The 230,686-nt window shown below is 65.8% G+C and carries 176 protein-coding genes and 1 pseudogene (1 of these 177 cut by a window edge); 113 read left to right on the plus strand and 64 right to left on the minus strand.

What is annotated here, in order from left to right:
• Positions 1–256: 256 nt before the first annotated feature.
• Positions 257–676, plus strand: a complete 420-nt coding sequence (locus tag QX039_RS00005) for a DOPA 4,5-dioxygenase family protein (RefSeq protein WP_315739462.1) — start codon at positions 257–259, stop codon at positions 674–676.
• 64 nt (positions 677–740) lie between these two features.
• Here the strand turns inward: QX039_RS00005 and QX039_RS00010 are convergent, their stop codons facing one another.
• The 4 genes from QX039_RS00010 to QX039_RS00025 all read right to left on the minus strand — a co-directional run bounded on the left by QX039_RS00010 (position 741) and on the right by QX039_RS00025 (position 4,533).
• A complete protein-coding gene (locus tag QX039_RS00010) occupies positions 741–1,625 on the minus strand; it encodes an alpha/beta hydrolase family esterase (RefSeq protein WP_315739463.1) in 885 nt (294 codons plus the stop codon).
• Complete coding sequence (locus QX039_RS00015; RefSeq protein WP_315739464.1) at positions 1,622–2,503, minus strand: sterol desaturase family protein; 882 nt, start codon at positions 2,501–2,503, stop codon at positions 1,622–1,624. Before QX039_RS00015 ends, QX039_RS00010 begins: the two co-directional genes overlap by 4 nt.
• 117 nt (positions 2,504–2,620) lie before the next feature.
• Positions 2,621–2,923, minus strand: coding sequence for a hypothetical protein (locus QX039_RS00020; RefSeq protein WP_315739465.1), 303 nt, complete (start codon positions 2,921–2,923; stop codon positions 2,621–2,623).
• A gap of 242 nt (positions 2,924–3,165) precedes the next feature.
• The gene (locus QX039_RS00025; RefSeq protein ID WP_315739716.1) at positions 3,166–4,533 is read right to left on the minus strand and encodes a polysaccharide biosynthesis/export family protein; all 1,368 of its coding nucleotides are present in this window, start codon (positions 4,531–4,533) and stop codon (positions 3,166–3,168) included.
• Positions 4,534–4,937: 404 nt separating this feature from the next.
• Between QX039_RS00025 and QX039_RS00030 the strand changes: the two genes are divergently transcribed.
• From QX039_RS00030 to QX039_RS00040, 3 genes are all read left to right on the plus strand, one after another.
• Complete coding sequence (locus QX039_RS00030) at positions 4,938–5,207, plus strand: hypothetical protein (RefSeq protein ID WP_409998109.1); 270 nt, start codon at positions 4,938–4,940, stop codon at positions 5,205–5,207.
• Between the two features lie 404 nt (positions 5,208–5,611).
• Entirely contained in the window at positions 5,612–6,070 is a 459-nt protein-coding gene (locus tag QX039_RS00035; RefSeq protein WP_315739467.1) for a hypothetical protein, read from the plus strand.
• A gap of 923 nt (positions 6,071–6,993) precedes the next feature.
• Positions 6,994–7,377, plus strand: a complete 384-nt coding sequence (locus QX039_RS00040; RefSeq protein ID WP_315739468.1) for an H-NS histone family protein — start codon at positions 6,994–6,996, stop codon at positions 7,375–7,377.
• A 221-nt stretch (positions 7,378–7,598) separates the two neighbouring features.
• On the opposite strand, the gene QX039_RS00045 is transcribed toward QX039_RS00040, so the two are convergent.
• The gene (locus QX039_RS00045; RefSeq protein ID WP_315739469.1) at positions 7,599–9,071 is read right to left on the minus strand and encodes an undecaprenyl-phosphate glucose phosphotransferase; all 1,473 of its coding nucleotides are present in this window, start codon (positions 9,069–9,071) and stop codon (positions 7,599–7,601) included.
• 482 nt (positions 9,072–9,553) lie between these two features.
• Here QX039_RS00045 and QX039_RS00050 point away from each other — a divergent pair, with 482 nt between their 5' ends.
• Positions 9,554–10,351 (plus strand): glucose-1-phosphate cytidylyltransferase, encoded by a 798-nt coding sequence (locus tag QX039_RS00050; protein WP_315739470.1) that lies wholly within the window; start codon positions 9,554–9,556, stop codon positions 10,349–10,351.
• Positions 10,348–11,001: a PIG-L deacetylase family protein gene (locus tag QX039_RS00055; RefSeq protein WP_315739471.1), complete on the plus strand. Its 654-nt coding sequence runs from the start codon at positions 10,348–10,350 to the stop codon at positions 10,999–11,001. Before QX039_RS00050 ends, QX039_RS00055 begins: the two co-directional genes overlap by 4 nt.
• 122 nt (positions 11,002–11,123) lie before the next feature.
• Here QX039_RS00055 and QX039_RS00060 read toward each other — a convergent pair whose 3' ends face one another.
• Positions 11,124–12,224 (minus strand): hypothetical protein, encoded by a 1,101-nt coding sequence (locus QX039_RS00060; protein ID WP_315739473.1) that lies wholly within the window; start codon positions 12,222–12,224, stop codon positions 11,124–11,126.
• 379 nt (positions 12,225–12,603) lie between these two features.
• Here QX039_RS00060 and QX039_RS00065 point away from each other — a divergent pair, with 379 nt between their 5' ends.
• From QX039_RS00065 to asnB, 11 genes are all read left to right on the plus strand, one after another.
• Positions 12,604–13,641 (plus strand): SDR family oxidoreductase, encoded by a 1,038-nt coding sequence (locus tag QX039_RS00065; RefSeq protein WP_315739475.1) that lies wholly within the window; start codon positions 12,604–12,606, stop codon positions 13,639–13,641.
• Between the two features lie 52 nt (positions 13,642–13,693).
• Complete coding sequence (locus QX039_RS00070; RefSeq protein WP_315772795.1) at positions 13,694–14,956, plus strand: class I SAM-dependent methyltransferase; 1,263 nt, start codon at positions 13,694–13,696, stop codon at positions 14,954–14,956.
• A 41-nt stretch (positions 14,957–14,997) separates the two neighbouring features.
• Positions 14,998–15,540 carry a dTDP-4-dehydrorhamnose 3,5-epimerase gene (locus QX039_RS00075; protein ID WP_315772797.1) on the plus strand — a complete coding sequence of 181 codons (543 nt, stop codon included), beginning with the start codon at positions 14,998–15,000 and terminating at the stop codon, positions 15,538–15,540.
• A 103-nt stretch (positions 15,541–15,643) separates the two neighbouring features.
• Positions 15,644–16,612: a phytanoyl-CoA dioxygenase family protein gene (locus QX039_RS00080; RefSeq protein WP_315772799.1), complete on the plus strand. Its 969-nt coding sequence runs from the start codon at positions 15,644–15,646 to the stop codon at positions 16,610–16,612.
• A 24-nt stretch (positions 16,613–16,636) separates the two neighbouring features.
• Positions 16,637–18,004: a DUF4910 domain-containing protein gene (locus QX039_RS00085; RefSeq protein ID WP_315772801.1), complete on the plus strand. Its 1,368-nt coding sequence runs from the start codon at positions 16,637–16,639 to the stop codon at positions 18,002–18,004.
• Entirely contained in the window at positions 18,001–19,158 is a 1,158-nt protein-coding gene (locus QX039_RS00090; RefSeq protein WP_315772802.1) for a glycosyltransferase, read from the plus strand. The genes QX039_RS00085 and QX039_RS00090 overlap by 4 nt, the downstream gene beginning before the upstream one ends.
• 187 nt (positions 19,159–19,345) lie before the next feature.
• Positions 19,346–20,845: a lipopolysaccharide biosynthesis protein gene (locus tag QX039_RS00095; RefSeq protein ID WP_315739483.1), complete on the plus strand. Its 1,500-nt coding sequence runs from the start codon at positions 19,346–19,348 to the stop codon at positions 20,843–20,845.
• Between the two features lie 139 nt (positions 20,846–20,984).
• Entirely contained in the window at positions 20,985–22,286 is a 1,302-nt protein-coding gene (locus QX039_RS00100; RefSeq protein ID WP_315772804.1) for a glycosyltransferase family 4 protein, read from the plus strand.
• Complete coding sequence (locus tag QX039_RS00105; protein ID WP_315772805.1) at positions 22,286–23,344, plus strand: Gfo/Idh/MocA family oxidoreductase; 1,059 nt, start codon at positions 22,286–22,288, stop codon at positions 23,342–23,344. The genes QX039_RS00100 and QX039_RS00105 overlap by 1 nt, the downstream gene beginning before the upstream one ends.
• The gene (locus QX039_RS00110; RefSeq protein WP_315772806.1) at positions 23,341–24,372 is read left to right on the plus strand and encodes an NAD(P)-dependent oxidoreductase; all 1,032 of its coding nucleotides are present in this window, start codon (positions 23,341–23,343) and stop codon (positions 24,370–24,372) included. The genes QX039_RS00105 and QX039_RS00110 overlap by 4 nt, the downstream gene beginning before the upstream one ends.
• 49 nt (positions 24,373–24,421) lie before the next feature.
• Positions 24,422–26,362, plus strand: coding sequence for an asparagine synthase (glutamine-hydrolyzing) (gene asnB / locus QX039_RS00115; RefSeq protein WP_315772808.1), 1,941 nt, complete (start codon positions 24,422–24,424; stop codon positions 26,360–26,362).
• Positions 26,363–26,400: 38 nt separating this feature from the next.
• On the opposite strand, the gene QX039_RS00120 is transcribed toward asnB, so the two are convergent.
• From QX039_RS00120 to QX039_RS00130, 3 genes are all read right to left on the minus strand, one after another.
• Positions 26,401–27,177, minus strand: coding sequence for an SDR family NAD(P)-dependent oxidoreductase (locus QX039_RS00120; protein WP_315739490.1), 777 nt, complete (start codon positions 27,175–27,177; stop codon positions 26,401–26,403).
• Between the two features lie 265 nt (positions 27,178–27,442).
• On the minus strand, positions 27,443–28,612 hold the full coding sequence (locus tag QX039_RS00125; protein WP_315739491.1) for an acyltransferase: 1,170 nt from the start codon (positions 28,610–28,612) through the stop codon (positions 27,443–27,445).
• A gap of 179 nt (positions 28,613–28,791) precedes the next feature.
• A complete protein-coding gene (locus tag QX039_RS00130) occupies positions 28,792–29,742 on the minus strand; it encodes a glycosyltransferase (RefSeq protein WP_315772809.1) in 951 nt (316 codons plus the stop codon).
• A gap of 183 nt (positions 29,743–29,925) precedes the next feature.
• Between QX039_RS00130 and QX039_RS00135 the strand changes: the two genes are divergently transcribed.
• Positions 29,926–31,977 (plus strand): glycosyl hydrolase family 28-related protein, encoded by a 2,052-nt coding sequence (locus QX039_RS00135; protein WP_315772811.1) that lies wholly within the window; start codon positions 29,926–29,928, stop codon positions 31,975–31,977.
• Positions 31,978–32,018: 41 nt separating this feature from the next.
• Here QX039_RS00135 and QX039_RS00140 read toward each other — a convergent pair whose 3' ends face one another.
• The gene (locus QX039_RS00140) at positions 32,019–33,413 is read right to left on the minus strand and encodes an O-antigen ligase family protein (RefSeq protein WP_315772812.1); all 1,395 of its coding nucleotides are present in this window, start codon (positions 33,411–33,413) and stop codon (positions 32,019–32,021) included.
• Positions 33,414–33,810: 397 nt separating this feature from the next.
• On the opposite strand from QX039_RS00140, the gene QX039_RS00145 reads away from it, so the two are divergent.
• The 3 genes from QX039_RS00145 to QX039_RS00155 all read left to right on the plus strand — a co-directional run bounded on the left by QX039_RS00145 (position 33,811) and on the right by QX039_RS00155 (position 36,503).
• Positions 33,811–34,920, plus strand: coding sequence for a WecB/TagA/CpsF family glycosyltransferase (locus tag QX039_RS00145; RefSeq protein WP_315739495.1), 1,110 nt, complete (start codon positions 33,811–33,813; stop codon positions 34,918–34,920).
• 168 nt (positions 34,921–35,088) lie between these two features.
• Positions 35,089–36,123, plus strand: a complete 1,035-nt coding sequence (gene opgC, locus QX039_RS00150; RefSeq protein ID WP_315739497.1) for an OpgC domain-containing protein — start codon at positions 35,089–35,091, stop codon at positions 36,121–36,123.
• Between the two features lie 119 nt (positions 36,124–36,242).
• On the plus strand, positions 36,243–36,503 hold the full coding sequence (locus QX039_RS00155; protein WP_315739498.1) for a hypothetical protein: 261 nt from the start codon (positions 36,243–36,245) through the stop codon (positions 36,501–36,503).
• A gap of 52 nt (positions 36,504–36,555) precedes the next feature.
• On the opposite strand, the gene QX039_RS00160 is transcribed toward QX039_RS00155, so the two are convergent.
• A complete protein-coding gene (locus QX039_RS00160; protein WP_315739500.1) occupies positions 36,556–38,847 on the minus strand; it encodes a polysaccharide biosynthesis tyrosine autokinase in 2,292 nt (763 codons plus the stop codon).
• A 414-nt stretch (positions 38,848–39,261) separates the two neighbouring features.
• Here QX039_RS00160 and QX039_RS00165 point away from each other — a divergent pair, with 414 nt between their 5' ends.
• The 3 genes from QX039_RS00165 to QX039_RS00175 all read left to right on the plus strand — a co-directional run bounded on the left by QX039_RS00165 (position 39,262) and on the right by QX039_RS00175 (position 44,848).
• Positions 39,262–39,984, plus strand: coding sequence for a response regulator transcription factor (locus tag QX039_RS00165; protein ID WP_315739501.1), 723 nt, complete (start codon positions 39,262–39,264; stop codon positions 39,982–39,984).
• A complete protein-coding gene (locus QX039_RS00170) occupies positions 39,984–41,363 on the plus strand; it encodes an ATP-binding protein (protein WP_315772813.1) in 1,380 nt (459 codons plus the stop codon). The genes QX039_RS00165 and QX039_RS00170 overlap by 1 nt, the downstream gene beginning before the upstream one ends.
• Positions 41,364–41,728: 365 nt before the next feature.
• Positions 41,729–44,848, plus strand: coding sequence for an NAD(P)-binding protein (locus tag QX039_RS00175; RefSeq protein ID WP_315772814.1), 3,120 nt, complete (start codon positions 41,729–41,731; stop codon positions 44,846–44,848).
• An 8-nt stretch (positions 44,849–44,856) separates the two neighbouring features.
• On the opposite strand, the gene QX039_RS00180 is transcribed toward QX039_RS00175, so the two are convergent.
• On the minus strand, positions 44,857–47,925 hold the full coding sequence (locus tag QX039_RS00180; protein WP_315772815.1) for an ATP-binding protein: 3,069 nt from the start codon (positions 47,923–47,925) through the stop codon (positions 44,857–44,859).
• Between the two features lie 1,066 nt (positions 47,926–48,991).
• Positions 48,992–49,942, minus strand: a complete 951-nt coding sequence (locus tag QX039_RS00185) for a helix-turn-helix domain-containing protein (protein ID WP_315772817.1) — start codon at positions 49,940–49,942, stop codon at positions 48,992–48,994.
• A gap of 162 nt (positions 49,943–50,104) precedes the next feature.
• Here QX039_RS00185 and QX039_RS00190 point away from each other — a divergent pair, with 162 nt between their 5' ends.
• From QX039_RS00190 to QX039_RS00380, 39 genes are all read left to right on the plus strand, one after another.
• On the plus strand, positions 50,105–51,322 hold the full coding sequence (locus QX039_RS00190; RefSeq protein WP_315772818.1) for an amino acid ABC transporter substrate-binding protein: 1,218 nt from the start codon (positions 50,105–50,107) through the stop codon (positions 51,320–51,322).
• Positions 51,323–51,400: 78 nt separating this feature from the next.
• On the plus strand, positions 51,401–52,276 hold the full coding sequence (locus tag QX039_RS00195) for a branched-chain amino acid ABC transporter permease (RefSeq protein ID WP_315772819.1): 876 nt from the start codon (positions 51,401–51,403) through the stop codon (positions 52,274–52,276).
• A complete protein-coding gene (locus tag QX039_RS00200) occupies positions 52,273–53,943 on the plus strand; it encodes a branched-chain amino acid ABC transporter ATP-binding protein/permease (RefSeq protein ID WP_315772821.1) in 1,671 nt (556 codons plus the stop codon). Before QX039_RS00195 ends, QX039_RS00200 begins: the two co-directional genes overlap by 4 nt.
• Positions 53,936–54,685 (plus strand): ABC transporter ATP-binding protein, encoded by a 750-nt coding sequence (locus QX039_RS00205; RefSeq protein WP_315772823.1) that lies wholly within the window; start codon positions 53,936–53,938, stop codon positions 54,683–54,685. The genes QX039_RS00200 and QX039_RS00205 overlap by 8 nt, the downstream gene beginning before the upstream one ends.
• 9 nt (positions 54,686–54,694) lie before the next feature.
• Positions 54,695–56,146, plus strand: a complete 1,452-nt coding sequence (locus QX039_RS00210; protein ID WP_315772824.1) for an aldehyde dehydrogenase — start codon at positions 54,695–54,697, stop codon at positions 56,144–56,146.
• 273 nt (positions 56,147–56,419) lie between these two features.
• On the plus strand, positions 56,420–57,550 hold the full coding sequence (locus QX039_RS00215) for a PepSY-associated TM helix domain-containing protein (protein WP_315739718.1): 1,131 nt from the start codon (positions 56,420–56,422) through the stop codon (positions 57,548–57,550).
• A complete protein-coding gene (locus QX039_RS00220) occupies positions 57,547–57,816 on the plus strand; it encodes a hypothetical protein (RefSeq protein WP_315739511.1) in 270 nt (89 codons plus the stop codon). Before QX039_RS00215 ends, QX039_RS00220 begins: the two co-directional genes overlap by 4 nt.
• 687 nt (positions 57,817–58,503) lie before the next feature.
• Positions 58,504–60,783 (plus strand): TonB-dependent receptor, encoded by a 2,280-nt coding sequence (locus QX039_RS00225; protein ID WP_315739512.1) that lies wholly within the window; start codon positions 58,504–58,506, stop codon positions 60,781–60,783.
• Positions 60,784–61,112: 329 nt separating this feature from the next.
• Positions 61,113–61,343, plus strand: coding sequence for an MbtH family protein (locus QX039_RS00230; RefSeq protein ID WP_315758268.1), 231 nt, complete (start codon positions 61,113–61,115; stop codon positions 61,341–61,343).
• Positions 61,344–61,363: 20 nt separating this feature from the next.
• On the plus strand, positions 61,364–62,092 hold the full coding sequence (locus QX039_RS00235; protein ID WP_315772826.1) for a thioesterase II family protein: 729 nt from the start codon (positions 61,364–61,366) through the stop codon (positions 62,090–62,092).
• 165 nt (positions 62,093–62,257) lie between these two features.
• A complete protein-coding gene (locus QX039_RS00240; protein WP_315772827.1) occupies positions 62,258–63,142 on the plus strand; it encodes a TauD/TfdA family dioxygenase in 885 nt (294 codons plus the stop codon).
• Between the two features lie 43 nt (positions 63,143–63,185).
• On the plus strand, positions 63,186–72,911 hold the full coding sequence (locus QX039_RS00245; RefSeq protein WP_315772828.1) for a non-ribosomal peptide synthetase: 9,726 nt from the start codon (positions 63,186–63,188) through the stop codon (positions 72,909–72,911).
• Entirely contained in the window at positions 72,908–79,507 is a 6,600-nt protein-coding gene (locus QX039_RS00250) for a non-ribosomal peptide synthetase (RefSeq protein ID WP_315772830.1), read from the plus strand. The genes QX039_RS00245 and QX039_RS00250 overlap by 4 nt, the downstream gene beginning before the upstream one ends.
• Positions 79,500–95,909, plus strand: coding sequence for a non-ribosomal peptide synthase/polyketide synthase (locus QX039_RS00255; protein WP_315772832.1), 16,410 nt, complete (start codon positions 79,500–79,502; stop codon positions 95,907–95,909). The genes QX039_RS00250 and QX039_RS00255 overlap by 8 nt, the downstream gene beginning before the upstream one ends.
• 7 nt (positions 95,910–95,916) lie before the next feature.
• Entirely contained in the window at positions 95,917–96,900 is a 984-nt protein-coding gene (locus QX039_RS00260) for an alpha/beta hydrolase (protein ID WP_315739519.1), read from the plus strand.
• Positions 96,897–98,630, plus strand: a complete 1,734-nt coding sequence (locus QX039_RS00265; RefSeq protein ID WP_315739520.1) for a cyclic peptide export ABC transporter — start codon at positions 96,897–96,899, stop codon at positions 98,628–98,630. The genes QX039_RS00260 and QX039_RS00265 overlap by 4 nt, the downstream gene beginning before the upstream one ends.
• A gap of 196 nt (positions 98,631–98,826) precedes the next feature.
• Positions 98,827–99,825: a GNAT family N-acetyltransferase gene (locus tag QX039_RS00270; protein WP_315772834.1), complete on the plus strand. Its 999-nt coding sequence runs from the start codon at positions 98,827–98,829 to the stop codon at positions 99,823–99,825.
• Positions 99,826–99,844: 19 nt separating this feature from the next.
• Positions 99,845–101,176 carry a lysine N(6)-hydroxylase/L-ornithine N(5)-oxygenase family protein gene (locus tag QX039_RS00275; RefSeq protein WP_315739521.1) on the plus strand — a complete coding sequence of 444 codons (1,332 nt, stop codon included), beginning with the start codon at positions 99,845–99,847 and terminating at the stop codon, positions 101,174–101,176.
• A 198-nt stretch (positions 101,177–101,374) separates the two neighbouring features.
• Complete coding sequence (locus QX039_RS00280; protein WP_315739522.1) at positions 101,375–101,728, plus strand: hypothetical protein; 354 nt, start codon at positions 101,375–101,377, stop codon at positions 101,726–101,728.
• A 314-nt stretch (positions 101,729–102,042) separates the two neighbouring features.
• On the plus strand, positions 102,043–103,293 hold the full coding sequence (locus tag QX039_RS00285) for an ABC transporter substrate-binding protein (protein WP_315739523.1): 1,251 nt from the start codon (positions 102,043–102,045) through the stop codon (positions 103,291–103,293).
• 118 nt (positions 103,294–103,411) lie between these two features.
• Positions 103,412–104,236 (plus strand): AraC family transcriptional regulator, encoded by an 825-nt coding sequence (locus tag QX039_RS00290; RefSeq protein ID WP_315739524.1) that lies wholly within the window; start codon positions 103,412–103,414, stop codon positions 104,234–104,236.
• 199 nt (positions 104,237–104,435) lie between these two features.
• Positions 104,436–105,446: a branched-chain amino acid ABC transporter permease gene (locus QX039_RS00295; protein WP_315739526.1), complete on the plus strand. Its 1,011-nt coding sequence runs from the start codon at positions 104,436–104,438 to the stop codon at positions 105,444–105,446.
• 1 nt (position 105,447) lies between these two features.
• A complete protein-coding gene (locus tag QX039_RS00300) occupies positions 105,448–106,536 on the plus strand; it encodes a branched-chain amino acid ABC transporter permease (protein WP_409998899.1) in 1,089 nt (362 codons plus the stop codon).
• Positions 106,529–107,311 (plus strand): ABC transporter ATP-binding protein, encoded by a 783-nt coding sequence (locus QX039_RS00305; RefSeq protein WP_315739527.1) that lies wholly within the window; start codon positions 106,529–106,531, stop codon positions 107,309–107,311. The genes QX039_RS00300 and QX039_RS00305 overlap by 8 nt, the downstream gene beginning before the upstream one ends.
• Entirely contained in the window at positions 107,304–109,523 is a 2,220-nt protein-coding gene (locus tag QX039_RS00310; RefSeq protein WP_315739528.1) for an ABC transporter permease, read from the plus strand. The genes QX039_RS00305 and QX039_RS00310 overlap by 8 nt, the downstream gene beginning before the upstream one ends.
• Before the next feature lie 4 nt (positions 109,524–109,527).
• Positions 109,528–110,373, plus strand: a complete 846-nt coding sequence (locus tag QX039_RS00315; RefSeq protein ID WP_315739529.1) for a phosphoenolpyruvate hydrolase family protein — start codon at positions 109,528–109,530, stop codon at positions 110,371–110,373.
• 75 nt (positions 110,374–110,448) lie between these two features.
• Positions 110,449–113,343, plus strand: coding sequence for a flotillin family protein (locus QX039_RS00320; protein ID WP_315739530.1), 2,895 nt, complete (start codon positions 110,449–110,451; stop codon positions 113,341–113,343).
• 6 nt (positions 113,344–113,349) lie between these two features.
• A complete protein-coding gene (locus QX039_RS00325) occupies positions 113,350–113,787 on the plus strand; it encodes an SRPBCC family protein (RefSeq protein ID WP_315739531.1) in 438 nt (145 codons plus the stop codon).
• Between the two features lie 3 nt (positions 113,788–113,790).
• Positions 113,791–114,234, plus strand: a complete 444-nt coding sequence (locus QX039_RS00330) for an SRPBCC family protein (protein WP_315739532.1) — start codon at positions 113,791–113,793, stop codon at positions 114,232–114,234.
• A gap of 15 nt (positions 114,235–114,249) precedes the next feature.
• Positions 114,250–115,071: an FAD binding domain-containing protein gene (locus QX039_RS00335; RefSeq protein ID WP_315739533.1), complete on the plus strand. Its 822-nt coding sequence runs from the start codon at positions 114,250–114,252 to the stop codon at positions 115,069–115,071.
• Positions 115,072–115,074: 3 nt separating this feature from the next.
• A complete protein-coding gene (locus QX039_RS00340) occupies positions 115,075–115,554 on the plus strand; it encodes a (2Fe-2S)-binding protein (RefSeq protein WP_315739535.1) in 480 nt (159 codons plus the stop codon).
• 12 nt (positions 115,555–115,566) lie between these two features.
• Entirely contained in the window at positions 115,567–117,141 is a 1,575-nt protein-coding gene (locus QX039_RS00345; RefSeq protein WP_315739536.1) for a xanthine dehydrogenase family protein molybdopterin-binding subunit, read from the plus strand.
• Between the two features lies 1 nt (position 117,142).
• Positions 117,143–118,165 (plus strand): xanthine dehydrogenase family protein molybdopterin-binding subunit, encoded by a 1,023-nt coding sequence (locus QX039_RS00350; protein WP_315739537.1) that lies wholly within the window; start codon positions 117,143–117,145, stop codon positions 118,163–118,165.
• A gap of 6 nt (positions 118,166–118,171) precedes the next feature.
• Positions 118,172–119,053 (plus strand): MoxR family ATPase, encoded by an 882-nt coding sequence (locus QX039_RS00355; RefSeq protein ID WP_315739539.1) that lies wholly within the window; start codon positions 118,172–118,174, stop codon positions 119,051–119,053.
• Complete coding sequence (locus QX039_RS00360; protein WP_315739540.1) at positions 119,050–120,168, plus strand: VWA domain-containing protein; 1,119 nt, start codon at positions 119,050–119,052, stop codon at positions 120,166–120,168. Before QX039_RS00355 ends, QX039_RS00360 begins: the two co-directional genes overlap by 4 nt.
• Complete coding sequence (locus tag QX039_RS00365) at positions 120,165–121,052, plus strand: amidohydrolase family protein (protein ID WP_315739541.1); 888 nt, start codon at positions 120,165–120,167, stop codon at positions 121,050–121,052. The genes QX039_RS00360 and QX039_RS00365 overlap by 4 nt, the downstream gene beginning before the upstream one ends.
• A gap of 39 nt (positions 121,053–121,091) precedes the next feature.
• Positions 121,092–121,940 (plus strand): MBL fold metallo-hydrolase, encoded by an 849-nt coding sequence (locus tag QX039_RS00370; RefSeq protein WP_315739542.1) that lies wholly within the window; start codon positions 121,092–121,094, stop codon positions 121,938–121,940.
• Positions 121,941–121,958: 18 nt separating this feature from the next.
• Positions 121,959–123,557 (plus strand): isochorismatase family protein, encoded by a 1,599-nt coding sequence (locus QX039_RS00375; protein WP_315739543.1) that lies wholly within the window; start codon positions 121,959–121,961, stop codon positions 123,555–123,557.
• A 3-nt stretch (positions 123,558–123,560) separates the two neighbouring features.
• On the plus strand, positions 123,561–124,175 hold the full coding sequence (locus QX039_RS00380; protein WP_315739545.1) for an FMN-dependent NADH-azoreductase: 615 nt from the start codon (positions 123,561–123,563) through the stop codon (positions 124,173–124,175).
• A gap of 114 nt (positions 124,176–124,289) precedes the next feature.
• On the opposite strand, the gene QX039_RS00385 is transcribed toward QX039_RS00380, so the two are convergent.
• From QX039_RS00385 to QX039_RS00415, 7 genes are read right to left on the minus strand one after another with little or no spacing between them, the layout of a single operon-like run.
• Complete coding sequence (locus tag QX039_RS00385; RefSeq protein WP_315739546.1) at positions 124,290–125,288, minus strand: FAD:protein FMN transferase; 999 nt, start codon at positions 125,286–125,288, stop codon at positions 124,290–124,292.
• Positions 125,285–125,842, minus strand: coding sequence for a nitrous oxide reductase accessory protein NosL (locus QX039_RS00390; RefSeq protein ID WP_315739547.1), 558 nt, complete (start codon positions 125,840–125,842; stop codon positions 125,285–125,287). Before QX039_RS00390 ends, QX039_RS00385 begins: the two co-directional genes overlap by 4 nt.
• A complete protein-coding gene (locus QX039_RS00395) occupies positions 125,839–126,669 on the minus strand; it encodes an ABC transporter permease (RefSeq protein ID WP_315739548.1) in 831 nt (276 codons plus the stop codon). Before QX039_RS00395 ends, QX039_RS00390 begins: the two co-directional genes overlap by 4 nt.
• Entirely contained in the window at positions 126,666–127,586 is a 921-nt protein-coding gene (locus tag QX039_RS00400) for an ABC transporter ATP-binding protein (RefSeq protein ID WP_315739549.1), read from the minus strand. Before QX039_RS00400 ends, QX039_RS00395 begins: the two co-directional genes overlap by 4 nt.
• Positions 127,583–128,971 carry a nitrous oxide reductase family maturation protein NosD gene (locus tag QX039_RS00405; RefSeq protein WP_315739551.1) on the minus strand — a complete coding sequence of 463 codons (1,389 nt, stop codon included), beginning with the start codon at positions 128,969–128,971 and terminating at the stop codon, positions 127,583–127,585. Before QX039_RS00405 ends, QX039_RS00400 begins: the two co-directional genes overlap by 4 nt.
• A gap of 3 nt (positions 128,972–128,974) precedes the next feature.
• Positions 128,975–130,900, minus strand: coding sequence for a TAT-dependent nitrous-oxide reductase (gene nosZ, locus QX039_RS00410; protein ID WP_315739552.1), 1,926 nt, complete (start codon positions 130,898–130,900; stop codon positions 128,975–128,977).
• Positions 130,901–130,910: 10 nt separating this feature from the next.
• On the minus strand, positions 130,911–133,205 hold the full coding sequence (locus QX039_RS00415; protein ID WP_409998900.1) for a 4Fe-4S binding protein: 2,295 nt from the start codon (positions 133,203–133,205) through the stop codon (positions 130,911–130,913).
• 209 nt (positions 133,206–133,414) lie between these two features.
• Between QX039_RS00415 and QX039_RS00420 the strand changes: the two genes are divergently transcribed.
• On the plus strand, positions 133,415–134,284 hold the full coding sequence (locus QX039_RS00420) for a ferritin family protein (RefSeq protein WP_315739554.1): 870 nt from the start codon (positions 133,415–133,417) through the stop codon (positions 134,282–134,284).
• Between the two features lie 73 nt (positions 134,285–134,357).
• On the opposite strand, the gene QX039_RS00425 is transcribed toward QX039_RS00420, so the two are convergent.
• The 4 genes from QX039_RS00425 to gspD form a co-directional block, all read right to left on the minus strand.
• A complete protein-coding gene (locus QX039_RS00425; RefSeq protein WP_315739555.1) occupies positions 134,358–135,479 on the minus strand; it encodes a hypothetical protein in 1,122 nt (373 codons plus the stop codon).
• A 230-nt stretch (positions 135,480–135,709) separates the two neighbouring features.
• Positions 135,710–137,587, minus strand: a complete 1,878-nt coding sequence (locus QX039_RS00430; RefSeq protein WP_315739556.1) for an alkaline phosphatase family protein — start codon at positions 137,585–137,587, stop codon at positions 135,710–135,712.
• Positions 137,588–137,855: 268 nt separating this feature from the next.
• Positions 137,856–138,404: a tetratricopeptide repeat protein gene (locus QX039_RS00435; protein WP_315772837.1), complete on the minus strand. Its 549-nt coding sequence runs from the start codon at positions 138,402–138,404 to the stop codon at positions 137,856–137,858.
• Positions 138,376–140,679, minus strand: a complete 2,304-nt coding sequence (gspD, locus tag QX039_RS00440; RefSeq protein WP_315772839.1) for a type II secretion system secretin GspD — start codon at positions 140,677–140,679, stop codon at positions 138,376–138,378. The genes QX039_RS00435 and gspD overlap by 29 nt, the downstream gene beginning before the upstream one ends.
• 253 nt (positions 140,680–140,932) lie before the next feature.
• Between gspD and QX039_RS00445 the strand changes: the two genes are divergently transcribed.
• From QX039_RS00445 to QX039_RS00490, 10 genes are read left to right on the plus strand one after another with little or no spacing between them, the layout of a single operon-like run.
• Entirely contained in the window at positions 140,933–142,588 is a 1,656-nt protein-coding gene (locus tag QX039_RS00445; RefSeq protein ID WP_315772841.1) for a GspE/PulE family protein, read from the plus strand.
• Between the two features lie 8 nt (positions 142,589–142,596).
• Entirely contained in the window at positions 142,597–143,808 is a 1,212-nt protein-coding gene (locus tag QX039_RS00450) for a type II secretion system F family protein (protein ID WP_315739561.1), read from the plus strand.
• A gap of 20 nt (positions 143,809–143,828) precedes the next feature.
• A complete protein-coding gene (gene gspG / locus QX039_RS00455) occupies positions 143,829–144,305 on the plus strand; it encodes a type II secretion system major pseudopilin GspG (RefSeq protein ID WP_315772843.1) in 477 nt (158 codons plus the stop codon).
• Entirely contained in the window at positions 144,298–144,762 is a 465-nt protein-coding gene (locus QX039_RS00460) for a prepilin-type N-terminal cleavage/methylation domain-containing protein (protein WP_315717469.1), read from the plus strand. Before gspG ends, QX039_RS00460 begins: the two co-directional genes overlap by 8 nt.
• Positions 144,755–145,153, plus strand: coding sequence for a type II secretion system protein (locus tag QX039_RS00465; RefSeq protein ID WP_315772845.1), 399 nt, complete (start codon positions 144,755–144,757; stop codon positions 145,151–145,153). Before QX039_RS00460 ends, QX039_RS00465 begins: the two co-directional genes overlap by 8 nt.
• Positions 145,153–145,872, plus strand: a complete 720-nt coding sequence (locus tag QX039_RS00470; RefSeq protein ID WP_315772847.1) for a type II secretion system protein — start codon at positions 145,153–145,155, stop codon at positions 145,870–145,872. Before QX039_RS00465 ends, QX039_RS00470 begins: the two co-directional genes overlap by 1 nt.
• Positions 145,872–146,816 carry a type II secretion system protein GspK gene (locus tag QX039_RS00475; protein WP_315739566.1) on the plus strand — a complete coding sequence of 315 codons (945 nt, stop codon included), beginning with the start codon at positions 145,872–145,874 and terminating at the stop codon, positions 146,814–146,816. Before QX039_RS00470 ends, QX039_RS00475 begins: the two co-directional genes overlap by 1 nt.
• Positions 146,813–147,889 carry a PilN domain-containing protein gene (locus QX039_RS00480; protein WP_315739567.1) on the plus strand — a complete coding sequence of 359 codons (1,077 nt, stop codon included), beginning with the start codon at positions 146,813–146,815 and terminating at the stop codon, positions 147,887–147,889. The genes QX039_RS00475 and QX039_RS00480 overlap by 4 nt, the downstream gene beginning before the upstream one ends.
• Positions 147,886–148,449, plus strand: coding sequence for a type II secretion system protein GspM (gspM, locus tag QX039_RS00485; RefSeq protein WP_315739569.1), 564 nt, complete (start codon positions 147,886–147,888; stop codon positions 148,447–148,449). Before QX039_RS00480 ends, gspM begins: the two co-directional genes overlap by 4 nt.
• The gene (locus tag QX039_RS00490; protein WP_315739570.1) at positions 148,449–149,072 is read left to right on the plus strand and encodes a hypothetical protein; all 624 of its coding nucleotides are present in this window, start codon (positions 148,449–148,451) and stop codon (positions 149,070–149,072) included. Before gspM ends, QX039_RS00490 begins: the two co-directional genes overlap by 1 nt.
• Before the next feature lie 19 nt (positions 149,073–149,091).
• Here the strand turns inward: QX039_RS00490 and QX039_RS00495 are convergent, their stop codons facing one another.
• From QX039_RS00495 to QX039_RS00515, 5 genes are read right to left on the minus strand one after another with little or no spacing between them, the layout of a single operon-like run.
• A complete protein-coding gene (locus QX039_RS00495) occupies positions 149,092–149,583 on the minus strand; it encodes a prepilin peptidase (protein WP_315739571.1) in 492 nt (163 codons plus the stop codon).
• 45 nt (positions 149,584–149,628) lie between these two features.
• The gene (locus tag QX039_RS00500) at positions 149,629–150,249 is read right to left on the minus strand and encodes a HupE/UreJ family protein (protein WP_315739572.1); all 621 of its coding nucleotides are present in this window, start codon (positions 150,247–150,249) and stop codon (positions 149,629–149,631) included.
• On the minus strand, positions 150,246–150,857 hold the full coding sequence (locus tag QX039_RS00505; RefSeq protein ID WP_315739574.1) for a HupE/UreJ family protein: 612 nt from the start codon (positions 150,855–150,857) through the stop codon (positions 150,246–150,248). Before QX039_RS00505 ends, QX039_RS00500 begins: the two co-directional genes overlap by 4 nt.
• A 17-nt stretch (positions 150,858–150,874) precedes the next feature.
• The gene (locus QX039_RS00510) at positions 150,875–151,855 is read right to left on the minus strand and encodes a HupE/UreJ family protein (RefSeq protein WP_315739576.1); all 981 of its coding nucleotides are present in this window, start codon (positions 151,853–151,855) and stop codon (positions 150,875–150,877) included.
• Positions 151,852–152,736: a peptidylprolyl isomerase gene (locus QX039_RS00515; protein WP_315739721.1), complete on the minus strand. Its 885-nt coding sequence runs from the start codon at positions 152,734–152,736 to the stop codon at positions 151,852–151,854. Before QX039_RS00515 ends, QX039_RS00510 begins: the two co-directional genes overlap by 4 nt.
• Before the next feature lie 281 nt (positions 152,737–153,017).
• On the opposite strand from QX039_RS00515, the gene QX039_RS00520 reads away from it, so the two are divergent.
• The 3 genes from QX039_RS00520 to QX039_RS00530 all read left to right on the plus strand — a co-directional run bounded on the left by QX039_RS00520 (position 153,018) and on the right by QX039_RS00530 (position 156,207).
• Positions 153,018–155,042, plus strand: coding sequence for a hypothetical protein (locus tag QX039_RS00520; protein ID WP_315739578.1), 2,025 nt, complete (start codon positions 153,018–153,020; stop codon positions 155,040–155,042).
• Positions 155,043–155,160: 118 nt separating this feature from the next.
• Positions 155,161–155,490, plus strand: coding sequence for a hypothetical protein (locus QX039_RS00525; RefSeq protein ID WP_315739579.1), 330 nt, complete (start codon positions 155,161–155,163; stop codon positions 155,488–155,490).
• A gap of 93 nt (positions 155,491–155,583) precedes the next feature.
• Positions 155,584–156,207 carry a 2OG-Fe(II) oxygenase family protein gene (locus tag QX039_RS00530; protein ID WP_315739580.1) on the plus strand — a complete coding sequence of 208 codons (624 nt, stop codon included), beginning with the start codon at positions 155,584–155,586 and terminating at the stop codon, positions 156,205–156,207.
• 4 nt (positions 156,208–156,211) lie between these two features.
• Here the strand turns inward: QX039_RS00530 and QX039_RS00535 are convergent, their stop codons facing one another.
• The gene (locus QX039_RS00535) at positions 156,212–159,088 is read right to left on the minus strand and encodes a spermidine synthase (RefSeq protein ID WP_315772849.1); all 2,877 of its coding nucleotides are present in this window, start codon (positions 159,086–159,088) and stop codon (positions 156,212–156,214) included.
• 100 nt (positions 159,089–159,188) lie between these two features.
• Here QX039_RS00535 and QX039_RS00540 point away from each other — a divergent pair.
• Positions 159,189–159,569: pseudogene (locus QX039_RS00540) on the plus strand (Ku protein); the annotation flags it as partial.
• A 129-nt stretch (positions 159,570–159,698) separates the two neighbouring features.
• Here the strand turns inward: QX039_RS00540 and QX039_RS00545 are convergent.
• Entirely contained in the window at positions 159,699–160,397 is a 699-nt protein-coding gene (locus tag QX039_RS00545; protein ID WP_315739582.1) for a helix-turn-helix domain-containing protein, read from the minus strand.
• Positions 160,398–160,594: 197 nt separating this feature from the next.
• Between QX039_RS00545 and QX039_RS00550 the strand changes: the two genes are divergently transcribed.
• From QX039_RS00550 to QX039_RS00600, 11 genes are all read left to right on the plus strand, one after another.
• Positions 160,595–163,339 (plus strand): MFS transporter, encoded by a 2,745-nt coding sequence (locus QX039_RS00550; protein WP_315739584.1) that lies wholly within the window; start codon positions 160,595–160,597, stop codon positions 163,337–163,339.
• Between the two features lie 11 nt (positions 163,340–163,350).
• Entirely contained in the window at positions 163,351–167,103 is a 3,753-nt protein-coding gene (locus QX039_RS00555; protein WP_315772850.1) for a nitrate reductase subunit alpha, read from the plus strand.
• A complete protein-coding gene (gene narH / locus QX039_RS00560; RefSeq protein ID WP_315772851.1) occupies positions 167,100–168,620 on the plus strand; it encodes a nitrate reductase subunit beta in 1,521 nt (506 codons plus the stop codon). Before QX039_RS00555 ends, narH begins: the two co-directional genes overlap by 4 nt.
• Complete coding sequence (narJ, locus tag QX039_RS00565; RefSeq protein ID WP_315739588.1) at positions 168,620–169,330, plus strand: nitrate reductase molybdenum cofactor assembly chaperone; 711 nt, start codon at positions 168,620–168,622, stop codon at positions 169,328–169,330. Before narH ends, narJ begins: the two co-directional genes overlap by 1 nt.
• A gap of 10 nt (positions 169,331–169,340) precedes the next feature.
• Positions 169,341–170,063: a respiratory nitrate reductase subunit gamma gene (gene narI / locus QX039_RS00570; RefSeq protein WP_315772853.1), complete on the plus strand. Its 723-nt coding sequence runs from the start codon at positions 169,341–169,343 to the stop codon at positions 170,061–170,063.
• Between the two features lie 3 nt (positions 170,064–170,066).
• Positions 170,067–170,891: a peptidylprolyl isomerase gene (locus QX039_RS00575; RefSeq protein WP_315772855.1), complete on the plus strand. Its 825-nt coding sequence runs from the start codon at positions 170,067–170,069 to the stop codon at positions 170,889–170,891.
• 11 nt (positions 170,892–170,902) lie between these two features.
• Positions 170,903–171,196 (plus strand): hypothetical protein, encoded by a 294-nt coding sequence (locus QX039_RS00580; protein WP_315772857.1) that lies wholly within the window; start codon positions 170,903–170,905, stop codon positions 171,194–171,196.
• A gap of 45 nt (positions 171,197–171,241) precedes the next feature.
• Positions 171,242–171,847 (plus strand): DUF2478 domain-containing protein, encoded by a 606-nt coding sequence (locus QX039_RS00585; protein WP_315772858.1) that lies wholly within the window; start codon positions 171,242–171,244, stop codon positions 171,845–171,847.
• A gap of 280 nt (positions 171,848–172,127) precedes the next feature.
• Complete coding sequence (locus QX039_RS00590; protein WP_315772859.1) at positions 172,128–173,519, plus strand: hypothetical protein; 1,392 nt, start codon at positions 172,128–172,130, stop codon at positions 173,517–173,519.
• Between the two features lie 10 nt (positions 173,520–173,529).
• Positions 173,530–174,039, plus strand: coding sequence for a DUF2249 domain-containing protein (locus QX039_RS00595; RefSeq protein WP_315772861.1), 510 nt, complete (start codon positions 173,530–173,532; stop codon positions 174,037–174,039).
• The gene (locus tag QX039_RS00600; RefSeq protein WP_315772863.1) at positions 174,036–174,350 is read left to right on the plus strand and encodes a metal-sulfur cluster assembly factor; all 315 of its coding nucleotides are present in this window, start codon (positions 174,036–174,038) and stop codon (positions 174,348–174,350) included. The genes QX039_RS00595 and QX039_RS00600 overlap by 4 nt, the downstream gene beginning before the upstream one ends.
• 139 nt (positions 174,351–174,489) lie before the next feature.
• Here the strand turns inward: QX039_RS00600 and QX039_RS00605 are convergent, their stop codons facing one another.
• Positions 174,490–175,122 (minus strand): UbiX family flavin prenyltransferase, encoded by a 633-nt coding sequence (locus QX039_RS00605; RefSeq protein WP_315772865.1) that lies wholly within the window; start codon positions 175,120–175,122, stop codon positions 174,490–174,492.
• On the minus strand, positions 175,119–176,645 hold the full coding sequence (locus tag QX039_RS00610; protein WP_315772867.1) for a UbiD family decarboxylase: 1,527 nt from the start codon (positions 176,643–176,645) through the stop codon (positions 175,119–175,121). Before QX039_RS00610 ends, QX039_RS00605 begins: the two co-directional genes overlap by 4 nt.
• A 101-nt stretch (positions 176,646–176,746) precedes the next feature.
• Between QX039_RS00610 and QX039_RS00615 the strand changes: the two genes are divergently transcribed.
• The 3 genes from QX039_RS00615 to QX039_RS00625 are packed head-to-tail and all read left to right on the plus strand — an operon-like array spanning position 176,747 to position 179,202.
• Positions 176,747–177,307 carry an SCP2 domain-containing protein gene (locus QX039_RS00615; protein WP_315772868.1) on the plus strand — a complete coding sequence of 187 codons (561 nt, stop codon included), beginning with the start codon at positions 176,747–176,749 and terminating at the stop codon, positions 177,305–177,307.
• Complete coding sequence (locus tag QX039_RS00620) at positions 177,298–178,275, plus strand: peptidase U32 family protein (protein ID WP_315757284.1); 978 nt, start codon at positions 177,298–177,300, stop codon at positions 178,273–178,275. Before QX039_RS00615 ends, QX039_RS00620 begins: the two co-directional genes overlap by 10 nt.
• A 36-nt stretch (positions 178,276–178,311) precedes the next feature.
• Positions 178,312–179,202, plus strand: coding sequence for a U32 family peptidase (locus QX039_RS00625; protein ID WP_315772870.1), 891 nt, complete (start codon positions 178,312–178,314; stop codon positions 179,200–179,202).
• A gap of 243 nt (positions 179,203–179,445) precedes the next feature.
• On the opposite strand, the gene QX039_RS00630 is transcribed toward QX039_RS00625, so the two are convergent.
• Positions 179,446–180,381 (minus strand): LysR family transcriptional regulator, encoded by a 936-nt coding sequence (locus QX039_RS00630; protein ID WP_315772872.1) that lies wholly within the window; start codon positions 180,379–180,381, stop codon positions 179,446–179,448.
• A gap of 108 nt (positions 180,382–180,489) precedes the next feature.
• Here QX039_RS00630 and QX039_RS00635 point away from each other — a divergent pair, with 108 nt between their 5' ends.
• On the plus strand, positions 180,490–180,903 hold the full coding sequence (locus tag QX039_RS00635) for a hypothetical protein (protein ID WP_315772874.1): 414 nt from the start codon (positions 180,490–180,492) through the stop codon (positions 180,901–180,903).
• A 497-nt stretch (positions 180,904–181,400) separates the two neighbouring features.
• On the opposite strand, the gene QX039_RS00640 is transcribed toward QX039_RS00635, so the two are convergent.
• Complete coding sequence (locus QX039_RS00640; RefSeq protein ID WP_315739604.1) at positions 181,401–181,586, minus strand: tyrosine-type recombinase/integrase; 186 nt, start codon at positions 181,584–181,586, stop codon at positions 181,401–181,403.
• Positions 181,573–182,373, minus strand: a complete 801-nt coding sequence (locus QX039_RS00645) for a hypothetical protein (protein ID WP_315739605.1) — start codon at positions 182,371–182,373, stop codon at positions 181,573–181,575. Before QX039_RS00645 ends, QX039_RS00640 begins: the two co-directional genes overlap by 14 nt.
• Positions 182,374–182,483: 110 nt before the next feature.
• Between QX039_RS00645 and dusA the strand changes: the two genes are divergently transcribed.
• Complete coding sequence (gene dusA / locus QX039_RS00650) at positions 182,484–183,482, plus strand: tRNA dihydrouridine(20/20a) synthase DusA (protein WP_315739606.1); 999 nt, start codon at positions 182,484–182,486, stop codon at positions 183,480–183,482.
• 87 nt (positions 183,483–183,569) lie between these two features.
• Here the strand turns inward: dusA and QX039_RS00655 are convergent, their stop codons facing one another.
• The 6 genes from QX039_RS00655 to QX039_RS00680 form a co-directional block, all read right to left on the minus strand.
• Positions 183,570–184,106, minus strand: coding sequence for a TIGR02281 family clan AA aspartic protease (locus QX039_RS00655; RefSeq protein WP_315739607.1), 537 nt, complete (start codon positions 184,104–184,106; stop codon positions 183,570–183,572).
• A gap of 28 nt (positions 184,107–184,134) precedes the next feature.
• Positions 184,135–184,332: a DUF1289 domain-containing protein gene (locus QX039_RS00660; protein WP_315739608.1), complete on the minus strand. Its 198-nt coding sequence runs from the start codon at positions 184,330–184,332 to the stop codon at positions 184,135–184,137.
• A gap of 47 nt (positions 184,333–184,379) precedes the next feature.
• The gene (locus QX039_RS00665) at positions 184,380–185,975 is read right to left on the minus strand and encodes a HAMP domain-containing sensor histidine kinase (RefSeq protein ID WP_315739609.1); all 1,596 of its coding nucleotides are present in this window, start codon (positions 185,973–185,975) and stop codon (positions 184,380–184,382) included.
• A 136-nt stretch (positions 185,976–186,111) separates the two neighbouring features.
• Positions 186,112–187,542 (minus strand): PepSY domain-containing protein, encoded by a 1,431-nt coding sequence (locus tag QX039_RS00670; RefSeq protein ID WP_315739610.1) that lies wholly within the window; start codon positions 187,540–187,542, stop codon positions 186,112–186,114.
• Between the two features lie 7 nt (positions 187,543–187,549).
• On the minus strand, positions 187,550–189,949 hold the full coding sequence (locus QX039_RS00675) for a TonB-dependent receptor (RefSeq protein WP_315739611.1): 2,400 nt from the start codon (positions 189,947–189,949) through the stop codon (positions 187,550–187,552).
• Positions 189,950–190,298: 349 nt separating this feature from the next.
• Positions 190,299–191,168 (minus strand): NAD(P)-dependent oxidoreductase, encoded by an 870-nt coding sequence (locus QX039_RS00680; RefSeq protein WP_315739612.1) that lies wholly within the window; start codon positions 191,166–191,168, stop codon positions 190,299–190,301.
• 261 nt (positions 191,169–191,429) lie between these two features.
• On the opposite strand from QX039_RS00680, the gene QX039_RS00685 reads away from it, so the two are divergent.
• The 4 genes from QX039_RS00685 to QX039_RS00700 all read left to right on the plus strand — a co-directional run bounded on the left by QX039_RS00685 (position 191,430) and on the right by QX039_RS00700 (position 195,681).
• Positions 191,430–191,876, plus strand: a complete 447-nt coding sequence (locus tag QX039_RS00685) for a VOC family protein (RefSeq protein ID WP_315739613.1) — start codon at positions 191,430–191,432, stop codon at positions 191,874–191,876.
• A gap of 132 nt (positions 191,877–192,008) precedes the next feature.
• Entirely contained in the window at positions 192,009–193,139 is a 1,131-nt protein-coding gene (locus QX039_RS00690; RefSeq protein ID WP_315772876.1) for an Mrp/NBP35 family ATP-binding protein, read from the plus strand.
• A gap of 134 nt (positions 193,140–193,273) precedes the next feature.
• Positions 193,274–194,410, plus strand: a complete 1,137-nt coding sequence (locus QX039_RS00695; RefSeq protein ID WP_409997703.1) for a TRAP transporter substrate-binding protein — start codon at positions 193,274–193,276, stop codon at positions 194,408–194,410.
• 182 nt (positions 194,411–194,592) lie between these two features.
• Positions 194,593–195,681: an ABC transporter substrate-binding protein gene (locus QX039_RS00700; protein WP_315758965.1), complete on the plus strand. Its 1,089-nt coding sequence runs from the start codon at positions 194,593–194,595 to the stop codon at positions 195,679–195,681.
• A gap of 200 nt (positions 195,682–195,881) precedes the next feature.
• On the opposite strand, the gene QX039_RS00705 is transcribed toward QX039_RS00700, so the two are convergent.
• Both QX039_RS00705 and QX039_RS00710 read right to left on the minus strand, forming a co-directional pair.
• Positions 195,882–197,483, minus strand: coding sequence for a TRAP transporter large permease subunit (locus QX039_RS00705; protein WP_315739619.1), 1,602 nt, complete (start codon positions 197,481–197,483; stop codon positions 195,882–195,884).
• Positions 197,480–198,019 (minus strand): TRAP transporter small permease subunit, encoded by a 540-nt coding sequence (locus QX039_RS00710; RefSeq protein WP_315739620.1) that lies wholly within the window; start codon positions 198,017–198,019, stop codon positions 197,480–197,482. Before QX039_RS00710 ends, QX039_RS00705 begins: the two co-directional genes overlap by 4 nt.
• 534 nt (positions 198,020–198,553) lie before the next feature.
• On the opposite strand from QX039_RS00710, the gene QX039_RS00715 reads away from it, so the two are divergent.
• Positions 198,554–198,793 carry a hypothetical protein gene (locus tag QX039_RS00715; protein WP_315739621.1) on the plus strand — a complete coding sequence of 80 codons (240 nt, stop codon included), beginning with the start codon at positions 198,554–198,556 and terminating at the stop codon, positions 198,791–198,793.
• 138 nt (positions 198,794–198,931) lie between these two features.
• On the opposite strand, the gene QX039_RS00720 is transcribed toward QX039_RS00715, so the two are convergent.
• Both QX039_RS00720 and QX039_RS00725 read right to left on the minus strand, forming a co-directional pair.
• A complete protein-coding gene (locus QX039_RS00720; RefSeq protein ID WP_315739622.1) occupies positions 198,932–199,822 on the minus strand; it encodes a cation diffusion facilitator family transporter in 891 nt (296 codons plus the stop codon).
• Positions 199,823–200,055: 233 nt separating this feature from the next.
• The gene (locus tag QX039_RS00725) at positions 200,056–200,328 is read right to left on the minus strand and encodes a hypothetical protein (RefSeq protein WP_315739623.1); all 273 of its coding nucleotides are present in this window, start codon (positions 200,326–200,328) and stop codon (positions 200,056–200,058) included.
• A gap of 481 nt (positions 200,329–200,809) precedes the next feature.
• On the opposite strand from QX039_RS00725, the gene QX039_RS00730 reads away from it, so the two are divergent.
• On the plus strand, positions 200,810–202,579 hold the full coding sequence (locus tag QX039_RS00730; RefSeq protein WP_315739624.1) for a tannase/feruloyl esterase family alpha/beta hydrolase: 1,770 nt from the start codon (positions 200,810–200,812) through the stop codon (positions 202,577–202,579).
• Positions 202,580–202,703: 124 nt separating this feature from the next.
• Here the strand turns inward: QX039_RS00730 and QX039_RS00735 are convergent, their stop codons facing one another.
• The 8 genes from QX039_RS00735 to QX039_RS00770 all read right to left on the minus strand — a co-directional run bounded on the left by QX039_RS00735 (position 202,704) and on the right by QX039_RS00770 (position 210,784).
• Entirely contained in the window at positions 202,704–204,965 is a 2,262-nt protein-coding gene (locus tag QX039_RS00735; RefSeq protein WP_315772878.1) for a DUF2235 domain-containing protein, read from the minus strand.
• A gap of 155 nt (positions 204,966–205,120) precedes the next feature.
• The gene (locus tag QX039_RS00740) at positions 205,121–205,510 is read right to left on the minus strand and encodes a nuclear transport factor 2 family protein (protein WP_315739627.1); all 390 of its coding nucleotides are present in this window, start codon (positions 205,508–205,510) and stop codon (positions 205,121–205,123) included.
• A gap of 253 nt (positions 205,511–205,763) precedes the next feature.
• Positions 205,764–206,444, minus strand: a complete 681-nt coding sequence (locus QX039_RS00745; RefSeq protein WP_315772880.1) for a spermidine synthase — start codon at positions 206,442–206,444, stop codon at positions 205,764–205,766.
• 137 nt (positions 206,445–206,581) lie between these two features.
• Entirely contained in the window at positions 206,582–207,403 is an 822-nt protein-coding gene (locus tag QX039_RS00750) for a DUF2182 domain-containing protein (protein ID WP_315772881.1), read from the minus strand.
• Between the two features lie 36 nt (positions 207,404–207,439).
• The gene (locus QX039_RS00755) at positions 207,440–208,072 is read right to left on the minus strand and encodes a DUF1326 domain-containing protein (protein WP_315772883.1); all 633 of its coding nucleotides are present in this window, start codon (positions 208,070–208,072) and stop codon (positions 207,440–207,442) included.
• 150 nt (positions 208,073–208,222) lie between these two features.
• Positions 208,223–209,254, minus strand: a complete 1,032-nt coding sequence (gene moaA, locus QX039_RS00760; protein WP_315758957.1) for a GTP 3',8-cyclase MoaA — start codon at positions 209,252–209,254, stop codon at positions 208,223–208,225.
• 184 nt (positions 209,255–209,438) lie between these two features.
• On the minus strand, positions 209,439–209,831 hold the full coding sequence (locus QX039_RS00765; protein WP_315772885.1) for a hypothetical protein: 393 nt from the start codon (positions 209,829–209,831) through the stop codon (positions 209,439–209,441).
• 266 nt (positions 209,832–210,097) lie between these two features.
• Complete coding sequence (locus QX039_RS00770) at positions 210,098–210,784, minus strand: HAD family hydrolase (RefSeq protein ID WP_315758956.1); 687 nt, start codon at positions 210,782–210,784, stop codon at positions 210,098–210,100.
• 174 nt (positions 210,785–210,958) lie between these two features.
• Here QX039_RS00770 and rpiA point away from each other — a divergent pair, with 174 nt between their 5' ends.
• The 4 genes from rpiA to QX039_RS00790 all read left to right on the plus strand — a co-directional run bounded on the left by rpiA (position 210,959) and on the right by QX039_RS00790 (position 214,544).
• Positions 210,959–211,651, plus strand: coding sequence for a ribose-5-phosphate isomerase RpiA (rpiA, locus tag QX039_RS00775; RefSeq protein ID WP_315739723.1), 693 nt, complete (start codon positions 210,959–210,961; stop codon positions 211,649–211,651).
• Between the two features lie 48 nt (positions 211,652–211,699).
• Positions 211,700–212,221, plus strand: coding sequence for a DUF2059 domain-containing protein (locus QX039_RS00780; protein ID WP_315739635.1), 522 nt, complete (start codon positions 211,700–211,702; stop codon positions 212,219–212,221).
• Positions 212,222–212,254: 33 nt separating this feature from the next.
• Positions 212,255–213,640 carry a glutathione-disulfide reductase gene (gor, locus tag QX039_RS00785; RefSeq protein WP_315772887.1) on the plus strand — a complete coding sequence of 462 codons (1,386 nt, stop codon included), beginning with the start codon at positions 212,255–212,257 and terminating at the stop codon, positions 213,638–213,640.
• Positions 213,641–213,785: 145 nt separating this feature from the next.
• The gene (locus QX039_RS00790) at positions 213,786–214,544 is read left to right on the plus strand and encodes a DUF4336 domain-containing protein (RefSeq protein WP_315772890.1); all 759 of its coding nucleotides are present in this window, start codon (positions 213,786–213,788) and stop codon (positions 214,542–214,544) included.
• 199 nt (positions 214,545–214,743) lie between these two features.
• On the opposite strand, the gene QX039_RS00795 is transcribed toward QX039_RS00790, so the two are convergent.
• From QX039_RS00795 to QX039_RS00815, 5 genes are all read right to left on the minus strand, one after another.
• A complete protein-coding gene (locus QX039_RS00795; protein WP_315739638.1) occupies positions 214,744–215,379 on the minus strand; it encodes a LysE family translocator in 636 nt (211 codons plus the stop codon).
• 173 nt (positions 215,380–215,552) lie between these two features.
• On the minus strand, positions 215,553–215,774 hold the full coding sequence (locus QX039_RS00800) for a hypothetical protein (RefSeq protein ID WP_315739639.1): 222 nt from the start codon (positions 215,772–215,774) through the stop codon (positions 215,553–215,555).
• 36 nt (positions 215,775–215,810) lie between these two features.
• Positions 215,811–216,221 carry an SRPBCC domain-containing protein gene (locus QX039_RS00805; protein WP_315772892.1) on the minus strand — a complete coding sequence of 137 codons (411 nt, stop codon included), beginning with the start codon at positions 216,219–216,221 and terminating at the stop codon, positions 215,811–215,813.
• A complete protein-coding gene (locus QX039_RS00810) occupies positions 216,218–216,541 on the minus strand; it encodes a metalloregulator ArsR/SmtB family transcription factor (protein WP_315739643.1) in 324 nt (107 codons plus the stop codon). The genes QX039_RS00805 and QX039_RS00810 overlap by 4 nt, the downstream gene beginning before the upstream one ends.
• Before the next feature lie 140 nt (positions 216,542–216,681).
• A complete protein-coding gene (locus QX039_RS00815; RefSeq protein ID WP_315770887.1) occupies positions 216,682–218,394 on the minus strand; it encodes a jacalin-like lectin in 1,713 nt (570 codons plus the stop codon).
• A 194-nt stretch (positions 218,395–218,588) separates the two neighbouring features.
• Here QX039_RS00815 and QX039_RS00820 point away from each other — a divergent pair, with 194 nt between their 5' ends.
• Positions 218,589–218,729: a hypothetical protein gene (locus tag QX039_RS00820; RefSeq protein ID WP_315739645.1), complete on the plus strand. Its 141-nt coding sequence runs from the start codon at positions 218,589–218,591 to the stop codon at positions 218,727–218,729.
• A 45-nt stretch (positions 218,730–218,774) separates the two neighbouring features.
• Here QX039_RS00820 and QX039_RS00825 read toward each other — a convergent pair whose 3' ends face one another.
• On the minus strand, positions 218,775–219,509 hold the full coding sequence (locus QX039_RS00825) for a metallophosphoesterase family protein (RefSeq protein ID WP_315770889.1): 735 nt from the start codon (positions 219,507–219,509) through the stop codon (positions 218,775–218,777).
• Between the two features lie 706 nt (positions 219,510–220,215).
• Entirely contained in the window at positions 220,216–221,091 is an 876-nt protein-coding gene (locus QX039_RS00830; RefSeq protein ID WP_315770890.1) for an alpha/beta fold hydrolase, read from the minus strand.
• A gap of 170 nt (positions 221,092–221,261) precedes the next feature.
• Here QX039_RS00830 and QX039_RS00835 point away from each other — a divergent pair, with 170 nt between their 5' ends.
• From QX039_RS00835 to QX039_RS00845, 3 genes are read left to right on the plus strand one after another with little or no spacing between them, the layout of a single operon-like run.
• Positions 221,262–222,650, plus strand: coding sequence for a class II 3-deoxy-7-phosphoheptulonate synthase (locus QX039_RS00835; protein ID WP_315739648.1), 1,389 nt, complete (start codon positions 221,262–221,264; stop codon positions 222,648–222,650).
• Positions 222,650–223,003, plus strand: coding sequence for a diacylglycerol kinase (locus QX039_RS00840; RefSeq protein WP_315739649.1), 354 nt, complete (start codon positions 222,650–222,652; stop codon positions 223,001–223,003). The genes QX039_RS00835 and QX039_RS00840 overlap by 1 nt, the downstream gene beginning before the upstream one ends.
• Before the next feature lie 12 nt (positions 223,004–223,015).
• Positions 223,016–224,404 (plus strand): nitrilase-related carbon-nitrogen hydrolase, encoded by a 1,389-nt coding sequence (locus tag QX039_RS00845; RefSeq protein WP_315739650.1) that lies wholly within the window; start codon positions 223,016–223,018, stop codon positions 224,402–224,404.
• A gap of 22 nt (positions 224,405–224,426) precedes the next feature.
• Here the strand turns inward: QX039_RS00845 and QX039_RS00850 are convergent, their stop codons facing one another.
• Positions 224,427–225,581, minus strand: a complete 1,155-nt coding sequence (locus tag QX039_RS00850) for a DUF2865 domain-containing protein (protein ID WP_315739651.1) — start codon at positions 225,579–225,581, stop codon at positions 224,427–224,429.
• 153 nt (positions 225,582–225,734) lie between these two features.
• Positions 225,735–226,043 (minus strand): hypothetical protein, encoded by a 309-nt coding sequence (locus QX039_RS00855; protein ID WP_315739652.1) that lies wholly within the window; start codon positions 226,041–226,043, stop codon positions 225,735–225,737.
• A 29-nt stretch (positions 226,044–226,072) separates the two neighbouring features.
• Here QX039_RS00855 and QX039_RS00860 point away from each other — a divergent pair, with 29 nt between their 5' ends.
• The 5 genes from QX039_RS00860 (at position 226,073) to QX039_RS00880 (ending at position 230,567) form a co-directional block, all read left to right on the plus strand.
• A complete protein-coding gene (locus tag QX039_RS00860) occupies positions 226,073–226,360 on the plus strand; it encodes a hypothetical protein (RefSeq protein WP_315739653.1) in 288 nt (95 codons plus the stop codon).
• 72 nt (positions 226,361–226,432) lie between these two features.
• Positions 226,433–227,842 (plus strand): cysteine--tRNA ligase, encoded by a 1,410-nt coding sequence (gene cysS / locus QX039_RS00865; RefSeq protein ID WP_315739654.1) that lies wholly within the window; start codon positions 226,433–226,435, stop codon positions 227,840–227,842.
• 113 nt (positions 227,843–227,955) lie between these two features.
• Positions 227,956–228,459, plus strand: a complete 504-nt coding sequence (locus tag QX039_RS00870; RefSeq protein WP_315739655.1) for a GNAT family N-acetyltransferase — start codon at positions 227,956–227,958, stop codon at positions 228,457–228,459.
• Positions 228,456–230,069: a citramalate synthase gene (gene cimA / locus QX039_RS00875; RefSeq protein ID WP_315739656.1), complete on the plus strand. Its 1,614-nt coding sequence runs from the start codon at positions 228,456–228,458 to the stop codon at positions 230,067–230,069. The genes QX039_RS00870 and cimA overlap by 4 nt, the downstream gene beginning before the upstream one ends.
• A 120-nt stretch (positions 230,070–230,189) precedes the next feature.
• Entirely contained in the window at positions 230,190–230,567 is a 378-nt protein-coding gene (locus tag QX039_RS00880) for a VOC family protein (RefSeq protein ID WP_315739658.1), read from the plus strand.
• Positions 230,568–230,570: 3 nt separating this feature from the next.
• Here QX039_RS00880 and QX039_RS00885 read toward each other — a convergent pair whose 3' ends face one another.
• Positions 230,571–230,686: the 3' end of a TIGR00730 family Rossman fold protein gene (locus QX039_RS00885; protein WP_315739659.1), read on the minus strand. Its footprint extends 487 nt past the window's final position; only the last 116 of its 603 coding nucleotides appear in the window; the start codon falls outside the window, past its right edge; the stop codon is at positions 230,571–230,573.

Genomic DNA, 230,686 nt, shown 5'->3' on the forward strand with positions numbered 1-230,686 from the left:
GACATCCCCTCTTCACTCCCCAAACGACAACGCCGCGCTGAAACCTCAGCGCGGCGTTGTCGTTTGTCTTGGTGCGTCAGCTCGCGCGGCGACATGCTGCCGGGGTCGAAGCTCGAGCCCCGCCGAGCTCTCGAGGCCAGAGTCCGCCGCCGATGACTCGCGCCGCGACTGAGGCCGGGCTAGCGATGCTAGGATGACCATGCCGCATCGGTTCGCCCGCGCGGCCAACGCGATTGAAAATGATCGAGAGGCGCGGATGGAAACGACCTCGGCGGGGCAGCCGCATCGCCTGAGCGCAATTGCGAGCTTTCATGCCCACATCTATTTCAATGATGCCACCCGAACCGAAGCCGCGCAGCTGCGGCAGTGGATTGCCGACCGCTTCCTTGTGACGCTCGGGCGTTGGCATGACGCGCTGGTCGGGCCTCACGAGCGGCCGATGTATCAAGTCGCCTTCGCGGTCGACGTGTTTCCAGTGCTGGTGCCATGGCTGATGCTCAATCATGGTCGCCTCAGCGTGCTCGTGCATCCGAATACGACGGAGCCGTTGGCCGATCACACCGCGCACGCGTTGTGGATCGGACAGCCGCTCGGCATCCGCGGCGAGAATCTTCCCTCGCACGGCGAGGCAGAGCTGCCGCGCGAGCCGAACACCACGCCGACGATCGCCGCCTGAGCTCGCGCGCGCACTGGTGGCCGCGCCGTCTCCGCACGGTCGGAGCCTGGGCGGACTTGCCGGACTACAGCGTGCGCGCGAGATCGAACGCGCGGAGAATGACCTCGGCGGCATCGATGTCGAAATTGCTCGGGCCTAGCAGGCGCGGCGCCAGCGGGCGGCGGCCGGGCAGGGCATGTCCGCCACCTTCGACGCGATACAGCGACACGCCGCCGATCACTTGGCAATCGCGCCAGCTGAGTTGCGTGACGGAGGTGTCGCTGGCGAGATCCCGATGCGGCAGCGCCGCGGCCTGGCGCACGCCGCAGCCGTCGCGCCGCGCAAAGAACTCCGCCGTCTTTTCAGCGCTCCACACCCGGCCGCGCCCGCCGCGCAGCCCGACCTCGCCGCCGCGATAGGGCACCATCGGATCAGCCGTGCCGTTGATCATGACCACCGGCACCGGCCGCGCGGCGCAGGGCGCGGTGCCATCCGGCATGTTGGCGATCACCGTGCCGATCCCGGCAAACAGCTCCGGCGCCTTGCAGGCCAGGGTGAAGCTCATCATGCCGCCATTCGAAATGCCGGCAAGATAGATGCGCCGGGGGGCGGCCGTACCGTCGGCGACGAGGTGCCGCACCAAGGCGCGGATGAAGCCGACATCATCGGGACCGCCGGAGCGGCCGTCGTTCCATTGCCGGTCGAGGCCATCGGGAAAGACCGCGGCGAAGCCATGAGCTCTCGCGGCTTCGGCAAAACCGGTCGTGCGCGCGGCGCCGGCGCCGCTGCCGAGCGCGCCATGGAGCACGATCACAGTCGGCTGCGGCGTCTTGCCCGTGGTCATCACCATCGCATGACGCGGACCATCGCTTGTGTCGATGGTGATGCCGCGCTCCGCGGCGACCGCCGTGGTCGAGACGAACAGAGCCGCTGCCATGGCGGCCATGAACGATCGGAGATGTGACGTCATGAGCATCCTTCTCGGCTGTCGGGTAACTCCCCGCGGTGGGGCTTCTGTGCGGGCGCGGCGGCCAGCACGCGCAGCCGCATCGCCCAGCTCCGGGCTGCCGCGAGGTCGCGGGCGATCGCAATCCATTCGCCAAATGCGATCCGCAACGGATTGAAGCTCGGCGCAACGCCGACGAGGCCGTAGCGCAAGGTTTCGCCGGCCGGGGCCTCGGCGAAGCTACCGAACAGCCGGTCGAAAATGATGAGCACGCCGCCATAGTTGCGATCGAGACAGGACTCGTTGGCTGCGTGGTGGACGCGGTGATGTCGCGGCGTGTTCAGCACATATTCGAGTGGACCGAGATGCGGCGCGAGCTCGGTATGGATGAAGAACTGGTAGAGCAGATTGACGCCGAGCATGCCGATGATGGCGAGCGGATGGAAGCCGAGCAGCGCCAGCGGCAGATAGAACAGGACATGACCGGAGATCTCGCTCGTCCAGCCGAGACGAATGGCGGCGGTCAGGTTCAGATGCGTCGAAGAGTGGTGCACGGCATGCGTGGCCCACAGCCAGCGAACCCGATGCGAGGCGCGATGGTGCCAGTAGTAGACGAACTCGCTGGCGAGAAACAATGCGAGCAGGGCGAGCGGCCGGCTCGCGTCGAAATCGAAGATCCTGTGGCGATAGGCGATGGCGAAGGGAAAGGCCGCGACGAGCGCGACCATTGCGCGGATCAGATGCTGTCCGATCGCGATGGCGAACGAGGCTGCGGTCTCGCGCAGGTCGTGAGTCTCGCGGCCTGCTAGCCGGCCGAGCCCATATTCCAGCGTCATGAAGCCGAGCGCCGTCAGCAGCACGATCATGCGCGTCGACGGCGGTAGGGAAGAGAAGATGGGCATGGCGCGCATCCGGCCTCATCGAATGGAGGCGGCGCGCCGGTCCGCCCCGGAGAGGCAGGCGGACCGGCGACATCGATGCTTCAGGGAGGCCGCGAGCAGCAACGCTACGGCGTCCGTTCAGCGCGTGACGGTGCGGCTGTAACTGTAGGAGTTGCCGCGCGGTCCCGTGCCCTGGCCCTGCCGGGTGCAGCTGCCGTCACTGCAGCTCGCGGAGCCGGAGCGCGACCAGCTGCGGCCGGCGGGACCTGTGCCGCCACCCTGCCAGGCGCAGGCGCCGCCGGAGCAGCTGCCGGAGCCGCCAAATGAGGTGGTGCCGCGCGGTCCGGCGACCGAGCCGCTGCGGGTCCAGGCATTCGCGTCGACCGCGGCTGCCGCCGAAAGGACTGCCACGAGCAAAATGGTCGCGATGGATGTCTTCACGTCAGTCTCCCAATTCGTTCGCGCCGGCGATCGCGTCGCCTGCAGAGGGATACTGTGCGTTGGATGTCGCGGGCGGATGCACCGCCGGTGTCGTTTGGTCGCGGTGATTGGCCGGATTGTAACGGCTTGTCACGCGATCGCCGTCCGATACCGCAACATCGAGCGGCGCGGCGGGCTCTGGTCCAGCCGCACCCTCGACGTTCCGGCGCCTGTTCAGGCCGCTACCGGCCCGTCGGTGTGCTTCACCACCTGGTCTTCGTCGCCGTGTTGACGTTGATCACCGCCGTGGCCGTGTTGGACGTGGTTGTCGCCGTGTTGTTGATCAGAGTCAGCAGCTTGTAGTAATCGACGACCTTGGCGTTGGCGACGTACATCACGTCCTTGCTGCGCATCTGGAAGCCCGAGGCCAGCAGCATGCCGGAGGGGTCGCGCAGGTTGACGTGGTAGATGGTCGGAATGCGGTCGTAGATGAAGCGGCTGGTATCGATGCCGAGCTTCTGCAGCAGCGGGCGTTCCTCGTAGCGATAGAGGAAGACCTCGGCTGGATCCGATTGCTGATCGTTCAGGCCGCCCGCCTTGCCGATCGCCTGGGCCAGCGTCAGCGTCTCCGTATCGAACGAAATCTCGGAATTGAAGCCGAAGACGTTCTGATTGAGGGCGCCGAGGGCCGTGAAGGTGGGGGATTCCCGCGTGATGTAGACGACGTCGTTCGGGCGGATGAAGATGTTCTCGCGCGGATCCTGCACCACGCGGCTGAGCAGCACGCGCACACGTTTGCCGTCCCGCTGCAGGGTCACGTAGCTTTCGATGGCCTCGTGCTTCGGGCCGCCCGCACGTGCAATCACCGCCAGCAGGCGTTCGCCCACGCTGTTGAGGGCCAGCACGCCCGGCGTATTGACGTCGCCGAGCACGCTGACCACGCTGGAATGCTGCTGGTTCAGGCTGACGACGACCTGCGGCTCGAGGGCGCGCTTCTGCAGCCGGAAGACGATGTCCTGCTCGATCTGCGGCAGAGTCCGGCCGGCGGCGGCGATCTCGCCCGCATAGGGAACGCGGATATTGCCTTGCTGGTCTACCGCCTGCGCCGGCAGATCCACGAAGTTGCCCGGACGGGCGCCGGCGGCCGTGGGCGGCGTGAACAGTCCGCCTGGGGCGGCTTCGAAAATGGAAACGTTCAGCACGTCGCCGATACCGGCGACCTGCACCGGCTTCGGCCGCTTGTCCGGAAACACGCCCTGGAACGTGACCATGTTGGGCTGCGACAGGAAGCCGATCGTCTCGGGGCTGATGTCGACCAGCGCATAGGGAAGCGCCGTGTTCGACCGCACGCTGGCCGTGGCATTGTCGTTCACTGCGTCGCTGGTCGGTCCTGTTCCGGGGAGCAAGGAACAAGCTGGCAGAAGCGCCAAGATCACCAGAGTTAGGAGCGCGCGCGAGCCACGGCAAAGGCTATGAAAGCCGCTCGGGTCCACTGCGCTGTTGCGCACAGGAGACCCCCCGCCGCCGGTCGACCCGCGCGGATTGATCAAGGCCTTCAAACCCATCCCCGAATACAGCAAAAATACGTTTCCCCACGCTGCTCCCTCCACCAAGAAGGGAGAACGTCCCACATATTTCAACCTACCCGGCGGCCATACTGGACGAAAGCGCACCGCCGGGCGGGTTGGTCCGCTTTTGCCCGGCCGTGCCAATTAGGTCACAGTCTGACCTTACCATATTACCGCAACGAGCTGTCAACTCCGCCGGAGGTCCATGGTGGACGGATGATCCGTTCGACCTAACAGGAGCCCAGCAATTTTAAGCACAAAGCCGTTGCGCAACGGTTAGCCTGAGTCGCTTCGCTCAGGCAGGGGGCGACGACATCGCAGGCCGCGCAACGAGTCGGTGAGCCAAGGCCGTCGGACGGGGCGCCCGGACCGCAAGCGGGCGGCCGGCTGTCCAAGGCCGCCGATCAAGTCTATGCTGCTGCGCCAGCCCTTGAGGCTCTTTGCAACGGAGCACGCAATTGTCGAACGTGATCAGGATCGCCGCAGCTGCTTTCGCGATCGCCTTCACGGGCCTATCCGATCCCGCGTCCGCGCGCGGCCTCTATCCGCTGACGGAGTGCGGGCCGGATCTCAGCAGACTCTGCCGGCTGCACGGGGCATTCGAGGCCACTCCGTTTCATTACAATCTCGCGATTCATCCCGGGTGTATTCGGCGTGTCGCCGTCCAGACGCCCCGGGGCGTGCTGTACCGCCGCGCGGTGGTGTGCGGAGCGCCGGAACGGCCCATGATGTGGTAACCTCGGCCCTTTCCTCGGCGTCTCCGAAGGGCGCTGGACGCTCTGCTCGGCAGCTTCATGGTCAAGCTTGGCGCGAGATGGCGGCCGCGATGGTTGATGCGGGCCGTGCTCGTTCCGACGGCTGGCGCCCGCCCCAGCCGTGTTCGGGAGTGTCGATCATCGCGCAGACGATTAAATGGGTAGTTCCGCACCGTGTTTTTACGTGATCTGAAATTAAATTAATCGTGTCCAGACGATTACGCGCGGTCGGAGACATAAAACGGTAGACTGAACAAACTAAAGCTTCAATTGTACCGGACCAAAGGTGCTTAATAAGTCCTTTCTGGCAATGCGGTAGCATTTTACTGCAAACCGTAGCGAGTGCCAGAGGTATTTAATGTCTTGCTGCCAGATGGTAAATTAACTTGTCGCGAGTGGTTAATTTAATTTCTAAAATCGAATCCGTGCATCGTCGCGATGACGGTTTGCCGGAAGTCGAGAAAAATCCCTCAAAACTCGCCAATGAGTGGGGTCCGTCCTTGTGTGACGAGCTTGGTACCGCGTTGATCGAGGATATTGAGACGGATGGCGGCGGTGGCGCTCTGAATGCTGTCCTGAAATCGCTGAATAAGATGCGCCTTGCGAAATCACGTTTCGGCCGGCCATCGTCGGGCCGTTCGCCGCAATCCGCGCTGCGGTCTCAGATCGAGCTTTGTGATGCCCTGCTCGAGGAGATCCAATCCATCAGCAGCAGCCTGGGCAAGCGCGCGAAGAAGTCCGCGGCTCCCAGGCGTCGCCCGATGGCCACGCGGCGCCGCCGCGGGACGGCTCATTTGATCGCGCCCCAGCCGGCGGTGCCGGGTCGGACCAGGCAGCAGAAATAATCGCATCGGAAATTGATCGACGCGGCGGCCGGCCGTCATGGTCGCGCCGGTTGCCGGCGCGAGGCGACAGCCGCTCAGCATCGACCCCGACGGCACATCAGATCGCCCAGTGCTGCTGTCGCTGGCAGCGACGGCCGGATGTCATCGGAACGTTCTTCAGCCGTCGTATCGCGCAAAGACGGCGCCCCGCGACAGTGCCGGCCGGAACCCATGTCACCGGTGGGCGGGGGATCGGGCCGCCGGGTGACCGCAGCCGTCCTCCACGCCACAGCCGATCGCGCGGCAGTCAGTTTCCGCTGCCGGTGGTGTGCCTGTCTCACGCCGCGCGACCCCGGATGCCGTCGGCGCGACGTGTTTGAGTCTGATTCGCATGAGCGCGCCTGAAGGATCCCGTGTTTGGCGAAGGCGCTTGATTCGCCGAATCGATGTCGGCGGCTTTGCGGCATGTTCACGATGCGGGCTCAATTAAACCAGCTCGCGACATTTTGTGCGCATGCAAAAATATCTCGATCCGGGTTATCGGGGTGCTCGCCCAAATAGGTTGTAAGCCCTCGCGGCAGCTTTGAAAAACATGGCGCGGTGAAAATGTTCAGCGACCGAATTCGGCACCGTTTGATCATCAAACCTACGTCACTTTGACGCGATCTTGCCTCAATAAGCAGCGAATCCGTTGCAAATCGTGTTGATTCGGCGACTTCTTCCAGCGTGCAGACGAATGTTGCCACAATCTGGGGGCGGTGCGACATAATTTCGGAAAAGGGGGTTGCGGGTTGATAATTGTTTGAGTTACAACCATTAGGTCTAGCCGGATTGGTATAAACTCAAATATTCAGTTTTTCCGAGCGTGAGCCACTTGCGGAACGAAATACCGAATTATATGACGTTAATTCGGCAGGATAGAGATCACAGACAAAGGTCGCTGCATGTCCACCAAGAAGATCGATTTCGAGGCGATGTCTTTCGATGACCTCTGGTCTCTCCATGAGCAGATCAGTCAGATCCTCGCCGTGAGGATCACGTCGGAGAAGCGCGAACTCGAACGTCGTCTGGCGGTTCTCAACCGCAGCCGCGGTGCCATCGAAGGCGCCGGCAGCGAGGGTGGGCAGTCCTACACCACCAGCGGCAAGGCGCGGCGGAAATATCCCCGGGTCCTGCCGAAGTATCGCAACCCACAGACCTCCGAGACCTGGTCCGGCCGAGGCAAGCAGCCGCGTTGGCTGGTGGCGGCGATCAAGACCGGGCATCGGATCGAGGAATTTGCGATCAATGGGGCTGGCGCTTCGAAAAGTCGCCGTCAGCGCGCCTGATCGGGGTAGCTTCAATCAAGCTCGTCGCGCCGATAGTTGAGCGACGCTGCGCGTCGATACCGGGCCTGATTCGCCCTCTCAGCATCCACGAACGACATGTGAGCGGTTTGACGCCGCAACGTCGCGATCCGCCGATCAAGACCTGACCGAAGTGGGCCCGTCCGATCTGCCCCGCACGGCTCCGCCGATTGGCTCGCGATCATCATCCGTTGCGAATGCGCCTAATAGGCATTGTTGCCGCGGATCAGCTCGATCGGCGTCCTCAGCAGGATCGCGACGTCGAGCGACAGGCTCCAATTGTCGATGTACCAGAGGTCGAATTCGACGCGCTGTTCGATCGACGCACGCGTGGGCGTCGGGCCGCGGCAGCCATGCACCTGCGCCCAGCCGGTCAGTCCGGGCTTGACGCGGCGACGGAACGCGTAGTTGCGCACGAGCTTGTCGAATTCGTTGTCGTGCGCCAATGCGTGGGGGCGGGGGCCGACCAGGGACATGCTGCCGTCCAGGACGTTGAGCAACTGCGGCAGCTCATCGATGCTGGTCCGGCGCAGCCAGGTCCCGAGCCGGGTGAACCGGCTGTCGCCGATCTGGGCCTGGACGATCGAAGGCCCGTCCTCGAGAACGGACATCGTGCGAAACTTGTAGATCTGAAAAGATCGGCCGTTGAATCCGCAGCGTTGCTGCCGGAACAGCACTGGCCCGGCCGAGTCGAGCTTGATGGCGATCGCCACCAGCAGGAGCAGCGGCGACATCAATGCCAGCGCGATGCCCGCCAGCATGACATCCATGAGCCGCTTGGTGGCGTGTTCAAGCGGGCTCAGCAGGCCGCGCTGCAGCTCGATGCAGACCGCATTGCCGAGTTCGCGGCACGGCCGCTTGAAGATGTCCGAAGCCGTTCCGACCGGCACGAAACTCACTGGAAACGGTAGGACTCTCAGCTCCGCGCCGAGCGTTCGCAGATCGGACCAGGGTTCGGGATTGGCGCCGACGACGATCTCTTCGATATCGGAGCCGCGCACATAATCGATCACGCTCGAAACGATCCGCTGCCGCTGATCCGGATCCGCGTCGGGCTCAGGAAGCAGGAAGTGTCGCTGGACGCGAAAGCCGGTGTCGGTGAGCACCTGGGTCAGCCCGGCGTTGTCCTTGCTTGCTTCATCGGTGATCAGAACGATGTTTCGGCCGGAAAATCGTCTCTCCGCCAGCCCCTTTGCCAGCAGATATGCGGTGGTGCGGCGATGCAGGATCAGCGTCGCGAGCCCGAACATCGCGAATACGATGCTGGTGCCGCGCGAGAATTCGCTCCCGATCTTGAGCGCGAACAGCGCGCCGGCCAGCACGAGGAACGCCGTGACCCAGGTCAGGCAGGCCGCGCGGATCTGGCGCGGCAGGATCAGGAGCTCGGCCGGCCGGTACATCCCGCGGATCTTCATCAGCGAGACGAACAGCGCCGACACGAGGATCGCCAACCCGAGCGATTTACTGACGTCGTTGGCTCCCGCCGGATCCTGCAGATGATACAGAAACCCGGACAGGACGCTCGACATGGTAATCGTTGCAATGTCCGCCGCGATCGCGAAGGGCTCCACCGAGTCGTAGTGGACGGGCCATTTCCGCCCTTGGAATTGTCGTTCCAAGAGGACGGCCGGCATGCCATTTCGATCGAGAGTCTTGGGCTGATCCACGTAATGCATGGGATGTCGGTGTTCGAAACTCGGTTAAATAGCGATTAGCCGTCATTATATGTTTTGGTATTTAATTTAAACAATTAAAAACTGCCATTGGGATTTATTCGCGCCGTCGGACGTCTCCCGATACCGCGACGAGGCCGGTGACGCCGGAATGCCGGTTCTGGAGGACGGAACGAGGCCGCTCGCCCCCTCCAAGTCGGCCCTGGCAATGCCCGCGTGACGATTTAATGTTCATGAAACGGATATTTCAATGCGGGCGGCCAAGAATGGCATTTAAAAAGAGATATAATTGGATTATTAATCCGGTGCCGGGCGCCCGCGACGCGGGTGACGCGTCCGCAGCCGACCGAATGCAGGGGGAGGTTTTCCTCGTGCAGCCGAGAGGGCGAAGCGAGGGCACGGCGAGCTGTCTTCGAGGCCGGCCGGCGAGATTGGAAGATCATGATGCTCATTTCAAAGATTGAGAACCCGAAGGACGTCGCGCCATGAAGGTCGTATTGTTCTGTGGAGGGCTCGGGACGCGGATCCGCGAATATTCCGAGAGCATTCCGAAGCCGATGATTCCGATCGGCCACCAGCCGATCCTCTGGCACGTCATGCAGTATTACAGCCAGTACGGGCACCGGGATTTCGTTCTGTGCCTGGGCTACAAGGCCAATGTGGTGAAGGACTATTTCCTGAACTACAATCAGGCGTCCACCACCGACTGCACGATCTCGCAGTTCGGCAAGAAGGTCGAGCTGCTGGGCGATCGCCCCCCGGATTGGCGGGTCTCGCTGGTCGACACCGGCATCTGGCGCAACATCGGTCAGCGACTGCGGGCGGTCCGGCACATGGTCGAGGGCGAGGAGATCTTTCTCGCCAACTACAGCGACGGCCTGACGGACGCGCCGCTGCCGGAGATGATCGATCGTTTCAAGCGCAGCGGGAAGATCGGCTGCTTCATCGCCATCCACCCGCCGATCAGCTTTCATCTCGCCGAATTCGACGCCGACGGCACCGTGGGCCGCATGGCAGCGAGCAACGATTCCAACATCTGGATCAACGGCGGCTACTTCATCTTCCGCAAGGAGATATTCGACTATATCGACGAGGGTGATGAGCTCGTCGTGCAGCCGTTCAAGCGGCTGATCGACCGCGGCGAGCTGATGGCCTACCGCTACGAAGGATTCTGGCGCGCCATGGACACGCTCCGTGACCGCCAGGTGCTCGAGGAGATGATCGAGCGCGGCGACACGCCCTGGCAGCTCGGCGCCAACCTTCCGGCGGTGGTGAACGGATGAGGGCCCTGCAGCTCGCCGGTCGCGGCGACCGGCTGTCGGTCCTGTGTCTCGGCGCGCACTCCGACGACATCGAGATCGGGGCCGGAGGCACGCTGCTGTCCTGGCTCGACCAGGGCGTCCGCCTGGATGTTCATTGGTGCGTGCTCAGCGGCAATGGCGAGCGCGGCGTCGAGGCGCGGGCGTCTGCCGACGACTTCCTTGCCGAAGCCGCCGGCCGCAATCTCGAGATCATGCAGTTCCGCGACGGCTTCTTCCCCGAGCAGGGGGAGGAGATCAAGGCCTGGTTCGAGCAGCTCAAAGGCCGGATCAACCCGGACGTCATTCTCGCTCACCGCCGCGACGACGCCCATCAGGATCATCGGCAGGTCAACCGCCTGGTCTGGAACACGTTCCGCGATCATCTCGTGCTGGAGTACGAGATTCCGAAATGGGATGGCGATCTCGGACGGCCCAATGTCTACATGCCCGTCTCCGAGCGGATCATGAAGCGGAAGGTCGCGCTGCTGATGGCGCATTTCGGCAGCCAGCGCTCCAAGCAATGGTTCGACCCGGAAACGTTCATGGGACTGGCGCGACTGCGGGGCATGGAATGCCGCGCCGCCGAGCGCTATGCCGAGGCATTCGTCGTGCGCAAGCTGTCCTTGGGGTGAACGGCGGCCGAATCCGCTGGCCGTGAGGTCCTCGCGGACGACGCATCAATGTCCGATCGGCAATGTCCGATCTGCGAGGAAGTGATCGGCGCTTGGCCGCGACGCGTGGCTGCGGCCAGCGCTCAGCCGGCCGCCCGTCGGGGAAGTTCGACGATCTCCTCTGCCGGCGGACGCTCGATTGCGGTGACCGGCACCTTCTCCAGCCAGACCTCGCGCCACCACGCATAGATGCCACGCGGGCAGAACAATCGGTTCTCGCTGTAGCGCGACTGGCAATAGACGCCGTCGAGAATGACGGCCGGTGTCTTCATCCGCCGGATGTAGCCGGTGCGCTCGTCGATGAACTTCTCGACGCGCGTTCGCACCCGGAACACCTTTCCGCAATAGGGCACCATCTCGGCGTCGAAGCCCATGCCGCGGTTGTTGGTCTGCTTGTCGATGGTGGCCAGGATGTCCTTGTGCGGGCGGACGCGGACGAGATCGCCGGGCTGCAGCCCGAGATCGGCGATCGGCGCGTCCTTGTCTGTCAGGAGATCTCCGCGCTTGCGCGGAAACGGTACGCCGCCCCACAGCGACTGGACGCGGTCGTAGACCCAGCGCGCGGGCCGGCCGAGGCGCGGACGGCGCGCCATGGTGGCGCCGACATAGGCGAAGTAGAGAAAGCCCTTCAACATCTTCGCGAGCGAGACATTGCCGGACGCGACGTCCTCGGCGTATTGCCGGGCGTCCCACCATTTGAGCGGCTGGGTGTAGGTCGGCAGCTCGGTGGCCTGGCAGGCGTAGCGCGGGCCTTTTCCCGGCTGCTGATCCGGCGACTTCGTCGCGTCCCACACCGCGCGCACCGTGCATCCGCCGGACGGCTGAGGCGCAGCCGCGCGGTCCGGGCCGGCCGGCGCGGGTTTGGTCGCGTCCACCGGGGAGAGCCACGCCTCCTTCCAGAAGATCAGGCAGGCCGCCTGGCAGCCGCCATAGGCCTCGCCGTCACAGCGGTGCTCCAGATGCACCGCGTTGGGAAGGCGCCGGCCGAGCCATTCTCCGGTGTTGTATCCGGTGACCGTGTCGCAGGTCTTGTGGGCGCGCTTGTAGATCTGGAAGCGTTGACCGCACCATTTGAACATCTGCGGCATGAACGGCAGCCCTTCCAGGCGCCCGTTTGCGTCGAGAGTGGCCAGGATCTCTTCCTTGCTGCGCACTTCGACCCAGTCGCCGGCGGATAATGTCATGCTCTGTCTTTCAATGCTTAAATCAATGCGTCATCGAGGCGGGCGGGGCATCCCGCGCGGGACGCCTCATTTGCCAGTGATCGAATTAAAGCTGCCGAGATCTGCGGTCAACATTTGTCCCTTTTGTGGCGTTATTTAATTTGAGTCAATTAATTAAATCAAGAGGGCGCCTGATGCCGCGCCGGCCGGATGGTCGCGACATCAGGCGGATCGGGGTAAATACACGGGTTTTCACGGAGTTTTATGTGCGCGCCGGAGAAAGCGGCTGGCGACGTCGCTTGCTGACGGATTCACTGGACGCTGGCTAGAAAATTAAATTATAATCTATTGGAGGGTGATTTAAATTCTCGTTTTGGTTGGTGACATAGAGGGTGCGATTTTGAAGGTACTGATCACCGGAAACATGGGCTATGTGGGTCCGGTCGTCGCGCGGCATCTGCGGGCGCAGCGCCCGGATGCGACGCTACACGGCTTCGACAACGCCTATTTCGCGCACTGCCTGACCGGAGCGCCGGTTGTTCCGGAGCGATGTCTCGACGAGCAGATCCATGGCGACGTCCGCGACATGTCGCTCGACCTCCGTGGCTATGACGCCGTGGTCCAGCTGGCGGCGATCTCCAACGATCCGATGGGCAATCGCTTCCAGGAGGTGACGCTCGACGTCAACCAGAACGCCACCGTATCGCTCGCCAGGAGGGCTGCGGCGGCTGGTGTGAAGAATTTCGTGTTCGCGTCGAGCTGCAGCGTCTACGGCATCGCCGACGGACCGCCGCGCAAGGAGAGCGATCCGCTCAATCCCATCACGGCCTACGCCAAGTCGAAGATCGGATCGGAGCAGGAGCTCGCCGCCATCGACACCGGCATGACCATCACCTGTCTGCGCTTTGCGACGGCCTGCGGCATGTCGGATCGGCTGCGGCTCGACCTCGTCCTCAACGATTTCGTGGCCTGCGCGCTCACCCGTCGCCAGATTAGCGTGCTCTCCGACGGCACCCCCTGGCGCCCTCTGATCGACGTCGCCGACATGGCGCGGGCGATCGACTGGGCGATTGACCGGCCGGCGGCGACGGGCGGCCGCTTCCTCACCATCAATGCCGGCTCCGACGACCGCAACTACCAGGTCAAGGATCTCGCCAATGCGGTGGCTGCGCGAGTGCCCGGGACCAGCGTATCGATCAACACCTCCGCGCCCGTGGACAGCCGCTCCTACAAGGTCGATTTCGGCCTGTACCGCTCCCTCGCACCCGATCATCAACCGCAGGTCACCCTGGACCAGTCGATCCAGAACCTGGTCGAGGGTCTCAAGAGAATGCAGTTCAAGGATGCCGAGTTTCGCTCGTCCGATCTGATCCGTCTCAAGGTTCTGCAGGACCACATGGAGACGGCCAGGATCAACGACAGGCTGCAATGGACGTGATCGCGCCGGGCAGACGCTCGCCTCGGCCGGCAAAGACAGTGACGGAGACACCATGGAACTGACCCTTCCCACCGCCGTCGGCGTCGCGCCCAAGTGCCGGCACTGCGGCGACGACCTGACCCTCAAGCTGATCGACCTCGGCGCCTCGCCGGTCGCGAACGACTACATCGATCCCGCCAACTACATGCGCGCGGAGCCGTTCTATCCGCTGGAGACCTTCGTCTGCCGCGAGTGCCGTCTGGCGCAGACACGCGACCTCCTGGCCGCGTCCGAGATCTTCCGCGCCGACTATGCCTATTTCTCCTCGCACTCCACCTCGTGGCTCGAGCACGCGCGGCGCTACGTCGAAGCCATGGCCGATCGCTTCAAGCTCGGTCCGGCCTCGCGGCATGTCGAGATCGCGTCGAATGACGGGTATCTGCTGCAATACTCCCTCCAGAAAGGGATCGACTGCCTTGGCGTCGAACCCTGCGAAAGCGTTGCGCTGGCTGCACGTACCAAGGGCATCGAGACCCGCATCGAGTTCTTTGGCCGCAACTATGCGACCCGCCTCCGGGAGGAGGGCTGGTCGGCCGATCTCCTCACGGCCAACAACGTGCTCGCGCACGTTCCTGATATCAATGACTTCGTCGGTGGCGTCAAAATTCTGCTGGCGTCGGAGGGCGTCGCGACCTTCGAGGTCCAGCACCTGCTGACCCTGATGCAGCGGCATCAGTTCGACACCATCTATCACGAGCATTTCTCCTATCTGTCGCTGATCGCGGGCCTGCGCATCTTCGCACGGGCGGGCTTGCGCGTTTTCGACGTCGAGCTCCCGGAAACGCATGGCGGCTCGATCAGGTTCTTCGTCTGTCACGAGGGCGCCGCTCATGCGGAGAGCCCGAACGTCGCCGACGTCCTGGCACGAGAGCGGGCCTATGGGCTGCATGACGACGCGATCTACATGGCCTGGAACGAGCAGGTCAAAGAGACGAAGCGGGCTCTGCTCGAGCTGCTGACGGCACTGAAGCGCGACAACAAGAAGATCGTCGGCTACGGTGCCCCGGCGAAGGGCGTGACGCTGCTCAATTATTGCGGGATCCGCACCGATTTCCTCGACTTCACGGTCGATCGCGCCCCGTCCAAGCAGGGCCGCTACATGCCGGGCGTTCGCATTCCGATCCTGCCGCCGGAAGCGATCTTCGAAGCCAAGCCCGACTACGTCCTGATCCTGCCGTGGAACATCAAGAGCGAGATCAAGGCCCAGATGGCGGCCATCCGCGACTGGGGCGGCCGGTTCATCGTGCCGGTCCCCAAGGCGACCATCGAGGAGTAGAGCAGGGCATTGCCGCACGATTGCGCGAAGAGTTTTGAGCCATGAGATTTGTCCAGCTAGGACGGTCGGATGCGCGGCTGATCGAGCTTACCGTTCGCTCCGACGAGCGCGGCAGCTTCACGCGGACTTGGTGCGCGAAGACCTTTGCGGAGCAGGGCATCGCGTTTATCCCGGTGCAGGGCAACAGCTCGGTGACCCGTCTCCGCGGCACCGTCCGCGGCATGCATTTCCAGCGCGCGCCGAAGGCCGACGCCAAGATCGTCCGCTGCAGCGCCGGCTTGATCCATGACGTCATCGTCGACATCAGACCGGATTCTGCGACGCGCGGCGAGGTCTATGCCTGTGAGCTCGGTCCCTCGACGGCGCGGATGCTCTACGTCCCCGCGGGCTTTGCCCATGGCTTCCAGACGCTGACCGACGACGTGACGGTCGAGTATCTGATGGGTGAGGACTATGTCGAGGAGCTCTCGGACGGTTTCCGGCACGACGATCCGATGATCGGCATCCGATGGCCGCAGCCGGTGACGGTGTTGTCGGCCAAGGATGCCGCCTGGCCCTCGCTTGCTGAGCGGGAGCTGTGGTGAAGCAGCATGACGGCAGCTCGGTGTCTTGGGGGAGGAATCTGGCGGCCCCGGAGCGGCCCGATCGCCTCGAAGGTTCTGACTATTTGTCGAGGAGGATCACGGAATGACGAACATTTTCGTTGATGCCATCATGCCCGATCACGAGCGGCGCCAGAAACTGTACGAGGGTGCGCTGTTCCTGTACTCGCCGACGCCCTCGCTCGATGCGCTGGTCGCGTTTGCCAGGGAGCTAATCGAGGAGGCGTTTCATCCTTACGATCCGCGGACGGCGCAATTCGAGCTTCCTGTCGAGCGCTACGTCGAGATTCTCGTCAGGCTGAAGCCATTCTTCATTCATCACGCCCGGTCGAAGGAGCTGGTGCAGGGAGCGCTCCGCGAGCTTGGCTGCGATCCCGAGCTGACCTATTTCGACGTGCCGCGGCTGCGGTCGGCAACGAGCGATGACTATCTCACCACCGGGATCGCATTCGTATTCCACCCTCATCGCGACACCTGGTACTCGGCGCCGCCGTGCCAGCTCAACTGGTGGCTGCCGGTGTATGACATCGCGCCAGACAATGGCCTTGCATTCCACCCGCGCTATTTCGACGAAGCGATCAAGAACGGCTCCAGAAACTATAACTATTACGAGTGGAACCGGACCTCACGTGCATCGGCGGCGCAGCACATCAAGACCGATACACGGGTGCAGCCGAAGCCGGAGCAGGAGATTGCACTGGATCCACAGATCCGGGTGATCGCGCCGAGCGGCGGCGTCACGATCTTCTCCGGAGCGCATCTGCATTCGTCGGTGCCGAATACCTCGGGCGTGACGCGGTTCAGCATCGATTTCCGCACCGTGCATTTTGTCGACGTCAGCGGCAGGCACGGCGCCGTCAACGTCGACTCGGAGTCCACGGGCACGAACCTGCGCGACTTCCTGCGGGTGACCGACCTCGCGCGGCTGCCTGAGGAGGTCGTCGCGCCGTATGATCAGGACGGGGCGCCCCGCGATCATCTGATCTATCAGCCGACGATCGTGCCGCTGGCGACCGGCGGTCTCGCAGCCGATGCCGCGCAGGCATCGGCCTGACGGATGATGCAAGGTTCGCAGGTCATGCTGGACATCCTCACATCATCGAGTGGGCCGCGGGCGCCGGCGATCGATCTCCATGATCTGATCACGGAGCTGTTTCCAATCAACCGTAGCCTCACGGGAGCTGGGGTCCGTCAGACGCTCGAGATCGTCTCACGCTATGTCGACCTCGTGATTCACGAGGTGCCGTCCGGCACGCCCGTCCTCGACTGGCATGTGCCGGCAGAGTGGAACATTCGTCGCGCGGCGATCTCGACCCTGTCCGGTCGCCGTCTCGTCGACTTCGCCGACAACAATCTGCATGTGATGGGCTACAGCAGGCCGGTCCAGGCGGTGCTCAGCCGCGCTGAGCTTGCGAAGCACGTCTATACCTTGCCGGAGCAGCCTGATCTCATTCCATACCGGACCGGCTATTATGCCGACGATTGGGGCTTTTGCCTGCCGGATCGTCTCTGGCGGGAGATGACGGACGACAGCTACCGCGTCGAGATCGACAGCGAGCTCTCGCAGGGATCGTTGACCTACGGCGAATTCTTCGTCCCCGGACAGACGGACAAGGAAGTCCTGATCACCTGCCACGTCTGCCATCCGAGCCTCGCCAACGACAATCTCTCAGGGATTGCCGTCATGACGGCGCTGGCGATGCGGCAAGCGCAACGGCCCCGCCGGCTCGGGTACCGATTTCTATTCCTGCCGGCAACGATCGGCGCGCTTGCATGGCTCGATCGCAACGAGCGGGATCTCGACCGTGTCGAACACGGCCTCGTCCTCACCTGTCTCGGCGACCCCAGTGGATTTCACTACAAGCAAAGCCGGCGGGGCGCGACCATCGATCGCGTCGTCGCGCATGTCCTGAAGCAATCAGGGCATCCTCACGAGATTCTGCCATTCAGTCCCTATGGATATGACGAGCGGCAGTTCTGCTCACCGGGATTCGATCTACCGGTCGGGTGCCTGATGCGCGGCGTGCACGGCACATTCCCCGAATATCACACCTCGGCCGACAATCTGAATTTCGTCAAGCCGGACTGTCTCGACCAATCCTACGCCGTCATCGAGGAGGTGCTGGATCTGCTCGATCGTGACTGCATCTACGAGCGCGTCGATGGGCGAGGGGAGCCGCAACTGGGACGGCGTGGTCTGTATCGCGCGATTGCCGGTCAGCGCGAGGCAGGTGGCGCGACGCAGATGGACCTCCTCTGGGTCCTCAATCTGGCGGATGGCAGGCACAGCCTGCTCGACATGGCAGTCCGGGCCGACGTTCCGTTCGCGCGAATCGAGGCCGCCGCACGGATCGCGCTGGACGCCGGCCTCGTTATCGTAACGTCATCGCCCTCTCCGTCAGCACCGGAGCATGTGAGCCGACAAGACCAGAGTGAGGCGTCATGAGTTCGCAACCGGGCAAGCCCCGCATCGCCGTCTTTTCACTCCGAAACATCTTCGGTAAGGCGCTCAATCGCGGCCCCCACGTCGAGTTCGAGGACATCATCTGCGAGGTCGATTCCGCCGAGCTGTTCGCGCCCGAGCTCGATCCGTCGCGCAGACGGGCGAGCTTCGCCACCCGGCTGGGCTACCACGCGCCCGTGCTGTTGAATCCTGGGATCGCGCGGATCCAGCCGCGGCAGCAATACGACGTTCTGTTCGCGATCTGTGGATTCCCGCAGGACCTGATCATGTTCGATGCGATCGAGGATCTGAGAGGTGCGTCCAGGACCTCGGTGTGCCTGCTGGACGAGCTATGGGTGAAGGAGATCACCAAGCACCGGCACTTCCTGAAGATCCTCGCCAAGTTCGACGTCGTGATGCCGTTCCAGATCAACACCGTGAAGCCGCTCAGCGAGGAGATCGGCCAGGCTTGCGTGCATCTCCCGCTCGCCATCGACGCGATCCGCTTTTGTCCCTATCCCGATCCCCCCGAAAGGGTCATCGACGTCTTCAGCATGGGGCGCCGCTCCCGCGTCACGCACCAAACGTTGCTCGCGATGGCGCGGGACAGCGGCCTGTTCTATCTCCACGACACGATCGGCGGCAGCCAGGCCATCGACCTCCGGGAGCACCGGGCCCAGATGGCAAACCTCGCCAAGAGGAGCAGGTATTTTCTGGTCAATCCCGGCAAGTTCGACGAGCCGCAGGAGACCGGGCGGCAGGTCGAGTTCGGCTACCGGTATTTCGAGGGCGCGGCATCGGGAGCCATCATGCTCGGTGAGCGTCCCGACAACGAACTCTTTCCGCGGTTGTTCGACTGGCCCGAGGCGATGGTCGACGTGCCGCACACGTCGCCCGACATCGACCGGGTCATCAGGGAGCTGGACGGTGACCCGGTCCGGCAGGACCGGATGCGGCGAAGCGGCATGGCCCAGACCTTGATGCGGCACGACTGGGTGTATCGGTGGGAGACGATCCTGGAGGCCACGGGTCTGCAGCCGATGCCGGGCGTCGCTGCACGCAAGGATCGGCTGAAGAGGCTGGCCGAGATGGCGGCCGGTCCGGGGGTGGCGCGCGAGCATGAATTAGATCGCGAGCCGGCATTGTTGGCGCAGTGATGTTTCAATCCGTTTCTCCGCCACAAATTGGCGTCATCGCCGCCCCGGCGGCCCATGTTTCGGCTGCAGACGATTTTATACCGGCTGCATTTCGACGATTGGATGTTTCATTGCCCTGTACGGATCTGTTTGGCCGTGACTGGGAATAGGAAAGTTGGTTGCAATGTTTGAAAGCGATTGAACGGAGATGTCGGAAGCCGTCGCCGCCTATTTCGAGGAACATCGGGAGTCGAACGATCTCGGACGCCGCGCGTTGCGCGGCGGCCTGATTTCCATCGTCATCCAATACGGCAATGCCGTGCTCCAGATCGGAGCGGCCATCGTCCTGGCCCGGCTGCTCGCGCCGGAGGATTTCGGGCTCGTCGCCATCATCACCGTGCTGACGAGCTTCGCGCCGCTCCTGATCGACTTCGGCCTGCTCGACGCCACCGCCCAGCGCAGCAGGATCACACCGGCCCAGGTTAGCGGCCTGTTCTGGGTCAGCACCGGCATCGGCGCGGCGGTGGCGATCGTCGTCGCTGCATCCAGTCCGCTGATTGCCTGGGTCTACGGTGATCCGCGACTGGAGCCGATCGCGCTCTGCGTCGCGATCACCTTCGTGCTGTCCGGGCTGACCAATCAGCACATGGCGCTGCTCCGGCGCACGTTGCAATTTGGCCGCATCGGCCGGATCCAGCTGTTCGGCACGCTGGCGGGGACGGTTGCCGCCGTCGCCATGGCGTTCGAGGGCTACGGCTATTGGGCGCTGGTCATTCGCCCCGTCGTGACATCGATCTGCGTCGTGGTCGCCGCGTGGTCGGCCTGCCGTTGGCGGCCCAGCGCGCCGGTGTTCGACGCCGAGGTGCGATCGATGGTGCGTTTTGGCCTCCACGTGGTCGGATTCACCGTGGCCTATACGTTGTCACGGGCGGTGGACCGGATCGCGCTCGGTCTGCTCTACCGGCCCGATCAGGTCGGGTACTATCAGAATGCGATGAACCTGTACGACAACTCGATCTATGCGGCGCTCAATCAGACGCATGCGGTGGGAAGCTCGGCGCTCAGCAAGCTGCAGACCAATCCGGTCGCGCTGCGGCAGAAGTACGAGGCGGCGCTCTCGATCCTGGCCTTCTTCGTGATGCCGGCGGCGGCGATCCTCTCCGTCACGGCGGAGGACCTGACCGTCGTCCTGCTCGGGCAGAAATGGCAGGCTGCGGGAGCGCTGCTCAGCATCATCGCGCTGCGCGGCATTTCGCACGTCGTCGAGGGCTCGCAGGGCTGGCTGCATCTGTCGCTCGGAAGGGCGGACCGGTGGCAGACCTGGGGGATCATCTCGCTCGTCGCGCAGGTCGTTGCGGTGCTGGTGGGGCTGCCCTTTGGGCCGGTCGGCGTGGCCTGGGGCGTCGTGGTCGGATACTCGCTGATCGCCCTGCCGTCGGTCATGTACGCCGGACGTCCGATCGGCATCGGTGCGGAGGTCGTGATCCGGGCCGTCGGACCGCAGACCATCGGCGCCGTCGCGACCGCAGCTGCCGGCTGGTGGCTGCAAGCCGCGCTTCTAGGGGCCTATCCCGTCCTCCTGCGCATGTTCCTGTCCGGGTGCTTCTGCGGCTGTCTCTATCTCGCGATCGTCGTCGGCGTGTTTCGGGTCCGCGAGCCGCTCAGGATCGCAGGTACGATCGTGCAGGATTTCGCCGGCAAGCGCTGAGAGGGAGCAAAAGGAGGCTCGGACAGCACCGCACGTCGCGATTAACTATCGCAATCATTGAATACCCCATATAAAACATCCCGTGATTTAAATGCTTTAAATGGTCATGGCCAGCGACAACCACCCGGACTTGGATGTGATGGAGGCGGATCCTGCGCCATCGGCGCAGCGCGAACCCGAATGGTCCGCAGCCGGTTTCGCCGACCGACGGCGGCTCAGCATCCTCAGCGTCTCGCACATGCCGGCGAGCCCGCCGCGGTTCGGGGCACAGGCGCGCATGCACGGGCTGATGACCCAGCTCGCGCGCCGCCACGACCTCACGGCGGTGACGCTGGTCGATGACGCCTTCGACATCGACGAGTGTCGGCGGGCCATGCAGGCCTATTGCCGCGACGTGGTGCTGGTGCCGAACCCCTACGGCCGTGACGGTCTGGCGAAGCGGCTGCTGCAGCTGCGCTCGCTGGTCTCGTTGCGCAGTTTCGATCGGCTGCGCGTGGCCCTGCCGGAGCTGCAGCGGGCGCTGGATCGGGTGCTGCGGACGACACCGTTCGACATCGTCAATCTCGAATTTCCCTATCTCGGCCACTGCCTGTTCCGTCAGGCGCCGGCCGGCGCGTCGCCGCCGCGGCTGATCGTGGACTCGCATGAGATCGCCTATGACCTGGCGCGGCAGTTCGCCGCCACGGGCGCGAGTCTGGGCCGCCGGCTCTACGCCGGTGCGAACTGGCGCAAGCTGCGCCGCGAGGAGATCGCGGCCTATCGCGAAGCCGATGGCGTTTATCTCTGCAGCGCGGACGACGAGAAGCGTCTGCATGACGACGTTCCGAACGCCCGCACTGCGGTCATTCCCAACGCCGCCGATATCGACTTCTATCAGCCGCGCAGCACCGACCCCGCGCCCGACGGCCGGACGCTGGTCTATTTCGGCCTGCTGTCGACGGTGCCGAACATCGATGCGGTCACGCATTTCGTACACGACATCTGGCCTCGTATCGCCGCCCGGCACCCGGATGCGCGCTGCAAGATCATCGGCGGACGGCCGCCGCCGGCATTGACGGCGCTGGCCGGGCCGCGGATCGAGCTGACCGGCTTCGTGCCGGACCTGCGGCCGCACCTCGCCGCGGCCGCGGCGGTGATCGTCCCGCTGCGGCTCGGTGGCGGCACGCGGCTGAAGATCGTCGAGGCCATGGCGATGGGCAAGGCGATCGTCTCGACCAGCCTGGGTGCCGAGGGCATCGAGGCCATGCCCGGGCGCGACATCCTCATCGCAGACGAGCCCGACGCCTTTGCGGGCGCGGTCGATCGGTTGCTGGCCGAGCCCGATCTTGCGGCGCGGATCGGCGGCGCGGCGCGGCAGGTGGCGGTCGAGAAATATGCCTGGAGCGCGGCGGCGCAGGCGCTTGAAGACTTCTACTGCGAGATCCTGGAGACAAGATCGTGATGAAGGCCGCGCTCATCGGGGCAGGGCAGATCGCCCGCCAGCATCTGGCCTGCCTCAACAGTTTGCCGGGCGTTCAACTGGCCGGCATCTGCGATCTGTCGCCGGCGACGGCGGAGGCCGCAGCCGAGCGTTACGCCATTCCGTCCTGGTTCACCGATCATCGTGCGATGCTGCAGACCGTCCGGCCCGATGTGGTGCATGTGACGACGCCGCCGACCTCGCATTTTCGGCTGGCGATGGACGCGCTCGAGGCCGGCGCGCATGTGATCGTGGAGAAGCCCGCGACCTCGACATTCGACGAGCTGCAGACCCTGACGTTGCGCGCCAAGCAGACCGGCCGCCATGTCGTCGAGGACTACAACTACGTCTTCAACCGGGCACCGCAGGAGATCCTGCGTCGCATCGAGACCGGCGAGTTCGGCGCCGTCACCCATGTCGACGTGCAGATCTGCCTCGACATCCTCGGTCCCGACGGTTTTGCCGATCCGAACTCGCCGCATCCGGCGCTCAGCCTTGCGGGCGGTGCGATCGCCGACTTCCTGCCGCATCTCGCCTCGCTGTCACATGCATTCGTCGGCCCGCATCGCAAGGCGCATACCGTCTGGAGCAAGCGCAAGCCGTCGCCGCTTCCGTTCGACGAGTTTCGCTGCGTGGTCGAGGCCGAGCGCGGCACGGCAACGCTCGGCTTCAGCGCGAGCGCTCAGCCCGACGCGTTCTGGCTGCGGGTCTATGGCGAGCGGATGCAGGCGACCGCCAATCTGTTCGAGACGCGGCTGACGTTCGACGGCCCCCGCAACGTGCCGAAGCCGCTGCGCCCATTCTTCAGCGGACTGGACGAGGGCCGCGACATCCGCCGCGCGGCGCTGTCGACCCTGCTGCGCAAGTTCAAGGGCCCAGGCGCCTATGAGGGGCTGTGGGAGTGCCTGGCGCGCACCTATCAGGCGCTAGGCTCGGGAACGGCCTTGCCGATCACGATCGAGGACGTCCTGGCCGTCAATCGGATGGTCGAAGCGATGAAGCCGACGGAGCAGGCGGACATGAGGAAGCTGGCGATATGAAAGCCCTGGTCACTGGCGCCAACGGGTTTCTCGGCCGGCATGTCGTCGATGCGCTGCTGGCCCGCGGCATCGAGGTTCGCGCCATGGTGCGTCCGGCGACGCGCGTTGACGCGCTGGGCTGGCCGTCGTCGGTCGACATCGTCAGGGCCGACCTGCGCACCTCGCGCGACCTTGTTCGCGCGTTCGAGAATGTGGATGTGCTGATCCATCTGGCGGCCGTGGTCGCCGGCGGCGAGGATGCGCAATTCGCCGGCACGGTAGGCGGCACCGAGCGGCTGCTCGAGGCGATGGCGGGCAGCGCCTGCCGCCGGCTCGTGCTGTGCAGCAGCTTCTCGGTCTACGACTACACGGCGACGCGCGATATCCTCGACGAAAGCGCACCGCTCCAGCAGACACCTGATGTCTACACCCGCGGCGGCTACACCGTCGCCAAATGGTGGCAGGAGCGGGTGACACGCCGTTACGTCGAGAAGCACGGCTGGGACCTCACCGTGCTGCGTCCCGGCTTCATCTGGGGACGCGGTCACGGCTATCTTGCGGCGCTCGGCCAGCAGATCGGGCGCCATCACGTCGTGATCGGGCCGCTGACCCGCATCCCCATGACCCACGTCGAGAACTGCGCCGATGTCTTCGCGCTGGCGGCCACGGATCCGCGGGCCATCGGCCAGACGCTGAACGTCGTCGATGGTCCCGGCGAGCGGGTCTGGACTTATCTGTCGGACTACATGCGCGGCACCGGCGAGCGCGGCCTCCGGTTGCCCATCCCGCATTGGCTCGCCAGCAGCACCGTACGGCTGGCGTTCGCGACCGTGTTCAGGCGGGCGACCAAAGTGCCGGCGATCCTGACGCCCAAGAAATTCGACGCGATGCTCAAGCCGCTGCGCTTCGACAATCGCAAGCTGAGGGATACGCTCGGCTGGACGCCGCCGCTCGACTACGAACAGTGTCTGGCGCGGACCTACGGTCCGTTGCCGGTTTCGGCGGCAGCGCCGGCGTCCTGGTCGTCTGGAACGGCTGCTTCCATTTGAGGGCCGCGTCCGCCATTTTGACGTCGCGCGTCTCAAGCGGATTGTTCTGATGTGTGGCATCGCTGGGATCATCGGACGGGTGGACGACGACAACCGCGCAGCGCTGCAGCGGATGAACGACGCCATGCTCCATCGCGGTCCGGATGCCGGGGGAATTTGGGCCTCGGCCGCGGACGAGCGTGGCTGGGGCGCGCTGCTGGCGCACCGCCGGCTCGCAATCCTCGATCTGTCGCCCGCCGGTGTGCAGCCGATGATCGATCCGGTCACCGGGCACGTCATCGTCTTCAACGGCGAGATCTATAATTTTGCCGATCTGCGGCAGCGTCTGGTCAACGACGGCCAGCAGTTCAGCTCGACGGGCGATACCGCGGTGATGCTGCGCGCGCTCGGCCTGCATGGGCCAAAGGCGGTGGCCTGGTTGCGCGGCATGTTTGCGTTCGCCTGCTGGGACCCGAAGGAGCGCCGGCTGCTGCTGGCGCGTGATCCCCTCGGCATCAAGCCGCTGTACGTCGCCCGCGCGTCGAAGCCCGATGCGGGCTGGTCGGTGGCCTTCGCATCCGAGCTGCGCGCTCTCCTGGCGTCCGGTCTTCTGGGCAGGCCCCAGCTCGATTCGCAGGCCGTCGCCAGCGGCGTCTGGAACGGCTTCGTGGCCGGCCCCGGCACGGCGGTCAAGGGGGTCGAGCTGCTGTCTCCCGGCCATCTCACCGCGTTCGACGGTGTCGGCAACACCATCCGCGACGAGGATTTCTGGTCGATCCCCGAGCGCGCCCCGGACCCGACGATGGATGAGGATCAGCTTGCCGCGATCGTGGAGGAGGGGCTGAGGCTGCATCTCGCCAGCGACGTGCCGCTTGCGGTGTTTCTCTCGGGCGGCGTCGATTCCTCGGTCATGGCCAATCTGGCGCAGCGTGCGGCCAAGAGCCGGATCCACACCTTCACGCTGGCGTTCGAGGAGCAGGAGCTGAACGAGGGGCCGATCGCGCGGCAGATCGCCGCCGCGATCGGGACCGAGCATCACGAGGTGGTGCTGACCGAGCAGCACTTCGTCGACAACCTCGAAGCGGCGCTCGACAGCCTGGACCAGCCGACCTTCGACGGCCTGAACTCCTACTACATGTCGCATGCCATCCGCGGCGCAGGCTTCACGGTGGCGCTGTCGGGTACCGGCGGTGACGAGCTGTTCGGCGGCTACACGTCGTTTCGCGACCTGCCGGTCCTGCAGCAATGGTCGAAGCGTACGGCCTGGGTGCCGGCCGGCCTGAAGGTTGCTGCGGCGAAGCTGGCTGCCAATATGCTGTCACCCTCGGGCGGGACGGTCGCGCCGCAGACGCGCTGGGCCAAGCTCCCGGAGATGGTTCGACGCGGCGATGATCTTCTGGCGCTCTACCAGATGGCCTATGCGCTGTTCCTGCCCGGTTTTCAGCGCGAGCTGCTCGCGCCGGACCTCGTCGATACGCTGAGCGATGGGCTTCCGGCCGCGATGAGAGCGAAGATCACCGCGGAGACCCGCGCGCGCACCCCGCTGTCGGCGATCAGCGTCATGGAGCAGCGCCTGTTTCTGGGCGAGCGTCTGCTGCGCGACAATGACGTGGCGAGCATGGCGGCCTCGCTGGAGCAGCGGGTGCCGCTGGTCGATCAGGTGCTGTTCGAAAGCGTCGACCGGCTGCCCGATGCGACGCGCTATCAGCCGCTGCGAAGCAAGGCGATGCTCAGGCGGATCGGCCTGCGTGGCCTCGATCCGTCGCTGTTCGACCGGCCGAAGAGCGGCTTCGTGCTGCCGCTCGATCGTTGGATCCGGCGCGGCCTGCAGGATGCAATGGACCGGACCCTGCGGGACCCGCAGGCCGTTGCGCCGGTGGGGCTGGACCCCACGGCCGTGGAGCGCCTCTGGCGCGCCTTCCTCGATGGCGCTCCGGGGATCTATTGGTCGCGCGTATGGTCGATCTATGTGTTCGTGCGTTGGTGCCACCGTCACCGCGTCTTCCGCTGACGTTCGACATCAGAAGAGCCGGCGCCAGATGCGCGTGCTCAGGCCTCCGGCATGACGCTTCCGCCGCACACCGGCACGCGAACGCCGGTCACGAAGCCTGCGAGGTCCGAAGCCAGAAACGCGATCATGTTGGCGACGTCCTGATCGTAGCCGCGCCGTCCGAGCGGCACGGACCGCTCGTAGAGCGGCTGCACCTCGTCACGGTCACGACGGTCCTTGTCGGAGATGACCCAGCCCGGGGCGACCTGATTGACCGTGATGCCATGCGGTCCGAGCTCCCGAGCCAGGGACCGCAGCATGCCGTCCGTGGCGCATTTGGCTGCCGTGTAGGGCGCTCGGTTGGGCAGAGCCAGGCTCGTCATCTCCGTGCCGAGAGAGATCAGGCGTCCCCATTTTCGCTCGATCATGGGGCCGGAAAACACCCGCGCGGTGGCCCAGGCCTGCAGGACCGAGGAGCGAAACACCTTGTCGAACTGGTCGGGTGTCTGCTCGACGACGGGACGTTCGTCGAACCATGTCACTGCATTGTTCACGACGATGTCGACGGGGCCGAGCGTGCTCTCGGCGATGCGGCGCATCGCCTGGACATCTTCAAGCACGGCAACATCACCCGACATCGTACACGCGTGCTGCGGCTGAAGCTCGTTCAGCTCATCGCAGAGTCGTTCGGCAGCAGCGCGTGCCGTCAGATAGTGGATGGCGACCTTGGCACCACAGGCCGCCAGCGTCCGGGCGATCGGACGGCCGAGTTCTCCGGCCGCTCCCGTGACCAGCGCGACCTTGCCCGACAGATCGATCTGGAGCGGTGACCTCAACGGTCTCAGCGCCGGATCGTCCGGCAGGGGACCGAGCGTATTTCGTCGAATTCGTCGTGCAACTGCGCTCGCGATCCGCATCCACCCGTCCCCCGAAAGTATTCGTTGGCTCGGGTCGAGTATTAAATGCGCGATTAAATAAATTGAATTGCACAATTTGCCGCATTTGTTCGGGTGGGTGCACCGATCGGTTCATAAGGGTGCCGTGCACGCGCTTTTGGTGCCGGCTGCAGCAGCCGGTGAGCGTTGACGAGGGCCGATGCGCTCAGGATGCGCGTGTCGTCGGACTCTCGACGAGACGGTCGCCAAGCGGCCAGTCTGCGCCAGATGTATCCTGCGCTCGGCCTACGGCAGGCACCGGCCTGAACTTGTGCCGGAGCTGCCTGAAATACGGCTCGATGAAGCGCTCGATGGCCGCCGCATAGAGGACCGAGATCAGGAGCGCGAGCGGAAACAGGATGTAGGGTTTGGCGGCGATGGCGGGCAAGTTCTTGTCGATCGTTCGGATCACGACGTTGTGGATCAGATAGATCGCGTAGGAATAGGTGCCGAGCGTCATCACCCAGGCGTGATTGAGATGACGAAACAGCGGCGCGTCGGCGAAGCGGACCGCGAAGTAGAACAGCGGCATCAGCGCCAGTCCCTGAAGGCTGTAGCGGGCGGTCTCCCGGAACACCGGATCACGGTAGATCAGGGAGACCAGCAGCGCCGCCGCGGCGCCGGCGAGCAGCGCCCATTGAGCCACCGACATCCGCCCTGAGGAAGAGCGCTGCCGCACCGGGGTCATGACCAGCGCCAGAATGCAGCCATAGGCGATCGAGTCGATGCGGGTGTCCGAGGCGTAATAGGTGCGGTCGGAGAAGAATTCCGGGGCGTGCACCAGATGGATGCGCCAGGCGAGGACGCCGAGACAGACGAGCCCGAGCAGCGCGCCGATGGTGCGCGGCCGCAGCACCGATCCGAGCAGCAGGGTCATCAGCAAGGGATAGACGATGTAGAAGTGCTCTTCGACCGCCAGGGACCACAGAATGCCGGTGCCGTCGGGAACCGTATTGCCTGGATCGAAGAACAGGCCGTAGTAGTTGGCGAAATACAGGACCTGGGCCGCCAGCCCCTTGGCGGTCATTCCGCCGTCCAGCAGGCCCGCGGCGGTGAGACCGTAAGCGATCGCCAAGGACAGCAGCAAAGGCGGCATCAGCCGGAACACGCGCCGCGCATAGAAGCTGGGAACGTCGAGCGCGCCGGTGCGCTCATGCTCGGCGAGCATGAGCGTGGAGATCAGGAAGCCGCTCAGGAAGAAGAAGATGGTCACGCCGAAGCCGCCGGGTACCATGGCCTGAAGTCCGGAATGGCCCAGGACCACGATCAGCACCGACAGCGCGCGGATGCCGTCGAGTGATGGAATGAGCAGGGATGCGCTGCCATGAGCGTTCATCCCGTGTGACGCTATCGGCGCGGTCCCACCGCCGTCGACAGACGTCATCGGCGGCACGGCGGAAGCATCACGAAGGCGGCTGAACTCGAGAATGTTGGCCATGCTGTCCAAATGGAGTCGGAGAAACACCTAGCTTCGCAATTCTCGCGTCAGTACCGCGGCGATCTGTCCGCCGAGCGTCATCGCGTATCGGCTGCGGCGTGGCTGGCCCGCCAGAGCTGAGCCCGCTCCGCATCGATCCGGGCCGTCGCGGCGCGCTTGCCCAGGCGCAGGCAGGCGTGCTGATAGGCGCGGAGGAAGCGCCGGAACTCGAGATCGTCGTAGCGCGGCAGGCCCGCCAGCCAGCTCCGGAAATAGCCCCACAGCATCGCTGTGCTGCCGATCAAGGCCGGATAGGCCGGCAGGTGATAGACCGCCACCGCGAACTGGTACAGCGGCGACGTTCCCATGAAGTACTGGCCGAAGCCCTTCCGCAGGCGTCCAGTCCAGATGCCCTTGTGACTGGCGCCCTGCGGCCGCAGATGGATGAAGCGCAGTGCTTCGGTGTCGATGCTCTCGGCGATCCAGCCGAGCATGCGGCAGCGGTGGCAGTCGATACCGTCCCACATGACCTGGCGCACGAAGCCGCCGATCTCTTGGAAGCAGGCGACGCGGTAGAACTTGGTCATCCCGACCGACATCTCGTCGCCGCAGACCTCAGGCTCCAGGGCGCCGGTCTGCGGGTGGACGAACCACGGCTTGCCTGAGGTGGTCCCGACCCGCGGATCGCTCTCCATTCGTTCCATCAGCAGCTCGAAGTAGCGCCCGGGCAGATCGAGGTCCATGTCGAGCTTGCAGAGATAGTCGAAATCCTCCAGCCGCACGCTATCCAGGCCGGAATAGAACGCCTCGATCACGCCAGGACCGACCTTGCGTCCGCCGCGATCGGCGCGGCGGATCACGCGCAGATAGGGCAGGCGCTGGGCGTACTCCTCGAGAATGGCGGGGGTGTCGTCGGTCGATCCGTCGTCCACCACGATCCATAGCGCCGGCGGCACCGATTGCGCAGCGACGCTGTCGAGAGTCCGGCGGAGGTACTGGCCCTCATCCCGGCAGGGCGAGACGAGCAGGTAGCGGCGCGATGGCGTCACGTATCAAATCCCTTGCGGAAGATGGAAGGACCGATGCAAACCTGCTGCGAGCAGGGGAGTCACCGGTCGCTTTTCAATAAATTAAATCGTGATTTAATATTATGTCATGGCGCGTGTCAAAGTCATGGTGTTTTTAGGTCGGCGCGCCCTTTCAATGTGTGGTCGGCCCTGCGAGAAGGTCCCATGGATAGCGTCCGCCTCGTGATCCCCGGTTGCACTCAGGCTCCGTCCCGGTCGTCTGCACGGGTGTCGCGCCGGATCGATGCCGTGGGCATCCGGGCGCTTTGCACGGCCGCGCTTGCCCTGCTGATCCTCAGCGGCGCTGTCGAGGCCGCCGAGCCGGCCGCGTCCACCCGGCCGGCATTGGCCGGCAGTCTCCTGCCGGCGGAGCGCCTGGCCGCCTGGAATCCAGGGTTGATGTCAGCCGGCGGTATTCCGAGCCGCAACATCATCTATCGCACGCTGTCTCCGAGCGGGAGAGACGACAGCGGCGCGATCCAGGCCGCCTTGAACGCTGCGCCCGCCGGCCGGGTGGTGATGCTCAACCCCGGTACGTTCATCGTCAACGAGCCGCTCTTGATCAGTCGCCCGGTCACGCTGCGCGGCGCGGGCGCAGGTGCGACCAGGCTGGTGAAAACCAACGGCGCACGCGCACGAACGTCAGCCGTGATTGCCGGCACGAAGGGAATCCTCACGCCGGTCGACCCGAGCTCGTACAGTTATGATCCCAAGCCTGTCATCATCGTCGGACCTTCGCGCTGGAACAATGGCCCCGACAGCAGCGCGTCGCAGAACCTGCTGGCCGACGGCGATAAGGGAACGTCGACCGTCACCCTCGCCAGCGCCGCGAATATGAAGCCGGGCGATTTCGTCCTGCTCGACGAAGTCTCAGGCGCATCGTGGCAGGCGACGCCTGCCGGTTTTCCGGCGGGAGCGAAGGTCTGGCAAGGCGATCGCGTCGCCTGGAACATGCACGATCCGGTTCAGCCGGGCGATGACAATGGCGGGGCGAATGCCGGAGGTCCCTTTGACCAGACCCCCGGTGTGCTGCCGAAGCCGATGTCGTGGTTCGCCCGCGCCGACCGGGCGACCGCCGAGATCAAGGAGATCGCCTCGGTGACCGGGAGCGCGGTGACATTCACCTCGCCGCTCACGATCAGCTATCGCAGGGATCACCAGGCGCAGCTCACGCCCTACAGCACAGACCCGAACAGCGGTCGCCACGCCGCCAATCATCGCGACATCCACGTTGCCAATGTGGGCGTCGAAGATCTGAGCATCGTAGGTGGAGCGGACGGCGCGTTGCGGTTCGAAGCCGCCGCTTACTCCTGGGCCAGATCCGTCGAGGTGACGCAGTGGCTCGGCGAGGGCGTGGCGATCAATAATTCGTTCCGGGTCGAGCTCCGCGATTCCTACATTCATACCGGCTCGTGGCCGCAGCCGGGCGGCGCCGGATACGCGATCAGCCTGGCGGCGGGCTCCTCGGAGGTCCTGATCGAGAACAACATCCTCGTCGACGTCTGCAAGAACATGGTGTTCCGGTCGTCCGGCGCCGGCAGCGTCGTCGGCTATAACTATGTCGACGACTCGTTCGATTTCGACAACCCCGGCTGGGTCGAGGTCGGCATCAACGCATCGCACATGGCCGGCGCCCATCACGTCCTGTTCGAAGGCAATCTGTCCCACAATGCCGACAGCGACTACACCCATGGCAACGCGATCTATCTGACCTTTTTCCGCAACCATCTCACGGGGCAACGCCAGCGCTTCGTCGATCGTTCAGGCATTCGAGCCGTGGGTCTCGCATATGGCTCGTGGTGGGATTCGTTCGCCGGCAACGTGCTGGGTCGGCCGGGACGCATGAGCGGTTGGACCTACGACGATCCTTCGATGCAGGCCGGCACGGCGGTTTGGGGGCAGGGCGGTGTCGGCAACGTCTGGATGCTTGGTTACGATCCGGAGCGATGGACCATGGCGCCAGACCCGAAGACGCTGGCCACGGTGATCCGCGGTGGCAATTTCGACTATCTCACCAGCAAGGTGGTCTGGACCGACGGCCTCGCGGCGCAGCCGCTCCCGGCGTCGCTGTATCTGAGCGCCAAGCCGGGCTTTTTCGGCAATCATCCGTGGCCCTGGGTGGATCCGACCGGCGATACGAAGCTGCATACGTTGCCGGCCAAAGCGAGATTCGATGCGGGCACGCCGTTCGCGGCGACGCCGGGAACAACGCAATAGAGCTGGCGTGAGAGCTGGCGTGAAGCTTCGACGGGTTTCCGTCAGGTGCGGACACCGAGTCGCGGCCGCCATGCCGGTCGTGTGCGGCTCCAACGAGCCGGTCGCCTGCTCACCGGCTGAGGAGAGGCGGGCATGCTCTGTTGCGACCTCCGCCAGTATCGCGCGGCCTCGACCGTGACGAGCACGAACACGACCCAGGACACGTCGAAAGCGCGCAGCCACAAGGTCTCGAGAAAATCATACAACATGACGAACAAGGCGACGGACAGCAGGATCCACGCTCGCTTGTAGTCGTAGCGCGCCACGCGGCCGATGACGTGAACGGTGGCCGCCAGAAAGACGAGGAGAAAGGCAAGACCCACATAGCCCAGCTCGAGCATCGCATCATAATAGCCGTTGTGGGAGTTCGGCATGGCCTTCACCCAGCCAGGTGCCTCGGTGATGCTCGGTGCGTCTGCCCCGACCAGCCAGAAGCTCTGATAGCCCCATCCCAGGAGCGGCCTCTTCGCGATCTCCATCTCCGAAAAGGCCCATATGGTCGTCCGGCCGGTGAAGCTGGAATCGCCCGTCAGCAGATAGGCGATGCGGCCGGTCGTGAAGCCCGCGAGCTCGCCGAACATGAAGTAGCCAAGGATCATCGCGGTGAGAATCAGAATCGGCGCAAGCCGCAGCGTTCTCGCGATCGCGAGCGTCAGGATGGCCAGGACGGGAGCGACCAGAGCGAGACCGAGCGCGGTCTTCGAGCTCGAGAAGAAGATCAGGACGATGGCAGCGACGGCAACGACGATCCCGAGCGCGCGGCGGGTTCCGGGATAGAGCAACTCGTGAACCGAGAGCAGGAACGCAATGGCGGCAAACTCGCCCAGCAGGTTCTTTCCTGAGAAATAGCCCTGGTAGCCGATGTCGACCAGCGTGTTGCCGTATAGCGCGTAGGTCGCATAGCCGCCGGGAAGCAACAGTATGTTGAGGATCACGCCGACCGCGAAGCAGAGGAACACTCCGCGCATGATGTTGGCGTTCGGGTTCGACAACAAGGCGGGCAGCACGACGGCGGTCAGAACCATCGCTTCCTGGAGGAAGCGGACGAAGGCGAACTCGGGTTTGAATGCCCATCCGATGCTGGCGCCTGCCAATCCGAAGTAAGCGCAGAGAGCGATGATGTTGGGCGGAAGGGCAAGCCGGTCGCCGCGGGCCAGGCGTTGTATCGCAACGACGATGGCGACGGCTGCGAGGACCGGCCAGAAGACCCGGTTCTCAATCCGGCTCTCGAGGAGGCCCTGGAGCCCGGCCGACGGTGGGAAGCTGAAATAGATCAGCGGCTGAATGAGGGACGAGTAGGCGAAGGCCAGCACCGGTATCAGCGCGCAGACGTCGAACGTCCCCGCAGAGGCCCGCGGCCCGGCCGACATCGACGTCGTCGCTGAAATTCTCGGCATCACAATCTGGCTCAGACATTCGAACGGGGCGGCCGGGCCGGCAGCCGCCAGGAATATTGTCGAGCGATATTATCCAGAGATGCAATTAAATAAAAGCGCCTCGTTGTGTGCCTGGGGGACATTGCTGCGACTGCGCCGCAAATCTGCTCTGGTATTCACAAATAAATCGTATTAAATGCGTCGTGTGATTTAAAATTAAATAGTGATATTTTGGTCACCCGCCTCCGTCAGGGAGGTGCGGCCGGGGTCCGCAACCCGGCATCTTCGTGCGGCGGGGCAGATTGAGGGAGAGCGGCTGATGCTGACCACGCATGAATTGCAGGAGCCGGGATCCGCCCTCTATCGCGTAGGGCGCTCCGGGACGGGTCGCGGTCGGCCGGAGGCCGATGCTGCAGCCATGTCCGACCCCGCAGTTCCCGACGACCTCGCGCGCGACGTCTATTGCGTCCTCGGGATACCGGTCGATGCCATCGGCATGCGCGGCGTGCTGCGCCGCATCCGCGACGCTGCCCGACGCAGAACGCGGCTTCTCATCTCGACTCCCAATCTCAACTTCCTGGTCGCCAGCCAGTCGAACAGGAGCTTCAGGGAGTCGCTGATCCTGAGCGATCTCTGTACGGTGGACGGCATGCCGGTGGTCTGGATCGCCCGGCTGCTTGGGATTCCGATCAAGAGCCGGACGGCCGGCGCGGACATCTTCGACGCGCTGAAGTCGGAGGCCGGAGCAGCGAACGCGCTGAAGCTCTTTCTTTTCGGCGGCCCGGAGGGAGCCGCTGAACGGGCCGCCCGGACGCTGAACGGCCAGTCGGCGGGATTGCAATGCGTCGGCTGGTCGAACCCCGGCTACTTGTCGGCCGAGGAGTTGAGCCGGGATCACATCATCGACGAGATCAATGCCAGTGGGGCCGACTTCCTGGTTGCCTCTCTGAGCAGCGTGAAGGGACAATCATGGTTGCAGCGCAATCATGAGCGTCTCGAGATTCCGGTCCGCGCCCACCTCGGTGCCGCGCTCAACTTCCAGGCCGGGACGGTGAAGCGTGCACCTGCAATCCTGCGTCGATCAGGCTTCGAATGGCTGTGGCGCATCAAGGAGGAGCCCTATCTCTGGCGTCGCTACTGGAACGATGGGACGGCGATGCTCGGCCTCATGCTCACCCACGTGCTGCCGTTCGTGGTCTGGACCTGGTGGATGCGGCGCACGCATGAGCGGGGTGAGGCGCTGACCATCACGCAGGACTATGGAGCGCGAGCGGTCACGCTCAGCCTGTCGGGGCCCGCCGATGCGCGCCACGTGGACAGGGCCATCCCGGTTTTCCGTGCCGCTGCTGCGTCCCGCAAGCCGGTCACGCTCGATTTCTCGAACGTCTGCGCCATCGATGCGCGCTTCCTTGGATTGCTGCTGATGCTGAGGAAGCAACTGGAAGCCCATGGCTGCATAGCGACGTTCGTCGGCGTTTCGCCGCTGATGGCCCGCATCTTCCGCTTCGGCGGATTGGACCGGCAATGACAGGGGGAGGCTCGTCACCGATCGCATCACAGCTCCCGCAATCGGTGGTTCGATGATCGCCGCCGCGGCGCTCGCCGGCGTTGCGAAGGATTGCCTGAGCCGTGAGTCCGACCAGCGCCCCTCGGCTGATCGCCGCCCATGGAGTGACTCGTGTTCGGAGATTGAGCGTTGAGCGCTGCAAGTCCAAAAGGACGCGAGCTTCTGATCGACTTCTATCGAAGCTGCGCGATGCTGTTCGTATTCTATCATCACACAGCCAACGTCTTTCCGGACTCCGTCGATCTGTTCACGAAATTCAACCCCTTCGCCGAACTGTTCGTCGTGATCTCGGGGTTCATGGTCGGGTACGTCTATCTGCACAAGGAGAGACACGGAGAGCTCGTTGTCCGCGGGTTGAAGGTGCTCGCCGCCTATTTCGTCATCTCGGTGCCGGTCGCGATGGGCATGGCTGTCCTGGGGAAGAAGCGAGAACCGGTGGGGCAGGCGATTTTCGACGTTCTGACGTTCCAGTCCGAGCCGACCTGCATCACGATCCTCAAATTCTACGGGTTGATGTTCCTGCTGCTTCCGTTGATTCTGCTGGTGTTCAAGCGCCGCAGGCTCCTGGTGCTGGCGTTGTCGGCTGCGATCTTCGTGGCCTGCACCTGGTTCAGCAATACGACCACGGCAACCGAGTTCGAGAATCCAGCCGTCATTCTGTTGCTGTTCTCGCTCCAGGCGCAGATGTTCTTCATGATTGGCATCTGGCTCGGAGATCTCCATCGGTCCAACCGCTTGATTGGACCCGCGTTCTACACGGCGCTGGCGGGGATCTTCATCTTCGGGCTGCTGCTCGACTACGGACTCGGCTTTCCCAGCAATGGCGAAAAATACCCCTATCGGTTCGACAAGCTCCTCAACCTGCTTTGGACATTGCCGCTGCTGTTGGCGCTGTTGTGGGCGGTGTTCGCGCGCACCCGGCGATCGCCGGCGGTCGCGCTCATCCTCAACGTCGGCCAGAACTCGCTGATCGCGTTCCTGGGGTCGGAGGTGGTGCGGCAAGCGGTCAAACTCGCGCTCCTCCTGGGGGGCGTTCACCCGCAGGTCTACGGCCAGACAATGATGGGCCTGTTCGATGTGGTCCTGGTGACCGCGGTGCTTTGGCTCTACCGGGCACGCTGGCAGAACCGCCAGACAGTGCTGCACCCGCTCAGCGGGCCGTAGCGGCGTCTTTCGCCTGGAAGTGTTGCTCCAGTGCGCTTGCTCGAATCCTCCCGGGCGGCTTAGCTCATCGCTAACCATTGGCCGCTAGCCTCTCGAGACGCCCGAGGAGGCATGAACTGATGTGGGTGATAACGCTTCATTTTGCAGCCGGGGTCGTTGCCGGGACGATGTTCACGGTTCGCACGCTGCTGGCGCTCGCCGCGATCGTCTTCATGGAGTCTATCGCGGCTTCGATCGTCAGCGGGCTGTCGGCCGCGCTGTATGCCGGCGCCGGTCTGATTGCAGTCCAGGTGGGCTATCTCTCAGGCGTCTATGTCCGCAGCGCTCTGGAGCGTGCCGGCATCGCCCATCCCTCCATTCGCCCCGAGCACCAGCGCTGACGGCCGATCTCTTCTCTGTCACCGGCTCAGTCGATGGCGCGCGCTGACAGACCTACTCGGCCATCACGCTCCCGTAACGAGCGTAATATTTATGGTTGTAGTAGTCGCCGAAGTGATTGGCGTAGCGCTTCAGCGCCTTCATGTTCGTCTTGTTGAGCACGACGCCGAACAGGGCATCGTAGACGTTGGGAGCTGTGTTCAGCGCGTGCTCGACCACCTCGGCCGGCGTGCGTCCCCATTCCACGACGAGGACGAAGCTGTCGAGCAGCGCGGAGATGGCGCGCGCGTCGACAACGGGCGCGAGCGGCGGAAGATCGACGATGACGTAGTCATAGGATGCCCGCAGCTGCTCGAACAGCTTGCGCATCTGCTCGTTGCCGAGGATATCGCTGGTGTCGCGCTGTGCGGCGCCCATTCCCGGCAGAAAATCCAGGCGCGTCACCGGGTCGGTCCAGACTGCGTCTGCGAGCTGGCATCCTCCCAGGACGATGTCGGCGATCCCGGTGCCGGCATCGGGGGCCAGCATGGCGGAAAGCGACGGATTCCTGAGGTCGCAATCGACCACGATCACCCGCTTGCCTGAATTTGCGATGAGCTGAGCCAGCGACGCGGCGATGATCGACTTGCCTTCGTTGGGCAGGGCGGACGTCAGTCCGAAGACCTTCCGCGACGTCCGGCTCGGATCCTGGTCGATGGCGACTTTCAACGAGCGGATGGATTCGGCAAAGCGCGAGGTGGGCATGGCGGATGCGGCCCAACAGGTCCCGGGGCCTCTCGAGACCATGCGCTGGCTGCTGTCGGGTTCGGCCTTGTCGGGGTCGGCCTTGGCAACGGCGTTGACCGTCGCCTTCTTGGTGAACCTGTCGACTTCGCCTCGTTTGAGCAGAGGGACGACTGAGAGGCAGGGCAGGCGCAGGCGATCCTCGACCTGGTCGGTCGTCCGAAAGCTGCGGTCCTTGACCTCTGCGAGCAGGCCCAGGCCGCCGCCGAGCGCCAGGCCGCCGAACAGGCCGATCGCCATCAGCACGATGGACTTCGGCTTGATCTTCTTCTTCGGCGGCGTGGCCGTTGAGATCACCCGCGCCTTCGCAATCGGGAAGGAGCCCTGCTGGACTGAGCCCATGTAGCGCTGAAGGAAGGTGTCGTAGAGGGAACGATAGCTCTTGGCGCTGGTCTCCAGCTCGCGGAGGCTGAGCTCGGCCGCCCTGGTATCCTGCGACCGGACAACGGCCTGCGCCAGCTGCTTCTCGATCTCCTGCTGCTGCTGCTTGGACTCCTCGTAATCGTGCTTGGCGACGTCGGCAAGGCGCCGCACCTCGTCGACGATGGCCTGGCGGATGCTCTTCATCGTCGCGCGGATATTGACGACCGCGATATGATCCTTGCCATATTTGGCGGAATACTCGTACTCGCGCTTGGCGCTATCGAGATATTGCTGACGCAAGCTGTTGATGATGAGCGTGCTGTTCGAATTGCTCAAGGAGAGACCGTCGGGCGGATTGACGTTGCCGCTGAGCTCTGCCGGGGAGAAGTCGGAGACCGCGGCTACGCGGTCGATCGTCATATCGGCATTGCTCGTCGCGAGCATGTCGTCGAACCGATTGAGCCGGGTCATCAGCGAGGCGGTACGCGTGCGCACCGCCACCAGACGGTTGGTGAGCTCGGTGACCTGTTGCTGGTCCATGAACCTGCCGTCGGCCGAGACGATGTTGTACCGGCTTTTCAGCTCGTTCACGGAGCGTTCGGCGGCGGTCGCGTCGTTGCCGAGATCCTGCAGGCGGTCGTGAAGCCAGGCGGTGATTGTGCGGTGCTCGTTCGCCTCCGCCTTCAACTGCTGATCGAAATATTCCTTGACGATGGCGTTGGCGATCATCGCCGCCCGATTGGGGTCGCTGGCGCTGAAATCGACCTCGACGACCGTGCTCGTGCCAATTCTGAAGGCGTTCATCCTGCGCTGGAATTCGTCGAGGAGATCGTCCATCGAGGGCCCGTTCGGCTGCGGCGCCGAACTCACGAGGCGGCGAACCGCATCAACCGCACCATGCAGCGGGCTGGCTTTGCCGTTGAAGTCGGGATCGTCCGCCAGGTTGAGCTTGTCGATGACCGCTGTCGCGATCGACTTCGATTTAAGGATCTCGATCTGCGATTCCATATCGAGCGGCGGCTCGTCCTGAACCGGCGGTTGCGGCTGCACAACTGCGGCTTTCGAGGTGCCGAGCATGATCTTGACGTCCGCCGAATAGGTGGGCGGTAGGATTTTCAGCAGGGCGAAGCTGGCCACGAGCGAAAGCACGGTGGTGATCGCGATCACCAGATAGTGCCGGCGCAGGAATCCCAGCGCCATGTCGAACGGTCCGGGTCCGCTACGTTCCCAACCTTGCTCCTGTGGAGAGGGGGAGGCAACCGTGCTCGCGTTAGGATTGTGCAGCATTTTTGTGAGGCTTTTCAGTTGCGCTTCGGACGTCGGAGCCGCCCGGTTGCCTGCGAGAACGAGGATCTTGTTTTATAACCATTAAATGATATTGGAGTGCCGCGCGATTTAATTTATATTAAATCTGATTTTGCTCAGCAAGTGGCTCTGCAAAATTAAATGTCGCCTGCGTGGAGGGCGTGCCTTGCGCCTGCGGGGGCCTTCTCGGCCGGCCGGATGGCGGCGTCCTGGTCGTCCGCATCCCGGTATTTGGCTGCCGCGTAACGGCTTGTAACAGTCGCTCCCGGCCCATTGCCAAGCCGCGGGTTTTGGGCATCAGTCCTGGCGATGAGCATGCCTGCGGCCACGCTTTTGATGGTGGAGGACGACCCGGAGATCAGCCGGCTGGTCAGCGATTTCATGCGCCGGGAAGGGTTCGAGATCGAGGTCGCCGCCACGGCGCCGGCGATGGATGCCGTGCTGCGAAGGCTGCGGCCTGATCTCATCATTCTCGACCTGATGCTGCCGGGAGAGGACGGGCTTTCGATCTGCCGCCGGCTACGGCAGATCGACGACATTCCCATCCTGATGCTGTCGGCCAAGAGCGACGAGATCGATCGCGTGGTCGGGCTGGAGCTCGGCGCCGATGATTACATGGTCAAGCCTTTCGGACCGCGCGAGCTTCTAGCCCGCGTTCGCGCGCTGCTGCGGCGCTCCCAGGCGAGCCCACCGCGTGACGCGAGCCGGCGTTTCGGTTTCGACCGGTTCGTGGTCGATGTCGATGCCCGCAGCATCGAGATCGTGGATGCGCAGGCCGCGCCGATCCAGCTGACCTCGGCGGAATTCGACCTGCTCGCCTGCTTCGTGCAGCGGCCACGGCGGGTGTTGAGCCGCGACCAGATCCTGGACTGGACGCGCGGCCGCTCCGCCGACCCGTTCGATCGCACCGTCGACATGCTGATCTCGCGGCTGCGGCGCAAGCTCGATGCCGCAAGCCCGGGAACGAACCTGATCACCACCGTCCGCAACGGCGGATACCTGTTCACGGCGACGGTGAGGCCGGTGGCGTGATGATGCGGCTGACGCTTGCGATGCGTATCGGCCTCATCGTCATCATCGGCCTGCTGGCGATCTGGATCGTCACCTTGGCGCGGTTCTACCGCGCCCGTACCGCCGAGCTCGAAGGCGCGACGCCGCCGCCGACGCGGCTGGCCGCGCTCGCCGAGCTGATCGAACGAACGCCCGGGACGGAGCGGGGCCGGGTCGTCGATGCCGTGTCCTCCGACCGCTTCGAGGTCCGGCTGGTCGGGGCCGACGCGGCGGTCCGGCCTCCGCGGACAGAGCCCGCGCCGGTCCGGTCCGGATTGCGCGACGCCTATGCCCGCGCGCTGGGTGCGCGCCCGCTGACCATCACCTCCGTGCCCGAGCCGGAGGGTCGGTGGTTGCCCCGGCTCGCGCGGGCGCCGCAGAATGCCCTGGAGTTTCGCATTGACCTGAACGGCGGCGATGTTCTCGTCGTGGACTCGCGCTCGTCGCTGGTGCTGACCCAACAGGGGCTGCCGATCGGCTTCGGCGCAGGCCTGTTCGGAACGGTGGTCGCGCTGTTCGCGCTCCTGATCATGCAGCGTGAGACGCGGCCGCTGGTGCGCCTTGCGGCCGCCGTCGACCGGGTCGACCCCGGCGGGGCGGCGGTACCGCTGCCCGACGTCCGCCGCAATGCGCCAGAGGTTCGCGCCGTGGTCACGGCGTTCGGGCGGCTGCAGGACCGGCTCGCCGATCTGATGCAGGCGCGCATGGCGCTGGTCGGCGGCATTGCTCACGACGTTCGCACCTTTGCCACGCGGCTGCGGCTGCGTGCCGACCTGATTCCGGATGACGCCGAGCGGCAGCGCGCCGTGGTCGATATCTCCGACATGATCCGTCTGCTCGACGACGCGCTGCTCGCGAGCAGGGCGGGTGCCGGCGAGCTGCCGCAAGAGCTTATCGCCTTCGACGAGCTGGTGCGCGCCGAGGTTGAGGATCGCCGCGCGCATCGGGCGCGGGTGCGCTTCGACAATGCAGGCGACGGGCGCGAGCTGCTGATGCTGGGCGACCGCGTCGCGCTGCGCCGTATCGTCGCCAACATCATCGACAACGCGCTCAAATATGGCGAGGCGGCGCACGTCTCGCTGCAACGCCAGCCGGAGCACGCCGTGCTGACGGTCGATGACGAGGGGCCTGGGATTCCCCGCGACCAGCGCAAGGCCATGCTGGAGCCGTTCACGCGCCTGGACACGTCGCGCAATCGCGGCACCGGCGGAGCTGGGCTCGGGCTGGCGGTGGTGCGGACGCTGGTGGAGGCCCATCGCGGCAGCATCGAGATCACCGACGCGCCGCGCGGCGCCCGCATCGTCGTGCGGCTGCCGCTGTTTCTCGACGGACCCGGCGACGTGCATTCCGATCCGGCGTGATCGACGGCGGCGTGATCGGGGCGCTGTCTTTGAGTGGTGGCAATCCGCTGTTCTTCTCGTAAAAGTTGAGGATGACGACGTAGCCGGCGGGAAGGATGCCATGGCCTCCGTCGTCGCCTCACGTGAGGTCGACGATGCGCCTTGCGCCGCTTGATGATCGCGTGGAGATTGTGATAGGTATTCGATGCATCCTCATTGCATCGCCACGCGGATTGAACTGGGCGCGGCGCCGATTTTGTAAACCCATAGTACCGAATGTCATTCAACCGCACGGGCCGCGCGGACCGCGGACCCGTGCGCCGATGGACGACGTCGTACCGGCTCGCCCGGGCACGAACGTCCGAGGTCAGGGCAGGATCATCGACATGGCAGCAAGAAAAACCCGCGTGGCGATATTGGGCGGCGGCATCGGCGCGTTGAGCGCAGCCTTTGCCTTGAGCGAGATCGATCCGCGCGGCGAGCGCTACGAGATCACCCTGTATCAGCTCGGTTGGCGCCTCGGGGGCAAGACTGCCAGCGGACGCAACGCCAAGCAGGGCCAGCGCATCGAGGAGCACGGGCTGCATATCTGGGCCGGCTTCTACGAGAATGCCTTCACCATCCTGCGTGCAGCGCTGAAGGCGCTCGATGCGCCGCCGAGCGATCCGATCAGGACGATCGATGATGCGTTCAAGCGGCAGAACGAGATCTTCTACGCCGAGGACATTGACGGCCAATGGTTGCCCTGGCCGTTCTGGTTCCAGCCGGATGTCGATGAATCGGTCTATCCTGGCCGGGATAGCCTGTGGGCACCCGCCGACAACATCGTGCCGCCGCTCTCGACCCTGCTGCTGCGGACCATCGCCAGCATCATCTTCAACCTGAACTACTACCTCGACGACTGGCCGGGCGACCAGAATGCCGAGCTGGCGAAGGTGATCGCCGCTATGCCCGCCGAGCGGCGGGCCCGGCTGGCGGCCGTTGCGCCTGATGGCAAGGGCCATCCGCTGCTGCTGCTGGCCCACCGCGTCGGCGAGAAGCTGCACAGTGACGTGGAAGCGATCCGCCGCGATGCCCAGGGCGACATGGCGGCGCTGCTCCATGCGTTCCGCGGCATCGTCAAGGAGCACCAGAAGATCGATGGCCTCGAGGAAGGCCTGCGCCGGCTGTTGATCCTCGCCAATCTCGGCATCTGCATGCTGCTCGGCATCATCGAGAACGACTGCCTGACGGACGGCCTGGAGGTTCTCGACCGGTACGAATTCCGCAGCTTTCTGGCGCAGCAGGATGAAGAGGCCGCCAACAACGCCATCGTGACCGCTCTCTATGAATACATCTTCGCCTTTCGCGACGGCTCCCGCGAGCCGTCGCAGCAGCAGGTGTCGGCCTGCTCGGCCGTTCAGGGACTGCTGCGGCTGTTCTTCACCTACAAGGGCGCGTTCTTCTATAAATCCGTCGTTGGCATGGGGGATACGATCTGCACGCCGATCTACCAGGTGCTGGCGCGGCGCGGCGTGAACTTCAAGTTCTTTCACAAGGTCACGAGTCTCGAGCCGACCGAGGACGGCAGCAACATCGCGACCATCCACATCGACAAGCAGGTCGAGTTCGTCGATGGCAAATATGATCCCCTGGTCCTGGTGAAGGATTACTGGTGCTGGCCGTCCGAGCCCAAATGGAAGGAGATCGAGAACGGCGAGTACTACGCGCTGAAAGGCTACAATTTCGAGAACGCCTATGGTCCTCCCAACCCGCCGCAGCCGCCCCCGGCGGCGCGGCTCAGCCTGCAGCTCGGCGAGGATTTCGACAAGGTGGTCCTCGGCATCTCGGTCGGCGCGCTCAATGAGATCTGCCAGTCTCTGGTGCAGCAGAAGCCGGCCTGGGCCGACATGGTCGACAATCTCCCAACCGTGCGCACCATGGCGCTGCAGCTCTGGCTCGACTGCGCGGTCGCAGATCTCGGCGGTCCCTACGTGGCGCCTGGGCCGTCGCTCGAGACGATGGGGCCGATCGTCACCACCTGCAAGCCGCCGCTCGACACCTATTCCGACATGTCGCAATTGCTGCCGGCCGAGGACTGGCCGGCGCCGGGGCCGCGCTCGGTCGCCTATTATTGCGCCATCATGAGCGACGAGAGTGCGCCGAACAATGAAGAGCTGGCTGCTGACTATGTGAAGGGCGCATCCAAGGACTGGATGATCTCGTGGCTCGACACGCTGTGGACCAACATCGGCAGCGGCAGCACGTTCCGATGGGATCTCCTGCACGCGCCGAGCGACATCAGCGGATCGGCGCGGCTCGACTTTCAGTTCTGGCGCGCCAACATCAATCCGAGCGAGCGCTACGTGCTGAGCCTGCCGGGCACGCTGCGGCATCGGATGGAGCCCGGCAAGTCCGGCTACGACAATCTCTTCCTCGCCGGTGACTGGACCCGCGTGCCCGAGATCAACGCCGGATGCGTGGAGGTCGCGGCGATGTCCGGTCTTGCCGCCGCCTCGGCGCTGTCGGGCGTCTACATTCCGATCGTCTCGACCAGTCCCGAACCCTACATCACCAACGCCTACGTCAACTACGCCGGATGGATCACGCTTCCGCCGGCTCCCTACCTCTGCAACGACTCGACCTTCTACGGCTTCGCCGTGCCGGCCGACCTCGGCGCCTGCCAGCGATTTCTCGACCGCTCCTTCAACCGCGTCGCCGGCCGCGACCAGTTCCGCGTGATGCTGGACATGGCCTTCGTCAACGTCATCCAGGTGCGCAAGAGCCAGGCCGCCACGCCGCCGTTCGCGGAGCAGGGGACGATGTCCGAGACCGATATCGGGCTGTGGCTCTTGGTGGGCAGCTACGAGCGGGGCGCTTTGCTGCCGAAATCGATCGGTTTCGTGCCGGCCTATCTGTTCGTGGACAATGCCTGGTCGGTGGTTGCGGGGCAGGAGCTCTGGGGCTTTCCCAAATATCACGCGACCATCGCCCAGCCCGCCAGCGCACCATCGAACGATCCGTTCGACGTCTCGGGGCTGGCGATTGCCAGCTACGGGCCGGAGGCCCACGCCTCCCAGCAGCGCATCATCCGAATCGAAGGCTCGGCGGGATCGACCCCGACGGCAGCGGCCTCTCCGGCGGATGCGTTCCGGCAGCTCTGTGCCGGGGCCGACCAAGAGCGAATGAAGCAGCTCACGAGCGGGCCGGGCATGGCGTCGTTCCTGGGCGGCGTCTGGGGCCTGCCGATCCCCGTGTTCTATCTCAAGCAGGCGCGGTCGGCGGACAGCCTCACCGCGGCGAGCTACAAGACGCTGTTGAACGGCGCGCTCGACCTGACGGGGCTGCGCAGCTGGCAATTGCAGTCGGGCAACTGGTCGATCGAGATGAGCGCGCTCGACAGCCTGCCGTTCATTCGCGACCTCGGGCTCGGCACGCCCGTCGACGGCAAGCTCGTGCTGACCGCGACCACGCGCATCTGGGCCGAGATCGATTTCACGGTCGCCGTGGCCAGCCCCATGGCCTGAGCAGCTCGTCACGCCGATTGTCGCCTCGGCGCGTCATCGTCGATGGCGGCGAGCCGCGCCGCTGCCCGGCGCAGGAACGCCGACGCGCCTTGCGCCTCGGCGACCGCGACGGCCTCGCGTAGCGCGGCACTCACCTGGCCAGGTGCTGTGTCGGGGAGGGCGGCCAGGATCTCGGCGCGCCGCCGATGCAGTGGCGACAGGAAATAGCCGTCGCCATAGCGCCGCGCGGCGTCGATCGCCGCGTCGATCGTCTGCATCGCCTCGGCCGTCTTGCCGACGATCAGTTGCAGGCCGGCGACCTCGCCGAGATAGAAGCAGGAGAAATGCATCATGCCGAGCGTCTGGAACGCCGGCAGTGCCTCGCACGCAGCCGCGAGCGCCTCGTCTGGATTCTTGCCGAGATGGCCGCGGGCGTGCGCCTCCAGGCTGCCCGCCACCAGCTGATAGAGCGGATAGCCATGGTCGCGGCAGATGCTCAGGGCCTCCTCGGTCGCGAGGAGGACATCCTCATAGTCGCCGCGTGCGAGCTGATAGAAGGCGAGCCACGACAGCGCCCAGGCGAGGTCGAACGGGCGTCCGAGCCGACGCGCATGCGCGATGAGATCGCTGGCGATCGCGGCCGCGCCGGCATCGTCTCCCATCGCATGCAGCACCTGCAGCAGCGAGGCCTGGCCGGCGACCAGCGGATCCTGCGAGGACAGTTGCGGCAGCCGCGCGCCGTCCGACACCTGATAGAGCTGCACCGCGGCGGCCAGGAGCCGGCGCGCGGCGGGGAGGTCGCCTCTGGCGAAGAGAATGTAGCCCAAGGCAATGCCGCTCTCGATCCGGTGCTCGGGGAGGCCGGTCTGCTCGCCGATTCCCAGGCACAGATGCGCCATCTCCTCGGCACCGTCGAGATCGCCCGCGATGATCAGGAAACTGCAGATGCCGCGCAGCACGGCGAACAGACCGGCGGTGTTGCCGAGCGCGTCGCAGATCGCCCTTGCCTCGGAGAGCGCCTTGCCGACCTCGGGCACGGTGTAGCCGCGCGAGGCGGCGAGGCTGACGGCAAGCCCGATCAGGAGCTCGAGCTCCAGTCCGGCGCGCTCGCCCTCGGCGGATTGATGACGCAGCAGGTCGAGCGCCGTTTGCAGATGTCGTGCCGCTTCGACATGCGCGGCGCGCGAGGCGGCACGCCGACCCGCGGCCGCCCATAATGGGATGGCCTCGGCGATCGCGCCACTCTCGGTGAAATGGTAGGCCAGCAACTCCGGCTCGGTGTCCCGCGTCTCGGGAAAGCGGTCGCGCAGCACGGCCGCGATCCGGCCGTGCAATGTCTGGCGTTCGCGCCGGAGCAGGGACTCGTAGGCGGCGTCGCGGATCAGCGCGTGCTTGAACGTGTAGAGGCTGTCGGGCGGCGCGCCGCTGCTCTCCACGAGGCCGGACTTGACGAGCTGATCCAGGCTCTCGCCGAGCCTGGCTTCGGGCTCCGCCACGATGGCCGACAACAGATCGTAGCTGAAGCGGCGGCCGATGGCGGCGCCGAGATTGGCGATCCGTCGCGCCGGTCCCAATCGGTCGAGCCGCGCCACAAGGGAATCCTGCACCGAGGCGGGGATGGCTACGCTCGCATGACCGTCCCAAGCCGGCGCCGCCGAGGCTTCGATGACGTACTTCGCGAGCTCTTCCAGGAACAGCGGGATGCCCTCGCCGCGGCTCACGATCTGGTGCAGCGTCGTCGCGGGCAGCGCGGCCGAAGCGGCCACATGGGCGCAGATCCGCTCGGCGTCGCCGTGACTCAATCGTCCGAGCTGGAGCCGCGTGACCTGCGGGCTCGCGGCCCAGGGCGGCTCATATTCGAGCCGCGCCGTGACCACGATCAGCCAGCGGCGTTGTCCGGCGCGCCGGATCGCCCGATCGAGCAGCTCCAGCGTGGTCGTGTCGCTCCAATGCGCGTCTTCCAGCACCAGCAGCGCGGGCCCGGTCGGCACCATCAGGTCGATCAGCCGGAGCAGCGTCTCCCGCGTGACCTCCGAGCGCTTCTCGACGGTCATCGTCTGCAGGGGACCGTCCGGCTCGGGAGCGACGCCCAGGACATCGGCGAGCACGGCGCGCGCCGTGGCATCGCCGACGCCGTGCTCGTTCATGAAGCGATCGAGCTTGTCGCGACGCGTCGCAGCGCCGTCGGAGCGGTCGAAGCCGGCGATGAGCGCGAGCTGTTCCGAGATCGGATACAGCACGCTGTCACAGCGGGTGGGGCTGCAGTACCAGATCATCTGCAGTTGGGAGACGTCGGCCACGCGCCGGCGCAGCTCCTCGACCAGCCGCGACTTGCCGATGCCCGGCTCGCCATGGAGCAGCACCACTTGTCCGCTGCCGAACCGCGCCGCCGCCCAGCAATCGAACAGACGCGCCAGCTCCTGGTCGCGTCCGACCAGAGGGGAGCTTTCGCCGCGAATGCGGGCGTGGAAACGGCTCGCGACGGCGGCTTCTTCCAGCACCTCGAACGCCTCGACCGGTGCGGCGAATCCCTTCAGCGCGAACGTGCCGAGATCGCGGAAGTCGAACATGCCGCGCGCGATGCGCTCGGTCGTCCGGGCCACGACGATGCTGTCGGGGGCGGCGATCGATTGCAGCCGCGCCGCGAGATTCGGCGTCTCGCCGACGATGTCGACCGGGCGACCGTCGGCGCGGGGTAGCAGGTCGCTGACCACGACGAGGCCGGTGGCGATGCCGATGCGCAGACGCAGCGCCTGTCCGTGCGGCGCCTCGAGCCGGCCGACGGCGTCGCGCAGGGCGATGGCGGCGCGGATCGCGGTGGCCGCGTCATCTTCCCCGGCACGCGGATAGCCGAAATACGCGAGCACGCCGTCGCCGGCATATTGCGTGATGGCGCCGCCATGGCGGCCGATGACGTTTTCGCAGGTCGTCAGGAAGGCGTCGATGACGCTGGTCATATCCTCCGGATCGAGCCTGACGGTGAGCGAGACGGAGCCGACGAGATCGCAGATCAGCGCCGTGACCTGCCGCCGCTCGGCGCGATGCATGCCGAGCAGGCGCGAACTCGTCGTCGTATCGGATGACGGCTGCCGCAACACCCCGCCGCACCCGCCGCATACGTCCGAGCCCGGTGGATTGGGGCGACCACAGGTTTCACAATCCATCTGCGTTCGGGCTCCCGGACACGGCTACGGAATGCGAATGAGCGCGAAGCGCGGAGCTGGCGATGCGGGCGCGGTCACGGCGTCCGTATCGACCGACGTCGCGCGCCGAGCGCGATGCATCGGTTTGCGGTACTGGCATTTTGAGCGCGACCAGGACCGGCTGATCATGTCCAACTCATAGCGCATTCGTGGCAAGGTAGCAACGGTGCCGCAATACTCGCGATCGCTCCGGGGAGCGGGAACGATGTCGGACGGCTCCCTCGGGAGTCCTCGATGCTGGCGGGACCGTTCAAGGCTGCGACGATTTGCCTTCGATGTGGGCATAACAGGTCGCCTCTCCTGCGGAGAGAGTCGCGCATGATCTCGCGATCCCGCGGCGGATGGCCCGTCCGGGTGATACATCGTGAGGCCCCCGGGAAAGCGTGAGGGCGCAGGGAAGGCGGGACCTCGACTGAGGCCCGTGGCCCGCCTGCGAAAAAAATGCAGGCGGCAGGTACCACAGGTCAGCCGGAAATCCGGCCCTCCCTGCGCGATGGTTGAACGGCTGCTTCGCTTTCTCCCTGGTGCGCCGGGCTTTCTGGCCACCATCCCCACGCGAAGCAAAGCCTCGACGTGAGTTGATATCAGCATCGGGATATCAGGACCGAGCGACTTGACCGTGCGTGGCGGATTGTTCGTCGGCGCGAGCAACCCGCGCTGCAATCCACCACGCCCACCGCTCCCCGCCTCGCATGTCGTGACGACCGCGATACGCCCCTCAGCTCGAGACGGGATGGGGGGATAGAACCATGATTTCCGAAAAAACGAAAGCTGAATATTTTGGGCGCAGGGACTGGACAGGCCAAATCAGCTTGATCGCGCAGCGGAAATGCGTTTCTCGGCGCATTGAGCATCCAGCGGTTGCGCCGCCCGTCCGAGCCTGAGATTTGCTGGTCCGATGCTGACGCGTCGTCCTGAAATGACGAAGAGGGTGACCGAGGCGCCTGGCTGCGCCGCTCTGTCACGGCCAGTCGGCGAAGTTGAGGATGGCCCGTGACTGGCCTTTGGTCCGCTGCGACGAAACACCTTTGCGCCACGCGCCCGGTGATTGACCGGTGTGCCTGACGAAGAAGCGGTTGAAATAGGCGCTGTCCTTGAAGCCGAGCGCGAAGGCGATCTGCTTGATCGTCGCGGTGGTGGTTTCGAGCCGGGTCGCCGCCTCCTGAATGACGCGTTGCTGAATCAGCGCGCTCGGTGACCGCTGCAGCATGCGGGTACACAGCGCGTGCAGGCGATCCGGCGTTACGCCGAGCAGCGCAGCGTAGTCGGCGACCCGCAGTTGCTGATGAAAGCGTTCCTCGACGAGCCGGCGAAAGCGGCTCAAGATCTCGGCGCTGGAGCCTTGCGCCTCGCCGGCGCTCTCGTCGGCAAACAGCCGCCAGAAGCGCAGCACGCACAGGGTCAGCTCCGATGACATGATCGAGGCCGCGCCGCGCCGTGAGGGATTTTCGATCTCGGCTGCGATCGCCGCCATCGAGCGCGCGATGACCGCGGCGAACTCGGCCGCGACGGAGAAGGCCAGGACGGCCTCCGTGCCTGCGAGGTCGAGATAGGCGGGCTCGGCCGAGGAGGGCAGGTGGCGGTGCCAGAGCCCGGAGCGCAGCCGCAGGAGATGGCCGGCGGAACCGGCCGCGACGTCGAGATGCTCGGCCCCTCCCGCCGGTACCCAGACCAGCGCCGCACCGGCCCAGATCTGGATTTCGTCTTCGGCGAAGCGCACGGAGGCCGTTCCGGCGGTCAGGCAGAGCAGGTGGACGAACGGCCGCGCGGCATCCGAGCGCAGGGCCCAGCGCCGTGCCTCGAAATGCGAGGGAATGGCTTCGGCCCCGAGCGCTGCCGGGGTGCCACGGGCCGTCGGCGGCAGCGTCCGAGGCGCGGCATTACGCGCAATCGCCGCCCCAGAAAAGTGCACTCTTTTACCGGAACTGTCCATTGCGCCACCCAAGCCTGCGGTGTTTCCCTCGTCAAGTCCCGACGACCGCAAACAAAAACCGCGGACGACGGTCGGGGCAGAGGAACGTCACCGATTCACCCGCGCGGTCCGCGCGCGTGAACATGGGAGGAGGACAGACAGATGACTTCGACCAACCGTCGTCAGGTGTTGCGGATCGCGGGGGCGGCGATCGCAGCCGGCTTTGCCGTATCGGCCGCACAGGCACAGTCGCAGGACAAGATCCGCATCGGCTATGCGATCTCGAAGACCGGCCCCTATGCCGGCGGCGCCGGCATCACCACGCTGCCCAACTATCAGCTCTGGGTGAAGGACGTGAACGCAGCCGGCGGCATCAAGCTCGGCGACAAGCGGCTGCCGGTCGAGATCGTCGAATATGACGACCGCAGCTCGTCGGAAGAGGCGGTGAAGGCGATCGAACGCCTCGCCAACCAGGACAAGGTGGACTTCATCCTGTCGCCCTGGGGCACCGGTCTCAACCTCGCGGTCGGTCCGACTCTCAACCGGCTCGGCTATCCGCATCTCGCGGTGACGTCGGTGACCGACAAGGCGCCGGAGCTCGCCAAGCGCTGGGCCAATGCCACCTTCTGGCTCGGCACCTCGGCGCAGATTTCCAATGCGCTCGCCGAGCTGCTCGGCAAGCTCAAGAGCGAGGGCAAGATCGGCGGCACCGTCGCGATGGTCAGCGTCGCCGACCAGTTCGGCATCGAGCTCGCCGCCGCCGGGCGCGAGGCCTTCAAGAAGGCCGGACTGACCGTCGCCTACGACAAGACCTATCCGATGGGGTCGCAGGATCTGCAGCCGCTGCTCAAGGATGCGATCGCGAGCAACGCCGATGCCTTCGTCGCCTTCAGCTATCCGCCGGATACGATCGGGCTGACAGAGCAGGCGCAACTGCTGAAGTACAATCCGAAGATCTTCTATGTCGGCGTCGGCACGGCGTTCCCGCTGTTCAAGGGCAAGTTCGGCGCGGGCAGCGACGGCGTCATGGGCATTGGCGGCTGGAATGCCGACGCGCCCGCGCTCAAGGACTATCTCGCCCGCCACAAGGCGGCGACCGGGCAGGAGCCGGATCGCTGGGCGAGCCCGATCACCTATGCGAGCCTGCAGGTGCTGCAGCAGGCGATCGAAAAGGTCGGCAAGGTCGATCGCGCCGCGGTCGCCAAGGAGATCCGCGAAGGCACCTTCGACACGATCATCGGCAAGGTGAAGCTGAAGGACGGCCTGCTGCAGGAGGTGTGGGGCGTCGGCCAGTGGCAGAACGGCGAGTTCTATGCGCTGGCGCCGGCCTCGCTGCCGGGCGCACGCGCCGCTGTCGTGCCGAAGCCGGAATGGAAATAGCCGGAACGAGGTCGTGAGCTCGCGGGCGCGCGTGATCCGGCGTGCGTCCGCGGGCTTCGCGCAAGAGGCACGCGCCCCATGCTGATGTTCGACATCCTGCTGCCCGGCCTGGTGCTGGGGGGCATGTATGCCCTGATCGCGCTCGGACTCACGCTGCAATATGGCGTCGCGCGCATCATGAACCTGTCCTATGGCGAGTCGCTGGTCGCGGCCGCCTTTGGCACGCTGTCGCTCTATTCCGGCCTGCAGCTGAGCCCGCTGCTGGCGCTGCTGCTCGCGATGCCCGTGGCGGGGCTGCTGAATTGGCTGCTCTATCGTCTGCTGCTGCAGCGTCTGATCCGCCGGAGCAAGGACGCCGGCGCGCAAGAGGTTGACAGCATCCTCGTCACCTTCGGCGTGCTGTTCGTGATCCAGGGCGTCATGCTGGTGGCCTTCGGCGGGCAGTATTACAGCTATAGCTACCTCTCCATTCCCGTGACGGTGCTCGGCTCGACGCTCGCGGTGAACCGGCTGGTCGCGCTCGGTTTCGCCGCGCTGATCGGCACCGGCGTCTATCTCGCGCTGACGCGAACAAGGATCGGCACAGCCGTGCGTGCCGTCGCGGTCGATGCCAATGCCGCGCGGCTGGTCGGCATCGATGTCGCTTGGCTCGCGGGCCTGGCGTTTGCGTTCGGCGGTGGACTGGTCGCGGCCGGCGGCGTGCTGGTCAGCATGTTCCTCACCTTCAATGCCTCGATGGGCGTCGTGTTCACGATGAAGGCGCTGGTGGTGGTGATCATGGGCGGCGTCGGCAACGTCATGGGCGCGCTGGCCGCAGGGCTGCTGCTCGGCGTCGTCGAGACCGCGGTGGCGCGGCTGGTCGATCCCGGGCTGACCTTGGCGGCGACGTTTGCGATGTTTCTCGCCGTGCTGCTGATCCGGCCGACCGGACTGTTCGGAAAGGCGGCGTCGTGATCAGCCCCGGCAAGATTCTCGCCTGGTGCATCGGGCTCGTCGGCGTTGCCGCGGCAGTTGCGCTGCCGCTCTACGCCAACGGCTACTATCTCGCGCTCGGCATCAGCATTCTCTATTTCACCGTGCTGGCAACCGCCTGGGCAATGTTCTCCGGGCCGACCCGCTACGTCTCGCTGGCGACGGCTGCGTTCTTCGGCATCGGCGCCTATACGGCGGCGGTGACGGGCGAGACGCTGAGCTGGCCGCTGCAACTGATGACCGCTGCGGGTGTCGGCGCTGTCGTCGCGGCCATCACCGGCCTGTCGACGCTGCGGCTGTCCGGCATCTACTTCATCATCTTCTCGTTCGGCCTCGCCGAGCTGATCCGCCAGCTCGTGATCTGGTACGAGGTCAACATTCACAAATCGGTCGGCCGCTATCTGTTCAGCGACATCACCCAGGAGATGCTGTACTGGCAGCTCTGCGCGTTGACGGCGCTGGTCTTCCTCGCCGGCTTTCTGCTGACGCGCTCGCGCTATGGCCTCGCGCTGCGCGCGATCGGCGCCGACGAGACCGCCGCGCGCCATTCCGGCATCGATGCGACCGCGGTGAAGCTCGGGGTCTTCATCCTCAGCGCGGTGTTCATGTCGGTGACCGGCGCGATCATGGCGCCGCGCTGGACCTATATCGATCCGGCGATCGCGTTCAACCCGATGATCTCGTTCCAGGTCGTGATCATGGCGCTGCTCGGCGGCGCGGGATCGCTGATCGGCCCGGTGCTCGGCGTCATCCCGCTGGTGCTGCTGTTCGAGGTGCTGACCGCGGCGCTGCCCAATCATTTCAGCATCGTGCTCGGCCTCATCTTCATCGGCATCGTGATGGCGCTGCCGCGCGGTGTGATCGGGCTCGTCGACAGCACCTGGCGGCGGGAGCGCCGGGTCGTGCCCGCGAAGCCCGAGCAGGACGGTCGGCCGCTGCTCGTTGCGGAGGCCGTCGGCAAATCCTTCGGCGGCCTGCGCGCCGTCGACAGTGTGAGCCTTGACGTCCGCGCCGGCGAGATCCTCGGCGTGATCGGTCCTAACGGCTCCGGCAAGACGACGCTGCTCAACATGCTCTCGGGCGCGCTCGTGCCCTCGGCCGGCACGATCCGCTTCGGCGGCATCGTCATCAGCGGTCTCGCGGCACACCGGATTGCGCGGCTTGGTCTCGCCCGCACCTTCCAGTTGGTGCGGGTGATGCCGGACCTGACGGTCGCCGAGAATGTCGCGGCGGCGGCGTTGTTCCGCACGCGCCAGACCGGTGCGGCCGCAGAATCGATCCATGAGCTGCTCGCCCTGGTCGGCCTCGATGGCATGGCGGAGATGCCGGCGGGCGACCTCACTTACATCGACCAGAAGCGGCTGGAGCTGGCCCGCGCGCTGGCGCTGCATCCGCGTCTTGTGCTGCTCGACGAATGGCTGGCTGGGCTCAATCCGACCGAACTGGAGACCGGCATCGAGCTGATCGCCTCGCTGCGCGACCGCGGCATCACCATCGTGATGGTCGAGCATGTGATGGATGCGATCCGCGCGCTGTGCGACCGCTGCGTGGTGATGAGCGCGGGCGTCGTGATCGCGCGCGGCACGCCGGACGAGGTGCTCGCCGATCCCGCGGTGATCACAGCCTATCTCGGAGAGCCCGATGCTTGAGATCAAGCGGCTGTCGCACGCCTATGGCAAGCACCAGGCGCTCACCGATGTCGCGCTCGAGGTCGCGCGCGGCGAGATCGTCGCCATCCTCGGCGCCAATGGCGCCGGCAAGTCGACGCTGCTGAAGGCGATCGCCGGACTGATCCGGCCATCGGCCGGGTCCGGGATCCGGCTCGGCGGGACGGACATCGGCTCGCTCGCGCCGCATCTGATCGTCGAGCGCGGCATCGCGCTGGTCCCGGAAGGCCGCGGCGTGTTCGGCGATCTCACCGTCGCCGAGAACCTCCAGCTCGGCGCTTATCCTTCGCGCGCCCGCGACGGCGAGGCCGCGCGGCTGGCGCACGTGCTCGCGCTGTTTCCGCGCCTCACCGAGCGCATGGGGCAGGCGGTGCGCACCATGAGCGGTGGCGAGCAGCAGATGGTCGCGATCGGCCGCGCACTGATGTCGCGGCCCGATTTGCTGCTGCTCGACGAGCCGTCGCTCGGCCTGTCGCCGCTCTTGAGCCGCGAGGTGTTCCGGGCGCTGAGGACGATCCGCGGCGATGGCGTCGGCATCCTGATGGTCGAGCAGAACGCGCGCGCCAGCCTCGACATCGCCGACCGCGTCTACCTGATCGAGCAGGGACGCAATGCCGGCGAGGGGCCGGCGCCCGAGATGAAGAACAATCCCGACATCCAGCGCGCCTATCTCGGCCAGTCGCGCGCGCCGGCTTCCGCAACCGCATCAACCCCATCGACCTAGGAGCGCCCCATGAACGCGATCAATCTCCTGATTGGCGGCAAGGACCAGTCCGCCACCAACCAGCGTACCTTCCAGCGGCTCAATCCGATCAGCGGCGAGATCGCAACCATCGTTGCGGCGGCGTCGATCGATGACGCGCTGCGCGCCGCCGATGCCGCCGCGGCGGCATTTCCGGCGTGGTCCCGGCTCGGCCCGGGCGAGCGCCGCAAGCGGCTCAATGCGGCTGCGGATGCGCTGGCTCGCAACGCCCCGGAGTTCATCGCGCTGATGATGGCCGAGACCGGCGCCACGGCGGGCTGGGCCGGCTTCAACGTGCATCTCGCCGAGGGCATGCTGCGCGAGGCCGCGGCGATGACGACGCAGATCGCGGGCGAGGTGATCCCGACCGACGTGCCCGACAACATTGCGCTGGCGCATCGCCAGCCGGTCGGCGTCGTGCTCGGCATCGCCCCGTGGAATGCGCCGGTCATCCTCGGTGTCCGCTCGGTGGCGATGCCGCTCGCCTGCGGCAACACCGTGGTGCTGAAGGCCTCGGAGATGAGCCCGGGCGTGCACCGGCTGATCGGCGCGTGCCTGGCCGAAGGCGGTCTCGGTGACGGCGTCGTCAACGTCGTCACCAACGCGCCCGAGGATGCGCAGGCCGTGGTCGAGGCGCTGATCGCCCATCCCGCGATCCGCCGCGTCAACTTCACCGGCTCGACGCGCGTCGGCCGTCTCATCGCCATGGCCTGTGCCAAGCAATTGAAGCGCGCGCTGCTCGAGCTCGGCGGCAAGGCGCCGCTGGTCATTCTCGACGATGCCGATCTCGACGCCGCGGTGAATGCCGCCGCGTTCGGCGCCTTCATGAACCAGGGCCAGATCTGCATGTCGACCGAGCGCATCGTGGTCGACGACAAGGTGGCGGATGAATTCGTCGCAAAGTTCGCCGCCAAGGCCAACAGCCTGCCTTACGGCGATCCGCGCAAGGGCGATGTGGTGCTGGGCTCGCTGGTCAGCGCCGCCGCCTGCGACCGTGTCGGCGGCCTGATCGAGGACGCGGTGGCCAAGGGCGCCGTGTTGGCCGCCGGCGGCCGCGGCACCGGCACGATCATGCCCGCGACCATCGTTGATCACGTCACGCCGGCGATGCGCATCTATGGCGAGGAGAGCTTCGGCCCCGTCGTCACCATCGTGCGCGTCGGCGGCGTCGACGAGGCCGTGCGCGTCGCCAACGACACCGAATATGGTCTGTCGTCGGCGGTGTTCGGCCGCGACATCGCCCGCGCGATCGGCGTCGCCAAGCGCATCGAGTCCGGCATCTGCCACGTCAACGCGCCGACGGTGCATGACGAGCCGCAGATGCCGTTCGGCGGCGTCAAGGCCTCCGGCTATGGCCGCTTCGGCGGCAAGGCCGCGATCGACGAGTTCACCGAGCTGCGCTGGATCACGGTGCAGACCGGCGAACGGCACTATCCATTCTGAGACGGCGTTTGCGGCCCGGCCCTGGCGCATCGTCGGATGCAGCCAGAGCCGGTTGCATTCCGCGCGGCCATGCGCGGCAGCTTTTCGATATGTGTCGATGGTGCGAGGCGCGATCGAAATTCACGTTGTAGCTCCGCTGGTTGCGGCAGACAGGCGCGCTACTTTAAAGAAATTCCAACGGCTTTAGATCGATTCAGTTTGCTGCGGCCCTTCTCTTGCCGGACGTTCGGATCATCACGTGCAACGTCGATGAAGAAGGGTGGGTTCGAGCGCATGCGGCTGTGGGTTCAGGTCCATACGTGGACGTCGCTGATCAGCATGATCTTTCTGCTGATGCTGTGCCTGACCGGGCTTCCGCTGATCTTCCATGACGAGATCGATCATCTCTTCGAGGACGAGATCGCCGCGCCGGCGATGCCGGCCGACACGCCGCTGCTGCCGCTCGACCGCCTGATCTCGGCGGCCAAGCAGCAATTGCCGGATCAGCATGCGCTGTTCGTGAGCCTGAAGCAGGCGGAGCCGCTGATTGTGGTCGCGATGTCGCCGACCGCCATTCCGGTGCCCGGGCAGTTTCATCGCCTCACCGTCGATGCGCGCACCGGCGTCGTTCTCGGCGAGGAGGCGCCGCATCAGGACGTCATGGACGTGATCCTGCGCATCCACCGCGACATGTTCACCGGCCTGCCGGGCGAGCTCTTTCTCGGACTGATGGGACTGGTGTTCGCGGCTTCCATCGTCTCGGGCGTCGTCGTCTACTGGCCGTTCATGCGGCGCCTGCAGTTCGGCACCGTGCGGGATCGCTCGGCCCGGCTGAAATGGCTCGACCTGCACAATCTGCTCGGCATCGTCACGGTGAGCTGGGCGCTCGCGGTCGGTCTGACCGGCACCATCAACACGCTTGCCGTGCCGCTGTTCGATCTCTGGCGCGCGAAGACCATGCCGGCGCTGCTCGCGCCCTATCAGGGCAAGCCGCTGGCGGAGGCAAAATCGATCGAGGCCGCCGTTGGCGCCGTCCGCACCGCGTTTCCGGACCGGCTGGTGACGTCCATCACCCTGCCGACGACGACACGGTTCGGCAGCCCGCAGCATCTGATGATCTGGACCAAGGGCCGCACGCCGTTCACCGCGCGCATGTTCAAGCCGGTTCTGGTCGACGCCCAGGACAGCAGCAAGATGGTCGCGCCCAAGCTCGCCTGGTATCTCACCGCGTTGCAGGTATCGCGGCCGCTGCATTTCGGTGACTACGGCGGGTTGCCGCTGAAGATCATCTGGGCCGTTCTCGATGTCATCACGATCATCGTGCTGTGCAGCGGACTCTATCTGTGGGCCGCCAAGCGCTGGGGCTTCCGCAGGAAGGTGTCCGGCGTCGTTAGGTCGGCAGCGCCCGCGGTGGTGTCGCCATGAGCTCCTCGGCCGCATCGGCGACGCCATCTGCCCGCGTCGCGCAACTCTCGACCTGGCAGGTGTTTCGTGCGCCGCTGCTGATCGGCCTGGTCGCCGCAGCCGGGCTCACCTTCGGACTGTTCGGCGACGGGCTCTGGGACGGCCTGTGCTGGCTCGGGCTGTCGATTCCGATTCTGCTGTCGCTCGCGTACGGCACGAAACTAAGCCGCGGCGCGAAGGCCGGAGCGCAAGGCGCTCAGGCCGGGACGCAGGATCTGCCGCTCTGAGCGCTGACGTCCGCCGTCGGTCGGCGGAAGATACCCCGCATCATTGACCTCGATCCGCGCTGCTGGACGACGCGCCCGGCGCGATGACCCTGATGCGCTCGGCCGGCCAACGATCCCACGCATCTCTTCTCTCACGCGTCCTCTCTCGCGCGGCGCCTCATTGCGATGGCAGCGCGCTGCGTCGGCGGCGCGTGATCGGTCTCGCGCAGCGAGCGCCGACGCGAGCGGCGTCACTCCGGCCTGGAAACAAGCAGATACAAATGTCTCGATGCCTTCTCCGATCTGCGCGCGGCGCGGCGGAGATGTGGCGCATTTGAAAGCAAAGATTGATTCAAAAGTGGCAATGTGATTAGTTATCATCGTATGATTGATCGAAATCATTTCGATGAGTTCGAGACGATCGGTGTCGTGAGTTGTATCAGCCGACGCGATCGCATCGCTCTTCCCCGCGACATGCGCTTCTTTTGAAGGCTTCAAAGAAGCGGAGGGAAAAGAATCTCGTAGTAGCGACAATCTGTTGAGCCGATCGATTCGGCGAAGCTGTCGCTCGTTAGACGAGTTCTACGTCGCGCGGCGCCATCCTCAAATACCTGTGTGTTAGGACCACCGACGAGCCGAGTTGGAACTTGGAATGATCGGGGTGTCAGGATGGTCTGTCGCATTTGGGATAAAGACGTTGGATTGACGATGTCGTTGGGACTTGTGAGCTCATTGGCGCTCTCGCTGAATGTCGGAGGCGTTCAATCGGCCTTCGCGCAGACCAAGCTCCCCGATGTGACCGTCGACGCGCCGAAGCCGAAAGTCCGGCAGACCGCTTCGAGACCGCAGACGACCGCGACGCGGACCGCTCAGCAGCGCCGCGTCGCGCCGCGCAACCTGCCGCCGACCGCCCCGGTGGCCTACGTGACGCCGTCGACGGGCACGATCGGCGCGCCGCCGTCGCCCTATGCCGGCGGCCAGGTCGCGAGCGGCGGCGGCCTTGGGCTGCTGGGCAACCGCGGGGTGATGAACACGCCCTTCAACCAGACCAGCTTCACGTCGCAACTGATCCAGAACCAGCAGGCGCGCACGATCCGCGACGTGCTGATCAATGATCCCTCGGTGCGCACGATCCAAGCCGCCGGCGGCGGCGCCGACAGCCTGTTCATCCGCGGCTTCTACTACGACAGCGGTGACTACGCCCTGAACGGGCTGGCCGGAATCGCGCCATATTATTCGACGGGCGCCAATTTCATCGAACGGGTCGAATTGCTGAAGGGGCCCGCGGCTCTGCTCAACGGCATGACGGTCGGCGGCACTGGCGCCTCAAGCGGCGGCGCGGTCGGCGGTAGCGTCAATCTCGTCACCAAGCACGCGCTCGACACCGACATCACGCAGCTAACGGCGACCTATGCGTCCAAGACGCAATTCGGCGAGCAGATCGACGTCGGCCGTCGCTATGGCGAGCACAAGGAGTGGGGCGTCCGGCTGAACAGCAAGTATTCGAACGGCGATACCCCCTGGAACCGGCAGACCGACGAGTTCGGCAATGCCCACCTCGCCGTCGACTATCATGGCGAGAATGTCCGAATCGATGCCGATGTCGGCTATCAGGCGGACAAGCTGAATCCGCCGCTGCGATTCTTCGGCGTGGGTACTGCCGTCACCAGCATTCCGTCGCCACCGTCGTCCGGCACCAATTTCCAGGTGCCGTGGGCCTATTATGCGCCAACCGACTTCTTCTCGACGGTGAAAGGCGAAGTCGATCTCAACGATCGTATCACCGCCTATGCCGGATTCGGCTATCACGACAGCAACATCAACTACCGCTATCCATCGCCGGTGCTCTCGAGCAATGCTGGCGTATTGTCCGGGACACCAGGAACGGGAAGCGAGACCTACAAGACGTATGCCGGGGAGGCCGGCCTGCGCATGACCGCTGATACCGGCCCGATCAACCATGCCGTCAATGTCGGCTATTCCATCACCGACCGCACCTATACCCAGCAGGTGGTCTCCGGCAAGATGCCCAACTGGAGCCTTTACAGCGAGCCGACCAACATCGCGTTGCCAAGCTTTGCGACGCTCCAGGCCAATCAGACCGTCGGCGCCAATCTCTGGAGCTTCGGCGTCTCCGACACGATGTCGCTGCTGAACAAGCGGATTCAACTGACCGTCGGTGTGCGCAGACAAACCGCGGGAACGGAAGTCACGAATCTCGTTACTCCAGCATCGAGCCGCCCCTTCGAGGACACGTCGGTGTGGACGCCAGCCTATGCACTCGTGGTCAAGCCCGTCGAGTTTGTGTCGCTTTATGCCAATTACATCGAAGGCCTGCAGACCCCGACCGTCGTCGCCGCCGGCTATGCCAACAGCGGCACGGTCTTCCCGCCAGGGCAGACCAAGCAGGTCGAGACCGGAATCAAGGTCGACTTCGGCCGAATCACGACCACCGTCAGCGCATTCGATATCTCGCGCCCGAGCGTGATTACCACGAGTTCAGGGGGAGTCTTGACTCAAGAGCTGAATGGCCGGCAGCGCAATACGGGGGCCGAGTTCAACGTGTTCGGCGAGGTCACGCCGACGCTGCGGCTGCTGGGGGGCGTCGCGTATATTCACGGCGTGCAGGAGAAGACCTCGGGCGGCCTGACTGACGGCAAGCGGGCGATCGGCGTGCCCGAGCTCACCGTGAATCTCGGCGCCGAGTGGGATACACCGTTCGTGCGGGATCTGACGTTGACGGGGCGGGTGGTCTACACCGGTGCACAATATGTCGACGCGGCCAACAAACTCTCGCTGCCGGATTGGACACGCGTCGACCTGGGCGCCCGCTACACCTTCACTTCGCCCTGGAACGGCAAGCCGATCGTGCTGCGGGCGAGCGTCGAGAATGTCTTCGACAAGGCGTATTGGGCGTCGGCCTATAGCGGTGTGATCACCCTGGGGGCGCCGCGCACCTATCTCGTTTCCACGACGTTCAATTTCTAGGACGTCGATACGCGTTGGCGATGATGGGCCGCCGCACGGCCGTTGTGCGGCGGCCCTGTTAGTCTGAGCGATGCGGACGGCGTTCAATTCCAATCTGATGAAAATTTGCGTAGCTCATCGATTGCGTCGGCGTGATCATCTCCGCGGTGACAAAGCGGTCGGGTCAGCAAATCATCTAGTTAGAGCCGATACATCCTCGTGTTGAATCGTCACCTGCGTGTCACCTTGGAGAGATTAAAAACTTCGATCGGCGGTATCCTTTTGACTGTCATTATCAACTGCATTACTCGTAGTTCATCAACGTCGTTTGTTAGTAGGAGTAGCCGGGCATGATGATCTTCGACAGAGATGACGTCACCTTCACCGTCGTCGTGAATCACGAAGAGCAATATTCGATCTGGCCGACGTTCAAGGACATCCCGAACGGGTGGACGGCCGTCGGCGTGACCGGGAGCAAGAAGGAGTGTCTGGACCATATCGAGCAGGTGTGGACCGACATGCGGCCGCTCTCGCTGCGGAAATTCATGCAGGAGAACGCGCAGGTTTCTGCCGAATCCTGAAGCGAAGGAGGCTGGCTGCCATGCGGCTGATCTGTTTGCCCTATGCCGGCGGCAGCGCGATGGTCTATGCGCGCTGGAGGAGAGGTCTTCCGTCCTGGATCGAGGTCCTGCCGCTGGAGCTGCCAGGACGGGGCGCGCGGATGGACGAGCCACTGCAAACGGATGCGACGGCGTTGGTCGATCAGCTCGCGTCCGAACTGGTCGGGACGCCGTTGGCGGAGCCTTACGTCCTGTTCGGGCACAGCCTCGGCGGCTTGCTCGCCTTCGAGCTCGCGCACAGGCTGCTCGCGCTCGGCGCGCCAAGGCCGCAGATGCTGCTCGTGTCCGGAACGGAAGCGCCTGCCGTGCGCGACGGCAGCCGCTGGCGCGAGCCGCTCGGTGACGACGCATTGCGCGAGGAGCTTCTCAGGCTGAACGGCACGCCGCCGGAGGCGTTGCAGAGCATGGAGATCATGCGCGGCACACTGCCGATCCTGCGGGCCGATTTCCTGATGTGCGGGAACTACGTGTATCGGCGGCGCCAGCCGTTGCCGTGTCCGCTGCACGTGTTCGGCGGAGAGCTCGACGAAACGCGTGCCGAGGCACTGGAGGCATGGCGGGCCGAGACCTCCGGCACGTTCGGCCGCGACATGCTGCCGGGCGACCATTTCTTCATCCACAGCCAGCAGGCGGATCTGCTGAAGCTCGTTGCCGCATTGCTGGTACGTCGGGCATGGCCGGAGCCCGCCGTTGCTCGCGCGGGGCCTTGAGCGGCGCGTCGAAAGCAGGACCCAGCCGGAAAAGCCGGCTGGTGAAGAAACTTCGATGCTGAAATCGACGGGAGACGGGGAGAAGTCATGTTCACAATACAATCTAAAGTAGAACAAGAATCGCTGCCGTTCCTTCTGCGGGCCAGCCGCACGCAGCAGCCGCTGATGGAGGCCGTCAGCGAGGTCCGCGACATGATCGAGCGCCAGCTCTACGCGTGCGGCGGAATTCTCTTCCGTGGCTTCCATCTCGACGGCGCCGAGGCGTTCAGGAGCTTCGCCGCGAGCTTCGGCCATCCGCTGCTGTCCTATGAATTCGGCTCGACGCCCCGATCGCAGGTCAGCGCCGGCGTCTACACCTCGACCGAATATCCGCCGCACCAGAGCATCCCGCTGCACAACGAGCAGGCCTATACGCGCGACTGGCCGATGAAGATCTGGTTCTATTGCGAGCAGGCGGCACAGCAGGGCGGCGAGACGCCGGTCGCCGACAGCCGGTCGATCCATCGCGACATTCCGGCTGCGATCCGTAACCGCTTCGCCGAGCGGGGCGTCATGTATGTTCGCAACTATGGCAGCGGACTCGATGTCGACTGGCGACAGGTGTTCGGCACGGAGTCGAAGGCCGAGGTCGAGGCCTATTGCGCCTCCCATGCGATCGCCTGTGAATGGAAGGATGGCGACGAGCTGCGGACGCGGCAGGTCTGCCAGGGGACCGCGGTGCATCCCGTGACCGGGGACATGGTGTGGTTCAATCAGGCGCATCTGTTCCACGTCTCCAGCCTCGCACCCGAGGTACGGGAAAGTCTTCTCGACATCGTCGGTGATCCGCTCGAGCTGCCGCGCAATGCGTTCTACGGCGACGGCGCGCCGATCGAGGATGAGACGCTGGCCACGGTCAGAGCCGTGCTCGACCGGCATAAGATCGTCTTTCCCTGGCAGACCGGCGACGTCGTCATGCTCGACAACATGCTGACGGCGCACGCGCGCGAGCCGTTCAAGGGGCCGCGCAGGGTGATCGTCGCGATGGCGCAAGCCCATCGCGTGAATTGAGCCTGCGCGATCGATCCTCACATTGTTATCGGACCTTCGGAAGATGCCGACACAGACCCTCGTCGAACGACTCCGCGAGCATGCCGCCTCGCGTGCCGATCATCCGGCGCTGCGCTTCATCGAAGGCGACGATGTCGTCGACGAGCTGACATTCGCGGCGCTGGATCGACGCATTCGCGCAACGGCTGCACATCTGCAGCAGCTTGCCGGCGCAGGCGAGCGCGCCGTGATTCTGCTGCCGAACGGTCCCGACTATGCCGTCGCGTTCTACGCGTGCCTCTATGCCGGGGTCATTGCCGTGCCGGCCTATCCGCCGGAAACCGGCAAGGAGCGTTACACGAGCCGGCTCGACGGCATCCTGCGCGATGCGGCGCCGCGGCTCATTCTCACCCAGGCGCGTCTGCGCGACGCCGTCGTCGCTGCGTTCGGCGAGCCCAAGGCTCATGTTGTTGCCGTCGACGAGGTGCCGGTCGATGCCGCCGCATCCTGGCGCGAGACGGACTTGCACGGCGAAGCGATCGCGTTCCTCCAATATACGTCGGGGTCGACGTCGCAGCCGAAGGGTGTCTGCGTCACTCACCGGAACCTGGTCGCCAATGAGATCGCAATAGAGGCGGTGCTCGGCGGGACCAGGGATGACGTCTTCGTCAGCTGGCTGCCGCTCTATCACGACATGGGATTGATGGGCGGATTGCTGAATCCGCTGTTCACGGGTTTCACGGCGGTGCTGATGTCGCCGCGCAATTTCCTGGAGCAGCCGCGGCGCTGGCTCGACGCCATCCATCGCCACGGCGGCACCTGCAGCGGCGGGCCGGACTTTGCGTTCGCGCTCTGTGCGGACCGGATCTCGGACGAGGCGATCGCGTGTCTGGACCTCGGCCGATGGCGGTTCGCGTTCTCCGGCTCAGAGTTCGTGCGCCGCGCGACGCTGGATCGATTTGCCGCGCGCTTCCGGCCGGCGGGCTTCGATCCTCGCGCGCTGACGCCGTGCTACGGCCTTGCCGAGGCGACCTTGCTGGTGACAGCAGGCGACCGCGCGAGCCGGGCGGTTTGTCACACGCTCGATCCCGCAGCGCTCGCCGGCGGGCGCGTTGCGGACGCCGGCGAGGGCACGGACCTGATGGCGTGCGGCGCCGTGGCAGACGGCCACGCCGTGCGCATCATGAGGGTCGATGCGTCCGCCGAGGCCGAGAGGAATGAGGTCGGCGAAATCTGGGTCGCAGGTCCGAGCGTCGCGCTGGGCTATTGGAACAATCCCGAGGCGACGCAGCAGACGTTCGTCGTTCGCGACGGCGCGCGCTGGTTGCGGACCGGCGATCTCGGCTTCGTCCGCGACGGCGAACTCGTCGTCACGGGAAGGCTCAAGGATCTGCTGATCGTCCGCGGCCAGAACATCTATCCATTCGATCTGGAGCAGGCCGTCGAGACCGAGGTGGCCTCGGTGCGGAAGGGACGTGTCGCGGCCTTCCCGGTCGAGATCGATGGCGCCGAAGGCATCGGCGTAGCTGCCGAGTTCAGCAGGGCAGTGCTGCGGCGAACGCCGGCCGACGTGCTGATCAAGGCGATCGGCGACGCGGTCATGCGGCAGACGCAGGAATATCCGGCGGTGGTCGTGCTGCTGAACCCGCAAGGCATGCCGGTGACCACCAGCGGCAAGCTGCAGCGGTCCGCCTGTCGCGCCAGGTGGGCGCAGGGCACGCTCGATAGCTTCATGGTGTTCGAGCGGCGACGCGAGGCGGCGGACCCATCGCCGTCCCCGGAGCTTGCGACGGCGACCGAACGCCGTCTTGCGCTGATCTGGCGGGATGTGCTCCGGCGCGAGAATGTCGACCGCGACGACGACTTTTTCATGCTCGGCGGCAACTCGGTCGCAGCCGCTCAGATCACGGCGATGGTGCGCGAGCAGTTCGGAATCGAGCTCGCGCTGCGCGGCTTCTTCGATGCGCCTACGCTCGCCGCGCTCGCAGAGCTTATCGATGCCGCCAGCGCGGACGCGAAAGTGCTCCCGCCGCTGCAGCCGGCACCGGCGGGCATACGCGAGCTGCTGTCTCCCGCGCAGGAGCGGCTGTGGTTTCTCTGGAGCATGGATCCGGCCGGCACGGCCTACACCATCGCCTGCACGGTTCATTTCGACGGCCCGCTCGATCAGGCACTGCTGGTGCAGGCGCTGACCGAAATCGTCGCCCGCCACGAGACGCTGCGCACCACCTTCTCCGCCCCGGATGGCCGCGTCGTGCAGGTCATCCATGCGGCGCCGGACATTCCGGTCGCGGTCGAGGATCTGCGGCGCAGCCCGGCGGCGGAGCGCACGTCGCGGGTCGCGGCGCGGACACGCGAGGAGCTGGCAAGGCCGTTCGATCTCGTCAATGGCCCACTGCTGCGCGCCGTGCTGATGCAGCTCGCGGACGACCGCCACGTGCTGCTGCTGTCGGCGCATCACATCGTAGCCGACGGCCTCTCGCTCGACGTGCTGCTGGCGGAGATCGCCGCGCTCTATGACGGGCTCCGGCGCGGGGCAGGGGCGCTGCCGTCACCATCCGCCGTCCAATATGCCGACTACGCCGCATGGCAGCGGGATTGGCTCTCCGGCCCCGAGGCTGCGCAGCAGCTCGCCTACTGGCGCGGGCGGCTCGGCGACGCGGATACACCGCTCGCATTGCCGTTCGACCGGCCGCGCCAGCCTGTACCGAGCTATCGCGGCGACACCATTCACGTCGAGATCGCGCCAGATCTGGTGCTGAGGCTCCGCGCGCTCGCCAGGGAGCATCGCGTCAGCATGTTCATGCTGCTGCTCGCCGCCTATCAGTTGCTGCTGTTCCGCTACTCCGGCCGCTCCGACCTGCGTGTCGGCGTGCCCGTCGCCGGCCGCCGCCAGGCCGAGCTGGCATGCTTGATCGGCTGCTTCGTCAATACGCTGGTGCTGCGGGCCGACGTGGCCGATGGCATGAGCTTCGCCGAGCTGCTGGCGCGGGCGAAGGAGGAGGTCATTTCCGGGCTGGCGCATCAGGATCTGCCGTTCGACCGTCTCGTCGATGCGCTGAAGCCGACCCGATCCGGCGGCCACAATCCACTGTTCCAGGTCAAGTTCAACTACATGGACGCGCCGGCCGGATTTGCGCTCGGCGATGGCCTGCACGCCCAGCCGCGCATCGTCGATCTCGCCGGCTCGCATTTCGATCTCGCGCTCGACATCATCGACGGCCCAAAGGGCATGAATGCGAGCCTGAATTTCGCAACTGATTTGTTCGATGCGGCCACGGTCGAGCGGATCGGGAGCCAGCTCGTCGATTTCCTGCGGCAGATCGCGGCGGGCATCGACCGGCCGCTGCGCAACTTCGCAATCGCGCGAGACGTCAGGCAGGTCGTCGCGGCGGAGGTGAAGAGCTTCCCATCGATGGACATCCTCGATCTGATCGACGCTGCGTTCGCGGGCCGCGACGATCGGATCGCGCTGCGCCAAGGACAGGACACCGTCAGCGTCGCCGAGCTCGTGGGCTGGTCGGACCAGATCGCGCGCACGCTCGTTGCGGCGGGCGTCACGCATGAGACGCCGGTGGCGCTGTGGATCGAGCGGTCGCCGAGCTTCGTCGCGGCGCTGCTCGGCGTCTTGAAGGCGGGCGGCGCCGCCGTGCCGCTCGATCCGGCGTGGCCGGTGGCGCGTGTTGACCGTATTCTTCACGATGGTGGCATCGACACCCTGGTCGCGACCGGCGAATGCCTCGCTGCGGCGAGCGCGTTGCAATGCGTCGCGCTGGATGGCGAGTCGCGCAGCGATGCGTCTTGCGGCGAGTTCATTCGCCCGCACGTTCATCCGGCGCAGACTGCCTACATCATCTACACGTCGGGCTCGACCGGCGCGCCCAAGGGCGTCGCCGTGTCACACGGGGCACTTGCCAACTATGTGCAGGCGCTATTGTCCCGGCTGCGGCCACGCGCCGACGCGAGCATGGCGATGGTCTCGACTGTTGCCGCCGATCTCGGCCACACCGTGCTGTTCGGCGCGCTCGCGAGCGGCGCAACCTTGAATCTTCTTCCGGCCGATGCCGCGTTCGATGCGGATGCGTTTGCACAAGCGATGCGCGACGGCGAGGTCGGGATTGTCAAGATCGTGTCGAGCCATCTGCGCGGCCTGTTGCGGGCGCGGCGCTCGGCCGACGTTCTGCCGCGCGACGTGCTGATTCTCGGCGGCGAGGCTTGCGATCCCGGCTTGATCGAAGAGGTCCGCCGGCTGCGGCCGCACTGCCGGATCGTCAATCACTACGGCCCGACCGAGACGACGGTCGGCGTGACGACACATGAGTGGACGGAAGCCGCAGGTCGAGGTCCGGTGCCGGTCGGATTGCCGCTTGCCAACCTGCGGACCTACGTTCTCGACGATGCACTGAATGCCGTTCCGGCCGGGGTCGCCGGTGAACTCCACGTCGGTGGTGCTGGGTTGGCGCGCGGCTATCGCGGTGCGCCCGCGCCGACGGCAGAGCGCTTCATCCCCGATCCGTTCGGGGCGCCAGGTGAGCGCCTCTACCGAACCGGCGACCGCGTGCGTTGTGATCAGGCCGGCCGGATCGTGTTCCTCGGCCGGCGCGACGATCAGGTGAAGCTGCGCGGCTACCGCGTCGAGCCCGCCGAGATCTGCCGCGCGATCACATTGCTGAAAGGCATCGCCGATGCGGCCGTCGTGGCCCGCGCCGTCGATGCTGAGCAGGAGCGCCAGGAGCTCGTGGCCTATTGTGTCGCTGCGGCCGGCGTCGTGTTGCAGCCGGAGGCGCTACGGCAGCAACTCTCGGCGATGCTGCCGGACTACATGGTGCCGTCGCGCATCGTCGTGCTCGACCGGCTGCCGCTGACCGCCAACGGCAAGCTCGACCGCGCGGCGCTGCCGCAGCCGGACGAGGACGCCGTGCTATCCTATGCCGCCCCGGCCGGCGCGGTGGAGGAGACAATCGCCGCGGTCTGGCAGGACGTGCTGGGCCGCGAGCGGATCGGCCGCAATGACAATTTCTTCGAGCTCGGCGGTGACTCCATCCTCAGCCTGCAGATCATCGCGCGGCTGCGCAAGCGCGGCGTCATGCTGACGCCGAAGCAGATGTTCGCGCAGCAGACGATAGCGGCGCTGGCCGGCGTGGTTGCGACCACCTCCGCGCCGGCCATCACGCCGCCGGCGGCAGCACGCAACGCAATGAACGCCTGCGCTGCGGAGCTGCTGCCGATCCAATTGCGCTTCTTCGCGGAGGATATCTCCAACCGCGATCACTTCAACCAGGCGGTGCTGCTGATCCCGCGGGACCGGATCGACTGGAGCGTGCTGCAGCGGGCGCTCGCTGCCGTCGTGGGGCATCACGATGCGCTTCGCATGACGTATCGGCAGGTCGCGGGTGAATGGCAGGCGGTGCCGTCCGACCTGCCTGCCGCGCCTGAGCTGCTTTGGCTCCGCACGGCAGTCGAGCCGGCCGACGTCAGCGCGATCGCGTCGGCGGCGCAGGCGAGCCTGTCATTGGCATCGGGATCTCTGCTGCGCGCCGTCGGATTCGACATGCGCGATGGCAGCCAGCGGCTGCTGGTCGCCATTCACCATCTCGCCGTCGATGGCGTGTCATGGCGGATTCTGCTCGAGGACATCGCGTCGGCTTGCGAGCAGCTGACGGGGCAGGCGGGCGCCGTCAACCTGCCGCCCCAGAGCTCCACGCCGTCCTCCTGGGTGCAGCGACTGCGAGCGCATGCGGCCTCCGATCGGCTCGGAGACGAACTGCCGTTCTGGCTCGCGTCCTCCCGCGGCAGCGAGCTGCCCTGCGACGACGATCATGGTGGCACCGACGTCGAGGCCGACGCCGAGGAGGTCGTGCTGAACCTCGAGGCGGAGCTGACCGAACGGCTGCTCGATGCCGCGCCTGCGGCCTATCGCACGCAGGTCAACGACCTGCTGCTGGCTGCGCTGGCACGCGCGCTCTGGAACTGGAGCGGGATCGAAGGCGTCGTGATCGAGCTCGAAGGCCACGGCCGCGAGGATGTCTTTGCGGACGTCGATCTCACGCGGACGGTGGGCTGGTTCACGACCGCATTCCCGGTCCGTCTCGACGGCGGCAGCGAGACCGACGGCGCGCTCATCACCCGCGTCAAGGAGACGCTGCGCGCCGTGCCCGATCGCGGGCTCGGCTATGGAGTCCTGCGCCATCTCGGTGCGAAGGAGCATCGCGAGGCGCTGGCCGCGGTGCCGAACCCGCGCATCGTCTTCAACTATCTCGGCCGCTTCGATGGCCAGCTCGGCGCGTCGGCGCCGTACCGGATTGCGCCGGAAAACCCGGGACCGATGCGGGCCGCCGACACGCCGTTGCGGGTCTGGCTCACCATCAACGGCGAGGTACGTGACGGACAGTTGCGCCTCGGTTTCCGCTATGGCAGCCGGCGCTATCGGCGCGCGGCCGTCGAACGGCTCGCCGAGCTCTATCGGGCGGCGCTGCACGGTCTCGTCGATCATTGCCTCGGCGGCGTCGGCGGTCTCACGCCGTCCGACGTTCCGCTCGCGGGGCTCGATCAGGCGGCGCTCGACCGGCTCTGCGCGACGATCGACTGTCACTCCGTCGAGGACATCTATCCGCTGTCGCCGATGCAGCAGGGCTTGCTGTTCCATGCCCTGCGCGATGGCGCTGATGATGTCTATGTCAACCAGCTCTCGATCGAGCTCCGGAGCGTGACGCCGGCGCGGTTGCGTGCGGCATGGCAGACGGCGAGTGCGCGGCATGCGGTGCTGCGGACTGGATTCGTCTGGCAGCAATTGTCCGGAGTGGCCCAGCAGATCGTCTACCGTCATCTCGAGGTGCCCGTCGTCGAGGAGGATTGGCGCAGCCGTATTGCTGATGGGGTCGCGGCGGCGGATATCGAGGCGGCGCTTGCGGAGGCGGCACGGCGCGAGCGTGAGCTCGGCTTCGACATCACCCGGCCGCCGCTGCAGCGGCTGCGGCTGATCCGGCTCGGCGATGACAGGCTGTGGCTGATCTGGACGCATCATCACATCGTGATCGATGGCTGGAGCTCGGCGCGGCTGCTCGCAGACGTGCTGCAGCAGATCGGCGGCGCTGCGCCGTCGGCGGCGCAAGCCAGTTATCGCGACTACATCGCCTGGCTGCAGACGCGCGACCACGCGGCGGCCGTGGATTTCTGGCGCGAGACGCTGCGCGGCTTCGATGAGCCAACGCCGCTCGCCGACGCCTTGCGTGCGAGCCGCGCGATCGACGCTGCGAGCGGCCACGGCCGGCTGACGCTGTGCGTGGACGTCGATCTCGCTGCCCGCCTGCGGCGGTTCGCGACGCAGCAGCGCATCACGATGAATACGCTGCTGCAGGGGGCCTGGGCCCAATTGCTGCGGCAGCAGACCGGGCAAAGCTCGGTCTGCTTTGGCGTGACGGTCTCGGGCCGTCCGGCCGAGCTTGCCGGCGCCGAGCACATGGTCGGCCTCTTCATCAACACGCTGCCGCTGATCGACCGCGCGCACCCGCAGACCGCGACCGGCGACTGGCTGCGAACCCTTCAGGCGCAGAGCGTCGCGGCGCGCGACTATGAGTGGCTGCCGCTGCACGAGATCCAGCGCCTCGCCGACAGGGCCGGGCAGCCCCTGTTCGACAGCCTGATGGTGTTCGAGAACTATCCGATCGATCAGGCGCTCACCGCGCGCAACGGTGCCGGGCCGCAGATCGGGCGGGTCGAACATGTGACGCCGACCAGTTATCCGATCGCGGTCATCGTGTTCGACGGACCCGAGGGCCTGCGCCTCGACTTCAACTACGATCGTGCGCAATTGGACGAGCACGCGATTCGACGGGTGAGCGCGTCGTTGCGGGACTGGCTGATGCAGATTTCGGCGGATGCCACCCGTCCGACCGGCAGCCTTCGCATGGTCGATGGGGAGGCGCTGGCGTGGCTCTTGCGCTGGAGTGGAGCTGCGATTGGCGAGACGTCATCCCCACGTCCGTTGATCGACGCAACGCCCGGCGTGGTGGCGCAGATCGAGGCGCGGGCGAAGGCTGTCCCGGACGCGGTTGCGATCGTCGGCGGCGACCGCCGGATCAGCTACGGCGAGTTGAACGCGCGCGCAAACCGGCTGGCGCGGCGGCTGCAGGCACGCGGGGTCGGCGCCGATGTCGTGGTCGGACTGGCGCTGGAGCGCGACGCCGAGATGATCGTCGCGCTGCTCGCCGTGCTGAAGGCGGGTGCGGCCTACCTGCCGCTCGACCCGGATTATCCGGCCGAGCGTCTTGCTCACATGCTGAGCGACAGCGGCGCGAGGCTTCTGCTGACGCAAGCTGGGCTGCAGGATCGGTTCGCGCTTGCGCTGGCCGACAGCGGAGCCGAGGCCTGGCTGCTCGATCGCGACGATGATGCGGGCGACGCCGACAATCTCGGCAGCACCATCCATCCGGAGAGCCTCGCCTACGTCATCTATACCTCGGGCTCGACCGGCCTGCCCAAGGGCGTGATGGTGCGTCACGGCGCAGTGACGAACTTTCTGGCGACGATGGCCGAGCAGCCGGGGATCGCATCCGACGACCGGGTGCTGGCATTGACCTCGCTGTCGTTCGACATCGCGGTGCTAGAGCTGTGGCTGCCGCTGACACGGGGCGCCCGGATCGTGCTGGCCGATCGCGCCTCGGCGCAGGATCCGACGGCGCTGAAGGCGATCGTGGCCAGGCACGGCGTGACCATGATCCAGGCGACGCCGTCGGGCTGGCGCATGCTGCTCGATCATGACGGGACCGCGCTGCCTCGTCGCTGTCGCGTGCTTTGCGGCGGCGAGGCGCTGGCTCCCGATCTGGCACGGCGGCTCGTCGCGCTGAGCGGCGAGGTCTGGAACATGTATGGGCCGACAGAGACCACGGTGTGGTCTGCGCGCCATCGGCTCGATTCCAATGATCCCATGCCGGTGCTGGGTGGTCCGATCGGCAACACCACGCTCTACGTGCTCGACGCCAATCTCAATCTGGCGTCGCCCGGCGTGACCGGCGAACTGTTCATCGGCGGCGAGGGACTGGCGCGCGGCTATTGGCGGCGCGCCGGGCTCAGCGCAGAGCGCTTCGTTCCCGATCCGTTGGGCGGTGCTGGTGCGCGGTTGTACCGGACCGGCGATCTGGCGCGCTGGCGTGCCGATGGCACGCTCGACTATGTCGGCCGTGCCGATCACCAGGTCAAGATGCGCGGACATCGCATCGAGCTCGGCGAGATCGAGGCGCGGCTGCGCGCACTGCCCGGCGTTCGCGACAGCGTCGTGGTCGCGCAGGAGTTCGGCGGCGGGCGGCACCTGATCGGCTATGTCAGCAGTGACAGCACCCTCGACGGCGGCGACTTGCGCGCGATGCTCACGGCCATGCTGCCGGACTACATGGTGCCGTTGCGCGTCATCGTGCTGCCGCGGCTGCCGCTGACGCCGAACGGCAAGGTCGATCGCAAGGCGCTGCCGCTGGCCTCACAAGGCGAAGCGGGAGACGACTATCAGGCTCCGGTCGGTGAGATCGAGATCATCCTGGCCGGCATCTGGGCGGAGCTGCTCGGCCTCGATCGCATCGGGCGGGGCGATCACTTCTTCAGGCTCGGCGGCCACTCTCTGTTGGCGGTACGGCTGCTCGGCCGTGTCGCGCAGGAGTTCGGCACGTCGGTGCAATTGTCCGAGCTGTTCGCTCATCCGGAATTGGCGGAATTCGCGCGCGTCCTCTCGATCAGTCTGATCGAGCAGGAGTTCGCCGAAGGTGAGCTCCAGGAACTGATGACGGCGGAGCTATCATGAGCGGACAATCAGGACAGTCTCTTCTGCGTGACCTCGATCCGGAGGCGCTGCGCCGGTTGGCATCGCGCGCGCGACAGCGCGGCCGCAACGCCCCCAGACGCGAGACAAGCACGATCCCGATCGTCGATCGCGGGGGCCGGCTGCCGCTCTCCTTCGCGCAGCAGCAGCTGTGGCTGCTGGCGCAGCTCGATGGCGGAAGCGCGAATTATCACATCGACGTGGCGCTGCGGTTGCGCGGCCGGCTCGACATCGGCGCATGGCGCCGCAGCCTCGACCGCCTGTTCTCCCGGCACGAGGCGCTGCGGACGGTCTTTGTCGCCGAGGACGGCGAGCCGCGAATTGCGCTGTTGCCGTCCGACACCAGCCTGCCGCTGGAGATGCATGATCTTCGCGTCCGGCCGGACCGCGAGAAGCGGCTGGGCGACGTGCTGGATGAGTGCACGAGCGCGCCGTTCGATCTCGCTCGGGGGCCGCTGATCCGCAGCCATTTGATCCGTCTGGGCGATGATGATCACGTCGTTCTGCTCAGCCAGCACCACATCATCTCCGACGGATGGTCGATGGGCGTCATCGTCCGCGAGCTCTCGGTACTGTATGGCGCCTTCGCCGCAGGCGGCGATGATCCGTTGCCGCCGCTCGCGATTCAGTATCCGGACTATGCAGCATGGCAGCGCCATTCGCTGACGGCAGATCGACTGCAGCGGCAGCTCGATCATTGGACCGCCGTGCTGCGCGATGCGCCATCCTTGCTGACATTGCCGACCGACCGTGCGCGTTCTGCGCCGCGATCCAACGCCGGCGCCGCGGTGCCGGTGGAGATCGACGACGGTCTATCGGCCGACATCAGGCGGCTGGGCCACGCTCTCGGCGCCACCCCGTTCGTCATCGTGCTGGCGGCCTGGGCCATCGTGCTGTCGCGGTTGGCGGGCCAGCAGGATCTCGTGATCGGCACGCCGAGCGCAAATCGGATGCGTTCGGAGCTCGAAGGCCTGGCCGGCTTCTTCGTCAACATGCTGGCGCTGCGGCTCGACCTCTCGCATGGTCCCGCTGTCGCCGAGCTGATCGACCGCGTCAAGACGGCGGTCCTCGCGGCGCAGGATCATCAGGATCTGCCCTTCGAGCGCCTGGTCGAGGCGCTCCAGCCGCCGCGGCATCCGGAATACACGCCGGTGTTCCAGGTGGTGTTCGCGTGGCAGAGTAACGATGTCGGCTCGTTCGCACTGCCCGGCCTGGCGGTCGAACGCCTTGCGATCGAGCAGCACAAGATCAAGTTCGATCTCGAGCTCGATCTCAGCGAAAGTGGCGGCCGCATCTCTGGCAAGCTCAACTACGCGACGGCGCTGTTCGACGCCGATACCGTACAGCGCTATCGCTTCTATCTGTTGGCTGCGCTGCGCGCCATGGTCGCCGACACCAGCCAGCCGGTCGATCGGATCGAGCTGCTGCCGGCCGAGGAACGTACGCTGCTGCTGGATGTCTGGAACCGGACGCAGTCGTTCACGCCAGCCGACTGCTGCATCCAGGAGCTCGTCGCAGAGCAGGCGCGCCGCCGCCCCTCCGCCGTGGCGCTGGTCCATGGCGCGGTCAGCCTGAGCTATCGCGAGCTCGAGGAGCGCGCTAATCGCCTCGCGCATCATCTCGTTGCGCTGGGCGCCGGTCCGGACCGGCTGGTCGCGATCTGCCAGCAGCGCGGCATTGATGCGATCGTCAGCGTGCTCGCGGTTCTCAAAGCGGGAGCGGCCTATCTGCCGCTTGACCCTGCCTATCCGCCGCAGCGTCTGCGCGAGACCGTGGCCGATGCCCAGCCGACGCTGCTGCTCTGTGACGGTGAGAGCGCCAGCACGCTCGGCAGCGTGGCGTACCCTTTGATCGATGTGGAAAGCGATGCGCCGGCCTGGAGCGGGCTCCCGGAGAGCGCACCGGATGTTGCTGCCCGTGGCCTGACGCCGCGCAATCTCGCCTATGTCATCTACACGTCGGGCTCGACCGGACAACCGAAGGGCGTGATGGTCGAGCACCAGGGCCTCGTCAATCTCGCGCAGGCCCAGATCGGGCTGTTCGACACCGGTCCGCACAGCCGGATCGTGCAATTCGCCTCCTTCAGCTTCGACGCAAGCGTGTGGGACATCGTCATGGCGCTTTGTGCTGGTGCCGAGCTGCATCTGCTCGGAAGCCGCGAGCATCGCGACGCGCCGGAGCTGTTGAATTATCTCGTCGAACATCGCATCACCCACGCCACCTTGCCGCCCGCGATGCTGCAGGGCCGCTCGGACCTCGCCCGGCTCTCCGGGCTCGAGGTGCTGGTTCTCGCCGGCGAGTTGCCAAGGCCGGAGCTGTTCGAAGCGCTGCCGCCCGAGATTGCGGTCTTCAACGCCTACGGGCCGACGGAAGCGACCGTCTGCGCCACCGCATGGCGCCGTCCGCCCGGCTTCGCCGGCGTTGTCGTCCCAATCGGTCGCCCGATCGCCAACGCGCGGATCTATCTGCTCGACGCCCAGGGCATGCCGGTGCCGCGCGGTGCCGTCGGCGAGATCTGGATCGGCGGGGCAGGAGTTGCCCGCGGCTATCTCAACCGTCCCGATCTGTCGGCGCAGCGTTTTGCCGTGGATCCGTTCGGGCTGTCGTCCGATGCGCGGATGTATCGAACCGGTGATCTCGGCCGCCATCTCGCCGACGGCAACATCGAATTCCTGGGCCGCAACGACCATCAGGTGAAGATCCGCGGCTTCCGCATCGAGCTCGGGGAGATCGAGCATCGGCTGAATGCGCAGGCCGGAGTGCGGGACTCGGCGGTGCTGGCGCGGCGCGATGCGCAGGGCGATCTCACGCTCGTCGCCTATGTGGTGCCGGCGGAGGACGCCGACGGCACCGGCGCGTGGGCCGCGAAACTCCGTTCACATCTGCAGGGAAGCCTGCCGGACTACATGGTCCCGTCGGCGATCGTTCGCGTCCCTGCACTTCCGCTGACACCCAACGGCAAGGTCGACCGGCAGGCGCTGCCGGCGCCGGACGACGAGGCGTTCTCGCACGCCACCTATGATCCTCCCCAGGGCGAAGCCGAGCAGACGCTCGCTGCCATCTGGCGCGAGTTGCTTGGCGTCGAGCGCGTCGGTCGCAACGATCATTTCTTCGAGCTCGGCGGCCATTCGCTGCTCGTCGTCCGCATGCTGGATCGGCTGAAGCGCCATGCGCTGACGATCGACGCGCAGATGGTGTTCGCCAAGCCGGTGCTGCGCGATCTCGCGGCCAGCCTGCGGCAAAGCGAGGAGACCGCAATTCCTGACAACCCGATCACGGCGCAGAGCCCGGCCATCACGCCGGACATGCTGCCGCTGATCGCGATGAGCCAGGGCGAGATCGACCGCGTGGTGGGCCGTGTGCCGGGCGGCGTCGCCAACGTCCAGGACATCTACGCGCTGTCGCCGTTGCAGGAGGGAATTCTGTTCCATCATCTGCTCGCGACCGAGGGCGACCCCTACGTGCTGGTCGCGCAGATGGCATTTGCGGGCCGTGATCTGCTGGATCGCTATCTTGCGGCCGTTCAGGACGTGATCGACCGGCATGACGTCCTGCGGACGTCGTTCCTCTGGGATGGGCTGTCGGTGCCGGCGCAGGTGGTCTGGCGCCAGGCACCGCTAAGCGTCACCGAAGTTGAGCTCGAAGGCAACGCGCCGGCCCAGGTCGAGCTGGCGCGCCGCTTCGATCCGAAGTCCTGCAGGCTCGATCTGACCCAGGCGCCATTGCTGCGTCTCGTTGTCGCCCGCGACCCAGGAAGTGATCGCCTGCTGCTGCTGGTCGTGCTGCATCACATGGTCGGCGACCATTCCACCCTGCAGGCGTTGCATGAGGAGGTGCAACTGATCCTGTCGGGACGCCGCACTGCTCTGCCTCCGTCGATTCCATTCCGCAACCTCGTCGCCGAGACTCGCAAGTCGGGCGGACAGGATGCTCAGCAGCGCTTCTTCCGCAGCATGCTCGCCGACATCGATGCGCCGACGGCGCCGTTCGGATTGATCGAGGTGCGCAGCGACGGCGCCGGCGTGCGCGAGGCAAAGCTGCCCCTGCCGGCTGCGCTCGATGCGCGGCTGCGCGCGCAGGCGCGGCGCGTTGGCGCGAGCCTCGCCAGTCTCTGTCATGTCGCCTGGGGCCAGGTGCTGGCGCGCAGCAGCGGACGTGAGCAGGTCGTGTTCGGCACCGTGCTGCTCGGCCGCATGCAGGCTGGCCATGATACCGGCCGCAGCCTGGGCCTGTTCATCAACACGCTGCCGTTGCGGCTCGATCTCGACGGCACGTCGGTTGAGGACAGCGTTCGCGCAACGCATGCGCGGCTGGCGGAGCTGATGGTTCATGAGCATGCCTCGCTGGCAATGGCCCAGCGTTGCAGCGGCGTCGCGCCGCCGACGCCGCTGTTCTCCGCGATCCTGAACTATCGGCACGGCCAGCGGCAGGACGCGCGGGCAGACGCGCAGCCCATCCAGGCTCTGCGTGGCGTCGAATGGCTCGGTGGCGAGGAGCGTACCAACTATCCGCTGATGCTGGCGGTGGATGACGACGGTCATGGACTTCACCTGACGGTCCAGGCCGTGGCGCCGGTTGCGCCCGAGCGGGTCGGCGCGATGATGCAGCAGTCGCTCGATCGGCTGGCGCTGGCGCTCGAAGCGGCGCCGCACTCGCCGGTGCGCCAGCTCGATGTCGTTCCAGAGGACGATCGCGCGCGGCTGCTGCGCGCTTGGAATGCGACGGCTGTCAGCTTCGCGGATACGCTCTGCGTGCACCGGCAGTTCGAGGTGCATGCGGCGCGATCTCCCGATGCGATCGCGCTCGTACACGGGCAGGAGACGATCAGCTACGGCGCGCTGAATGCGCGGGCGAACCGCCTGGCGCGGCGGCTCAGGGATCGCGGCATCGGGCCGGATGTTGTGGTCGGGCTGGCGCTGGAGCGCGGCGTCACGATGATGGTTGCGCTGCTCGCGGTGCTCAAAGCGGGCGGGGCCTATCTGCCGCTCGATCCGGACTATCCGGCCGAGCGGCTCGCGCACATGCTGAACGACAGCGGCGCCAAGCTGCTGCTGACGCAAGCCATGCTGCACGACGGTTTCGCGCCGGTGCTGGCCCGGAGCGAGGCCGAGGCATGGCTGCTCGAGGTGGCGGCTGGCGAGGGCCTCGGCCAGACCGATAATCTTGCTGTCGACGTGCATCCGGAGAGCCTCGCTTACGTCATCTACACCTCCGGCTCGACCGGTCGGCCCAAGGGCGTGATGGTGCGTCACGCCGCGGTGACGAACTTCCTGACGACGATGGCCGAGCAGCCGGGCATCGCGGCCGACGACCGCGTGCTGGCGTTGACCTCGTTGTCGTTCGACATCGCCGTGCTGGAGCTGTGGCTGCCGCTGACCCATGGCGCCCGGATCGTGCTCGCCGACCGTGTCACGGCCCATGATCCGGTGGCGCTCAAGGCGATGGTGGCACGGCACGGCGTGACCATGGTCCAGGCGACGCCGTCGAGCTGGCGCATGCTGCTCGATCACGACGCGGCCGATACACACGAGACGGCTCCATGGCTGCCGAAGGGCTGTCGCCTGCTGAGCGGCGGGGAGGCGCTGGCCTCGGACCTGGCGCGGCGGCTGGGCGCGCTGGGCAGCGAGGTCTGGAACCTGTATGGGCCGACCGAGACCACGGTGTGGTCGGCGCGTCACCGCCTCGATGCGACCGATCCGGTGCCGCTGCTCGGCAGCCCGATCGGCAACACCCGGTTGTACGTGCTCGACACCGAACTCAATCTGGCGCCGGTCGGCGTCACTGGCGAGCTCTTCATCGGCGGTGACGGGCTCGCGCGCGGCTATTGGAAACGCGCCGCGTTGAGCGCGGAGCGCTTCATCCCGGATCCGTTCGGCAGCGACGGCGCGCGGCTGTACCGGACCGGCGACCTCGCGCGCTGGCGGGCCGACGGCGTGCTCGACTATGTCGGCCGCGCCGATCATCAGGTGAAGATCCGCGGACATCGGATCGAGCTCGGCGAGATCGAGGTGCGGCTGCGGGAGCGGCCGGGCGTGCGCGACAGCGTCGTCGTGGCGCAGGAGCTCGGCGGCGGCCGTCAATTGGTCGGCTATGTCAGCGGCGAGGATACGCTCGACGGCGGCGGCCTCCGCGCTGCGCTCGCAGCAGCGCTGCCGGGCTACATGGTTCCGTCGCGCGTGATCGTGCTGCCGGAGCTGCCGCTGACGCCGAACGGCAAGATCGACCGCAAGGCGCTGCCGCGGCCCGATGTCGGGGCTCCCGAAGCGCATCGCATCGCCCCGCGCAATCCGACCGAGGCCGCACTCTCGGCGATCTGGGCAGAGCTGCTGCACAGGCCGGACGTCGGCGTCACCGACAATTTCTTCGAGCTCGGCGGCGACTCGCTGGTGGCCGTCCAGCTCGTCGGCCGCATCAAGCGCGATCTCGCGTGGGAGGTGCCGCTGAAGCGGTTGTTCGAACTGACCACGATCGAGGCCATGGCGTCTGCGCTCGCCGCGGACCCGCCGACAAGCAGGCGGAGCGACGACATCGCCGCCATGTTCGATCTGCTTGAGGAAGTCGAGTTCGCCAATGAATGATCAGTCCGGACTCCAGGCCCAGCAGCTCGGCGAAATCGCGCGTCGATTGGTGCGTCTCGATGCCTCGAAGCAGCGCGCGTTCCTGACGCAGTTGGCGGCCAAGGGGATCGATCTGTCGATCTTGCCGATCGCCCGGCAGCATCTGCAGCGCGCGCCGTTGTCGTTCGCGCAGGCCCGCCTCTGGTTCCTGTGGCGGATGGATCCGGGCGGCTCCGCCTACAACATGCCGGTCGCGATCCGCCTGCGGGGTCGGCTTGATGTTGGTGCGCTCCAAAGGGCGCTCGATGAACTCGTCATGCGCCATGCCGCGCTTCGCACGACGTTCCGGCAGGACGACGGCGAGCCGGAGCAGATCGTATGGTTGCCGGCGCCCGTCGCGCTTCGCCGCATCGAGATCGCGGGCGATGATCGCGAGCAGCAGGCGCGCCGGCTGCTGCGTGAGGAAGCGGCGTTGCCGTTCGATCTGGAATCCGGACCGCTGCTGCGCGCGGCGCTGCTGGGACTTGGCGAGCACGACCATGTCCTCTCGGTCACGCTGCATCACATCGTCGCCGATGGCTGGTCGATGCAGGTCCTCACCGACGAGTTCTGGCAGCTCTATCGCGCCGCCGTCCGCGGCGAGACCGCCTCACTGCCGGCGCTCGAGATCGACTACGCCGATTTCGCCGCCTGGCAGCGACTGTGGCTCGGTGCCGTCGAGGAGGAGCGGCAGCTTCGCTACTGGACCGGCCGTCTCCATCACACGGTCATGCTGCCGCTGCCGTTCGATCGGCCGAGGTCAGCCCAGGCCGATCAATCTGGCGATGCCATACGGCTGTCGCTCGGGGCGGAGCTTGCCGATCGCCTGCGCGAGCTGGCGCGGGGACAGCACACGACGCTGTTCGTGGTGCTGCTGGCGGCGCTGAAGCTGGTGCTCTATCGCTACAGCGGCCAGCCCGACATCAGCATCGGCGTTCCGCTCGCCAATCGCGACCGGTCGGAGACGCGGCGTCTGATTGGCCTGCTCGTCAACACCCAGGTGCTGCGCACACGGATCGACAGTCAGGGTACGATCGGCGACGTCATCAAGGCACTGCGCGAGGCCTCGCTCGAGGCCCAGGATCACCAGGATCTTCCGTTCGAGCGGCTGCTCGACGTGCTGCAGCCGCAGCGCAGCCTAAGCCAGACTCCGCTATTCCAGGTGCTCTATAACCATCAGCACCGGCGCGAGCCGGCGCATGCGCCGGCTGCGTCCGAATTGCAGATCGAGACGATCGCGGCAGAGATCGACACGGTGAAATTCGACCTCGCTCTCGACAGCGAGGAGGCGCCGTCGGGAGACGTCTCGGCGCTGTTCTCCTTTGCCACCGCGCTGTTCGACCGGTCGACCATCGCACGGCTCGCCGGGCATTGGCTCACGATCCTGCAGGCGATGGTCGCGGATCCCACACGTCGGATCGCGGCATTGGAGCTGTTGTCGGCCCGGCAACGCGACGACGTCAGACAGTGGAACGCTTGCCCTCCCGCGCTCGTGCCGTTCCAGCCGGTGCATCGGATGTTCGCCCGGCACGCAAAGGAGACGCCGAGTGCAGCGGCCCTGGTGTTTGGGGCCGAGACGATCACCTATCAGGCGCTCGATCGCCGCGCCAATGCCATCGCGCAGCATCTTGCAACGCTGGGCGTTCGTCCCGGCGAGCTCGTCGGACTCTCGATGCAGCGCTCGCCCGATCTCGTCGCAAGTTTTGTTGCCGTCCTGAAGGCCGGCGCGGCCTATCTGCCGCTCGATCCGGATCATCCGCCAGCGCGGCTGGCCGCCACCGTTCGAGATGCCGGCGCGCGCGTCGTGCTGGTCGATGCGGCGGGACGATCGCAATGGCCGCCGATGCCGGGGATCGCGGTCGTCGATCTCGGCGCGATGGCGGCTGAGACGACGGAGAGCGACCCGGCGGTCGATGTCCATCCCGCGAGCCTCGCCTACGTGATCTATACGTCCGGCTCCACCGGCGTGCCGAAGGGCGTTGCGGTCGCTCACGGATCGTTCGCAATGCATTGCGAGGCCACCGCCGAGCTCTACGAGATGGGCCGGCAGTCGCGCGAGCTGCACTTCCTCTCCTTCACGTTCGACGGCGCGCATGAGCGGTTGTGGACCGCGCTGGGCTGCGGCGCGACCTTGGTGATGCGTGATGCCGATCTCTGGTCGGCGGAGAAGACGCTCGACGTGATGGGCGCGCAGCGGGTGACCAATGCCGGCTTTCCGCCGGCCTATCTGCAGCAGCTCGCCGACTTCGCGGCGTGGAGCGGCGATCCGCCGCCCGTGTCGCTGTATTCGTTCGGCGGCGAGGCGATGCCCAAATCCGGCTTCGACAAGGTCAGGCAGGCGCTGCGGCCGCGCAAGCTGATCAATGGCTATGGTCCGACGGAGACGGTGGTCACACCGCTGGTCTGGAAGGTCGACGCCGATGCCGAGATCGACTGCGGCTATGCGCCGATCGGCCGTCCAGTCGGCCGGCGCTCGGCCTATGTTCTCGACGGCGATCTCAACATCGTTCCGGTCGGCGTCACCGGCGAGCTTCATATCGGCGGCGAGGGGCTCGCGGCCGGCTATTGGAATCGGCCGGCGCTGACGGCGGAGCGCTTCATCCCCGATCCGTTCGGCGCACCTGGCGCGCGGCTGTATCGCACCGGCGATCTGGCGCGCTGGCGCGCCGATGGCGTCATCGACTATGTCGGCCGGTCCGACCACCAGCTCAAGATCCGCGGCTTCCGCCTCGAGCCGGGCGAGGTCGAGGCACGGCTGACGCGGCAGGCGGGTGTTCAGTCGGCGGTGGTGGTGGCACGCGAGATCGGCGGACGCCAGCAGCTCGTCGGCTATGTCTGCGGCGGGGACGGCCTCGACGAGACCGGGCTGCGGGCGGCGCTCTCGGAGGCGCTGCCGGACTACATGGTTCCGGCGCGGATCGTGCTGATGCCGCGGATGCCGCTCACCGCTCATGGCAAGGTCGATCGCGACGCCTTGCCGACGCCCGAGCAATTGTCTGCCGAGACCGACTACGTCGCGCCGCAGTCCCCCGCGGAATTGGAGCTGGCGGCGATCTGGGCGGAATTGCTTGGCCATTCGCGGGTGGGCCTGACCGACAATTTCTTCGAGCTCGGCGGCGATTCCATCATCTCGCTGCAGGTGGTCGGACGTGCACGCCAGCGCGGGCTTGCCATCGAGCCGCGCGACCTGTTCCGGCATCAGACGCTGCAGGAGCTGGCGCGGGTCGCGCGTCGCGATCGGGCCGTCGTTGCATCCGCTGAGCCGCTTGCGCGCGATGGCGATCCGGTGCCGCTGTTGCCGATCCAGCGCCGCTTCTTTGCCGAGGACGCCGGCGAACGGCATCACTGGAATCAGGCGTTGATGCTCGTGCCGTCGGCGCGGCTCGACTGGCGGGTGATGGCGCAGGCGGTCGAGGCCGTGGTGGCGCATCACGATGCCCTGCGGCTGCAATTCCGGCAAAGCGACGGAGAGTGGCAGGCGATATATGGCGCGATGCCGGCGAGCGCCGATCTGCTCTGGATCCGCACCGTCGCCGATGCGGCTGAGATCACCTCGGCTGGCGCGACCGCGCAGGCAAGCCTGTCTCTGCAGGGACCGTTGCTGCGGCTCGTCGGCATGGACGTTGCCGACGGCAGCCAGAGGCTTCTCATCGTCGTGCATCATCTCGTCGTCGATGGCGTGTCCTGGCGCGTGCTGCTCGAGGACATCGCCTCGGCGTATCGACAGGTGGCGCAGGGCGCGGCCGCGATTGCTCTGCCTTCCAACAGCCGGTCCATGGCGTCATGGGGCATCAGTCTCGAAGACTACGCCGCCAGCGAGGAGCTGGCTGGTCAGCTCGACTATTGGAGACAGCGGACCGCCGCCGGCGACGTGCCATGCGACGATGATCACGGCGAGACCGATCGTGTCGCCGATGGTGAGGATGTCGTCGTGTCCTTCGATACCGACATGACCGGGCAACTGCTCAAGCAGGCGCCCGCTGCCTACAGGACCCAGGTCAATGACCTGCTGCTGGCGGCGCTGGCCCGCGCGGTCAGCCGCTGGGGCGGGCTCGATGAATGTCTGGTCGAGCTCGAAGGTCACGGCCGGGAAGACATTTTCGAGGGCTTCGACCTGTCGCGGACGGTCGGCTGGTTCACGACCGCGTTTCCCGTTCGACTCGCCGGCTGTGCTGGCGATAACGCCACGCTGATCAGATCGATCAAGGAGGAGTTGCGGGCCATCCCGGCGCGCGGGCTCGGCTACGGCGTGCTGCGCTATTGCGGCAGCCCCGAGCAGCGCGCCGCCCTGACGGGCGGAGCCGAGCCGCGGATCGTCTTCAACTATCTCGGCCAGTTCGGCGCCGGCTCCGACCTTGCCTTCGCGCTCGCGCCGGAAGGCGCGGGGCCGTCACGCAGCGCGAGCGCGCCGCTCGGGCGCTGGCTCAGCATCAACGGCCAGGTGCTTGATGGCCGGCTGAGGCTGACATTCAGCTTCGGCCGCCGACGCTATCGCCGCGCGACGATCGAGCGGCTGGCCGCGTGCTATTCCGCGGCCCTGCGCGAACTCGTCGCGCATTGCACGAACGGCGTATACGGCCTCACGCCGTCGGACGTTCCGCTCTCAGGCCTCAGCCAGCCGGAGCTCGACCTGCTCGGAGCGTCGCGCGATTGGCGCGATATCGAGGATATCTATCCGCTGTCGCCGATGCAGCAGGGCATGCTGTTCCACGCGCTGCGCGACGGTGACAGCGGCAACTATGTCAGCCAGATCGCCGTCGACATCAGCGGTGCGGACGCGGCGCGCTTGCGCGCGGCGTGGCAGGCGGTGACGGCGAGACACGCGGTGCTGCGGACAGTGTTCGTGTGGAGAGAATTGTCGGGCGCGCCGCAGCAGGTCGTCCACCGGCAGGTTCCTGTCCCCTTCGTCGAGGAGGACTGGCGCGACCGTGTGGACTCGATGGATCAGGCCGCGCGTGACGCGGCGCTGGCCGATGTGGCCGCAGCCGAATGGCGGGCCGGCTTCGACCTGTCGCGTCCGCCATTGCAGCGGGTCCGTCTCATCGATCTCGGCGGCGGTGTGCACCGCCTGATCTGGACACATCATCACATCCTGCTCGACGGCTGGAGCGCGGCAAGGCTCATCGGCGAGATCATGAAGCATGTCGGTGGCGCGTCGCTGTCCGCCCCACGCGGCCGCTACCGCGACTACATTGCCTGGTTGCAGCAGCAGGATCGCGATGCGTCGAGCGCGTTCTGGGCACGCTCGCTCTCGACGGTCGGTGAGCCGAGCCTGCTTGCCGATGCGCTGGGCGGGCCGGCCGCGCCTGCCGACGGCCATGGCTCGATCGATCTCGTCATCGATGGGGCGACGACGGAGCGGCTGCAGGTCGTGGCGCGGCGCGAGCGGGTGACCCTGAACACGGTCCTGCAAGCGGCCTGGGGACAGCTGCTGCGGCGCTTGACCGGCCAGGATGTCGTCTGCTTCGGCGCCACGATCTCCGGCCGGCCGCCTGAGATCGCGGGCGTGGAGGAGACCGTCGGCCTGTTCATCAACACCGTGCCCGTGTTCGAGGATGCAACGCCTCAAATGTCGGTCGGTGATTGGTTGCGCGGCTTACAGGATCGCAACGTCGACTTGCGCGAGCATGGCTGGATGCCGCTCCACGAGATTCAGCGGCTTGCGGGCCGCGCCGGCCGGCCGCTGTTCGACTCCATCTTCGTGTTCGAGAACTATCCGGTCGACGCGGCGCTGCGCGATCAGGCCGGCGAGGGGCCGCGTGCCAGCCGCGCCGAGCAGATCTCGATCACGAACTATGCGCTCACGGTCGCGGTGTTCGTGACGGACAGGGGCATCCGGCTTGGATTCCGCTACGATCGCAGCCAGTTCGACCAGGCGCAGATCGAGCGGATACAGGCAGCTTTCGCCTGTCTGCTCGCGCGCATTGCCGACGACGGCAGCCGACCGGTCGCAGAGCTGCATGGATTGGACGCCGCCGCTTTGCATCGAGTGCTCGGCTGGAGCTCGGGACCTGTCGCGCGGACGGTGAATGACGACTTCGTCGACGTCGTGACGCAGATCGAGCAGCAGGTCGCACGGTCGCCTGCGGCCATTGCCGTGATCTCCGGTCAGGAGAGGATCAGCTACGCCGAACTGAATGCGCGGGCCAACCGACTGGCGCGACAGATCAGGCAGGCCGGCGTCGCTCTGGATGCTCCGGTCGGCTTGGCATTCGAGCGCAGCGCCGACCTGGTCGTGGCTGTGCTGGCCGTTATGAAAGCCGGCGCCGGCTACCTGCCGCTCGATCCGGACTATCCCGCCAAGCGGCTCGCCGCGATGCTGTGCGACAGTGGCGCCCGGCTGGTGCTGACGCAGGCGCAACTGCGCGATCGGCTGATCGAGATCACGGCAGGGGTGGGCGCCGAGCTGCTCGTGGTCGACGGCGCCCGTGAGGGTCGCGGTTTGCGCGCCACTGATGGCTCCGATGTTCGGATTCCGGTTCATGCCGAGAGCCTCGCCTATGTGATCTACACGTCCGGCTCGACCGGCGTGCCCAAGGGCGTGGCCTGCACGCGCGGCGCCCTGGCGGCACGGCTAGGATGGATGCAGAAGGAGTACGGGCTCGATCCCAGCGAAACGCTGTTGCAGAAGACGCCGTTCAGCTTCGACGTCGCGGTGTGGGAAATCCTGTGGCCGCTGATCGTCGGCGCGCGGCTTGCGATTGCAGCGCCAGGCGCACATCGCGAGCCGAAGCGGCTGATCGATGCGGTCACTGCGCATGGCGTGACCACGCTGCATTTCGTGCCGCAGATGCTCGCGCAATTCGTGGCTGAGCCAGAGGTTCAGCGGTGCGTGACCTTGAAGCGCCTGTTCTCCGGTGGCGAGGCCCTGCCGGTCCAGCTGAAGGACCAAGTCTATTCGGTGTTCCCGGCGATCCGGTTCGACAATCGGTATGGGCCGACCGAAGCGCTCATCAATGCCAGCTTCTGGAACTGTCGCGGGCCGAGCGGGTCGGGCGTGCCGATCGGCTTCCCGATCCCGGGCACGATCCTGTGCATTGTCGATGCCGATCTCAATCCGGTCGCCGAGGGAACGACGGGCGAGCTCCATATCGGCGGAGACGGGCTGGCGCGCGGCTATCTCGGGCGCGCGGCGCTGACGGCCGAGCGCTTCATTCCCGATCCTTTCGGACCTCCCGGCGCGCGGCTCTATCGAAGCGGCGATCTGGCGCGCTGGCGCAGCGACGGCGCCATCGCCTATGTCGGCCGGGCCGATCACCAGGTGAAGGTTCGCGGCTTCCGCATCGAGCTCGGCGAGATCGAAGCGCGGCTCCTGCAGCAGCCCTCGGTCAGCGCGGCCGTCGTGATCGCCAGGGATTTCGGCGTGGGTCGGCAGCTGGTCGGCTATGTCTGCGGCGACGGCATGCTCGATGCTGCGACGCTGCGTGAGGCCCTGTCCGCAACGCTGCCGGACCACATGGTGCCGGCGCGGATCATGGTCCTCGACCGCCTGCCTCTGATGGTGAATGGCAAGGTCGATCGCAACGCGCTGCCAGCGCCGGAGGCGCCCGTTGCAGCGATGCGGATTGCGCCGCGGACGCCGGCCGAGGCTGCGTTGGCCACCATCTGGGCCGAGCTGCTGCATCAGCCGGATGTCGGGATGACCGACAATTTCTTCGAGCTCGGTGGCGATTCCATCATCTCGCTGCAGATGGTCAGTCGTGCGCGGCGGGCCGGCCTTCTGATCGAGCCGCGAGACGTCTTCAAGCACCAGACGCTGGAAGCCCTGGCGCGCGACGCGCGGGTGATCGTCCGGCTGGAGACGACGGCAGAGCAGGGGCGCATCGCCGGGCCACTTCCGTTGCTGCCGATTCAGCTCCGCTTCTTCGAGCAGGAACTGGACGCCCCTGATCACTGGAATCAGGCTTTGCTGCTGCGGCCGCGGCGGCGGCTCGACTGGGACGTGTTGCGACGCGCAGCGGTGGCCGTCGTCGCGCATCACGACGCACTGCGACTGCGCTTCGAACGCATCGACGGTGTCTGGCGCGCCGAGCACGGGCCGGGGCCGGCTGTCTCGGACCTGTTGCGGTCGTGCGAGCTCGCCGACGGCGAGGCGGTCACCGCGCTCGCCGCAGAGGTCCAGGCGAGCCTCTCGCTCGCGCATGGTCGTTTGGTGCGGATGGCCGGCATCGATCTGCCGGAAGGCGAGCAGCGCCTCCTGATCGTGATCCATCACCTCGTGATCGACGGCGTGTCGTGGCGCGTGCTGCTGGAGGATCTCGCGGCTGCCTATGAGCAGCTCATGCGCGGGCAAGAGGCGACACTGCCGGCCAAGACGCACGCCTACGCCCAATGGGGCGCAGCGCTACGCGCACACGCGGCCTCGGATGCGCTGGTTGCCGAGCTGGACTACTGGTCAGGGCTCCGGCGGGCGGACGACGTGCCATGCGATTCTGATCATGCGGATCGGGATACGATCGCCGACGCCGACGACGTGCTGCTTGCGATCGACGCCGAGCTGACCGCGCGTCTGCTGGGTACGGCGCACGGCGCGTACAGAACCCAGGTCAATGATCTGCTGCTGTCGGCGCTCGCGCGCGCGGTGTGGCAGTGGTCGGGCCGCGAAATCATGACGGTCGAGCTCGAAGGCCACGGCCGCGAGGATCTGGGCGGCGGGCTCGATCTGTCACGAACCATCGGCTGGTTCACGACTGCGTTTCCGGTACATCTGATGGCTGGATCGCAGCCACCCGCGGTGCTGATCAAGACGACCAAGGAGATGCTGCGGTCAGTCCCCAGCCGGGGACTTGGTTACGGCGTCCTGCGCTATCTGGGTTCTGATGCCCAGCGTGCGACGCTGACGACGGGAGCGCAGCCGCGCATCGGGTTCAACTATCTCGGTCAGGTCGATGGCAGCACGGACGAGACTGCACTGTTCTCGATCGCGCCCGAGAGCGCCGGCCCGTCGCGTGCGGCATCGAGCCCGTTGCGCCACCATATCGCCATCAATGCGAGGGTGCTCGACGGTCGTCTGGAGCTATCGTTCGGCTTCAGCAGGAAGCGCTATCGACGCGAGACCGTGACCCGCGTCGCAGGCTGTTTCGAGGCGGCGCTCCGTGAGCTGGTCGATCACTGCACGAGCGGCGTCCACGGCGTGACGCCATCCGATGTGCCGCTGTCGAAGCTGAGCCAGGCCGAGCTCGACGCGCTGACGCTGGATTGGCGCGAGGTCGAGGACATCTATCCGCTGTCGCCGATGCAGCAGGGCATGCTGTTCCACGCGTTGCACGACGACGGCACCGGGGTCTACGTCAACCAGGTTGCCGCCGAGATCCGCGGTCTCGACGCCGGCAAGCTGCAAGCCGCGTGGCAGGCGGTCAGCAATCGCCATACCGTGCTTCGCACCGGTTTCCTGTGGCGTGAATTGCCGGGACCACCGCAGCAGGTCGTGCATCGCAGTGCCGACGTTCCCTTCGTCGCGGAGGATTGGCGGGAACGTGCGGCGCAGCTCGCTCCGGCCGCCTTGGATGCTGTGCTCACGACGGTTGCAGACCGCGAGCGCGTCGACGGCTTTGATCTCTCGCGGCCGCCGCTGCAGCGCGTGAGGCTGATCCGGATCGCCGACGACCGGCATTGGCTGATCTGGACTCATCATCATATCCTGATGGACGGCTGGAGTTCGGCCCGCTTCATCGCCGAGGTGATGCAGCACGAGGAGCAGGCGGCGCTGCAGGGACAGCCGCCGCGCTACCGCGACTACATCGCCTGGCTGCAGGCGCAGGACCATGGTGCTGCGGCCGAGTTCTGGCGCGCGGCGTTGGCCGGGCTCGACGAGCCGAGCCTGCTGGCGCAGCCTGCGGTCGACGCGCGCATGGGCCATGGCTCGCTCGCCATGGCGGTGGACGTCGATCTCAGCGAGCGACTGCAACGTTTCGCGACCCGCGAGCGGGTCACGCTGAACACGGTGATGCAGGCGGCATGGGCGCAATTGCTTCGTCGATTCACCGGCCAGGACACGGTCTGCTTCGGTGTGACGGTGTCGGACCGACCCGCCGGGCTCGCCGGCGCCGAGGAGATGGTCGGTCTCTTCATCAACACCTTGCCGGTGGTCGACGCCGAGAATCCGCAGCAGCGGATCGGCGCGTGGTTGCGCGACCTGCAGGATCGCAATCTCGCCTTGCGGGATCACGGCTGGATGCCGCTGGCCGACATCCAGCGGATCGCGGGCCGGGCAGGGCGTCCGCTGTTCGACAGCATTCTCGTGTTCGAGAACTATCCGGTCGACGAGGCCTTGAAGACCAAGGATGGCCGCCTGAGCGTCAGCCGGACGAGGATCCTCGAAACGAGCAACTATCCGCTGTTCGTGAGCGTCGGTCTCGAAAGAGAGCTGCGGTTGGTGTTCAATTTCCAGCAGCAACATTTCGACGAAGTCGAGATTCGTCGGCTGCAGATGGCGTTCGTGCAACTGCTCGCGGCCATCACTCGCGATGCCGAGCAGGCGGTCGGCTGCATTGCGGCCGATGATTCCGCAGACCTCGCGCTGCTGGCGCGGGTCAACGATTCGGCGGGGGCCGTGACGACACCGAGCGTCGTCGCTCAGTTCGAGGCGCAAGCAGAGCGCGCGCCCGATGCGATCGCGCTCGTGCACAATGAGGAGACGATCAGCTATGGCGCGCTGAACGCGCGCGCGAACCGGCTCGGCCACAGGCTCAGGGAGCATGGCGTCGGTCCGGACGTGGTGGTGGGGCTGGCGCTCGAGCGCGGTGTCACGATGATGGTGGCGCTGCTCGCGGTGCTCAAGACAGGCGGAGCCTATTTGCCGCTCGATCCGGACTATCCGGCCGAGCGTCTCGCGCACATGCTGAGCGACGGCGGCGCGAAGCTGTTGCTGACGCAAGCGACGCTCCACGACGGGCTCGCGCCGGTGCTGGCGGGCGGCCACGCCCAGGCTTGGCTGCTGGACGAGGTGGCTGGAGAAGAAACGGTCGACGCAGGCAATCTCGACGTCGCCTTCCATCCTGAAAGCCTCGCTTACGTCATCTACACCTCCGGTTCGACTGGCCTGCCCAAGGGCGTGATGGTGCGCCATGGCGCCGTGACGAATTTCCTGGCGACGATGGCTGAGCAGCCCGGCATTGCGCGCGATGACCGCGTGCTCGGTTTGACCTCGCTGTCGTTCGACATCGCGGTGCTCGAGCTCTGGCTGCCGCTGACGCGTGGCGCTCGGATCGTGCTGGCGGATCGCGCCTCGGCCCATGATCCGGCGGCCTTGAAGGCGATCGTGGCCCGGCAGGGCGTGACCATGATCCAGGCGACGCCGTCGAGCTGGCGCATGCTGCTCGATCACGACGACGGTTCGCACGGATGGCTGCCTCGGGGCTGCCGGTTGCTGAGCGGCGGCGAGGCGCTGGCTCCCGACCTGGCGCTCCGGCTGCTCGCGCTCGGAGACGAGGTCTGGAACCTGTTTGGACCGACGGAAGCCACGGTGTGGTCGGCGCGCCATCGGCTCGATGCGCGCGATCCTGCACCCGTGCTAGGCGGCCCGATCGGCAGCACCACGCTCCATGTGCTTGACGGCGGTCTCAACCGCACGCCCGTCGGCGTGACAGGCGAACTCTTCATCGGTGGCGAGGGCCTGGCCCGTGGCTATTGGAGCCGTCCGGCGCTCAGCGCCGAGCGCTTCATTCCCGACCCATTCGGCGATCCCGGTGCGCGGCTGTACCGGACCGGCGATCTGGCGCGGTGGCGGGCCGATGGATTGCTCGATTATGTCGGCCGCGCCGATCACCAGGTGAAGATCCGTGGCCACCGCATCGAGCTCGGCGAGATCGAGGCGCGGTTGCGATCACAGCCCGGCGTGCGCGACAGCGTCGTGGTGGCGCAGGAACTCGGCAGTAGTCGGCAACTGGTCGGCTACGTCAGCAGCGACGATTCGCTCGATGGTGCTGAGCTGCGCGCGCAGCTCATCTCCTTGCTTCCGGACTACATGGTGCCGTCGCGTGTGATTGTGCTGCCACAACTGCCGCTGACTCCCAATGGCAAGATCGATCGCAAGGCGCTGCCGCTGCCTGACACGCGGTCCGCTAAGGCGCAGCGCATCGCGCCACGCAATCCGACCGAGGCCGCACTCGCTGCGATCTGGGCCGAGCTGCTGCACCAGGTGGATGTCGGCGTCACCGACAACTTCTTCGAGCTCGGCGGCGACTCGATCATCTCGCTGCAGATGGTCAGTCGCGCACGCCGCGCCGGTCTCGAGCTGGAGCCGAGAGACGTGTTCCGGCTGCAGACGATCGAGCTGCTCGCGCCGGCCTGCCTGGTGGCGCGGAACGACCAGCCCCCGGTCACCCTCGCGCGCGGCGCATTGTCGGGGCTGACGAGCGAGGAGCTCGCGCGGCTTGGTGTCGACTGGGACCGCATCGAGGACGTCTATCCGCTCTCGCCGATGCAGCAGGGCATGCTGTTTCACAGCCTGCGCGATGCCGGCAGCGGCGTCTATGTCAACCAGGTGAGCGTCGAGATCCGAGGGCTGGACGTCGAGCGGCTGCGCAGCGCCTGGCAGGAGGTCTCTGCTTGTCATCCGATGTTGCGCACCGGTTTCCTCTGGCGCGAGCTGTCCGGCGCACCGCTGCAGGCGGTCCATCGCGAGGCGAGCGTGCCGTTCACGACGGAAGACTGGCGCGGACAGGCCGTCGATGAGGCGCGGCTGTCAGCGGCCCTGGCCGCAGAGCGTGACGCCGAGTTCGATCTCGCGGTACCGCCGCTGCAGCGTGTCCGCCTGTTGCAGCTCGACCACGATCGCCATCGCCTGATCTGGACTTACCACCACATCCTGATGGATGGCTGGAGCTCGGCCCGCTTCATCGCCGAAATCCTGCAGCGCTGTGCCGGGCGGGCGCTCACGGCTCGTTCGGCGCACTATCGCGACTATGTTGCCTGGCTTCTGGCCCAGGACGCGCAGGCGGCCGAGCGCTTCTGGCGAGGACAACTCACGGCCTTCGACCAGCCGACGCAACTGGCCGATGCCTTCGGCGCGCGGCGCCACGATGCGCACGGACATCGCCGCTGCTACACGCGGCTCGACAAGGATGCGACCGCGGCATTGAAGGCGTTCGCACGGCACGAGCGCATCACGCTGAACACGCTCATCCAGGGCGTCTGGGCGCTGCTGCTGCAGCGCTACACCGGCCAGCAGACCATCACGTTCGGCGTCACCGTCGCTGGCCGTCCGCCCGGTCTCGACGGCGCCGAGCAGATGATCGGCCTGTTCATCAATACGCTGCCGATGATCGAGGCGCCCCCGCCGGATGTTCTGATCGGTGACTGGCTGCGCGCCATGCAGGACCGTAACGCCGCGATGCGCAACTTCGAGCAGACGCCGCTCTACGACATCCAGAGCTGGGCCGGGCGTGCCGGCGAAACCATGTTCGACAGCATCATCGTGTTCGAGAACTATCCGGTCGAGCGTGGCCTGCTGCAGGGTGATGGCTCGCTTCAATTCGGCGAGCTGCGCAATGTCGACGTCACCAACTATCCGATGGATCTGTCCGTCTTGGTCGAGGATACGCTGCAGGTCGAATTCACCTATATGCCGAGCCACTTCACGCCGGATCAGGCGGAGCAGGTGAGGGCACAGTTCGAACATCTGCTTGCGGTCATGATGCGAAGTCCGGATGCCCCGCTCGGCGCGATCGATGCGGCGGCTGCTCAGGACGTGCAGCGAGCACGTGTCTGCAATGGTCGGGCGGCGTCTGCCGCGACGCGCCCGCTCGTGCACGAAATGATCGGCGGTCATGCACAGCGCAATCCTGAGCGTGTCGCTCTCACGATCGGCGGCAGCAACGTCTCCTACGGCGAGCTCGATCGTCGCGCCAATCGGCTCGCGCACCATCTCATCGAGGCCGGGCTCAGGCCGGACCAGCGAGTCGGGGTCGTCGTCGAGCGCAACGACGCCACGATGGCAGCGCTGCTCGCCGTGCTGAAGGCCGGCGGAGCCTATGTGCCGCTTGATCCCGAGCTGCCGCCGGACCGCATTGACTTTGTGATGCGTGACGCCGGCATCACGGTTCTGCTGTCCGGCTCGCGTCACGTCGTCGCCATCGCCGGCGTTCGGGCCATCGATCTCGCCTCGTTTGATTTCGAAGCCGGTCCGCATCATGCGCCGGATCCTCATCTGCATCCGGAGAACCTCGCTTATGTGATCTACACGTCAGGCTCCACCGGGCGGCCGAAGGGCGTTGCGGTTGCGCATGGCCCGCTCGCGATGCATTGCAGGGCGACCGCTTCGCTCTACGAGCTCGATGAGCACGCAAGCGAGCTGCATTTCCTGTCGCTGGCGTTCGACGGCGCACATGAGCGCTGGCTCACGGTGCTGTCTCAGGGCGCAAGGCTGGTCATGCGCGATGCGGAGCTATGGACGCCCGAGCAGACCGTTGCGACGCTTCATGTCCAGCGCATCACGCACATCGGCCTGCCGCCGGCCTATCTCCAGCAGGTCGCCGAATGGGTGGAGCAGACCGGCAATCCGCCGCCGGTGAGGCTGTATTCGTTCGGCGGCGAGGCCATGCCGAAGGCCGGCTTCGACAAGGTCAGACGGACGCTGAAGCCGCAGATCCTGATCAACGGATATGGTCCGACCGAGACCGTCGTGACACCGCTGGTCTGGAAGGTCGACGGCAACACGGAGTGCGACAAGGCGTATGCACCGATCGGCAGTCCCGTCGGCCGCCGCACGGCCTACATCCTCGATGTCTTCCTGAATCTCGTTCCAGCGGGCGCCGCCGGCGAGCTCTACATCGGCGGGTTCGGGCTCGCGCGCGGGTACCACGCCAAGCCAGGCATGACGGCGGAACGCTTTGTGCCGGATCCATTTTCGACGAACGAGGGCGCACGTCTCTACCGCACCGGCGACCTTGCGCGATGGGATGCGAGCGGCACGATCGAATATCTCGGACGCAGCGACGATCAGGTCAAGGTCAGCGGCTTCCGGATCGAGCTTGGCGAAATCCAATCGGCTTTGCTGAGCGACCCAGCAGTCGCGCAGGCCGCCGTGATCGCCGTACCCGGAGCGGGTGGCAATCAGCTGGTGGCCTATGTGGCGCCGCGAGCGCCATGCGACGCCGCCGCCGCTGCGGCCGAGCGGCTGTCCGCGGCGCTGACCGCCGCGCTGCGCCGGACCTTGCCGGCCTACATGATTCCATCCCGCATCATCGTGCTCGAGCGCCTGCCGACGCTGTCGAGCGGCAAGGTCGATCGCAAGGCGTTGCCCGCGCCGGACATCGCTGCCGCGGCCGCGTTCATCGCGCCGGAAATCGCTGCCGAAGTCGCGATGGCGAAGCTGTGGGCGGAGGTTCTCGGCGTCGCGCAAGTCGGCGTCACCGACAACTTCTTCGAACTCGGCGGCAATTCGATTCTCAGCCTCAAGGTGATCGCGCGACTTCGCTGCGACCCGGTCCTCGATGGCGAGATCAAGCTGCGCGATCTCCTGCAGAGGCCGACCATTCGCGCCTTGCTCGGCACCCCCGCAGCATCATCCACGCGGCCGTCGGCGCTGCTGCCCCTGAGTTCGCCGGTCGATGGCACGCCGCCGGTGTTCTGCCTTCACGGCGGATTCGGCACGGTGTTCGACTATGCGCCGCTGGCGCGCCGTCTGGAGGGACAGAGGCAACTGATCGGACTGCAGTGCCGGACGCTGATCGAACCATCCTTCATCGACCAGTCGCTGGCGGCGATGTCCGCTGACTATGTCGATGAGATCGTGCGGACGCAAAGCAAAGGACCCTATCATCTGATCGGCTGGTCGCTCGGCGGGCTGGTCGCATGCCTGGTGGCCGCCGAACTGGAACGGCGCGGTGAGCGGGTCGAGCGCCTGGCGCTGATCGACAGCTTCGTTCCGCATGGTGACGAGCAGCCGTCGCCCGGGCGGCATTGGACGGACGACTTGCTGACGCTGCTGTCGGTCACGGCGCCGGGCGTGCAGCCTTCAGCCATCACGTCGCAGGTGACGGCGATTCGTTCCGGCGATGTGCCGGTGACGGACGAGGTGATCCGGCGCCTGGTCGCCGATGCAATCGGCATGGCGCCGCTGCAGCCGCGCGATGGTCTTCTCGGCGTCGACGACATCGTCGCGGCCTTCAGGGGCGGGCGCCATCTCGCGCAACTGGCTCGGGCGGCCGAATGGCCGGCCGATCTCGTTGCAGCGCCCAGCTGCTGGTGGACGTCCGGCCGGCTTCGGCAGCGCGATCGGCTCGCGGCGCTGCTGCCGCACGCGGCAGATTGTGGCGTGGCCGGCGACGACCACTTCTCGATCCTTAGCAACGAATCCTTCCTGGCGGCGCTCGGCGCGTGGCTGGTGCCCGTCCGGGCGGCGCAGACATCGCCGGATCTGCAGCCCGAACCGGCTGAATGAGGTGATCATGAGCCTTCATCCTGATATCGCCGCGCTGCTCGAGATGATTCAGCTCGGAACGGAATCCGGCGCGCGCATTCCGTTTCGGCAACTCACGCCGGCGCAGGCGCGTGCCGATTTCGACGCCTCCTCGCCGTTGCTGGATATCGATCCGCCGCCGCTCGCATGCGAGAGACAGCTTGTGCTGCCCATGCGCGACGGGACGGAGATCGCCGCGCGGCTCTATGCGCCGCGGCCGTTGGACGTCGCCGATCCGATGCCCGTGCTGCTCTACATGCATGGCGGCGGCTTCGTCGTCGGCAGCCTCGACTCGCACCAGCCGCTGTGCCGGGGTCTTGCCGATGACAGCGGCGCGGCGGTGCTGTCGATCGGCTACCGGCTGGCGCCGGAGCATCGGTTTCCGACCGCGTTCGAGGACTGCGTGGATGCGCTCGCCTGGATCGGGCGCGAGGGGCCTGCGCTTGGTCTGGACCCGCGGCGTGTCGCGGTCGGTGGCGACAGTGCGGGCGGCACGCTCGCTGCAGCCCTGGCGATCGCCGCGCGCGATGACCGGGCCTTGCCGCAGCCCGCTCTTCAGGTCCTCGCTTATCCCGGCCTCAGCCCGCAGCAGATCTCGGATTCCTACGAAAGATACGGCTCGGGCTATCTGCTCGAGCGCGAGACCGTGGACTGGTTCTTCGACCACTATCTCCCCCAGGACGCCGATCGCCACGACTGGCGATTTGCGCCGCTGGCGGCATCCGATCTCACGCGCGTCGCGCCTGCGCTGATCGTGCTCGCCGAGTTCGATCCGCTGGCCGACGAGGGGCGGGCCTATGCTGAAGGCTTGCGCGCGGCCGGGGTCGCCGTGGATCTGAAGGTCTATCCCGGCATGATCCACGAGTTCCTGCGCATGGGCAACGTCGTGCCGGACGCTCTGCGGGCCCGCGCCGACATCGGCGACAAGCTCGCTACCGTCTTCGGCATGGGAATGGGAGCTGGCGACCGATGATGACGTCATCCAATCCAGGACTTGCCAACGTCGGAAGCCTGCTGCGGCCTTATTGGTTGCTGCTCGTCGCAGCCATCCTGCTCGGTCTCCTCGGCGGCGCCAGCGTTGCGGGTCTGCTCGCCGTGGTGAACCGCGGCCTTTACGCAGGGCCAGGCGACATTGGTGGGCTGGTCGCCTCGTTCGCGGGTCTCTGTGTCCTGATCGTGGTCGGCTCCGTCGGCTCGGACATCAGCGCCAACGTCGTCGGACAGCGGATCGTCGCCTCGCTGCGCAAGTCGCTGGCCGCCAAGATCCTGATGGCGCCGATCGACCAGCTCGAATCCTATCGGTCGCACCGCCTCATCCCGGTCCTGACCAGGGATGTCGACGCCATCAGCGATTTCGCGTTCTTCTTTCCGGCCTTCCTGGTGTCCGGCGTCATCGTCGCCGGCTGCCTGATCTACCTGGCGGTGCTCTCGTGGCCGCTGTTCCTGGTCACGGCAGCCTTGATCGCGCTCGGGTCGTTCGTCCACTATCTCGCTCGCAAGCGTGGAATGACGGGCTTCAATCTCGCGCGCCAATACGAAGACGACCTGCAGAAGCATTACCGCGCGATCTCCGACGGCGCCAAGGAGTTGCGGCTGCACCGCCCGCGCCGACGCCACGTCCATGTCGATCTGATCGGGCAGACCGTCGACCGCATTGGCGACGTCCAGATCAAGGCCATCAATCTGCTCGTGACGGCGCGTGCGCTCGGGACGGTTCTCCTGTTCCTGGTGATCGGGACCACGCTCGTGCTGCGTCCGCTGCTGTGGCCCGACAGCCCGGCCTCGGTGTCCAGCGGCTTCGTTCTGGTGCTGCTGTTCATGCGCGGACCGATCGACCAGTTGATCGGTATGCTGCCGTCGCTCGGCCGCGCCCAGCTCGCGATGCGTCGGATCGCCGAATTGTCGGACCGTTTCACCACCGAAGAGGCGGAACTGCTTGATGATCCGGCCGGTCGGACTGCCGACCAGATTGAATCGATCGAGTTGCGCGGAGTCTCCTACGCATTCCCGGCGTCCTCATCCGAACGGCCCTTTGCCATCGGACCGATCGACCTTCGCATACGCTGCGGCGAGATCGTCTTCATCGTCGGTGAGAACGGCAGCGGTAAGACGACGCTGATCAAGCTGCTGCTCGGACTCTATGTGCCCGATCGCGGCGTGCTGCTGCGCGACGGCAGTCCTGTCGTCAGCGAGACCCGCGACGACTACCGGCAGCTCTTCACCACAATATTCTCGGACTATTTCCTGTTCGACACCCTTGCACAGCAGAGCAATCAGCGATCTGAGCTCGCACAGCGCTATCTCGACCGCCTCGAGCTTGCGCACAAAGTCTCCATCGAAGGCGGCGCATTCTCCACAACCGACCTGTCGACAGGCCAGCGCAAGCGGCTCGCCTTGATCAATGCCTGGATCGAGGGACGGCCCGTGCTGGTGTTCGACGAATGGGCGGCCGATCAGGATCCGGCGTTCCGTCAAATCTTCTACACCGAGCTGCTCGCCGACCTCAAACGTCTCGGCAAGACGATCATCGTGATCTCGCACGACGATCGCTACTTCCACTGCGCCGATCGGATCGTGCGCCTGCGCAACGGGAATATTGACGTGGGCGACCCCTCCGAGCGCCGCGAGCCGGCACGAAGGCAACGCTCGCTCACGCCGGCTCTGCAGGAGTCCATTGAGTCATTTGAGGCAACGAAGCCGTGATGTGCAGCTTTGTAGTTAATCTAAACGCGGTGCCTCGGACCTTCTTGTTTTTGTCGTGCCGGCCGATCTACATCCTGAACGGGAGTGGACAGGGATGACGCCCGTGCAGATCAATGAAGGGGGAGGGTTTCGCATGAGCGCGACCGCGAGCGCTGCAGGCAGAGCCCGGACGTTTCCCGTCGCAATTGACGCGACAATGTCGGTCGTTCGCGACGATGACGGGATAAAGGTGATCGCGGATGGCGCGGAGCTGTTGTCGTTCCGGTCAGATGGCGAGCTGATGCGGCTGACCGTGCGCGACGGCATCGGTGATTGGGGCCGGGTGTCGCGCGGAGTCGCGGCAATGGCCGAAGCGGTCTTCGGCTGGACGCCGTCGCTGGAGAGGCTCGTCCTTGCGCTCGACGACAACCCGGCAGCAGCATCGGTCTTGGCGAGAGACGGCCTTGCGGTGGTCACTGACGGCAGGTTGACGCTGCGTCCGGACATGGTGATGCAGCGACGCGAGAACTGGCTGACGGACGCCGCATGTCCGCCGTTTCCACTATCCTACACGATGACCGATGGCAGGCGTCATCCTCGGCGCCCTCCCAAGCCGGTCGGCACCGTCTACGCCCGTTTCATTCCCTGGCTGTCCGACGTCATCAGTTTTCGCGTCGTCGACATCGCTCACGATCTCCCGCTGGTGCACCGCTGGCTCAACGACCCGCGGGTGGACACGTTCTGGAACGAGGCGGGGGACATCGACAAGCACCGGCAGTATCTGTCGCGGATCATGTCGGACCCGCACATGGTGCCGCTGATCGGCTCCTTCGGTGATCAGCCTTTCGGCTATTTCGAGCTCTATTGGGCAAAGGAAAATCGCATCGCGCCGTTCTACGAGGCGGCGGACTATGATCGCGGTTGGCACGTGATCGTCGGCGAGCACGGCTTCCGGGGCCGCCGCTTCATCACGGCCTGGCTTCCCTCGCTCATGCACTACATGTTCCTCGACGATTGCCGCACCGAGCGCATCGTCGGCGAGCCGGCGGCGACGCATTCCCAGCAGCTGCGTAACCTGGATCTGGCGGGCTTTGCCAGGCTCAAGAACTTCGACTTCCCACACAAGCGGGCAACCCTGGTCATGTTGCTGCGCGAGCGCTTCTTCGGCGACCGGCTGTGGCAGCCGGCGCCCAAGGAAGCACCCATAGAAGCCTAGCGCGGACGGAGCATCACTCATGTCGTATCATCCTGCCCCTGAATATGATGTCGTCGGCGTTGGCTTCGGGCCATCGAACCTCGCACTGGCGATTGCACTCGACGATTGCGCCAGGCAGCAAAGCTTGAAATGCCGGTCCCTGTTCGTGGAAAGGCAGCAGGACTTCAAGTGGCATGGCGGAATGCTGCTGCCCGGCAGCAACATGCAGATCTCCTTCCTCAAGGATCTGGTATCGCTTCGCGATCCGACCAGTCCGTTCACCTTCGTCAACTATCTTCACAAATCCGGCCGGCTGCTCGACTTCACCAACTGCAAGACGTTCTATCCGAGCCGGATCGAGTTCAACGACTACCTCCGATGGGTCGCCGGCCAGTTCAGCGCCATGGTCGCATATGGAGAGACAGTCGAGGCTGTCGAGCCCGTGCACGCCGGTCAGTCCGTCACCGCGCTTCGCGTGCTCACGCGCATGGCTGACGGGAAAGAACGGTCACGCGTCACGCGGCACCTCGTGGCCGCCGTCGGCGGCGTGCCGCACATCCCGTCCGTATTTCGAGCGGTCGCGATGGATCCGCGGGTCGTGCACACCAGCGGCTATCTCGGCTCGACGCTTGCGGCAGGATCGGACGGCCGCTCGCCGCGGGTGGCGGTCATCGGCGGCGGGCAAAGTGCGGCTGAGGTCACCCTCGATCTCAGCGAGCGGATTCCGGGCGCCCAGATCGATCTGGTCTTCCGCGGGCATGCGCTCAAGCCGGCCGACAGCAGCCCGTTCGTAAACGAGATCTTCAACCCGGACTACACCGATTATTTCCATTCGCGGTCCGACGGGCAGCGCGAGACAATCGTCCGCAGCTTCCGCAATACTAATTATGCGGTGGTCGACCCCGACCTGCTCGATCAGCTCTACCGGATGACGTATCAGCAGCGCGTTGCCGGAGCTCGGAAGCTGGCGCTTCATCCGCGCAGCGAGATCGTCGCAGCTCATGCCTCCCCCGAGGGGGTGGTGCTCGAGTTCAATAACAAGGACGAGGAGGTCCGCCGCCGAGCGGCATACGATGCCGTCGTGCTCGCCACCGGCTACGAGCGATCTCCGATCCCGGGGTGTCTCGATCCGATCAGCCGCTACATCGAGTCGGCGTCGCTTGATCGCGACTATCGTCTGCAGACAAGTCCCGCGTTTCGTCCACATGTCTATGTGCAGGGCTGCGCCGAAACCTCGCACGGCCTCAGCGATACGCTGCTCTCGGTGCTGCCGATGCGGGCTCAGGAGATCACGAAGTCGCTCGTGTCGACAACGGCGAGAGAACAGGACGCAGCGTCCTCGCATGACCGGGCCGAGCGCGTGTACTCGTGATGGAAAGCCGAATGCGGAGCCGCGACGAGCGCGCCGCGCGCGACGTCGTGGATTGAGGCCGAAAGGGCATCTTTGCGACGACCTGGCCGTCCCTGGCGTGTCACGGTCGAATTGTCATCGGGGGGCGCCGTGCCTGCAACTGCTGGATGACCGACATCTCGTGTCGGCCGGCGGGCACGGTGGAGTGCAGGATTGGAAATGGGTGAGCCGCATCTGCCTGAGCGGGTCGTAACCTTGCTAGTGTCGAGTGAATACGCGCGGCTCGTTGGCCGGACCATGTCGGAACGGCTCGAATACATCGTCGACATCGCCTCGCTGCATACGCGCGACGAGTTGGTGCGGCGACTGGGACTCGGCCGCGTGGTCGTGCGCCAGGTCGAGAAATGGCTCGCGTTCCACGGACGCCGTCTGCGGCATCCGAACGAAAGCATCGATATTGCCATGTGCGGACTGGAATTTCGGAAGCGGCGCATCCGGCGGTCTCGGGTGGCGGTACGATCGCGTCGGTTGAACTCCAAGACGATCCCAAGGGAGCCGGGCCGAGGCAGTTGAGTTGCCCGTGCTCTGCCAGCGCGGCCAGGCCGCTGCCACGCCGCCGAAGCCCTGACGGGACCGCGATGCACGCGGAGTGCATCACAGGCTTATCGCGTCGCATCATGGAAAATGAGACTCGTCGTCAAGGCCGAGGCCGGGCGGGTTGCGCCCCGCCTCGGCTCATCCGCTAGCCTCCGCGGTCGATGGGGGCTCACCGTCGCTCGTCAGAGATCACGCGAGGCGTCGGGAAGGTCCGCTGCCAACATGGCCAACAAAACAGTGGCCGGCACACGCTCGTGTGCCCCAGCAATGGGCGACAAGGGAGGAGTTCGATGCACATGCGAAGTGTAGGTATCGCCGTGTTCACGGCGCATTTGCTGTCCGGCACGGCATTCGCGCAGGAAAAGATCAAGGTCGGCGTCACGGCGACGCTGGAGGGCACCTATACCGTGCTCGGCGAGGACGGGATGCGCGGCCATGTCACCGCGCTGAACGTGCTCGGCAAGAAGGTCGGCGACAAGGAGCTGGAGTTCGTCGTCGCGTCGACCGATGCCACGCCGGACTCGGCCGTCCGTGCCGTGCGCAAGCTGATCGAGCAGGATAAGGTGCAGATCCTGCTGTCGCCGTTGTCGGGCGACGAGGGCATCGCGGTCAAGAACTTCGCCAAGACGCACCCCGAGCTGACATTCGTCAACGCTGCGTCCGGTGCGCAGGAGACGACCTATGTCGATCCCGCGCCGAACTTCTTTCGCTTCAACATGGATGGCGCCCAATGGCAGGTCGGCCTCGGCAAATATGCCTATGAGACCAAGGGCTATCGCAAGATCGCGACTGTCGGCGAGGACTATTCCTTCATCTATACCCAGGTGTTCGGCCTGGCGCTGGAGTTCTGCGGCCTGGGCGGCAAGATCTCCAGCCGGCAATGGGTGCCGCTCGGCACCAAGGATTTCGCGTCGGTGATCGCGGCGCTGCCCGATGATGTCGATGCGATCTATCTCGGTCTCGGCGGCGCCGATGCCGTCAACTTCCTCAACCAGTATCAACAGGCCGGCGGCAAGGCGCACCTGATGGGCGGCTCGATCATGATCGACCAGACCATCCTGTCGTCAAAGGGCAATGCCAAGAACGCCCTGATCGGTACGATTGCGGCATCGGGGCAGGCCGATACCTGGGAGGATCCGCGCTGGCAGAAGTTCGTGAAGGCCTATCAGGACTCGTTCCCGCCGGAGAAGCGCTTCCCAAGCCCGTCGCTGCTTGCCACCAACTACTATGGCTCGACCATGGCGTTGATCCTGGCGCTGCGCGAGGTCAATGGCGATCTGTCGAACAACCAGGCCAAGCTAAAGGCGGCGCTGGCGAAGATCGAGATCGATGCTCCCAACGGCAAGATCAAGCTCGACGCCAACCGCCAGGCGATCGGCACCAACTTCGTCACCGAGGTCGTCGACGATGGCAAGGGCGCGCTGTTCAGCAAGGTCGTGAAGGTGATTCCCGACGTCAACCAGACGCTGGGATACGACGCCGCCACCTTCGCCAAGATCGGCCTGCCGAGCCGCACCGTGCCCGAATGTAAGAAGTACTGACCTTCTGCAGAGAGCGACGCGGCTCGAGCGGGCTCGGGCCGCGTCGTCGCGTCTCTTGCTTTCTGCAAAACAATGATCGACGCTGACGAACAATAAGAACCATTTCGGTGAGGAAGTGATGAGTAGGGCGCTCGCCGTCTTTCATGCTCGCTTCGGCCGCGCGACGGTTTATCAGCTAAATCGGCCATTCAATGTGCATGCCCACCGCGAGGGACATCTGATCTTTCATGTTGGCGGGACGCCGGCCGATATCGACGTCTGCGACCAGCATTATCAGATCGGCGAGGACTGGATCGTCGCGGTCAATCCGTGGGAGCCGCACAACTTCCTGCCGAACGATGTCGGCAACGGCGCCATCTTCTTCGTGCTCTACGTCAATGCGGAGTGGTTCACGCCGTCGGCCGCGCGCGAGCAGGGCCTGCGGTTTGGTCGTACCTGCTTTCGGCGAACCGCCGCCCTCGACCGCTGCATTCGCCGCGCCGCAGCGCTGGTATGTGGCGCGCCATCGCTCGGTTGCCTCGACGGCGAGCTGCGGCAGCTGATCGACAGTTGCTACGAGGAGAGCTGGCGCGTCTCGGATCAGATGCCCGAGCGGCCGTGCGCGGAAGTGACGGATTTTCGAGTTCGCAAGTGCATCAAGCTGATGTCGGACAGTCCGTGCGCCGAGATCGAGCTCGATCACATAGCCCGCGAATCCGGACTGTCGCGGCCGCATTTTTATCGGCTGTTCCGTAGCCAGACCGGAGTAACGCCCAACCTCTATTTGAATACGCTGCTGATGGAGCGGGCGCTCGATGCGGTGGTGGCGACGGAGTCGCCGATCGCCGACATCGGCTTCGATCTCGGATTCACCTCCCAGAGCGGCTTCACGCGCTTCTTCGCCGGAAATGTCGGCATGGCGCCGACCGATTATCGCCGCGCTGCAAAAGTGCTGCGTGCCTGACGTGCTGCTGCGCGTCGCGCGAAAAGAGACTATCGATCAAGTGCGCATGCTCGTCTGCCGCTACACTCTTCGGAACGTGATCCGGAAAAGGATCCGACGAGGGAGGACGAGCGATGGCCGGCACACCCGGCGATCTTCGGCTGAATGCGCCTTTCCGCTGTGATGACGGATCGGTCCCTCTGACCATGAGGGAGGGACGATGAGCCGCTTCATCGAGCGTCACCCGATCTGGTCCCTCATCATTCTTCTCGCCTTGGCGCTGCTGGCGTGGCTGATCTTCGCCGTCTGGCCGCCGGGGCTTGAGGAGGCGATCGGTCGGAAGAAGGTGTTCCTGAGTGCGGTGTTCAACGGCATCACGCTGGGCGGACTGTATTTCCTGGTCGCGAGCGGGTTCACGTTGATCTTCGGCCTGATGCGAAACGTCAATCTTGCGCACGGCTCGCTCTATCTGCTCGGCGGCTATGTGGGCTACGGCGTGTCCGCCGCGACCGGGTCATGGATACTCGCCTTCGCCGCCGCCTTCATCGTCGTCGCGGCCATCGGCGTTCTCTTGCAACTGCTCGTCTTTCGCCGCATGGAGGGGCAGGACCTGCGCCAGACCATGGTGACGATCGGCCTCTCGATCGTGTTCGCCGATCTGATGCTGTGGGCGTTCGGCGGCGACTTCTATCAGATCCAGACGCCGGCCTGGCTGATCGGGCCGGTGCAGCTCCCGCTGATGACGGCGATGAAATCGCCCGGCGAGCCGGTGTTCCTGCAGTATCCCCTGGTGCGGCTGGTGATCTTCTGCGGCTCGGTCGTGATCGGCGTCGCGATGTGGCTCGCGCTCAACCGCACCCGTGTTGGCATGATCGTGCGCGCCGGCGTCGATGATCGCGAGATCCTGGCGGCGACCGGCGTCCAGATTCAGCTCGTCTTCGTGCTGGTGTTCGCGCTGGGCGCGGGGCTGGCCGGCATTGCCGGCGTGGTCGGCGGAACCTTCCAGTCGATCTCGCCCGGCGAGGATACGCGCTTTCTGCTGGCGTCGCTGGTCGTCGTGATCGTCGGTGGCATGGGATCCATCCCTGGCGCGGCGCTCGGCGCTGTCATCATCGGGCTCGCCGAGCAGCTCGGCTCGGTCTACATCCCGACCTATGCGATCGTCGTGACCTTCCTGATCATGGTGCTGGTGCTGGCGGTGCGGCCCCAGGGCCTCCTGGCGAGGCGATGAGATGTCGCTGATCCAGGAGGCACGCGCGCGGGACAGCATGCTGGTAGGCGGCGCCGCACGGCAGCCGGCCGCATGGTCGGCCACCGAGCAGCCCTGGGCATGGGTGGTCGCGGCGCTGCTGCTGATCATGCCGCTGATCGCCAACGGCTTCTTCCTGATCGAGATCTTCGGCACCACCCTGATCCTCGGCACCATCGCGCTGAGCCTGATGTTCCTCGCCGGCTATGGCGGCATGGTCAGCCTGATGCAGCTGACCATTGCGGGCTTTGCCGGCTACATGGTTGCCGTGTTCGGCGTCAGCGGCAACGCCAATATCAGCCTGGGCTGGCCTTGGTGGCTGGCGACGCCCATGGCGCTGGTGCTTGCGGTGCTGTTCGGCACGCTCGGCGGCGCGCTCGCCGTGCGTACCGAGGGCATCTACACCATCATGATCACGCTCGCGATCGGCGCCGCGTTCTACTACTTCACCAACCAGAACTGGGCGATCTTCAACGGCCACACCGGCATCAATACGATTGCGACGCCGCATTTTCTCGGCGTCGATTGGCGCATGGACATCGCGTTCTATTACCTGACGCTCGCGGTGGCCGCGCTGTGCTATTTCGCCGTGCTCTATCTGTCGCGCGCGCTATTCGGCCTGGCGCTGCAGGGCGTACGCGACAATCCCAGGCGCATGGCGGCGCTCGGCTTCAACGTCAATGCACATCGCATCGCTGCATATGCGTTCGCGGCCCTGATCGCCGGCATGGGCGGCGTGCTGCAGGTCTGGAACTATCGGCAGATCTCGCCCGGATCGGTCGCGGTCGAGCGCTGCATCGACATTCTCATCGTCGCCGTCGTCGGCGGCATCACCCGGCCGGTCGGGCCGTATATCGGCGCCTTCGTCTTCGTCATCCTGCGCACCTTTGCGCTCGACTTCCTGGTCAAGGTCGGGCTCGACGGCAACCGGTTCCGGCTGCTGATCGGGCTCGGCTTCCTCGCCATCGTCTTCTGGTCGTCCGATGGCGTCATCGGCCTGTATGAGCGCTGGCGGCGTCGCGGCCGGCCTACGGAGAAGCAGCCCCGTCCGGGAGGGCACGGCCATGGATAGGGTGGCGGACCGGCTCTCGGCGCTGGGCTCGACTGCAGCCCTCGAACTGCGCGGCGTGACGCGGATGTTCGGCGCGCTGACCGCGCTCACTGACGTGACCATCACCGTTCGCCCCGGTGAGCGGCGCGCGGTGCTGGGCTCGAATGGTGCCGGCAAGACCACCCTGTTCAACTGCGTCACCGGTGACTTCCTGCCGACCTCCGGCACGATCCGCTTCTTCGGCGAGGACATCACCACCTTTCCGCCCTATGAGCGAATCCGCCGCGGGCTGCGCCGCACCTACCAGATCTCGGCACTGTTCCTTGGCCTCTCTGTCCGCGACAATGTCTACCTGGCCTGCCGCGGCGTCTCGCGCGCGCGGTTTTCCATGCTGCGACCCAGCGTCAACGATGCACTGATGCAGGCGACCGAACGCCTGATCGAGGCGGTGCATCTGACGTCCGTGCGCGATCAATTGGTGTCGGAGCTGGCCCATGGCCAGCAGCGCCAGCTCGAGATCGCGCTGGCGCTCGCCGGTGCGCCGCGCTTCATCCTGTTCGACGAGCCGGCGGCGGGCCTGTCGCCGACCGAGCGGCGCGAGCTGGTCGAGATCCTGACGTCACTGCCGCCGCATATCGGCTACATCATCATCGAGCACGACATGGACGTAGCGCTGCGCGTCGTCGAGAGCGTGACGATGATGCACAACGGCCGCATCTTCAAGGAGGGCGCGCCGCAGGAGATCGAATCTGATCCGGAGGTGCAGGAGCTCTATCTCGGAGGCGGTCATGAATGACATCCGCCGCTCCGCGCCTGCGCTCGAGGTCCGCGGCCTCGACGTGTACTACGGCCATTCGCATGCGCTGCAGGGCGTCGATCTCCGGCTCGACAGCGGCGTGTTCTCGCTGGTCGGCCGCAACGGCATGGGCAAGACGACGCTGTGCAAGGCCATCATGGGCCTGCTGCGGCCGTCCGGCGGCACGGTGCGTCTGCGCGGCAATGATATCACCGGGCTCAATCCGGCGCGTATCGCGCGGCTCGGCGTCGGCTATGTGCCGCAGGGGCGGCGTCTGTGGCGCTCGCTCAGCGTCGACGAGCACCTGCGCCTGGCAGCGGGCCAGCGCCGCGGCGCCTGGACCGTCGAGCGCGTCTACGAGACATTTCCGCGCCTCGCCGAGCGGCGCAACAATGGCGGCGGCCAGTTGTCGGGCGGCGAGCAGCAGATGCTGGCGATCTCGCGCGCGCTGCTGACCAATCCGCAGCTCCTGATCATGGACGAGCCGACAGAGGGCTTGGCGCCGGTCATCGTCGCCCAGGTCGAGGAGATGCTGATACGGCTCGGCCAGGACGGCGACATGGCGGTCCTCGTGATCGAACAGAACATCGGCGTCGCCACGGCGATCTCGCCGCGCGTGGCCATCATGGTCAACGGCCGCATCAACCGCATCATCGACTCGGCCCGGCTCGCCGCCGATCGCGAGCTGCAGCAGCGTCTGCTCGGCGTCGGCCAGCATGCCGGCGACGAGACCGATCTCGGGACGGGAGGGGTTCAGGAGGTGCCCGTCGCAGGTGCGGCGGTGTCAACGACGCCGAAAGCTGCGCCCGTCAAGGTTTACGTCTCTAATCCCGTGCTGCCGACGCGCTGGTCGCAGCCGGTGCCGATCGCGCAGATCGAGGCCAAGGCGCGCACGCTGTCCACCAGTGTGACCCGGCTCGACGAGGCAACTCGCCAGAGTCGCGAGGGCGCCGTGTCGATCGCGGCGGGCCCGCCGGCGGTGATCGTGGTCGGCACGCTCGACACCAAGGGTGACGAGCTGCGCTTCATCCGCGACATCGTCGCGGGCCACGGCCTGCGCACCCGACTTGTCGATGTCTCCACCAGCGGACGGCACGCGAGCTGCGACGTCTCGGCCCAGGAGGTCGCACTCAATCATCCCCGCGGCGGCTCCGCCGTGTTCGGCCCCGATCGCGGCGCATCGGTCACCGCGATGGCAGAAGCTTTCGCACGTTGGCTGCGGCGGCAGGACAACGTAGCCGGCATCATCTCGGCCGGAGGGTCTGGGGGCACATCGCTGGTCGCGCCGGGAATGCGCGACCTGCCGGTCGGTGTACCGAAATTGATCATCTCCTCTGTCGCATCCGGTGACGTCGGCGCCTATGTCGGGCCGGCCGACATCGCGATGATGTACTCGGTCACCGACGTCCAAGGACTCAATTCGATTTCGCGCGCGGTGCTGAGCAATGGCGCGCATGCGCTTGCCGGCATGGTGACGGCGCGCGAGCAGCAGTCCGCCGTCGCTGACCGCACCCGACCGCAACGTCCCGCCATCGGCATCACCATGTTCGGCGTGACTACGCCGGCGGTGCAGAAGCTCACGGCCGAGCTGCGCGACGACTACGAGTGCCTGGTCTTCCACGCCACCGGCGTCGGCGGCCGCTCGATGGAGAAGCTGGTCGAGTCCGGCATGCTCGCCGGCGTGATCGATCTCACCACGACCGAGGTCTGCGACCTGCTGATGGGCGGTGTGTTTCCGGCCATCGAGGATCGCTTCGGCGCCATCATCCGCAGCCGCGTGCCCTATGTCGGCTCGGTCGGCGCGCTCGACATGGTGAATTTCGGCGCGCCCGAGACCATTCCCGAGCGCTATCGCGGCCGCAAGTTTCACGTCCACAACCCGCAGGTCACCTTGATGCGGACGACGGCGGTGGAGAACGCGCAGATGGGGCGCTGGATCGGCGAGCGGCTCAATCGCATGGACGGGCCGGTCCGGTTCTTCCTGCCCGAGAAGGGCGTCTCGGCGCTCGATGCGCCGGGCCAGCCGTTCTTCGATCGCGAGGCGGACGAGGCGCTGTTCCGCAGCCTCGAACAGACCGTGCGGCAGACCTCGAGCCGGCGCCTGATCCGCGTGCCGCATCACATCAACGACAATGAGTTCGCAGCAGTGGTCGTCGGCGCCATCAGGCCGATGCTCGGGCGACTGCCGGCGCGGCGCAGACAGGCGAGGTGAGGGGATGGCGAGATATGAGCGCGCACCGCTGCTGAAGAAGTTTCGCGACATGGTGCGCCGTGGTGTGCCGATCATCGGCGGCGGCGCCGGCACCGGCCTGTCGGCCAAATGCGAGGAGGCCGGCGGCATCGACCTGATCGTGATCTACAATTCCGGTCGCTATCGCATGGCCGGCCGCGGCTCGCTCGCCGGGCTGATGGCCTATGGCGACGCCAATGCGATCGTCGTCGAGATGGCGAGCGAGGTGCTGCCGGTGGTGAAGTCCACGCCAGTGCTGGCGGGCGTCAACGGCACCGACCCGTTCCGTGACATGGATGTCTTCCTCGATGAGCTGAAGACGCTCGGCTTCTCCGGCGTGCAGAACTTTCCGACCGTTGGCCTGATCGACGGCACCTTCCGCGCCAATCTGGAGGAAACCGGCATTTCCTACGCGCTGGAGATCGACATGATCGGGCGCGCCCATGACAAGGACCTGCTGACGACGCCCTACGTGTTCAACGAGGCCCAGGCCGCGGGCATGGCGATCGCCGGCGCCGACATCATCGTCTGCCATCTCGGTCTCACCACGGGCGGCTCGATCGGCGCGCAGACCGCGCCCAAGCTCGATGACTGCCCCGGCCTGATCGATAGCTGGGCCTCGGCTGCGCTCAGCGTCAACCCGGAGATCCTGGTGCTGGCGCATGGCGGCCCGATCGCCGAGCCGGCCGATGCCGACTTCATCATGAAGCATACGAAGAATTGCCACGGCTTCTACGGCGCCTCCTCGATGGAACGGCTGCCGGTGGAGCGGGCGCTGACGGAGCAGGTGCGACATTTCAAGGCGATCAGCTCGCGGCCACGCCGCGTCTGAGGCGACAACACGAGATTCGGCAGCAACGGTGCGCGGCGCGGCGCTCGCCGGACGGGAGACCGAGGGAGGAATGAGATGTCCGGGGTTCTGGTTGGTGAGCTGATCCTTTGGCTGATCGTCGCGATCGTCGTCATCGTGGTCGCCGTCTACATCGTCAACTGGCTGTATCATCGCTCCTCGAAGGAGGTCTCCTTCGTCCGCACCGGCTTCATGGGGGAGCGCGTCGTGATCAATGGGGGCGCCTTCGTGCTGCCGTTCATCCACGACTATACGCCGGTCAACATGAACGTTCTGCCGATGGGCATCACGCGTGCGCGGCAGGACGCCGTCATCACGCGCGACCGGATGCGGGTCGACGTCGAGGCCGATTTTTACGTTCGCGTTCAGCCGACCCGCGAGGCCGTGTCGATCGCGGCGGCGACGCTTGGCCGCCGCACCCTCGAGCCGGAAAAATTGCACGCGTTGCTGTCCGGAAAGTTCATCTCCGCCGTGCGCGCGGTCGCCGCGGAGATGACCATGGAGCAGATGCACGAGCAGCGCGGCGACTACGTCTCGCGCGTCAAAGCGGCGGCCGCCGAGGCGCTGGCCCAGAACGGCCTCGAGCTGGAATCGGTCGCGATCACCGATCTCGACCAGACCGATCTCGAATTCTTCAACCCCTCGAACCGGTTCGACGCCGAGGGCTTGACACGGCTGATGGAGGACATCGAAAGCAAGCGCAAGCTGCGCAACGACATCGAGCAGGACTCGATGATCAAGATCCGCACCCGCAATCTCGAAGCCGAGCGCGAGGCGCTGGAGATCGAGCGGGAGAGCGAGACGGCACGGCTGGAGCAGGAGCGCGATATCGAGATGCGCCGTGCCTTGCAGCGGACGGAGGTCGCGCGCGAGCGCGCGCTGCGTGAGACCGAGGCTGAGCAGGCACAGATCATGGCACGGGAGGCGATCGAGAAGTCCCGCATCGCCAACGAGCTGACGATTGCGGAGGCGCGGATCGCGGCCGAGCGCGACACGCGGCAGCGCGAGATCGAGCGCACGCGCGCTGTCGAGGAGCGCGAGCTGCTGGCGCGCGAGGACATCGAGAAGGCGCGGATCGCCAACCAGCGCGCGATCGATGCCGCGCGCATCGAATCCGAGCGGGAGGTGCGCCAGCGCGACATCGAGCGGACGCGTACCATCGAGGAGGCCGAGATTGCGGCGCGCGAGGCAGTGGAGAAGGCGCGGATCCAGCAGGATCGCGTGGTCTCGGATGCGCGCATCGCCAACGACGAGGAGACGCGCCGCCGCGAGATCGAGCGAACCCGCGCGATCGAGGAGGCGGAGATCGCGGCGCGCGAGGCGACCGAGAAGGCGCGGATCGCGCAGACCATGATCGTCAATCTGGAGCGCATCAGCTCCGACGAGCGGACGCGCGCCACCGAGATCGCCCAGGTGCGCAACATCCAGGAGGCCGAGATCGCGGCGCAGAAGGCGGTCGAAGCCGCGCGCATTGCGCGTGAGCAGGTGCTGTCCGCAGAGCGCATCGCCGCCGAGCATGCCACGCGCAAGCTGGAGATCGAGCGCAACCAGGGCATCGAGATCGCCGGCATTGCCGCGCGCGAGGCGACGGAAGCCAGCCGCATCGCGCAGGAGGAACGGGTGCGTGCGCTGGAGATCGCGCGCATCCGGACCATCGAGGAGGCCGACATCGCCTCGCGCGAGGCGATCGAGGCGGCCCGTATCGCGCAGGAGCAGGCAGTCGCCGAGAAGCGCATCCGCTCGGAGAAGGAGACGCGGAGCCTGGAGATCCAGCGCACCGAGGCCGTCGAAGCCGCGGATTTGAAGCGGCGCGAGGCCGTGGAGCGGCGCCGCATCGAGGTCGAGCTGGCGCTGGAGGCTGAGCGCATCGCCTCGTCGCGGACGCGCGAGGTGCTGAACATCGATCAGAAGAAAGCGATCGAGCTCGCCGACGAGATCAGGGTGATCGAGCTCGCCGCCAAGCGCGCTGAGCGCATCGATGCCGATCGGCAGGTCAGGGAAGCCGAGATCGTCGCGCGCAAGCAGGTCGAGACTGCGGACGTGTCGCGCGAACAGGCGCTGGAGGCTGTCCGGCTGGAGCGCCGCCGCGCCATCGAGCAGCTCGAGGTCGCGCGTGTGCAGTCGCTGCAGGAGGCCGAGATCGCCGCCCGCGAGGAGGTCGAGCGCGCGCGCATCGCCTCCGATCGCGGTCTCGACGAGGCCCGCATCGGCCGCGAGCGCGAGCTGCGCAAGCTCGAAGTGAACCGCGAGAAGGACGTCGAGACGGCGCTGATGGAGAAGGCGATCGCGCTGTATCAGAAGTCTCTGGAGGAATCCGCGGCCAAGGTCGCCGCCGAGGAGGCGCGCACGCGTGCCACCGAGGCAACGGAAAAAGTGATCACTGCGCGCGAGAGCGAGATCGCCCGCCGGCGCAAGACCGTGGAGGTGATGATTGCCGAAAAGCAGGCGGAGGAGACCCGGATCGCCGCCGAGGCCGAGCGGGTCCGCGCGGCTGTCGAGGCGGAAGCACAGAAGCTGCTCAACGAGGCCGAGAATGTGCTGACCGACCAGGCGCGCTACTCGCTGTTCCGGCGCAAGCTGCTCGACCGCATCGAGGGTATCGTGCGCGAGAGCGTCAAGCCGATGGAGAAGATCGAGGGCATCCGGATCCTCCAGGTCGACGGCCTGAACGGCAATGGCGGCAACGGCAATGGGGGCCGCAGCGCTACCGACGAGGTGATCGACTCCGCGCTGCGCTACCGTGTCCAGGCGCCGCTGATCGACTCCATCCTCTCCGACATCGGCGTCGAGGGCGGCAGCCTTGCCAAGATGCCGGGCTTGATCCGCGAAGCCAGGGACATGCAGGGCATCCGGAAAGAGACCGCGGCGCGCAAGGACGCAGAGGGAAGCGGAGGGGGGGACGCCAGCCCAACCGAACCGCCGGCCGACCGCGGTCCGCGCAAAAAGGGGTGAGGCACCATGGCGAGGGTCTACGTCTCCACCGTCGTGAGCGCCCGCAACGATCGGGTGTGGGCGCGCGTCCGCGACTTCAACGGCTTGCCGAACTGGCATCCGGCGATTGCGGAGAGCCGGATCGAGGGCGGTGAGCCCGCCGACAAGATCGGCTGTGTCAGGGATTTCCGCTTACGCAATGGCGACCGCATCCGCGAGAAGCTGCTCGGCCTGTCCGACTACGACATGTTCTGCACCTATTCGATCCTGGAATCGCCGATGGGTGTGTCGAACTACGTGGCGACCTTGCGGCTGACCCCGGTCACGGATGGCGACAAGACCTTCCTGGAATGGACCGCCGAGTTCGACTGCGCGCCCGAGCGCGAGGCCGATCTGATCGCTTCGATCGGCGGCGGCGTGTTCCAGGGCGGCTTCGATGCCCTCAAGCGCGCGTTCGGAGGCTAGGCCGTGCCGCACGTCGTCAAGAGCACGATCATCGATGCGCCGACAGAAATCGTGTGGAATGTGCTGCGCGACTTCAACGGCCATGATCGCTGGCATCCGGCGGTGGCGACGTCCGCGATCGAGCGCGCGCAAGCCTCCGACAAGATCGGCTGTGTTAGGCGTTTTCGCCTCAAGGACGGCTCCGAGCTGCGCGAGCAATTGCTGGCGCTGTCCGATCTCGAACAGAGCTTCAGCTACTGCCTGCTCGATACGCCGATCCAGCTGTTCAACTACGTCGCCCATGTCCGGCTGCTGCCGGTCACCGACGGTGACCGCACCTTCTGGCACTGGGAGAGCCGGTTCACGACGCGGCCCGAGCAGTCCGAGGCGCTGACGCGCATGGTGGCAGAGGACATCTACCAGGCCGGCTTCGAGGCGATCCGATCGCATCTGAAGCAGGCGGCATGAGCAAGAGGTGAACCGATGCCGGTCACGGTGAAGACGTTTCAGGCGGTGAGCGAGGCGGCCTCGGTGCTGTCGTCGGATCGCGCCGCGCGCTATCTCGGCGGCGGCACGCTGGTCATGCGCGATCTCAACGAAGGCGACGTCTCGATCGCCACCGTGATCCGCGCCACCGATCGCGCGCTGCAGAGCATCGACGCCACGGGCGGGCGCATCCGGATCGGCGCCGGCGTTACCTTCGCCCGCGTTCTGGCCGAGCGCGAGCTGTCCTTCCTGCATCCGGCGGCGCGCTCGATCGGCGGCCCGGCGGTTCGCAACATGGGGACCGTCGGCGGCAATCTGTTCGCGCCGGCGCCGTTCGGCGACTTCACGGTGGCGCTGCTGGCGCTCGACGGCATGGTCTCGCTGCAGGGCGGCTTTGGCGTCCGGGAGATGCCGATCGAGGATTTCCTGCAATCGCGCGACCGCCAGGGTGCTGCGCTGGTGGTCGCCGTGTCCTGCATCAGGCCGGCGTCATCGGATGCGTTCCGCTATCGCAAGATCGCGCGCATCAAGCCGAAGGGCGGATCGGTGGTCACGCTCGCGGCGCATCTTCCACAGAGCGGCGGTCGCGTGACCGGCGCGCGGATCGCGCTGGGATCGATGGCGCCGACCGCTGTTCGCGCCAAGGCCGCTGAGCGCGCGCTCGAAGGCCGGCCGCTCGATGCCGGCGCGATCAGCGCCGCCGCTGCTGCGGCAGCCGAGGGAACGGCACCTACGGACAATTCGCTGGCGAGCGCGTGGTATCGCCGCGAGGTGGTCGGCGTGCATCTGCGGCGGCTGCTGTCGGGACAGGAGAGCTAGACCATGGCCAAGACCCCACTTCAGTTCCGGCACAATGCTTGCGACGTCGCGCTGTTCGTCGACGGCGGCACCAATCTCCTGGTCGTGCTGCGCGAGATGATCGGCGACGTCACGCCGAAATTCGGCTGCGGTCAGGGCGGCTGCGGCGCCTGCACCGTGCTGATCGACGGCGACGCGCATCTGTCGTGTCTGACGCTCGCCGAAGCCGTCGAGGGCCGCGCGGTCGAGACGCTCGACGGTATCAAGAGCGGTCCGACCCTGCATCCGCTGCAGCGCGCTTTCGCCGAGGGGTTTGCCGCGCAATGCGGCTATTGCACGCCGGGCATGCTGATGGCGGCCAAGGCGCTGCTGGACAAGATCCCGCAGCCGAGCCGCGAGCAGGTGGTGGAGGCGATCTCCGGCAACATCTGCCGCTGCACCGGCTACGAGCCGATCATCAATGCGGTGCTGGCGGCAGCCGCGTCGCTGCGCGCGAGCGCCTGAGGGGAGATCGCCATGCTGGAACTGCGCAAGGACATCTTCGCCGACGAGCGCGACGACAATCTCAACGAGGTCGGCAAGGGCACGCAGCGCCAGGACATGCTGGGCCACGTCACGGGGACCTCGACCTATTTCAATGACCACAAGCTGCAAGGCATGCTGCACCTGAGGGTCGTGAGGTCGACGCAGCCGCATGCGCGGCTGCGTCGCATCGACACCGGCGAGGCCGAGCGAAGCGACGGCGTGCGGCGGATCATCAGGGGCGGCGACGTGCCGCGCAACCTCAACACGCTGCTCAGCCTGATCAATTTCGGCAAGGACGATGAGCCGACGCTCGCCGTCGATAAGGTCCGCTACAAGGGCGAGCCGATCGTTGCCGTGGTCGCTGACACGCCGCGCGCCGCAGCCGAGGCGGCTGCCAAGGTGCGGGTGGACTACGAGAGCTTGCCGGCCGTGTTCGATGTCGAGGAGGCGTTGAGACCGGGCGCGCCTGTTGTCAACGAGACCTATCCGAAGAACACGTTCACCTATCACGAGCGCTACGATCACCAGAAGCTGCGCTTCGGAGATGTCGAGCGCGGCTTTGCGCAGGCCGACCATGTGCTGGAGCAGCGCTACCAGATGTCGCCGATCGAGCATGCGCCGGTCGAGACCAACGGCTCGATCGCCGCGCCCGACACCAACGGCCGCTATGTCGTCTACACCTCCACCCAGGCGCTGTTCTTCTCGCTCGACACCTGCGCCAAGATCCTCGACCTGCCGTCCAACACCTTCCACTTCATCGGCGGCACCGTCGGCGGCGGCTTCGGCGGCAAGGTCGACACGCTGACCGAGCCGCTCGCCATTCTCGCTGCGATGTTGACGGGGCGCCCGGTGCGCTACGTGCTCGGGCGAGAGGAAGAGATGCAGTTCGGGCCGCCCCGCGGCGCCGAACGCATCTACGTCAAGGACGGCGTGATGCGCGACGGCCGCATCGTCGCGCGCCAGATCCGCGCCTATTTCGACTCGGGCGCCTACACGCGGCTGTCGAGCTACGCGGTGGTCAAATGCGCCGCGCACCTGCCCGGTCCCTACACGATCCCGAACGTCCATGGCGACATCTACTGCGTCTACACCAACCGCACGCCGGCCACCGCGATGCGCGGCTTTGGCATCACGGGCATGGACTTCGCGCTCGAATGCCAGATGGACAAGCTCGCGCATCTGATCGGCATGGACCCGATGGAATTCCGCATCCTCAACGCCTATCGCGACGGCGACATGAAGGCGCATCGCCGCGAGGCCAAGAACACGGCGCTGATCGAATGCGTGCAGGTCGCGGCCGAGAAGGCCAAATGGCCGATCCGCGAGGAGTTCCGCCGCATGTCATCGCGCAAGGATGGCGGCGGAACGCGGGCGGCTGTTCCCTCCACGCCACGTGAGCCGGTGAGCGCGCGGCCTGCGCCGGCGCAGCAGCGCACGAGCTACGACCGAGGGCTTCCAGTTTCTCCACCTCCAGAGCCGCCGTCACCACCCCCACAGAGCCCGGCACCGGCTCCCGCACACGGCGCGACGCGGTTCTCGTCGGTATTCGGCACGAGGAGGCGCTGAAATGACGAGGCACCGCGGCCGCGGCATGGCGGCGATCAACTATCCCATCGGCATGAATCTCGGCGGCGATCCGAGCCAAGCGCTGGTGCATTCCAATCCCAGCGGCAAGTTCACGGTGGCGCTGTCGTCGATCGATCTCGGGCAGGGCATGAAGTCGGTCACGCGGCAGATCTGCGCCGAGACGCTCGGCGTGCCGGTCGAGGACGTTTATGTCGACACCGCCGATTCCGACACCGGGCCGCACTGCATGGGCTCGTTCGCCTCGCGCGGCACCCATCGCGTCGGCAATGCCGTCATGGCGGCGGCCAGGGAGGCGCGCGGCGTCATGATGGAGGCAGCGGCCGAGGAGCTCGAGGTCAACGCCAGCGATCTCGAAACCGACGGCCGCGGCAACATCCACGTCAAGGGCGCGCCGCATCGCTCGATCTCGGTCAAGGACGTCGCCATCGCCGCCCAGTTCCGACAGGGCAAGACCATCTCCGGTCGCGGCATCTTCCTGGTGCCGTTGTCGGACGTCGATCCCGAGACCGGCGAGATGTCGCCGGCCACCTGCTACGCGCATGCGTGCCTCGTCGCGGAGGTCGAGGTCGATGACGAGACCGGTGAGGTCGGTGTGGTCAGGATGGACAGCGCCTATGAGCTGGGACGTGCGCTCAATCCGCGTCTGGTCGAGCAGCAACTGGTCGGCGGCGCCTGGATGGGCATGAGCCATGCACTCTATGAGACGACCGAGCCGTATTATCCCGATCCCAAACAAGGGCCGCGCGACTTCGTCGAATATCTGATGCCGGGACCCGGCGACATCTGTCCGCACGACATCGCCGTGCTGGAACGCCCCGCGCCGGACGGCCCGTTCGGCGGCAAGGGGCCGGGTGAGATGTGCGCCAATCCGGTGCTGCCCGCGATCGCGAATGCGATCTTCAATGCGGTGGGCGTGCGAATCGATGAGCTGCCGATCACGCCGGAGAAGGTGCTGCGCGCGATCAAGGCTCAGGGCGGCGCGCGGCCGCAGACGCGGCGGTGAAACGATATGGTCGTCCGCAGCAACATCGTCGGCATCGACTCGCCGCAGGCGCTGGAGAAGGCGCTGCGCGCGGCTTATTATCTCGCCGATGAGGGACTCTCCACCGCTGCCTATCTCGCGCTTGCGCTAGGCAAGCCGCTGCTGCTGGAGGGTGCGCCCGGCGTCGGAAAAACCGAGGCGGCGAAGGCAGTCGCCGCGGTGCTCGGCCGCAAGCTGATCCGCCTGCAATGCTATGAAGGCGTCGACGCTGCGGCGGCGCTCTACGAGTGGAACTATCCGCGCCAGATGCTCGCGATCCGCCAGGCCGGCGAGGACAGCATCGACATCTATGGCGAGAGTTTTCTGATCGAGCGGCCGATGCTGGCCTGCCTGCGCGCGCCCGACTCGACGGTGCTGCTGATCGACGAGATCGATCGCGCCGACCAGGAGTTCGAGGCCTTCCTGCTCGAATTCCTCTCCGACTTCCAGATCTCGATTCCAGAGCGTGGCACGATCCGTGCCGCCGAGCGGCCGATCGTGGTGCTGACCTCGAACCGCACCCGTGAGCTGCATGAAGCGCTGCGCCGCCGCTGTGTCTATCATTGGATCGACTATCCCGATGCGGAGCGCGAGGCACGGATCGTGATGATGCGCGCGTCCAGCGTGGCCGAGGCGACCGCGCGCGCCGTCGTGGCGGCGGTGGCGAAGCTCAGGCGTGAGCCGTTGAGCAAGGCGCCCGGCATTGCCGAGGCGGTCGACTGGGCCGAGGCCGCGACGCTTCTGAACCAGACCGGCGCGCGCTGGCCCGACGCCTTCCGGCGCTCGATCGGCGTAGCGCTGAAGGACGAGGAGGATCTTTCCTTCATCGCGCCTCGGCTCGATGCCCTGCTTGCGGAGGCGATGACATGAGCGAGGCGCGCCTGCCGCATGCGACTGAGATCTTCGTGACATTCGCTGCGCTGTTGCGGCGAAACGGCTTCGCAATTGCGCCGGAGCAGACCACCGCCTTCCTCGCTGCGATCGAACTGCTGGGGCCTGTCAGCATCGAGGATATCCGCCGTGCCGGGACGGCGACCCTCGCGCCACCTCCCGAGCGGCTCGCGACCTACAATCTGCTGTTCGACGTCCATTTCGGTGTCGCCGAGGCGACGGCGTTCAGCGAGAGCGACAGGCAGGACGATGTCGTGCGGCTGCAGGAGGAGGGCGACAGCGCCGTCGATCCCGACATTGCGCAGGACCAGAACGAGTCCGGTCTGGCGGCAACGCGCGCCGAGGCGTTGGTTGTGCGTCGGTTGAGTGCGACCACGGGAGGCGGTCCGCTGCAGCTTCTGGCGCGTCAGGCGCGTGCGAAGCTACCGAAGCGGCGAGGCCATCGGCGCATGCGCGCGCGGCGCGGCAGCTTCGTCGACCTGCGCCGAACCTTGCGTGAAAGCGTGCGGCGCGATGGCGAGGTGCTGTCGCTGCGGCGCTTGAGGCGCCGGCCGCGGCTGCGCCGGCTGCTGCTGTTGATCGACGTCTCCGGCTCGATGAAGGCGCGGACCGAGGACAACATGCGGCTCGCTCATGTGTTGGTCCAGGCGGTGCCGCAGGCCGAGGTGTTCACCTTGGGCACGCGGCTGACGCGGGTCACGCGGCCGTTGCGGCTGAAGCGGCGCGAGCAGGCGCTGCTGGCGGCTTCGCATCTCGTCAGCGACTGGGACGGTGGCACGCGCATCGGCGAGGCGCTGCAGGCTTTCCTCGGCGTGCCGCGATTCTCGATCTATGCGCGGGGCGCGGCGGTTCTGGTGATCTCGGACGGGCTGGAGCGGGGTGACCATCAAGTGCTCCGCGAAGCCGTGTGGAAACTGTCGCTGCGCGCCTGGCGCCTGAGCTGGCTGACGCCGCTGGCGACTGGGCCGGGCTTCAGGCCGCAGACGGAAGCGCTGCAGGCCATTGCGCCACTTGTCGATGACATGGTGCCGGGCGGCTCGGACGAAGCCATCGTCGCGCATGTGTTGTCGCTGGCGCAGAGGAGGGCGGCATGACCGGCTATGTCGATGCGCATCATCACATCTGGCGCCAGGCCGACCTGCCCTGGCTGGTCGGCCCGATGCAGCCGCGGATCTTCGGGCCCTATGAGTCGATCCGGCGCGACTACCCGATCGAGGAATATCTCGGGGACATCGCCGGCAGCGGTGTGACGCAATCGGTCTACGTCCAGACCAACTGGGCCAAGGACGGCTTCGAGGAGGAGGCCGCGTGGGTGCAGCGCACCGCCGATCAGCACGGCTATCCGCATGCCATCGTCGCCTATGCCGATCTCGCCGTTGATGACGCGCGGCCGCAATTCGATCGGCTCGCGCGTTATCCGCTGGTGCGCGGCGTTCGCATGCAGCTGCACTGGCATGAGAATCCGTTGTACCGGTTCGCGGAGTCGCCCGATCTCTGCAGTCAACGGAATGTCCGCGCCAACATGGCGCGGCTGGCCGACTACGGCTGGTCGTTCGACCTGCAGGTGTTTGCCGGGCAAATGGCCGGCGCCGCGGCGCTGGCCGAGAGCTGTCCGGCCGTCACCTTCGTCCTCCAGCACGCCGGCATGCTGGAGGACCGGTCGCCGGCGGGACGCGAGCAATGGCGCGCCGGCATGCATAAGCTTGCGGCCTGCCGCAATGTCGTCAGCAAGCTCTCGGGCCTCGGCACCTTCATCCGCCGCAACGATCCCGCTGATGTCGCCGATGTCGTACGCGAGACCCTCGCTATCTTCGGCCCCGAGCGCTGCCTGTTCGGCTCGAACTTTCCGATCGAGAAGCTCTGGACCGACTATCGCACACTGGTGGCAGCCTATGAGGCTGCCATCCACGGCCTCGACAAGCGTGCACGCGCGCAGGTCATGGGAGAGACGGCGCGCCGCGTCTATCGGCTGGGATGATACCGCCTGCAACGACAACAAAAGCAACAGGGAACGCTCATGGCGCTGGAAATCAAGATTCTCGACTATGGTGATATCGAGCTCGAATCGAGCTTCCTCGTGCTGGGCCGCGACTGCGGCCGCACCCGCCGGGTGCTGACGCTCGGCTTCCTGATCCTGGGCGGACCGTATCCGGTCGTGGTCGACACCGGCTACCGCTCCAACCAGATCATGGAGACGCTGGGCATGCGCGGGCTGCAGTACCATGAGAACATGATCGGGAACCAGCTGGCGCGGCATGGCGTGCGCATGGGCGACGTCCGTTATGTCTGCCACACCCATCTGCACATCGATCATGCGGGAAAGGACGATCTGTTCCCGATGAACACGACGGTCGTGCTCAACCGCCGCGAGCTTGAATATTCGGTGTCCGGGCTGATGCACCCGCAATATCCGGCGCCGGACATCAAGCACCTGATCGACCGGCTGCACACCAAGAGCGCGCTGCGCTTCCTCGATCTCGAGCTGACCGGACCTGTCGAGCTGATGCCGGGGGTCTATTGCGATGCCGCCAATGCCCACACCGAAGGCTCGATGAACATCCACGTCCACACCGCCGACGGCATCGCCAGCATCTGCGGCGACGTGATCTACGACTTCAACGACCAGATCGTGACCCCGTTCAACGAGATCCAGGACGCGGAGCCGCGCACGACCGGCAATCACGGCACCTCGAAGCGCGCCGAGAAGGCGGCGATCAAGAAGCTGCTGTCGAGCTCCCGCTATCTGTTGCCGGTGCATGATCGCCCGGCCAAGATCGAGGGCGGCGTGGTGACAGGGCGGTTGCACGACCAGGTGCCGGGTCCCATCGTGCAGTCGCTGCCGCAGCGGCAATGGTTTCCGGCGTAGTCGGCGCGAGGATCGGCCATGACCCATGTGACCTTGCGCCCTGAATTCGAGAGCTTGATCGACCCCTACGCACCGGTGTCCCAGGTCGCGACCGGCTTCGACTTCACGGAAGGGCCGATCTGGCACCCGATCGAGCATTTCCTGCTGTTCTCCGACATGCCGGCCGACGTCCGCCGCCGCTGGGACGCGAAGCGCGGCGTGGTCGAGATGCGTCGGCCGTCGAACAAGTGCAACGGCATGACCTATGATGCCGACCTCAATTTGATCGTCTGCGAGCACGCGACGTCGTCGCTGGTGCGCGAGCGGCCCGATGGCCGCCGCGAGATCCTGGCCTCGCATGTCGACAACCAGGAGCTCAACAGTCCGAACGACGTGTGCGTCCATTCCAGCGGCGCAATCTACTTCTCCGATCCCTGGTATGGCCGCATGCCGGTCTACGGCGTCGAGCGGCCGCGCCAGCTCGGCTTCCAGGGCGTCTACCGGGTGCCGCCGGGCGGCGGTCCGCCGCGGCTGCTGGTCGATCGTTATCTGTTCGACCAGCCGAACGGGCTGTGCTTCTCGCCGGACGAGGCGCTGCTCTATGTCAACGACACCGTGCAGGCGTTGATCCGCGTGTTCGACGTCGGTAGCGACGGGCCGCTCTCGAACGGGCGCGTGTTTGCCAGCGGCATCCGCTCCGAGCTGGAGCCCGGCGTGCCCGACGGCATGAAATGCGATCAGCGCGGCAATGTCTGGGTGACCGCGCCGGGCGGCGTCTGGGTCTATGCGCGCACCGGCGAGTTGCTCGGCAAGGTGCGCGTCCCGGAACTGGTCGCCAATCTCGCCTGGGGCGGCGCCGATTTTCGCACGCTCTATCTCACCGCGACGCATTCGGTCTATGCGATCGCGACCAAGGTCGGCCCGCGCCACGAGCCCTATATGAGGGCCCAGACGCGGGGGGCTGCGGCGGGCTCGTCCCCATCCAGCGCGACGTCCACAGGCGCGCCACCGGCGCCGCTGCTGGCGTCGGGCGACATGCAGCTCGATCCGCGCCGCTGCGCGATGATCATCCAGGATCTGCAGAACGACGTCATCATGGACGGCGGCGCGTTTGCCGATTCGGGGGCTCCCGGTCATGCCAGGCAGCAGCGCGTCGTCGACAACGTCCGCCGGCTTGCCGAGGTCGCCCGCGCGCGCGGCGTCGTCATCGTCCACGTCTGGTTCGTGGTCGAGCCGGGCGCGCCCGGCGTGACGTTGAACGCGCCGCTGTTCGAGGGGCTGGTCGACAGCAAGGCGATGGTGCGCGGCAGCTGGGGGGCTGCGCCGGTCGCTGGGCTGGAGCCGCGGAGCGGGGACTTCGTCGTCGAGAAGATGCGGATGAGCGCCTGGGAGGGCACGCGGCTCGAGACCATTCTCAAGGCCACCGGGCGTGACGTGATCATCAATACGGGGGCCTGGACCAACATGTCGGTCGAGCACACCGCGCGCACAGGGGCCGACAAAGGCTACTTCATGGTGGTGCCGGAGGATTGCTGCTCGACGATGAACGCGGACTGGCACAATGCGTCGATCAACTTCGCCATGCAGAACGTTGCTGTCGTGACCAGGGCCGACGCAGTGATCAGGGCGCTGGGGTGAGACATGCCCAAGCTGCTGCATCTCGTCGCCTCGCCGCGGGCAGATTCGGAATCCAGCGCCGGCGCGCACGCCTTCCTCGACCGCTTCAGGCAGGCGCGGCCGGGCTGGGACGTCGACGAGATGAATCTGTGGCGCGAGAAGCTGCCGGAGTTCGAGGGCGAGATTTTGCAGGCGAAGTATGCCCGCACGGGTGGACGCGCCTTCACCGATGGCCAGCGGGAGGCGTTCGCGGTGGCCGAGCGCATGGCGGTGCGGCTCGATCTGGCCGAGCGCGTCGTGATCTCGACGCCGATGTGGAATTTCGGCATTCCCTACAAGCTCAAGCACTGGCTGGATATCATCAATCAGCCGGGCCTCACCTTTCGCTTCGATCCGTCGCGCGGCTACCTGCCACTTCTGAAGGATCGTCCGACGCTGGTGATCCTCGCCAGCGGAGGCGACTTCACCAGCGGCATCAGCCGGGGGCGCACCGATCTCGCGACGCCCTATTTGCGCGAGGCGCTGCGCTTCATGGGGCTTCGCGATCTGCACTTCGTGGCGATCGGGCCGGCCGCGCACACCGGCGTGGCGCGTGAGCGGGCGCACAGGCGGCTCGTGGAGATGGCTGCACGGTTTTGATATGACATGAAGAGGCGGGCCCGCTGCGCGCATCGCGTCCGAGGTGCCGGTGGTTTCGTCCCTCGACTGGCGTCCTGTGATCGTGCTCTCGACTGATCCAGCCGCAGAAAGAATTCAACCGATAAGGTCGACTGCGGCTCCCGCCGCGTCGATCAGGTGGACACGGTCGACCTCGGTGCGCGGCAGCAGCGTACGGATCTCAGGCTCCGACATCAGACTAAACGCGGTCGAAAGCGCGTCGGCCGCCGTGGCATTGCCGGCGACCGTGGTCACGCTGCGATAGCGCTGCGCGCAGCCGCCGCTGTGCGGATCGAACAGATGATTGAAGCGGCCGTGCGGATCGAAGCGGAGGCCATAGGCGCCTGACGTCGATACGGCCCGATCGATGATCGGTAGCATCGCGGCGATCCGATCGGGAACGTCGGGGTCGGCGATTGCGATCTCCCAGGGCCGGGCGTCCGGCCGCGCGCCGATGGCGCGGGCTTCGCCCATGTCGACCAGGCTCTGCTGCACGCCTTCGCTGCGCAGCAGGTCGACGATCCGATCCGTGACATAGCCCTGCGCGATGCCATTCAGGGTGAGCGCCGTGCCGCGCGGCATGACGATGCGATCGCGGCTGACGCTGAGCCGCTGATGGCCGACCCGCGCCAGCGCCTCTTGTACGGCCGCCTGCGGTGGGCCGTCGGGATTCGCATCGGGGTGCGAAAAATGATCGGCATAGAGCGTCCACAGCGGCTGCACGGTCGGGTCGAAGCGGCCGTCGGTCAACGCGGCGTAGCGCTGCGAGAGCGTGAGGATGTCGACCAGCTCCGGCGCCGGTGCGACCAACACGCCGGTGCGGTTCAATGTGACCAGCGCCGAGTCCTCAAGATAAAGGCTGAACAGGCGCTCGAGTCGCCGTGCTTCGCTGATCGAGACCTGGATCACCCGCTCGGCCTCGCGCCGGTCATGGTGATGAAGCTTGATCGTGGCAACGGCGCCGAGCAACGTGCCGCGCCATTCGACGAGGCCAGCGGTGCTGCCGGCCGCCTGCCTGCCGCAGGGTGCGATCGCAAGGCCCGCCAGTGCGGCGCTGATGCGGATGAAGCGCCGACGCGAGAGCTGATTTGTCATCGTCGCACCTCAGTCGTGTCCTTGTGGCCCGGCTCGTTCGTGCCGGCGTTGTCGTCGGGGGAGCTCAGCACATAGTCGCGCGGCACCTCGGTGAAGCCGACGATTCGACCGCCGTGCTCGGCCGCGAAGCGCTCGGCGGCGCTCCGATCCGAGAACGGTACAGCCTCGTCGCTGCCCATGCCGCTCTTGAGGCGGCTGCCGATCACGAACACCGCCTTGCGGGCTTCGACCCAATTGTCGGCACCCGGATTGTCCCAGCTCGCGGCCTTACCCATGTCGGAGACGTAGATCGCCTGGATGTCCTTGGGCTCGTCGGGCAGCATCGTGAAGGCGATGGCGTCGCGGGCCGAGGAGAACCACACCGGCTCGATCAGGCTGGCGGCGAAGATCTGTCCCTTGGGACCGGAATGCTCGAGCAGGTTCATGCCGCAATAATGCCCGATCGCCTCCGCCGTCAGCTTGATCGGCGGCGGCGGCGCGGCGGCCTGCTTGTCGTCGCAGGCGCCGAGAGCAAAGGCGGCGATGAGCGCGCAGGCGAAAGCGAGGCGTTTCATAGCTCCCTCCGTGAGAAGGCCAGCGCGGCGCCGGCGAGCGGTACCAACGTCCACAGCACCAGCGCCGCGAGCAGCGCCTGCACCGACAGCGTGCTGCTGCCGGCGAGCCCGGCCATGCCGGAGAACAGGCTGACATTGGCGAAGCCGGTCAGGTTGAAAAGCCGGTAGGCATCGGTCGGATTGAGCAGCAGCAGCGCGCTGAGCACGCCGCCGGAGACGTTGCGGCCCTGGTCGATCACCAGAAGGCCGAGCAACGCCATGTCGTAGATCAGGACGAGCACGAGCCACAGGCCGATGCTGACACCCGCTGCGGTGCCGCGGTCGCGCACGACGGCGCTGACGAGATAGCCGATTGCGACGAACACCGCGCCAAGCAGAACGGAGGAGCCGATCATCGCGGCGAAGGCCGCGAGCCCGTCGCTGTCGAAGTGGCTGCCGGCGATCAGCAGCGCCACCGCGGCGGCGCCATAGCCGAGGCAGGTCGCGAAGGCGAGCACCGCGAGATGACCGAGGAACTTGCCGAGCAGCACCTGCCAGCGCGCTACGGGATAGCTGAGCAGCAGCAGCATGGTGCCGCGCTCCATGTCGCCGACGATGGCATCGTGCGAGATCAGAAGCGCGATCAGCGGGATCAGGAAGATGGTCAGGCTCGACAGGCTGACGATGACGACATCGAGCGCTCGCGCGCCGACGGTACCGGTCGGCGCGCTGCCGAGGAAGGTCAGCGACAGCGCGAGTCCGGCCAGCAGCAGGGTCGAGGCCAGCACCCAGCGATTGCGGATCGCCTGCTGGATCTCCTTGGCGGCGATGGTGATCACGCTGGTCATTGCGGGTGCTCCGCGTGGCGCAGGAAATGCGCGTAGAGCTCGTCGAGACTGGGTGGAATGAGCTCGAGATCCTGGACGGCGGTGGCGTCGGCCGTCGCCAGACGCAGTAGCTCGATCTTCTCGTCCGGCGCTGCGTCGATCTCGACGATGTGGCCGTTCACCCGGCGATAGGACGCGGCCGGCGGGAGCCAGGCCGGCGGGCCCGACGGCGGCAGGGAGGCGACCTTGACTCGAATCCGGGTCGGCAATCGCGCGAGGCGGCGCAGCTCGTCGAGTGTGCCGTCGGCGACCTTCAGGCCGCGGTTCATAATGATGACGCGGCCGGCGCGTTCCTCCAACTCGGTCAGCGCATGCGACGACAGCAGCACCGTCGTGCCCTCGGCGGCGAGCCGCTCGATCACCTCGTAGAAGGTCTGGCGGAGCTCCGGATCGAGACCGCTGGTCGGTTCGTCGAGCAGCAGCACGCGCGGGCGGCCGATCAGCGCCTGTGCCAGCCCAAGGCGCTGGCGCATGCCCTTGGAGTAGGTGTTGACGCGGCGCTTTGCGGCATCGCCTAGTCCGACGACGTCGAGCAGCTCGAGGGCCTGTCCGACCGGCTCGCGCTTGAGCCGTGCGTAGAAGGTCTGGGTCTCGCGGCCGGTAAGGGCGGCATCGAAGGCGACGTTCTCCGGCAGGTAGCCGAGGCGGCGCCGCGAGGAGAACTCGCCGGCGGCTGGATTTTCACCGAGTACGGCGATGGTGCCGCGGGTGGGGCGGATCAGCCCGAGCATCATCTTCATCAGCGTCGTCTTGCCGGCGCCGTTGTGGCCGATCAGCGCCACCATCTCGCCGGCGGCGAGATCGAACGAGACGCCCCTCACGGCTTCGACCTTGCCGTAGTGCTTGATCACGTCGGCGACATGGATCGTCGCGGTCATCGAGGCCCGCTTTCTGCAGCGGCGCGGCGCGCCGGCGGCGATATCAGGGGATGGCTGTCGACGACTCCGCCGGGCAGGATCGCGGGAAACTGCGCCTGCGCCCAGCGGATCACCTGCACGGCTGGGCTGTTGATCAGGACCTTGGCGGCCGGCGCGGTCCACAATACGCGGTCGATCAGATCATTCGGCCGATAGGCGGTGTCGGCGATGCCGTCGCCGTTGAGGTCGAAGCCCGGGTTGTCGCTCCAATAATTGCCGCGGCCGTTTTTCGACCAGTCGAGATGGCGGGTGCCGACATACTTGATCTGGCTGGCATTGTTGACGAAGGCATTGCCCCTGATGTCGTTGCCCTCGGAGCCGGCGGTGAAGTGAACGCCGATCTCGCACCCTTCGAACCAGTTGTCGGTGATATGGTTGTTGTTGGTGTTGTAGATGAACACGCATTTCTCGGGACCGGGACGGGCGCCGGCGGTCGGCGTGGCCGTGCTCGCATCGGCCTGCGGCACGCCTTCGTCGGTGCCCCGGTTCTCCGCGGTGGCCCAGCGGTCTGCCGGCTGGAGCCCGCCGATCACGCTGTTGCCGGAGATCTGCGAGCCATTGGCCGCGTTGAACAGCAAGCCGCGGTCGCGGTCGTGATCCGAGACGTTATCCCTCACGACGAGCGCCTTGGAGAACATCATCGCATAGCCGATGATGTTGCGGGTCGAGACGTTGCCGGAGATTTCGCTGTCGTTGGTGTACATGAAGTGCACCGCGAAGCGCAGGTCGCTGAAGCGATTGCGGCTGAAGACGTTGTTGCGGCTGGTGATGGCGAACACGCCATCGCGGCCGTACCGGAATTGGTTGTCGATCACCTTGGCGCCCGGCGCGTTCCAGACGGAGACGCCGTTGCCGGTCACGCCGCCACGCGTCGCGCGCAGGCCGATGATGCTGTTGTGACGGACCATGGCGTTGGCCGATCCGTGCAGATAGACGCCGAACAGATTGCCTTCGATGCGGTTGTTCTCGATCAGTGCGTCGTGCGCGGCCTGCTCGACGAAGATGCCGGAATCCATCTGCTCCAGCGCACGGCCGGATCCGTCGATGGCGAGGCCGCGAATGACGGTGCCCGGCGCCGCCACGGTGATGACGCTGCCCTCGCCGCCACCGCTGATCACGGCGCCTGGAGCCCCAGCCAGCGTCAAGCGGTGGCTGATCCGTAGCGGTCCGCGATAGGTGCCGGTGGCGAGCGCGATCTCGTCGCCGTCGGCGGCGCGGTCGAGCAGGGCCTGCAGGTCGGTGGTTTCAGCTCCGACCTGCAGAGTCGCCGCCTGGGCGCGGAAGGGCAGGCCGGCGACGACGAGCGTCGCCAGCCCCAGAGTCTTGATATGGCGCATGCGCCGCATCGCTCACGCGTTCCGCGGCGAGACCAGCATGCGTCCGCGCATTTCCATGTGCATGGCGTGGCAGAACCATGTGCAGAAATACCAGTACACGCCGGGCTTGTCCGCGATGAACGTCACGGACGAGGTCTGCTGCGGATCGATCTCCATGTTGACGCCGTAGTTGACGATGCAGAAGCCGTGCACCAGGTCCTCGACGTCGTCGATGTTGGTGACATAGACGGTCACCTCGTCGCCCTGCTTGACCTCGAACTTCTCGAGCGCGTAGGCAGGCGCGCTGGACCACATGTAGACGCGCACCTTGTTGCCGTCGCGGATCACCTTGGCGTCGCTCTCCAGTGTGACGCCGTCGGCCGCGGCCTGCTTGCGGGCGTCGGCGAAGAACGGGTCGTCGCGCTTCCAGATCGAGGTCACGCGCCCCTCGAGCTTGGAGCGATGCACGATCACGGCGTCGTGCGGCTCGGCGAAGCTCGGGCCGTCGTGCACCAGCTCCATCTTGTCGCCGGAGATGTCGATCAGCTGGTCGTTCTCCGGCTTGAGCGGGCCGACATTCAGGAAACGGTCCTTGGAGAACTTGTTCAGCGACAGCAGCCATTTGCCGTCGGCTTCCTTGGTCTCGCCCATCGAGGCGTGGTTGTGGCCCGGCTGATAGTGGACGTCGAGCTTCTGGATGATCGGGTTGACCTTCTCGCCCTTGAAGGCGCGCTTGGCGAGATCGAGGCTCCATTTGCAGACCTGGCTGTCAAGGAACAGCGTGGTGTAGGCGTTGCCGCGGCCGTCGAAGGCGGTGTGCAGCGGCCCGAGGCCGAGCTCCGGCTCGGCCACGACGACATCGCGCGGCTTGATCTTGTCGTCGAACAGGTTGTCGATCAGGCGGACGTCGATCACGGTGACCGTCGGCGCCAGCTTGCCATTGGCGACGACATGGATGCCGTCAGGGGCCGTGTTGAGGCCGTGCGGGCTGTTCGAGACCGGAACGTAGCGGGTGTAGGGCGAGCCCTTGCGGCCATCGATGACGGGAACGCCGTTCATCTCCTTGAAGTCTCCCTTCTTGACGGCCTCCTCGATGCGCTTGATGTTGAAGATCGTCACCCAGTCCTGCTCGCTCGCGGTCATCTCGGCGAGCGTCACGCCCTTCTCGGAATTGTAGCAGGTCGCGAAGGCATATTTGCCCTGGTAGTCGCAATCGGTGTTGTCGAGATTGCCGTCGACGATCACCTGCCAGGCAACCGTCATGGTGTCGCCGTCGACGGCCGAGAACATCGACCAGTATTTCGACTTGTCGTCGAGCACCTTGCCGTCGTTCGGCAGTGGCACCTCATATTCGCCGTTGCAGAACAGGTAGCCGGTGCGCGGGAATTTCTGCGGACGCATGCCGTGGATCGTGTACTGGTTCGGCAGCTCGATGATCTTGTCGCACTTCATGACGTCGGTGCGAATGCGGGCTAGGCGGGTATTGGCCTTGTCGTTGATGAAGACGTAGCGTCCGTCATAGGTGCCGTTGGTGAACGACATGTGTGGGTGGTGGCAGTCGCCGTTCATCCAGATGCCGAGCCGATCCTTGAGCCGCTCGCGCGTCTCGGGCAGCAGCCCCTCGGTCATGATCTTGCGGCTCTCGTTGGTCTGGCCCCAGCCAGTGGCGCTGCACCGGTTGAAGACGGGGATGCGCATCAGCTCGCGCATCGACGGCATGCCGACGATGCGAAGCTCGCCGGTCTGGCCGCTGGAGAAGAAGACGTAGTATTCGTCGAGCTGACCCGGCGCGACCTCGGCCTTGCCCCCGCTCTGTCCAGCTCGCGCCTGCGCCGCGGCCGGTGTCGTCTCGATGCTCTTGCCGAGGCCGATGCTGCCGGCCACGCCGGCCGCGCCCAGTGCGGCGGTGCCGACGATCTGCCGGCGGCTGAGTTTCGTCTGGTCGTCGTCGTGCGCCATCGTCGTCTCCTTATGATGGATGGGTGAGATCGTTGGATTGGGCCGGCGCCGTCGTCGGCCGGCCGGCGTGGGTGATCACGGTCTTCGGACCGGATTTGGCGGCGCGCATCGACGGCGATGACATCGCCTCGAACTTCTCGCGCTTGAGCCGGACTTGGATCATGTGCGGACAGCGCTGGTCGTCGTAGTAGAGCTCCTGGCAATGCATGCAGTAGATGCACTCATTGACGTTGATGTGTCCCTCGGGATGGATCGACTGCACCGGGCATTCCTTGGCGCAGCGCTGGCAGGGCGAGCCGCACTCCTTCCAGCGGCGCAGCCATTCGAAGGTGCGGATGCGACCGGGAATCGCGAGCGCGGCGCCCAGCGGGCAGAGATAGCGGCAGAAGAAGCGTTCGATGAACAGGCCGATGCCGAGCAGCGCCGCGGCATACAGCACGAACGGCCAGCTGCGCGAGAATTTCAGGATGATCGCCGTCTTGAACGGCTCGACCTCCGCGACCTGCTCGGCGAGCGCGACCGAATACAGCGACAGCCCGAACAGGCCGAGGAAGATGATGTATTTGATCGGCCACAGCCGCTCGTGCAGCCCCCAGGGCACCGTGATCTGCGGCACCTTGAGCCATTTTGCCACTGTGTTGGTCAGCTCCTGCAGCGCGCCGAACGGACAGAGCCAGCCGCAGAACGGCCCGCGGCCCCAGAACAGCAGTCCAGCCGCCGTTGCCGCCCACAGGATGAAGATCAAGGGCGCTGCGAGGAAGAACTCCCAATGGAAGCCGGTCAGCAGCGCGTTGATGAAGGTGACGACGTTGACGACAGAGAGCTGGGCGTTGGCGTACCAGCCGAGCCAGACCAGCACGAACAGGAGATAGGCGCGGCGGACCCAGGTGTAGAGCCGGGGACGGCGCACCAGAATGTTCTGGAAGAAGAAGATCCCGGTGAGCACGGCCAGCGCGAGCGCGGTGATGCCGATGGAGACCGTCTGCGAGCGCCAGATGCGCATCCATAACGGCTCTTCGGTGTCGTCAGTGACTGGTTGCGCGGTGGCCGGGGCGGGCTGTGCGGCCGTCGCCGGCGTCGCAGCGGCGCGCGTCTCGTGCTTCAGATAAACGTCTGGAACGGTGTAGTCGACATCGAAGGTCAGGAACGCCTTGTCGTGGCTGCCGGTGCTTCGTTGCACCAGGAGCTGGAGCTGCCATGGCTCGGTCGGGTCGAGCGTGAATTCGGGCGGCGTGACGAACAGCCCGATCTCGCGCAGGGCAGGGGCGCCGGCGGCCGCCAGCGCACCGAGTCGCATGTGGTTCTTGTCGCGGAACCGTGTGCTCCCTCCCTCCTGCAGCACCTCGATGCGGTCGAAGATGCCGCCCCTGACATAGGCGGAGCCCTTGAACGAGTAGACGCCGTCGCCGGCGACGACGATCGCCTGCTGTCCGGGCTGCAGCCGCTGCTTGAGTCGCTGATAGCCCTCGTCGCCGAGCAGGCTGCGGCCGATGGTGGGCACGCTGGCCATGGCCACATAGAGATCGATGAAGGTGTCGCCGGCATCGCCGGGCTCGGGATTTTGCGCGGCCGCCGCATTGCCCGACTTGGCGAATGCGTCGTTGACGTCGCCGATGCTGAGATGCAGGCGCCGCACCGAGCCGTCGCCGAGCAGGCTGCCCCAGTCACGGATCTCGCTCTTGTCGGGATCGACCGTCCTGGTCACGCCCGGCTGTGCTGTGGCGGCGCTCGCCGCAGCGCCGGCACCAATGCGGCCGCTGCGGATCAGGCGCGTGGCGGCGCGCACGATGCTGTCGTGCATCACCAGCACGGTGACCGTGGCACCCGAGACGATGTCGGCCTGCGGCGCATGTTCTGCGCCGTGCGCGATCGGCGTCATGTCCTTGCCGAGCAGGCCATTGAGTGCGGCAACGATGCGTGGCTCGGGAATGCCGATCAGCACGACCGGCTCCTTGTGATCGACCAGCTTCAGCCCGGTGATGACGCCCTTGGGATCGATGCCGACGAGGATGTGGATCGGCTTGCCCGAATAGCCGACGGAATTGGCGAAATCGGAGTTGAGATAGACGTAACCCTTGAGCTGATCGCCGCGATACACCGGCATGATCGGCGGCTCGCCTTGCGGCACGCCGAAACGATCCGCATCGGGGAAGAGCTCGCCCGGCGTGATCTTCGAGAGGTAGGTTGCGAGATCGCCGGCAGCATGTGCTGCGCGCGGGGCCGCGATCGTGCAGAGCCCGATGAGGATTGCTACCAAGATAGCAGGCATGCGCCACCGTTTGGTGGCGACATCACTCGCAACCATGATCACCTCAAGCGGAACGGCCGGCCCACGAAGGGCCGTATTCCAGTCAGGACTGTTTCGGGGAAGGAAGGGATCGTCGCCATTGACAATCCCGGAGCAAATAGAGTCGGGCTAAATTGACTCCTTATCGTGCCGGTTGTCTAGTGGGTCGCAATCCGACGGACGTTGCGCTGGATCAAACAGGCCAGGACAATCAGGCAGACTATCATATGTTGTTGTCACGCACGCTTTCGCTCAAGTCGGAACCGGCCGGGAACCTGCATTCGATTGACGAGCTGTTCGCGCTCGCCAATGCGATGGAGCAGGAGGCGGCCGATCGCTACGACGAGCTGTCCGGAGAGATGCAGCGTCAAGGCCGGCTCGATCTGGCCGACGTCTTCGCGAGGTTGGCCGCGGCCGAGCGCGAGCATGTCGACAGTGTCGCGCAATGGTCGCAAGCGCGAACGGGGCGTGCCCCCGATGTGTCGCTGGTGCGCTGGCAGCCGCCGGAGACCTTTGAGCCCGGCGCGGCGCGCGAAATCCAGGACTCACGGCTGATGACGCCGTACCGCGCGCTGTCGATGGCGGTGCGCAACGAGGAGCGGGCCTTCGCGTTCTGGTCCTATGTCGCGGCATTTGCCGATGATCCCGAGGTCAAGAAGGCGTCCGAGGCCATGGCGCGAGAGGAACTCGGTCACGTCGCGACGCTGCGCAAGGAGCGGCGCCGTGCCTATCATCTTGAGGCCGACGCCAGGCGCGCGGCGACGGTGGCGTCGGACACGGGCACGATCGACGCCGGCCGGCTGGAACGCCGCCTCGCGGAACTGCTCGGCGCGATGGCTGCGCGCGCCGCTGGCCGCCCGGCGGATCGCGTGCGCGAGCTTGCGTATGAAGCCGCGGCAATGGCATCGGAGGTTGCGGACCTGCTGCGCCTGCCGGCGGCGCTCGCGCAAGCCGATGCAGCCGTGCTGGCGGAGGCGCTCGCGGACGCGTATCTGGAGCATGCGGAGCGAGCGACCGAACCGGACCGGCTCGATCTGATGCAGCGGCTGGCGTCGCAGGCGATCGCCCGGCTGGCCTGGCTGCGGTCGCTCGGTTGAGTCCAACTTCAGAGCTGCTTGGCGAAAGACGAGGGTCGCCCAGCCAGGCTGGGCGACCCGATCATGATGAGGCTTAGTTGCGGGTCGGCGCCGGCACGGCGGTGCGGTTCGCCGGCACCGTGACGGGCTGGAAGGAAAACACGTCGCGGCTGCGCGGATCGACGGTCACCTTGACCCAGCGCACGTCGTTGTTGCCGTTGCCCTGATTGTCGCCGAACGTTTCGACACGAACGAAGTTCTCCAGCCGCTGGCCGGCACTGTTGAGGAACGGCTGGTCGATCCGGAAGTAATGGGAATCGCCGTGGACGTAGGCGACCGGCTTGCGGAACGCCTCGACTTCGGTGCGTAAGGCGGTCAGAAAGCTGATGAAGCCGTCCGGCTGCCCGTCCGTCTCGGCGAGCGTCTTGGGATCGCGCAGCGGCGCGCGCGTGGGATCGGCCTGGTCCCAGCCCGGGTTGCCCTGGGTGATGAACATCACCGCAGCGGAATGGCGCTTCCTGGCCTCTGCGAAGGTCTGCTGCATCCAGAGAATCACGGCTGCATTGCGCGCGTTGTATTCGTCCGGATCTGGATTGGTGTCGCAGAGATTGTTGCAGGAGCCCTGGATGTTCAGCGTCGCATAGGTCACGCGGCCAACGGTCCAGCGGCGATTCTCGACGCAGCCGACCTTGGTGCCGTTGGCGCTGAGACACAGCGGATCGGTCTGCACCTCCTGGCGCAGCTTGCGCTGGCCGAGCGAGAACGGCGTCGAGAAGAACACCTTGCGCTCGTAGTCGAGCCGGTCGCGTGAGTTGAAGCCGCCATTCGAGGGGCGATCGCAATCGACCCAGTCGTTGTCGCCGGGCGTGAACATGGCCGGCGCCTCGAGGCTGTTGAAGAAGGCGAGCGCCTGGGCATAGAGGCCGGCGTCGCAGGCGGAATTGGAGCCCTGCTTCAGGTCGCCGTCATGCGCGGTGAACTTCAGCCGGTGGGCGTTCATGTCCGCGATCAGGTTCGGGACGCCGACGGTGGCCTGCAGCGTGGAATAGGGTAGGTCGCCCCACAGACCGATGGCGTAGCTGTCGTCGTCGTCGTCGTCGAAGCCGTGATCGTGCGCGAGGCTTGGCGCGGCAGCGGCGAACGCGAGCAACAACATCGTGACAGACAATGTGAGCAGTTCGTGAAAGGCAGATTTGAATGATGATCGAAGTGACATTCTACAAGATCCCCCAAGACCTCGGTTGCATCGCGCCGCTTCATTAAGCGGCGGCGGGACGATGCGGAGGGTCGATAACGGGGGCGTGACGATCGGCTGACAATCCGCTGACGGCGTCACGATGTTGCAATTCGGTGCACCATCAATGTCGTCCGCCGCGGACAATGCACAGAAGGGCCCGCCGCAACGTGTGCGGCGGGCTGTTCTTGACAACGGCAGACTCCCGTCGATCAGCGGTCGTCGCCGTGTCCGTGCTCACCGTGGTCGTGATGATGCCAGCCGCCGTCGTGATCGTGATCGCCATCGTTATCGCTGAAGGCGAACAGGTTCATCAGGTCGCCGATCGCCGGACGGTTCTTCGGCACGTAGCGGTTGTCGTCCCGATCATGAATCGGGTTGGGCAGCCGGTCGCGGCTGACGGCGGAGATCGTGGGCAGCCGCCAGTTGCGCTCGATGAATTTCAGCAGCGAGACGTGATCGTAGTAAGTGTGATCGATATGGCCCTTCTTGGCCAGCGGCGAGACCAGGATGAAGGGAATGCGGGTGCCGTCGCCGAGGAAGTCCACCGGCTGGACATAGCCGGAGTCGTAGTAACCGCCGCCCTCGTCCGTCGTGATGAAGATCGCGGTCTTGGCCCAGAGCTGCGGGTTGGCCTTGACGCGATTGATCAGGGCCTCGAGGAATTTTTCGTAGAGGTCGGTGGTCGAATCGGCGGGATGCCCTGCGAGCGCCTCGAACGGACGCACGAACGACACGGCGGGCAGCGTGTTGTTCTGCACGTCCTTCACGAAGGCGCCGTAGTTCTGCAGCTTGGCTTCCTCCGTCGGAGTCTTCATGATCTTGTTGAAGCCGGTGAGCGGGTCGCAGATGCCGCAATAGGAGTGGAACAGCAGCGGCACGCCGTCGACGCTCTTGGCGAAGGTGGTGGCGTCGTCGCCGCGATCGGCGCTGTAGTACTTCCAGGACACGCCCTTTGCCGTCATCACGTCAGCGATGGTCGGCGCACTCTGCGGCGGCAGCACGAACTTGTCGGAGCCGAGCGCATTCGGCTTCGCGCTGGTCTGGTTCCAGAACATGCTGTAATTGTTGACGAGATAATAATGGTTCGACGCGCAATTGTTGCTGGTGACGCCGTTCTTGAACAGCTGCTCGTTGATGGCGGCGACGCCGGGCGCTGACGGATCGGAGCAGTTGACGTAGGAGCCGCCGCTGTAGCCGTCCTGCTTGTAGTAGTTGTTGGTGCCGGCAACCGGATCCGGATTTTCGATCTGGTTGGCATAGGGCACGGCCGGGGCGCCGTTCAGCGTCTCGGGGTTGGTGAAAAACGCGGCGTGGCCGGTCACGAGGGCCTGGAAGTTGGCGCCGGTGCCGCCCATGATGGCCTGATGATAATTGTCGCTGATCGCATATTCGTCGGCGAGCTGCTTGAAGAACGGCGCGTCACCGGGCTGGGCCTTGCCGGCGGCATCGGTGAACGGGTTCATGTTGTAGAAGCCCATCGAGATGGCGCCTTCCATCGGGTTGAACCCGCCGGCCGGATAGGGCTGTCCGTTCGAGCCGGTGCCGATGGTCTGCTCGACCCACACGAACTTGTCGTGCTTGCCGCCGTCGATGTCCTGCCACATCTGGAAGAAGCGGTGCACCGGATCGCCGGTATAGGCGGCGTAGGAGACGTATTTCGAAATCTGATACGGGCCATTGGGAAGATTGGCCGGGAAGCGGGTGTCGAGGACGTTCTGCGGCAGGCCGATTCCATATGTGGTGTAGGGCTGCGGCAGCGTTGCGTAGGCGCCAGTGGACGCGGTCTCGGCACTGTAGCGAGCCTCGTCGCGACCGATCCGCTGTTCCGCCTTCTTGAAATGCCGCCCCGGCGTGCCGTCCTCGTTGACGATGCCCTTGCTGAGCAGATTGTCGATGGCCTGACCAGCCTTCGGCTTGTAGGTGCCGAACAGATTGTCGAAGGTGTGGTTCTCACCGACGATGATGATGACGTGCTCGATCGGGGTGCTGGTCGCCGCGCCGGCGAAGGCTGGTGCGACGCTGGTCGCGGTGAAGACGGCGGTGGTCGCAAGGGCGAGCGCCTTGGACCGCGTGACTGTTCTGGTCATGACATCTCCGGACGGAGTGGGGTGGTGGCGCGCGCTTACGAATGGCTGCTCGCCTGCGGCAATTTATCGCGGCAACAAATTGCAACGTGGTGTCGGTCTTGCTTCGGTTTTGTGAAATGCGCGCGAAACGCGCGTTTGCGTAGATGCAGGAGACGCACGGCGCAGCATCGTGCAGGCCGGGCATCACATGCCGGCGGGCCGTCGCTCATCGCCGCAGGAAGCGGGCTCGCTCTGAACTCTGAAGAAGATCGCCGATCGACGATGCCGGTCAGAGCTGGCCCGGGACCCAGCCCAGCGCGAGGGCCTGGCCCAGGGCGATCTGGCTGGCCGACATCTTCGAGGCCACGGCGTTGCGAAGCCGCAGGAAGTAGCTGCGCTGGGTCGACTTGGCATGTCCGGCAGCAAGGTTCAGCCATTTGTAGGCGAGCACGACGTCCTGTGGAACGCCATGACCCTTGTCGTACATCAGGCCGAGCATCGCTTGGCCGAACGGATTGCCGGCTGCGGCGGCCTGGCAATAGAGATCGCTGGCGACCACGTAGGCCTGCGGGGTTCCAAAGCCGTTTTCATACATGAAGCCGAGCATCGCCTGAGCGCGTGGATCGCCGCGCAGGGCAGGCGGGGTCAGCACGCGCACGGCGCGGACGAAGTCGCCGCGCGCATAGGCGATGCGTGCGGTGCTGACCGAATCGGCGCGAACGGGCGAGGCCAGTGCTCCCAGCAGCAGGATGGCTGCGGTGCAGGCGATGGCGAGGCGCCCCATCGTCGGCCGGATCACTTGGCTGGGGTCAACGGGTGGTGCGGACACGCAAATCATCCGTGATGCTCGCTCCGACTGATCCGCGGAGCTTGGAACGGAGTTCTTCTGCGACCTGATGCGCATCGCTGCCGTCGCGAATGATCTGCGGCCGGATGAAGATGATGAGCTCGGTGCGCGTGCCCTTCTTGCCCTGATGCGAGAACGCGTCGCCAAGAACCGGAATCTCGTCGAAGCCCGGAATGCCGTTGCGATTGCCGGTCTGCTGCTCGCTGATCAGGCCCGCCAGCAGCACGGTCTGGCCGTTGGCGACGGAGATGGCGCTCTTGACCTTGCGCTGCGACACCGTCGGCGTGAGACTCGCGGCGGTCTGGGCGGCGACGTTGCTGATCTCCTGCTCGACCTCGAGCCGCACATTGCCGTTGGCGGCGATCCGCGGCACGACGCGCAGGATGATGCCGGTGTTGCGATAGTCGATGGTGTTGACCACCGTGTTGCTCGACGACAGTACGGTCGCGCTGCCGGTCGATACCGGCACGACGTCGCCGACCTGCAGGGTGGCGGTCTGGTTGTTGATCACGACCAGCGAGGGATTGGAGAGCACCTTGACGCTGGTGACAGTATGGAGTGCGTCGAGAATCATGTTGGGCGAGGCTTCGTGCCCGATCAGGAAGTTGAAGCCGGGCAGAGCGCGGTTGATCAAGGCCGTCGTCGCCGCGGATGTCGTGGCCGTGGCCACCGACGTGGCTTGCGTATTGGTGATCGATCCTTTGTCGGTCCCGAGGCCGAGCACCTTGCTCGAAAGATAGGCCTGCACGCCGTAGGACAGCTCGTTGGTGAGCGTCACTTCGGCAATCGTGGCGTCGATCCCGACCTGCAGCACCGGCTGGTCGAGTTGCTGCAGCGTGCTGGAGATGATGCGGTAGTTCTCGCGGTCGGCATAGATGAGCAGCGAGTTGTTCACCGTGTCCGGGGTGATCCGGACATTCGGCATGATGGCCTGGCCTCCGCCGGCAGCACTGCTGCGTGGCTCCAGCCCGGTCGAGGACGGCGTACTGCTGGAGGACGACGTGCTCGAAGATGACATGCTCGAGAGACCACCGCCTTGGGACCGGCTCGCCGGATTGGCGCTCGAACTCGATGATCCCGCTGCATTGGTGTTGAAGGAGAGCCGATCGGCGACCGACGTCGTCGTGCCGTCGGACCCCGGCGCGGTCTGGCCGTCGGCGCCGTCGGTGGAGGACGAGCCGGCGCCGCCGAACATGTCGGTGAGCACCTTGGCGAGCTGGCGCGCGTCGCCGTAGCGGACGCGGTAGACGTGGACGCTGGTGCGCCCGGAGTCGGCCTGGTCGAGCCGGCGGATCCAGGTCGCCGCGCTCTGCAGCAGCGCCGGCTTGCGCGTTACGACCATGATCGCGTTCAGGCGATTGACGACCTGTAGCTTGACCAGGCTCTGGCTCAGCCCGTTCTCGCCGGAATCCATGATCTTCTCCAGCTCCGCCATCAACGGCTCGGGGGCCGAATTGCTGACGGGAAAGATGCCGACCGACTGGCCGCGCATCCAGTCGACGTCGAAGCTCATCACGGTTTCGATCGCGGAGCGTCGCTCGGCTCCTGTGCCCTGGATCAGCAGCAGGTTTCGGGTGGTGTCGGCGCGCACGCTGCCGGCCCGGGTCGCGAAGCTGTCCATCAGCTTGAGGATCGTCTGCGCGCCGACATATTGCAGCGGCACGACGGAGACGCCGTAGCCGGGCTCGGCGCGGCCGGCCTCGCCGTCGACGCGTCCGGCGCCGATAGCGTCGCCGAGCGGGGTCAGCTTGTAGCCGCCGCCTTCGCGGACCAGCACGACGCCCGACAGGCGCAGCGCGCTCTCCAGCACGAACAGGATGTCGGATTTCGGCACCGGCCGCGCCGACACCAGGCTGACGCTGCCCTGCACGCGGGGATCGATCGCGTAGCCCGCGCCGAGGATGTCGCCGATCACGACCTTCGCGACCACTGCGATCGGCGTGTTCTCGAAATTGAGGTCATAGCCCTTGCCATCGGCCGCCGGAAGCGGCCTGACCTCGGCGACCTCCTGAACCGTGGTCCCCTGATAGGTCCGCGCGCTCGCGCGCTCGACCTCGGGGCGTCCCTGGATCGATGCGACCGGTGCATTGTCGCGCGGCAGGATATCGAGCGAGCGCACCTTGTCGATGACGTCGACATCGGCCGGCGCGCTGGCCTGGGAATTGAGGGTTGCCATGTTGCAGGACGCGAGCAGCACCGCGATGGTCAGCAGCCAGGCATGTCTGACAACCGCAGCGGACTGGCTTCGATTGCCGATACGAAACATGGACTTACCGATCTACTCGTGTTGACCGGCCGAACCAGGATCGCGCCTCGTTCGACCGCGCAGCCTGCATAGCGGTCCAATGTGACACTTATGTATCTTTGCCTGATGCCGCCCGCCTTTGCGCGACATGTGTGTCGGAAATGTCCGCGCCGTCCACATTCGTACAGCCGTCATGTTCGCGATCGATAACGTCGGTCGCCAGTTGCGCCGTGCCGAGACGTAGAGCCGGCACGGGCGCCACCCGGATCACGCCATGAGCGGTACACTGTCGACCCAATTCCATGCCTATCTTCGCGAGCGCCATCCCCTGGCGGCGGGCGAAGGCGGAGCCGCGGGCGAAACGCAGATCGCGCTCTGGGACAGGTTCGGCTTGACCGCCGACGTTTTCGCGGAGGAGGTTGCCGGCTTCACCGGACTGGAGCGCGTCGCGCTGCGCGAGCTGATGGCGGCACTGCCCGCGGTGAGTGAGTTCTCCGATCGCTTCCTGCGCGAAGTGCTCGGCTATCCATACAAAGACTCTGACGGCGCCGCCGTGTTCGCGATGGCCGACCCGACCGATCAGGCCGTGCGCCGGGCCGCCGAGCTGGTGCTCGGCCCGCAGACTCTTTTCAAGGTCGCCTCGCATGACGATATCGCCGTCGTCCTCGACCAACGACTTGGCGATTCCGACGAGGCCGAGATCTCGCCGGCGCAGGAGCTCCGCGACGACGACATCGAAAGCCTGCGCGATCTCGCGAGCGGCGCGCCGGTCGTCCGCGCGGTCAACGACCTGATCGAGAAGGCCGTCGAGATGCGCGCCAGCGACATCCACATCGAGCCGTTCTCGACCGGTCTCGTGGTCAGGCTGCGGGTCGATGGCCTGTTGCGTCCGATCGCGGCGCCTGCGGGCGTGCTGCCGCAGGCGGTGATCTCGCGCATCAAGATCGTCGCCGGTCTCAACATTGCCGAGCGGCGTCTGCCGCAGGACGGGGCCGCGCGCATTCGCGCTGGCCGGGCCGAGATCGACGTCCGTGTTGCGATCATGCCAACCCAGCACGGGGAATCGGCGGTGCTGCGCATCCTGCCGAAGGATCGCTCGCAGCTCGTGGCGAGCCGTCTCGGCCTCTCCACGCGCGACGACACCGCACTCCGGCGCCTGATCACGCTGCCGCACGGCATGATCGTGATCACGGGGCCCACCGGCAGCGGCAAGACCACGACCCTGGCGACGATCCTGTCCATGCTCAACACGCCGGAGCGCAAGATCCTCACTGTCGAGGATCCGGTGGAATATGAGATCCCCGGCATCAATCAGTCGCAGATCAAGCCGGCGATCGGGCTGACATTCGCGAGCGCGCTGCGCTCCTTCGTGCGTCAGGATCCCGACGTCATCATGGTCGGCGAAGTCCGAGACAGCGAGACGGCACATGTCGCCGTCCATGCTGCGCTGACCGGCCATCTGGTGCTGACGACGCTGCACACGGAAACCGCCGCGGCGGCGGTGCCGCGCCTGCTCGACCTTGGCGTCGAAGGCTTCTTGTTGCGCTCGACCCTGCGCGCGGTGATCGCGCAGCGGCTGGTGCGCCAGCTCTGCGATCAATGCAAGACGCCGCAGCCGCTTGATGAGGAGACGTGCCGCCAGGATCCGCGCCTCGGTCATCTCGGCCTCGTGCCCGGCGACATCACCTGGCATCCGACGGGATGCGAGCGATGCGGTCAGAGCGGCTATCGCGGCCGTGTCGGCGTGTTCGAGCTGCTCGAGCTGACCAGCAGCCTGCGTGAGCTGATCGCTGACAGTGCCGACGGCCTCGCGATCGATCGGCTGGCGATCCGGGAAGGCATGACGACGATGCTCGACGACGGTGTCGCCAAGTGCCGCGCCGGCGTCACCTCGGCCTCCGAGTTGCTTCGTGTCCTCGTGGCGCGGTGAGGTGGATCGTGCCGAGCTACCGCTATCGCGCCCTGACGCAATCCGGTGAAATCGTCGTCGGATCTCTCGACGCGCCGTCGCGCGGCGAGGTCGAGCGGCGCATCTCCTATCTGCAGCTGCTGCCGATCGAAACCGTCGAGGAGACGAAGGAGCGGACGGGCGGTGCGTCCGGACTTTCCTTCGGCGCTCCGTCCGCGGCTGAGGTGACCACGTTCACGCGCGATCTGGCCCTGCTGCTCAAGGCCGGCGCGCGACTCGACGACGCGCTCGATCTGTTGTCCGGCGATTCCGACATCGGTCGCCTGCGTCCCGTGGTGGCGCGGCTGCGCGCGGCGATCATGGCCGGTGAAAGCTTCGCCGACGCGGCGGCTGCCCAGCCGCAGCTGTTCTCGCCGATGTATGTCGCGCTGATGCGCGTCGGGGAGGCGTCGGGAACGCTCGATCATGTGCTGACCGCGCTGGCCGGCGAACGCGAGCGTTCGGAGGCGACGCGCCGCAAATTGACCGACGCGATGCAGTATCCCGCCTTCGTGTTCCTCGCGGCGATCGGCGTAATGCTGTTCTTTCTCGTGGCCGTGCTGCCGAACTTCTCCGCCGTGCTGCGCGACTTCGGTGGCCGTGCCGATACCGCGCTCGGCTTCTTCATGACGATGTCGGATCTGCTGCGCGCCAATGCAGCTGCGATCACGCTCGGCTGTGCGGCGCTGCTTGCGGCAGGCTGGTGGCTGTTGCGTCAGCCCGCGGTTCGCGCCGGCCTGACCAGTGTGCTGGCGGTGACGCCCGGCATCGGCAGCCTCCTGCTGTTCTATCGAACCAGCCTGTTCTGCCGCAATCTCGGCCTGCTGCTCGGCTGCGGCGTCAATCTGAGCGCGGCACTGCGCATCCTCGTTGACGTGATGGCGGTGACGTCGTCGCGCGCGCCATGGTCGGCGGCGGCGGATCGCGTCCGTCACGGTGGCAAGCTGTCCCAGGCGCTGTCGGCCGACAACACGCTGCCGCCGATGGCGCTGCGCATGCTGCGGCTCGGCGAGGAGACCGGCCAACTGCCGACGCTGTCGACCCGGATCGCAGAGTTCTACGAAGCCAAGCTGCAACGGGGACTCGACCGTGTCGTCGGCATCGTCGGTCCCGCCGCCATTCTGCTCATCAGCGTGGTCGTCGGTGGCCTGATCGTCTCGATCATGACGGCCCTGCTTTCGGTGACGCAACTGGTCGGCTGACCGACATCAAGGAGAACGACATGAGATCGGATACGCAGATCGGGCCGGCCATGAGGGCCGGGCGCGAACACGAGCGCGGCTTCACGCTGGTCGAGATGCTGGTCGTGATCACGATCATCGGGCTGATCATGGGGCTGATCGGTCCGCGCGTTCTGAACTATCTCAGCGAATCCAAGACCAAGGCAGCGCGGATCCAGTTGCAGAGCTTTTCGGCGGCGCTCGACCTGTTCTATCTCGATGCCGGCCGCTACCCCTCGACCTCGGAAGGCCTCGGTGCGTTGGCGCAACGGCCGGCCGGACTGAGCACCTGGAACGGTCCTTATCTCAGAGGCGGGGCCGTCCCGAAAGATCCGTGGAACACGGCCTACGTCTACCGCGCACCGGGCGATCACGGCCCGTATGACATCCTGTCCTACGGCGCCGATGGCCAGGAGGGCGGCAGCGGGACGGCGGCGGACATCGTCCTGGGAACGCAGACGAGCGCGCGCGGTGAGTGACGACGGCCAGCGCGGCTTTACGCTGCTCGAGATGGTCTGTGTGCTCGCGATCGTCGCGCTGCTGGCGTCCGTCGCGCTGCCTTACCTGCCGCGGCAGACGTCGCGGCCGCGGCTGCAGGCCTATGCGCTGCAAGCGGCGACGCTCCTGAAGTCCGATCGTGCCTCGTCGATGCGGACAGGCACGCGCGTCGACACCGAGATCGACACGTCGCGCCGCCTGATCCGCTCCGGTAGCGGCGCGGCTGCGCTGAAGCTGCCCGACGATGTCGCGTTCCTGGCGACGTTGCCGCGCAGCTGCCAGCATCGGCCGGTGCTAGCGACGATCAGCTTCTTTCCTGACGGACTGTCCTGCGGAGGAGCGATCACATTGTCGCGCGCCGATCTGAGCCTGGAGATCAGGGTGAACTGGCTGACGGGGAGAATCGACATTGTCTCGCGCGCGCTCGCCAATGGTTGAGACCGCTGATCGCAGCGAAGCCGGCTTCACGCTGATCGAGGTGCTCGTCGCCCTCGCCATCGTCAGCGTGTCGATCATCGCCATCGGCGCCGTGGTGTCATGCAACGCGGCCAGTGTTCGCAAGCTCGAGCAGCACGTCACCCTCGTCACCGACATGAGGCTGGCGCTGGCCACATTGCTGGCCGATCGCGGCCGGCTGCAGCCGGGCAGCACCGATCAGCGCTCCGGCTCCGGCGCGGTGGTGCTGCAGATCAGGCCGCTCGGCGGTGATTGGAATGAACCGGCCGGACAGACCGGGTGGATTCCGGAGGCGGTGACCTTGCGCGTCAAGACCGGCTCGGGCGCCATGGCCGATGTGCAGACGGTCCGCCTCGCGCGAGGAGCGCGCTGATGATCCTCCGATCCGATCGGCCGCAACAGCAGGGCTTCGCGCTGATCGAGGCGCTCGGCGCGCTCGCGATTGCCGGCATCGTCTTGTCGGCGCTGGCCGCAGTGACGTCGCAATGGCTGCCGGCGTGGAAGCGTGGCCTGGATCGCGTGCAGCGCGCGGAGATGGTGGCCGCTGCGCTGCGGCGGGTCGGCGATGATTTCGCCGCCGCGCAGTTTGTTTCGGCCAATCGCGAGCAGAAGGGACCGCTGTTCGTGGGCAACGAGGTCTCGGCGGTGTTCGTGCGCGCCGAGTTTGGTCCGAATGCGGGACATGGCCTCGATATCGTGCGCATCGGCGAGGAAGGGAGCAGGGGCGAGCGCGCTCTGCGGCGATCGCGTGCCGCGTTCGAGCCTGTGTCGGTCGGTCAGCCAGTGACCGAGCATTTCCGTTTCGGCGATCCCGTGGTGCTGTTGTCTGCGCCGTTCCGCATGTCGTTCGCCTATGCTGACAGGACGATGGCGTGGACGACGGAGTGGCGCGATGCGACCAGGCTGCCGTCCGCCGTTCGCATGACGGTGTACGACGACAGCCGCGGCGGCGCCGCGGTTCTCGTCAGCGCTGTCCGTATTCAGGTCGATGCGCCGGGCGGCGGCTTTGCCGATACGGGAACGGGCGGCACCGCGAACCAGCCGGCCGCGGCCGAGCCGCCGCAACCAAACAAGAGCGAGCCGATCGATTGATGCCGGCCCCTTCCGTCACCAGAGGTTCTGCCGACGGGCGCGGCGCGCAGGATGGCTTCATCCTCATTGCGGCGCTTTGGATGCTTGCGGCGCTGGCCGCCCTCGTCGTGGTCGTCTCGCAGCAACTGGGAAGCTCGGCGCGATTGCTGCGGCTCGAGGACGAGGCGGTCGAGGCCGATGCGCTGATCTCGGCGGCCATCGAACTCTCGGCCTATCGTCTGCTGCTGTCCAAGGACGAGGAGCGGCCGAGACAGGGCGGTTTCCGGCTGGCGCTTGCAGGCAACGACATTGCGGTCTCGTTCGTCAACGAAGCGGCGCGGATCGATCTCAACACCGCGTCGGAGGACATGCTCGAAAATCTCTTCGTCACGTTGGGCGTCGACCGGGACGTTGCCAAGGATCATGCCGAGCGGGTGGTTGCGTGGCGCTCCAAGCCGTCCAATGCAGCCAAGGCCCAGGCGGAGGAGGCGCGCTACGCGGCGGCCGGTCTCAAACGGGTGCCGCGCCTGGCGCCGTTCGCGCATGTCGGCGAGCTGTCGCTCGTCCTCGGCATTCCCGCATCGCTGATCGATCGGGTGCTTCCGTTGGTGACCGTTTTCAACGGCTCTCCCGGCATCGATCCGACGATCGCGGCGCCGGAAGTCGTTGCAGCGTTGCCGGGAATGACGCCACTGATCTTGAAGGATTTCCTCAACGCGCGGGCGTCGCTGTCACAGGATGCCGATACGCTTGTCAAGGCACTGGGCCCCGCTGCGAAGGATGCCGCCAAGGGCAGGAGCAAGGCTTACCGGCTACGCATCGTCGTCGGTCCGGCGGGCGGGCTTCGTCATGCGGCGACGGCGGTGATCGTTCCCGGCGAAGGCGAGGAGCCTTATCGGCTGCAGGCGCGGCAGGACGAGGGGCCGCAACCGAGGGGAGCGCTTCAGGCGCGGAGGATGCCATGAAGCTGACCGAAGCGATCGAGCGCGGACTGACGGTGTGGACGGCGAGCGTCGCCGCAGCGATCGAGGCCGTAGCCGATCGGCAGCTCAGACGTCCGCGGGTCCTGATCCGCTACGATCAGCCAGAAACCGTCGTCATGACGGTGCAGGCGCCGCCGAAGGCGAAACCGACGCTGGCGCCGGCAAGGGTGAATCCGGCCGCGGGCGCAGCGCTGGCCGGGCTCTCGCCGGAGTGGCTGCGAACGCTGCGCGGCGCCGCGCTGGAGATTCATCTTGCCGCCGAGAGCGTCCTGATCCGCCCCCTCGACTATCCGAAGCAGGCCGAGCCGTTTCTCGACGGCATGATCCGGACCCAGATCGGCAGGCTGACGCCGTGGAATCTCGAACAGGTCCTCTACGGTTACAGCGCCCCACGCACTGCCAACGACCGGATCGCACTAACGCTCGCGGCGACGCCGCGGGCTCTGGTCCAGCCCTTGCTCGCCTTGGCCGATCAGGTTGGCGCCGCAAAGCTCGTCATCACGACCGACGTCGGCTCAGGCTCACCCGATGCCGCCCCCATCCAGATCTTCAAGACGTCGCTGCGCTCGTCGTTCGTCGGCGGCTGCGATCTCGGGCGCGTGCTCAAGCTCGGCTGGCTGTCGGTGGCTGCGACCACGGCGATGCTGCTGATCACGACGACATTGATCGGCGGATATGTGGATGGTGAGCTCGATGACGCCCAGGCGCAGGTCGCGCGGCTTCGCGCCGCCTTGCGGCCCGCGATGGGCGCCACCGCCGCCGACGGGCTGCTCGCCAAGCGCAAGCAGACCAGCCCCGCCAGCGTCATCGTCCTCGACACGCTGTCGAAGATTCTGCCCGACGGGACGTATGTCGTCGAGATGCATATCGAGAACGATCGGCTGCAGATCTCCGGCCTGACCCAGGATGCGCCCGCGCTGATTGGGCTGATCGAGCAATCGCCGCAGTTCAGCCGCGCCACCTTCTACGCGCCGACGACGCGCACCGCCGGGGAAGCGGGCGAGCGCTTCCATATCGAGGCGCGCATCAACGCCTATTTCGGAGACCGGGCATGAACTGGTCGACATCGCTGCGCCGAATCTTTGTTAACTCGCCGGCCGCTTCTGCGATCCTCTATGCGGTGACCATCGTGGCGCTGCTCTGGCTTGGTGCTGCAGCGGTCGTCGATCTCGTCGCCAAGCGCGGTCAGCTCAACGACACCAACGCGCAGCTGGCGCAGTTTTCCGGACGCAAACGGCCGGGCGGCAGTTCGGCCGCGGGCAGCGCGACGGCTTCGGGCGGATCGATGTTCGTCGAAGGACGAACGGTCACCATCGCGGGCGCGGCGCTGGTGCAGCGCCTCACGGAGGCGATCAGCAAGGTCGGCGGCAGCGTGCTGTCGACCCAGGTCGAGCTGCCGGCGGCACGCGCCACCACCAACCTGATCAGCGTCGTGGCGAGCTGCGAGCTCGAACAGCCGGCGCTGCAGCAGCTGCTCTATGACCTCGAAGCCGGATTGCCGTTTCTCTTCGTCGATCAACTGCACGTGCAGCAGCCGCTGGCGGCTGCTGCCGGCGGCGTGGGGCGGCTGACGGTGCTGGTCACCGTGTCGGGCCAATGGCAAGGAAAGATGTGATGCGATCGTTCGTCCGCCCAGGTCTCGTCACCGTTGCGACCGTGTGCATTCTTACAGCTTCGCTCGGCCGGGCGTGCGGCGAGACGGCGGATGGTCTCGAGCCTGCTCCGCCCGTCCAGGCCGCGCCATTCGACTCCAACCGGCCGGCCGCTGCTGCCAGCGTGCAAGTCCCGGCGGGCACGAGCGCCAATCCGCTGTGGGAGGTTCCCATCAGCGCTCTCTCGGCGACGCGCGATCGTCCGATCTTCTCGGCCTCGCGCCGGCCGCCGCCGGTTGCCGCACCCGTCATGGTGATGCGCGCGCCGCCGCCTCCGCCGCCGAGAGAGCCGGAACGACCAAACCTGCAACTCGTGGGCACGGTCATCGGGGATGAGGAGAGCTTCGGCATCTTCGTCGATGCCTCGTCGCAGGCATCGCTTCGCTTGCGGGTCGGCGCCTCGCATGAGGGATGGGTGCTGCAGTCGCTGCGACCGCGCGAGGCCTCGCTGCTGAAGGCACCGGAGACAGTCACCCTGCAGATGCCGCAGCTCGGCACGACGGCAAACAGCGACGTGCAGGCGGCGCCGATGACCCCGCCCATGCCACCGGGCGGACGCGAGCGGATGGCGCGGCGCGCGCGATGAGGACATCGTCCCACGGTATTCAGAAGGTCACGATCAACTCACTGCTGCTGGCTTGCAGGACGAGCACGGCAAGCAGGCCGAGGACGAGGAACGGACCGAACGGCAGTGCCGTCTGGGCTGTCAGCCGGCGGCCCGTGACGGAGAGCGCGAGCGCCGCGGCGAGTGCCGTCGTCGTGGCAATGAGCAGCAGGATCGGCAGACTCGGCAGGCCGGCCCAGAACGTTGCCGCCATGAGAAACTTGACGTCGCCGAGGCCCAGCCCGTGGCGGCCGCGGGCCATCACGTAGAGTCGGCGCAGCAGCAACAGGGCCAAGCCGACGGCAAGGGCCGCAGCGACGGTCCATAGGGCCTCGGGCAGATCGACGAGCGTCGCGGTTCTCAGAAAGCCGCTGGCAGCGACCAGCGCATTCATCCAGTCCGGCAGCAGGCCGCTGCGCAGATCCGTCCAGATCAGGCCGGCGCAGGTCAGGAGCAGCACGAGGATGGAGAGGATGTTGATGGCGTTCGTCACGCGATGTGGGGACTAGCGGTGTCAGATCGCCTGAGCATAGGCGGCTCAGGATGCGAGCGATAGTCCCGCCATCATCAGGCCAATCGCGGCGACCCAGCCGCCGACCGCGCGCACGGCGATCCCGCGCCAGCTCGACAGCGGCTCGGTGTCGGGACGCCTGAAGCTGAGCGCGAGCGCCATCACGAGGGTGATGGTGGCGTAGCCCGCACCGGCGAGCCCGGCGGCATAGAGGAGGCGGTCGGTCTGCGGCACGAGCTCGCCGGCGTTCGCGGCGCCGCGCATCACGCCGAGCACGAATGCGATCGCGCTCAGCAATGTCACGGGAATGCGCAAGGCCGCCGCCAGCAGCAGCCCGAGCACGAGGATCGTCGCGGCATCGATCAACGGGGAAACGAGGGTGACGCCCGAACCGACAGCAAGCGCGAGCCCGGTACATAGGCCGACCGGAAACACCACGACCAGCCATCGTCCGCTCGCCGCGCCGAGCGAGCCGGCCAGCAATCCGAGCGCGACCCAGACCACGACGTCCTGCAGGGTGAGCAGCGGATGCAGGGCACCGGCGTAGAAGTCGCCGAGCCGGGCCGATACGATGTGGGCATCGGCGATCTGCGCTTGCGTCAGCAGCAGCACGGATGCGAGCAGCGCAGTCCGGCGGAACGTGCTCATGCCGCGACTCCCAGGCTGGCGACCAGGAAGTAGCCGCCGAGCGCGGCGATGGCTGCCCCGACGCCCTGGATGATCCGCTCTCCGCCCGGCCAGCGCGCGAGCGCGCCGATGGTGATGCCGCAGGCGTGGAGAAGCCCGGTCGCGACCACGAAGCCGCAGCCATAGGCCAGCGGATTCGCCGCCGTCGGAAGCTCGACGCCATGCGCGTGGCCATGAAAGATGGCGAAGATCGCAACGATGACGGCCGCAACCGCGAACGGGACACGGATGCGCAGCGCGACCGCAAGCCCGAGGACCAGCGCCGAGAGCGCGATGATGAGCTCCGGGACGGGCAGCCCGATCTTGAGGATTCCCAGGACGGCACCGAACGCCATCACCAGCGGGAAGACGACCGGCAGGATCCAGATCGCAGCGCCGCCGAGCTGCGCGCCCCAGATGCCGACTGCAACCATCGCGACCAGGTGATCCAGCCCCGTCAAGGGATGCAGCAGGCCGCTGGCCAGCCCGCCGCCGACGCCCGTCTGCTCGTGGGCAAGGCTCGGATCCGCCGACAGCAGCGAGAGCAGCGCCGCACCCAACATGGTGTGCAGGAGTTTGCGCGCGATCATGTTCGTCCCATTCGTCATCATGCGGCCGCCAGAACCCGCACCAGACGGCCCAGGAACCAGAACATCGACACTGAGCCGATCGCATAGGCCGGCAGCTCGGCGCCCCATCGCGGCAGCGCCGCGCCGAGGCGGCGATGCGCCCAGATCAGCGCCAGCACCAGCAGCACGAACAGGATCTGTCCGATCTCGACGCCGACATTGAAGAAGAGCAGCGCCGCAGGCAGGATCCGCCGCTCGAGCCCGAGCCCGGCCAGCGCGCTGGCGAAGCCGATGCCGTGCACGAGACCGAAGCTGAAGGCGACGGCCCATGGATAGCGGGCGGTCAGCCCGGTCTCGCCGCGCTGCTGTTTGACGATCTCGACGCCGACGAACACGATGCTGAGCGCGATGCACGCATTGAGCGGCCCCTCGGCAACGCCGATCCATCCGAACGCCGTTGCGGCGAGCGAGGCGCTGTGGCCGATCGTGAAGGCCGTGATCGTCTTGAGCAGGCGCCAGCCGCCCTGGACGATCCAGATCAGCCCGAGCACGAACAGCAGGTGATCGGCGCCGAGCAGGATGTGGTCGATGCCGAGATTGACATAGGTCTTCGCAAGCTCGAGCCAGGTCTCGAGCGTCGGCGCGTCGGTGCCGAGCACCGTCACGACCGGATTGGCCGCCGAGATCGTGTAGCTGCGCGTCTCTCCAGCCAGGGACGTCACACGGATGATGGCTGCCGACATGTCCTCGCCGAGATTGGCGATCGTCATCTGTCCGACGAGGCCCTTGTCGCCGCAATTGAGCTCCGGCAGGCGAAGGTAGCAATGCGGGGGCATCTTGAGATCGATGCGGTTGACGCCATCCTTCGGCAAGGTCGTCCATCGCCCGATATAGACGCCGGAGCGCATCTCGCGAAACTCGAGCACGGCGATCGTCGCCTGATGCGCAGCCGCCGGCCGCCCAGGCAGCAGCGCCGCGAGCGCGAGCACGATGGCGAGCAGGGCGCGCGCGCCGGTCACGGCTCGTACCTGATCGTGTAGTTGGCCTTGAGCCGGCTCACCGCCTCCCAGGCCCGCTTCCGCGTCTCTTCGGTGTGCCAGATCTTGGCCGCCTCGGCGCGAATGTCCTCGAGTTTCGCCGGAGCGCCCGGCGTCCGGGCGTCGAGACGAACCACGTGCCACCCGTCCTTCGACTGCAGCAAGGTCCATTCCTGGAGGGGCGCCTTGAGCAGGCCGTCGCTGAAGCCGTCGCCGAAGCCGGTGGCCAGGCTCGGTACCGGTCGGTCGAGAACCGCGCGCGTCTGATCGCGCAGCTCCTCGGATTCGCGCTGCTCGCGAATGTCGTCCAGGTAGCGCCGCGCCGTCGCTTCGTCGCTGGGTGGCGTCATGAGGAAGCTCACACGCTCGGGCTCGTCGAACCGGGCATGATTGTCGGCAAACCAGGCGCGCAACTGCTCCTCGCTCGGCTGTGGCACGCGCACCTGATCGAAGATCAGATATTGCAGCTTGAACGCGACACGGTCGCGGATCATCTCGTCGCCGCGGTCGACGCCGAGCGTCTTGCCTTCGCGATAGAGGATTTCGCTGGCGACCCAGGCCTCGACCATCTTCTGCAGCTCGGCCTCGCTCGGGGTCCGCTGCTTGTCCTCGTCGAACGTGTCGACGAAGGACTGGCGCAGTGCCTTGGTCACGGTGATGACCTTCTCGTCCTTCGCCGGCGGGTGGATGATGGCATCGGCCGCAAAGATCAGGCCACCGAGAACAAGGAAGTGCAGGAGTGGCTCCCTGCTGAGCCCGCGCAGGGCGGTCACGGATGATGATCGCGCAGGGGAAGAGCTGTTGCCATCTTGCTGATTGGAGCGTGCAGAGGCGCTCTCGAAGGTCTGCGCCGCATTCGACATGGCAGGGGCTGACATACGTTCTTTACAACTCGGACCGCGCTCGTTGCGCGGCGCGTATATGCAACGGCACACTTGCCGTTGTCACCGGGCAAACGTCGGTGTCACAAAAATTTCGCAACGACTGCGGACCGCGAATGTTCGTTGGGAAGGCACCGGCAAAAATAAATCCTTCAACAAACTGTCTCCGAGTTTTGGTTTGTTCGCGCCGCGAATGACAACGGCGCATCGGTCGCGTTGTCATCCGGTTTGGAGATCGATCGAATTCTTTAGGGGCGACGATAATGGTTCCATCTGCCAAGAAAATCCTGCTGACAGCGGCCTCGGTCTCGCTGGCTCTGTCGCAGAGCGCCGACGCTGGGGAGCGTTGGGGGGAAGCGAGCAAGAACAATCCGTATGTCGCCGGCGACATGCACAACCACAACACCTGCACCGACGGTTCGGTCGCAGCCGGCTATGCGATCGACCGCTCGGTCGGCAAGGGCACCGCGGCTGCTGGCGGCACCAATTTCGATCTCGACTGGTTCACGCTCGGCAACCACGGCGGTTCGGGCAATCGTGATTGCCGCTTCAGCGATGCGAGCGCCAACATCCCCGGCGACAACACGACGACGTATTGGAGCCAGACGCTCGGCAAGACCATCGACGGCATCACGATCACCAGCCTGAAGGGCACGCCGAACGGCACCGGCACCAACGCCAAGATGTGGCGCTGGCAGTCGATCAAGGAGATCGAGTACCCGACCATCGTCAATCGCACCGCGACCTACAACAAGGTGCTGGTCGAGGGCCTGGAGTGGATCCTGCCCGGCCACGAGCATGGCGACGTCGCCGTGATCGCCGGCCAGAACCCGCGCGGCTACGGCAATGCCGACAAGATGGCCGAGTTCGAATATCGCTTCGACCGCGGGGACACCGACGCGATCGGTCCGGTCGATGCCAGCAACAACCCGGTCTGGGCCGGCAAGGACAATGTCAACAATTCCGGCACGGCCGGCCACCAGAAGGCCGTTGCCGGCATCGCCTGGCTGCAGGCGAACCACCCGCTGCAATCCTATGTGGTGCCGACCCATACCGAGCGGCAGGGACCGTTCAACCCGAACGGCTCGGCCGGCTACAACATCGAGCACTTCCGTGACTTCAACAATGCCGGCCCGACGGTCGCGTTCGGCATCGAAGCCCCGGGTCACATGGCCGAGGGCGGCGTGAACGGCGGCTCGGGCTCCTATGGCTCAGGCGCAGTCGGCGGCGGTACCTACGGCATGCAGGGCGTCTACACCGCCAAGGTCGGCGGGCTGTGGGATGGTCTGCTCGGCGAAGGCCGCAACTTCTTCCTGTTTCAGAGCTCGGACTGGCACAGCCGCGGCGTCTATGGCGCGCGCGATCCCGGCACGACGGCGGACTTCATCCCCGGCGAGTACACCAGGCTCTACGTGCCGAACGAGCGGCGTTTCTCCCAGCAGTCCATCATCGACGGCATGCGTTCGGGCAACTCCTATTCGGTCAACGCCCACCTCATCGACTCCGACATGGAGTTCCGTGCGAAGGGTGAGTGGGACGACGACTGGAAGACGATGGGCGAGACGCTGGTCGTGCGTCCCGGCGAGAAGGTCACGCTCGAGATGGAGATGACCGTTCCGGCCTCCAACAACAGCCCGTACAGCTTCAACAATCCGCTGCTGCTGCCGGTCGGCATCAAGCAGCCGTTGAACGAGCCCTATCTCGACCACGTCGATCTGATTACCGGCGACATCACCGGTCCGATCGCGCCGGGCGCCCCGGGCTATGCGGTGGCCAATGCCAAGGGTGTCGATGGTGCGGCCATCGTCTACAACCCCTCGGCCAAGATCGCGAAGCAGATCCAGGCGACCAAGATGCAGAGCCGCAAGCTGCGCAACGGTTCGGTCCGGCTCAGCTTCAGGACCACCTTCATCGCGGGCAAGACTCCCTTCTACATCCGCGCCCGCGGCACCAACATTCCGCCGGCCACGCCGAACGTGTCCGATAGCGCCGGCAATCCGCTGCTCGACGCCAGCAACGCCACCGTCAGTTGCACGGATCCGGCATGTCCGTCGCACCTCGGCACGGTCGGCGGCGTGAAGAAGGTGACCAACGACGTGCAGGCCTGGTCGAACGTCTGGTTCTATGCGAACCCGATCTTCGTCCGTCCGTACGATGCGCCCAAGTTGCTGGTGGAGAAGAACAAGGAGCTGGCGCGAAAGCTGGCTCACGACCATCACCACTGGCACGACTGGGATCATTGGGGCCACTGGGGCCACTGGGGTCGCTGGGCCTTCAACCGCGACTGATTGATCGGCATCGATCCGGCGGGACGATACCGCCCCGTCGGATCCTGCTCGCTCCGAGCGCCGGTTTGCGAACCGGTGCTTCGTCTTTGAAACCTGTGCCCTGGGGTTCGCCGACGTGATGCCTCGCTTGTCCGCCGTGATTCTCGCCGTTCTTGCCCTCACGACCGTCGTCGCATCGGCGCATGACGAGGAGCCGACGCAGGAGGCCTGCGACGCCGCGGTGGCCGAGGCACGTGCGCAGGCGGCGACCTTGCCGGCGGACGACGTCTCGCGCTATTTCGCCGAGCGGGACATTCAGCAGGCGCTGGTCGAGGCCGGCAATGGCGAGTTCGATGATTGTGTCGAGAAGGCCGAGCGGGCCGTGCTGGAAGTGCGCGACCGGCCCCACAGCCTGAAGCCCGGCGAGCGGCTCAACATTCTTCGTGCCGACGAAATGCCGACGCGCTGACGGGCGCGCGCCGCGTCTCCACTCTCGTCATCCGGCTGTCATGCAAGTCGGCAATTTGTCGGTCCTGTTGCGGCGCGTGCAAGGCCTTGAGACATGGACCAGATCGAAGCTCTTTTCCCGATACCGTTGTTGCGTTCGCCCGGGCTCTTGAGCGCCGAGCTCAAGGACGCGGCGGTGGCAGCCATCCGCAATTCGAAGATCGAGAACAATCTGCGGTCCGGACAGCTGTTCCACACCGAGGTCGCCGATCCTCGCGCCAACAATCTGTTTCAGACCATCGCCGAACTCGCCGTGCCCAAGCTGGTCGATTTCGGCGAGCTGCTGTTCGGCGAGAAGCTGCGCTGGACGGTCAAGGAGATGTGGACGAACATGCTGGAGACCGGCGGCAACCAGACCCTGCACGCCCACGCCAACAGCTTCATCTCGGGCATCTTCTATCTGACGCCGTCGCATCCCGGCAGCCGCACCGTGTTCGTGCGGCCGCCCGGTGGCAGCGATTTCTCGTTCCGCCATCACACGCGCAGCGCCGCAGTCGGCCCGTTCAATGCCGGCAAATACGTGCTGCCCGAGGCGGAGCCGGGCGATCTCGTGCTGTTCCCGAGCTATCTCTATCACGAGGTGCCGCGCAATCAGGGCGATCAGCGCATCACGATCGCCTTCAACGCGATTCCTGATCATCTGGACTGCTGGGGCTACCGCGTCAGCTTCTCGTCCTGACGCGCTATCGTTCGAACTCGCGCGACAGCAGGTCGCGCGCGTCGCGTCGCGACGGCGCGGCGGCGTCGATCGCCCGAAGCAGGCGTTCAGCAGCCGCGCGATCCGATGCAAGCAGCGCTTTTGCCATGCTCATCAGCGGCGCATAGGCCGGCTCGAACTCGGCGCTGGCGCGAATGGAATCGAGGAGGCCGGGGGCGGCGGCTGCAATGAGCGCCGGCCCGCGCGGTTCGCCGGTCAGCGCGGCGCCGGCCTGGATGAATCGGTTGCGGGCCCGCCAATAGGCGCCGAGCCGTTCCTCCCACATTCCGCGTTTCGAGTCTTCCAGCAAATCGACCGCGTCGGTCTTTGTCTGGCTGAGGACCGTCAGCAGCAATTGCCATGGGGCCGCCGAGAGAGCGTGGACATTGCTGCGCGCGTCGAACGTGACGAACGGGAAATCGTCGGTGTTGCGCGGTCCCGGACCGGCGAAGCTCGCGAGCGCTTTGGCGCCGGCGACATACTGGCCCAGAAGATCGATCGGCTGATCGAAGCCGAGAGGTTGAATGACCGGGTGAAGCTTCCGGTCGGAGAACCGTGCGGCGACGAGCTCGGGGTCGATCGGGCTTGGGGCGCCTGATCCGATCAGAGCCAGCATCGGCGTGCGCACGCTGTAATGGTTCAGCCAGGCGGACCCTTGTGGGAAGACTGCGAGAAAGCTTCTGACGATCGCGCGCAGTGACGGCGTATCGAGCTGATAGAGCGGCAGCCACTGGCAGAACACGCCCTCGGTCGCCAGTCGCCGCTTGACGGCCGCGAAATGTTCGACCGTGTACAGCGCGCCGCTGCCATCGAGCGCCGGGTGGAACAGGTCCGCCACGATCACGTCGTAGCGTCCGTCATCGGCGATGATGAAGCGCCGGGCATCGGCAACGGAGATCGGCGGCCTTTCCTTCTCGGCCGCGGGGTTGTCGAACCAGGGCAGCAGCGCGACGACCTCGGAGGACAGCTCGACCGCGCGCACGTCGAGGCCCGGCATCTGCGCCGCGCCGAGCACGGTCGCGCCGGTGCCTACACCGAGGAAGAGGGCGCTGCGCGGCGCTGGATGCAAGAGCAGCGGCAGCATGGCCTGGCGGAAATCGGATCGCACCGAACTGGTGCCGCCCATGCGGAAGTGGCCGTTCACCTCGAGATAGCGTGCTCCTGAGGCGTCGTCGACGACGCTCGCGGTCGCCATCGGTCCCTCGCGCACGGCCAGAAGCTTGCCGCCCGGCGGGACCTTGATGAGCAGGGGGGCGGGAAGCCACAACAGCGCGAGTGCAAGTAGAGCGGGCGCCGCCGCCCAGCGCAGCGCAGCGCGTTGGGGCTGCAGCAGCAGAAGATATCCGACGGCAACGAGGACCAATGCTCTCCAAGTGCCGAAAGCGGGAATCAGCAGCTGTGCCGCGGTCAGCGGCGCAACGGCTGCGCCGAGGCTGTTGATGCCGACGGCCCAGCCGACTGATCCCCTGACGTTGCGGACATCCTGCATGAGCTGGCCGAACAAGGCGCCCATCGCCATCGCGGGTAACAGGAACAGCGTCAGCGCGAGTCCGAGCTCGCCGGCGACACCGAGGCTCGCCGCGCTGTCAGCGACGCCGCCAAGCAAGGGCGTCATGAGCGCCGTGCCGAGGCAGACGAGCGCGGTGCTGCTGATCAAGGCGGTTTTGCCGAGCGCAACCCTCGGCCCGACGCGCTGCCAGATCATGCCGCCCATCGCGGTGCCCAGCAGGTAGGCTGCCAGCAGACAGGCGAAGCTATAGACCGTGTCCTGCATCATCTGCGCGGCCAGGCGCACGACCAGCACTTCGAACGCGATGCCGAGCAGGCCGGTGACGAACAGCGTTCCTGTCAGGCGGAGGTCGGCGACAGCAGGCTCGCGATCATCGCCCGCCCGAGGGTCGACTTGCACGGCTCCGCCGAGGCGGAGCGCTGCCAACGCGCAGGCTGCGTTGACGGCTGCCAGGCAAAGCAGCGTCGTCGACAATCCAAGCGCGGGGATCAGCACGAAGGTGGACAGCAGCGTGCCAGCGACGGCGCCGGCCGTGTTCGCGCCGTAGACGCCGGCGCTGACGGGCTGCGGGCCGCGCGCCGCGGACATCATGCGTTCCAGCGCGGTCAGCGTCCCGCCCATCGCAACCGTCGCCGGCAACAGCACCAGCGTCGGCAGCAGGAAGCTCGCGCTCCATAACAAGGCGGGGGAGGGCGCCGTGCCGAGCAGCGGCGCGAGGGCGTGCGCGCACGCGGGAAGCAGCCAGATCGCACACAGCCCCCACAGGCCGATGACCGTTTCGAGAACGGCATACACCCGGTGCGGATTGGCGGCGCGGCGGATCCTGCCATCGAGGAAGAAGGCGCCCACCGCCAGTCCGGCGAAAAATCCTGCGATGGCGCCGAGCACGGCCATCATTTCCGTGCCCAGGGCGAGGGCGAGCTGACGCGTCCAGACGATCTCATAGCCCAGCCCGGCGAGGCCGGATGCAGCAATCAGCAGCCTCAGCGCCCTCAGCCGAGCCGTGCTCCGGCAGGCGACGGGACCGACGCCGAGAGACCCGACGCCTTGCTTCTCCGCGATCAGATCATTGTCGCACGGGCCTGCATGGCCTGCTTCGGTCAAGATTCGGTACCCGCAATTCCTGCGATCGGTCTTCGGATGCAGCGCGCCGTGCGGGCGCAGCTCCGAGCACTGGATCAAGCTCGGCTGCCCCGGCCGCCAAGGTCGGGATCGTTTCCTTGTGTTCGCGTTACGTGACGGTGGTTTGACAGAAGCTGCGGGAGCAGCCGTTCGGCGCAGACGGTTGTATCGCATGAGGCCCGTCAGGGAACGATGACCAGACCCATCATCGGCACCACGGAGAAGCGCCAAAGCGTTGATTTAATTATTTTATCTGAGATATCAGCCATTTAGAAGCGTACCAAAGCCGCCCGTCGGAACCCGGCGCCGCCATTCGTCTTGAGTCCGGACCATTTCAACCGGAGTTCCGCGTACATGGCCCCCCGCCAATTGGAAAGGCTTCCTGCGCCTGTCGCTCGTTACGTGCCCGGTGGCCCTCTACCCGGCCACCTCCGAGTCCGAGAAGATCAGCTTCAATCAGCTGAACCGGACAACTGGCCACCGGATCAAGTACGTCAAGGTCGACGCCGATACGGGCGAAGAGGTCCCCCACGAAGACATCGTCAAGGGCTATGAGCTCGAGAAGGGCCAGTACATCGAGGTCTCGAAGGAGGAGCTCGAGGAGATCGCCCTGGAGTCCACGCGTACGATCGAGATCGACGAGTTCGTGGACAAGGCTCAGCGTCGCCCGCGATCACGGCTTTGCCGGCCGCACTTTCCAGGGCCGATCGGATTCGGGGCGTCTCAGCGTCTGTCACGCGGAGTGGGTGTGCGGCGGAGAAGAACTATATCGACGCTCCGTTTCCGTACTCTGCTGATTTGCCGTTCCCAACAGAGGGGCAGGACCGAACGCCAAAGAAGCCTACGAGCCGGGATCGTCGATCAGGGGCTTTGGCCGGGCAAACAGCTCCAACCGCTCCTTGTGGTCGATGACGATCTCTCGTCCGCGGACGCGAATCCCATGGCTCGTAAGTTGGGCAAGACTGCGTGACAGGTTTTCGCGCGTCGTGCCGATGTGGGAGGCCAGCGTGCCGCGGTCGAATGGGATGACGATATTCGCATGCCCCGGTTCGCGCTGGGCTTCGGCGAGGATCCAGTTGGCGAGACGCTCGATGCTCGACCGGGCCAGGGTGCCCTTCAGTTTCTTGACAGAAGCGCGATAGGCATACGCCAGCTCCTGAGCAACAATCCGTGCGAATGCGATGTCTTCGTCGAAGAGTGCCCTTACATCGCGGGCGGGGATCAGCAGCACCCGCGACTCCGTCAGCGTGCGGGCTGAATTGAGATACGCCTGATCGACCACGACTGCAGCAAGTATGAAGGTCGACACGGGACGAAGCAGTGAGATGCCCCACTCGGCCTCGTCCTGCTCGGTGTAGATTTCCACCAACCCGCCAATCAGCACATGCAGGAAGTCGGCCTGATCTCCCTCGCGAGCCAACCGCACCCCGGCCGGAAATTGCTGCAGCAGAGCCGCGCCGAGCAACCGCTTCAGGTTCTCCTCGCTGAGGTCCGCAAACAGCGGCAGCGTCTTCAACTGGGCGAGTTCGTCGGGGCGCAAGCGAAGCTCCAGGAGTCACTCACCCGCTATCGCGCCGAACCGTGACAAAAGTCAATTGCATACGTGCAGTCTGACAATCCGATCTGAGACATTTGGCAGATTGTGGCCGACCGGACCGTCCGGTTGATGCATCGCAAAACCTTTCCCTGGTGCCCCGAATAACTGCTGTGGCGTCGAAGCCATACGTCGAGGCCACCATGGACGCCGCAGATTTCAGCCCTGAGCACCGAACGCGAGCACTCTGGCTCTCAACAATCTCGTTCACGATCTGCTTTGCGGTGTGGACGATCTTCTCGATCATCGGCATCCGGATCAAGCAAGAGCTGGATCTGAACGAAACCGAGTTCGGTCTCCTGATCGGCACCCCGATCCTGAGCGGCTCGCTGATCCGGCTGATACTGGGCATCTGGACCGATCAGTATGGCGGGCGCCGCGTCTACACCGTCGTGATGCTCGCCGCGGCGGTCGCGACCTATCTCCTGACCTGGGCGCATACCTATCCGCAATTTCTCGTCGCCGCGCTCTTTGTCGGAATCGCCGGTGGTTCGTTCGCGGTCGGCGTCGCCTATGTGTCGCGGTTCTATCCGACGGCCAAGCAGGGCACTGCGCTTGGAATCTTCGGCGCCGGCAATGTGGGCGCCGCCGTCACCAAGTTCGTCGCGCCGTTCGTGCTGGTCGCCTATGGCTGGCAGACCGTGGCCCAGATATGGGCGCTCGCGATCGGCGTCATGGCGATCGTCTTCTGGCTGTTCTCCGAGGAGGACCCGGTGGTCCGCTCGCGAAGGCAGCGCAAGCAGAAGGCCGGCAGCGCCTGGCTCGAGCTCGCGCCGCTCAAGAACATCCAGGTCTGGCGCTTTGCGCTGTATTACTTCTTCGTTTTCGGCGCCTTCGTCGCGCTGTCGCTGTGGCTGCCGCAATACCTGATCAAGGTCTACGGTGTCGGAATCCAATCGGCCGGCATGATGGCCGCCATGTTCTCGTTTCCGGCCAGCGTGTTTCGCGCCTACGGCGGACACTTGTCCGATCGCTTCGGTGCCCGTCGCGTGATGTACTGGACATTTCTGGTCGGTGTCGCCGCGACCTTCCTGTTGTCCTACCCGCCGACGGACTACGTCGTGACGACCGTCAACGGAAAGGTCGGCTTTCATCTGGAGATGGGGCTCGTCCCGTTCGTCGTCATCGTCTTCGTGCTCGGCTTCTTCATGGCGCTCGGCAAGGCCGCCGTCTACAAGCACATCCCCGTCTACTATCCGAACAATGTCGGAGCCGTCGGCGGCCTGGTCGGCATGATCGGCGGGCTCGGCGGATTCGTGCTCCCGATCGCGTTCGGCGCGCTGGTCGATCTCACCGGTCTGCGAACCAGCTGCTTCATGCTGCTCTTCCTGCTCGTCGGGGTCGCGCTGGTCTGGATGCATCTCTCGATCCGGCAGATGGAGCGCGGCGTTGCCGGCGAGGCGCTGAAGAGGCTGCCGGAGCTGCCGGAAATGGAGGAGATCCACCGGCCCGAGCACATCGGAGCCCTGTCCGGCGCGGTTCTCACCGACTGGCGGCCTGAGGACGACACGTTCTGGAGGGAGCAGGGCCGAGCCATCGCGCGACGCAATCTCTGGATATCCATTCCGGCGCTGCTGTTGTCCTTCGCGGTCTGGCAGGTCTGGTCTGTCGTGGTTGCGAAGCTGCCTTCGGTCGGCTTCAAGTTCACGACCGATGAGCTGTTCTGGCTGGCTTCGCTGCCTGGGATCTCCGGTGCAGTTCTGCGCATCTTCTACTCCTTCATGGTGCCGATCTTCGGCGGCCGGCTGTGGACCACGCTGGCCACGTGGTCGCTGCTGATACCCGCGATCGGAATCGGCTATGCGGTGCAGAATCCCGCAACGCCCTATCCGGTGTTCCTGATATTGGCTCTGCTGTGCGGCTTTGGCGGCGGCAATTTCGCCTCGTCGATGGCCAACATCTCCTTCTTCTTTCCCCGCGCCGAGAAGGGCAACGCGCTCGCGCTCAATGCCGGCCTCGGCAATCTCGGCGTCAGCGTCGTCCAGTTCGTGGTGCCGATCGTCATCACGGTCGGCGTGTTCGGCTGGTTCGGCGGAGATCCGGCGATGGCGACGAGCGGGTCGCAGCCGATGCCGATCTGGCTTCAGAACGCCGGCTTCGTCTGGGTGCCGTTCATCGTCGCCAGTGCTTTCGCCGCCTGGTTCGGGATGAACGACATCGCCTCCGCGAAAGCGTCCTTCGCCGATCAGGCCGTCATCTTCCAGCGGCGGCACAACTGGATCATGTGCTGGCTCTACACCGGCACGTTCGGCTCGTTCATCGGCTATTCCGCGGGCTTTCCGCTGCTGGCGAAGACCCAGTTCCCGGCCATCGACGCGTTGCAGTTCGCATTCCTCGGGCCGCTGGTGGGTGCCTTGTCGCGGTCCGCGACGGGCTGGATGGCCGACAAATGGGGCGGCGGGCGCGTGACCGTCGGGGTGTTCCTGCTGATGATGGCCGGCGTGCTCGGGGTGCTCTACTTCCTCGGCATCAAGGATCAGCCCGGTGCATTCTGGGGCTTCTTCGCGATGTTCCTGCTGCTGTTCTTCGCGACCGGCGTCGGCAATGCATCGACCTTCCAGATGATCCCCAACATCATGCGCCAGGAAATGACCCGGCTCATGCCGACCGCGGACGCGGAGACGCGGCTGCGCCAGGCCGAGAAGGAATCCGCCGCCATCACCGGCTTCACCTCCGCGATTGCCGCCTTCGGCGCATTCTTCATTCCCAAATCCTACGGCACCTCGATCGACCTCACCGGCGGCGTGCAGGCCGCCCTATGGGGCTTCTTCGGCTTCTACGTCACCTGCGTGCTGATCACCTGGGCCGTCTACACCCGCAAGGGCGGCGTCCTGCACGACGTCGAACGGCGCGGGGCGATCGCGGCCGCTGCCCAACCCGCTGAATGAGGACGTAAACGATGAGCCATTTTCTCGATAGGCTGACCTTCTTTACCCGGGCCAAGGAGGAGTTCGCAGGCGGACACGGCGTGACGACGACCGAGGACCGTTCCTGGGAGGAGGGCTATCGCAAGCGCTGGCAGCACGACAAGATCGTGCGCTCGACGCATGGCGTGAACTGCACCGGCTCCTGCTCGTGGAAGGTCTACGTCAAGGGCGGCATCGTCACCTGGGAGACCCAGCAGACCGACTACCCCCGGACGCGCCCTGATCTTCCCAATCATGAGCCGCGCGGCTGCGCCCGCGGCGCGAGCTACAGCTGGTACCTCTATTCCGGAAACCGGGTGAAATATCCGCTGGTGCGCTCGCGGCTGCTCAGGCTGTGGCGCGAGGCGCGAGCGCGGATGACGCCGGTCGCAGCCTGGAAGTCGATCGTCGAGAATCCGGGCAAGCGCTCGGACTATGTGCAGAAGCGCGGACTGGGCGGCTTCGTGCGGGCGAGTTGGGCCGAGGTCAATGAGCTGATCGCGGCAGCCAATGCCTATACGGTCAGAGCCCATGGTCCGGACCGCGTGTTCGGATTTTCGCCGATCCCGGCGATGTCCATGGTGAGCTACGCGGCCGGTGCGCGCTATCTGTCGCTGCTCGGCGGCGTCTGCATGTCGTTCTACGATTGGTATTGCGACCTGCCGCCGGCCTCGCCACAGACCTGGGGCGAGCAGACCGACGTACCTGAAAGCGCGGACTGGTACAATTCAGGCTTCCTGATGCTGTGGGGCTCCAACGTGCCACAGACGCGTACGCCGGATGCGCACTTCTATACTGAGGTTCGTTACAAGGGGGCCAAAAGCGTCGTTGTCTGCCCGGATTATTCCGAGGCCGCGAAATTCGCCGATCTCTGGCTGTCGCCGAAGCAGGGCACCGACGCGGCGCTCGCGATGGCGATGGGTCACGTGATCCTCAAGGAGTTTCACATCGACCGGCAGACGCCATACTTCAACGACTATGTGCGCCAGTATACGGATATGCCATTTCTGGTGCGGCTGGTGAAATCCGAGGGACGGCTCGTTCCTGAGCGGTTCGTGCGCGCCTCGGATTTCGCCACATCGCTCGACGAGGCCAACAATCCCGAATGGAAGACCGTCGCCTATGATGAGATCAGCGGGGCCATTGTCGTGCCCAAGGGATCGGTCGGCTTCCGCTGGGGCGAAAAAGGCAAGTGGAGCCTGGAAGAGAAGAGCTCGGCGAACAACGACACCCGGCTGCGGCTGTCTCTGGCCGGCATCGAGGACGACATCGCGCCGGTGGGATTCCCCTATTTCGGCAACCGTCAGCACGATCACTTCAGCGGCACCAATCATCCGGATGTGCTGACCCGCAACGTGCCGGTGAAGCGACTTCGTCTTGCCGATGGCGAGGCGGTCGTGGCCACTGTGTTCGATTTGTTCGCCGCCAATTATGGCGTCGATCGCGGCTTCGGCGGCGACCATCTCGGCAGGAGCTACGACGATCTGGAGCCGTACACTCCGGCATGGGCCGAGGCGATCTGTGGCGTGCCGCGCGGCCAGATCATCGCGGTTGCGCGCGAGTTTGCCTCGAATGCGTCTAAGACCCGGGGGCGCTCGATGGTCATCGTCGGGGCCGGTCTGAACCACTGGTACCACATGGACATGAACTATCGCGGCATCATCAACATGCTGGTGATGTGCGGCTGCGTCGGCCAGTCCGGCGGTGGCTGGTCGCATTATGTGGGTCAGGAGAAGCTGCGGCCGCAGTCGGGCTGGACGCCGCTCGCCTTTGCGCTCGATTGGGGGCGCCCGCCGAGGCAGATGAATTCGACCTCGGCGTTTTACGCTCACACCGACCAATGGCGCTACGAGACGGTCAATGTCAGCGAGATTCTCTCACCGACCGCACCGGCCGGTTCTTGGGACGGAGCGCTGATCGACTACAATGTCCGCGCGGAGCGCATGGGATGGCTGCCGTCCGCGCCGCAACTGCAGGCCAATCCGATCGAGGTATCGAAGCGCTCCGCCGCCGCCGGCCTGGAGCCGAAGGACTACGTCGCTAAGGCCTTGAAGTCGGGCGAGCTGAAGCTCTCCTGCGAGGATCCCGATCATCCGAAGAACTGGCCCCGCAACCTGTTCGTCTGGCGCTCCAACCTGCTCGGCGCCTCAGGCAAGGGTCACGAATATTTCCTCAAGCATCTGCTCGGCACCAAGCATGGCGTGATCGGCAAGGATCTTGGCGACCAGGGCCACAATAGACCGGTCGAGGTCACTTGGCACGAAGAGGCCCCGGAAGGAAAGCTCGATCTGCTGGTCACGCTCGACTTCCGGATGTCGACCACATGCATGTATTCGGACGTCGTGCTGCCGACGGCCACTTGGTACGAGAAGAACGACCTCAATACGTCCGACATGCATCCCTTCATCCATCCGCTCTCGGCGGCGATCGATCCGGTGTGGGAATCGCGCAGCGATTGGGACATCTATAAGGGGATCGCGGAGGCCTTCTCCAGGGTCGCGCCCGAAGTGCTCGGGGTCGAGAAGGACGTCGTGCTGACCCCGATCATGCATGACAGTCCGGGCGAAATCGCGCAGGCGTTCGACGTCAAGGACTGGAAGCAGGGCGAGATCGATCCGATCCCCGGCAAGACCATGCCGGCGGTCACGGTGGTCGAACGTGACTATCCGAATCTCTACAAGCGCTTCACCTCGCTTGGACCGTTGATGAACAAGCTCGGCAATGGCGGCAAGGGGATGGCCTGGAACACCGACCATGAGGTCGAGCTCCTGAAGCGCCTCAACGGCGTCGTTGCTGACGACGGGCCGACCCAGGGGCTGGCTCGCATCGACAGTGCGGTCGACGCTTGCGAGGTGATCCTCAGCCTGGCGCCGGAAACCAATGGCGAGGTCGCGGTCAAGGCGTGGTCGTCCCTGGAGCAATTCACCGGCCGCGACCATGCTCATCTCGCCATTCCGAAGGAAGACGAGAAGATCCGATTCCGCGACGTCGTCGCGCAGCCGCGCAAGATCATCTCGTCGCCGATCTGGTCGGGGCTCGAGTCGGAGAAGGTCTGCTACAACGCCGGCTACACCAATGTCCACGAGCTGATCCCGTGGCGGACGCTGACCGGCAGGCAGCAGCTCTATCAGGATCACCTATGGATGAGGGCCTTCGGCGAGGGCTTCTGCGTCTACCGGCCGCCGATCGATACCAAGACCGTCAAGCCGGTGATCGATCGCAAGCCGAATGGCAATGCGTCCGTCATCCTGAACTTCATTACGCCCCATCAGAAGTGGGGCATCCACTCCACCTATACCGACAATCTCCTGATGCTGACCCTGTCGCGCGGCGGTCCCATCGTGTGGATCAGCGAGATCGACGCAAAGGCTGCCGGTATCGCCGACAATGACTGGATCGAGGCCTACAACACCAATGGCGCGCTGGTTGCGCGCGCTGTGGTCTCGCAGCGGGTCAAGCAGGGCATGTGCATGATGTATCATGCTCAGGAAAAGATCGTGAACGTGCCGGGCTCCGAGCAGACGGGGCTGCGCGGCGGCATCCACAATTCGGTGACGCGTGTCGTTCCGAAGCCGACGCACATGATCGGGGGCTACGCTCAGCAGGCCTATGGCTTCAACTACTACGGCACGGTCGGCGCCAACCGCGACGAGTTCGTCATCGTCCGGAAGATGTCGAAGATTGATTGGCTGGACCAGCCGACTGCTGACCGGTCGGCCACGACCCCCTCGGAGGCTGCAGAATGAAGATCCGTGCTCAGATCGCAATGGTGCTCAATCTCGACAAGTGCATCGGCTGCCACACGTGCAGCGTGACCTGCAAGAACGTCTGGACCAGCCGCGAGGGGATGGAATACGCGTGGTTCAACAACGTCGAGACCAAACCAGGCGTTGGCTATCCCAAGGATTGGGAGAACCAGTCCCGCTGGAAGGGAGGCTGGTCGCGCAATCGCGACGGGTCGATCCAGCCGCGGATCGGCGGCAAGTGGCGGGTTCTGGCGAATATCTTCGCCAATCCCGACCTCCCCGAGATCGATGACTACTACGAGCCGTTCACCTTCGACTATCAGCACCTGCAAAGTGCGCCCGAGGCATCTGCGATGCCGACCGCACGGCCGCGCTCGCTGGTGTCTGGAGAGCGGATGGAAAAGATCGAGTGGGGACCGAACTGGGAAGAGATCCTGGGCGGCGAATTCGCCAAGCGCTCTCAGGACATCAATTTCGACGGCGTGCAGAAGGAGATCTACGGCCAGTTCGAGAACACCTTCATGATGTATCTGCCGCGGCTGTGCGAGCATTGCCTCAATCCGGCATGCGTCGCATCCTGCCCGTCCGGCGCGATCTACAAGCGCGAGGAGGACGGCATCGTCCTCATCGATCAGGACAAGTGCCGCGGCTGGAGAATGTGCGTCTCCGGCTGTCCATACAAGAAGATCTATTATAACTGGTCCTCGGGAAAATCGGAGAAGTGCATCTTCTGCTATCCTCGGATCGAGGCGGGGCAGCCGACCGTGTGCTCCGAGACCTGTGTCGGGCGCATTCGCTATCTCGGTGTCGTGCTGTATGACGCGGACCGCATCGCAGAGGCCGCGGCCAAGCCCGACGAGGGCGATCTCTACCAGGCCCAGCTCGACATCTTTCTCGATCCGAACGATCCGAGCGTGCTTGCGGAAGCCGAGCGCCAGGGCATCCCTCATGCATGGCTGGAGGCGGCGATACGGTCGCCGATCTGGAAGATGGCGATGGAATGGAAGGTCGCCTTCCCCTTGCACCCGGAATATCGGACCCTGCCGATGGTCTGGTATGTGCCGCCGCTGTCGCCGATCACGTCGGCGGCCTCGTCCGGCAAGATCGGGCACGATGGCGAGATGCCCGACGTCAAATCCTTGCGCATTCCGATGCGGTACCTCGCCAATCTGCTGACTGCGGGCGACGAGAAGCCGGTGACGCTGGCGCTCGAGCGAATGCTGGCCATGCGTGCCTATATGCGGGCCAAGACCATCGATGGCGTGGTCGACGAGGCGATCGCGAGGCGCGTCGGCCTGAGCGGCCCGCAGATCGACGACATGTACCACATCATGGCGATCGCCAACTACGAGGACCGCTTCGTGATCCCGACCGCGCACCGCGAGCTCGGTGCCGACGCATTTGATATCCGCGGCTCCTGCGGCTTCTCGTTCGGCAACGGCTGCTCCGGGGGCGAAAGCGAAGTCAACCTGTTCGGATCGCCGCGTAAGGCCAAGAACCCGATGGAGGTCGCCTGATGAAGACGTTCAAGGTGCTGTCGGCATTGCTGAACTATCCGAGCGGGGAATTGATCGCGGCCATCCCGGAGCTCGCGCGGGTGCTCGACCAGGAAGGCCTCGTCCGGCCTGGCATTCGCCGGGAGCTCGATGTGCTGCTGCAGGAGATCGCCACGGGCGACGTCTACGACCTGCAGGAGCGCTACGGCCTGCTGTTCGACCGCAGCAAGACGCTGGCGCTGCATCTGTTCGAGCACGTCCATGGCGAAGGCCGCGACCGCGGCCAGGCCATGGTCGACCTGCGGGCCATGTATGACCGTGCGAACCTCGTCATCGCCGGCAACGAGCTGCCGGATTATCTGCCGTTGTTCCTCGAATACCTCGCCACCCGGGAGCTTACGGACGCGCGCGAGTTGCTTGGCCAGACCAGCCACATCATCGCCGCGCTCGCGGAACGACTGGGGCGTCGGCAGTCGAGCTATAGGGCGGTGTTCGATGCGCTGCTCCAGATCGCCGCGGAGCAGCCCCGCGCGGAGATCGTCGATGAGCTGCTGAAGGCGGCGGACGTGGATCCGATGGACCTGCACGCGCTCGACGCGGCCTGGGAGGATGAAGAGGTCAGGTTCGGCCCGGGAGGGGGCGACCAGGCAGCCTGTGGGCACGACAATCTGATCGCAAAACTGCGCCACGCCAAACGTGCGGTCAACGCGCCGCCGTCACAGTTGCAATGAGGGATTGGCCATGCAAACACTCAATGCCATCGTCTTCGGCTGGTATCCCTATCTCTGCCTGACAGTCTTTCTGGTCGGCAGTCTGATTCGGTTCGACCGCGAGCAATACACGTGGCGCTCAGGCTCGAGTCAGCTGCTTCGGCGGCGCCAATTGATCTGGGGCTCGAACCTTTTCCATGTTGGGATCCTCTTCATTTTTGCGGGTCATTTCGTCGGGCTGCTGACGCCCATCTGGGTGTTTGACATGCTCGGCGTGTCCCACGGCTTCAAGCAGATGCTCGCGATCGTCGCCGGTGGCGGCGCCGGACTGATGTGTCTGGTCGGCATTTCACTCCTCGCGCATCGCAGGCTTTTCGATCCCAGGATTCACGCGACGTCGTCTTTTGCTGACACGGGTATCCTTCTGGTGCTGTTCGTCCAGCTGCTGCTTGGCTTGGCGACCATCCCCGTGTCGCTCGGTCATCTCGATGGTCATGAAATGGTCAAGTTCATGGCCTGGGCGCAGGGCATTCTCACGTTGCAGCCCGGAATCGCCGCCAACATTGTCGACGTCCATCCGATCTTCAAGGCGCATCTGGTCCTGGGAATGACTATCTTCCTGCTCTTCCCCTTCACCCGCCTGGTCCACATCTGGAGTGCGCCGGTGTGGTATCTCGGCCGCCGCGGCTATCAGGTGGTGCGCAGCCGCGACGGGCGCCGTCATCTTGTGCAACCAATTCAGCCCGCGGAGTAGCCGATGGACTGTTCATTGGGCGCGGCGCTTCCAAAGCCGAAGCCGGTCAGTGTGAACGGGGTCGTGATCGAACGCGACGTCATTGCCCGGGAAGTTCAGAACCATCCGTCGGACAAGCCGATCCTCGCCTGGCAAGCGGCGGCGCGCGCGCTTGCGGTGCGCGAATTGCTGAGACAGGAGGTCATGCGGCTCGGCATAACGGCCGCTCCCCTGCGCGATGCCGAAGGTCGCAGCGAAACCGAGGAAGAGGCGGCGATGCGGGCGCTGATCGCGCGTGAGGTTCTGATACACGAGCCGGACGAATCGACGTGCCGTCGCTTCTACGATCAGAACAGGCAGCGGTTCCTGGTCGGAGAACTCTACGAAGCGTCTCACATCCTGCTGATCGCGCTGAGCAGCGATTCGCTGGCTCGGTCGGCTGCGCGAGACGAGGGGCGGACGATCGTGGAGGCCGTGCAGAGAAGCCCGGAACTGTTCGAGACCATCGCGCGCGAACGCTCCGATTGCAGGGTCTCGGCGGAGAATGGTGGCAGGCTCGGGCAGCTGTCGCGTGGGCAGACGACCGCAGAGTTCGACGCCGCGCTGGCCCGGATGTCGGTTGGAGAGGTCGGTCTGATTGAGACACGCTTTGGTATCCATGTCGTGCGCCTCGACCGACGGGCCCTTGGACAAGTCCTGCCGTTCGACATGGCAAGGGCGCGCATTTCGCAATATCTCACCGAGCGTGTGCGGCATCAGGCGCTCGCGCAATATGTAGCCAATCTGGCAGGCCGCGCGGAGATCGTTGGCGTGACGTTGCCGGCGCCGCAATCGGTACTGCCGCAGTAGAGGGGGCGATCATGCTGCTCGGGGATCTCATTCACGATCTCAGTGACGACACGAAGTCGAGTGCGGTGTTGCAGGGGTGTGGCGACCTCACGCTCCTGGTGCGCATCAGCTCTGTCGCGGATCGCCTCGGCGAAGATGTCGGTGAGTATGCGTCGGCTGCTGTCCGGCGCTTTGCAAATCTCGCAGAGAACGAGGATTGGCTCGGGTTGATGAGCGCTATCGACAGCGCCGCCGACCCCGCGATCGTCTGTCTGACCTCCATGATCAAGTGGTCGCTGCAGAGGGATGAAATCGATCACTCCTAGAACGGATCCACCGCAGGCTATCCGTGCTGGAGGGGCGGGCTAAAAATGTCGAAGCGTCAAATTGATGTTGGGATTCGCATGCACGATGAGATAGTAGAGAAAGTCGGCGTTGCGGCCGTGCCGCTCGTGGCGCTCGTATACGACGACGGGAAATATCCCTACGAGACGTTCGATCACCTCGTGGATCGCTCGCGTCGAGCGCGATTGAAGGTCGCCGGCGCACTGCAGCGAAGGCTGTTCCTCGACGAAAATCGCAGGTGCGACGTCCTGCTTGAGGAGCTCGACACGGCAAATCAAATCCCGATCTTCGAGGATCGTGGATCGGGAGCGAGAGGTTGCCGGCTGGATGAATCGGCGCTGGCAGAGGTGACAGTTCGAGTCCTCGCCAGCCTGGATGCGCGTCCAAACATCCTGGTGTTGAACAAATTTGGTAAGGCAGAGTGCGGGGGAGGCGGAACGCTTGATCTGATTGCCCGCGCGTTGGACCTTGCGATACCGACGATTGTCGGCGTGCCGCGCAGCAATATCGATGCCTGGAGAGGTTTCGTCGGAGATATGGGGGTTGAGCTCGAAGCCCGCGGAGACGTGGAGCGGTGGCTGGAAAGTGTTCGGCAGGATCGAACTATAGACTCAACCAGCCAGCTGCGCTGATTGCGATTGCGAGCAATCGAGGGGGCGGGGGACATAGAACTGCCAAGCCAGACCCCCGAAGATGTCTTCCGGCTGACAAGGATGTTCCTCGACGCGACAGGGAGTCCGCCGGTCGAGCTGGAGTGGTCATCACGACGCTGATGACGCAGAATGTTGCGCTCCGACAAAGAATGGCCGGTCGGGCCAGTTTAGCATCTTTCCGATGGCCGGGGATTGTATGGCGCAAGCTGAACGTTCGCGTCCCCTTGGCTGCGTTCCTCTGGGCGACGGCAACTGCCGAATGGCGCATCGTCGTCGCGAGTGCTGCGTCCGCGATCAAGAACTGGAGCCGCTCATGATTGGGGCGAAAATCTCGCGCTGGACGATGAGCTATTTCGCGGCAGCGCTGGGGTGGCTGCTCGTTGCCTTGGCAATGCTGGTCGGCGGACTCGGTTACCCCGCCGCAGAGCTCGGCGCTCCCGATACGCTTGTCGTTGTGCATGCGGTCTGTATCGGTTGGCTCACTCTCTCGGTATGCGGCGCCTTGTTCCAGTTCGTTCCCGTTCTCGTCGCAAGGCCGCTCCCCTTCGACAAATGGGCCTTGCCGGCCTTGTTCCTCATCAACGTCGGTCTGGTCTGCTTGATATTGGGTTTCCTCTCACTGGCCGGACGAATTGCTCCAGCCGTTTGGCTTCTGCCGGCCGGCAGCGTGGTGCTCGGCGCGGGTCTGGCGATGGTCGCGCTCGATCTGGGCCTGACTCTCTTCAGCCAGCCGAAGGGATCTGCTCTATTTGTCACCGCCGGACTTGGCGCGTTATGCGCAACTGTCGCGCTCGGCGCCGCGTTCGCGTTTGCTCTCGCCGGATCGGCGGGCGCCTTCGGCGACGCGCTCCTGGCCGCGGCGATTCCGATCCATGCGATTGCCGGGCTGGGAGGCTGGCTGACTCTGACCGCCATGGGGGTGAGCTATCGCCTGCTGGCCATGTTCATGCTCTCGGCGGACCTCGGCGAGCGACAGGGCACATCCGCGCTGAAAATCGGTGCGCTCGCGCTATCGGTGGCAGTCGTGGGCGGATTGTTCGCAATCGGCCTCGGGGCCGAGCTCGGAGCCGTGCTCATCCTCGCCGCCGTTCTTGGGGTGATCTCGCTTGCGCTCTATGGACGGGACATCGCGACGATCTATCGCTCCCGCAAACGGCGCCAGCTCGAGCTGAACATGCGGATGGCAACCGTGTCTTTCGCCAATCTGGCGGCGACGGTGACGCTCGGCACCGTCATCATCGTCAGCGGAAAGGTCGGCGTTCATGTCGGCGCGTTCGCGTTCTTGGCCGTGTTCGGCTGGCTGTCTGGTCTCATATTCGCGAAGCTCTACAAGATTGTTGCCTTTCTGACCTGGCTCGAAACCTACGGTCCCGTGATGGGGCGCGCCCCGACGCCACGGGTTCAGGACCTGGCGGTGGAACGTCGGTCCGAGAAGTGGTTCATCATCTATTTTCTAGGCGTATGGGCGGCGACCATCATGTTGATGATGGGCGAGGGCCAAGCGTTTCGCGGCGCCGCGGCGGTCATGGCCGTGGGCAGTATTGGAATCATACACGAGCTCGTGCGAGTCCGACGTCTTTCCGATGTTGCTGGCTCCCGGAGGCTTCCGGCCGGAGCCATCGCGCCAAGCCTGTTGTTCGCCAGAAACTAGGAGGAGAGCCATGACCGCGTACATTGACGTCGACGTCCGACCGATTCTCAGGGCCGGAGGCGAACCGTTCTCCATCATCATGGACGCGGTCGACCGGCTGGCGCCAGGCCAGGGTGTGCGGCTGATCGCGAGCTTCAGGCCGGTTCCGCTGCTCTCCGTCATGGCAGGAAAGGGCTTCGCCCACACCGATCGACCGCTCGACGATGGCGACTGGGAAGTGCTGTTTTCGCCGTTGGCTGCCGAGGACGCCGGTCAGGAAGACGCTGGTGCCGGCCTCGCATTCGAGCGATGGCCAGATCCCGTAGTCACGCTCGACAACCGAGAGCTCGACCCACCCGAGCCGATGGTGCGCATCCTCGCGGCCGCGGAGGAGTTGGGCCCTGGAGAGACCTTGTCGGCACTTCTGGGCCGCGAGCCGGTCTTCCTGTTCCCTGAACTTGAGAAGCGTGGCTTTCGCTGGCTCGGCGGGTTTACGCCGGATGGATCGACCTACGAACTGTCGGTGAGGGCTCCGCTATGAGCCGCGACGTCATCGACCGCATCCGCGACGCAATGCGCGTGGTCATCGATCCGGAGCTGGGGGAAAACGTGGTCGATCTCGGCTTCATCTATGAGATCACGGCGACGGATGGCGTCGTGCATGTCACGATGACGGCCACAACGCCCGGGTGCCCCGCAACAGGTTTTCTCAAGGAAGGGGTCGCAAGCAGCATTGCGGAGATTGCGGGCGTCGAAGCCGTGGACGTGACGTTGACATTCGATCCGCCTTGGACCCCATCCAGAATTGATCCGGCCGTTCGTGCTGCGCTGGGTTTCGACAACGTCAACTGACCGAACGAAAGCGAAAAGCTGGCAGCGGCTCGGCCGGAGAGGCGGCGTCGTTACGCCCGCTCGTCGAAGAACACGTCAACCGCCGTGGACGCCTTCGGTCCATCGCCCGAGTGCGTCTGTCGTGTTCTGTCTTCAAATCCTATCGTCTGTCTTGCTTCGCCATCTCAACAAGATTGCCTGCTTCGGTCGTCCGCTCCGGAAGCCACTCCCGCGCGTTGGCGTGGAGCCCGGGGACGCCGAGCAGGTTGATCGCGCGACAGGCGATCTGCTCGATGACGTCATCGAGCGACTGGGGCTTCAGGTAGAACGCCGGCATTGGCGGCGCGATGATCGCGCCGATCTCGGTGGCCTGCGTCATCGCTCGGAGATGACCGAGATGCAGCGGGCTCTCCCGCACCAGGAGTATCAGCCGGCGGCGCTCCTTGAGTTGAACGTCGGCGGCGCGGACCAGCAGGTTGTCGAGCTGGCCCCAGGCGATCGCCGAGAGGGTGCGGATCGAGCAGGGCGCCACGATCATGCCGGCTGCAGAAAACGAGCCGCTGGCGATGCTCGCGCCGATGTCGGCGACATCATGAGCATGCGCCGCCAGATCGCGCAGCCGCGCCAGGCCGCCCTGGCCGACCTCCTCGTGCAAGGTGCGCATGGCAGCGTCCGACACCACGAGATGGACCGTGCATTGCGGCTGCTCCGCGAGCCGTTCGACGATGCGCGCACCGATCGCGGCGCCCGAGGCGCCGCTGATGCCGACGATGACGTGATGCCGCCCGTTCATGCCGAGGCCGTTCGGTCGGCTATGGCATCGCCGAGGCCGAGGCTCGGCCACATCGCGTCGATGCGCGCGGCTACAGCGGGGTTCATCGCCAGCACCTCGCCCCAGGGGCGTTCGGTCTCGACCCCGAGCTTGGTTGTGGCGTCGATGCCGAGCTTCCCGCCGAGGCCGGATTTTGGCGAGGCGAAGTCGAGATAGTCGATCGGCGTGTTGTCAATCGGCAGCAGGTCGCGCGAGGAGTCGCAGCGCGTTGCGACGGCCCACATCACCGCGCGCCAGTCGCGGACGTCGATGTCGTGGTCGACCACGATGAGGAGCTTGGTGTAGCTGAACTGCGGCAGCATCGACCACAGGCCGAGCATGATGCGGCGGGCCTGGCCCGGATAGCGCTTCTCGATCGCTACTACGGCGATCCTGTAGGAGCAGGCCTCCGGCGGCAGATAGCAGTCGACGACCTCCGGGAATTGTCGTCGGATCAAGGGGACGAACAGCGTGTTCAGCGCCTCGCCAATTCGAGACGGCTCGTCCGGCGCGCGTCCCGTGAACGTCGACAGATAGAGCGGGCTGCGACGCGTGGTGATCGCGGTGACCTGAAGCACCGGAAAGCTCTCGACGGCGTTGTAGTAGCCGGTGTGATCGCCATAGGGCCCCTCCGGCGCGGTCTCCGTGGCCGACACGATGCCCTCGATCACGATCTCGGCGGCCGCCGGCACCGTCAGGGGCACGGTGAGGCATTCGACCAGCTCGGGACGGTCGCCGCGCAGGATGCCGGCGAAGCGAAGCTCGGAGATGGTCTCGGGCAATGGCAGCACGGCACTGAGGATGGTGGCGGGATCGGCCCCGATCACGATCGCAATCGGCATGTCGCGCCCCTGCGCCTGCCACTGCTGGTGGTGGCGGGCGCCGCCGCGATGGGCGAGCCAGCGCATGATGGCGCGATCGCGGCCGAGCACCTGCATGCGGTAGACGCCGACATTTTCCTGCTCGCCGGCGGACGCGTCCGGCGGCACGGTGATGACGAGCGGCCACGTCAACAGCGGCGCTGGCTCGCCCGGCCAGCAGATCTGGGCCGGCAAGGTGGTCAGGTCGATGTCATTGCCCATCGTGACACATTCATGCACCGGCGCGGCTGATCGCAGCCTCGGCCGGGTCGACAGCGCTGCGCGTGCCAGCGGCAGCTTCTGCAGCGCTTCCCTGATGTCGCGCGGCGGCTGCGGGGCGCGCAACTCCGCCATCATCTCGCCGAGCTCCGCTAATCGTTCCGGCTGCACGCCCATGCCCCAGGCCACCCGCTCCACGGTGCCGAACAGATTGGTGACGAGCGGCATTGCCGAGAGCGAGCCGCATGCCTTGATCGGCCGTTCGAACAGCAGCACGGGCCCTTCGGCGGAGATGACGCGGCGATGGATCTCGGTGATCTCGTGGACGACCGAGACGCTGTCGCGAATGCGTCGCAGCTGTCCCCGCTCGTCGAGAAAGCGCAGGAAATCCGACAGCTCGCGGAAGCGAGGGACATCACGTCGCAACGATAGGCTCCGTTCAAAAAACGCCTCGTAGCTGGAACAATCAGTGGGATCTTTGTTCCGGGTCAAATACTTCCCCCGCCGATCCGGCCAGAGCTTGTGCCATGAGCTCTCTTCAGGACGCGTCTTCGACCTCACTGCCCCTGTTGCCGCCACTGCTCAGGCAGGTGCTGCGTCCGTTGCCGTTGCTGCCCCTGCAGATCGCGCTCGGCGCTTTCCTGCGTGGGCTTTTGCGCCGGCATCCGCATCTGCTCGACCGGCTCGGGTCGCATCGCGGAAAGCGCTTTGGCATCAAGCCGACCGATCTGCCGTTCGCTTTCGTGATTCAGGCGGGCCCACAGCAGCCGCAACTCGCGGCGGTGCGCGAGTTGCCCACCGGCCTCGATGCGTCCATCTCCGCGTCGATCGTGAGCCTGTTGGCGCTGGTCGAGGGCCGGCTCGACGGCGATGCGCTGATGTTTTCGCGTCAGCTCGTCATCGAAGGCGATATCGAGGCGGTGCTCGCGCTCCGCAATGCGATCGACGATGCCGGTCTGGATCTGGTCGGCGAGATCGCAGCGCTTTCGGGGCCGTTCGGCGTGCCCGCGCAACGCCTGCTCGCGGCCGCGCGTGACTCGCTGCTGAGATCAACGACGAACGAAAGCGGGATGCGACCATGGAGCTGATCTGTCCGGCAGGGACGCCGGCGGCGCTGAAGAGCGCGGTCGAAGCCGGTGCCGATGCCGTCTATTGCGGCTTCGCCGACGAGACCAATGCCCGCAACTTTCCCGGGCTGAATTTCAGCCGCGAGCAGATGCGCGAAGGAGTAACGTTCGCGCATCGGCGCGGCGCCAAGGTGCTGGTTGCGATCAACACCTTCCCGCGGGCCGGCGCCGTCGAGCTGTGGCGTCGCGCGGTCGACGATGCCGTCGAGGCCGGGGCCGACGCGCTGATCCTTGCCGATGTCGGGCTGATGCACTATGCCGCGCGGCGCCATCCCGAACAGCGACTGCATGTCTCGGTGCAGGCGGCGGCGGCGAATGTCGACGCGATTGCGTTCTATGTTGAGAATTTCGGCGCCCGCCGCGTGGTGCTGCCGCGCGTGCTGAGCGTGCCCGAGATCGCCGATATCACCCGTGAGACGGCATGCGAGACCGAAGTGTTCGTGTTTGGCGGACTATGCGTTATGGCCGAGGGGCGTTGCTCGCTGTCCTCCTACGCCACCGGCAAGTCGCCGAACATGCAGGGGGTATGCTCGCCGGCCAGTCATGTCGTCTATCAGGAGACGATACTGGGCACGACCTCGCGGCTTGGCGCTTTCACAATCAACCGTTTCGGACGCAACGAACCTGCCGGCTATCCAACGCTGTGCAAGGGGCGTTTCTCGACCGCACAGGGTTCTGGCTACATCTTTGAGGATCCGGTCAGCCTCGATGCCACGACCCTGCTCGCAGGCTTGCGCGAAGCCGGCGTCACCGCGCTCAAGATCGAGGGCCGCCAGCGCGGCCGCGCCTATGTCGACGGGGTCGTGCGGCATTTCCGCAGCGTGCTGGCAGCGCTCGATGCCGGCCGGTCCGCCGACGCGTCCGACCTCACGGCGTTCACCGAAGGGCAGGCCACCACGCAGGGCGCCTACCGCAAGACCTGGCGCTAGGACGACATGACAATGGCGGAACAAGGCGCAGGCCGAATGCAGCTCACTCTGGGGCCCGTGCTCTACAATTGGCAGCCCGAGCGCTGGCGTGATTTTTACTTTCGCATGGCCGACGAGGCCCCGCTCGACCGCGTCGTGGTCGGCGAGGTCGTCTGCTCTAAGCGCGCACCGTTCTTCGAACCCCATTTGCCTGAAGTCATCGAGCGGCTTATGGCTGCCGGCAAGCAGGTGCTGCTGGGTTCGCTGGTCCTGGTGTCGTTGCGACGCGAGCGCCGGCAGACGGCAAGCCTCGCCGAGTTTGGCCACGGTCTGGTGGAGGTCAACGACCTCACCTGCCTCAAATCGATCGCCGGTAGGCCGCATGCGATCGGGCCATTCGTCAACATCTACAACGAGGCCAGCGCCGCGTTTCATGCCGCCCAGGGCGCTACCCGGATCTGCCTCCCGCCGGAGCTGCCACTGTCCTCGGTTGCCGCGATCGCCGGCGCCGTGCCGCAGGTGGCGATCGAAGTGTTCGCCTTCGGCCGTGTGCCGCTCGCGATCTCCGCGCGCTGCTATCACGCCCGCCTGCACAAGCTCGCCAAGGACAATTGCCGCTTCGTGTGCGAGCAGGATCCGGACGGCCTCGTCGTGACGACGCTGGACAATGAAGCGTTCCTCACCATGAATGGCGTGCAGACGTTGTCGCATGGTTGCTGCAACCTGCTCGGCGATCTCGATCGTCTGACGCAGAGCGGCGTGAGATCGCTGCGGCTGTCACCTCAGGCCTGCGACATGGTCGCGGTGTCCGAGCAATTCCAGGCGGTCCTGGCGGGCCGCGTGGAAGCTGAGGCCGCCAGGGGCCGCTTGCGCGAGATCTATCCGGACGTTCCATTCGCCAACGGCTTCTTGCACGGCGCCCCCGGTGCCTCCTACGTCTCGGGGTAGGTACTGCCGTGTCCTTCTGTCGAGGTAAACTCGGATGTGCCCAGTCTGCATGTTGACTGACCACGGATGGACGAAGTTGAGAGACGACGCGCAGCCCGTTCTTGCCGGCATGCTGCAGATTGCTGACCGAGCCAAGGCGGAAGCCCAGGAAGCCGGGGAAATCGTGGTCTGTCCCCGATTTCCCCTCCCAAGCCGGCTGGCGTCCTACGCGCCGACCGCAAAGCCCAGCTGACGGCCGACGCCTCATCCCGATTTGTCACTGAACGCGGCGGGAAGCGTAGCGAGGAACGCCATGACGCGCTGCGTGCGCAGGGGCGGCCGGCGGTCCGAGGTGCGCAGCATCCATAGGGGCTCCGCCGGCGCGCGCCACGGCTCGAGCACTTCGACGAGCCGACCTGTGCGCAAGTCGTCGTGGACGAGCCATGCCGGGCCCCAGCCAATGCCGAACCCATTCGCGATCAAAGCGACCGAAGCGTGCGCGTCGTCGCAAATGTGCTTGGGCTTGGGCGCGACGCGAACGAGTTTTTTGCCGCGCGGGTCGGTGAAGCGCCAGGTCAGGATCTGCCCGCTCGCGGGATTGCGGAAGCCGACGTGGTCATGTTCGGACAGCTCGTATGGAGTCGCCGGCGCGCCGCGCGCGTTCAGATAGGCAGGCGAGGCGCAAGCGATCCAGGAGAACGTGCAAAGCCGCCGCGCCAGATGACCGGGCGCGCGATCGAGGGGTCCTGAGCGGATGGCGATGTCGACGCCTTCCGCTGCGAGATCAAGAATCTCGTTGCGGAATTTGATCTCGATCTCGATTTCCGGCCGCTCCCGCAGGAACGCAGGCAGTCGCGGCAGGATGCAGGCACGCGCGAACGAGGCGGGGGCGGTCACTCGCACCCGTCCGCCATCGTTACGCGCGGCTTCGCCGAGCGCGGATTGGACGCGATCGAGACTTTCGGCCAGCGCGCGTCCCGCCGCCATCAGCCGCTCGCCCTCTTCGGTCAGCGCCAGCGAATGGGTGGTGCGATGCAAAAGCCGTATTCCGCGAGCCTGTTCGAGGCGGGCGACCGCCTTGGACATCGCCGAGGTGGTTGTCCCCGCCCGCCGCGCGGCTTCGGCGAAGGAGCCCGCCTCGACGACGCGGACGAAGGCGAGGAGACGCGAGAGGTCGGGAGGCAAGGCTGTTGTGGACATTCAGTCCACATAGTCATGGCGACGGGGTCGCTACAAGAGGCCGTTCCGATGGGCCAAATGGGGAGCGTTAGCGCGCATGCTGCGCCGCTAGAAACCGCGAGAAGTCCCATGAACGCCATCGAAATCACGCTGCAAGCCCTCGACGCCGCCGAGCGCGCGATTCCCCCCGGCCAGCCGGTCTACATGCTCAATCTGCTGCGCTACCGCGCGTATGCGCGTTACGAGGACGGCTTCGACGCCGCGCCCTGTTCGGGCCGCGAAGCATTTAACGAACGCTATAGACCGGCCTTCCGGCGTCTCGCAGCCGGTAAGCCGCTGGTGCGGATGTTTTCCGGGCCGGTCCTGGCGAGCCTGGTCGGCCCGCAAGGCAAACGCTGGGACGAAGCGGCGATCAATGAATACGGCGATTTCGCCGCCTTCCGCTCGATCGTCGACACCGAGACCTACCAGCGCGAAGTCGCCCCGCATCGGCACGCGGCGCTCGAGGATTTCCGGTTGTTCGTGCTCGCCAAGGCGATGTGAACGCATTGAGGCGGCGGCCTTATGCATTCGCCTTAACCAAACGTGACGCTACGACGAGCCCGGGAATCCGTTCCACCGATCGCAAGAATTGGTGTCGCGGGCCCCGGGATTGGGACTTGTTCATTGGCATTTGGGCTGCCCGCCGACAAGAAAACAGGGCTTCCGAAATAGTGGGTCTAGCGATGTAGCGGACCCCCGACTCGAACCACCGATGCCTCAAGATGGTGGCTCCTACATGTTGGATCGCGGGCGCGCCAACCATGTTTTCAGGCATAGTGACTATCTCTGGTCTGTAGGCGAGGGGCGATTTTTGGGCCCGCTTCAATCAATCGGACAATCCAGAAAAGCTATGTCAGTTCAATCGCGCCTAGAGCTGCGTTTTGTCCGAACGCACCTTGAAAGTATTCAAATGCCGAAACCCTTCCAAGCTGAGTACGATGTTCGACCTTTCATCGCTCCAGATGAAGTTTTCACTTTCTTCTTGTTTTCGGCGCCTGTCAGGCAACCCGCACCGAACGGATGGAATGGAGAGTCTCTGGCTTTAGATGCGTGTAGCGACGCAGCATTTTCCAATCCTTGTGTCCGGTGACAAGTGCAACCTGTTCAATGGAAAATCGTGCCTCGAAAAGACGACTCGTGCCTTCGTGGCGCAGATCGTGGAAATGTAGGTCATCGATCTTCAATTGTTGGCACTGACGGCGAAATGCCGTTCCAACGGATCGTCCTGCAGGGGAATTCGCTGATCGTTGCCCTTCTTCTTTCGGGGATCTTTCCGATTGCGAATGAGGAGCATTCGGTTGCCGGCGTCGAAGTCGCGCATTCGACTCTTGCAATTTCATCTTGCCGCATAGCCGTTGCGATCGCGAATCGGATCACACGACCGACTGGGATCTGTTGCCGACTGTTTAATTCGAACGCTGAGATAATACGATCGAGTTCGTCTTGCGTGGGACGGCGGTTGCGCTCATCGCCTTTTCCGACGAGCCCGAGACGTCGAAGAGCGATCCGGGCGTGGTCGAGTGGTTCGGTTGAAACAACGATGCCGTGTACTGCGGCGGCGTGAGACAGAATCGTTTTGATGTATCCAAGATCGATACCGACGGTCACCGGGCCGACCCCCTCCATCGCGCGCTCTTTTCCAAATTTGATGAACCGCTCTCGATCAAGCTCTGGAAGACGAAGATGCCCAAGTCTTTCGTTCAGGAAGATGAGGCTCGCAGTTTTGGAGCGACCAATGTCCTTTCCCACCTCGGCCAAATCTTGACGATGAAGCGTGACGAGATCGCCGAAGAGTTGGACGTCGCGGGACTTTTGCGTCGTTGTCGGTTCTTGGCGATCGATCCGCCGCTCGATATCGATGGCCCATTCCTCGGCATCCTTTCGGCGGAGAAACGTCCCGTTGACATATTCCCCCTTTCGTCGGACTTGGGCTCTCCAAGAGCCGGATTTCAGTCTGGTGATAGTTGCCACGCGTGTGCGCTCCGTGTGCACTGAGGCGGCAAAAAGCCAAAAAAACATCGCGCTGTGGCGTAGAATAGAGTGCACACGAGGCGACCTAACGAGTTGAATTTGCTCGAAAAATGAAGCAATATCAATCACATAGATTTGCCGTGGCGCCCATGATGGATTGGACCGACCGGCACTGCCGCGTGTTCCATCGGCTGCTGTCGCGCCGGGCGTTGCTCTACACCGAGATGGTCACCACCGGCGCCGTGATTCATGGCGACCGCCAGCGGCTGCTCGGCTTCGATCGAAGCGAGCATCCGGTGGCGCTGCAGCTCGGCGGCTCCGATCCCGGCGATCTCGCGACGTCAGCCAAGATCGGCGAGGAGTTCGGCTACGATGAGATCAATCTCAACGTCGGCTGCCCGTCGGACCGGGTGAAGGACGGCCGCTTCGGGGCCTGTTTGATGGCCGAGCCTGCGCTCGTCGCCGCCTGCGTCGCCGCGATGAAGCGCGCCGTTCGCATTCCCGTCACGGTGAAGTGCCGCATCGGCATCGACGATCAGGATCCGGAAATCGCACTTGATGTGCTGGCGGATGCGGTCGTCGACAGCGGCTCAGACGCGCTGATCGTGCACGCGCGCAAGGCGTGGCTGGACGGCTTGTCGCCGAAGGAGAACCGTGACATCCCGCCGCTCGACTACGACAGGGTGTACCGGCTGAAGGCGAGGCTGCCGCACGTGCCGGTCATCATCAATGGCGGCATCGGCAGCATCGAGGCTGCGCAAGGTCATCTCGCGCATGTCGATGGCGTGATGCTCGGGCGAGCTGCCTATCAGGAGCCGTGGCGGCTGCTCGATGTCGATCCCATGCTGTTCGGTGAGGCCGCGCCGCATCTGTCGATGCAAGAGGCGCTGGCGGCGCTGGAGCCTTATATCGAACATCAGCTCGGGCAGGGCACGCGGCTGCACGCGATGACGCGGCATCTCGTCGGGGCCTATCATGCGGTGCCGGGGGCGCGCGCCTTCCGCCGCCATCTTGCCGAACGTGGAGTCAAGCCGGACGCCGGCATCGAGGTGCTGCGCGAGGCGATGGCAATGGTCGAGGATCGTCCGGCGGTTGCGGCGCTCGCCTGAGCGGATCAGGCCGGCGGCAGCAACTCGGTGACGGTCTGTCGCGCGAGCGCATTCTCCTCCGGCAGGGCTGCAACGAGGCGCTGGGCCTCAGCTGCGGTCGGGAAAGCCGTGCAGCATCAGCCGGTCGGAGCGCACTTCCCAGCGCTCCAGCCGGTCGAGGAAGCTCATGCCGAGCAAATTGGTCTTCATCTGGCCGTGCGGCACTACCAAGGCCGGAACCGAGCGTTCCACCAGTTTGCCGATCGCAAGCCGGTCCAAGGTCAGGCGCGCCGCCTTGGTGTGACCGCCGGCGGTCTCGACGTCGACGTCGTAGGCGAGCAGTTCGAGCGGCAGGCCCGCGGCCTTGGCGGTCTCGTAGGTCAGAACTACCGATGTGGCGCCGGTGTCGACCACCATCGGCGCGGTGACGCCGTTGATCTTGGCGCGCAACGCGAACTCACCGCCTCTGGTGCGCTCGATCTCGACCGCGTTGGTCGGAGGGCTCGCCTTGGCTCTGAGCACGCGGCTGCGCAGAACCTCCGACACGGTGTCGCTTGCGAGCGCCGCCTGCTCGGGATCCTTGTAGACGATCACGGCGCCCGCGGTGAGCACCATGGTGACGAGAACGAGCGCGATCTTGTTCATGCCGCGCCTCCCGTCGGCACGGAGGCGCTCAGTCGTGCCGACGCGCCAGCGCGGGCAGGCCGGCGTCGTGCATGCGGGAAGGCAGCCCGTCCATCAGCGCCAGCCGCTCGTCGCGCGACATGCGGCCCCAGCGGGCGATCTCCGGCAGCGTGCGTCCGCAACCGAAGCAGAGCTTCGTCTTCGGGTCGATCATGCAGACGGCGATGCAGGGCGTATCCTGGCTCATGGAGCGAGTTTGAAAGGTTCTGCCACTGTCGTGCAAGTGCAATCATCTCACAGTCCCGTTCCGGCATTCATGATCGGCTTGCGCACCCGGCGCTTCTCCTTAGCGGGGGCGATCGCATGCTCCGGCTGCAATGGCGGGGCCTCGTCCGACAGCGGAGCGAGCGCCGACATCACCCGCTCCGGCGGGAAGGTGACGATCACCTCGGTGCCGATGCGGACCTTCGATTTCAGCGTGAACGTGCCGCCATGCATCTCGATCAGGTTCTTGGCGATCGGCAGGCCGAGCCCGGCCCCCTGTTCGGCCGACTTGATCGAGTTGGAGCCCTGGCCGAACGAGGCGAGCACGATCGGAATCTCGTTCTCGGGGATGCCCGAGCCGGTGTCCTTGACGCTGAGATATTGCCCGCCCGAGGCTGTCCAGCCGGCCTTGAGCCAGATGTCGCCGCCCTGCGGCGTGAACTTGATGGCGTTGGAGAGCAGGTTGAGCACGACCTGGCGGATCGCGCGCTCGTCCGCCCACAGCCGCGGCATCTTCCGCTCGAACACCTCGTGAATGGTGATGCCGCGGCTCGTGGCGCGCAGCTTCAGGAGATGATGGCAGTCGGCGATCACGTGCACGAGCGCCACGGCTTCCTCGTTGAGCTCGTAGCGGCCGGCCTCGATGCGCGAGAGATCGAGGATCTCGTTGATCAGGTTGAGCAGGTGGACGCCGGAATTGTGGATGTCGGCCGAATATTCCTTGTAGACCGGCACCGCGTGCGTTCCGAAGATCTCGCTCTTCATCACCTCGGAAAAGCCGAGGATGGCGTTCAGCGGCGTGCGCAGCTCGTGACTCATCTGCGCGAGGAAGCGCGACTTGGCAACGTTGGCCGCTTCTGCTCGGTAGCGCGCCTCGTCGGAGATCGCTTTGGCCTGCTCGAGCTCGCCGATCAGGGCGTCCTTCTCGGCGCGTGCTTCGAGCGTGGCGAGCGTGGTCGAATGCAGCTGATGGGCGAGCAGCACGAAATAGCCTTCTGCTGCGACCGCGAATCCGGCCAGCAGGTAATTGTCGAACGTGCCCGACAGCACGAGGCTGAGGGTGATCGCGACCGTGACTGGTGCGGTGACCGCGACGGCTGCGACGGGCAGGTTGGCAGCGAGCATGCTGGAGACGGCGATCACCAGCAGCATCAGGAACATCATCAGCGTGCCTGACACCGCCGCGAGTGCGGGGTGGATCAGGATCGCCATCCAGCACACGCCGTAGAGCAGGTCGAGCAGCACGAAGCGCGTGCGCCAACGCCGCGTCGCCGCCATCGACGGCTGGTCGGCGAGAAAGTTCGAGCAGTTGCGGACGATCGCAGCGTGGATGCAAAGCACGCCGGCCGTCCAGGCGCCGGCCGCCAGCGTATGGAGCCAGGCGCTCAGCATCAGGCCGGTTGCGACCACCAGCAGCACGACGATGTAGGAGGCGGAGATGCGGGTCTGCGCGTATTGGCGCAGCAGCTCGCGATCGAAGGCCGGACGCGTTCCCGATGTCGACGTTAACCGGTCGCGCGCTTCGCGCACCCGCTGCTGCGCGGCCCGGCGCTGGCTTGCCGGTGCAAGCGCCGGCGGATCTGCCGGAAGCTCGACGACCTCAGGCTTTTCAGCGGGTTTACTCATCAAACAACACAAATCCTGCCCGCGAGGTACGGGCTGCTTTCTGCATTGTCTATAACTGGGCCCAAATCCTTAAGACGGATTATAGACAACGAAAAATTTGCGTTAACCGCGCGTTAAATTAACCATTGTGCGAGGCTCAGCGGAGCTGCATTCGCAGGCGGCGCCAGCCGATCACCACGCCCGTGATGCTGAAGACGAGGCCGATCGCGCAAAGGCCGACGATGAGAGCCGTGCGCAGCGCCGCATGGGCGAGCAGGGCCGGAAAGTCGAGCGTGTGCAGCGCCTGATAGAGCCACCGATAGGCGCGTCGGGACGGATCGAGCTTCTCGAGCACCGCGCCGGAGGCGGCGTCGACATGATACCAGGTGTCGCCGCAGATCACGCGATGGACCGGCGCGCCCGTCACATCGGAGACGAACGGATAGTCGTCGCCCGGCTCGACTTCGGTCGAGCGCGCGCAATCGTGGCCCAGGCGGGACGTTGCGGCATTGACGTCGGCCGGCTGCAGCAAGCGTCCGATGATCCTTGCCGAAGCGCCGTCCAGCACCGAAATCTGCTGCTGGCCCGGCGCTCGCCGGGTGCGCTGATGGAGGCGGCCGCCGAAGGCGAACCACTCGATCTCGCGAGCCTCGCCATGCACCGCCGCGAGTGCAACCGCAGTCAGGCGGCTCCAATCCGGTGTGCCGACCAGCATGGCTTCCTCGGACGGCGTCAGATGGCCGGTCGCGAACAGCCTACCATGGTCCATCGACAGCCAACCGCTGACCATCCAGGTCAGCACGAACTGCATGCAGAGCAGACCAGCCCAATGATGCCACAGGTGCCAGCCGCGGTAGCGCGAGCACAGCCGCGCCTCGCGAGGTCGCAGCCGCATCGGACCGAGCAGGGCGCCGGTCACGGCGGCGATGACGGCCGCGAGCGATAGCCACCACACGACGACGTTCCAGGCCGCCCAGTCCTTGCGCAGGACGGTTGGATAGATCCAATGGACAACGCTGCCGACGTAGTTCCAGGCGCGTTCGAAGCGTGTCGTGTCGAGCACGACCTCGCCGGTCTTCGACGACACGTACAGCTCGGTCCCGTCGGGATCGTGGAGCGCGATCCGGTGCAGCGGACGATGCACATCGAACCGGTTCGGCACCGTCCATTGATCGTAGCTGTCCAGCGCTGCGATGGCGGCGCGATCGGCCTCGAGCCCGCGTCGCTGGGCTGCTGCGCGTGCCACCGATAGTGCGAGACCGGGATCGTTCACGTCGGCTGCGGCCAGCGTGTCGGCATGAAAGGCCGCGCTGAGGCCGGCGGCCGAGATGACATAGACCGGACCATCCACGCGCTGAAACAGCCGGATGCGGGCGGGATGATCGATGCCACCAGCGGCGAGGGCCTCCGCGGGACTGCGCAGCGACACGGCGATGTCGAGCACCGGCAGCGCGGCGAAGCGATCGCTCTCGGTCTGCGCCGGGAATGGCACGTAGTGCATCACGATCCCGGTCGCGAACCACAGCACGAACAGCGGACCGAGCGGGATGCTCAACCAGCGGTGCATGAGGATCAGCGCCTGGATCATGCTGTCATCAGAACTTGAACGAGGCCTCGACCTCGTAGGTGCGCGGCGCGCCGAGGAAGATCTGGTCGGGATAGAACGGATCGCTCCAGGCCGCGTAGCGCCTGTCGGTGACGTTGCGGATGCGCAAGGCGAGGCGCGTGCTGGTCGCGGTGGCGAACATCGGCACCTTCGGCAGATCGACGAAGGCGAACAGGTCGGCGGTGGTGTAGGCGTTTAGCTTCACCGTGTTGGCATCGGTGCTCCATCGATCGCCGACATGGCGCACCGAGAAGCCGAGCTCGACCGGCCACCAGCCGGGATTGAGGAAGCGGTAGGAGCCGCCACCATTGACGATGATGGCGGGAATGTTAGGCGGCGTGTTGCCCGAGAACGAGCCGCCGCCCGCGAGATCATAGTCGGCATAGCGGGCGCGGACATAGGCGACGTTGCCCCATAGCTTGCTCTCCGGCGTCGGCCGCACGGCGGCCGCGACCTCGATGCCCTGCGATTTCACCTTGCCGGCGAGGTTGAGCTGCTGGCCGGCCTGGGCGCTGTAGACGTTGTTGCGCGCGATGTCGAAGGCCGACAAAGTCCACTCCGCGCGCCCGTTCCACAGCAGCTGCTTGACGCCGGTCTCGTAGCTGCGGGAGTCGGACAGCGCGAGGTTCTGCGTCGGACTCAAGATGAAGATGCTGTCGGCCGAGATGTCGGTGGCCGTCGCATATTGGCTGTAGAAGGTGGTGCCGGGTAGTGCCTCCCACGTGTAGCCGATGTGGCCGGTGACAGGCTGCCAGCTCTTCGAATAGGGGAAGCCACTTTTCACCGCGCCATTCCTGTCGACCGAGTTGCGGTCGAGCGAGAACGGATTGTAGCGCAGGCCGCCGACCAGGGCGAACGTATCGGTGAGCTTCAGCCGGTCCTCGAGGTTCAGGGCGACGCTGTCGATCGTGGCGGTCTGCAACTGCGTTCCGAGCTGGCCATAAACACCGCGGTCGAAGCCGACCAGGGGGACCGAGTCACCGGGAAAGTTCGCCGCGCCGGGCCGCGTGAAGTCGGTATGGGAGCTCTCGACCGAGGTGACGAGACGGTTGGAAAGGCCGAAGATGCTGCCGTTCCAGGTCATGTCGGTGGTGTTGCCGACCATGTTATGGTTGTGGTGGACGAAGAAGCGCTCGCGATCGACCGTGTTGGTGGTCGCGTTGAACGCCGAGACCTCGTTGTTGTACCAGTCGCGGCTGGCATTGTAGTTGTAGATCTGGCTGCGCAGCTTGACGGCGTTGTTCAGGTCCCATTCGAAGCCGCTGCGAACCCAGGACTCCTTGATCGTCTTGTGTCCGTCGATCACGTTGTAGTTGGTCGATAGCGTGCGGCCGTCGATCGTGACCGCGCCGAGATCGGTGCCATTATAGGCGGACACCTTGGTGCCCGACACGATGCCGCTGGTCGCATTGGCGCCGCTGGAGGCCACCGGCACCAGCGGCGTGCCCTCATAGGGCTTGGCCTTGTAGTCCTTGAACTCGGCGGCAAAGAAGGTCTTGAAGCTGTCGGACAGTCGGTAGTCGAGCTGGCCCGAGACATGGACGTTCTTGAACTCGGTGTCGTCGATGAAGCCGACCTCCCTGGTTCGGCTGATGTCGAAGCGATAGTCGAGGCCCTCGATCGCGGTGCTGCCGCCGGAGTCGAAGCCGCTGCGGAACGTGCCGCGCTGGTCGAAGCCTATGAAAGCCTCGGTCTGGACCGGTCCGTTGTGCGGCGCCTTGGTCACGAAGTTGATGGTGCCGCCGACCGCGCCCTGGCCGGAGATCAGCGAGGAGGGGCCTTTGAGAAACTCGACCCGGTCGAGGTTGAACGTCTCCATCGTCAGCGCGGTGAAGCCGGTCGGCCCGATGTTGATGCCGTTGTAAAGGACGTTGACCTGGTTGCCCTGAAAGCCGCGCATGGCATAGCCGACATCGTTCGGCGCATCGCCAGCGCTGACGCCGGTGGCGCCTTTCACCGCATCGACGGTGGTGTGATAGCCCTGCTCGCGCAGAGTCGCTGCGCCCATTACCTCGATCGATGCCGGCGCCTCGCGCGCGATCAGGCCCAGCCGGCCGCCGACCGCCGGAGCCGCATTGCCGTTGAGTGGCGTCGCCGCTGGGGAGGCGGACGCGTGGGGCGATGGCGCGGCTGCCGGCGATGGCGTCGCTGTGCCTCGGGGCATGGGGTGCACCGTCCCGCTGGCTGTTCTGACCGGTGACGGCGAACGGCCGGCAGCCTGTCGCTGGCGCGGCGCATCGACGGTGACGTTTGGCAGCAGCGTGTCGGCCGCCGGCCTCACGCCAGGATTTGCTGCCTGCTGCGCACGGGCCAGCGGAACAGCTGCGCAGAAGACCGCCGCAACGAGTCCCGCCAACGCAATCAAACCCTGGACGTCCCGCATACTCATTCCGATTCCCCCACGCGGTCCGGCCATGCCGGTGTCCGCGCCCCCTCCAGCGCTCTTGTGACCGGGACGAGAGCTAACGCAGAGCGTAAAACATGTAATGTTATAACATTACATATCCTCTCTTCTGGTCAAGCCTGTCTCTGTTCGGCAACACATGCGAACGATTGGCGATTGCAACGGGTATCAGCGAGTCGGAGGGTGCGCAACGGCGCCGGCTGATACGGGTCAGACAGGGCGCGCGAGGTCCCGGCCGACGGCGGTGACGAGCCAGTTGGTCGTCACGGGGCAGAAATAAACGTGCCGCCGCTCGAAGCGAGCGGCGGCACGTTCATCGGATCGCGATCGCGGATTACTTCTCCAGGCGGGCCAGCAGGCTCGACGTGTCCCAGCGCTTGCCGCCGAGCTTCTCGACTTCGGAATAGAACTGGTCGACCAGCGCGGTCACCGGCAGATGGGCGCCGTTGCGGCGCGCTTCGCTGAGGCAGATCGACAGGTCCTTGCGCATCCATTCCACCGCAAAACCAAAGTCATACTTGCCGTCGTTCATGGTCTTGTAGCGGTTCTCCATCTGCCAGGACTGGGCGGCGCCCTTGGAGATGGTCTCGATCACGGCGGGCACGTCCAAGCCCGACTTCTTCGCGAAATGGATGCCCTCGGACAGGCCCTGCACGAGGCCGGCGATGCAGATCTGGTTGACCATCTTGGTCAGCTGGCCGGAGCCCGCCGGTCCCAGCAGCTTGCACATCCGGGCATAGGCCGCGATTACCGGCTCGGCGCCCGCATAGGCGTCCGCGGTGCCGCCGCACATCACCGTCAGCACGCCGTTCTCCGCGCCGGCCTGGCCGCCGGACACCGGCGCGTCGATGAATTTGAAGCCGGCCTTGGTGGCTGCGGCATCGAGCTCACGTGCCACTTCAGCCGAGGCCGTGGTGTGGTCAACGAAGGTTGCGCCCTTGGTCATGCCGGCGAAAGCGCCGTCCGGGCCGATGGTCACCGCGCGCAGATCGTTGTCGTTGCCGACGCAGCACATCACGAAGTCCTGGCCCTCGGCGGCCTGCTTCGGCGTCGCGGCGGTCTTGCCGCCGAACTTGTCAGCCCATTCCTTCGCCTTGGCCGCGGTACGGTTGTAGACCGTGACCTCGTGACCGCCCTTCTTCACGAGATGTCCTGCCATGGGGAAACCCATGACGCCGAGACCGATGAAAGCGACTTTAGCCATATGAGCTACCTTGACCTTGGGGTTCTGCCGACAGCCTTGAGAGGGCCGGGCCGTTCTTGACGGAAAACATCAGCGGCCGGCCGGGTTCCGGCGGCGGCGCTGGACGCCGCACCATAGCCGCTTGCGAAACAGGGGCAACGGCTTCGTGACGGATGCGAAAACGTCCGCCCGTGCTAAAGAGGCATCATCATGACGGCTTGCAAAGCCGTCATCCGGCAACGAAATCCAGTCAACCAACGAACCAGCCAGGGAGTATCTCGCATGGGCGTCAGCGTCGGCGTGCTCGATCATTTCAACATCCGGACCCGCAACCTCGCCGAGACCGTGCGCTTCTACGAGGACGTGCTTGGGCTCGAGAACGGCGCCCGGCCGAACTTCGCCTTTCCCGGCGCCTGGATGTACAGCGAGGGCCGCCCGGTGGTGCACCTGGTCGACATCTCGCCGACCTCGGAGGCACAGAAGCCGGACTCTGGCGTCGTCCACCATGTCGCCTTTGTCAGCCGCGGCTTTGCCGGCATGAAGGCGCGGCTCGTCGCCAAGGGCATGCCGTTCGACGCGCGGCAGGTGCCGGGTGGGGACCTGTGGCAGATCTTCGTGCGCGACCCCAACGGCGTAACGATCGAGCTCAATTACGAGGCGGCCAAGGAGCAGGCCGACGACGCGCCGGTGGAGACCGCCGGCGACATCGGAACCAAGGTGGCGTTTTGAGCCGGCCGGCCTTATGAAGCAGCGCAACGCAGGGCCGGGGCGGTCCCGTCGCGGACGACGGAAGATCATGTCCGGTCAACAGGATAGGGCGCGACGATGTGGCGCGTTCTGAACTTCTTCAGGAGACGCGCCGTGAGCGTGACGCAGCAGCAGGTTATCGAGGCACTCAAGCGGGTCCGCTCGCCACGCGGCGTGGCGCTGCCGGACGCCGGCGTGCTGTCGCCGATCACCGCCAATGACGGCAAGGTGTTCTTCTCGATCAATGTCGAGGCCAGCGAGGCCCGCGCCTGGGAAGACACCCGCGCGAAAGCCGAAGCCGCCGTGCGCGCCATTCCCGGCGTGACCATGGCGATGATCGCGCTGACCGCCGAGCGCAAGGCGGGCGCTGCCGCCCCGCCGCCGCGGCAGGGCGGCGTGCAGCCGGTCGCGGCGCATCGTCCGCATCAGCACCAGCATCCGGCCGACTCGCCGATGTCCCGGCAGGCTCCGATCCCGGGCATCGCGGCGGTCATCGCCGTCGCCTCCGGAAAGGGCGGTGTCGGCAAGTCGACCACCGCGATCAATCTCGCGCTGGGCCTGCGCGATCTCGGCCTCAAGGTCGGGCTGCTCGACGCCGACATCTACGGCCCCTCGGTGCCGCGACTGACCGGCCTGCAGGAAAAGCCCAAGCTCACCGACGACAAGAAGATGATTCCGCTGTCGCGGTTCGGCCTGTCGATCATGTCGATCGGCTTTCTCGTCGACGAGGACAGCCCGATGATCTGGCGCGGCCCGATGGTGATGTCGGCCATCAACCAGATGCTGCGCGACGTCGCCTGGGGTACGCTCGACGTGCTCGTCGTCGACATGCCGCCGGGCACCGGCGATGCCCAGCTGACTCTGGCGCAGAATGTGCCGCTGAAGGGCGCCGTGATCGTGTCGACGCCGCAGGACCTGTCGCTGATCGACGCCCGCCGCGGGCTTGCGATGTTCCGCAAGGTCAACGTGCCCGTGCTCGGCATCATCGAGAACATGAGCTACTTCCAGTGCCCGCAATGCGGCACCCGGTCCGACATCTTCGGTCATGGCGGCGCGCGCCACGAGGCCGAGCGGCTCGGCGTGCCGTTCCTCGGCGAGATCCCGCTGCACATGGACATCCGCTCGACGTCGGACGCCGGCAACCCGTTGGTCGAGAGCGAGCCGAAGGGTCCGCATGCCGCGATCTACCGGAGCATCGCCGCGTCGGTGCGGGATCAGCTCAAGGACGCCATCGCCGCTGCTTGATGCACTGCAGCGAAGCGCGTGCGACTATTGGACCGTTTGTCATTCCAACGTCGCGTTTTCGCTTAACCGGTTCCGTGCTAAAGCCCGGCCCGGATCGCCTTCGACCGTGTGCGGCCAATCGCATCGGCGGATAAATGCTTTTTCAACGGGAAACGCCCCCAACAAGGAGATGCCCTAATATGAAGCGTCGTGATTTTCTGAAGGTTTCGGCCGCCGGTGCCGCGGCGACGGGGGCCATCGCCTCGCCGGCGATCGCGCAGTCGTCGCCCGAGATCAAGTGGCGGTTGACCTCGAGCTTCCCGAAGTCGCTCGACACGATCTATGGCGGCGCCACCGAGCTGGCCAAGTACGTCGCCGAAATGACCGACAACAAGTTCCAGATCCAGGTGTTCGCGGCCGGCGAAATCGTTCCCGGCCTGCAGGCGCTGGACGCGACCGCCAACGGCACCGTCGAGATGTGCCACACGGTGTCGTATTACTACGTCGGCAAGGACCCGACCTTCGCGATCTTCGCTTCGGTGCCGTTCGGCCTCAATGCCCGGCAGCAGAACTCCTGGCTGTATCAGGGCGGCGGCAACGAGCTCGCCAACGAGTTCTACAAGAAGTTCGGCGTGATCGGCTTTCCCTGCGGCAACACCGGCACCCAGATGGGCGGTTGGTTCCGCAAGGAGATCAAGACCGCCGCCGACCTCTCGGGCCTGAAATTCCGCATCGGCGGCATCGCCGGCCAGGTGCTGCAGAAGCTCGGCGTCGTGCCGCAGCAGCTCGCCGGTGGCGACATCTACCCGGCGCTGGAGAAGGGCACCATCGACGCGGCCGAGTGGGTCGGCCCCTATGACGACGAGAAGCTCGGCTTCCAGAAGGTGGCCAAGTACTATTACTATCCGGGTTGGTGGGAAGGCGGTCCGACCGTCCATGCCTACACCAACCTGGACAAGTGGAATTCGCTGCCCAAGAGCTACCAGGCGATCCTGACCAACGCGACCATGGCCGCGAACACTTGGATGGCGGCGCGCTACGACATGCAGAACCCGTCGGCGCTGAAGCGCCTGGTCGCCGGCGGTACCCAGTTGCGCCCGTTTACCAACGAGGTGCTGGAAGCCTGTCTCAAGGCGACCAACGAGCTTTGGGGCGAGATCTCGGCCAAGAATCCCGACTTCAAGAAGTCGATCGATGCCATGCAGGCCTACCGCTCGGACGAATATCTGTGGTGGCAGGTCGCCGAATACACCTACGACAGCTTCATGATCCGCTCGCGCACCCGCGGCTGATCTTCAGCATTTCGATCGGCGGATAGACATTGAGCCCGGCCTCGCAAGAGGCCGGGCTTTTGCGTTGCATTGCGACATCGTTTTGCAATGGCACTCCGACGCACTTTGATCCACACTGGAACTAAGCCTCGCAAGAAGGCTGCCCAGGAAACGAACACAATCACCACAAGGGAGGAAAGAGCATGAAGCGGAGAGACTTCATCAAGGTCACCGGGCTCGGCGCTGCAGGCGCCGCCGCGATCGCATCGCCCGCGATCGCGCAATCGATGCCGGAGATCAAATGGCGCATGACCACGAGCTGGCCGAAATCGCTCGACACGCTGCATGGCGGCGCCGAGATCATGGCCAAGATGATTGGTGAGGCCACCGACAACAAATTCCAGATCCAGACCTTCGCCGCCGGCGAGATCGTGCCCGGCCTGCAGGTGCTCGACGCCGTGCAGAACGGCACCGTCGAGATGGGCCACACCGCGTCCTACTATTATTTCGGCAAGGACCCGACCTTCACCTTCGGCTCGTCGGTGCCGTTCGGCCCGAACATGCGCATCAACCAGGCCTGGTACCTGATGGGCGGGGGCAAGGAGATCCTCAACGAGTTCTACAAGAGCTACAACGTCACCTCGCTGCTGGCCGGCAACACCGGCTGCCAGATGGGCGGTTGGTTCCGCAAGGAGGTCAACTCCGTCGACGATCTCAACGGCATGAAATTCCGCATCGGCGGTTTTGCCGGGCGGGTGCTGCAGAAGCTCGGCGCGGTGCCGCAGCAGATCGCCGGCGGCGACATCTATCCGGCGCTGGAGAAGGGCACGATCGACGCCGCCGAATGGGTCGGTCCCTATGACGACGAGAAGCTCGGCCTCTACAAGGTCGCGCCGCACTACTACTTCCCCGGCTGGTGGGAGGGCGGGCCGATGCTGCTCGCCATGATCAACCTCGACAAGTGGAACGCGCTGCCCAAGCACTATCAGAAGCTGCTTGAGCAGGCCGGCCACTACTCCAACAACTGGATGATGGCCAAGTACGATTCCGCCAACCCGCTGGCGCTGCGCAAGCTGATCGCCGGCGGCGCCAAGCTGCATCCGTTCCCGGCCCCGGTCATGGAAGCCTCGTTCAAGGCCGCCAAGGAGCTGCATGCCGAGGTCGCCGCCGGCAATCCAAACTTCAAGAAGGCGCTGGACTCGCTCACGGCCTATTCGGGTGCGGGCTATTCCTGGTTCCAGGTCGCCGAGGTCGGCTACGACAACTTCATGGCCCGGCGGTCGCAGAGCTGAGCGAGATTCCGTCGTTGCGAGCGCAGCGAGGCAATCCAGGGCTGCGCGCGTGCCCCTGGATTGCTTCGGCGCAAGGGCGCCTCGCAATGACGCGCTGATAGAGACGGTCCCAAACAGGTCCCAAACAAAAGAGGCGGCCCCAAACAAAAACCCCGGAAGCGGAGCTTCCGGGGTTTTCTTCATTCGGTCGGAGCCGCCGTCTACTGCTTCGGCGCACCGAAATCCAGCGGCGGCAGATCAATCTGCGGCACCTCGATCTTGACCTTGTCGAGGTCGACCTGGACCGGCTTGTCGAGCAGGCCGGTCACCGTGACCGGGAACGCGATTACGAGCAGCACCATGATCGCCTGCAGGCCGATCCATGGCATCGCGCCCCAATAGATGTCGGAGCTCTTCACTTCCTTCGGCGCGACGCCGCGCAGGTAGAACAGCGCGAAGCCGAACGGCGGATGCAGGAACGAGGTCTGCATGTTCACGCACAGCATGACGCCGAACCAGATCAGGGCGGCCTCCGGGCCGACCACCGGCGCCAGGATCTTCTGCGCGATCGGTGCGATCATCGGCAGGATGATGAAGGCGATCTCGAAGAAGTCGAGGAAGAAGGCCAGGAAGAAGATGAAGACGTTGATGAAGATCAGGAAGCCCCAGACGCCGCCGGGCAGGGAGGTGAGCAGGTGCTCCAGCCATTCGCCGCCGGAGACGCCCTGGAACACCACCGAGAAGCAGGTCGAGCCGATCAGGATGAAAGTGACCATGCAGGTGATGCGCATGGTTGTCTCGTAGCCCTGCTTGATCAGGTCGCGCAGGTCGGGGAGGGCGACGGCGCGGATGCAGAGCCAGGCAACCGCGAGATAGGTGACCGCGAAAGAGAGCTTGAATGCGAGGTTCTCGGTGAACAGCATCGCGATGATGGTGCCGATGCCGGCGGCGACGACGCCGACGATCAGGATGCTGCGATCGCTCTTGGTGAACTCCTTGTGGTGGATCACCGCCAGCACGATCGCGCCGACCGCGCCCATGGCGCCGGCTTCCGTCGGCGTGGCCAGGCCCATCATCATGGTGCCGAGCACGACAAAGATCAGCACCGCCGAGGGAATGATGCCCATCAGGCACTTCTTCCACAGCGCCCAGCCGGTCAGCGTACGCGCCTCCTTCGGCACCGGCGGCAGGTGGCCCGGCTTGACCAGGCCGAGCACGAAGGTGTAGCCGGCGAACAGCACGACCTGGAAGATCGAGGGGCCCCAGGCGCCGAGATACATGTCGCCGACCGATTTGCCGAGCTGGTCGGCCAGCACGATCAGCACCAGCGACGGCGGCACCAGCTGGGTGATGGTGCCGGACGCCGCGAGCACGCCGGTGATGTAGCGCATGTTGTAGCCGTAGCGCATCATCACGGGCATCGAGATCATCGCCATCGCGATCACCTGTGCCGCCACCGTCCCGGTGATGGCGCCGAGGATGAAGCCGACGATGATGACGGAATAGCCGAGGCCGCCGCGGATCGGCCCGAACAGCTGGCCCATCGAATCCAGCATGTCCTCGGCGAGCCCGCATCTCTCCAGGATCGCACCCATGAAGGTGAAGAACGGGATCGCGAGCAGCAGGTCGTTGGCGAGCACGCTGCCGAAGATGCGGCCCGGAATCGCCTGCAGGAAGTTGAGGTCGAAGAACCCTAAGTCGATGGCGAGGAAGCCGAACGACAGGCCGACGGCGGCGAGCGTGAACGCCACCGGGAAGCCGATCAGCATCGCCAGGACCAAGCCGCCGAACATCAGCGGCGGCATCATCTCCAGCGTAATCATTGCGTCGGCCTCTCGTATTTGGCGTCGATCGTCACTTCACCGCGCAGCGCGGCGGCGCGCTTGATCACCTCGGAGAGGCCCTGCAGCGCCAGCATCACGAAGCCCGCGGGGATGGCGAACTTCACCGGCCAGCGAAGCAGGCCGCCGGCATTGGCCGACATCTCGTTGACCGAATAGGACTGCATGAAGAACGGCCAGGACAGGTAGGCCAGCAGCAGGCAGGTCGGGATCAGGAAGAACAGTGTGCCGATCAGATCGAGCCAGAGCTGGCCGCGCTCGGACAGATAGAGATAGAGCAGCTCAACCCGAACATGCTCGTTGCGCCGGAAGGTGTAGGAGGCGCCGAACATGACCAGCAGCGCGAACATGTACCACTGCAATTCCAGCCAGCCGTTCGACGAGTAGCTGAAGGCATAGCGGATCATGGCGTTGATCGCGCTGACCAGGCAGGCCAGCAGCACCATGATATTGCAGACGTAACCGATCTTTTCGTTGAGCTGATCGATGGCGTTACTGATTGCCAACAAGGGGCGCATCATTGTCTCCGCTGCGGGCGCTGTCAGACGAGCGCGCCTGAGCTCTCAGGAGGCACGGCTTCGCGATCACGCAGAACGTGCATGTCGTCATGACGGCGCGCTTGAAGCGAATCCAACGAAACGTCCTCCCCCTCGATGCCTTCAGCTCTTGTTCGGCGCTTGTATGAAGGGCGAGCGCCCATCGGCCGCGCTGGGCCTGAAAGCGGGGGCACCATTTCAGCGCGCCGTCCTGCCGTCAATCGGAAAATGGACACATTGACGCGCCGGCAACAGTCTGGCGGCGCTGGCTAAACCCGGGTTCGGGGGGCGGCGTCCGGCCTGCCGAAAGAGCGGGCAGTTCGCTGCCGGCCGTCCATCGCTCCGATGGGGGCGGCCGTGGAGGATGGTCGCGTGGGCTGTCTGGGGCGGAGCGCGGGATCAGAATGTGGTGTGGTGATCCGGCGAGGCGTCTGATCCCCGGCAAGGGAATGTTGGCGTGGGGCCACAAGCTGGATAAAAGCGTCGGCGTGGACGTTTGATGCAGGGACCAACCGGATGAGCAAGCCGAGCAAGACCGAAGCCGAACTGATCGCGATGGCGGTGGCCGAGCTGAAGGCTCATACCGAGTACGCCGAGGGCATTCTCATCGCGGTCGTGCGGGACGGAAATTCCTGGGAGTTTCGCGCCAGTGCCGATCAGGAGACGATCGGCAGGCCCGGCTATCCCGAATGCGTCGCCATGTTGGTCCAGATTGGAGACCATCTGTCGAAGCAGTACGCGCTCCAGGAGAAGTGAAATGGCTTCGTGACCGCTGGCGGCGGGCACTCCGACACCGTCGAACCCGCAGGCATCTGCGGGATGCCAGGGGCCTGACCCGACGCGGCGAGCCTCCTCAAAAATCAAAAAACCGGCCGCGCCGCCTGATGTGCGGCGCTACAGCACCACCACGCCGGAATGCTTGGCCTTGTTCTCGGGTTCGACGTGGATGGTGATCCAGCTGTGCTCGTCGTGCTCGCGCAACGCGGCCTCGATCCGGTCGCAGATTTCGTGCGCCTGGTTGACCGACATCTCGCCGGGCACCACGAGGTGGAACTCGATGAAGGTCAGCTTGCCGGCATGGCGGGTTCGGACATCATGCGCCTCCAGCGCGCCGCCGGCATGCTGACTGATGATCAGGCGAATGCGCGCCAGCGTGGCGTCCGGGACCGCTTCATCCATCAGCCCGCTGGTGGATTCCTTCAGCACCTGCCATCCCGACCACAGGATGTTCACGGCGACCAGCACGGCCAGTGCGGGATCGAGGATCGGCAGCTGCAACATCACCGCGAGGCCGAGGCCGACCACGACGCCGCCCGAGGACACGACGTCCGTCAGCAGATGGCGTCCGTCGGCCACCAGCGCCGGCGACCGCAGCCGCTTGCCCCGCGTGATCAACAGCCAGCACCAGACCGCATTGATCGCGCTCGCCAGCCCATTCACCGCGAGCCCTTCGACGGGCGCCGAAAACGGCCGCGGATTGAAGAAATTCCCGTAGGCCTCATGGATGATGAGCAGCGCCGCCACGACGATCATGACGCCCTCGATCACCGCGCTGAAATACTCCACCTTGTGGTGGCCGAACGGATGGTTGGCGTCGGCGGGCTTGGCTGCGATGCGCACCGCGACGAGCGCGACGGCAGCGGTGACGACGTTGACGATGCTCTCGAGGGCGTCCGAGTACAGCGCGACCGAGCCGGTGATCCAATAGGCAAGATACTTCAGGCCGAGCACGATCGTTCCGACCACGAGGCTGCCGATGGCGAGCTTGAGCGATTGCGAGGCCATGATGTCCTGATCCGATCCCGCGCTGGGGTACTCAACGCTGCGGCGGAACGCAACCTCCGCTGCCGGCCGCTCGCTATCGGAAAAGCTGATATCCTCGGTTCATCGCCGTCGCGAATGCGCCGGGCGCGGCGTTGCCGCGAGCGCAATATGATCTGTGGAAAACAGAAAAGGCCGCGCCCACGGACATGGGCGCGGCCTTGTCGCGGCAACGCCAACAGGAATGACGCCGCCGACTACTTCTCTTTGATGACCTTGGTGGTGCTGGTGGAGCTGCCGACCGTGCCTTCGTCCTCGCAGACCTTGGTCTGGCGGATGCGGTCCTCGGCTTCCACGCGGCTGGTGAACGCCATCGGTCCGATCTGCGTGACGACCTCGCGGTCGGCGGGGCGTGTGGTGGTGATGGTGCAGCGATGGCTCGGTCCCTGCACGATGTAGTATTCGTCCGCGAGCACTGGCGCGACCGATCCGATGATCACTGCGCCGGCAAGAAGAAGGGGTGCTTTCATTGTCGCCTCTCTTTCCAAGAACAGCCAAAAGGGGAGCGGGATTCGATGAGGAGTTTTCTGCCTCATCGTTCGATGCTCCGCGTTTGCAACTCGGCCGGCTGGTCGGGGTTCCGGCAGTTCAAGCGAAGCCTGTGTTGATGCGGTGCAGTGTCGGCAGCGATGGACGCGAGATCCCGTCAGGGCAGCGACGCCAGCGCATGCCCGCGGTGGCTCGCTGGTCGATGTCGGCTGCGACGCGGACGATCTCGCCAAGTCCCCGCGACGGGACCCCGGCCATGCCGGTGGCGAAGCTGAACGAACGGTCTGTGCTCGTCCGGTCTGCACCGTTCCCCAAAACGCGAGCACTCGACGCGAAGATGTTTGCAGACCGGCTCGGGCTCGAGCGGTGACGTTCTTCCGGGCTTCACATTCTCATGCGACCTTATGTTGTGGGGCGGCCCACATGCGCCGTCGGCTCGGACGGGGAAGCGGGGACTCGGACATGCTTCGATTGCGTCTTTTCGGCTTGATCCTGGGAGGCCTGACCGCGATCGCGGCGATCGCGACGCCGTGTGCGGCAACACCGTGCAGCAACCTGCAGACGCTCGCGCTCGAGCATACCACCATCACGCTGGCGACCGACATCACGGGCGGCGTCTTCACCGTTCCCGGGAGCAATCCGGCGCAAGACATCACGGGACTGCCGACGTTCTGCCGCGTCGCCGCGACGATCGCGCCGGCCGTGGATTCGGCGATCAAGATCGAGGTCTGGCTGCCGACGTCGACCTGGAGCGGGCGGTTTCTCGGCCTCGGCAGTGGCGGATTCGGCGGCTACTACGACTACGGCGGCCTCGCGTTCCGCCTCAAGGCCGGCTATGCGGTCGCCTACACCGGTCTGGGAACCGGGACCTCCGGATGCACCGTTCACTACTGCGGATCGGACGGCAACAAGGGCAACGCGCTCGCGATCGCTCTCGGCGACAAGGCCACCCCGAGCCTGGGGCTCTACGGGCATCCCGACCGGATCACGGATTTCGGCCATCGGGCGGTCCACCTGATGACGCTGCGCGCCAAGGAGATCGTACAGGCGTACTATCAGCAGAGCGCGACCAAGGCCTATTTCTTCGGCTGCTCGACCGGAGGTCACAGCGGACTGATGGAGGCGCAACGCTATCCCGAGGACTATGACGGCATCCTGGTCGGTGCGCCGGCCTACAATCGCACGCACCTGTATGCGACGACGCCGCTCGGATGGCGCAACACGCATGCGACGCCGGGGCGGCAGATGCAAGCCGGTCAGATGTCGCGGATCAACAAGGCCGTCCTGGCGCAATGCGCTGGGCGGGATGGCGGCATCGTAACGGACCAGTTCCTGACCAATCCGCGGCGCTGCCGTTTCGATCCGAAGGTCCTCCAATGCACCGGCGGCGATGTGCCGCCGGCATGCCTGACCGAGGAGCAGGTCACGACGATGCAGAACTATTATGCCGGTACGGTCGATCCGGTCACCGGTGAGAGAATCGTTCCGGGCTTTGCGCCAGGCAGCGAGACCGAGGATCTATCGGTGAAGGGGATCATGCTCAAGCAGCAGCTTCCGGAGCCGCTGTTTGATGGTCCCCTGTATTGGGTCTACGGTCCGACCTTCGGTCAGCCCGGCAGCGCCGTCAACTACACGAATTTCGACATTCACCGCGACCTGCCGGCCGTGGAGGCCCTGCTGGCCGAGCCGCTGAACGCCACCAGTCCCGATATCACGGCCTTCCGGGAACGCGGCGGCAGGCTCGTCATGTATCAGGGGTGGGCCGATGAGCTGGTGATGCCGCAGAACACGATCGACTACTTCAACTCGCTCGTGAAATTCGACAGCCCGTCCTTCGCGGCGCGGCGAGGAGATGAAGCGCAGATCGATGCTGACCTCGCGGAAGATCGGTTCGGCGGCGATCATGTGCGAGCCGGGCTGCAGCGAACCCTGAGCTACGCCCGCCTGTACATGGTGCCGGGCATGTATCACTGCGGCGGCGGGCCCGGCCCCAACGCGTTCGTCTTCCTTCCGGCGCTCCAAGACTGGGTCGAAAACGGGATGCCGCCGGGGTCCATCGTCGCGACCAAGTACGTCAACGACACGGCGCCCGACGTGCAGATGACGCGGCCGCTCTGTGTGTTCCCGAAGATCGCACGATACAACGGCAGCGGCAGCACCGACGACGCGGCGAGCTTCTCCTGCGTCGAGGGTGGGCACCGTCATGACCACGGTCCGCACGACGAGCAGTGAGGCAGGTGTTTGAACAGAGCGAAGCGGCTCGCCGACAATCGATGATGACCTCGTCCCTGCATCAGAGAACCACGATCGACGTCGGAATTTCGACAAGCTGGTCCGCGCCGGCGACGATCGTGATTTAGAGCAGCCTGACGGTCACCTTCGCCTTGCCGGTATTGTTCGGATAGAATGCATCGTACACCCAGGGCAGCCCGATCACGGCGTCGTTGACGTAGAGGAACAGCTCACCGCCGCGCTCGGCCTTGAAGCGCGCTTTGTAGGCTTGAGGTGTGGTGTTGGGGGCGGGAACGGGGTCGAGGAAATATTCGTCGACTCCCGTCTCGCCGACCCTGGCGATCAGCCGATACCAGGGCCGGAAGAGAACGCGGCGCAGCAGGATGCCTGCGTAGAACGTCCCGCGGGCGTAGCCCCGGACCGTCGAGGTGCGATAGCCGGCGGGCGTGACCGGATGCCCGGCGTCCTCCCACGGGTCGGTCATGGTGACGACGATCTCGTAGGAGAAGCCGGGACGGACTCTCAACCCGGTGGGAGCGCAAACCGCATCGGTCGAGAAATCCCTGGCATCCTGCGGAATGCCTTTGTCGATCGCGACGAGCTCGTGGGCAGGGGTGCCATGGCAGAAGGCGCCCATCGAGTCCGCGGCGTTGAACAGGACATGGCTGATCAGCGTGGCTGCGAGCCAGACGGTGCCGAGCGCGAGCAGCAACGGGCCGACATGCCGCTTGCCGTTCCTGATGGCGAACTGATAGGCGCGATTGGTCCGGAGGGCGTAGATGGCTTGATGCATCGGGCCGGACAGCATCGGGGGCGCTGCTCGTTCGCGCCAGATCACGCGCATCAGGTCGCTGATGCGGTCGCTGAGGAATGTCCCGGCCGCGGTCAGCGCGACGAGGATGATGATCCCGCCGGCGAACCATTCGGGATTGGCGGCATACCAGTCCGTCCACCAGTGCAGCGATGTCGGCAGGAACGATTCGACCAGCCGGACCGCCTCGGAGACCATCCTGATGCGCGAGTCGTATTCGTGCGTGCGATCGAGGTCGTGGAACAGCCAGAAGGCCGCGAGGTGGAGGGAGGCCGCCAGCGTCGCGAAATAAGCGAGACGTCTGAACCACACCAGATTCCACAGCTTTTCCTGGGCGACGAACCGGGCGGCCGCTCCGGCCGGCGTTTCGAACGTGGTCGGCCCGAGCGGCGTCAGCGTGCCGTCGTAGCGGACGATGACGTAGTTGTCCGGCAAGCCGATGGGCGCATAGGCATTGCAGCCGCTGTCGATGCGGTCGAAGACGCTTTCGTGAATCTTCGGCATCGACACCTGGACGCCCGCCGCCGGGTCGTTGCACAGCTCCGACACCTTGCGCGGGCCGTATCGATAATAGGAGCCGAGCCCGGAGCGCGAGTTGTAGAGTCGGCCGTCCTTGTCCTGTGACGTGACGATCGACTTGATCGCATCCGGATCGGCCTCGGGCGCGGTCTTGAAGACCAAGCTGCGTTTGACGGCCTCGTCCACGAGCCAGGTCAGGGGGACGTAGGAGAGGGAATCGTCCGGATAGCCGCCGCCGACATTGGCGTGCATGCCGACGAACCAGACCTGCACCAGTCTTTCGTCATCGATCGTTTTGGCATCCTGCGGCTTGGTCTCACCCGCCTCGGTCCAGAGCACCGGATGGAAGGTCGTCCTCTCGTCGTCGAGCGCGAGCGCGTGGCGCGCGCATGTCACCCGCGGGCTGAGCACGCGATTGGGAAGCTCGAGCGGCCACACCCAGTTGGAGATGCCCCGCGTCATCTCGTCGATCGGAAGTCCATAGGCCGCGACGGTGTCCCACAGCCCGATGAACTCGATCGCCGGGAGGCTTTTTCGCACGATGAGGTCGAGCGATTTGCGGCCCATGATGCGGTCGATCACCGGCACCAGCATTTTGTCGCGAAGCCAGCGGAACGGCACCTCGATCCGCCAGATCGAATGGTATCCCTTGGCGCGATAGGCGCGATAGGCCTTCACGGTGCCGTCGTGCAGCTCAGCCTCGGTGTCGGCAACGATCAGCCCCTGATCGAGCATCAGTGCGGCGAGCACCCGGACGGTGAAGGCGCCGCGGCTGAAGCCGAACAAATAGATCTTCGAGCCGTCCGCGTGGTCGTAGTTGCGGCAGACGAACTTATAGGCATCCAGGATGTTGCGCTTGAGGCCGAAGCCGAACGCGCCGCCGAGCAGGGCGAGCGGAACGAACGACGATGTGCCGACGCCGTCATCATACTTGGCCGCCTGGGCATTGCCCTGCAGGTCGAGCGCCTGGAACATGCGCCAGACGTTGGTTCGCCACACGCTCGAGGCGGCGTTGCCTGTCCCGTCGGACAGGATGATGATCTTGGGACTCGCCATGCAAAGGACCCCGCTCGACATTCAGAGCCAAGGAGCGGAAGGGTAAACCGCGCGGGGGAGAAATCAACCTGAGATGGTATGGCGCCTTCTGCTGCGTGGCGGGAGGCGCGGGTGCGCCGCTGGAGCGACGCGGCGGGCGGGTAAAAAATGCACTGTCACCGAAATGCTCCGACGTGCTCGACGAGATGCGCGCGCGAGGGCGCTGCGTCGAAGGGATCACTGAAATATTGCGTCTCGTGCGCCACTCCGCCGTCGCGGAATTCCATGATGCTCACCACGTAGGAGGGGGCGCCATCATAGGTCAGGACCAGTTCGGTCACCCAAAGATCGCCGCTGCCCAGGATCCGCCGCACTGAGAAGCGCTTGTGGTTGGGCTGCACGAAGCGGCTTTTCTGAATGTTGCGCCGGCCGTGGATCCGCTCGCCCGATTGCGGATAATCCAGCACGGCATCGTCGCGATAGATGGCGTGCTCGGCCTCAAAATCATTTGCGTCCGATGCATCCCAATGGTGCTGCAGGGCAGCGCGCGTGGCGCGGTCATCCATGGCAATCTCCCATTCAGCTGCGCGCTCTCGTTGCAGAGCTACAGTCTGCAGGCCGGAGAATGGAGCATCCTCGAGACTTTCGCGCGTGGATGCGGGCATCCGCAGGCTTCGCAGCCGCTGACGCATCATAGGACGATGGCCGACGTGTCACCACTCCGATCCGAACGGGAGATGTGAGCGAGGTGACCCAGTCGCTGGAGAGAGTTCTCCGGGCCAGTAGCACCGCGCTGAGCTACGCGCGGCAACGACGCTGTCACGCTGGACGGGTCGCAATCCAGATCACGTGGCGGGCGCCGCCGCCACCGCGGCCGGTGGCGCGGATGTTGATCTCCTCGGCCGCGAAGCCGGCCTTGCGCAGGCGCGGGGCGAAGCGGTCGTCGGGATGTGACGACCACACCGCCAGCACGCCGCCGGGACGCAAGGCGGCGAAAGCAGTGCGCAAACCCGAGGGATCATAGAGCGCGTCGTTGGATTGCCGAGTCAGTCCCTGCGGGCCGTTATCGACGTCGAGCAGGATCGCATCATAGGCGCTGCGCGCTGCGGCGATCAGCTTCACGACGTCGGCCTCGCGGATGTCGACGCGCGGATCGGCAAGGCTGGCGCCGGACAATTCGGCCATCGGCCCGCGCGCCCAGGCGATCACTGCCGGCACCAGCTCGGCGACGGTGACGCGGGCCTGCGGACCCAACACTTTCAGTGCCGCCCGCAACGTGAAGCCCATGCCGAGGCCCCCGATCAACAGCCGCGGAGCCGGCTCGGCCTTGATGCGGGCGCAGCTCAGGGTCGCCAGCGCCTCTTCGGATCCGTGCAGCCGGCTGTTCATCAGCTCGTTCGAACCGAGCTTGATCGAGAACTCCTTGCCACGCTGCATCAGCCGCAGCGGCTCACTGCCGCCGGGCACGTCTGCGGTGTCGATCAGCTTCCAGGGAATCACGGGCGTCTCGCGTCAATTCGGTTGCGGCATTCCAGGCGACAGAGTCGCCACGCTGGAGCCTGCTTACCATGTTGCCCGCATCCCGTGCCAAGGGGCAGTCGCCACTCTCGCGACGACCTGCATCGCGTCGTTGCGCGTCATTGCGGTGGGGACACCAGCATCCAGGCGCCCGCGGCACTGCAAGCAATGCCGGCCGCGCGCGCGATCCATCGTCCGACCGGAGTCAGTTTCTCAAACAGCACGAGCAGGGTCAGAATGGCAATCCACATCACGCTCATCACCCCGCCGACGAACAGCAGCGCCATCAGAGCCCAGCAGCAGCCGACGCAATAGCCGCCGTGTCGAAGGCCCAGCAGCAGGCAGCCCTGCAGGTCGCCGCGAAAGCCGCCGTGGCACATCAGGAACATTAGCGGCGACTGGCATTGGGCAAGGCAGGCGCTCTTCAGCGGCGTCCACTGATAAACGCCTGCCGCGATCAGCACGATGGCGCCGAGCAGATGGTTGTCGATCGCCATCCGCGAATCCAGCAGCGCAGTCCGCTCCACAACCCATTGCAGGCAGGTCGCCACCAGCGAAAAGCCGCTCCAGGCGAGCAGATAGCCGGCCGCAAACCAGCCGGTCGCCGCGAACGGCTGGCCCCGCGCGCGGCCGTGTCGACCCACACGGGCGTACATCAGGACCATGGGCGCGGCCGAAGGCGCCATCATCCCGACCATCATCACCGCCCACATCAGGAACACATAGGCGAATTCGATCGCGCGCCAGGGCTCGCTGGCCGGCAACATGATTCCGATGCCGGCCGGGATCATGCGAAAGCCGGTCATGTCCATGCCACCCATGTCCATGTCGTTGGCGAGCCAGAGCACATAGGCCCATGCCAGGGCGACCATGATCGCGATCGCGCCGCCCACGATCCAGCGATCACGCCGCAGCACGGCTTCCAGGGCGCTGCCCGTCATCTGCAAGGTGGGTTGGCGGCCTTGCCGCACGTCGCATCAGGCCTGGTTGGACCAACTGATCGACGCGTACAGGCCGTTCTTGCCGGAATTGTCCCAGCGCATGCCGTGATCGTTGTAGGTGTTGCCCGCAGCGCCGACGGCCAGCGCCATCCGGTCGGGGCTGACGGGATGGCCGATATTCACCCACATCTCTCCGCTCGGATGCATGGTCGGCAGCGGATCGACGGACATGTGCAGAATGTCGGCGATGTCGGCGGACCGCGTCTTGCCGTCGATCCGGAAGGTGATGGCGACCTTGCGCACGCCGAGATTGGTGCTGATCAGCGGCGTGAACGCAGCCATCGGGCCGCCGGCAGCCCCGGTGAAGATCGCGGCCATCGCCTCGGTCTGCGGATCGTCGGCGCGCTGATCGATATAGGCGGCGATCGACCAGTCTCCATCCGCCATCACGCCGGGCGCATGGAGCATCACCGCCGCGTTGAGGCCATCGAGCGCGACATCGCCATAGCGGCCGGTTTCGATGTGGAACAGCAATGGTACGTTGCAGAACCCCTCGGTCGGTTGCGCGGTCAGGGGAGGGGCGGCCGACATGAGGCACGGACACAGCAGGCTGCAACTGCAATTCTCGAAATAGTCACCGGACAGGTGCCATGCGAATGGGTCTGCCATCGCTGTCTCCCGCTAGGCCGAACCGACAAATTGCTTTCGAATGCGCGATCTGCAGCTGAAAGCTACGCCGCATGGGGACGTGCCGCAAGCCCAGAAACGATGAGGTTCCGACTGCGATTGATCGCAGGGCCCGATGGTTATGGACGCCGATTATCCGCCCGTCACGCTCATGTGCCGGCTGACGCTCGGACGGTTGTGGCGGCGGTCGATGATGAAGTCATGGCCCTTCGGCTTGAGGCCGATGGCGCGGTCGATCGCGGCGCTGAGCTCCTCGTCGCTGGCCGAGGCACGCAGCGGCTTGCGCAGGTCGGAGGCGTCCTCGTGGCCAAGGCAGGTGTGCAAGGTGCCGGTGCAGGTGACGCGCACGCGGTTGCAGCTCTCGCAGAAATTATGCGTCATCGGCGTGATGAAGCCGATCGTGCCGCCGGTCTCGGCGACGCGGACGTAGCGGGCAGGGCCCCCGGTGGTCTCGTCAAGATCGGTCATGGTGTAGGTCTGCGCCAGGCGCGCGCGCAGCAGCGACAGCGGCAGATACTGGTCGATGCGGCCTTCGCCGATCTCGCCCATCGGCATCACCTCGATCAAGGTCAGCGCCATGCCCTTGCCGTGCGCCCAGTCGATCAGCGAGGGGATCTCGTCCTCGTTCATGTTCTTCAGCGCGACCGCGTTGATCTTCACGGCGAGACCTGCGGCGCGCGCCGCCTCGATGCCGGCCAGCACGCGGTCGAGATCGCCCCAGCGGGTGATGGCGCGGAACTTGTCAGGATCGAGCGTGTCGAGCGAGACGTTGATGCGGCGGACGCCGCAATCGGCGAGCTCGGCGGCATATTTGGCGAGCTGCGTCGCGTTGGTCGTCATCGTCAGCTCGTTGAGCGCGCCGCTCTTCAGATGCCGCGACAGCGAGCGGACCAGGCCCATCACGTTGCGCCGGACCAGCGGCTCACCGCCGGTGAGCCGGAGCTTCTTGACGCCCTTATGGATGAACGCCGAGCACAGCCGGTCGAGCTCCTCAAGCGTCAGCAGGTCGGCCTTCGGCAGGAAGGTCATGTCCTCGGACATGCAGTAGAAGCAGCGCAGGTCGCAGCGGTCGGTCACCGAGACGCGCAGATAGCTGATGCGGCGACCGAACGGGTCGGTCATCGGGCGCGTCAGGGCGGTGTCACTCAACGTCTCTGCGGTCATGAAAAGCCTTGGCTGGTGGCGGCGCAGGTGGCGGCGATGCCACGCGGCGGCCGCGCAAGCGCGGCCGGATGTCGGTCTCACGACAATCTAATCATGATCGGCGCGCCTCACAATCATCGACGTGGATTCGTCGATGCTGCAATGCAGCTTCGCCCTGGCAGGTGGCGCGCGGGACGATGGTCCGCTACTGGCGTCCCGGCGCGGGGGTGGGGAAGGCTGAACCGGTGGTTGCGGGCGCCGCCGGCGCAGCGGCCGATTTCTGCGGCTTCGGCTTCTTCGGCCGCATGTGCTTGACGGCCTTCGGCGGCGCGCCCGGCATCGGCTGCAGCTCGGCGACCACCGGGCTCGGGTCCATCACGACGGGCGGCGAGCTGTTGAAATCCCCGGTGTTGCGGATCACCTGCACCGGAATGGTCGCGGGCTGGTACCTGTCCATCGTGAAGGTGACGCTGAAGCCGGCATCGGGCGCCGGCACCGAGACCGAGCACGGCGTCTTGCAGCCCGGTCCGAGCGAGGTCTTGGCGTCGGCGCCCGGCGGCACCGAGTCGAGCTGCACCGGCACCTCGGGCGCTGCCATCTTGAAGCTGTCCATGGAGAAGGATGAGCACCCGGCCAAGCCGGCTCCCGCAACCGCAATTGCGATGACACGCCGCATCATGATGTCCGCCCCACAACCCTGCGGCCATCGGCCGCAATCCCAGGGCGACCATAGGAGCGTCAGAACAGCGGCGCAACTGCGGTCAACCCTATTCTCAACAGAACGTTAATGCACCGCAAGGTGCGGATTCAGGTCGACAGGGCAGTGGGTTAGGTTGCGATGCGGCAGTGGAATCGCAAGTCCGCTCAGGCGATCCTGAGCGATGGGCTGAGGGCCGTGACGGCCGCCGGCAGCTCGCGCATGTGGTCGATCAGGTGGTCCGGATTGAGCTCCGCGATCGGTACGTCGGTATAGCCGAAGGTGCAGCCGATCACCGGCACGCCGGCGCGGCGCGCGGCGCCGACGTCGGTGCCGGCATCGCCGACCATGATCGCGGCCCCGATCTCACCGCCGGCCTGCGCGATGGTCTGGCGCAGGATCGCCGGATCCGGCTTGGCGACCCCGAACGTGTCGGCACCGCAGATCGCGGCGAAGCGGGAGGACAGGCCGAGCTGGTCGAGCAACCGCTTGGACAGCCATTCCAGCTTGTTCGTGCACACCGCGAACTGGCAGCCGCGCGCGGCGAGGTCGTCCAGCGCCGACTCCAGCCCCTCGAAGGGACGCGATTCGACCGCGATGTTGTCGGCGTAGAAATCGATGAAATCGGTGGTGAGGCGGCCGATGTCATCGGTGCTGGCCAGGCGACCCTCCGCCTCCAGCCCGCGCTCGATCAACTTGCGGGCGCCGTGGCCGATCATCTTGCGGGCCGAGGCCAGCGGCACCGGCCGCAGACCCTCGCGCTGCAGGATGTGGTTGAGCGCGCTGATGAGATCCGGCGCCGTGTCGACCAGGGTGCCGTCGAGATCGAAGACGATGGTGCTGGAGATGGGCATCGGTATCCGCTAGCGGCCGGCTCATGTCCTTGCAAGAGGCCCGCAATGGCTTTTTGTCCGATTTCGTGGCCGGCGAGAGCTAGGCCCCGCGTCAAAACATCGCTAGATATGCGCCGGCTTTCGGCCCCCGTCCGTGGGGGTCTCGGGGTGTGAAGGGCGGGTTCCTTGGTCGACATGGATGCATTGAAGCGGCAGGCGGCGGCGCGTGCGCTGGAGGAGGTCGAGAGCGGCATGAAGCTCGGTCTCGGCACCGGCTCGACGGCCAAGCATTTCGTCGATCTGCTCGGGGAAAAGGTGCGCGCCGGCCTCAAGATCGTGGGCGTGCCGACCTCGGAGGCGACAAGGGCGCAGGCGCAAGCGTGCGGCGTGCCGCTGACCACGCTCGATGAGATCGACCGGCTCGACATCACCATCGACGGCGCCGACGAGATCAATCCGGCGCTCGACCTGATCAAGGGCGGCGGCGGCGCGCTGCTGCGCGAGAAGATCGTCGCCAGCGCCTCGGATCGCATGATCGTGATCGCCGACGACAGCAAATGGGTGGCGCAGCTCGGCCGCTACCCGCTGCCGGTCGAGGTGGTTCCGTTCGGCCTCGCCGCGACCCAGCGCGAGATGAGTGACGCCTTCGCCACGGCCGGCGTGTCCGGGCCGATGAGCCTGCGCAAGTCCGCAGACGGCCACGTTTTCGTCACCGATGGCGGCCACTGGATTATCGACGTCCGCCTTGGGGAGATCGTGGATCCCCCGCGCCTGGCGGGTCTTTTGAGCGCAATTCCGGGCGTGGTCGAGCATGGGCTGTTCATCGGCCTCGGCAGCACGGCGATCCTGGCAGGCGCACAGGGAATTCGCGTTATCCAGCGGCCCTGAGCGCGGCACGAGGCTGTGCTCAGGGCGGCAACTCACAGGAGACTTGGAATGAAGAGCGTGTTCAGAATCTTGCCGGCCGCCGGAATCGTGCTGGCCTTGGCCTCGGCAAGCCCGGTTGCGGCGCAGGGTCAGGCACCGGCGCTGAAGCCGGCCTCGCCCGCCTGCATGGCCGGCGCGCGCGAGATTCTGGGGATGAAGAACGCGGCTGCGATGTACGCCAATGCCGTCCCGGGCATCGTGCAGCAGACCAAGCAGGCGCTGCTGCAGTCCAATCTCAACTACCAGAAGGACCTCGACGAGGTCGCCGTCTCGGTCGCGCAGACCTATGCCGGCAAGGAGAAGGAGATCGGCGAGAAGATGGCGCAGATCTACTGCAACGAGTTCTCCGACCAGGAGATCGCCAACCTCGTCGCCTTCTACAAGTCAGCCATCGGCCAGAAGCTGCTTGCGGCGGAGCCGAAGGCGATCCAGATGAGCATGCAGGCGATGAACCTGTGGGCGGCGGAGTTTTCCGACACCGTCACCGCGCAGTTCCGCGCCGAGATGCGCAAGCGCAACAAGCCGATCTGAGGCTTGCGGCCGAAAGGCCAGGTCGGGGGAGAGATGGCTGAATTCGACGTCGACCTGTTCGTGATCGGTGGCGGCTCGGGGGGCGTACGCGCCGCCCGTATCGCCGCCGGCTATGGCGCCCGCGTGATGGTCGCTGAAGAATACCGCATGGGCGGCACCTGCGTGATCCGCGGCTGCGTGCCCAAGAAGCTGTTCGTGATCGGCTCGCATGTCCGCCAGGAGATCGCCGATGCCGCCGGCTTCGGCTGGACGATCCCGACCGCGACCTTCGACTGGCCGACGCTGATCAGGAACAAGGACAAGGAGGTCGCGCGGCTCGAGGCGGCCTACACCAGCAACGTCGAGAAGTCTGGCGCCAGGATCGTCAAGACCCGCGCGGTGCTCGAGGACGCCCACACCGTGCGGCTGACGACCGGCGAGACCATCCGCGCCAAGTACATTCTCATCGCGACAGGCGGCGCGCCCAACCACGGCACGCCGATTCCCGGCATCGAGCACGTCATCTCCTCCAACGAGGCGTTTCATCTCGACGAGCTGCCGCGCCGCATCGTGATCCAGGGCGGCGGCTACATCGCACTCGAATTCGCCTGCATCTTCGCCAATTTCGGCGCCGACGTGACCGTCGTCTATCGCGGCGACAACATCCTGCGCGGCTTCGACGAGGACGTTCGCCGCCACGTCCGCTCCGAGATGGAGAAGGAAGGCATCACCATCCTGACCGGCTGCACGGTGACGAGCGTCGACAAGCACGGCCAGGACTACACCACGCATCTGTCGAACGGCTCCAGCATCGCCTCCGACAAGGTGATGTTCGCGATCGGCCGCCATCCGGCCGTGGCCAATCTCGGCCTGGAGAAGGCCGGCGTCGCCATCAATCCGAGGAACGGCGGCATTGCGGTGGATGCGTTCTCGCAGAGCTCGGTGCCGAGCATCTACGCGATCGGCGACGTCACCCATCGCTTCAACCTGACGCCGGTCGCGATCCGCGAGGGCCATGCCTTCGCCGACACCGTGTTCGGCGGCAAGACCGTGCGCGTCGACCACGCGGACATTCCGACGGCCGTGTTCTGCCAGCCTGAAGTGGGCACCGTCGGTCTCACCGAGACGCAGGCGCGCGAGCTGTACGACCGCGTCGACATCTACAAGACGAACTTCCGCCCGATCAAGGCGACGATGTCCGGCCGCGACACGCGCGTGCTGATGAAGCTCGTCGTCGACGGCGCCAGCGATCGCGTGCTTGGCTGCCACATCGTCGGCGACATGGCCGCCGAAATCACCCAGGCCGTGGCGATTGCCATCAAGATGAAGGCGACCAAGGCCGATTTCGACGCCACTATCGCGTTGCATCCCTCCGCCGCCGAGGAGCTGGTGACGATGCGCACGGTGACCGAGCGCCACGTGCGGCAGGCGGCGGAGTAGGCCGCCAACTGCTTTTGAGGCTCGTGCGCGGCCGGCGTCCGTAGCGACTGCGGTGGGCCGGTGCTCATGGTCTGACGACGGTCCACACCGTGGCCGATCGGGCTTGCTGCCGTTGGAACCGTTCAGCGGTTGGAGAGCGACCAGCATGTCCCAAGATGATTGCCTTGCGACCTATCCGCCGCTGAACACCCTGAAGCCCGTTGCCGAGAACATCTGGATCGTCGACGGGCCCGTGATCCGCTTCGGCATTCCCGGGCTGAAATTTCCGTTTCCCACCCGCATGACCGTGGTGCGATGCGCCTCCGGAGATCTGTTCATCCACTCGCCCACGCCGTTGACGCCGGCGCTGCGGGCCGAGATCGAGCGGGAAGGCCGCGTCCGCGACATCATCGGTCCGAATCGCATCCACTATTGGTGGATCCCCGACTGGCAGGCGGCCTTTCCCGACGCGGCGATCTATCTGGCGCCGGGCATTCGCGCGGAGGCGAAGGGCCGCATCGAATTCGAGGGCAGGCCGCTGGATCGCAGCGGTGGCTATCCCTGGGATGATGAGATCGCGACCTTGCCCGTCGTCGGCAGCTATATGACGGAGGTCGTGTTCTTCCATCGCCCTTCGCGCACGCTGATCCTGACCGATCTGATGGAGAATTTCGAGCCGGCCAAGATCGGCGCCGGCTTGGCGCGCTACCTGAGTTGGATCGGGGGCGTCGGTCCGCCGCATGGCGGCCTGCCGCGCGATCTCCGGCTGACATTTACCTGGCGGCACCGACCCGAGTTGCGGGCCGCGGTCGAGACCATGCTGGCATGGCACCCCGAGCGGATCGTGATCGCCCATGGCGCCTGGCACCCGACTGACGGCACCGAGATCCTGCGCGAGGCATTCTGCTGGTTGCTGCGGCCTTGAACCGCCGGCTGGGCTTCATGAGACCGGCCTTCGTGATGCCGTGCTTTTCTCGTCCCGCGACGAACGTATAAGCTCGTGCGATTGAGGTTGGCGCCAGGCATCTCTCGGCCGCGGAGGAGCTGGTGACGATGCGCACGGTGACCGAGCGCCACGTGCGGCAGGCGGCGGAGTAGGTGGACGACCGCGACGCGCGGCCGGGTCAGGGGCCGGCTCGCCGGTAAAGCGCAAGGGCGCCGGCAAGGCTCAGCAGCGCGCCGCCGCAGATGCGATCGAGCCAGAGGGCACCGGAGCGCTTGAGGAAACGCATCGCTTGCGAGCCCGCGCTCGCGTAGGCGAGCATGATCAGGACATCGAGCATCGCGAAGGTGAGGGCCAGCGTGAGATATTGCGGCAGCTGCGGCGCGGACGGCACCACGAACTGCGGCAGGAATGCCGAGAAGAACAGATAGCCCTTTGGATTGGTGATCGCGACGAGGAAGCTTTTCAGAAACAGCGCGTGCGGCTGTCGTGACCCGTCCTTGCCGTCTGCGGACGCCGCAAGGTCGATCGACCCGCTGGACCGCAGCAGCATGAGCCCGAGATAGGCGAGGTAGGCCACGCCGATCCACTTCACGACCGAGAACCAGAATTCGGAAGCGGCCAGCAGCGCGCCCAGGCCGACCGCGACGGCGCCGATGAGGATGAAGTCCGAAGCCACCGCGCCGGCGATGCCGGCCCAGGCGCGGCGTACACCGACACGCGAGCCGTTGGTGAGGGCCAGCAGCACCGTCGGACCGGGGGTCGCGATCCCGATGAAGGCGACGATGGCGAAGCTGAAGAGCGTAAGAGCGTTCACGTCAGAATGGCCTCGTTGGCGGAAGACGCGCCAGTAGGGGGCGGTTCGGCCGCGAACGCAAGACGTTCCTTGGAGGCGGCCAGCGATCGTCTTCGCTGACGCACGCTCGACCTGCCGGATCGCCAAGAGGCTTGACTCCCTCCCGGAAAACGCCGCTGGGCGCGATTGCCCGTTCAGCGCTCCACCCGCGAGGCGGTCAACTTCGTCGCGACGTAGGGCAGCGCGAACAGATACAGCCCCGTGCCGAGCAGCACGATGAGCGGAATCAGCGCCAGCAGGCCGACCCACAGCGGGGCTTGCGTCTGCGTCATCGCGGCGATGTTGACGATGACGGCGACCGTGAAGGCGATCGATACCCAGCGATGGACCTGCCGGACGGTGTTGTTCCAGTTCAAGTGCTTCTCCCCTGATGACGTCGTGATGCGCACGCCTCAGCCGAGGCGCGCGACGCTCTGTTCGAGCGCATCGAAGAATTTCGGCCAGCCGTAGCGTGCGCCCTGATAGGCGCGGGTCTGGTCGGCTGCGAAGCCGGTCTGCTCCATGCGCAGATGGGTACCCGCCGGTGTCGGCGTCAGCGTCCAGGTCACGACGCTGTCGAGGCCAGCCGCCGCCCAGGTGTAGGACAACGTCTTGTGCGGCTCGATGGTCACGACCTGGCAGTCGACGACGCCCCAGTCGGCCTTCAGCTTGAAGCGATGATCGACCGCCGGCGCGAAATCATTCGTCATCAGCCACTCCGCGATCAGATGCGGCTGCGTCAGCGCGCGCCAGAGTTTTTCGGGCGGATGCGCGAATTCGCGCTCGACGACGACGGTGCGGGTTTCTGGCGCAGGTGAGCTCATTGATCCATCCTGTTGAGCAGAGTGTCGAGTTCGTCGAACCGGCTCTCCCAGAACGCAGCCATCCGGCTGGTCCAGTCGAGCAGGGGCGCCAGCGCCTTCGGCTGCGCACGGTAATGCGTCTGGCGGCCTTCGTGACGCTCCCGCACGAGGCCCGCCTGCTTGAGCAGGCCGAGATGCTTCGACACCGCCGGCTGCGACACGCCAGCCTTGGCGGTCAGCGCCCCGACGGTCTGCTCGCCGTGGCGGCACAGGCCTTCGAAGATGGCCCGCCGCGTCGGATCGGCGAGGGACCGGAACAGGAGGTCGGGGGAGCGCGCCATTCAATCCATAACTCGTTGGTTATGGATATTCCCATAACCGTTCGGTTATGGATATGTCAAGCGCAGGCTTTGTCGGGGGGAGATTGATGATGTGATCCGGACGGCGTGGCCGCCCGGATCACTGCTCCTGCTCGATGCGATCAGGGCGTCAGCGTCCACAGCTGCGATCCCACCGCCGTGGCGGCGGTGGTCAGCAGCTGGTTGCCGACCGAGGTGCCGTTCTGGCTGACGACCTCGATGGCATAGCTGCGCAGCGCGATCGTGCCGGTCGCAGCATCATAGCGGAAGCGCTGGTTGTTGTTGCCGGTGCAGGTCCAGATGATCAGTTGTGCACCATCGCCATAGGTGCCGTTGTTGTCCAGGCAGTAGTGCGGATCCTGCATGCTGCGGATCATGCCGCTGGCGTCGTCGTAGCTCCAGGTCTGGTTGGCGGCGCCGGTGCAGTACCACTGGATCACGGCCGTGCCGTCGGCCATCGCGCCGCCATTGACGTCCATGCACAGCGCGGACGTGCGGTTGACGATGCGGACCGGCTGGCGCGATGGTGGCGCGGCGCTGGAGACCGGCGCGTAGACGACGCCGAGCTTGTCGATCCCGTCACCGGACCGGCCATGGATGCCGGTGATCTGCCAGCCGCTCGGCGCGGCGTAGCTGGTGCAGGTCGCGGTGGTCGCGCCGCCCGCCAGCGTGCGGCCCGTGCTGGTGGTGAACGCAATCCGGAAGATGCGCGTATGGCCCTGGTACTGATCGCTGCACAGACCGACCGAGGTGAGATATTCGCCGCTGCCGAGCGTCAGGCTCTGCGCCGTGCCGCCGGTGCCGCCATGGCTGTAGACATAGCCGTTGGAGAGCGTCAGTTCGACCTGGTCGACCCGGCTTCCGGTGCGGATGGTCAGCTTGCTGACCGCGGGATCGGCGGGCAGCGCCGATGAATCATTGTAGCTCGTGCCATGCGGGCCGCCGAACTGATCGCTCAGCCTGCGGTTCGCGGCCGTCGAGAAGCTCCACTTCACCTCGATCGGGTGATGGTCGGAGAGCTGCGCGCCGCTCGAATCGAGCGCGTCCTGCCGGTCGACATAGGACGTGGCCTGCAGGTTAAGGACGCCGTTGTTGCGCCACAGCACCTTGTCGACGATCTCGCAGTCCGGCCGTGCGGTCTGCGAGCTGCCGCAGACCAATGCAGCGCCGATCGGAGGCACGCTGCCGCCGCGCATCGTCTCGATCCAGGCATCGCTGAAGCCGTGATGCAGGAATTCCCACATGTTCTGGCCGGCCCGCGTGTAGCGCGTGTTGGTGTCGCCCATCACCATGACGGCATTGCCGGCGGAATTCGCCTCGATGTAGCTCAGGATCTGCACCACGTCGGACTCGCTATAGGCGAGATCGGTGGAGGACGTGCCGGACTGGGCGTGCAGGTTGTAGAAGTCGAGATAGACGCCCTCGGCGAGGCGGGTGCGGACCAGGGAGAATCCCTTCGGCGTCAGCGCGTCGGAATCGGCCCGCTTGGTCCAGGTGACGCGATCGAGATCGTCGAACGCGTAGGTGCTGAGCGTGTTCATGCCGTCGCCGATTCCGGCCGTGCCCGAGGTCGGCGTGCGATACGGATGGTTGTCGCAGGTGTCATAGAGCGCGGCGTGCCAGAGAAAATCCTCCTGCACGTTGACGATGCCGAACTGGCGCAGGTAGCAGCTGATCACGCGCGAATGTGCGTCGCTGCCGCCGTTATAGGCGGTCGGCGTTTCCGCCACGTTGTAGGTCAGCGTGCTGAACGTTCCGTCGGCTGCGTGTAGCGCGCTGCCGAGCAGACTGGCGCATCCAAGCGCGATTGCGCCCGCCCATAGGCGAAGTGTCATTGGTCGAATCCCCTCGATGATGCCGGATAACGGGGCGCGCGATATCATCTGTCGCGTGTCGGCCTGATGACGGATCAATGCATGTTCTCTGCGCGGCGTGTCGGAACAGCGGGTGCAAGCTGGAGTTGCTGCGCTTCCGCACGGCCCTTTCGCCTGCGCTCTCCGATCGTCGGCGGCCATAGTGGCGGTTCGGGATGACGAGCGGAGAAAGGCCGACCAACCCCGCTTCTTCCGGCTCGCTGGGCGTCCTTGTCTTCCGTGAGATCAACGACGCGCTGTTCAGGAAGATCATCCTGAGCATTCTGCTGGCGTCAGGGCTGCTGCTGGCCGTCTGACGGGAGGGACGTCGTTGCTTGCTGAGCATTGCGGGTGATGGCCGATCACTCCACCCATCCCGTCGCGATGGCGGTGGCCCAGTCCGGCCGGCCGCCGCGTCGGGCAAGGGCGGCCATCGCTGTGCCGTCATAAGGCACGTAGCGAAACGTCAATGACCAGCATCCATCTCGGCGCTCTGCGATCGCATAGCAGGCGTCCGGCGTGCCAGTCTGCACGTGATAGCGCTTGGGCGTGGAGATCCGATAGCCCGGCAGCCCGACGCTGCCGGGATTGACGATCAGCCGGCCATCGCCGAGCCGGACGATGCGCGGAATGTGGCTGTGCCCGCACAAAATCAGCGAGGCATCGATGCCGGCGGCCCGCGCTTCGATGCTGGCAAGATTGCTTGGACGCGGTGTGTCGCCCTCCGTGATCCCTTCGAGCCAGAACGCCGCATCGTCGTCCGGGGCGGCGTGACACAGGAACACCTCATCGCGATACAGCAACGTCGCCGGCTGTGCCGCCAGCCACGCGACTTGCTCCTGCCGGAGCGCACGTACGTCCCCGCGGGACAAATCTCCGGCACGATGCCGATCGATCATATGCCGGTCCTGATCGCCCCTGACCGACGGGAAATCGCGTGCCATCAGCATCTCGGCCGTCTGTATCGGCGCGAGCGGGCCGCTGAGATGGTCGCCGAGATTGACGACGTCATCAATGCCAAGCGAAGCGATGTCGGCCAGCACGGCCGCCAGCGCGTCGCAATTTCCGTGGATGTCGGCGATGGCCGCAAACCGCATGAGAGCCTCCGTTCAGGGAACGGCGGGCAGGGCGTTGCCATGCAATGAACCGTTCGCTTTAGCTGCACTTTGAGACGCGCCCGCAAGCTGATGGTCAAATCGGCGCTTGGCACGATCAGTAGCACGCTGCGGATGAGGACGACAATCAGTGGGCCGAGGCCGGATGTCGCTACGCTCGCGGTTCTGTCGACGGCAAAAGCGGTCGTTCCGACGAAGATTCCTCTTTACGAATATCAGAAATCGTGCTCTATTGCGCGCATCCCGCCTCACTCGGAGGGGCGTTGCGCGCGATCGTCACGACACGCGGGGCGGGGAGCGATGGCTGCGAGGGAGCCGCAGCGTGTCCTGACGGATGCGCGGACGAACGGCTTGGCGCGGACGTGAAGTCGCAGCGTGCTGGCACCCCGATGCTGGTGTCCCACGCAAGGCGCGTAAGCGCGTTGCGTGCATGGTGGCCAACAAGCCCGGCGCACCAGGCAGACTGCGTATAAACGTTAAGACTGTCGCGCAGGGAATGCCGGTTGAAACGGCTTTGCCTGTGGTACCTGCCGCCTGCATTTTTTCCGCAGGCGGGCCATGGGTGAGGCCTTCACCCGGCATTCCCTGCGCCCTCCGATCTTTCAGAGGGTGAACGTCATCAGTACAGCTCGGGCAGCACCTGCCGCGGGAGCGCTCGCTCGTGAGCTATGACGAACCGTTCGCCGCGTCAGCTTTCGAGCAACCACTCCGTCGCGCTGCGCCACAGCGTGTCGCGATGCGCCGCGCGGAAGAATCCCATGTGGCCGATCGCGGACGCGCCGACGTCCTGCGGCGCGATGCTGAGCAGTTCCGGCTTGGTGCCCGTATAGCCGGCGCACAGCAGCTCGACCGCCGGCCGGGTCGCCCAGGGATCGTCGGCGAGGCACAGCGCCCGCACCGGGCTCTTGAAATTGGCGAAGTTTGCAAGGCCTGGCAGCGATGCGTCATCGAACAGATAGCGCGGGCTCATGATCCAGCGCACCCATTGCAGAAACACGCCTTTCGGCAGGTCCTCGCCGACGCCGCTCCAGCCCGGCGTATAGCCGAGCGCATGGGTCAGCGGAATGCCGAGACCGTTCAGCATCGTCACCACGCGCCAGCGCTCGCCGGGCGCCATCAGCCGCCAATAGCCGGCCTGCGAGGCGATGAAGAGGGCGCGCGACACCTCGGTGTTGTTGGCGAGCAGGCCGAGCGTCTGGCCGCCGAAGGAGTGGCCGACATAGCGCAGCGGCAGAGCACCGTAGCGCGCACGCATCCAACCGACCGCGCCGGTGATGTCGAGTGCGGCCCAGTCGGTCATCGAGGCCGCAAAGCCCTTCAGGGAGAGGGGACGGCTGCCGCCGATCCCGCGATAGTCGTAGGTCAGAACCGCGCAACCCTGCTGGGCAAGATGAGCAGCGAAGCCGCGATAGATCCGGCGCGGGATCGCCGCCCCGGAATTGATCAGCACGGCATGCGCGGGTGTACCGCGCGGCGCGAACAGGGTGCCCGCGAGTTCAAAGCCGTCGATGGCCGTAATGGTCAGATCCTCACTCGAAACGCCATTGGATCCCGTCTCGCCCACGCCTCGTCCTCCCATCACGCGCCGAGCCGCAGCAAAGTCAAATTCGGCTTGCGGTGCAAGCCCTTGTGTCTGCGCCCTAAATTCCAAGTGGCGGCGCGGAGGCAGGCTGTGTATAAGGCGCGCGCCGCAGTAGGGGATGAACGCGCGGTATTCGCAAGGGAGTTGAAGCCATGACCGAGCGCTGGAGCCCGGAGAGCTGGCGTTCCAAGCCGGTGCAGCAGGTGCCTGACTATCCCGACCAGAAGGCGCTGGCCGAGGTCGAGGCGCAGCTTGCGACCTTCCCGCCGCTGGTGTTCGCCGGCGAGGCGCGCAACCTGAAGAAAGCGCTGGCGCGGGTTTCGGCCGGCCAGGCCTTCCTGCTGCAGGGCGGCGACTGCGCCGAGAGCTTCGCCGAGCACGGCGCCAACAACATCCGCGACTTCTTCCGCGTGCTGCTGCAGATGGCCGTGGTCATGACCTATGCCGGCGCGGTGCCGGTGGTGAAGGTCGGCCGCATCGCCGGCCAGTTCGCCAAGCCGCGCTCGTCGCCGACCGAGAAGATCAATGGCGTCGAGCTGCCGAGCTATCGCGGCGACATCGTCAACGACACCGCCTTCACGCCCGAGGCGCGCATTCCCGATCCGCGCCGCCAGCTCGACGCCTACCGGCAGTCGGCGGCGACCTTGAACCTGCTTCGCGCGTTCGCCACCGGCGGCTTCGCCAATCTCGGCAGCGTGCATCAATGGATGCTCGGCTTCGTCAAGGATAGCCCGCAGTCGCGGCGCTACAAGGAGCTCGCCGACCGCATCTCCGAGGCGCTCAACTTCATGCGCGCCTGCGGCCTCGACCTCGAGAGCCATCCGGAGCTGCGTGCCACCGACTTCTACACCAGCCACGAGGCGTTGCTGCTCGGCTATGAGCAGGCCTTCACCCGCGTCGATTCCACCACTGGCGACTGGTACGCGACCTCGGGCCATTTCATCTGGATCGGCGACCGCACCCGGCAGCTCGATCACGGCCATGTCGAATATTTCCGCGGCATCAAGAACCCGATCGGCCTGAAATGCGGCCCCTCGCTGAAGCCCGACGAGCTGCTGAAGCTGATCGACATCCTCAATCCCGACAACGAGCCGGGCCGGCTGACCCTGATCAACCGCTTCGGCGCCGACAAGGTCGGCGATCATCTGCCGGGACTGATCCGCGCGGTGCAGCGGGAAGGGCGCAAGGTGGTGTGGTCGTGCGATCCGATGCACGGCAACACCATCACCTCGACCTCGGGCTACAAGACGCGGCCGTTCGACCGCATCGTTGCCGAGGTGCGTGCGTTCTTCGCGGTGCATGCCGCGGAAGGCACCCATGCCGGCGGCATCCATCTGGAGATGACCGGCAAGGACGTCACCGAGTGCATCGGCGGCGCGCGGGCGATCACCGACGAGGATCTCAACGACCGCTATCACACGGTGTGCGATCCCAGGCTCAACGCCGAGCAGTCGATCGACATGGCGTTCCTGATCGCCGAGCTGCTGAAGCAGCAGCGCGGCGGCAAGTCCGCACCGATGCCGGCCGTCGCGGGCTTCTGATGCTGCGCATCTGGCGCGCGACGCTCAACTCGCGCAACGGCCTGGCCTTCGCGCTCCGCTCCGAGCAGGCGGTGCGCGAGGAGGTGGTTGCGTTCCTGCTGGCGCTGCCGCTGGCCTATGTCGTCGGCGCGACGCCGATGCGCAGCGTCGAGCTGGTCTGCGCGGTGGTGCTGGTGCTGGTGGTCGAGCTGCTCAACACCGCGATCGAGAAGCTCGCGGACCGGCTCACCACGGAGCATGATCTGCAGATCGGCCGGGTCAAGGACCTCGGATCGGCCGCGGTCGGCGTCGCGCTGCTGATGTCCGGCAGCTTCTGGCTGTTCGCGATCGCCGAGCGGCTTGGGCTGCTTTGAATGAGTTGAGCGATGGCCGCTGACATCTTCAGGATCACGCTGGCCCAGCTCAACCCGACGGTCGGCGACATCGCCGGTAACGTCGCCAAGGCGCGCGAGGCGCGCGCGAAGGCTTCGGCCGACGGCGCCGATCTCGTGGTGCTGCCGGAGCTGTTCATTGCGGGCGATCCGCCGCAGGACCTCGTCCTGCAGCCGGCATTTCAGGCCGCGTGCCAGGCCGCGATCGAGGCTCTCGCGCGCGAGACCGCCGATGGCGGGCCGGCGGTGCTGATCGGTACGCCCTGGATCGAGGACGGCAAGCTCTACAACGCCTGCGCGCTGCTCGACGCCGGCCGTATCGCCGCGACGCGCTTCAAGGCCAACCTGCCCGATGGTGATCAGAAGCGCCTGTTCACGCGCGGCCCGGCTGCCGGCCCGCTCAGCGTGCGGGGCGTTCGCATCGGCGTCGCGATCGGCGACGACATCTCGCTCGAAGAATCCTCGAACTACGAAAACGTCATCGAGACGCTGGCAGAAACCGGGGCCGAGCTCATCGTCGTGCCGAGCCGCTCATGCTACCTGCGCGGCGGCGGCGACCGGCGCCTGTCGGCCGCCGTGGCCCGCGTCACCGAAAGCGATCTGCCGCTCGTCTGGCTCAATCAGGCCGGCGGACAGGATGGCGAGGTGTGCGACGGAGCGTCCTTCGCGCTGAACGCCGATCTCTCGGTGGCGGCACAGCTCCCCGGTTTCGTCGCTGAAATCACGACCTTGGCATGGAGCAGGGGCGACGATGGCTGGCAGTGCCGGGGACCGGTCACCACGCTGATCGAGGGCGACGAGGCGGACTACGCGGCCCGCGTGCTCGGCCTGGGCGACCATGTCGAGAAGCACGGCTTCACCGGCATCGTGCTCGGCCTGACCGGAGGCATCGAATCCGCGCTGTCATTGGCGATGGCCGTCGATGCGCTGGGAGCTGCGAGGGTTCGCGGCGTGGTGCTGTCCGGGCCCGACATGCCGCAGGAGGCGCGGGCTATTGCAATCGCGGCGCGGCTCGGCGTCACCGCCGAGGTGTTGCCGATCACGGCGGCAGTGGCCGGCTTCGAAACGGTTCTGCCCGGTCCGCTGGCGGGCGGGGCCCGTCACGATCTCCTGGCGCGCGTGCGCGGCACGCTGCTGCTGGCGTTGGCGAGTCTTTCTGGTGCGCTTGCCGTCGCTACAGGCGAGGAGTCGGATCGGAATAGCTGTGAGATCGGTGACGCGATCGGCGGTGTCGCTCCATTCGACGACATGTCCCAGGCCGAGATCGTTCGTCTCGCAGCGCTGCGCAATCGTTGGAAGCCTGCGAACGCGCTGGGACCGTCGGGCGAAGTCATCTCGCCCGATCTCGCTGGCCGCGCGTTCTCAGATGCGTTCGAAGGATGACCCGATGACCCGGCGATCTCGCTCAGCGCGCCGGGATGAAGGTCGGTCCGACCGTGCGGATCTGCTTGTCGCCACCGGCGCCCGTGGTGTCCGCGGTCGCGGGCGCTGCGGCCTCGGCCGGCGCGGCACCCTTCCGGGCGGCGTTCGCAGGCGGCTTACCGGTCTGGCGCTGCTGCATCCGCTTGGCGCTCTCCTCGGTGACGATGATGTCGCCCTGCTGCTCGGCCGCGGCCTTGTCATCGATCGATTTCAGCGCGTCGGCCCAGGTCTGTCCCGCGGCCTTGCAGGAACAGCTCGGATTGAACTCGGTGCGATACTTGAAGGCGTTCGGCAGCGCGGTGTAGGGCTGGCCGTTGACCGAGACCGCCTGGTTCATGTCCTCGCCGGGATTGCGATAGGTGAACAGCGTCGCATCGGCGGCGGGGCATTGCGCCTTGCAGGCGCGCTCGTCGTCGGCGAAGCGGCCGGGAACGGTGGCGAACGAGATCGGGAAATAGGCGCCGTCGCAGCTACGTACGCACACGGTCCGGTAGGTGCCCTGCGGCGCCGCGAGATCGGCGCTCGGCGGGGGCAGCGATGCGGCCGGATTGCTGTCGGCGCCGCCGCCGAACAGGCTGGTCAGGAAGTTGCCGCCGCCGCCGCGATTGGCGTTGGCATATTGCTGGTACTGCGGGCCGCAATTGTTCTGGCCGAGCGCTGCCAGCACCGAGCGGCGCTGATTGTCGCGCTCACCACCAAACCCGCCGCCGCGCAGCCGCTCCAGGCTGTTGGTGATCTGGTCGAGATTGGTTCGCATCTGCTGGATCTGGTTGTTGACCGGAGCGCATTCCGCGGAACGGCCATTGAACAGCGAGAAGAAGCCGGTGCTGTCGCAGCCCATGCGCTTGGCCTGCATGCTGACGCGGTCGAGCTCGCCTTGCTGCTTGGCGGCCGCGTCCTGATAACGCCGGATCTGGTCCTCACGCGCGGGATCGCCGCCACCGCCGCGATCGATCGAGGCGAGCTGCGCTTCCAGACGCGGGCAGATCGGATTGACGCCGGCCTGCGGCCCGGGCTGGCCCGGCGGCATCTGCGCATAGGACTCGGAGCTGGATTGCGCCAGGGCGTGCGAGCCGGTCAGGGTCAATCCGAGCAGCGCAGAGACGGCCAACAGGCGCGGAGACAAGGATGCGATCAAGATGCGGTATTCCGGTCCATGGGTGCAGCCGCGGGACTAGCACAGAATTCGGAAAAATCGCGGCAGCGGCGGGCTTCCCATAGCCGCTTTGTCGGGCATCGTCACGTCGTTTCCGGGGCGCCGGGGTGGCGGGAACAGCCGTTCCCTGCCGTCTCAGCGCTGGCAGGTGATCGCGACGAAGTCGCTGCAGCCGCCGTGGGCACAGTTTGCGCCAGCTTTCGGCACCGATCCGGTGATTTCATCGGGGTCGACGCGGCGATAGGAGGAGGCCTGTGCAAAATCCCGTGATTGGCAGTACGACCGCGCGGCCGAGGCGCCGCATCGGTCGCCCTTGGCGAGGCACTGGTCGACGCCGTAGCCGTCGGCTTCGTTGGCGATGATGAAGATGCGGCTCTCCGCCGTGGCGGTGGTCGCGGCGGCGAGGAGAACACAGCAGGCGAGCAGCGCCGAGGAGATTCGCATGGTGCACCGGTGGGTGTAGGAGACAACTCATGGTTAGGCCCAAAAGGTTAAAAATGATTAACCATGAGGCGGGGCGCGAGCATTTGGGCAGTGAAAACGGCCGTTTTGCGGCTCTTGACGGAGACAGCCTGCTGCAGCATGGTGAGTTTCATGAACGGTTTCCTCGCCATCTGCTGCATTTGCCGCGAGATTACGCGCTAGCGATTCGCTGGCTGAGGCCGTCTTTTCTCAACAGAGATGATCAGGACGCCCGGCCGGCAGGTCGGGAGCGTGATTCGTGCCGTGGCGGCCCGCTCGCGGGCGGTCGTTCGGCGTAGGACACCCGTTGCGCCTCGTCATGGACTGTCGGTCCGGCGGGGCGGTGAGCACAGGGCATTCGGGGACGGACCATGGACTTGCGTTTGTACGACACCGCGTCGCGGGAGAAGCGCTCCTTCGTGCCGCTCGATCCCAACAATGTCCGCATGTATGTCTGCGGACCGACGGTCTACGACTTCGCCCATATCGGCAATGCGCGCCCGGTCATCGTCTTCGACGTGCTGTTCCGGCTGCTGCGGCATCTCTATGGCAAGGATCACGTCACCTACGTCCGCAACATCACGGACGTCGATGACAAGATCAACGCCCGCGCCGCGCGCGACTTTCCCGGACTGCCGCTGAACGAGGCGATCCGGAAGGTCACGGAGGTGACGGCCAATCAGTTCCACAGCGACGCGGCTGCGCTCGGCAGCCTGCCGCCGACCTTCGAGCCGCGCGCCACCGATTTCGTGCTGCCGCGCCCTGATGGCAAGGCGGATATGGTGACGCTAATCCAGCAGCTGATTGCGCGCCGCCATGCCTACGAGGCGGGCGGAGAGGTGCTGTTCGATACCCGGTCGATGCCGGATTATGGCGCGCTGTCGGGCCGCAAGCTCGACGAGCAACTCGCCGGCGCGCGCGTCGCGGTCGATGCGCACAAGAAGAGCCCGGCGGACTTCGTGCTGTGGAAGCAGTCCTCGGAGGACGAGCCGGGCTGGGACAGCCCGTGGGGCCGCGGACGGCCGGGCTGGCACATCGAGTGCTCGGCGATGAGCGCAGCCTATCTCGGCGAGGTCTTCGACATCCATGGCGGCGGGCTCGACCTGATCTTCCCGCATCATGAGAACGAGATCGCGCAGTCGCGTTGCGCGCATGGCACGTCCGTGATGGCGAACTACTGGCTGCACAATGAGTTCGTCCAGGTCGAGGGCGCGAAGATGTCGAAGAGCCTCGGCAACTTCGTCACCATCCGAGACCTGCTGGCGGACTGGCCCGGAGAGGTGTTGCGCCTCAACATGCTCAAGATGCATTATCGCTCGCCGGCGGATTGGACGGTCAAGGGCCTGGAGGAGAGTGCCAAGACGCTCGACGACTGGTATCGCGTCGCGGCCGATGCGCCGGGCGAGCAGCCGGAGCCTCAGATCATCGCCGCCCTCGTCGACGACCTCAACACGCCGCTGATGATCGCAGAGCTGCACGCGTTGCGGAGCCGTGCGGCGTCCGGCGGCGAGATGGATCGCGCTGCCTTTGCAGGCTCGCTTCGTTTTGCGGGCTTCCTGTCAGAAACCGTCGCGCAATGGGAGGCGCGAAAGCAGCAGGCCAAAGGCGTCGACGCCGCCAAGGTCGAAAGCCTGATCGCCGAGCGCACCGCGGCTCGCGCGCGCAAGGACTTCAAGGAGTCCGATCGCCTCCGCGACGAGCTCGCCGCGATCGGCGTGGTGGTGAAGGATGGCAAGGGTGCCGACGGCAAGCCGGTCACGACCTGGGAGATCGCGCGATGAGCAAGCCCGACACGCCGTTTCCGCGGCACTGGCTGTACTACATCCTGCTCAAGCTGGTTCTGATCGCGGGCGCAGTGGCGCTGGTCACGAAACTCTACGGGATGTGGTGACGCATGGGACAGGCTCTTCCGAGGCCCGCGCTGCGGCCGTTTCTTCCCGCTGATGCGCCGGTTCTGGCCGCGATCTTCGTCGCCAGCATCCAGGAGCTGACCGGTGACGATTACAGCGAGGTGCAGCAGGAGGCCTGGGCTTCCGCTGCGGACGATGAGACGGGCTTCGGCAAGAGGTTGGCGTCCGAGCTCACCTTGATTGCGACCCTGCAGGGCTCGCCGGTCGGCTTCGCCGCGCTGAAGGGAAACGATCACATCGACATGCTCTACGTCCATCCGAACGCGGCGGGGCAGGGCGTCGGGGCCCTGCTATGCGACGCGCTGGAAAAGCTGGCGGGCGCGCGCGGCACGACCGGTCTGTCGGTCGACGCCAGCGACACGGCGGTCGAATTCTTCCGCAAGCGCGGCTACGTCGCGCAGCAGCGCAATAGCGTCTCCATCAATGGCGAGTGGCTCGCCAACACCACGATGAAGAAGACGCTCGGCTCCGGGGGAGCACAGGCATGAGCACGGCAGGCACAAGCAGGGAACGACTTTATCTGTTCGACACCACCCTGCGCGATGGCGCGCAGACCAACGGTGTCGATTTCACGCTGGCCGACAAGCAGGCGATCGCGCGCTTGCTCGACGATCTCGGCATCGACTATGTCGAGGGCGGCTATCCCGGCGCCAATCCGCTCGACACGGAGTTCTTCGCCGCCAAGCCCAAGCTCGGCCACGCCCGCTTCACCGCCTTCGGGATGACGCGCCGGGCGGGACGCTCGGTGTCCAACGATCCGGGCGTAGCGGCGTTGCTGGAGGCCAAGGCAGACGCGATCTGCTTCGTCGCGAAGTCATCCGCCTATCAGGTGCGCGTCGCGCTGGAGACTACCAACGAAGAGAATCTCGCCTCGATCCGCGACAGCGTGACGGCTGCAAAGGCTGCGGGGCGCGAGGTGATGCTCGACTGCGAGCATTTCTTCGACGGCTACAAGGAGAATGCGGAGTTCGCGCTGGCCTGCGCACGCGCGGCACATGAGGCCGGCGCGCGCTGGGTCGTGTTGTGCGACACCAATGGCGGCACCATGCCGCACGAGATCGAGGCGATCGTCGGCGAGGTCGTCAAGCACGTGCCGGGCGATCACCTCGGCATCCACGCCCACAACGACACCGAACAGGCGGTGGCGAATTCGCTTGCCGCGGTGCGTGCCGGCGTGCGCCAGATCCAGGGCACGCTGAACGGGCTCGGCGAGCGCTGCGGCAACGCCAATCTGTGCTCGCTGATCCCGACCTTGAAGCTGAAGACGGAGTTCTCGGATCGCTTCGAGATTGGCGTCTCCGACCGGCAGCTCGCCGGGCTGATGAAGGTCTCGCGGACGCTCGACGACATGCTGAACCGCGCGCCGAACCGCCACGCGCCCTATGTGGGCGAGAGCGCCTTCGTGACCAAGACCGGCATTCATGCCTCGGCCGTGCTCAAGGATCCACAAACCTATGAGCACATTCTGCCCGAGAGCGTCGGCAATCGTCGCAAGGTGCTGGTATCGGACCAGGCGGGCCGTTCCAACGTGATCGCGGCGCTGGAGCGTGGTGGCATTCCCTTCACCAAGAGCGATCCGAAGCTGACGCGGCTGGTCGAGGAGCTGAAGGAGCGCGAGGCCGCGGGCTATGCCTACGAGTCCGCCAACGCGTCGTTCGAGCTGCTGGCGCGGCGCACGCTGGGCTCGGTGCCCGAGTACTTCCGGGTCGAGCAGTTCGACGTCAATGTCGAGCAGCGCTACAACGCGCTCGGCGAGCGAGTCACGGTGGCGCTGGCCGTGGTCAAGGTCGACGTCGCCGGCGAGCGGCTGATCTCGGCGGCCGAGGGCAACGGTCCGGTCAATGCGCTCGACGTCGCGCTGCGCAAGGATCTCGGCAAGTACCAGGGCTATATCGATGGTCTGAAGCTGATCGACTATCGCGTCCGCATCCTCAATGGCGGCACCGAGGCGGTCACGCGCGTGCTGATCGAGAGCGAGGACGAAAAGGGCGAGCGCTGGACCACGGTCGGCGTGTCGCCGAACATCATCGATGCCTCGTTCCAGGCGCTGATGGATTCGGTATTCTACAAGCTGGTGAAGTCAGGCGCGCCGGGGTGAGATGGTGTATCCGTCATTGCGAGCGAAGCGAAGCAATCCAGAGTCTTTCCGCGGATCGAGTCTGGATTGCTTCGTCGCTCTGCTCCTCGCAATGACGGAGGAGAGGGCAGGAGGTAACGCATGATCGACCACGTCTCCGTCGGCGTCAGCGATCTCGCCCGCAGCGCCCGCTTCTATGAGCTCGCGCTGGCGCCGCTCGGGATGACGCGCCTGGTCGCGCGCCCGGCGACCATCGGCTTCGGCAAGGCCTATCCGGAGTTCTGGATCAATCTGCGCCCCGCGATGGCGCGGGTATCGTCCGACACCGGCTCGCATCTGTGCTTCCGTGCCAGGAGCACCGCCGAGGTCGATGCATTCCATGCGGCGGCGCTGGAGGCGGGCGGTGTTTCAGACGGCCTGCCTGGGCTACGGCCGCATGATCGCGTGCGCTACTACGCCGCCTTCGTGCTCGATCCCGACGGCAACCGGATCGAAGCCGTCACATTTCCCGCGGAGTAGGGATCAGAGCCGCTTGGCGATCTCCGGTGCCATTTCGGTCTCTTCCCTGGCGATGCCGGCGGCAGCCGCGCGCAGGCGCGGCAGGATGTCCTCGACGCGCTCGGCCTTCAAGAGCTCGA

Origin of the sequence: Bradyrhizobium sp. SZCCHNR1043, assembly GCF_032489675.1 — a bacterium.
Taxonomy (GTDB): domain Bacteria; phylum Pseudomonadota; class Alphaproteobacteria; order Rhizobiales; family Xanthobacteraceae; genus Bradyrhizobium.

Excerpts from the sequence above, each read along its gene's own strand:
- QX039_RS00005 (WP_315739462.1), top strand. The coding sequence starts at position 257 with ATGGAAACGACCTCGGCGGGGCAGCCGCATCGCCTGAGCGCAATTGCG.
- QX039_RS00010 (WP_315739463.1), bottom strand. The coding sequence starts at position 1,625 with ATGACGTCACATCTCCGATCGTTCATGGCCGCCATGGCAGCGGCTCTG.
- QX039_RS00015 (WP_315739464.1), bottom strand. The coding sequence starts at position 2,503 with ATGCCCATCTTCTCTTCCCTACCGCCGTCGACGCGCATGATCGTGCTG.
- QX039_RS00040 (WP_315739468.1), top strand. The coding sequence starts at position 6,994 with ATGTCCACCAAGAAGATCGATTTCGAGGCGATGTCTTTCGATGACCTC.
- QX039_RS00045 (WP_315739469.1), bottom strand. The coding sequence starts at position 9,071 with ATGCATTACGTGGATCAGCCCAAGACTCTCGATCGAAATGGCATGCCG.
- QX039_RS00050 (WP_315739470.1), top strand. The coding sequence starts at position 9,554 with ATGAAGGTCGTATTGTTCTGTGGAGGGCTCGGGACGCGGATCCGCGAA.
- QX039_RS00055 (WP_315739471.1), top strand. The coding sequence starts at position 10,348 with ATGAGGGCCCTGCAGCTCGCCGGTCGCGGCGACCGGCTGTCGGTCCTG.
- QX039_RS00060 (WP_315739473.1), bottom strand. The coding sequence starts at position 12,224 with ATGACATTATCCGCCGGCGACTGGGTCGAAGTGCGCAGCAAGGAAGAG.
- QX039_RS00070 (WP_315772795.1), top strand. The coding sequence starts at position 13,694 with ATGGAACTGACCCTTCCCACCGCCGTCGGCGTCGCGCCCAAGTGCCGG.
- QX039_RS00075 (WP_315772797.1), top strand. The coding sequence starts at position 14,998 with ATGAGATTTGTCCAGCTAGGACGGTCGGATGCGCGGCTGATCGAGCTT.
- QX039_RS00080 (WP_315772799.1), top strand. The coding sequence starts at position 15,644 with ATGACGAACATTTTCGTTGATGCCATCATGCCCGATCACGAGCGGCGC.
- QX039_RS00085 (WP_315772801.1), top strand. The coding sequence starts at position 16,637 with ATGCTGGACATCCTCACATCATCGAGTGGGCCGCGGGCGCCGGCGATC.
- QX039_RS00090 (WP_315772802.1), top strand. The coding sequence starts at position 18,001 with ATGAGTTCGCAACCGGGCAAGCCCCGCATCGCCGTCTTTTCACTCCGA.
- QX039_RS00095 (WP_315739483.1), top strand. The coding sequence starts at position 19,346 with ATGTCGGAAGCCGTCGCCGCCTATTTCGAGGAACATCGGGAGTCGAAC.
- QX039_RS00100 (WP_315772804.1), top strand. The coding sequence starts at position 20,985 with ATGGAGGCGGATCCTGCGCCATCGGCGCAGCGCGAACCCGAATGGTCC.
- QX039_RS00105 (WP_315772805.1), top strand. The coding sequence starts at position 22,286 with ATGAAGGCCGCGCTCATCGGGGCAGGGCAGATCGCCCGCCAGCATCTG.
- QX039_RS00110 (WP_315772806.1), top strand. The coding sequence starts at position 23,341 with ATGAAAGCCCTGGTCACTGGCGCCAACGGGTTTCTCGGCCGGCATGTC.
- asnB (WP_315772808.1), top strand. The coding sequence starts at position 24,422 with ATGTGTGGCATCGCTGGGATCATCGGACGGGTGGACGACGACAACCGC.
- QX039_RS00125 (WP_315739491.1), bottom strand. The coding sequence starts at position 28,612 with ATGAACGCTCATGGCAGCGCATCCCTGCTCATTCCATCACTCGACGGC.
- QX039_RS00135 (WP_315772811.1), top strand. The coding sequence starts at position 29,926 with ATGGATAGCGTCCGCCTCGTGATCCCCGGTTGCACTCAGGCTCCGTCC.
- QX039_RS00140 (WP_315772812.1), bottom strand. The coding sequence starts at position 33,413 with ATGCCGAGAATTTCAGCGACGACGTCGATGTCGGCCGGGCCGCGGGCC.
- QX039_RS00145 (WP_315739495.1), top strand. The coding sequence starts at position 33,811 with ATGTCCGACCCCGCAGTTCCCGACGACCTCGCGCGCGACGTCTATTGC.
- QX039_RS00155 (WP_315739498.1), top strand. The coding sequence starts at position 36,243 with ATGTGGGTGATAACGCTTCATTTTGCAGCCGGGGTCGTTGCCGGGACG.
- QX039_RS00160 (WP_315739500.1), bottom strand. The coding sequence starts at position 38,847 with ATGGCGCTGGGATTCCTGCGCCGGCACTATCTGGTGATCGCGATCACC.
- QX039_RS00165 (WP_315739501.1), top strand. The coding sequence starts at position 39,262 with ATGAGCATGCCTGCGGCCACGCTTTTGATGGTGGAGGACGACCCGGAG.
- QX039_RS00170 (WP_315772813.1), top strand. The coding sequence starts at position 39,984 with ATGATGCGGCTGACGCTTGCGATGCGTATCGGCCTCATCGTCATCATC.
- QX039_RS00175 (WP_315772814.1), top strand. The coding sequence starts at position 41,729 with ATGGCAGCAAGAAAAACCCGCGTGGCGATATTGGGCGGCGGCATCGGC.
- QX039_RS00190 (WP_315772818.1), top strand. The coding sequence starts at position 50,105 with ATGACTTCGACCAACCGTCGTCAGGTGTTGCGGATCGCGGGGGCGGCG.
- QX039_RS00195 (WP_315772819.1), top strand. The coding sequence starts at position 51,401 with ATGCTGATGTTCGACATCCTGCTGCCCGGCCTGGTGCTGGGGGGCATG.
- QX039_RS00205 (WP_315772823.1), top strand. The coding sequence starts at position 53,936 with ATGCTTGAGATCAAGCGGCTGTCGCACGCCTATGGCAAGCACCAGGCG.
- QX039_RS00210 (WP_315772824.1), top strand. The coding sequence starts at position 54,695 with ATGAACGCGATCAATCTCCTGATTGGCGGCAAGGACCAGTCCGCCACC.
- QX039_RS00215 (WP_315739718.1), top strand. The coding sequence starts at position 56,420 with ATGCGGCTGTGGGTTCAGGTCCATACGTGGACGTCGCTGATCAGCATG.
- QX039_RS00220 (WP_315739511.1), top strand. The coding sequence starts at position 57,547 with ATGAGCTCCTCGGCCGCATCGGCGACGCCATCTGCCCGCGTCGCGCAA.
- QX039_RS00225 (WP_315739512.1), top strand. The coding sequence starts at position 58,504 with ATGTCGTTGGGACTTGTGAGCTCATTGGCGCTCTCGCTGAATGTCGGA.
- QX039_RS00230 (WP_315758268.1), top strand. The coding sequence starts at position 61,113 with ATGATGATCTTCGACAGAGATGACGTCACCTTCACCGTCGTCGTGAAT.
- QX039_RS00235 (WP_315772826.1), top strand. The coding sequence starts at position 61,364 with ATGCGGCTGATCTGTTTGCCCTATGCCGGCGGCAGCGCGATGGTCTAT.
- QX039_RS00240 (WP_315772827.1), top strand. The coding sequence starts at position 62,258 with ATGGAGGCCGTCAGCGAGGTCCGCGACATGATCGAGCGCCAGCTCTAC.
- QX039_RS00245 (WP_315772828.1), top strand. The coding sequence starts at position 63,186 with ATGCCGACACAGACCCTCGTCGAACGACTCCGCGAGCATGCCGCCTCG.
- QX039_RS00250 (WP_315772830.1), top strand. The coding sequence starts at position 72,908 with ATGAGCGGACAATCAGGACAGTCTCTTCTGCGTGACCTCGATCCGGAG.
- QX039_RS00255 (WP_315772832.1), top strand. The coding sequence starts at position 79,500 with ATGAATGATCAGTCCGGACTCCAGGCCCAGCAGCTCGGCGAAATCGCG.
- QX039_RS00260 (WP_315739519.1), top strand. The coding sequence starts at position 95,917 with ATGAGCCTTCATCCTGATATCGCCGCGCTGCTCGAGATGATTCAGCTC.
- QX039_RS00265 (WP_315739520.1), top strand. The coding sequence starts at position 96,897 with ATGATGACGTCATCCAATCCAGGACTTGCCAACGTCGGAAGCCTGCTG.
- QX039_RS00270 (WP_315772834.1), top strand. The coding sequence starts at position 98,827 with ATGTCGGTCGTTCGCGACGATGACGGGATAAAGGTGATCGCGGATGGC.
- QX039_RS00275 (WP_315739521.1), top strand. The coding sequence starts at position 99,845 with ATGTCGTATCATCCTGCCCCTGAATATGATGTCGTCGGCGTTGGCTTC.
- QX039_RS00280 (WP_315739522.1), top strand. The coding sequence starts at position 101,375 with ATGGGTGAGCCGCATCTGCCTGAGCGGGTCGTAACCTTGCTAGTGTCG.
- QX039_RS00285 (WP_315739523.1), top strand. The coding sequence starts at position 102,043 with ATGCACATGCGAAGTGTAGGTATCGCCGTGTTCACGGCGCATTTGCTG.
- QX039_RS00290 (WP_315739524.1), top strand. The coding sequence starts at position 103,412 with ATGAGTAGGGCGCTCGCCGTCTTTCATGCTCGCTTCGGCCGCGCGACG.
- QX039_RS00295 (WP_315739526.1), top strand. The coding sequence starts at position 104,436 with ATGAGCCGCTTCATCGAGCGTCACCCGATCTGGTCCCTCATCATTCTT.
- QX039_RS00300 (WP_409998899.1), top strand. The coding sequence starts at position 105,448 with ATGTCGCTGATCCAGGAGGCACGCGCGCGGGACAGCATGCTGGTAGGC.
- QX039_RS00305 (WP_315739527.1), top strand. The coding sequence starts at position 106,529 with ATGGATAGGGTGGCGGACCGGCTCTCGGCGCTGGGCTCGACTGCAGCC.
- QX039_RS00310 (WP_315739528.1), top strand. The coding sequence starts at position 107,304 with ATGAATGACATCCGCCGCTCCGCGCCTGCGCTCGAGGTCCGCGGCCTC.
- QX039_RS00315 (WP_315739529.1), top strand. The coding sequence starts at position 109,528 with ATGGCGAGATATGAGCGCGCACCGCTGCTGAAGAAGTTTCGCGACATG.
- QX039_RS00320 (WP_315739530.1), top strand. The coding sequence starts at position 110,449 with ATGTCCGGGGTTCTGGTTGGTGAGCTGATCCTTTGGCTGATCGTCGCG.
- QX039_RS00325 (WP_315739531.1), top strand. The coding sequence starts at position 113,350 with ATGGCGAGGGTCTACGTCTCCACCGTCGTGAGCGCCCGCAACGATCGG.
- QX039_RS00335 (WP_315739533.1), top strand. The coding sequence starts at position 114,250 with ATGCCGGTCACGGTGAAGACGTTTCAGGCGGTGAGCGAGGCGGCCTCG.
- QX039_RS00340 (WP_315739535.1), top strand. The coding sequence starts at position 115,075 with ATGGCCAAGACCCCACTTCAGTTCCGGCACAATGCTTGCGACGTCGCG.
- QX039_RS00345 (WP_315739536.1), top strand. The coding sequence starts at position 115,567 with ATGCTGGAACTGCGCAAGGACATCTTCGCCGACGAGCGCGACGACAAT.
- QX039_RS00350 (WP_315739537.1), top strand. The coding sequence starts at position 117,143 with ATGACGAGGCACCGCGGCCGCGGCATGGCGGCGATCAACTATCCCATC.
- QX039_RS00355 (WP_315739539.1), top strand. The coding sequence starts at position 118,172 with ATGGTCGTCCGCAGCAACATCGTCGGCATCGACTCGCCGCAGGCGCTG.
- QX039_RS00360 (WP_315739540.1), top strand. The coding sequence starts at position 119,050 with ATGAGCGAGGCGCGCCTGCCGCATGCGACTGAGATCTTCGTGACATTC.
- QX039_RS00365 (WP_315739541.1), top strand. The coding sequence starts at position 120,165 with ATGACCGGCTATGTCGATGCGCATCATCACATCTGGCGCCAGGCCGAC.
- QX039_RS00370 (WP_315739542.1), top strand. The coding sequence starts at position 121,092 with ATGGCGCTGGAAATCAAGATTCTCGACTATGGTGATATCGAGCTCGAA.
- QX039_RS00375 (WP_315739543.1), top strand. The coding sequence starts at position 121,959 with ATGACCCATGTGACCTTGCGCCCTGAATTCGAGAGCTTGATCGACCCC.
- QX039_RS00380 (WP_315739545.1), top strand. The coding sequence starts at position 123,561 with ATGCCCAAGCTGCTGCATCTCGTCGCCTCGCCGCGGGCAGATTCGGAA.
- QX039_RS00385 (WP_315739546.1), bottom strand. The coding sequence starts at position 125,288 with ATGACAAATCAGCTCTCGCGTCGGCGCTTCATCCGCATCAGCGCCGCA.
- QX039_RS00390 (WP_315739547.1), bottom strand. The coding sequence starts at position 125,842 with ATGAAACGCCTCGCTTTCGCCTGCGCGCTCATCGCCGCCTTTGCTCTC.
- QX039_RS00395 (WP_315739548.1), bottom strand. The coding sequence starts at position 126,669 with ATGACCAGCGTGATCACCATCGCCGCCAAGGAGATCCAGCAGGCGATC.
- QX039_RS00400 (WP_315739549.1), bottom strand. The coding sequence starts at position 127,586 with ATGACCGCGACGATCCATGTCGCCGACGTGATCAAGCACTACGGCAAG.
- QX039_RS00405 (WP_315739551.1), bottom strand. The coding sequence starts at position 128,971 with ATGCGGCGCATGCGCCATATCAAGACTCTGGGGCTGGCGACGCTCGTC.
- nosZ (WP_315739552.1), bottom strand. The coding sequence starts at position 130,900 with ATGGCGCACGACGACGACCAGACGAAACTCAGCCGCCGGCAGATCGTC.
- QX039_RS00415 (WP_409998900.1), bottom strand. The coding sequence starts at position 133,205 with ATGGTTGCGAGTGATGTCGCCACCAAACGGTGGCGCATGCCTGCTATC.
- QX039_RS00420 (WP_315739554.1), top strand. The coding sequence starts at position 133,415 with ATGTTGTTGTCACGCACGCTTTCGCTCAAGTCGGAACCGGCCGGGAAC.
- QX039_RS00425 (WP_315739555.1), bottom strand. The coding sequence starts at position 135,479 with ATGTCACTTCGATCATCATTCAAATCTGCCTTTCACGAACTGCTCACA.
- QX039_RS00430 (WP_315739556.1), bottom strand. The coding sequence starts at position 137,587 with ATGACCAGAACAGTCACGCGGTCCAAGGCGCTCGCCCTTGCGACCACC.
- QX039_RS00435 (WP_315772837.1), bottom strand. The coding sequence starts at position 138,404 with ATGATTTGCGTGTCCGCACCACCCGTTGACCCCAGCCAAGTGATCCGG.
- gspD (WP_315772839.1), bottom strand. The coding sequence starts at position 140,679 with ATGTTTCGTATCGGCAATCGAAGCCAGTCCGCTGCGGTTGTCAGACAT.
- QX039_RS00445 (WP_315772841.1), top strand. The coding sequence starts at position 140,933 with ATGAGCGGTACACTGTCGACCCAATTCCATGCCTATCTTCGCGAGCGC.
- gspG (WP_315772843.1), top strand. The coding sequence starts at position 143,829 with ATGAGATCGGATACGCAGATCGGGCCGGCCATGAGGGCCGGGCGCGAA.
- QX039_RS00465 (WP_315772845.1), top strand. The coding sequence starts at position 144,755 with ATGGTTGAGACCGCTGATCGCAGCGAAGCCGGCTTCACGCTGATCGAG.
- QX039_RS00470 (WP_315772847.1), top strand. The coding sequence starts at position 145,153 with ATGATCCTCCGATCCGATCGGCCGCAACAGCAGGGCTTCGCGCTGATC.
- QX039_RS00475 (WP_315739566.1), top strand. The coding sequence starts at position 145,872 with ATGCCGGCCCCTTCCGTCACCAGAGGTTCTGCCGACGGGCGCGGCGCG.
- QX039_RS00480 (WP_315739567.1), top strand. The coding sequence starts at position 146,813 with ATGAAGCTGACCGAAGCGATCGAGCGCGGACTGACGGTGTGGACGGCG.
- gspM (WP_315739569.1), top strand. The coding sequence starts at position 147,886 with ATGAACTGGTCGACATCGCTGCGCCGAATCTTTGTTAACTCGCCGGCC.
- QX039_RS00490 (WP_315739570.1), top strand. The coding sequence starts at position 148,449 with ATGCGATCGTTCGTCCGCCCAGGTCTCGTCACCGTTGCGACCGTGTGC.
- QX039_RS00500 (WP_315739572.1), bottom strand. The coding sequence starts at position 150,249 with ATGAGCACGTTCCGCCGGACTGCGCTGCTCGCATCCGTGCTGCTGCTG.
- QX039_RS00505 (WP_315739574.1), bottom strand. The coding sequence starts at position 150,857 with ATGATCGCGCGCAAACTCCTGCACACCATGTTGGGTGCGGCGCTGCTC.
- QX039_RS00515 (WP_315739721.1), bottom strand. The coding sequence starts at position 152,736 with ATGTCGAATGCGGCGCAGACCTTCGAGAGCGCCTCTGCACGCTCCAAT.
- QX039_RS00520 (WP_315739578.1), top strand. The coding sequence starts at position 153,018 with ATGGTTCCATCTGCCAAGAAAATCCTGCTGACAGCGGCCTCGGTCTCG.
- QX039_RS00525 (WP_315739579.1), top strand. The coding sequence starts at position 155,161 with ATGCCTCGCTTGTCCGCCGTGATTCTCGCCGTTCTTGCCCTCACGACC.
- QX039_RS00530 (WP_315739580.1), top strand. The coding sequence starts at position 155,584 with ATGGACCAGATCGAAGCTCTTTTCCCGATACCGTTGTTGCGTTCGCCC.
- QX039_RS00550 (WP_315739584.1), top strand. The coding sequence starts at position 160,595 with ATGGACGCCGCAGATTTCAGCCCTGAGCACCGAACGCGAGCACTCTGG.
- QX039_RS00555 (WP_315772850.1), top strand. The coding sequence starts at position 163,351 with ATGAGCCATTTTCTCGATAGGCTGACCTTCTTTACCCGGGCCAAGGAG.
- narH (WP_315772851.1), top strand. The coding sequence starts at position 167,100 with ATGAAGATCCGTGCTCAGATCGCAATGGTGCTCAATCTCGACAAGTGC.
- narJ (WP_315739588.1), top strand. The coding sequence starts at position 168,620 with ATGAAGACGTTCAAGGTGCTGTCGGCATTGCTGAACTATCCGAGCGGG.
- narI (WP_315772853.1), top strand. The coding sequence starts at position 169,341 with ATGCAAACACTCAATGCCATCGTCTTCGGCTGGTATCCCTATCTCTGC.
- QX039_RS00575 (WP_315772855.1), top strand. The coding sequence starts at position 170,067 with ATGGACTGTTCATTGGGCGCGGCGCTTCCAAAGCCGAAGCCGGTCAGT.
- QX039_RS00580 (WP_315772857.1), top strand. The coding sequence starts at position 170,903 with ATGCTGCTCGGGGATCTCATTCACGATCTCAGTGACGACACGAAGTCG.
- QX039_RS00585 (WP_315772858.1), top strand. The coding sequence starts at position 171,242 with ATGTCGAAGCGTCAAATTGATGTTGGGATTCGCATGCACGATGAGATA.
- QX039_RS00590 (WP_315772859.1), top strand. The coding sequence starts at position 172,128 with ATGGCGCATCGTCGTCGCGAGTGCTGCGTCCGCGATCAAGAACTGGAG.
- QX039_RS00595 (WP_315772861.1), top strand. The coding sequence starts at position 173,530 with ATGACCGCGTACATTGACGTCGACGTCCGACCGATTCTCAGGGCCGGA.
- QX039_RS00600 (WP_315772863.1), top strand. The coding sequence starts at position 174,036 with ATGAGCCGCGACGTCATCGACCGCATCCGCGACGCAATGCGCGTGGTC.
- QX039_RS00605 (WP_315772865.1), bottom strand. The coding sequence starts at position 175,122 with ATGAACGGGCGGCATCACGTCATCGTCGGCATCAGCGGCGCCTCGGGC.
- QX039_RS00615 (WP_315772868.1), top strand. The coding sequence starts at position 176,747 with ATGAGCTCTCTTCAGGACGCGTCTTCGACCTCACTGCCCCTGTTGCCG.
- QX039_RS00620 (WP_315757284.1), top strand. The coding sequence starts at position 177,298 with ATGGAGCTGATCTGTCCGGCAGGGACGCCGGCGGCGCTGAAGAGCGCG.
- QX039_RS00625 (WP_315772870.1), top strand. The coding sequence starts at position 178,312 with ATGCAGCTCACTCTGGGGCCCGTGCTCTACAATTGGCAGCCCGAGCGC.
- QX039_RS00630 (WP_315772872.1), bottom strand. The coding sequence starts at position 180,381 with ATGTCCACAACAGCCTTGCCTCCCGACCTCTCGCGTCTCCTCGCCTTC.
- QX039_RS00635 (WP_315772874.1), top strand. The coding sequence starts at position 180,490 with ATGAACGCCATCGAAATCACGCTGCAAGCCCTCGACGCCGCCGAGCGC.
- dusA (WP_315739606.1), top strand. The coding sequence starts at position 182,484 with ATGAAGCAATATCAATCACATAGATTTGCCGTGGCGCCCATGATGGAT.
- QX039_RS00655 (WP_315739607.1), bottom strand. The coding sequence starts at position 184,106 with ATGAACAAGATCGCGCTCGTTCTCGTCACCATGGTGCTCACCGCGGGC.
- QX039_RS00660 (WP_315739608.1), bottom strand. The coding sequence starts at position 184,332 with ATGAGCCAGGATACGCCCTGCATCGCCGTCTGCATGATCGACCCGAAG.
- QX039_RS00665 (WP_315739609.1), bottom strand. The coding sequence starts at position 185,975 with ATGAGTAAACCCGCTGAAAAGCCTGAGGTCGTCGAGCTTCCGGCAGAT.
- QX039_RS00670 (WP_315739610.1), bottom strand. The coding sequence starts at position 187,542 with ATGATCCAGGCGCTGATCCTCATGCACCGCTGGTTGAGCATCCCGCTC.
- QX039_RS00675 (WP_315739611.1), bottom strand. The coding sequence starts at position 189,949 with ATGAGTATGCGGGACGTCCAGGGTTTGATTGCGTTGGCGGGACTCGTT.
- QX039_RS00680 (WP_315739612.1), bottom strand. The coding sequence starts at position 191,168 with ATGGCTAAAGTCGCTTTCATCGGTCTCGGCGTCATGGGTTTCCCCATG.
- QX039_RS00685 (WP_315739613.1), top strand. The coding sequence starts at position 191,430 with ATGGGCGTCAGCGTCGGCGTGCTCGATCATTTCAACATCCGGACCCGC.
- QX039_RS00695 (WP_409997703.1), top strand. The coding sequence starts at position 193,274 with ATGCTTTTTCAACGGGAAACGCCCCCAACAAGGAGATGCCCTAATATG.
- QX039_RS00700 (WP_315758965.1), top strand. The coding sequence starts at position 194,593 with ATGAAGCGGAGAGACTTCATCAAGGTCACCGGGCTCGGCGCTGCAGGC.
- QX039_RS00705 (WP_315739619.1), bottom strand. The coding sequence starts at position 197,483 with ATGATTACGCTGGAGATGATGCCGCCGCTGATGTTCGGCGGCTTGGTC.
- QX039_RS00710 (WP_315739620.1), bottom strand. The coding sequence starts at position 198,019 with ATGCGCCCCTTGTTGGCAATCAGTAACGCCATCGATCAGCTCAACGAA.
- QX039_RS00715 (WP_315739621.1), top strand. The coding sequence starts at position 198,554 with ATGAGCAAGCCGAGCAAGACCGAAGCCGAACTGATCGCGATGGCGGTG.
- QX039_RS00720 (WP_315739622.1), bottom strand. The coding sequence starts at position 199,822 with ATGGCCTCGCAATCGCTCAAGCTCGCCATCGGCAGCCTCGTGGTCGGA.
- QX039_RS00725 (WP_315739623.1), bottom strand. The coding sequence starts at position 200,328 with ATGAAAGCACCCCTTCTTCTTGCCGGCGCAGTGATCATCGGATCGGTC.
- QX039_RS00730 (WP_315739624.1), top strand. The coding sequence starts at position 200,810 with ATGCTTCGATTGCGTCTTTTCGGCTTGATCCTGGGAGGCCTGACCGCG.
- QX039_RS00735 (WP_315772878.1), bottom strand. The coding sequence starts at position 204,965 with ATGGCGAGTCCCAAGATCATCATCCTGTCCGACGGGACAGGCAACGCC.
- QX039_RS00740 (WP_315739627.1), bottom strand. The coding sequence starts at position 205,510 with ATGGATGACCGCGCCACGCGCGCTGCCCTGCAGCACCATTGGGATGCA.
- QX039_RS00750 (WP_315772881.1), bottom strand. The coding sequence starts at position 207,403 with ATGACGGGCAGCGCCCTGGAAGCCGTGCTGCGGCGTGATCGCTGGATC.
- QX039_RS00755 (WP_315772883.1), bottom strand. The coding sequence starts at position 208,072 with ATGGCAGACCCATTCGCATGGCACCTGTCCGGTGACTATTTCGAGAAT.
- moaA (WP_315758957.1), bottom strand. The coding sequence starts at position 209,254 with ATGACCGCAGAGACGTTGAGTGACACCGCCCTGACGCGCCCGATGACC.
- QX039_RS00765 (WP_315772885.1), bottom strand. The coding sequence starts at position 209,831 with ATGGCAGCGCCCGAGGTGCCGGTGCAGCTCGACTCGGTGCCGCCGGGC.
- QX039_RS00770 (WP_315758956.1), bottom strand. The coding sequence starts at position 210,784 with ATGCCCATCTCCAGCACCATCGTCTTCGATCTCGACGGCACCCTGGTC.
- rpiA (WP_315739723.1), top strand. The coding sequence starts at position 210,959 with ATGGATGCATTGAAGCGGCAGGCGGCGGCGCGTGCGCTGGAGGAGGTC.
- QX039_RS00780 (WP_315739635.1), top strand. The coding sequence starts at position 211,700 with ATGAAGAGCGTGTTCAGAATCTTGCCGGCCGCCGGAATCGTGCTGGCC.
- gor (WP_315772887.1), top strand. The coding sequence starts at position 212,255 with ATGGCTGAATTCGACGTCGACCTGTTCGTGATCGGTGGCGGCTCGGGG.
- QX039_RS00790 (WP_315772890.1), top strand. The coding sequence starts at position 213,786 with ATGTCCCAAGATGATTGCCTTGCGACCTATCCGCCGCTGAACACCCTG.
- QX039_RS00805 (WP_315772892.1), bottom strand. The coding sequence starts at position 216,221 with ATGAGCTCACCTGCGCCAGAAACCCGCACCGTCGTCGTCGAGCGCGAA.
- QX039_RS00810 (WP_315739643.1), bottom strand. The coding sequence starts at position 216,541 with ATGGCGCGCTCCCCCGACCTCCTGTTCCGGTCCCTCGCCGATCCGACG.
- QX039_RS00815 (WP_315770887.1), bottom strand. The coding sequence starts at position 218,394 with ATGACACTTCGCCTATGGGCGGGCGCAATCGCGCTTGGATGCGCCAGT.
- QX039_RS00820 (WP_315739645.1), top strand. The coding sequence starts at position 218,589 with ATGACGAGCGGAGAAAGGCCGACCAACCCCGCTTCTTCCGGCTCGCTG.
- QX039_RS00825 (WP_315770889.1), bottom strand. The coding sequence starts at position 219,509 with ATGCGGTTTGCGGCCATCGCCGACATCCACGGAAATTGCGACGCGCTG.
- QX039_RS00835 (WP_315739648.1), top strand. The coding sequence starts at position 221,262 with ATGACCGAGCGCTGGAGCCCGGAGAGCTGGCGTTCCAAGCCGGTGCAG.
- QX039_RS00840 (WP_315739649.1), top strand. The coding sequence starts at position 222,650 with ATGCTGCGCATCTGGCGCGCGACGCTCAACTCGCGCAACGGCCTGGCC.
- QX039_RS00845 (WP_315739650.1), top strand. The coding sequence starts at position 223,016 with ATGGCCGCTGACATCTTCAGGATCACGCTGGCCCAGCTCAACCCGACG.
- QX039_RS00855 (WP_315739652.1), bottom strand. The coding sequence starts at position 226,043 with ATGCGAATCTCCTCGGCGCTGCTCGCCTGCTGTGTTCTCCTCGCCGCC.
- QX039_RS00860 (WP_315739653.1), top strand. The coding sequence starts at position 226,073 with ATGGTTAGGCCCAAAAGGTTAAAAATGATTAACCATGAGGCGGGGCGC.
- cysS (WP_315739654.1), top strand. The coding sequence starts at position 226,433 with ATGGACTTGCGTTTGTACGACACCGCGTCGCGGGAGAAGCGCTCCTTC.
- QX039_RS00870 (WP_315739655.1), top strand. The coding sequence starts at position 227,956 with ATGGGACAGGCTCTTCCGAGGCCCGCGCTGCGGCCGTTTCTTCCCGCT.
- cimA (WP_315739656.1), top strand. The coding sequence starts at position 228,456 with ATGAGCACGGCAGGCACAAGCAGGGAACGACTTTATCTGTTCGACACC.
- QX039_RS00880 (WP_315739658.1), top strand. The coding sequence starts at position 230,190 with ATGATCGACCACGTCTCCGTCGGCGTCAGCGATCTCGCCCGCAGCGCC.